The 230,686-nt window shown below is 68.1% G+C and carries 193 protein-coding genes, 9 tRNA genes and 1 riboswitch (2 of these 203 only partly in view); of the genes, 126 read left to right on the top strand and 76 right to left on the bottom strand.

Features of this window, described 5'->3' with window-relative positions:
- From RIV12_RS02540 to RIV12_RS02475, 14 genes are all read left to right on the top strand, one after another.
- A protein-coding gene (locus tag RIV12_RS02540) for an ATP-binding cassette domain-containing protein (protein ID WP_075419137.1) crosses the window boundary here: on the top strand, positions 1-332 show its 3' portion. The gene continues 496 nt to the left of window position 1, outside the view; only the last 332 of its 828 coding nucleotides appear in the window; its start codon lies beyond the left edge, outside the window; it ends in the stop codon at positions 330-332.
- A gap of 675 nt (positions 333-1,007) precedes the next feature.
- Positions 1,008-3,323, top strand: a complete 2,316-nt coding sequence (locus RIV12_RS02535; protein ID WP_309321960.1) for an exo-alpha-sialidase — start codon at positions 1,008-1,010, stop codon at positions 3,321-3,323.
- 71 nt (positions 3,324-3,394) lie between these two features.
- Positions 3,395-4,780, top strand: coding sequence for an ABC transporter substrate-binding protein (locus RIV12_RS02530; RefSeq protein WP_075419135.1), 1,386 nt, complete (start codon positions 3,395-3,397; stop codon positions 4,778-4,780).
- 58 nt (positions 4,781-4,838) lie between these two features.
- The gene (locus RIV12_RS02525; protein ID WP_178388893.1) at positions 4,839-5,726 is read left to right on the top strand and encodes a carbohydrate ABC transporter permease; all 888 of its coding nucleotides are present in this window, start codon (positions 4,839-4,841) and stop codon (positions 5,724-5,726) included.
- Positions 5,727-5,786: 60 nt separating this feature from the next.
- Entirely contained in the window at positions 5,787-6,566 is a 780-nt protein-coding gene (locus RIV12_RS02520; RefSeq protein ID WP_256696027.1) for a carbohydrate ABC transporter permease, read from the top strand.
- A 170-nt stretch (positions 6,567-6,736) separates the two neighbouring features.
- Complete coding sequence (locus tag RIV12_RS02515; protein WP_075419132.1) at positions 6,737-7,657, top strand: dihydrodipicolinate synthase family protein; 921 nt, start codon at positions 6,737-6,739, stop codon at positions 7,655-7,657.
- A 176-nt stretch (positions 7,658-7,833) separates the two neighbouring features.
- Positions 7,834-8,874: an ROK family protein gene (locus RIV12_RS02510; protein WP_309321957.1), complete on the top strand. Its 1,041-nt coding sequence runs from the start codon at positions 7,834-7,836 to the stop codon at positions 8,872-8,874.
- Between the two features lie 36 nt (positions 8,875-8,910).
- Positions 8,911-9,660, top strand: a complete 750-nt coding sequence (locus RIV12_RS02505; RefSeq protein ID WP_309321956.1) for an N-acetylmannosamine-6-phosphate 2-epimerase — start codon at positions 8,911-8,913, stop codon at positions 9,658-9,660.
- Positions 9,661-9,862: 202 nt separating this feature from the next.
- Positions 9,863-10,144, top strand: a complete 282-nt coding sequence (locus tag RIV12_RS02500; RefSeq protein ID WP_003783064.1) for an HU family DNA-binding protein — start codon at positions 9,863-9,865, stop codon at positions 10,142-10,144.
- A gap of 264 nt (positions 10,145-10,408) precedes the next feature.
- Positions 10,409-11,254, top strand: a complete 846-nt coding sequence (locus RIV12_RS02495; protein ID WP_309321954.1) for an ABC transporter ATP-binding protein — start codon at positions 10,409-10,411, stop codon at positions 11,252-11,254.
- On the top strand, positions 11,230-12,954 hold the full coding sequence (locus tag RIV12_RS02490) for a transporter (RefSeq protein ID WP_309321952.1): 1,725 nt from the start codon (positions 11,230-11,232) through the stop codon (positions 12,952-12,954). The genes RIV12_RS02495 and RIV12_RS02490 overlap by 25 nt, the downstream gene beginning before the upstream one ends.
- A 140-nt stretch (positions 12,955-13,094) precedes the next feature.
- Positions 13,095-13,835, top strand: coding sequence for a glucosamine-6-phosphate deaminase (gene nagB, locus RIV12_RS02485; protein ID WP_075419127.1), 741 nt, complete (start codon positions 13,095-13,097; stop codon positions 13,833-13,835).
- A gap of 92 nt (positions 13,836-13,927) precedes the next feature.
- Entirely contained in the window at positions 13,928-14,293 is a 366-nt protein-coding gene (locus RIV12_RS02480) for a DUF3039 domain-containing protein (protein ID WP_075419126.1), read from the top strand.
- Positions 14,290-16,113, top strand: coding sequence for a DEAD/DEAH box helicase (locus RIV12_RS02475; protein WP_309321950.1), 1,824 nt, complete (start codon positions 14,290-14,292; stop codon positions 16,111-16,113). Before RIV12_RS02480 ends, RIV12_RS02475 begins: the two co-directional genes overlap by 4 nt.
- Before the next feature lie 42 nt (positions 16,114-16,155).
- On the opposite strand, the gene RIV12_RS02470 is transcribed toward RIV12_RS02475, so the two are convergent.
- Positions 16,156-17,526 carry a nicotinate phosphoribosyltransferase gene (locus tag RIV12_RS02470; protein ID WP_428978906.1) on the bottom strand — a complete coding sequence of 457 codons (1,371 nt, stop codon included), beginning with the start codon at positions 17,524-17,526 and terminating at the stop codon, positions 16,156-16,158.
- 80 nt (positions 17,527-17,606) lie between these two features.
- Here RIV12_RS02470 and clpS point away from each other — a divergent pair, with 80 nt between their 5' ends.
- The 6 genes from clpS to RIV12_RS02440 all read left to right on the top strand — a co-directional run bounded on the left by clpS (position 17,607) and on the right by RIV12_RS02440 (position 22,368).
- Positions 17,607-17,942, top strand: coding sequence for an ATP-dependent Clp protease adapter ClpS (gene clpS / locus RIV12_RS02465; RefSeq protein ID WP_309321949.1), 336 nt, complete (start codon positions 17,607-17,609; stop codon positions 17,940-17,942).
- The gene (locus RIV12_RS02460) at positions 17,942-18,628 is read left to right on the top strand and encodes a DUF2017 family protein (protein WP_309321947.1); all 687 of its coding nucleotides are present in this window, start codon (positions 17,942-17,944) and stop codon (positions 18,626-18,628) included. The genes clpS and RIV12_RS02460 overlap by 1 nt, the downstream gene beginning before the upstream one ends.
- 30 nt (positions 18,629-18,658) lie before the next feature.
- Positions 18,659-19,522, top strand: coding sequence for a glutamate racemase (murI, locus tag RIV12_RS02455; RefSeq protein WP_309321981.1), 864 nt, complete (start codon positions 18,659-18,661; stop codon positions 19,520-19,522).
- Entirely contained in the window at positions 19,519-20,316 is a 798-nt protein-coding gene (locus RIV12_RS02450) for an MBL fold metallo-hydrolase (protein ID WP_075419121.1), read from the top strand. Before murI ends, RIV12_RS02450 begins: the two co-directional genes overlap by 4 nt.
- A 113-nt stretch (positions 20,317-20,429) precedes the next feature.
- Complete coding sequence (locus tag RIV12_RS02445; RefSeq protein WP_075419120.1) at positions 20,430-20,843, top strand: DUF3054 domain-containing protein; 414 nt, start codon at positions 20,430-20,432, stop codon at positions 20,841-20,843.
- 85 nt (positions 20,844-20,928) lie between these two features.
- Complete coding sequence (locus RIV12_RS02440) at positions 20,929-22,368, top strand: L,D-transpeptidase (RefSeq protein ID WP_309321945.1); 1,440 nt, start codon at positions 20,929-20,931, stop codon at positions 22,366-22,368.
- A 30-nt stretch (positions 22,369-22,398) separates the two neighbouring features.
- Here RIV12_RS02440 and rdgB read toward each other — a convergent pair whose 3' ends face one another.
- Positions 22,399-23,106, bottom strand: coding sequence for an RdgB/HAM1 family non-canonical purine NTP pyrophosphatase (rdgB, locus tag RIV12_RS02435; protein ID WP_309321944.1), 708 nt, complete (start codon positions 23,104-23,106; stop codon positions 22,399-22,401).
- Positions 23,107-23,109: 3 nt separating this feature from the next.
- Positions 23,110-23,916: a ribonuclease PH gene (rph, locus tag RIV12_RS02430; protein ID WP_075419117.1), complete on the bottom strand. Its 807-nt coding sequence runs from the start codon at positions 23,914-23,916 to the stop codon at positions 23,110-23,112.
- 153 nt (positions 23,917-24,069) lie between these two features.
- Between rph and RIV12_RS02425 the strand changes: the two genes are divergently transcribed.
- Positions 24,070-24,363, top strand: coding sequence for an antibiotic biosynthesis monooxygenase family protein (locus RIV12_RS02425; protein ID WP_309321943.1), 294 nt, complete (start codon positions 24,070-24,072; stop codon positions 24,361-24,363).
- Position 24,364: 1 nt separating this feature from the next.
- On the opposite strand, the gene RIV12_RS02420 is transcribed toward RIV12_RS02425, so the two are convergent.
- The 9 genes from RIV12_RS02420 to RIV12_RS02380 all read right to left on the bottom strand — a co-directional run bounded on the left by RIV12_RS02420 (position 24,365) and on the right by RIV12_RS02380 (position 33,455).
- Positions 24,365-25,717, bottom strand: coding sequence for an SMI1/KNR4 family protein (locus RIV12_RS02420; protein ID WP_309321941.1), 1,353 nt, complete (start codon positions 25,715-25,717; stop codon positions 24,365-24,367).
- Between the two features lie 990 nt (positions 25,718-26,707).
- Entirely contained in the window at positions 26,708-29,284 is a 2,577-nt protein-coding gene (locus tag RIV12_RS02415) for an AAA family ATPase (protein WP_309321940.1), read from the bottom strand.
- Positions 29,285-29,462: 178 nt separating this feature from the next.
- Positions 29,463-30,422 (bottom strand): hypothetical protein, encoded by a 960-nt coding sequence (locus RIV12_RS02410; protein ID WP_309321938.1) that lies wholly within the window; start codon positions 30,420-30,422, stop codon positions 29,463-29,465.
- 856 nt (positions 30,423-31,278) lie between these two features.
- Positions 31,279-31,363 (bottom strand) — tRNA-Leu (locus tag RIV12_RS02405).
- A 70-nt stretch (positions 31,364-31,433) separates the two neighbouring features.
- Positions 31,434-31,910 (bottom strand): thioredoxin-dependent thiol peroxidase, encoded by a 477-nt coding sequence (bcp, locus tag RIV12_RS02400; protein WP_075419116.1) that lies wholly within the window; start codon positions 31,908-31,910, stop codon positions 31,434-31,436.
- 155 nt (positions 31,911-32,065) lie between these two features.
- The gene (locus RIV12_RS02395) at positions 32,066-32,290 is read right to left on the bottom strand and encodes a hypothetical protein (RefSeq protein ID WP_309321936.1); all 225 of its coding nucleotides are present in this window, start codon (positions 32,288-32,290) and stop codon (positions 32,066-32,068) included.
- Between the two features lie 286 nt (positions 32,291-32,576).
- Positions 32,577-32,652 (bottom strand) — tRNA-Lys (locus RIV12_RS02390).
- A gap of 48 nt (positions 32,653-32,700) precedes the next feature.
- Positions 32,701-32,773, bottom strand: a tRNA-Lys gene (locus RIV12_RS02385).
- Between the two features lie 166 nt (positions 32,774-32,939).
- On the bottom strand, positions 32,940-33,455 hold the full coding sequence (locus tag RIV12_RS02380; RefSeq protein WP_075419115.1) for a hypothetical protein: 516 nt from the start codon (positions 33,453-33,455) through the stop codon (positions 32,940-32,942).
- Positions 33,456-33,644: 189 nt separating this feature from the next.
- Here RIV12_RS02380 and RIV12_RS02375 point away from each other — a divergent pair, with 189 nt between their 5' ends.
- On the top strand, positions 33,645-34,565 hold the full coding sequence (locus RIV12_RS02375; protein WP_309321935.1) for an ATP-grasp domain-containing protein: 921 nt from the start codon (positions 33,645-33,647) through the stop codon (positions 34,563-34,565).
- A gap of 50 nt (positions 34,566-34,615) precedes the next feature.
- Positions 34,616-34,990 carry a YccF domain-containing protein gene (locus RIV12_RS02370; protein ID WP_075419113.1) on the top strand — a complete coding sequence of 125 codons (375 nt, stop codon included), beginning with the start codon at positions 34,616-34,618 and terminating at the stop codon, positions 34,988-34,990.
- A 25-nt stretch (positions 34,991-35,015) separates the two neighbouring features.
- Here the strand turns inward: RIV12_RS02370 and RIV12_RS02365 are convergent, their stop codons facing one another.
- Positions 35,016-36,356: an amino acid permease gene (locus RIV12_RS02365; RefSeq protein ID WP_309321979.1), complete on the bottom strand. Its 1,341-nt coding sequence runs from the start codon at positions 36,354-36,356 to the stop codon at positions 35,016-35,018.
- A 172-nt stretch (positions 36,357-36,528) separates the two neighbouring features.
- On the opposite strand from RIV12_RS02365, the gene mmuM reads away from it, so the two are divergent.
- The 3 genes from mmuM to RIV12_RS02350 all read left to right on the top strand — a co-directional run bounded on the left by mmuM (position 36,529) and on the right by RIV12_RS02350 (position 38,736).
- Positions 36,529-37,506: a homocysteine S-methyltransferase gene (gene mmuM, locus RIV12_RS02360; protein ID WP_309321932.1), complete on the top strand. Its 978-nt coding sequence runs from the start codon at positions 36,529-36,531 to the stop codon at positions 37,504-37,506.
- Between the two features lie 86 nt (positions 37,507-37,592).
- A complete protein-coding gene (locus RIV12_RS02355) occupies positions 37,593-38,111 on the top strand; it encodes a PadR family transcriptional regulator (RefSeq protein WP_309321931.1) in 519 nt (172 codons plus the stop codon).
- On the top strand, positions 38,101-38,736 hold the full coding sequence (locus RIV12_RS02350; protein ID WP_309321929.1) for a GyrI-like domain-containing protein: 636 nt from the start codon (positions 38,101-38,103) through the stop codon (positions 38,734-38,736). Before RIV12_RS02355 ends, RIV12_RS02350 begins: the two co-directional genes overlap by 11 nt.
- Here the strand turns inward: RIV12_RS02350 and RIV12_RS02345 are convergent.
- Positions 38,733-41,399: a DEAD/DEAH box helicase gene (locus RIV12_RS02345; protein WP_309321977.1), complete on the bottom strand. Its 2,667-nt coding sequence runs from the start codon at positions 41,397-41,399 to the stop codon at positions 38,733-38,735. The two genes, RIV12_RS02350 and RIV12_RS02345, sit on opposite strands and share 4 nt — an antisense overlap.
- A gap of 209 nt (positions 41,400-41,608) precedes the next feature.
- Here RIV12_RS02345 and RIV12_RS02340 point away from each other — a divergent pair, with 209 nt between their 5' ends.
- The 5 genes from RIV12_RS02340 (at position 41,609) to RIV12_RS02320 (ending at position 48,770) form a co-directional block, all read left to right on the top strand.
- Complete coding sequence (locus RIV12_RS02340; RefSeq protein WP_309321928.1) at positions 41,609-43,153, top strand: alanine/glycine:cation symporter family protein; 1,545 nt, start codon at positions 41,609-41,611, stop codon at positions 43,151-43,153.
- A complete protein-coding gene (locus RIV12_RS02335) occupies positions 43,150-44,604 on the top strand; it encodes an alanine/glycine:cation symporter family protein (RefSeq protein WP_309321926.1) in 1,455 nt (484 codons plus the stop codon). The genes RIV12_RS02340 and RIV12_RS02335 overlap by 4 nt, the downstream gene beginning before the upstream one ends.
- Before the next feature lie 5 nt (positions 44,605-44,609).
- On the top strand, positions 44,610-46,085 hold the full coding sequence (locus RIV12_RS02330) for an alanine/glycine:cation symporter family protein (protein ID WP_309321924.1): 1,476 nt from the start codon (positions 44,610-44,612) through the stop codon (positions 46,083-46,085).
- Positions 46,086-46,324: 239 nt separating this feature from the next.
- Positions 46,325-47,920, top strand: coding sequence for an alanine/glycine:cation symporter family protein (locus RIV12_RS02325; RefSeq protein ID WP_309321922.1), 1,596 nt, complete (start codon positions 46,325-46,327; stop codon positions 47,918-47,920).
- 25 nt (positions 47,921-47,945) lie between these two features.
- The gene (locus RIV12_RS02320) at positions 47,946-48,770 is read left to right on the top strand and encodes a fumarylacetoacetate hydrolase family protein (protein ID WP_309321920.1); all 825 of its coding nucleotides are present in this window, start codon (positions 47,946-47,948) and stop codon (positions 48,768-48,770) included.
- Positions 48,771-48,852: 82 nt separating this feature from the next.
- Here the strand turns inward: RIV12_RS02320 and RIV12_RS02315 are convergent, their stop codons facing one another.
- The gene (locus tag RIV12_RS02315) at positions 48,853-49,629 is read right to left on the bottom strand and encodes a hypothetical protein (RefSeq protein WP_309321918.1); all 777 of its coding nucleotides are present in this window, start codon (positions 49,627-49,629) and stop codon (positions 48,853-48,855) included.
- 450 nt (positions 49,630-50,079) lie between these two features.
- Here RIV12_RS02315 and RIV12_RS02310 point away from each other — a divergent pair, with 450 nt between their 5' ends.
- Positions 50,080-50,919 (top strand): peptidase inhibitor family I36 protein, encoded by an 840-nt coding sequence (locus RIV12_RS02310; protein ID WP_081380152.1) that lies wholly within the window; start codon positions 50,080-50,082, stop codon positions 50,917-50,919.
- Positions 50,920-51,054: 135 nt separating this feature from the next.
- On the top strand, positions 51,055-52,671 hold the full coding sequence (gene gltX, locus RIV12_RS02305) for a glutamate--tRNA ligase (protein WP_309321916.1): 1,617 nt from the start codon (positions 51,055-51,057) through the stop codon (positions 52,669-52,671).
- 964 nt (positions 52,672-53,635) lie between these two features.
- On the opposite strand, the gene RIV12_RS02300 is transcribed toward gltX, so the two are convergent.
- The gene (locus RIV12_RS02300) at positions 53,636-54,397 is read right to left on the bottom strand and encodes a hypothetical protein (protein WP_309321914.1); all 762 of its coding nucleotides are present in this window, start codon (positions 54,395-54,397) and stop codon (positions 53,636-53,638) included.
- 268 nt (positions 54,398-54,665) lie between these two features.
- Between RIV12_RS02300 and RIV12_RS02295 the strand changes: the two genes are divergently transcribed.
- The 4 genes from RIV12_RS02295 (at position 54,666) to RIV12_RS02280 (ending at position 55,062) form a co-directional block, all read left to right on the top strand.
- A tRNA-Gln gene (locus RIV12_RS02295) sits at positions 54,666-54,737 on the top strand.
- A gap of 18 nt (positions 54,738-54,755) precedes the next feature.
- A tRNA-Glu gene (locus tag RIV12_RS02290) sits at positions 54,756-54,828 on the top strand.
- 40 nt (positions 54,829-54,868) lie between these two features.
- Positions 54,869-54,941: transfer RNA gene (locus RIV12_RS02285), tRNA-Glu, on the top strand.
- Between the two features lie 48 nt (positions 54,942-54,989).
- Positions 54,990-55,062, top strand: a tRNA-Glu gene (locus tag RIV12_RS02280).
- Between the two features lie 67 nt (positions 55,063-55,129).
- Here the strand turns inward: RIV12_RS02280 and RIV12_RS02275 are convergent.
- Complete coding sequence (locus tag RIV12_RS02275) at positions 55,130-55,741, bottom strand: polysaccharide deacetylase family protein (protein WP_309321913.1); 612 nt, start codon at positions 55,739-55,741, stop codon at positions 55,130-55,132.
- Between the two features lie 434 nt (positions 55,742-56,175).
- On the opposite strand from RIV12_RS02275, the gene RIV12_RS02270 reads away from it, so the two are divergent.
- The 3 genes from RIV12_RS02270 (at position 56,176) to RIV12_RS02260 (ending at position 61,821) form a co-directional block, all read left to right on the top strand.
- Complete coding sequence (locus RIV12_RS02270) at positions 56,176-57,810, top strand: ribonuclease J (protein WP_075419063.1); 1,635 nt, start codon at positions 56,176-56,178, stop codon at positions 57,808-57,810.
- Positions 57,811-57,828: 18 nt separating this feature from the next.
- Positions 57,829-58,764, top strand: coding sequence for a PfkB family carbohydrate kinase (locus RIV12_RS02265; RefSeq protein WP_309321911.1), 936 nt, complete (start codon positions 57,829-57,831; stop codon positions 58,762-58,764).
- 144 nt (positions 58,765-58,908) lie between these two features.
- Positions 58,909-61,821: a DNA translocase FtsK gene (locus RIV12_RS02260; RefSeq protein WP_309321910.1), complete on the top strand. Its 2,913-nt coding sequence runs from the start codon at positions 58,909-58,911 to the stop codon at positions 61,819-61,821.
- On the opposite strand, the gene RIV12_RS02255 is transcribed toward RIV12_RS02260, so the two are convergent.
- Positions 61,810-63,198 (bottom strand): CapA family protein, encoded by a 1,389-nt coding sequence (locus RIV12_RS02255; protein ID WP_309321909.1) that lies wholly within the window; start codon positions 63,196-63,198, stop codon positions 61,810-61,812. The two genes, RIV12_RS02260 and RIV12_RS02255, sit on opposite strands and share 12 nt — an antisense overlap.
- 255 nt (positions 63,199-63,453) lie before the next feature.
- Between RIV12_RS02255 and pgsA the strand changes: the two genes are divergently transcribed.
- From pgsA to RIV12_RS02220, 7 genes are all read left to right on the top strand, one after another.
- Entirely contained in the window at positions 63,454-64,074 is a 621-nt protein-coding gene (pgsA, locus tag RIV12_RS02250) for a CDP-diacylglycerol--glycerol-3-phosphate 3-phosphatidyltransferase (RefSeq protein WP_143224144.1), read from the top strand.
- A gap of 19 nt (positions 64,075-64,093) precedes the next feature.
- Positions 64,094-64,618, top strand: coding sequence for a CinA family protein (locus RIV12_RS02245; protein WP_309321975.1), 525 nt, complete (start codon positions 64,094-64,096; stop codon positions 64,616-64,618).
- 161 nt (positions 64,619-64,779) lie between these two features.
- Positions 64,780-65,190, top strand: coding sequence for a helix-turn-helix domain-containing protein (locus RIV12_RS02240; RefSeq protein ID WP_004565236.1), 411 nt, complete (start codon positions 64,780-64,782; stop codon positions 65,188-65,190).
- A 130-nt stretch (positions 65,191-65,320) separates the two neighbouring features.
- Positions 65,321-65,539, top strand: a complete 219-nt coding sequence (locus tag RIV12_RS02235; protein WP_428978903.1) for a DUF3046 domain-containing protein — start codon at positions 65,321-65,323, stop codon at positions 65,537-65,539.
- A gap of 266 nt (positions 65,540-65,805) precedes the next feature.
- Positions 65,806-67,047 carry a recombinase RecA gene (recA, locus tag RIV12_RS02230; RefSeq protein ID WP_075418989.1) on the top strand — a complete coding sequence of 414 codons (1,242 nt, stop codon included), beginning with the start codon at positions 65,806-65,808 and terminating at the stop codon, positions 67,045-67,047.
- Positions 67,047-67,544: a regulatory protein RecX gene (locus RIV12_RS02225; RefSeq protein WP_309321904.1), complete on the top strand. Its 498-nt coding sequence runs from the start codon at positions 67,047-67,049 to the stop codon at positions 67,542-67,544. Before recA ends, RIV12_RS02225 begins: the two co-directional genes overlap by 1 nt.
- A gap of 62 nt (positions 67,545-67,606) precedes the next feature.
- Positions 67,607-69,334, top strand: a complete 1,728-nt coding sequence (locus RIV12_RS02220) for a formate--tetrahydrofolate ligase (RefSeq protein WP_309321902.1) — start codon at positions 67,607-67,609, stop codon at positions 69,332-69,334.
- Positions 69,335-69,401: 67 nt separating this feature from the next.
- Here RIV12_RS02220 and RIV12_RS02215 read toward each other — a convergent pair whose 3' ends face one another.
- The 4 genes from RIV12_RS02215 to RIV12_RS02200 form a co-directional block, all read right to left on the bottom strand.
- Positions 69,402-70,796 carry an ABC transporter substrate-binding protein gene (locus RIV12_RS02215; RefSeq protein WP_309321901.1) on the bottom strand — a complete coding sequence of 465 codons (1,395 nt, stop codon included), beginning with the start codon at positions 70,794-70,796 and terminating at the stop codon, positions 69,402-69,404.
- A gap of 8 nt (positions 70,797-70,804) precedes the next feature.
- On the bottom strand, positions 70,805-71,758 hold the full coding sequence (locus RIV12_RS02210) for a carbohydrate ABC transporter permease (RefSeq protein WP_075418993.1): 954 nt from the start codon (positions 71,756-71,758) through the stop codon (positions 70,805-70,807).
- A gap of 12 nt (positions 71,759-71,770) precedes the next feature.
- Entirely contained in the window at positions 71,771-72,682 is a 912-nt protein-coding gene (locus tag RIV12_RS02205; RefSeq protein WP_309321899.1) for a carbohydrate ABC transporter permease, read from the bottom strand.
- A 114-nt stretch (positions 72,683-72,796) separates the two neighbouring features.
- Positions 72,797-74,977 carry an alpha-galactosidase gene (locus RIV12_RS02200; RefSeq protein ID WP_309321897.1) on the bottom strand — a complete coding sequence of 727 codons (2,181 nt, stop codon included), beginning with the start codon at positions 74,975-74,977 and terminating at the stop codon, positions 72,797-72,799.
- Positions 74,978-75,169: 192 nt separating this feature from the next.
- On the opposite strand from RIV12_RS02200, the gene RIV12_RS02195 reads away from it, so the two are divergent.
- Positions 75,170-76,312 (top strand): ROK family transcriptional regulator, encoded by a 1,143-nt coding sequence (locus RIV12_RS02195; protein ID WP_309321895.1) that lies wholly within the window; start codon positions 75,170-75,172, stop codon positions 76,310-76,312.
- A gap of 101 nt (positions 76,313-76,413) precedes the next feature.
- Complete coding sequence (locus tag RIV12_RS02190) at positions 76,414-77,937, top strand: NAD(P)/FAD-dependent oxidoreductase (RefSeq protein WP_309321894.1); 1,524 nt, start codon at positions 76,414-76,416, stop codon at positions 77,935-77,937.
- 4 nt (positions 77,938-77,941) lie between these two features.
- Here RIV12_RS02190 and gcvH read toward each other — a convergent pair whose 3' ends face one another.
- From gcvH to gcvP, 3 genes are read right to left on the bottom strand one after another with little or no spacing between them, the layout of a single operon-like run.
- A complete protein-coding gene (gcvH, locus tag RIV12_RS02185) occupies positions 77,942-78,328 on the bottom strand; it encodes a glycine cleavage system protein GcvH (protein WP_075418998.1) in 387 nt (128 codons plus the stop codon).
- Between the two features lie 45 nt (positions 78,329-78,373).
- Positions 78,374-79,639: a glycine cleavage system aminomethyltransferase GcvT gene (locus tag RIV12_RS02180; RefSeq protein WP_309321891.1), complete on the bottom strand. Its 1,266-nt coding sequence runs from the start codon at positions 79,637-79,639 to the stop codon at positions 78,374-78,376.
- A 30-nt stretch (positions 79,640-79,669) separates the two neighbouring features.
- Complete coding sequence (gcvP, locus tag RIV12_RS02175; RefSeq protein WP_309321889.1) at positions 79,670-82,591, bottom strand: aminomethyl-transferring glycine dehydrogenase; 2,922 nt, start codon at positions 82,589-82,591, stop codon at positions 79,670-79,672.
- 175 nt (positions 82,592-82,766) lie between these two features.
- Here gcvP and miaB point away from each other — a divergent pair, with 175 nt between their 5' ends.
- The 9 genes from miaB (at position 82,767) to RIV12_RS02130 (ending at position 92,662) form a co-directional block, all read left to right on the top strand.
- Positions 82,767-84,428: a tRNA (N6-isopentenyl adenosine(37)-C2)-methylthiotransferase MiaB gene (gene miaB, locus RIV12_RS02170; RefSeq protein ID WP_309321887.1), complete on the top strand. Its 1,662-nt coding sequence runs from the start codon at positions 82,767-82,769 to the stop codon at positions 84,426-84,428.
- 141 nt (positions 84,429-84,569) lie between these two features.
- The gene (locus RIV12_RS02165; protein WP_075419002.1) at positions 84,570-85,190 is read left to right on the top strand and encodes a TetR/AcrR family transcriptional regulator; all 621 of its coding nucleotides are present in this window, start codon (positions 84,570-84,572) and stop codon (positions 85,188-85,190) included.
- Positions 85,191-85,248: 58 nt separating this feature from the next.
- Positions 85,249-86,253: a type I glyceraldehyde-3-phosphate dehydrogenase gene (gap, locus tag RIV12_RS02160; protein WP_309321886.1), complete on the top strand. Its 1,005-nt coding sequence runs from the start codon at positions 85,249-85,251 to the stop codon at positions 86,251-86,253.
- A gap of 199 nt (positions 86,254-86,452) precedes the next feature.
- Positions 86,453-86,923 (top strand): YbjN domain-containing protein, encoded by a 471-nt coding sequence (locus RIV12_RS02155; RefSeq protein WP_075419004.1) that lies wholly within the window; start codon positions 86,453-86,455, stop codon positions 86,921-86,923.
- Complete coding sequence (locus tag RIV12_RS02150; protein WP_309321885.1) at positions 86,923-87,702, top strand: type III secretion system chaperone family protein; 780 nt, start codon at positions 86,923-86,925, stop codon at positions 87,700-87,702. The genes RIV12_RS02155 and RIV12_RS02150 overlap by 1 nt, the downstream gene beginning before the upstream one ends.
- Before the next feature lie 6 nt (positions 87,703-87,708).
- The gene (gene miaA / locus RIV12_RS02145; protein WP_309321884.1) at positions 87,709-88,704 is read left to right on the top strand and encodes a tRNA (adenosine(37)-N6)-dimethylallyltransferase MiaA; all 996 of its coding nucleotides are present in this window, start codon (positions 87,709-87,711) and stop codon (positions 88,702-88,704) included.
- A 10-nt stretch (positions 88,705-88,714) separates the two neighbouring features.
- Positions 88,715-89,665, top strand: a complete 951-nt coding sequence (locus RIV12_RS02140; protein ID WP_309321883.1) for a diaminopimelate epimerase — start codon at positions 88,715-88,717, stop codon at positions 89,663-89,665.
- Between the two features lie 83 nt (positions 89,666-89,748).
- Positions 89,749-91,152 carry a branched-chain amino acid transport system II carrier protein gene (brnQ, locus tag RIV12_RS02135; RefSeq protein WP_309321881.1) on the top strand — a complete coding sequence of 468 codons (1,404 nt, stop codon included), beginning with the start codon at positions 89,749-89,751 and terminating at the stop codon, positions 91,150-91,152.
- A gap of 28 nt (positions 91,153-91,180) precedes the next feature.
- A complete protein-coding gene (locus RIV12_RS02130) occupies positions 91,181-92,662 on the top strand; it encodes an MFS transporter (RefSeq protein ID WP_309321879.1) in 1,482 nt (493 codons plus the stop codon).
- Between the two features lie 63 nt (positions 92,663-92,725).
- Here the strand turns inward: RIV12_RS02130 and RIV12_RS02125 are convergent, their stop codons facing one another.
- Positions 92,726-93,334, bottom strand: a complete 609-nt coding sequence (locus RIV12_RS02125; RefSeq protein ID WP_309321877.1) for a class I SAM-dependent methyltransferase — start codon at positions 93,332-93,334, stop codon at positions 92,726-92,728.
- A 169-nt stretch (positions 93,335-93,503) separates the two neighbouring features.
- Between RIV12_RS02125 and RIV12_RS02120 the strand changes: the two genes are divergently transcribed.
- The 6 genes from RIV12_RS02120 (at position 93,504) to RIV12_RS02095 (ending at position 100,462) form a co-directional block, all read left to right on the top strand.
- Positions 93,504-94,394, top strand: coding sequence for a hypothetical protein (locus tag RIV12_RS02120; RefSeq protein ID WP_309321875.1), 891 nt, complete (start codon positions 93,504-93,506; stop codon positions 94,392-94,394).
- Between the two features lie 189 nt (positions 94,395-94,583).
- A complete protein-coding gene (locus RIV12_RS02115; protein ID WP_309321873.1) occupies positions 94,584-94,793 on the top strand; it encodes a hypothetical protein in 210 nt (69 codons plus the stop codon).
- A gap of 182 nt (positions 94,794-94,975) precedes the next feature.
- Complete coding sequence (locus RIV12_RS02110) at positions 94,976-95,578, top strand: MFS transporter (protein ID WP_309321871.1); 603 nt, start codon at positions 94,976-94,978, stop codon at positions 95,576-95,578.
- 78 nt (positions 95,579-95,656) lie between these two features.
- On the top strand, positions 95,657-97,273 hold the full coding sequence (hflX, locus tag RIV12_RS02105) for a GTPase HflX (RefSeq protein ID WP_309321869.1): 1,617 nt from the start codon (positions 95,657-95,659) through the stop codon (positions 97,271-97,273).
- Between the two features lie 8 nt (positions 97,274-97,281).
- Positions 97,282-99,342: an ATP-dependent DNA helicase gene (locus RIV12_RS02100; RefSeq protein WP_309321867.1), complete on the top strand. Its 2,061-nt coding sequence runs from the start codon at positions 97,282-97,284 to the stop codon at positions 99,340-99,342.
- A 118-nt stretch (positions 99,343-99,460) separates the two neighbouring features.
- Positions 99,461-100,462: an L-lactate dehydrogenase gene (locus RIV12_RS02095; protein WP_309321866.1), complete on the top strand. Its 1,002-nt coding sequence runs from the start codon at positions 99,461-99,463 to the stop codon at positions 100,460-100,462.
- 76 nt (positions 100,463-100,538) lie between these two features.
- Here RIV12_RS02095 and lexA read toward each other — a convergent pair whose 3' ends face one another.
- Entirely contained in the window at positions 100,539-101,330 is a 792-nt protein-coding gene (gene lexA / locus RIV12_RS02090; protein ID WP_075419014.1) for a transcriptional repressor LexA, read from the bottom strand.
- A 213-nt stretch (positions 101,331-101,543) separates the two neighbouring features.
- Between lexA and RIV12_RS02085 the strand changes: the two genes are divergently transcribed.
- The 3 genes from RIV12_RS02085 to RIV12_RS02075 all read left to right on the top strand — a co-directional run bounded on the left by RIV12_RS02085 (position 101,544) and on the right by RIV12_RS02075 (position 104,072).
- Positions 101,544-102,284, top strand: coding sequence for a LysM peptidoglycan-binding domain-containing protein (locus RIV12_RS02085; protein WP_309321864.1), 741 nt, complete (start codon positions 101,544-101,546; stop codon positions 102,282-102,284).
- Between the two features lie 107 nt (positions 102,285-102,391).
- On the top strand, positions 102,392-102,847 hold the full coding sequence (gene nrdR, locus RIV12_RS02080) for a transcriptional regulator NrdR (RefSeq protein WP_075419016.1): 456 nt from the start codon (positions 102,392-102,394) through the stop codon (positions 102,845-102,847).
- An 82-nt stretch (positions 102,848-102,929) separates the two neighbouring features.
- Positions 102,930-104,072: a glycosyltransferase family 4 protein gene (locus RIV12_RS02075; protein WP_309321862.1), complete on the top strand. Its 1,143-nt coding sequence runs from the start codon at positions 102,930-102,932 to the stop codon at positions 104,070-104,072.
- A gap of 51 nt (positions 104,073-104,123) precedes the next feature.
- Here RIV12_RS02075 and RIV12_RS02070 read toward each other — a convergent pair whose 3' ends face one another.
- The gene (locus RIV12_RS02070; RefSeq protein ID WP_309321861.1) at positions 104,124-104,873 is read right to left on the bottom strand and encodes an IclR family transcriptional regulator; all 750 of its coding nucleotides are present in this window, start codon (positions 104,871-104,873) and stop codon (positions 104,124-104,126) included.
- 210 nt (positions 104,874-105,083) lie between these two features.
- Here RIV12_RS02070 and leuC point away from each other — a divergent pair, with 210 nt between their 5' ends.
- From leuC to RIV12_RS02035, 7 genes are all read left to right on the top strand, one after another.
- The gene (gene leuC / locus RIV12_RS02065) at positions 105,084-106,607 is read left to right on the top strand and encodes a 3-isopropylmalate dehydratase large subunit (RefSeq protein WP_309321859.1); all 1,524 of its coding nucleotides are present in this window, start codon (positions 105,084-105,086) and stop codon (positions 106,605-106,607) included.
- Between the two features lie 84 nt (positions 106,608-106,691).
- Complete coding sequence (leuD, locus tag RIV12_RS02060; RefSeq protein WP_075419020.1) at positions 106,692-107,345, top strand: 3-isopropylmalate dehydratase small subunit; 654 nt, start codon at positions 106,692-106,694, stop codon at positions 107,343-107,345.
- A gap of 248 nt (positions 107,346-107,593) precedes the next feature.
- The gene (murA, locus tag RIV12_RS02055) at positions 107,594-108,916 is read left to right on the top strand and encodes a UDP-N-acetylglucosamine 1-carboxyvinyltransferase (RefSeq protein WP_309321857.1); all 1,323 of its coding nucleotides are present in this window, start codon (positions 107,594-107,596) and stop codon (positions 108,914-108,916) included.
- Between the two features lie 129 nt (positions 108,917-109,045).
- Complete coding sequence (locus RIV12_RS02050) at positions 109,046-109,813, top strand: lysophospholipid acyltransferase family protein (RefSeq protein ID WP_075419021.1); 768 nt, start codon at positions 109,046-109,048, stop codon at positions 109,811-109,813.
- Positions 109,810-110,865: an NAD(P)H-dependent glycerol-3-phosphate dehydrogenase gene (locus tag RIV12_RS02045; RefSeq protein ID WP_075419022.1), complete on the top strand. Its 1,056-nt coding sequence runs from the start codon at positions 109,810-109,812 to the stop codon at positions 110,863-110,865. Before RIV12_RS02050 ends, RIV12_RS02045 begins: the two co-directional genes overlap by 4 nt.
- A gap of 88 nt (positions 110,866-110,953) precedes the next feature.
- Entirely contained in the window at positions 110,954-112,120 is a 1,167-nt protein-coding gene (locus RIV12_RS02040) for a D-alanine--D-alanine ligase family protein (protein WP_075419023.1), read from the top strand.
- Positions 112,107-113,216, top strand: a complete 1,110-nt coding sequence (locus RIV12_RS02035; RefSeq protein ID WP_309321854.1) for a thiamine-phosphate kinase — start codon at positions 112,107-112,109, stop codon at positions 113,214-113,216. Before RIV12_RS02040 ends, RIV12_RS02035 begins: the two co-directional genes overlap by 14 nt.
- 99 nt (positions 113,217-113,315) lie before the next feature.
- On the opposite strand, the gene rpmB is transcribed toward RIV12_RS02035, so the two are convergent.
- A complete protein-coding gene (gene rpmB, locus RIV12_RS02030; protein ID WP_003785965.1) occupies positions 113,316-113,507 on the bottom strand; it encodes a 50S ribosomal protein L28 in 192 nt (63 codons plus the stop codon).
- Between the two features lie 518 nt (positions 113,508-114,025).
- On the opposite strand from rpmB, the gene RIV12_RS02025 reads away from it, so the two are divergent.
- Both RIV12_RS02025 and RIV12_RS02020 read left to right on the top strand, forming a co-directional pair.
- On the top strand, positions 114,026-115,987 hold the full coding sequence (locus RIV12_RS02025; protein ID WP_309321852.1) for a DAK2 domain-containing protein: 1,962 nt from the start codon (positions 114,026-114,028) through the stop codon (positions 115,985-115,987).
- Between the two features lie 159 nt (positions 115,988-116,146).
- Positions 116,147-118,405 carry an ATP-dependent DNA helicase RecG gene (locus tag RIV12_RS02020; RefSeq protein WP_309321973.1) on the top strand — a complete coding sequence of 753 codons (2,259 nt, stop codon included), beginning with the start codon at positions 116,147-116,149 and terminating at the stop codon, positions 118,403-118,405.
- Between the two features lie 34 nt (positions 118,406-118,439).
- Here the strand turns inward: RIV12_RS02020 and rsmD are convergent, their stop codons facing one another.
- Complete coding sequence (gene rsmD, locus RIV12_RS02015; RefSeq protein ID WP_075419027.1) at positions 118,440-119,000, bottom strand: 16S rRNA (guanine(966)-N(2))-methyltransferase RsmD; 561 nt, start codon at positions 118,998-119,000, stop codon at positions 118,440-118,442.
- A gap of 50 nt (positions 119,001-119,050) precedes the next feature.
- Positions 119,051-119,719 (bottom strand): class II aldolase/adducin family protein, encoded by a 669-nt coding sequence (locus RIV12_RS02010; RefSeq protein ID WP_309321851.1) that lies wholly within the window; start codon positions 119,717-119,719, stop codon positions 119,051-119,053.
- A gap of 208 nt (positions 119,720-119,927) precedes the next feature.
- Here RIV12_RS02010 and RIV12_RS02005 point away from each other — a divergent pair, with 208 nt between their 5' ends.
- The 4 genes from RIV12_RS02005 to fucP all read left to right on the top strand — a co-directional run bounded on the left by RIV12_RS02005 (position 119,928) and on the right by fucP (position 125,007).
- Positions 119,928-121,703 (top strand): L-fucose isomerase, encoded by a 1,776-nt coding sequence (locus RIV12_RS02005; RefSeq protein WP_309321849.1) that lies wholly within the window; start codon positions 119,928-119,930, stop codon positions 121,701-121,703.
- 12 nt (positions 121,704-121,715) lie between these two features.
- Positions 121,716-123,185, top strand: a complete 1,470-nt coding sequence (locus tag RIV12_RS02000) for a rhamnulokinase (RefSeq protein ID WP_309321847.1) — start codon at positions 121,716-121,718, stop codon at positions 123,183-123,185.
- Between the two features lie 65 nt (positions 123,186-123,250).
- Positions 123,251-123,679 carry an RbsD/FucU family protein gene (locus RIV12_RS01995; RefSeq protein ID WP_003781586.1) on the top strand — a complete coding sequence of 143 codons (429 nt, stop codon included), beginning with the start codon at positions 123,251-123,253 and terminating at the stop codon, positions 123,677-123,679.
- On the top strand, positions 123,679-125,007 hold the full coding sequence (gene fucP, locus RIV12_RS01990; RefSeq protein WP_075419031.1) for an L-fucose:H+ symporter permease: 1,329 nt from the start codon (positions 123,679-123,681) through the stop codon (positions 125,005-125,007). Before RIV12_RS01995 ends, fucP begins: the two co-directional genes overlap by 1 nt.
- Before the next feature lie 59 nt (positions 125,008-125,066).
- Here fucP and RIV12_RS01985 read toward each other — a convergent pair whose 3' ends face one another.
- The 5 genes from RIV12_RS01985 to RIV12_RS01965 form a co-directional block, all read right to left on the bottom strand.
- Entirely contained in the window at positions 125,067-126,395 is a 1,329-nt protein-coding gene (locus tag RIV12_RS01985; RefSeq protein WP_428978902.1) for an alpha-L-fucosidase, read from the bottom strand.
- A 3-nt stretch (positions 126,396-126,398) separates the two neighbouring features.
- Positions 126,399-127,235, bottom strand: a complete 837-nt coding sequence (locus RIV12_RS01980) for a carbohydrate ABC transporter permease (RefSeq protein WP_003781587.1) — start codon at positions 127,233-127,235, stop codon at positions 126,399-126,401.
- Entirely contained in the window at positions 127,225-128,055 is an 831-nt protein-coding gene (locus RIV12_RS01975; RefSeq protein ID WP_003781585.1) for a carbohydrate ABC transporter permease, read from the bottom strand. The genes RIV12_RS01980 and RIV12_RS01975 overlap by 11 nt, the downstream gene beginning before the upstream one ends.
- Positions 128,056-128,141: 86 nt before the next feature.
- Complete coding sequence (locus RIV12_RS01970) at positions 128,142-129,392, bottom strand: ABC transporter substrate-binding protein (RefSeq protein ID WP_003781595.1); 1,251 nt, start codon at positions 129,390-129,392, stop codon at positions 128,142-128,144.
- Positions 129,393-129,779: 387 nt separating this feature from the next.
- Entirely contained in the window at positions 129,780-130,778 is a 999-nt protein-coding gene (locus tag RIV12_RS01965) for a LacI family DNA-binding transcriptional regulator (RefSeq protein ID WP_075419035.1), read from the bottom strand.
- Between the two features lie 133 nt (positions 130,779-130,911).
- On the opposite strand from RIV12_RS01965, the gene coaD reads away from it, so the two are divergent.
- The 6 genes from coaD (at position 130,912) to RIV12_RS01935 (ending at position 135,388) form a co-directional block, all read left to right on the top strand.
- Entirely contained in the window at positions 130,912-131,499 is a 588-nt protein-coding gene (gene coaD, locus RIV12_RS01960; protein WP_309321841.1) for a pantetheine-phosphate adenylyltransferase, read from the top strand.
- Positions 131,496-132,047 (top strand): ATP synthase subunit B family protein, encoded by a 552-nt coding sequence (locus RIV12_RS01955; RefSeq protein WP_075419037.1) that lies wholly within the window; start codon positions 131,496-131,498, stop codon positions 132,045-132,047. The genes coaD and RIV12_RS01955 overlap by 4 nt, the downstream gene beginning before the upstream one ends.
- 167 nt (positions 132,048-132,214) lie before the next feature.
- Entirely contained in the window at positions 132,215-132,805 is a 591-nt protein-coding gene (locus tag RIV12_RS01950) for a YceD family protein (protein WP_075419038.1), read from the top strand.
- Positions 132,805-133,599, top strand: coding sequence for a ribonuclease III (gene rnc, locus RIV12_RS01945; protein ID WP_075419039.1), 795 nt, complete (start codon positions 132,805-132,807; stop codon positions 133,597-133,599). The genes RIV12_RS01950 and rnc overlap by 1 nt, the downstream gene beginning before the upstream one ends.
- The gene (gene mutM / locus RIV12_RS01940; RefSeq protein WP_075419040.1) at positions 133,599-134,636 is read left to right on the top strand and encodes a bifunctional DNA-formamidopyrimidine glycosylase/DNA-(apurinic or apyrimidinic site) lyase; all 1,038 of its coding nucleotides are present in this window, start codon (positions 133,599-133,601) and stop codon (positions 134,634-134,636) included. The genes rnc and mutM overlap by 1 nt, the downstream gene beginning before the upstream one ends.
- Before the next feature lie 92 nt (positions 134,637-134,728).
- On the top strand, positions 134,729-135,388 hold the full coding sequence (locus RIV12_RS01935; RefSeq protein WP_075419041.1) for a response regulator: 660 nt from the start codon (positions 134,729-134,731) through the stop codon (positions 135,386-135,388).
- Between the two features lie 36 nt (positions 135,389-135,424).
- Here the strand turns inward: RIV12_RS01935 and RIV12_RS01930 are convergent, their stop codons facing one another.
- From RIV12_RS01930 to RIV12_RS01910, 5 genes are all read right to left on the bottom strand, one after another.
- A complete protein-coding gene (locus RIV12_RS01930) occupies positions 135,425-137,518 on the bottom strand; it encodes a GAF domain-containing sensor histidine kinase (RefSeq protein WP_075419042.1) in 2,094 nt (697 codons plus the stop codon).
- Positions 137,519-137,523: 5 nt separating this feature from the next.
- Complete coding sequence (gene cydC, locus RIV12_RS01925; protein WP_309321838.1) at positions 137,524-139,419, bottom strand: thiol reductant ABC exporter subunit CydC; 1,896 nt, start codon at positions 139,417-139,419, stop codon at positions 137,524-137,526.
- Positions 139,416-141,176 (bottom strand): thiol reductant ABC exporter subunit CydD, encoded by a 1,761-nt coding sequence (cydD, locus tag RIV12_RS01920; protein WP_309321836.1) that lies wholly within the window; start codon positions 141,174-141,176, stop codon positions 139,416-139,418. The genes cydC and cydD overlap by 4 nt, the downstream gene beginning before the upstream one ends.
- Positions 141,177-141,241: 65 nt before the next feature.
- Positions 141,242-142,375 carry a cytochrome d ubiquinol oxidase subunit II gene (gene cydB / locus RIV12_RS01915; protein ID WP_309321834.1) on the bottom strand — a complete coding sequence of 378 codons (1,134 nt, stop codon included), beginning with the start codon at positions 142,373-142,375 and terminating at the stop codon, positions 141,242-141,244.
- Positions 142,376-142,396: 21 nt separating this feature from the next.
- Positions 142,397-143,959, bottom strand: coding sequence for a cytochrome ubiquinol oxidase subunit I (locus RIV12_RS01910; protein ID WP_309321833.1), 1,563 nt, complete (start codon positions 143,957-143,959; stop codon positions 142,397-142,399).
- A gap of 620 nt (positions 143,960-144,579) precedes the next feature.
- On the opposite strand from RIV12_RS01910, the gene RIV12_RS01905 reads away from it, so the two are divergent.
- From RIV12_RS01905 to RIV12_RS01875, 7 genes are all read left to right on the top strand, one after another.
- Positions 144,580-147,825, top strand: coding sequence for an Rne/Rng family ribonuclease (locus tag RIV12_RS01905; RefSeq protein WP_309321832.1), 3,246 nt, complete (start codon positions 144,580-144,582; stop codon positions 147,823-147,825).
- Positions 147,826-148,001: 176 nt separating this feature from the next.
- A complete protein-coding gene (gene rplU / locus RIV12_RS01900) occupies positions 148,002-148,322 on the top strand; it encodes a 50S ribosomal protein L21 (RefSeq protein ID WP_004565174.1) in 321 nt (106 codons plus the stop codon).
- Positions 148,323-148,391: 69 nt separating this feature from the next.
- The gene (gene rpmA / locus RIV12_RS01895; protein WP_003785909.1) at positions 148,392-148,649 is read left to right on the top strand and encodes a 50S ribosomal protein L27; all 258 of its coding nucleotides are present in this window, start codon (positions 148,392-148,394) and stop codon (positions 148,647-148,649) included.
- Positions 148,650-148,734: 85 nt separating this feature from the next.
- Positions 148,735-150,342: a GTPase ObgE gene (gene obgE, locus RIV12_RS01890; protein ID WP_309321831.1), complete on the top strand. Its 1,608-nt coding sequence runs from the start codon at positions 148,735-148,737 to the stop codon at positions 150,340-150,342.
- 87 nt (positions 150,343-150,429) lie between these two features.
- A complete protein-coding gene (gene proB / locus RIV12_RS01885) occupies positions 150,430-151,524 on the top strand; it encodes a glutamate 5-kinase (protein WP_309321971.1) in 1,095 nt (364 codons plus the stop codon).
- A 33-nt stretch (positions 151,525-151,557) separates the two neighbouring features.
- On the top strand, positions 151,558-152,853 hold the full coding sequence (locus RIV12_RS01880; RefSeq protein WP_309321829.1) for a glutamate-5-semialdehyde dehydrogenase: 1,296 nt from the start codon (positions 151,558-151,560) through the stop codon (positions 152,851-152,853).
- Positions 152,854-153,032: 179 nt separating this feature from the next.
- A complete protein-coding gene (locus tag RIV12_RS01875) occupies positions 153,033-153,530 on the top strand; it encodes a ubiquitin carboxyl-hydrolase (protein ID WP_309321828.1) in 498 nt (165 codons plus the stop codon).
- 69 nt (positions 153,531-153,599) lie between these two features.
- Here RIV12_RS01875 and RIV12_RS01870 read toward each other — a convergent pair whose 3' ends face one another.
- The 10 genes from RIV12_RS01870 to RIV12_RS01825 form a co-directional block, all read right to left on the bottom strand.
- Positions 153,600-154,259 (bottom strand): response regulator transcription factor, encoded by a 660-nt coding sequence (locus RIV12_RS01870; RefSeq protein WP_309321826.1) that lies wholly within the window; start codon positions 154,257-154,259, stop codon positions 153,600-153,602.
- Positions 154,256-155,785, bottom strand: coding sequence for a sensor histidine kinase (locus RIV12_RS01865; RefSeq protein ID WP_309321824.1), 1,530 nt, complete (start codon positions 155,783-155,785; stop codon positions 154,256-154,258). Before RIV12_RS01865 ends, RIV12_RS01870 begins: the two co-directional genes overlap by 4 nt.
- 74 nt (positions 155,786-155,859) lie before the next feature.
- Entirely contained in the window at positions 155,860-157,185 is a 1,326-nt protein-coding gene (locus RIV12_RS01860; protein ID WP_309321822.1) for a UDP-glucose dehydrogenase family protein, read from the bottom strand.
- Positions 157,182-158,243, bottom strand: coding sequence for a phosphotransferase (locus tag RIV12_RS01855; RefSeq protein WP_309321820.1), 1,062 nt, complete (start codon positions 158,241-158,243; stop codon positions 157,182-157,184). Before RIV12_RS01855 ends, RIV12_RS01860 begins: the two co-directional genes overlap by 4 nt.
- A 32-nt stretch (positions 158,244-158,275) precedes the next feature.
- Positions 158,276-159,496 carry an aminoglycoside phosphotransferase family protein gene (locus RIV12_RS01850; RefSeq protein ID WP_309321818.1) on the bottom strand — a complete coding sequence of 407 codons (1,221 nt, stop codon included), beginning with the start codon at positions 159,494-159,496 and terminating at the stop codon, positions 158,276-158,278.
- On the bottom strand, positions 159,493-161,268 hold the full coding sequence (locus RIV12_RS01845; protein WP_075419071.1) for an ABC transporter ATP-binding protein: 1,776 nt from the start codon (positions 161,266-161,268) through the stop codon (positions 159,493-159,495). The genes RIV12_RS01850 and RIV12_RS01845 overlap by 4 nt, the downstream gene beginning before the upstream one ends.
- Before the next feature lie 50 nt (positions 161,269-161,318).
- On the bottom strand, positions 161,319-162,488 hold the full coding sequence (locus RIV12_RS01840) for a glycosyltransferase family 4 protein (RefSeq protein ID WP_309321817.1): 1,170 nt from the start codon (positions 162,486-162,488) through the stop codon (positions 161,319-161,321).
- On the bottom strand, positions 162,488-163,774 hold the full coding sequence (locus tag RIV12_RS01835; RefSeq protein WP_309321815.1) for a glycosyltransferase: 1,287 nt from the start codon (positions 163,772-163,774) through the stop codon (positions 162,488-162,490). The genes RIV12_RS01840 and RIV12_RS01835 overlap by 1 nt, the downstream gene beginning before the upstream one ends.
- Positions 163,771-165,063: a glycosyltransferase family protein gene (locus RIV12_RS01830; RefSeq protein WP_309321813.1), complete on the bottom strand. Its 1,293-nt coding sequence runs from the start codon at positions 165,061-165,063 to the stop codon at positions 163,771-163,773. The genes RIV12_RS01835 and RIV12_RS01830 overlap by 4 nt, the downstream gene beginning before the upstream one ends.
- Before the next feature lie 115 nt (positions 165,064-165,178).
- A complete protein-coding gene (locus RIV12_RS01825) occupies positions 165,179-165,955 on the bottom strand; it encodes a DeoR/GlpR family DNA-binding transcription regulator (protein ID WP_309321812.1) in 777 nt (258 codons plus the stop codon).
- Between the two features lie 278 nt (positions 165,956-166,233).
- Here RIV12_RS01825 and RIV12_RS01820 point away from each other — a divergent pair, with 278 nt between their 5' ends.
- From RIV12_RS01820 to RIV12_RS01780, 9 genes are all read left to right on the top strand, one after another.
- Complete coding sequence (locus RIV12_RS01820; RefSeq protein WP_309321810.1) at positions 166,234-167,325, top strand: ROK family protein; 1,092 nt, start codon at positions 166,234-166,236, stop codon at positions 167,323-167,325.
- 178 nt (positions 167,326-167,503) lie between these two features.
- A complete protein-coding gene (nadD, locus tag RIV12_RS01815) occupies positions 167,504-168,187 on the top strand; it encodes a nicotinate-nucleotide adenylyltransferase (protein WP_009405885.1) in 684 nt (227 codons plus the stop codon).
- The gene (locus RIV12_RS01810; RefSeq protein WP_309321808.1) at positions 168,177-169,868 is read left to right on the top strand and encodes a hypothetical protein; all 1,692 of its coding nucleotides are present in this window, start codon (positions 168,177-168,179) and stop codon (positions 169,866-169,868) included. The genes nadD and RIV12_RS01810 overlap by 11 nt, the downstream gene beginning before the upstream one ends.
- A 66-nt stretch (positions 169,869-169,934) precedes the next feature.
- Positions 169,935-170,354: a ribosome silencing factor gene (rsfS, locus tag RIV12_RS01805; protein WP_309321807.1), complete on the top strand. Its 420-nt coding sequence runs from the start codon at positions 169,935-169,937 to the stop codon at positions 170,352-170,354.
- On the top strand, positions 170,351-170,992 hold the full coding sequence (locus RIV12_RS01800; protein WP_075419062.1) for a histidine phosphatase family protein: 642 nt from the start codon (positions 170,351-170,353) through the stop codon (positions 170,990-170,992). Before rsfS ends, RIV12_RS01800 begins: the two co-directional genes overlap by 4 nt.
- Before the next feature lie 93 nt (positions 170,993-171,085).
- Positions 171,086-171,158: transfer RNA gene (locus RIV12_RS01795), tRNA-Ala, on the top strand.
- 39 nt (positions 171,159-171,197) lie between these two features.
- Positions 171,198-171,270, top strand: a tRNA-Ala gene (locus tag RIV12_RS01790).
- Positions 171,271-171,355: 85 nt separating this feature from the next.
- Positions 171,356-172,003 carry a MarC family protein gene (locus tag RIV12_RS01785; protein ID WP_309321805.1) on the top strand — a complete coding sequence of 216 codons (648 nt, stop codon included), beginning with the start codon at positions 171,356-171,358 and terminating at the stop codon, positions 172,001-172,003.
- Positions 172,004-172,130: 127 nt separating this feature from the next.
- On the top strand, positions 172,131-173,018 hold the full coding sequence (locus RIV12_RS01780; RefSeq protein WP_309321803.1) for a hypothetical protein: 888 nt from the start codon (positions 172,131-172,133) through the stop codon (positions 173,016-173,018).
- Positions 173,019-173,137: 119 nt separating this feature from the next.
- On the opposite strand, the gene RIV12_RS01775 is transcribed toward RIV12_RS01780, so the two are convergent.
- Both RIV12_RS01775 and deoD read right to left on the bottom strand, forming a co-directional pair.
- Positions 173,138-173,416: a DUF1540 domain-containing protein gene (locus tag RIV12_RS01775; protein ID WP_309321801.1), complete on the bottom strand. Its 279-nt coding sequence runs from the start codon at positions 173,414-173,416 to the stop codon at positions 173,138-173,140.
- Positions 173,417-173,794: 378 nt separating this feature from the next.
- Positions 173,795-174,517: a purine-nucleoside phosphorylase gene (gene deoD / locus RIV12_RS01770; RefSeq protein WP_309321800.1), complete on the bottom strand. Its 723-nt coding sequence runs from the start codon at positions 174,515-174,517 to the stop codon at positions 173,795-173,797.
- A 227-nt stretch (positions 174,518-174,744) separates the two neighbouring features.
- On the opposite strand from deoD, the gene RIV12_RS01765 reads away from it, so the two are divergent.
- The 7 genes from RIV12_RS01765 to RIV12_RS01735 all read left to right on the top strand — a co-directional run bounded on the left by RIV12_RS01765 (position 174,745) and on the right by RIV12_RS01735 (position 181,580).
- Positions 174,745-176,325 carry a sodium-dependent transporter gene (locus RIV12_RS01765; protein ID WP_075417243.1) on the top strand — a complete coding sequence of 527 codons (1,581 nt, stop codon included), beginning with the start codon at positions 174,745-174,747 and terminating at the stop codon, positions 176,323-176,325.
- Between the two features lies 1 nt (position 176,326).
- A complete protein-coding gene (locus tag RIV12_RS01760) occupies positions 176,327-176,500 on the top strand; it encodes a methionine/alanine import family NSS transporter small subunit (RefSeq protein ID WP_075417242.1) in 174 nt (57 codons plus the stop codon).
- Positions 176,501-176,615: 115 nt separating this feature from the next.
- Positions 176,616-177,473 carry an HAD hydrolase family protein gene (locus RIV12_RS01755; protein ID WP_309321798.1) on the top strand — a complete coding sequence of 286 codons (858 nt, stop codon included), beginning with the start codon at positions 176,616-176,618 and terminating at the stop codon, positions 177,471-177,473.
- Between the two features lie 8 nt (positions 177,474-177,481).
- A complete protein-coding gene (locus tag RIV12_RS01750; RefSeq protein ID WP_309321796.1) occupies positions 177,482-179,494 on the top strand; it encodes a metallophosphoesterase family protein in 2,013 nt (670 codons plus the stop codon).
- Between the two features lie 92 nt (positions 179,495-179,586).
- Positions 179,587-180,321: a vitamin K epoxide reductase family protein gene (locus tag RIV12_RS01745; RefSeq protein ID WP_309321794.1), complete on the top strand. Its 735-nt coding sequence runs from the start codon at positions 179,587-179,589 to the stop codon at positions 180,319-180,321.
- An 8-nt stretch (positions 180,322-180,329) separates the two neighbouring features.
- A complete protein-coding gene (locus RIV12_RS01740) occupies positions 180,330-181,082 on the top strand; it encodes a metal-dependent transcriptional regulator (RefSeq protein WP_309321969.1) in 753 nt (250 codons plus the stop codon).
- Between the two features lie 51 nt (positions 181,083-181,133).
- Complete coding sequence (locus RIV12_RS01735; protein ID WP_309321792.1) at positions 181,134-181,580, top strand: HIT family protein; 447 nt, start codon at positions 181,134-181,136, stop codon at positions 181,578-181,580.
- 26 nt (positions 181,581-181,606) lie between these two features.
- On the opposite strand, the gene RIV12_RS01730 is transcribed toward RIV12_RS01735, so the two are convergent.
- Positions 181,607-184,060 (bottom strand): HNH endonuclease signature motif containing protein, encoded by a 2,454-nt coding sequence (locus RIV12_RS01730; RefSeq protein ID WP_309321790.1) that lies wholly within the window; start codon positions 184,058-184,060, stop codon positions 181,607-181,609.
- Positions 184,061-184,343: 283 nt separating this feature from the next.
- Between RIV12_RS01730 and RIV12_RS01725 the strand changes: the two genes are divergently transcribed.
- Entirely contained in the window at positions 184,344-187,325 is a 2,982-nt protein-coding gene (locus RIV12_RS01725) for a leucine--tRNA ligase (RefSeq protein WP_309321788.1), read from the top strand.
- A gap of 120 nt (positions 187,326-187,445) precedes the next feature.
- On the opposite strand, the gene RIV12_RS01720 is transcribed toward RIV12_RS01725, so the two are convergent.
- Positions 187,446-189,488, bottom strand: a complete 2,043-nt coding sequence (locus tag RIV12_RS01720; protein ID WP_075417233.1) for a helicase HerA-like domain-containing protein — start codon at positions 189,486-189,488, stop codon at positions 187,446-187,448.
- Positions 189,489-189,719: 231 nt separating this feature from the next.
- Here RIV12_RS01720 and RIV12_RS01715 point away from each other — a divergent pair, with 231 nt between their 5' ends.
- The 5 genes from RIV12_RS01715 (at position 189,720) to holA (ending at position 195,605) form a co-directional block, all read left to right on the top strand.
- On the top strand, positions 189,720-190,976 hold the full coding sequence (locus RIV12_RS01715; RefSeq protein ID WP_143224041.1) for a glycosyltransferase: 1,257 nt from the start codon (positions 189,720-189,722) through the stop codon (positions 190,974-190,976).
- A gap of 70 nt (positions 190,977-191,046) precedes the next feature.
- On the top strand, positions 191,047-191,922 hold the full coding sequence (locus RIV12_RS01710; protein ID WP_309321786.1) for a DegV family protein: 876 nt from the start codon (positions 191,047-191,049) through the stop codon (positions 191,920-191,922).
- 157 nt (positions 191,923-192,079) lie between these two features.
- Positions 192,080-192,841 carry a helix-hairpin-helix domain-containing protein gene (locus RIV12_RS01705; RefSeq protein WP_309321967.1) on the top strand — a complete coding sequence of 254 codons (762 nt, stop codon included), beginning with the start codon at positions 192,080-192,082 and terminating at the stop codon, positions 192,839-192,841.
- Complete coding sequence (locus tag RIV12_RS01700) at positions 192,838-194,706, top strand: ComEC/Rec2 family competence protein (protein WP_309321784.1); 1,869 nt, start codon at positions 192,838-192,840, stop codon at positions 194,704-194,706. The genes RIV12_RS01705 and RIV12_RS01700 overlap by 4 nt, the downstream gene beginning before the upstream one ends.
- Entirely contained in the window at positions 194,703-195,605 is a 903-nt protein-coding gene (gene holA / locus RIV12_RS01695) for a DNA polymerase III subunit delta (protein WP_256695434.1), read from the top strand. The genes RIV12_RS01700 and holA overlap by 4 nt, the downstream gene beginning before the upstream one ends.
- A gap of 7 nt (positions 195,606-195,612) precedes the next feature.
- Here the strand turns inward: holA and ribH are convergent, their stop codons facing one another.
- The 17 genes from ribH to RIV12_RS01610 form a co-directional block, all read right to left on the bottom strand.
- Complete coding sequence (gene ribH, locus RIV12_RS01690) at positions 195,613-196,086, bottom strand: 6,7-dimethyl-8-ribityllumazine synthase (protein WP_309321783.1); 474 nt, start codon at positions 196,084-196,086, stop codon at positions 195,613-195,615.
- Positions 196,083-197,414: a bifunctional 3,4-dihydroxy-2-butanone-4-phosphate synthase/GTP cyclohydrolase II gene (locus RIV12_RS01685; protein ID WP_309321781.1), complete on the bottom strand. Its 1,332-nt coding sequence runs from the start codon at positions 197,412-197,414 to the stop codon at positions 196,083-196,085. Before RIV12_RS01685 ends, ribH begins: the two co-directional genes overlap by 4 nt.
- On the bottom strand, positions 197,408-198,082 hold the full coding sequence (locus RIV12_RS01680; RefSeq protein ID WP_309321779.1) for a riboflavin synthase: 675 nt from the start codon (positions 198,080-198,082) through the stop codon (positions 197,408-197,410). Before RIV12_RS01680 ends, RIV12_RS01685 begins: the two co-directional genes overlap by 7 nt.
- Positions 198,082-199,242, bottom strand: coding sequence for a bifunctional diaminohydroxyphosphoribosylaminopyrimidine deaminase/5-amino-6-(5-phosphoribosylamino)uracil reductase RibD (gene ribD, locus RIV12_RS01675; protein WP_309321777.1), 1,161 nt, complete (start codon positions 199,240-199,242; stop codon positions 198,082-198,084). Before ribD ends, RIV12_RS01680 begins: the two co-directional genes overlap by 1 nt.
- Positions 199,243-199,328: 86 nt before the next feature.
- Positions 199,329-199,458, bottom strand: a riboswitch (FMN riboswitch).
- A 131-nt stretch (positions 199,459-199,589) separates the two neighbouring features.
- Positions 199,590-201,077 carry a DUF1846 domain-containing protein gene (locus RIV12_RS01670; RefSeq protein ID WP_309321775.1) on the bottom strand — a complete coding sequence of 496 codons (1,488 nt, stop codon included), beginning with the start codon at positions 201,075-201,077 and terminating at the stop codon, positions 199,590-199,592.
- A 108-nt stretch (positions 201,078-201,185) separates the two neighbouring features.
- The gene (gene rpsT, locus RIV12_RS01665) at positions 201,186-201,446 is read right to left on the bottom strand and encodes a 30S ribosomal protein S20 (protein ID WP_009396927.1); all 261 of its coding nucleotides are present in this window, start codon (positions 201,444-201,446) and stop codon (positions 201,186-201,188) included.
- A gap of 240 nt (positions 201,447-201,686) precedes the next feature.
- Positions 201,687-202,340: a type II toxin-antitoxin system PemK/MazF family toxin gene (locus RIV12_RS01660; protein WP_309321773.1), complete on the bottom strand. Its 654-nt coding sequence runs from the start codon at positions 202,338-202,340 to the stop codon at positions 201,687-201,689.
- 159 nt (positions 202,341-202,499) lie between these two features.
- Positions 202,500-204,011, bottom strand: coding sequence for a hypothetical protein (locus tag RIV12_RS01655; protein WP_309321771.1), 1,512 nt, complete (start codon positions 204,009-204,011; stop codon positions 202,500-202,502).
- Between the two features lie 205 nt (positions 204,012-204,216).
- Complete coding sequence (locus RIV12_RS01650; protein WP_309321769.1) at positions 204,217-205,794, bottom strand: hypothetical protein; 1,578 nt, start codon at positions 205,792-205,794, stop codon at positions 204,217-204,219.
- 144 nt (positions 205,795-205,938) lie between these two features.
- Entirely contained in the window at positions 205,939-206,595 is a 657-nt protein-coding gene (locus tag RIV12_RS01645; protein ID WP_075417218.1) for a hypothetical protein, read from the bottom strand.
- A gap of 212 nt (positions 206,596-206,807) precedes the next feature.
- Positions 206,808-207,683, bottom strand: a complete 876-nt coding sequence (gene trpA / locus RIV12_RS01640) for a tryptophan synthase subunit alpha (RefSeq protein ID WP_075417217.1) — start codon at positions 207,681-207,683, stop codon at positions 206,808-206,810.
- Position 207,684: 1 nt separating this feature from the next.
- On the bottom strand, positions 207,685-209,958 hold the full coding sequence (gene trpB, locus RIV12_RS01635; RefSeq protein WP_309321767.1) for a tryptophan synthase subunit beta: 2,274 nt from the start codon (positions 209,956-209,958) through the stop codon (positions 207,685-207,687).
- Positions 209,959-209,967: 9 nt separating this feature from the next.
- A complete protein-coding gene (trpD, locus tag RIV12_RS01630; RefSeq protein ID WP_309321765.1) occupies positions 209,968-211,056 on the bottom strand; it encodes an anthranilate phosphoribosyltransferase in 1,089 nt (362 codons plus the stop codon).
- A gap of 112 nt (positions 211,057-211,168) precedes the next feature.
- On the bottom strand, positions 211,169-211,876 hold the full coding sequence (locus RIV12_RS01625; protein WP_178388805.1) for an anthranilate synthase component II: 708 nt from the start codon (positions 211,874-211,876) through the stop codon (positions 211,169-211,171).
- Positions 211,877-211,879: 3 nt separating this feature from the next.
- Positions 211,880-213,589 carry an anthranilate synthase component 1 gene (locus RIV12_RS01620; protein ID WP_309321763.1) on the bottom strand — a complete coding sequence of 570 codons (1,710 nt, stop codon included), beginning with the start codon at positions 213,587-213,589 and terminating at the stop codon, positions 211,880-211,882.
- Between the two features lie 265 nt (positions 213,590-213,854).
- On the bottom strand, positions 213,855-215,444 hold the full coding sequence (locus tag RIV12_RS01615; RefSeq protein WP_309321762.1) for a S8 family peptidase: 1,590 nt from the start codon (positions 215,442-215,444) through the stop codon (positions 213,855-213,857).
- A gap of 147 nt (positions 215,445-215,591) precedes the next feature.
- Positions 215,592-216,089 carry a DedA family protein gene (locus RIV12_RS01610; RefSeq protein WP_309321760.1) on the bottom strand — a complete coding sequence of 166 codons (498 nt, stop codon included), beginning with the start codon at positions 216,087-216,089 and terminating at the stop codon, positions 215,592-215,594.
- Between the two features lie 200 nt (positions 216,090-216,289).
- Here RIV12_RS01610 and lepA point away from each other — a divergent pair, with 200 nt between their 5' ends.
- From lepA to hemW, 5 genes are all read left to right on the top strand, one after another.
- The gene (lepA, locus tag RIV12_RS01605; protein ID WP_309321758.1) at positions 216,290-218,173 is read left to right on the top strand and encodes a translation elongation factor 4; all 1,884 of its coding nucleotides are present in this window, start codon (positions 216,290-216,292) and stop codon (positions 218,171-218,173) included.
- A gap of 77 nt (positions 218,174-218,250) precedes the next feature.
- Entirely contained in the window at positions 218,251-219,066 is an 816-nt protein-coding gene (locus RIV12_RS01600; protein ID WP_309321756.1) for an MOSC domain-containing protein, read from the top strand.
- Positions 219,067-219,142: 76 nt separating this feature from the next.
- Positions 219,143-220,153 (top strand): tRNA (guanosine(46)-N7)-methyltransferase TrmB, encoded by a 1,011-nt coding sequence (trmB, locus tag RIV12_RS01595; RefSeq protein ID WP_309321754.1) that lies wholly within the window; start codon positions 219,143-219,145, stop codon positions 220,151-220,153.
- Between the two features lie 35 nt (positions 220,154-220,188).
- Positions 220,189-221,469, top strand: coding sequence for an MFS transporter (locus RIV12_RS01590; RefSeq protein WP_428978905.1), 1,281 nt, complete (start codon positions 220,189-220,191; stop codon positions 221,467-221,469).
- A 35-nt stretch (positions 221,470-221,504) separates the two neighbouring features.
- Positions 221,505-222,752, top strand: a complete 1,248-nt coding sequence (gene hemW, locus RIV12_RS01585) for a radical SAM family heme chaperone HemW (RefSeq protein ID WP_428978904.1) — start codon at positions 221,505-221,507, stop codon at positions 222,750-222,752.
- 27 nt (positions 222,753-222,779) lie between these two features.
- Here the strand turns inward: hemW and RIV12_RS01580 are convergent, their stop codons facing one another.
- Both RIV12_RS01580 and RIV12_RS01575 read right to left on the bottom strand, forming a co-directional pair.
- On the bottom strand, positions 222,780-223,745 hold the full coding sequence (locus RIV12_RS01580) for an ImmA/IrrE family metallo-endopeptidase (protein ID WP_309321748.1): 966 nt from the start codon (positions 223,743-223,745) through the stop codon (positions 222,780-222,782).
- Between the two features lie 158 nt (positions 223,746-223,903).
- Entirely contained in the window at positions 223,904-224,605 is a 702-nt protein-coding gene (locus tag RIV12_RS01575) for a hypothetical protein (RefSeq protein ID WP_309321746.1), read from the bottom strand.
- Positions 224,606-224,722: 117 nt separating this feature from the next.
- Between RIV12_RS01575 and RIV12_RS01570 the strand changes: the two genes are divergently transcribed.
- Positions 224,723-224,848: a hypothetical protein gene (locus RIV12_RS01570; RefSeq protein WP_309321744.1), complete on the top strand. Its 126-nt coding sequence runs from the start codon at positions 224,723-224,725 to the stop codon at positions 224,846-224,848.
- Positions 224,849-224,897: 49 nt separating this feature from the next.
- Here the strand turns inward: RIV12_RS01570 and RIV12_RS01565 are convergent, their stop codons facing one another.
- Together RIV12_RS01565 and RIV12_RS01560 are read right to left on the bottom strand one after the other, a co-directional pair.
- On the bottom strand, positions 224,898-225,311 hold the full coding sequence (locus RIV12_RS01565) for an EVE domain-containing protein (RefSeq protein WP_309321743.1): 414 nt from the start codon (positions 225,309-225,311) through the stop codon (positions 224,898-224,900).
- 103 nt (positions 225,312-225,414) lie between these two features.
- Complete coding sequence (locus tag RIV12_RS01560; protein WP_309321741.1) at positions 225,415-225,786, bottom strand: VOC family protein; 372 nt, start codon at positions 225,784-225,786, stop codon at positions 225,415-225,417.
- A 39-nt stretch (positions 225,787-225,825) separates the two neighbouring features.
- Between RIV12_RS01560 and RIV12_RS01555 the strand changes: the two genes are divergently transcribed.
- From RIV12_RS01555 to RIV12_RS01535, 5 genes are all read left to right on the top strand, one after another.
- Positions 225,826-226,257 (top strand): MarR family winged helix-turn-helix transcriptional regulator, encoded by a 432-nt coding sequence (locus tag RIV12_RS01555; RefSeq protein ID WP_309321739.1) that lies wholly within the window; start codon positions 225,826-225,828, stop codon positions 226,255-226,257.
- A gap of 350 nt (positions 226,258-226,607) precedes the next feature.
- On the top strand, positions 226,608-227,264 hold the full coding sequence (locus RIV12_RS01550; RefSeq protein ID WP_309321738.1) for a hypothetical protein: 657 nt from the start codon (positions 226,608-226,610) through the stop codon (positions 227,262-227,264).
- A gap of 157 nt (positions 227,265-227,421) precedes the next feature.
- A complete protein-coding gene (gene hemH / locus RIV12_RS01545) occupies positions 227,422-228,465 on the top strand; it encodes a ferrochelatase (protein WP_309321736.1) in 1,044 nt (347 codons plus the stop codon).
- A gap of 135 nt (positions 228,466-228,600) precedes the next feature.
- Positions 228,601-230,022 carry a sodium:proton antiporter gene (locus RIV12_RS01540; protein WP_309321734.1) on the top strand — a complete coding sequence of 474 codons (1,422 nt, stop codon included), beginning with the start codon at positions 228,601-228,603 and terminating at the stop codon, positions 230,020-230,022.
- Between the two features lie 90 nt (positions 230,023-230,112).
- Positions 230,113-230,686: the 5' portion of a VOC family protein gene (locus RIV12_RS01535; protein ID WP_309321732.1), read on the top strand. Its footprint extends 41 nt past the window's final position; only the first 574 of its 615 coding nucleotides appear in the window; it begins with the start codon at positions 230,113-230,115; the stop codon falls past the right edge of the window.

Raw genomic sequence — 230,686 nt, 5'->3', positions numbered from 1 at the left:
TCTCCGGTGGACAGCGCCAGCGCGTTGCCATTGCCCGAGCGCTTGCTCTCGACCCGGACATCATCGTGGCCGACGAGCCCACCTCGGCCCTGGACGTCTCGGTGCGCGCCCAGGTGCTCAACCTCCTCCAGGACCTCAAGGCATCCTTGGGGCTGGGACTGGTGTTCATCAGTCACGACATCAACACGGTGCGCTACGTCTCGGACCGGATTGCCGTCATGTACTTCGGCAAGATCCTCGAGATCAACACCACTGAGGAGATCTTCAATAATCCTCAGGAGGAGTACACGCGCACTCTCCTGGCCGCAGTGCCCTCGCTGCTCGATGGCTGAGTAGGCAGCCTCCGGCCGCGGTCGGCGGTGCTGGCACCTCCTGGTGAGGGGCGGACCCGTATGGGGCCGCCCCTCACCTGTCCATCGGTTCCGTTCAAGGGGATATCTCGTTCCCCGTCGTTCTCCATGCGGCTGATGTTGGGGCAGGGGCAGCGGTGTGACAATTGCGAGAAATCGGTCCGTCAATCTCGTGTGAACTCTGATTGCGTGAGCATTGACTTTCGGGTCGCATGTCGTGTAGATTACTTTTATCGGCTCAGCGAGGAGTTGATAGCGGCATACGCAGCCGCCAACAAAGATGTTGATTGTGAAGGAGGGTCTCCTATGTATGTCACAGCGCCTTGGCGTGTGACCACGACGGCACGTCGCCAGTCCGTCGTGCGTGAGGGTCGGGGCCCGTCCTTGATTCACCTCTGACCTGCTGGTGAGAAACCGGGGTCTGTGTCAGGGAGGAGTGGGGCGCTGCATGCGACCCTCCGGTGCTGTCTCATCGCTGTGAAGCATGAGGCGATGAGAATTTCGAGGTGCGCTTGAGTCGCTGAGATCAAGTGCGCCTGAGATCAGACGCAATCTTGATGAGTCCAGCTCCCTACGTTGGGCGTGGAATTCCAGGAATTGCGATCCAAGTAATGATCGATAGGGACTTCTGTGCCCTTTTTAAGAAGCAGGTGACAAGTGATTGGGTCAGCATGTGCCGCATTGCGGCTTGACAAAGAAATCCTCGATTCTGAAACAGGAAGCATCTCCTGTGAGTTCCGGTCGAGGTCTGACGGTAACCTCTTCGCGCTGCGAGGAGCTGACGGGGCCGGTCTCGAGCTGCGCATCGTCGGATCGTCACTGGTGTACGAGGCGACGGTTCCGGGCAGGTGGAGCAAGCTGGAGGCTGAGGATGTGCGCTCGCTCGACGACGGGCGCTGGCACAGCGCCGTCGTCACCGTCGGCTCTGCCGGCACCCGTCTCTACCTCGACGGCTACCAGGTCTTCTGCGGTACCGCCACGGCCTTCCTCAAGGACCTTCCCGGGCTGACGCAGGCCGTCGTGGGACAGGGGGACAGCCCTGAGGTCGCCGCCTTCACAGTGCACCCCCGGGTACTGACGTCGAGAGAGGTCCTCGCCCTGTCCAGGCGCGCAGAGCCACTGGTCGAGGTCGCTGCGAACCGTCTGAGCCCTCACGACGTCGCCCGCTTCGCCGACGTTCAGCACGGATCCTTCTGGCTGCGCTTCCGGGTGCGGGGCCGGATGCAGCAAGGAGCCCTCCTCGCCGCCGGCGGACTCGGGCGCGAGCAGCTCACCGTGGCCGTGGGGCCCGAGGGGATCACCTACGCCGGAGTGAGCGCAACCGGAGAGCGCAGGGAGGTCAAGGCCACAGGCGCCTGGAGCGACGGTGGCTGGCACGAGGTCGTGGTCGCCGTGGGGCACGGCGCGGTCGACCTGTACGTCGACGGCTTCCGTGAAACGCACGCTCCTGGTGAGTTCTTCCTCGGAGGGGTCGAGGGACTCGATGAGATCGTCGTCGGACAGGACTGTGAGGGCGTGCGCCTGTCCGGAGAGGTTCAGCGAGCGGGGATTTACGACTACGCGCTCAGCGACGCGCAGATCAAGCGTCTGTACGAGGTGGAGCCGATTGAGACCGATGCCCTGTTCGACCGCGGCTACTGCGGCTCCGCCTCCTACCGGATCCCCTCCCTCCTGACGCTGTCCTCCGGCACCGTCCTGGCCGGTGCTGACCAGCGGGTCTCTAACGCCAACGACTCTCCCAACGACATCAACTTCGTCGTGCGCCGGTCCCTGGACGCAGGACGGAGCTGGGAGCCGATGAGCACCGTCATCGACTGCCCGGGAAGCGGGGAGGACGCTTCGTCAGTCATCGACTCCTGCATGGTCCAGGATCCGCACACAGGGCGGGTCCATGTCCTCATCGACCACTTCCCGGGAGGGATCGGTCAGCCCAACTGCTGGGCGTCGACAGGATTCGACGAGCAGGGAAGGCGGCTGCTGAGAGAGCTCGACGGCGGACGCTACGTCGTCGAGCCCGATGGTGCGGTCACGACGATCGAGGGTCAGGGCACCGAGTTCCGGGTGCTGGACGACGGCACGGTGCTCCGTGACGGCGACCCGGCGGGCAACATCGAGCTGGCCCCCGGGGCGGACCCTGCCGAGAGCCTCCTGGCCATCCCCACCAGCTACCTGCAGATCGCTCATTCCGACGACGACGGCGTCACGTGGAGCAAGCCGCGGGACCTCAACCCCCAGCTGAAACAACAGTGGATGAGGTTCCTGGGCACCTGCCCGGGTAACGGTATCGCCCTGAGGAACGGCCCTCACGCCGGACGCCTCATCGTTCCCCTCTACTTCAACAACGATCAGAACTGGCTGGCGATGTGCGCGACGGTCGCCTACTCCGACGACCACGGCGAGACCTGGCAGCTCGGTCACGGCCCCAACGAAGGGCGGCAGACCCCTGAGGGGGAGCTCGACCCGCAGACATTCGTGGATGAGACCTGGTCACTGCATGAGGCCGCAGTAGTGGAACGACAGGACGGCGTACTTCTGCTCTTCATGCGCAACCAGCACCCTCGTGGGCGGGTCGCCGTCAGCGAGTCCCACGACGCCGGACAGACCTGGGGGCCGATCCGCTTCGATGAGGAGCTTCCCGAGATCTGGTGCCAGCCCAATGCGATCAGCCTTCCCGCCCCCGAGGGGGAGGACCGCATCGTCTTCGCCAACGCCTCGCTCATGCTCCCGTTCCGTGGCTGCGGTGTCGTCCGACTCAGCCTCGACGGCGGACGCACATGGAAGCACTCGCGGACCTTCAACCCCGGTCACTACGTCTACCAGTGCATGTGCGTCCTACCCGACGGCAGGATCGGGATCCTCTGGGAGAACGAGTGCCAGGGGCTGTACTTCTCGCGCCTGCCCCTGAGCTGGTTCTCCGACGGCATTGAGACCGTCGCCCCCCGTCAAGCAGAGGAGCAGGACTCACTCTCATGACGATGAATCACCCGTCCGCCACACCTCACTCCACCACCCACCCGTCATTTCCCGTTCAAAGGAGAACTGTCATGACTCCCTCCACCTCAGTTTCGTCTCACTCGGCCTCCGCACTCAGTCGTCGCGGCTTCATGGTTCTGGGAGGCATCGGCATGTGCGGTGCGCTGGCCGCATGCGGCGGCAAGGACTCCGCCGACGACGAGGGGACCGGCCCCCTGCGCGGCACGGTCACGATGTGGTCCTCCTTCACCCAGGGGCCTCGTGCAGACTGGATGAAGAAGATGGCCGAGGAGTTCCACAAGAAGAATCCCGACGTCACCGTCAAGATCGAGCAGTTCTCCTGGTCGGAGTTCAACACGAAGTGGACCACCGGACTGACCGCAGGGCAGGTACCGGATATCTCCACGGCACTGCCCAACAACGTTGTGGAGATGATCAACTCCGAGGCGCTGGTGCCGCTGGACAAGGTCATCGACTCCATCGGTCGGGACCGGTTCCCCAAGCCGGCACTGGCCGAGGGGCAGTCGGACGGAAAGTCCTACTCCGTGCCCATCTACTCGCACGCCCAGGTGATGTGGTACCGCAAGGACGTGCTGAGCTCCAAGGGCCTGTCGGTCCCGACGACCTGGGAGGAGCTGGCCAAGGCGGCCAAGGCCGTCGGAAAGTCCGATAGCCTCTACGGTCTCTCAGTGCCCCTGGGAACGGGGGACATGCTGGGGGCTCGCTACCTCAACTTCTACGTCCGCTCCGCAGGCCAGAGGCTGCTCAAGGACGACGGGACGGCCAACCTCACCTCCGAGGCGGCCCTGAGCGGCATCAAGTACTGGACCGACCTGTACAAGTCGGTCTCCCCGGAGGGATCCCTGGATTACGCGGTCCTTGACCAGGCAACGCTCTTCTACCAGGGCAAGACCGCCTTCGACTTCAACTCCGGGTTCCACATCTCCGGAGTGGCGAAGGACAGCCCCAACCTGGTCGACTCCATTGCCGCGGCGCCTCTTCCCCGCATGAAGGCCTCCGACCCGGCGAACTACCCGGCCGAGGTGTCCAACGTGCCCCTGGTGGTGTGGGAGGCATCCAAGGTCAAGCGGGAGGCCAAGGCCTTCCTGGAGTTCCTGTTCACCAAGGACAAGTACATCGAGTTCCTGCACTCGGTCCCCGGCGGCATGCTGCCGGTCCTCAACGACATCTCGAAGGATCCGAGCTACGTGGGCAACGAGACCATCAAGAAGTACTCCGACTCCATCAAGGTGATCCAGGACCAGGTCGGCGTCGGGAGTGCCATCGGTATGGAGAAGGGCCCACTCGCTCAGGCAGGAGTCCTCACCAGCCAGGGGCTGATCGAGAAGATGTACCACTCGATCATCATCGACAAGACCGATATCGAGACCGCCGCCAAGGACTGCGAGAAGAAGCTCAACGACGCGTTCAAGGCCGCCGGAGCCAGTATCAAGTGACTCGGCGATGCGGTGGGGAGGGGACGTCCCCTCACCGCCCAGTCCGAAAGGTGAGCTCATGACTCGAATGAAGCGAATGAACTGGACGGGCGTCGTCTTTGTGGCGCCGTCAATATTCATTGTTCTTGCTCTGCTGATATACCCGGTCTTCTCAAGCATCTGGTACTCCTTCACTGACAAGCACCTCTTGCGCCACAGCTATCATGTGGTGGGTATATCCAACTACACCGACCTCCTCGCATCCTCCAGCTTCTGGAATGCGTTCGGGGTGTCGATCAAGTGGACAGCGGCGTCGATTATCGGCCAACTTGCTGTGGGATTGGTTCTGGCGCTGGCGCTGGATCGGGTGCCTCGGGGATCGGGACTGTTCCGTACGCTCCTCATTGTTCCCTGGGCGTTCCCGGCGATCATCACCGCATTCGCCTGGAAGTGGATCCTCAATGACGTATACGGGTTCCTGCCCAATCTTGTGACCACTCTTGGTCTCAGTGATAAGAACATGGCATTGCTGGGCAATCCCTCGACGACCTTCTGGGTGGCCTTGCTCATCAATATCTGGTTCGGCGCTCCGATGTTCATGGTGAACATCCTCTCTGCCCTGAAGACCATTCCCCAGGAGCAGTATGAGGCGGCAATGGTGGATGGTGCCTCCGGATGGCAGAGGTTCAGGTTCATTACGTTGACCCATATTCGAGAGGTCATCGGCCTGCTGGTCATCCTGCGTACCATCTGGGTCTTCAACAACTTTGACATGCTCTTCCTCCTGACGGGCGGAGGTCCGGGGGAGAGGACGACGACGCTACCTATCTTCGCCTACCAGGAGGGTTGGAATCTGCGGCAGCTCGGGGTCGCCTCCACTGTGACGATCCTGCTGCTCCTCTTCCTGCTGGTGCTGGCCTTTGGTGCCTTCAGGATGCTCAACCGCTGGGAAAAGGAAAGGGGCTAAATCATGCGACGTGCTGGTCGTGGTCCGTGGGGTACGGTGTGCGTTTACCTCATTCTCATCGTGGCTGCTTTTGTTGCAGTGTTCCCGCTCGTGTGGGTGGTCTCCTCATCCTTCAAGACCTCTCACGAGCTTGCGCAGAATCCGTTGCAGCTGTTCTCGACCTCGCCGACGCTCGAGCACTACCGCAAGGTGATTGAGGAGATCGGGTTCTTGACGAATCTCAAGAACTCGCTGCTGATCGCGGGCTGCTCGACTGTCATCGCCGTCCTGGTCTCGTTGCTGGGTGCCTATGGGATCGTGCGATTCTTCCCCCGTGTTGGCAAGCAGCTGACCAAGCTTCTCATCGGCACCTACATGTTCCCGCCGATCCTGCTCGCCATCCCGTACACCATCACCATGGTGAAGCTCGGCCTCATGAACAGCTACTTCGGGCTGATCATCGCCTACCTCTCGTTCTCGATCCCCTATGCGATCTGGATGCTCATCGGCTTCTTCCAGACGGTCCCTGTCGGGGTGGAGGAGGCGGCCGCCGTGGACGGTGCCAGTCGGTTCCGGGTGTTCTGGCAGATCTCGGTCCCCATCATCCTTCCGGGGATCGTGGCCACTGCCGTCTACACCTTCATCAATACCTTCAACGAGTTCCTCTACGCGCTCCTGTTCATCACCGAGTCGGACAGGATGCCCGTCGCAGTCGGCCTCTACTCTCTCCAGGGGTCGGAGGTTCTTGACTGGGGAGCCATGATGGCTGCTTCGGTGATCGTGATCGTCCCATCGGTCGTGTTCTTCATGGTCATTCAGAAGCACATCTCCGGAGGGCTCTCGGAGGGCTCCGTCAAGTAGCGCCTCCCGGAGCCGGTCCCCGGTCCGCCTCCTGTCGCTCCGGTGCCTGTGACGTGAGTGATCGCACGCTCACAGGCACCGGGGTGGCGCCAACCGGGAGCATCTGCAACAATACCTCGTGACGTCAGATGTCAGACGTCCGATATCCTTTCAATGAAGAGAGTCACCACATGGACAACCGTTTCACCGGCGTCATCCCGCCGGTCGTCACCCCTTTCACCGCCGAGGGCGAGGTTGATTTCGACAGCCTGGACAAGGTTGTTGAGCACCTCATCGCCGGCGGCGTCAATGGCCTGTTCGCCCTGGGGTCCTCCGGGGAGGTCGCCTATCTCACCGACGCCCAGCGCGACGCCGTCATCGAGCGAGTCGTCAAGACTGCGGCGGGGCGCGTCCCGGTGCTCGCCGGTGCCATTGACACCACCGCCCACCGGGTCATCGACCAGGCCCGGCGGGCGGCCGCCCTCGGCGCCGAGGCGATCGTGGCCACCTGCCCCTTCTACGCGCTCAACGACGCCGAGGAGATCAAGGCTCACTTCCGCGCCATCGCCGCGGCCATTGAGGTCCCCGTCTTCGCCTACGACGTTCCCGTGCGTCTTGGCGGCGCCAAGCTCGGTTGCGACCTGCTCGTCGAGCTGGGCAAGGAGGGCGTCCTGGCCGGCGTCAAGGACTCCTCCGGCAACGACGTGGCCTTCCGCAGGCTGGTCGCCGCCAATGAGGCCGCGGGCCACCCCCTGGCCCTTCTGACCGGCCACGAGTGCGTCGTCGACGGCATGCTCCTGCTGGGCGCCGACGGCCTCGTCCCCGGATACGGCAACGTGGACCCGGTCCGCTACGCCGAGATGTGGAAGGCGTCCCGCGAGGGCGCGTGGGACGAGGTGCGCCGCCTTCAGGACGAGGTCTGCGCCGGCTTCGAGATCGTCTTCGTGCCCCAGGGGCGCTCAGCCGACGCGACCGGTATCGGCGCCTTCAAGACCGCCATGGAAGCGATTGGAATCATCGCAACCAACGAGATGGCCTTTCCCGTCAAGGCGCTCGAGGGTGAGACCAAGGACCGGGTCCTGGAGATCGTCAAGGCCCAGGGCCTCATCTGACGCCCCGATGGCTGCATGCCCGGCGGCCGCGACGTCGGTCGGTGCGGGCATGCAGCCGCCATGGCAGCACCGAGGCCTCAAGCCTCGTTCCGCGCGGCCTCCTGCGGCCGCCCCTCATCCCTTCCCACTTCTTCCAACCCGGCGCGCCAGCGCCCAACGTCCCGTCGGAGAGCGTCATGAGCCAGGATGTCCTCCCATCCACCCCCCTCACTCCATCACCATCGCCGTCCGGCCAGCCTCCGCTTGTCGTCGGACTCGACCTGGGCGGCACCAAGATGGCCGCCGCACTGGTCGATGCCGGCGGAGCCCTGCAAGGACCGGTGAGCTCCTGCCCGACCCCGGCTCACGACGGTCCCGCCGCCATGCTCGACGCCATCAGCGGCCTAATCAAGAAGGTCGTCGAGGCGGGGACGCACCAGGAACCCGGCAAGGCTGCGCCGATCGCGGCGGTCGGGATCGGCACCGCCGGCGTCGTCGACGTCGAGCGTGGGACCATTCTGGCGTCCACTGACGCCATCACCGGGTGGGCCGGTACACAGGTCGCCGCCGGTGTTCAGGAACGGCTCGCCGCCCAGGGGCTGGGTGAGCTGCCGATCCACGTCGAGAACGACGTCGACGCCTACGCCGCCGGAGAGGCCTGGCTCGGCGCCGGTTCCGGGGCCGAGGTCGTTCTCATGGTGGCGGTGGGCACCGGTGTCGGAGGCGCCCTCGTCCTCGAGGGGCGGACCCGCAGAGGCGCCCATCACGTGGCCGGAGAGATCGGCCACGTCCCCGTTCCCGGGGCCCAGGGGGAGCCCTGCACCTGCGGCAGGACGGGGCACCTGGAGGGCATCACCGCAGGGCCGCAGATCCACCGCCGCTACCTGGCCAAGGGTGGAGACGCCGACGTCCCCGACGCCCGCGGGGTCGAGGAACGCGCCGCTGCGGGGGACGGCATCGCGGCAGAGGTCTACCGCGACTCGGCGGTCTGCCTGGGCAAGGCTCTGGCCGGCCTGGTCACCGTGATCGACCCGGACATCGTCGTCGTCTCCGGTGGCCTGGCCCGCGCCGGCGACCTGTGGTGGGAGCCCCTGCGACAGAGCTTCGCCGCAGAGATCATCGCCCCCCTGGCCCCCATCAAGATCCTTCCCGCCACCTTGGGGACCACCGCGCCGATCGTCGGTGCGGCTCGCGGTGCCCTAGCCCTGGCCAGCAGCAACGACAACCACCGCCCGTAGCCGCTGGGCTCCGGCGCCATCAGACAGGACACACCTATGACCGAGCAGTCACCTTCACAGTCGTCGACGCAGGCGCAGGCCACCACGGCGGGGAACCACCCCGTCCTGGAACGCCTCAAGGGAGGTCTCATCGCCTCCGCCCAGGCCTACCTGGGCGAGCCCATGCGCGACCCCCGCACCATGGACCAGGTGGCTCAGGCCTGCGTCGTCGGGGGTGCCGTTGGCATCCGCGCACAAGGGCTGGCGGACCTGGCCCTCATCTGCCAGCACGTCGACGTCCCCGTCATCGGTCTGTGGAAGGACGGACACGACGGCGTCTTCATCACCCCGACCCTCACCCACGCCATCGCTGTGGCCGCCACCGGCAGCCAGATCGTGGCGCTGGACGGCACACGGCGCCCCCGCCCCGACGGGCTGAGCCTGGCCCAGACCGTCGAGGGCCTCCGGCAGGCCCGCCCCGAGGTCCTCATCATGGCCGACTGCGGGTCCCTGGATGACGCCAAGGCCGCACAGGACGCAGGAGTGGACATCCTGGGGACCACCCTGGCCGGCTATACCGGGGAGCGTCCCAAGACCGACGGGCCCGACCTCGAGCTCGTCGACCAGGTCGCAGGTATCGCGGAGATCCCGCTGGTGGTCGAGGGACGGGTCCACACTCCCGCGCAGGCGGCCGCCGCCATGGAGCACGGCGCCTTCGCCGTCGTCGTGGGGACCGCCATCACCCACCCGACGACCATCACCTCGTGGTTCGCAAGGGCGCTGCCCGGCGCCCTGTGGAAGGGCTGAGCGGAAGGGCGGGAGGAAACGGCGTCGTTCCGCGACTTGCTCCGCATGTGACAGATGTGACTGCTGTGGCGCAAATGTGCGAATTGTTACTCGCTACCCAGCGCGACACTCCGGTCTGACCTGACAAACCCAAGGTTTTATGCGTAGCGTTGCCAGAAGTGGCACCACACAAGGGTGTCCGTCCACGATCGAGAGGGAAGACATGTCCGTCAACCGCACCGAGCTCATCGCCGCCATCGCCGAGAAGGCTGGCCTGACCAAGACCGACGCCGACGCCTTCCTGGGAGCCTTCCAGGATGTCCTCGTTGAGAACGTCGCCAAGGGTGAGGCCGTGAAGATCACCGGCCTCATGGGTATCGAGCGCGTCGAGCGTGCCGCACGCACTGGCCGCAACCCCCGTACCGGTGAGGAGATTCAGATCCCCGCCGGCTACGGTGTCAAGGTCACTGTCGGCTCCTCGCTGAAGAAGGCTGTCGCCGAGTGATACGTGGGGCCGTGCCCCTGACGTCCTGATTCCGGCCCGTTGCCGCCCCGTCGAGGTGCGGCAACGGGCCGGAATCGTGTCTGCAGCTCCCGTGCCGTCCCCAATCCACGTCATTGCGCTTTCCGTCCCTTCTGGCGTCGGACGCCCGAGTCGGCCGCTCTGCCACTGATGATGCCCGGCGCGGTTCTCCGGGAGGATGTCAGGATCGGTGATCTCCTCCTTCCGGTGGAGTGCTGAATAGGAGGAGGCTTTTACAGTGGAAACATGTCTGCTTCCACATTCGAGGTGAATGCGCCCGACGGCACAGGAACGGTTGCCGCACTGGCCGGGGCGTCCCCTGGTCCCGCCTCCGTTCCAGCACTTCAGATGATGGGACTGATCAAGGCCTTCGATCGCAAAGTTGCGGTGGATCGGCTGAGTCTCGACATCCCCGTATCCAGCTTCTACGGCATCGTCGGCCCCAACGGGGCGGGCAAGACGACCAGCCTGTCGATGGCCACCGGCCTGCTGCGCCCCGATGCCGGTCGGGTGCTGGTTCATGGCGTTGACGTGTGGGCGCAGCCGCAGCGGGCCAAGACCCTTCTGGGAGTCCTGCCCGACGGGCTGCGCACCTTTGATCGTCTCAACGGTCTGGAGCTCGTCACCTACTCCGGTCTGCTGCGCGGGCTCGATCGGGATGTCGTGGTGCCTCGGGCCACTGAGCTGGTCAAGGTGCTGGGGCTGTGGGACGCCGGGAAAACACTGGTCGCCGATTACTCGGCGGGCATGCGCAAGAAGATCCACCTGGCCTGCGCCATGGTGCACTCGCCCTCCATCCTGGTCCTGGATGAGCCCTTCGAGGCCGTCGACCCGATCTCGGCCCAGACGATCCAGGCGATTCTGCGCGACTACGCCGCCGGCGGCGGCACCGTGGTCATCTCCAGCCACGTCATGGCCACCGTGCAGCGCCTGTGCGACCACGTGGCCATCATCAATGCCGGCCGGGTCGTCGCTGCGGGGACGACTGAGCAGGTTGCGGCCGGTGGGGACCTCGAGCGCCGCTTCACCGAGCTGGTGGGGGGCCAGGTGCGAACGGAGGGACTGTCGTGGTTGCGACCCTCGTCAAGCTGAAGTGGCGCCTGACCCTCAACGCCCTGACCAAGAACACCTGGGCCATCATCGGAACCGTGCTCGGGGCCCTTTACGGGCTGGGGACGCTCGGCATGGTGCTGACCGGCGCCGTCGGGCTGGGGCTGCAGGCCGCCCCCGAAGACATCATGCTGGTTCTCGGGTCTCTCGGGGCGCTGCTGGTGGCCGGCTGGGCCGTAGTGCCGCTGCTCGTCACCGGGGTCGATTCCACCCTGGACCCCCGTGCCATGGCGGCCTGGACCGCTCCGTCAAGAGGGCTGGCGCTCGGCCTGCTGGCCGCCGGAGCCGTTGGGATCCCCGGCTGCCTGACGGCTGCTGTCTGCCTCATTCCGGTCCTCACCTGGCTGCTGGCGGGCCAGGTCCCGGCTGCGCTCCTGGCGCTGCTGTGCGCTCCGGCAGCCCTGGCCACCTGTGTCCTGCTGTCCCGGATCATTGTGACGGCCGCAGGCATCTCCTCCTCACGCCGCGGACGTGAAACGACGGCGATCATCGCCTTCGTCGCCTTCATCGTGGTGACGCAGGCACCGAATCTGATTCCCCGCTTCCTCGGGGACGATCCCGCCGACTTTCTTGAACGGCTCAGGGGCCTCGCCCAGGCCATGGGCCTGAGCCCCTTCGGGTGGGCCTTCGCCGCGCCCGGTCTCATGGCCACCGGGTCCGTGCTGCCGGCGCTGGCGCTGGCGATCGGCGCGTGGATCCTTCCCGTGTGCCTGCTGCCTCTGTGGCAGCGCGTGGTGAACAAGGTGATGAGCTCTCCTGGTACGTCGCACTCCCGGATGCGGGCCTATGCCGCCGGCGGTGCGGGCTCCGACGCACAGCATCAGGGCCTGCCTGACGTACTGCCGTGGGCCCGCAGGCTCAGCGCGGCCCTGCCCGCGCCCGCCGCCGCTGTGGCGGCCCGCAGCCTGCGCTACTGGCGCACTGATCCCAGGTACCTGGTTCAGTTCCTGTCCGTCCTGATCTTTCCCGTTGCGCTTGTGATGACTCCTGCTCTCAACTCCAACCGATTCGCCGCCAGTGCCAACGGCCAGCCGGTGGAAGCCAGTCTCGCCTTCGGGCAGGCACCGGCCGCGCTGCTGTTCATGGCACCCGCCCTGGCCGTCTTCATGGGGTGGGCGCTCCATGACGACCTCGGTATGGACTCCACCGCCCTGTGGAGTCATATCAGCGCCGGGATCCGTGGGGCCCACGACCGTCTGGGGCGGGTGGTCGGGGCGGCCGTCTGGCAGGTTCCTGCGCTGGTCGTCATCGATCTGCTCATGGTCGCGTGGACAGGACGATGGGAAGCGCTCCCCGCCGTCACCGGCGCCTGCCTGGCCCTCTACGGCTGCGCACTGGCCTGGTCCTGCCTCGCCAGTGTCCTGCTGCCCTACGAGACGCTCGCCCCCGGGGACAGCCCCATGCGCTCGCGGACCTCGGGGACGGCCCTCCTGGCCGCGCTCATTCAGATGGCGGCGATCCTGCTTCTCCTCGCCGTGTGCTCCCCGGTCCTGGGGGCGGCGGTCTACGGTGTCGTCCAGGGGATGCCGCTGTGGGGGTGGGTGGCGCTCGTCGCGGGGATCGTGTGGTGCGGTCTGCTGCTGTGGGGCGGAGTCGTCTTCGGTGGTCGGATGCTGGACCAGCGAGGACCTCAGGTTCTCACCACGATCCGCAGCTGGCCGGGACACTCCCAGCCGGTGTGATCGCGCTGGTCACATCAACACAGAGTGATTGATTCTGACGAGTCGGTGTAGGATTGCTCTAAAGTCGCTCAAGCATGTAGCGGCTCTCAGAGATCAGTACACTCAGTGCACCCAGTCGTTATGTCAGAGAGGACATCATCGTGCAGCTTGTCATTCTGGATTCCGCGCAGGCGATCGCGCAGCGGGCGGCCGACGAGATCGAGGCGCTGCTCAAGGACAAACCGGCAGCCGTGCTGGGGACCGCCACAGGCTCCTCGCCCCTGCCTCTGTACGACGAGCTCACCGCTCGCTGCTCCGCCGGACGCCTCAGCTTCGCGGAGGTCACCGGATTCATGCTCGACGAGTACGTCGGCCTGCCCGCCGGGCACCCGGAGCGCTACGCCACCTTCATGGAGACCAATCTGCGCTCGCGCGTCGATATGCGCCCCGGAGCCCTCCACGGCCCGGATGCGCTGAGCGAGGACCTCGAGGCCGCCTGCCGGGACTACGAGGCGCAGATGGCTGCGGCCGGATACTGCGACCTGCAGATCCTCGGCATCGGCTCCGACGGGCACATCGGATTCAACGAGCCCGGAGGCGCCCTCGACTCGCGCACGCACCTCGGTGAGCTCCATGAGCAGACCCGCCGGGACAACGCCCGTTTCTTCGACGGTGACGTCGACGCCGTGCCCACCCAGTGCATCACCCAGGGGCTGGCCACCATCATGGAGGCCCGCAAGCTGGTCCTCATCGCCACCGGCGAGGGCAAGGCCGAAGCCATCGCCCAGCTCGTCGAGGGCGAGGTGAGCCCCCAGTGGCCGGCGACCGTCATGCAGCGCCACGACGACGCCCTCGTGCTGGTCGATCCCGCGGCCGCCAGCCGGCTCACATCGAAGCACTGACGAGGGCGTCGGGCTCTCCTCAGGCGAGAGCCTGCCCACAGGGGCGGGGCGGGCCACTGCCGGTGAGCACTGTCCGACCTACACTGGGCGGCATGACAGACGTCCTCGCCAGTGCCGATCCCGGATCGCCCGGAGCCCCGACCGACCCGGCCGCCGAGCCCACCCAGGGCGTCGGTACGGCTGTCCTGGAACGCGAGGAGCTCCAGTCGACCGACGACGGCGACGCCGACCGCTTCGCCCACTACGTCCGCAAGGACAAGATCGCCGCGGCCGCTGTCACCGGGCGTCCCGTTGTCGCCCTGTGCGGCAAGGTGTGGACGCCCGGGCGCGACCCGTCGAAGTACCCGGTGTGCCCCACCTGCAAGTCCATCTACGAGGAGATGCGCGGCGGGGAGGGCTCCGGCGACGGCAAGGGGCCACGCTTCCCCCGCTTCCCGTTCGGGCGAGGCGGTCGGTGAACGCCGCCCGCGGCGGCCAGGCGATCCACTCCACCCCGACACGAGTCTCGACGTCGGCGGCCCAGAACCTCTCCCCGGCTTACCCGCGCCGCGCCGCCTGGGGGACAGCCGGTTCGCTGCGAGCCTGGCAGGCCGCCGCACTGGGCCAGTACCTGGAGACGATGCCTCAGGACTTCCTGGCGGTGGCCACTCCCGGGGCCGGTAAGACGACCTTCGCGCTGCGAGTGGCTACCGAGCTGCTCAGCTCCGGGGACGTCCACAAGGTGACGATCGTCTGCCCCACCGAGCACCTCAAGTACCAGTGGGCCGAGGCCGCCGCCAGGGTCGGCATCCATATCGACCCCTCCTACTCCAACTCCCAAGGAGCACTCGGCTCGCGCTTCGACGGCGTCGCTCTGACCTACGCCCAGGTGGCCGCCAACGCCAACCTGCACCGTGCCCGCACAGACCAGGCCCGCACCCTGGTCATCCTCGACGAGATCCACCACGGGGGAGACGCCCTGAGCTGGGGCGACGCGATCCGTGAGGCCTTCACCCCGGCACGGAGACGACTGGCCCTGACCGGAACGCCCTTCCGCTCCGACACCTCCCCGATCCCGTTCGTGCGGTACAAGGAGGACGCCTCCGGGGCGAAGCGCTCCCAGGCGGACTACTCCTACGGCTACTCCGACGCGCTACGCGACGGAGTCGTGCGCCCGGTGATGTTCATGTCCTACTCGGGGCAGATGCGGTGGCGCACCAAGGCCGGCGATGAGGTCGCGGCGCGCCTGGGCGAGCCCCTCACCAAGGACCTGGAGTCCCAGGCCTGGCGCACCGCGCTCGACCCGGCGGGGGAGTGGATCCCCGCGGTCCTGGCCGCCGCCGACCAGCGCCTGACCGAGGTGCGCCGCCAGGTCCCCGACGCCGGGGCCCTCGTCATCGCCTCCGACCAGGCCAAGGCACGCGCCTACGCCAAGCAGCTGCGCGCCATCACCGGCGAGGCCCCCACCGTGGTCCTCTCCGACGACAACGGCGCCTCCAGCCGCATCGAGGCCTTCTCCGCCTCCACGGACCGCTGGCTGGTGGCCGTGCGCATGGTCTCCGAGGGGGTGGATGTGCCCCGCCTGGCCGTGGGCGTCTACGCCACCTCCACCTCCACCCCGCTCTTCTTCGCCCAGGCGGTGGGCCGCTTCGTGCGCTCGCGGGCCCGGGGGGAGACCGCCTCGGTGTTCCTCCCGTCGGTCACGCCCCTGCTGGCCCTGGCCGGGGAGATGGAGGTGGCCCGCGACCACGTCCTGAGCCGACCCGACGCGGCGGCGCAGGAGGACTCCCTGTTCAGCCCCGAGGACCGGCTGCTCGCAGAGGTCAACAGGACTGAGAACGCCTCGGCCGAGCTGCTGCCCGGCTTCGAGGCCATGGACAGCCAGGCCGAGTTCGACCGCGTGCTCTTCGACGGCGGCGAGTTCGGCACCGGCGCCATGGTGGGCAGCATCGAGGAGCAGGAGTACCTGGGACTGCCGGGCCTGCTGGAGCCCGAGCAGGTGACCGCCCTGCTGCGCCAGCGCCAGGACAAGCAGATCGCCTCCCAGAAGAAGCAGGCCGCAGCCGAGGCGCAGAGGCGGAAGAACTCAGGCGTCGACGACGCCCGGCGCCGGGCAGCGGCCCGTAAGGAGCTCTCCCAGCTGGTGGCCGCCTGGGCCCGCCGGTCGAGCCAGCCCCACGGCGTCGTCCACAACGAGCTCCGACGCGTGTGCGGGGGACCGGAGGTCGCGGCGGCCTCCACCGAGGAGATCGAGAAGCGCATCCAGACCCTGCGGCGCTGGTTCGTCGGCAAGCGCTGACAAGCAGCGCTGACCAGGGGCCGGAGGCGCCTCTGCCGCCGGTCAGCGTCGGGTGGCGCCTCGCCCGTCGAGGTCGACGTGGCGGGTCGGCAGTGCCGACTCACCGTCACTCAGACGCCAGGCGTCATAGGGGAGCTCGACGCGGGAAGCCCGGTGCCGCTCCGCCGCCGCGTTCAAGGCCTCCTTGCCGCGGTGCTCCTCGATGATCCGGCCCTCATCGACCAGGAGCACCTGAAGCGGCCGGGCGCCGGCCTGGCTCAACGCCGACAGTCCCTGGTCCTGCGAGCTGGAGGAGACCACCAGCTCCTCGGCGGCTGTGCCCTCGGAGGTGAGGGTGCGGCCGGCCCACTTGCGACCACCCACAGTGGACTTGCCGCCAGAGGAGAACTTGGCGACCTCCTCCATAGTGCCATCGGCACCCTCGCGCTCCACCAGCTTGTAGACGAGCGCCGCGGTCGGGCGCCCCGAGCCCGTGACGAGCTTCGTGCCCACGCCGTAGGAGTCCACGGGGGCCGCCCCCAGTGCCGCGATGGCGTGCTCGTCGAGGTCGTTGGTGACGGTGATCCTCGTCGACGTCGCACCCAGGGCGTCGAGCTGGGCGCGCACCTTGAACGCCTCGGCCACCAGGTCGCCGGAGTCGAGGCGTACCGCCCCGAGCTCGCCACCGGCGGCGCGGGCCGCCTTGACCGCCCGCTCCACGCCGGTGGCGATGTCATAGGTGTCCACCAGGATCGTGGTGCTCGGTCCAAGACTGGCCACCTGCGCGGCGAAGGCATCCTCCTCCGTGTCGTGCAGGAGGGTGAAGGAGTGCGCCGAGGTCCCCACCGTGGGGATGCCGTAGAGGAGCCCCGCCTCCAGGTTGCTCGTTCCCACGAAACCGCCGACGACCGAGGCCCTGGCCGCGGCGACGGCCGCCTGCTCATGGGCTCGGCGCGCCCCGAAGTCCACGCAGGGGCGCCCGTGGGCGGCGATGGTCATACGGGAGGCGGCTGCAGCGACGGCGCAGTCGTAGTTGTAGATCGACAGGGCGAGGGTCTCCAGGATGCAGGCCTCGGCGAATGTGCCCTCCACGGTCAGCAGCGGGGAACCGGCGAAGTAGCACTCGCCCTCGGCGTAGCCGCGGATCGTCCCGGTGAAGCGGTAGCCGCGCAGGAAGTCCAGGGTCTCGTCGTTGACGACCCCGGTGCGGTGCAGGAAATCGATCTGGGAGGGGGTGAATGTGAAGGCCGCGATGGCGTCCAGCAGTCGGCCGGTGCCCGCGACGACACCGAAGCGGCGCGACCCGGGGAGCCTGCGGCCGAAGAGCTCGAAGACGCTGCGCCGTGAGGCGGCCCCCGATGCCAGTGCTCCCTGCAGCATCGTGAGCTCGTACATGTCGGTCAGCAGTGAGGTCGAGGCCGTGGACACGTCCATGGAGGCGGCGGTGGATTCGGCAGTGGGCATGTAGCTGTTCACGGGCACAACCTATCGCGGCTCACCGCTACCCTGGTGGCATGAGCGCCTCGTTGCCCGTTGCGGAACCGGAGACCCTGGAGGAGTCGCGTGTCCGTGCCCAGCGCCTGTGGTGCACTGTGGTCCACGACGATCCGATCAACACGATGAGCTATGTGACCTGGGTGTTCCACTCCTACTTCGGCTTCTCGCTGCCTGTGGCCGAGGCCCGGATGATGCAGGTGCACACCGCCGGCCGCGCCGTGGTCTCCCGGGGGGCCCGCGAGCGCATGGAGGTCGATGTCACGGCGATGCACGGCTACGGCCTGCGCGCCACCATCGAGCTCATGGGTGACGACGGTGACGCCTCCGCCGACGGCTCCTCAGGAGGGCGGTGATGCGAGCCTTCCGCCGAGTCCCCGAGGGGCTGGCCTGCGGTCTTGACGACTGGGAGCGCGAGCTCCTCGCCAGGCTGGCCCTTGAGGTCCGGGCGCTTCTCCAGGCGGATGCTCCTCCCGTCGAGGGCACCGGAGAGTCTGAGACCTCGTCGTCGTCCCGTCCCGACCCGGTACGCCCGGGGGAGAGCGAGCGGGATCGGGAGGTCCTGGAGGCTCTGGACTTCGACCTCGATCCGCCGACCAATCACGTTCACGCCGGTCGACCGGACGCGGACCCCGTCATCGCCGTCCTGCTTCCGCAGGCCTCGGAGGATCCCATCACCTCGATGGAGGTCAGCAGCCTGACTCGTGCGCGTCTGCGGGGTGACAAGGTCGACCGCCTGGTGCGTCTGGCCGCCGAGCTGCGGGCGCCGTCGGGCCCCGGGGAAACGGTGCTCGTGGCCTCGGGCCAGGAGTCCGACTGGCTGGGGGCGATCAATGACATCCGGCTCGTGCTGGCCCAGCGCCTGGGCATCGAGTCGGCTCAGGACGCCGAGCACGTTCACGCAGTTGCCTTCCAGGAGGCCCCCGAGGAGGAGACGGATCGCGAGCAGTGGTACCGGGGGACGGCGCTCGTCTACGACATGGTCACCTGGTGGCAGGAATCACTGGTATCCGCGCTGTTCGGGGGCACAGGGCCCGCATAGTCTCGCGGTGTGAATGATGCTCCGATCGGGATGTTCGACTCTGGGGTCGGTGGCCTCACCGTCACCCGTTCTGTCCTCGACCAGCTGCCCCATGAGCAGGTGCTGTACATCGGGGACACCGCCAACAGTCCCTACGGTCCTCGAGACATCGCCGAGGTCCGATCCCTGGCTCTGAGCATCATGGACGAGCTCGTGGACCGCGGGGTCAAACTGCTCGTCATCGCCTGCAACACCGCTTCGGCGGCCGTCCTGCACGATGCGCGTGAGCGCTACACCCTGGGGCGGGGCGTCCCGGTCATCGAGGTCATCCACCCGGCGGCACGCACCGCGGCCCGAGTGACCCGCAACGGCAGGGTGGGCCTGATCGCCACCCGTGGGACGGTCGATTCGCGCGCCTATGACGACGCGCTTCAGGCCGTTCCCGGCGTCGAGCTCGTCTCACAGGCGTGCCCGCGTTTCGTCGAGCTGGCCGAGCGGGGGGTGACCACCGGCCCCGAGGTCCTCGACGTCGCCGAGGAGTACCTGGCCCCCATCAAGGCCGCCGACGTGGATACCCTCATCCTCGGCTGCACCCACTACCCCCTGCTGGTGGGGCCGATCTCCTACGTCATGGGGGAGGACGTGGCCCTGGTGACCTCCTCGGACGAGACCGCCAAGGACGTCTACCGGGCACTGGCCGGAAAGAACCTTCTGCGTGGGCCCGATGCCCCCGAGCCACGCCATGACTTCGCCTCCACCGGCGACCCGGAGGCCTTCTCCGTCCTGGCCAGGCGGTTCCTCGGACCCGAGGTCACCGCCGTTGAGCATGTCGCCTTCACCTCTGAGGCAGCTGGCGCCCCTGCCGAGCTGCCCCAGCCTCCCTCACCTCCCCTCGCCCATCAAGGAACTGCATGAGACTCACGATTATCGGCTGCTCGGGATCCATGTCCGGTCCCCAGTCCTCGGCCTCCTCCTACCTGGTGCAGGCCGACGGAGTCGACGCCGACGGCGCGCCTCGCACCTACTCGATCGTGCTGGACCTCGGACCGGGATCGATGGGGCAGCTGCTGCGCCACCTCGATCCCGCCGAGCTCGACGCCATTGCAATCTCCCACTGTCACGCCGATCACATGGTCGACCTGGTCGGCATGCACGTCTACCGGCGCTGGCTGCCCACCGGGGCGCTCGGGCCGGTCGCCTGCCTGGGGCCCTCGGAGCTGTTGGAGCGCCTCCAGGGGGTTGACGGCGTCCCGCCGAGTGAGCGCTACGCCACGGAGTTCGGTTTCGTCACCGCCGTGCCCGGCAGGTCCTACAGCGTGGGTCCCCTGGTGATCTCCCCCTTCGAGGCGCTTCACCCCGTGGAGGCCTACGGCTACCGGATCGAGGGCCCCAGTGAGGAGGACCCCTCCCGGCAGGTCAGCCTGGCCTTCACCGGGGACACGGACTCCTGCCAGGGGATGAGCGACATGGCTCAGGGAGTGGACCTCCTCCTGGCCGAGGCGGCCTTCGTCGAGGGGCGCGACACCGTGGGCGGCATGCACATGACGGGGCGCCGCGCCGGTGAGCTCGCAGCCCAGGCCGGCGCAGGGCACCTGGTCCTCACCCACATCCAGCCCTGGACGGATCCGGCCGTGCCCCTCAAGGAGGCCGCAGCCGTCTACTCCGGTCCGTTGGAGGCGGCGACGGCGGACGCCGTCTGGGAGCTGTGAGCGCTGACGGGCACGATCGCCCCACCCAACGGCGAACGGTCTCCTTCACCCCGGCTCTTCCCGATGGGGTGGACTGTCCCTGGACCCGTGGCAGACGGACACGCTGGTGGTTGGTGGTTCCCGCGGACCTGGCGGCGGTGGCGCTCGTGGCCCTGTTCGGCGCCGCCTCCACCCGTAGCCTGGGGCAGGTACCCGCCTCCTTGTGGCAGGCGGGTACGGCCCTCGTCATCGCCTGGGGCGTGACCTGGCTCCTGCGACGCTCTCACCCCGATCATCTGGAGATGGCGCTGCCCGAGGGGCTCATCGTCGTGGGGACCAGCTGGGTGGTCTGGATCGCGTTACGCCATGTGGCATCGGCTTTCGACGACGTGTCCGCCATGGCCTCCTGGGCGGTGATGACCGGGGCCTTCCTCCTGGTGTTCCTGGGAGGATGGAGGTGGCTCTACGGCTACGTGCGCGCCCACGACTCCCTGACCCCCAAGCCTGTGGCGCGTCGCCTCGCCGAGCAGGAGCAGGACGGGAACTAGCCTCGCGGCCGGCGGCTCCGACTCCTCTCGGCACCAGGGCACTGCCTTTATGGGATGACAACCCGGCTATTCGTACCTTTGCGCCATGCACCACTGCTCCAGCCGGCGTCGACCGCATCAGTGGGTCGGCGTCCTGATCGCCGTCACCCTCTTTCTGGGAGGAGCGGTGGGCGGGTCCGTCGTCTACGTCCACAGGCACGAGGGGCGGGCTCCGCGCGGAACCATCCTCATGGGGCAGGACGTGTCCGGAATGGACCGGCCGACCTTGACCGCGCTCGTGCTTCAGAAGGCCGCATCGGCGTCACTGACGCTGACCGTTGAGGGCACGCCCACCACCGTTCCGCTCTCCCAGATCGCCCAGATCGATGCCCGGGCCACCGTGGAGGCCGCCGTGTCCGGAGCGGGGTCACTGACGACTCACCTGCACGGTATTGTGGGGACACGGGAGGTGGCGGTGCGGTACACGATCAACAAGGAGGCCCGTGCCGCGTTAGCGTCCCGGCTGAGCAGCACGCTGCGCAATCACGTCGTCGAGCCGACAGTGACCTGGAACGAGGGCAGTGGCGGCTTCACCGCCTCACCGGGGAAATCAGGCGACGCCATCGACCCCAGTGACCTCGACTCGGCTCTCGACGTCGCCGCACGAGAGCTGGCGGACCATGCCGCGCCGGTATCGATCCGCCGGACCGATCCCACGGTGAGCGCCCAGGAGGCGGCCTCGGTCGCGCAATCGGCAACCGCGCTGCTGGACGCCGAGCTCTCAGTGGCGGTCGACGGCACAGCGCACACGGCCTCCAAGGCTCAGAAGGCCTCATGGATCGACTTCCCCGTCAAAGAGGGCCGCATCGTGCCGACGGTCTCGCAGGAGAAGATCAAGGCCTGGGTGTCCTCGCTGAGCACGCAGGCGGAGCGGAAACCGGTCAACGCCATCAACGACGTCGACTCAGCCGGCACGGTGCTCCAGCTCGCCCGCCCGGGCAAGTCCGGAAGGAAGGCCGGCAACGTCGAGCCGGTGACGGCAGCGCTTGTCCAAGGGCTCGGTCAGGGCCGGAGCGTCAGCCAGCAGATCAGCTGGAACGAGGTGCCTCACTCCACCGAGAGCAGAGTGGTGCCCAACGGGCCGGAGCGCTTCGCCTACCAGGCCAAGGCGGGGGAGAAGTGGGTCGATGTCAACCTCACCGACTCGACGCTGACCGCCTATGAGGGCCAGCAGGTCGTCTATGGGCCGATCCTCATCAACCACGGCGGTGTCGGGCACGAGACCATCACCGGCACCTACAAGATCTATCTGCGCTACCAGGCGCAGGACATGGGGTGCACTCCCGAGTGGCCCTACTGCGAACGAGGGGTTCCCTGGGTGAGCTACTGGCACAACAGCTACGCCCTCCACGGCGCCCCCTGGGTCAAGGAGTTCGGCATCGGGACGGACGAGTCCTCGCACGGTTGCATCAACATCCCGGTCGCGGACGCCCAGGCTATCTGGCAGTGGTCCGAGATCGGCACCACTGTGGTGACTCACTACTGACGGCACTTCACTGACGGCGCCCTCGCGGGCTCAGCCGGCCAGGACGTCGGCCAGGACCGGCGCCAGGGCACGGAATGCCTGCCCCCGGTGGGAGATGGCGTGCTTGTCCTCAGGCGCCATCTGCGCGGTGGTGCGGCCCCGACCGTCCGGCTCATCCTCCTGGACGGGCACGAAGATCGGGTCGTAGCCGAAGCCCCCCTCGCCCAGAGGGGAGCGGGTCAGGCGCCCCTCCATGGAGCGCTCGATGGTGGTGACCTGCTCCGCCTGCCCGCCGGAGGCCGGCTGGACCAGGACCGCGGCACAGGTGAAGCGCGCCGTGCGATGCGGGTCGGCGACGTCGGCCAGCTGGTCCAGGAGCAGCTGAAGGTTCGCGGTGTCGTCACCGTGCCGGCCGCTCCAGCGCGCCGAGAAGATCCCCGGTGCGCCGCCCAGGACGTCGACGCACAGGCCCGAGTCGTCGGCGACCGCGGGCAGGCCCGTGGCCCGGGCCAGTGCCCGGGCCTTGAGCAGCGCGTTGTCAGCGAAGGACAGGCCGTCCTCCACCGGCTCGGGTGCCTTGAGGGAGGCGGCCGAGATGATGGAGCCGGGATCCAGCCCCGGTACGAGCGGCGTCAGGATCTGCCTCAGCTCGGCCAGCTTGCCGGCGTTGTGGGTGGCCAGGACGAGGCGGGCGCCAGCAGGCACCTGGACCCGGTCCGTGAGCGGGGCGGCGCCGTCGGCGTCTGACGAGGCACTCACGGCTCAGGCCTCCGTGGGCTGGGACGAGGACTGCGAGGAGGACACGGTGAAGGGCTCACCGCTGGGGCCGGCCAGGGCTCGGCGCTGGAGCTCTGCCAGGCGGCTGTTGCCGGCGGCGGCCAGGTCGAGTAGCTCTCCCAGCTCGGAGCGGTCAAAGGGGGCGTGCTCGGCGGTCCCCTGGACCTCGATGAAGCGGCCGTCCCCGGTCTGGACGACATTCATATCGGTCTGGGCTCGCACGTCCTCCTCATAGGGCAGGTCGAGGCAGGGAACGCCGTCGATGATTCCCACCGAGATGGCCGACAGGGAGTCGGAGAGCACCGGCTTGCCGGGGCGGGCCTTGATGAGGCCGTGCTGCGTGCCCCAGGCGACAGCATCTGCCAGGGCCACGTAGGCGCCGGTGATCGCCGCGGTGCGGGTACCGCCGTCGGCCTGCAGCACATCGCAGTCCAGAGCGATCGTGTTCTCACCCAGTGCGGCGACGTCGATGATGCCGCGCAGGCTGCGGCCGATGAGGCGGGAGATCTCGTGGGTGCGGCCTCCGACTTTGCCCCGCACGGACTCCCTGCCGGAGCGTTCCGACCCGGCCCGGGGGAGCATGGCGTACTCGGCGGTCACCCAGCCCTCGCCACTGCCCTTGCGCCAGCGCGGAACGCCCTCGGTGAAGGAGGCGGCGCACAGGACTCGGGTGCGTCCGAAGGTCACCAGGACCGATCCCTCGGCGTGGTCGAGCCAGTGGCGGGTCATGGTCACGGGGCGCAGCTCGTCGACGGCGCGGCCGTCCTTGCGGGCGAAGGGGGCAGTTGTCATGGGCTCAGGCTACCCGGCGGCCATCGAGCCTCGGGTCGGCTCCGTACCTCGGGATGCTCGATGCCTGTAGTCCGCGACGGCGGTCAGGCGGTAGCGTTCGTTGCGATACCTGCTTCCGGCCGGGAGCCGACGTAGACACCGAGGAGAACACCTATGACCTATGTCAACATCACCGCACTGACTTTTCCCGAGGGCGCCCAGGCCGAGATCGAGAAGCGCTTCGCCGCACGGAAGCGAGGCGTTGACGCCTCGCAGGGCTTTCAGGGCTTCGAGCTGTTGCGTCCGCTGGTCGGAGAGGACCGCTACTTCGTGGTGACCCGGTGGGACAGGCGCGAGGACTACGAGCGCTGGAGTGCGGCGCGGCCCGCCGGCGGGCACGAGGACGACAAGCGCCGGGGCATGAGCGTGGAGATCCTCGGTTTCGAGGTCGTCCAGCACGAGGAGTGACTCAGGACGCCGGGGTGGGCGCCGTGACGAAGACCGACTCCGGCACGCCGCACCGGGCGTAGACGAGCTGACAGGAGTGGCAGGGGCCGAATGCCTTGGTCGGGGTCTGGATCTTCACCCGGGTGACGGTCTCGGGGAGGCGCTCGACGCCGAACTCGGCGGCGCTCTGCTCAAGCAGCTTGTAAGCGGCATCGACCTGGTAGGACCACTGCGCGAACGTCCCGCCGCCGCGGATGGCGTGATCGAGCCAGGCCTCGTACCAGGAGATGAAGCTCGGGGCCACGCGGGTGAAGCCATCGTCGCAGGCCCGTGAGTCCAGCCAGACGCTGCCGTCGTAGGGGCTCATGCGCCACTCGGCGCCGCAACCGGCATCGGCCAGGTGGATGCCTCCGTCGTCGGCCGGGTAGATGTCCAGCCCGTAGCCGGGGCCGGCGCCCGAGCCCGCGATGGTGCTGAGGAACCAGCGCAGGTCCTCCGGCAGCGAGAGTCCTGAAGGGAGGCTCGGCGGCCCCAGCCGCATGCCGTGGTGGCGGCCGCCGAGCCAGCCGGCCTCGCTGCCAGGATCGTACGAGGTCGCGGCGATGAGGTTGAGGGTGTGCTGAAGCCCTTCCCTGGTGAGGGGCGGAGCGGGCTCCAAGGGCATGAGCACCGACCACTCCCGGAGCATGCGGTGGCCGCCGGGCTCGGGCGGAATCGCGTCCAAGACGCTGCGTCCAGCGGGCCAGTCGGCGCCGGCGAGCTTGAGCTCGGTGATCGAGTGGGGGCCGATGGCCGCGTAGCAGCCCAGTGCCACTGCCTCATTGGAGCGAGTGGCGGGAATCAAGGGGCTGGCGAGTACCCGGTCGGTCAGGGCACGGGGGCCACCCAGCCGCTGGCGGTAGGCCTCCACCTCCTCAATCGGCATATTCATGCTGCGGTCGAGGTGGCCGGTGGTCACCCGGTAGCGTCTGCCTCCCACCGTGGCCTCGAACTGCTCGACGTCGGGATTGTCAGAGTCGATGAGGTCCGGGCGGCCGATTCCGGTCAGGAGGACGGGGCCGAAGGCGCAGGCCCAGTTGCATCCGGCGGCGACAACCGACTCCAGCTGACTGGAGCCGTAGCCGCTGGCCGTCACCAGGACCCGTCTGCTCCCGAAGGCGCCTCCACTGATCTGAAGGAAGATGAACGTGCCGTACGGCTTGTGGTCCTGAATCTCGTCAATGAAGCACTCGATCGTGGGAAGGCCCTCGCCCAACCGGACCGTCTGAACGCCTTCGATGACCTCGGTCGTGGCCCCTCGGAAGTGTCTGGCGATCGTCTGCGCCAGCACGACGTCGAAGGCGGGTGGCCCCTGATTGAAGGAGTTCTCTTTCATCGATGCCTCGGATCAGGTCGGCGGAAGGGACAGGTGTCGGAGCAGACGAAGAAGACAAGGCCGCCTGTCAGAGAAGGGAGCCCCTCTTGGTGCTGGGAACTGAAATCTGTACACCTGGGCAGCATCAATCCGAACAACTGGCTACCCCTGCTCGCCTTCCGCAAGCGTCTCATCGCGGGTGAGGTTGCTCCGGAGTCGAGCACGGCTAGCGTAGCGCCTACGTCAGAAGCAAGCGAGACCACTGCAGCCCGCGGTATCCGCAAGGCGGCCTGCCGTCCGATCGGCGCGGCGAAGACGCAGCAGATCCTCGACCTGGAGCCCACCGGCATGTCCGCCCGAGCGATCGCTAGGCAGGTCGGCATGTCTACCTCCACGGTGAAGGCTGTCTGCCGCCAGGCCAAGTAACCACCCCTCCGCAAGCGACGCTTCACCAGCGATAACCTCCAGCGTGCTCGTCAGCTCCACGCCCAGGGGCGCACCTACATCGAGATCGGGCTGGAGCTCGGCTTCGGGCGGGATACGGTTAGTAAGCATCTAACTGCTGCCCAGAAATGACTGGTGGCTGGGGGAGCGGTATGTGTGCCCTTACTCTTCCCGCAGGTGACGATGCAGATCGCCAAACGCTTCGCCCTCCACCACACCACCGTAGTCATACGTCTCAAGGAGGCAGTTGTCGGCCTGCGTAGCGATCTGGCTGACCTCGTCCTTTAGAAGCGGGTACGTCCAGACCTACGCCGAGATCGGGACGGTCAAGCACACCGCACAACGGCTAGGCGTCAGTGAAGACACGGTGCGGAAGGTGGCGCCACCCCTGGACCCGAGCCTGAGCCGAGAGCGTGCTGACGCAGATGGAGAAGCGCGGTGCGGCACGATCAGGCTGTTGAGGGGGCAACATGTTCTACCAGCAGTGTTGTGCTGAGTCGGCACTAATTGTCTACGGGCCACCCAAGTGCGCGTTTCAGGTGAACTCAATGCGCCAATCTGCAAACATTACCCATGCTGATAGTGCTTATGAGCGGCTTGTAGCTCACCCCAATCGTTTTCAAGTGTGGTGGCTGTTGGTCTAACCCCCAAAGTAACTAGTGGTTGAGAGTGGCCATCGATACACCGACAAGCCTCGTCAAACACTCTATTAACCACATTAATCGTTTCTGGTAACAGATCAACCTTAATTTGAGAAAGACAGGTCATGCGTACGTTAGGCTGGTACCTCTGTGTCACGCCGGCCAAGACTTCCATCTCAACAAACACCTCGCACCATGAACGAATGAGGCTGTAGCCCCTCTGAACCAGTTCGTCACGCTCATTACTGTCCTTTGATGACTTTGCTTTCTGCACAATCGAGTTGATCCGCTTTGAGATTTTTGAATAAGAGTCCCATCTGGGGTGGCTTCCGCGCACAATGAAACCCTTGCCGTTTTCGTCAGAAACCTGAAAGTATGCGCACGTTCGTCCAGCGTCGTCGATAATTTGCAGGAGCTTTGTCGTGAAGAAGATATCGTGAGTGAACACGATGACCTGAGCTGTTTCAGACAAAGCCACAACTCTTTCTGCGACTTCGCTAACTCGACGATGGTCGAGGCTTGAAACAGGATCGTCAAAGATCACGGGGGCCGTTACTCCAGAAAGCCGGGCTTCGGCAAGAAAATCAGCCATAGCAAGTACTTTCTGCTCACCTTCAGAAAATACCGCAGAAGGCTTATGGCTATCGACTAGTATTCGATTTCGTCGAGCGCGTCCTTGTCGCCCAATGTGATTCACCTTAACTTCTGGAGCCCGGAGCGCTCGACATTCTTCTGAAAACAGGGTGTCAAAATTGTTATCTACAATTTGCTCATTTGCTTGTTTTGAACAGTTCGTCAGTTTGCGGATGAGTCCAGGAAACTGTTTGTTGCAGGTATCAAGCCGAGCAACCCACTGAGCCTTGTTGACAAACTCTTCGATCTTGGTCCACGACTTGCCAAGCTCAGCCGCCGCAACAAATTCAGAAAGGCGCTTCCTCTCTTCTTGCAGCGTCTCAGAGCGATTCGCATCCTGTTCCTGGAGCTGTTTACGCTCCTGCAGTAAGTTCTCGAACTCAGTTTTTAGTTCTACGCCACCAATACTTACGGCACTGATCGCCGATGGTGCTAGTTGTTCAGACGCAGAAAGGGTTTCAGCCGCTGCTTCAAACGCATTGACGACTTGCTCGAGTCTAGCGTAATAGGCTGGCTTTTCGTCGGATTCGGCATATTCTCGTATAAGCGCTTTGGTGTCAGAGAGTTGTGTCGACGTTACTCTCTCAACTAGTTCCTTGAGTCGTTCTTCGCAGCTATTGATGTCTGCAGAGATCTTATCTTCCAGGAGTTTGACATACTTCTCGATGAGCGTACGAGCTGCATCCTGCAATGGTTGCCGACAATACAGGCAGCGCCCGGTATCGTATGCCGAATGTGCATCGAGGTGCTGGCGATACTTCTCGGCAGACTCGATGAACATCATCCAGGTATCATCTGGAGCCATTGGCAGGTCGGCTTCTTTAAACAGTGCATCGCGGAATAGTCGATAGTTTTCTTCGAGCTGCTTAAGTTCCTGGCGCTCTTGCTCGTATGTATCGACGTCAAAGTCTTCTATCGCGAGGGTGGCTTCACAGATTTTGCTTAACGCTCGTTCAGTGCGCTGCAGTTCTCGAATCCTGATGCTGATGGTATTGGATTCTAGCTCGGCAACCTTCGTACGTTGCGATTCGATACGGGTGTTAACCTCTGGGTCGGTGACTGCCATTGATTTTAGGTGTGCTAGGTCTGTGGCAGCACTAAGCGAAGCGATATGCTGATATACACTGGTGTTTTTGTCGAACCGCGATAGGATGTCAGGCGACACCGCTGAGGATGATCCAGTTTCTCTCTTTGCAGTTTCCTGTACGGACTTGACGCCCGCCATGACATGTTTAAATACTGCCAGTGCAGTAGGTGTGTAGGTATAGTCTAGGTCGTCATCGACATGGATTTTGACTGCACGGCTATCAAATATTGACATTCTGGTGAAGGGGATTACCCCTTTTTTTCCTCGCCATATATAACACTGCTCATCACTATCGCCAAGTCTGTACTTGACGGTGGCTGACATCGCCTCAGGCTGAGTGTGCGCGATGTTCCCGAGAATCTTTTTGTCGACTGTGCGGCTCTCCGCCAGCGCCTTAAAGATTCGCGAGTACCCTGTCTTGCCTGTTCCATTCTCGCCGAACAAGATGGTGAGGTGAGGATCTGGCTCGATAACGTTACCTGTACCCAGTGCGTTGACGCCAGTGACGTCAGACAGTGATGTTATTGTCAGTGGGGCGATTGTCTCTATGTCGGCGTTGGAGGCGATAAGCGGTGGCTCATCCGGGAGTGTTCGTTCTTCAAGTCCGTTCTCCTGTAGGAAGAACTTATACGCAGTAGTTGTCCTTTCTTCATCAAGTGGTTCCTTGTTCTCGACGACATTTCGTACGATGTAACGTACCCATTCCGGAGTAGAGTTCGCCCACTCAATTAGGAGATCGCGGGGGTCTTTGTTGGATGAGATGTTATCGTGTTTCGAGCTCATTGTAGTGCTTTCGTTAAACATAGTATACTAAGTTCTGGTAATATAATACGCACATACTTCGAGAATTCAATCGCTAGTCGTGTCTCCAGTTTTCTATGATGGCTGTACGGTTCGGCTTACCTGATCGTAATACGGTAATCTGAGGCTGCATGGATTTGATGGGTGGTTACGTGTACCGTCACGCAACCACCCCCACCACATGCTCCATCACACTCTGCACATCCACTCGCGCCTTCGCCAGTATCGTGCTGGCGTCACTACCAAGAATCTCTTCTATCTCCCAGGTTCTGACCGTCGCCTGTCGTGGTAACCAGATACCGATGCACTTGGCTTGGTAGTCGTTGTCGAGATCGAGGATGAGGTAGCCCAGGAGCTGCATGAGGACTTTCCGCACCCACGGCGCTGTGATGGTGTCCTTGACCTTGAAGTCGAAGAGCGTGTCGTCGATGAACCAGTCGCCGTCGGCGCCGCCGACTAAGAAGTCGCCGGAGAAGGATGGGTTCGAGATGAAGAAGGCCCCATGCTTCATGCGCAGGCGCCAGTGCTTGATCTGGCGCTGGTTGACGATGCGTAGGTGAGCGATGTCTTCGAGCATGAGCGGTGGGATTGAGTCATACACTTCGTCGACGTTCCTCGCTGCCGACAGGCGTTCGCCCAGCGAGCTGCGTATCGCCCGCCCGCCGGCACGGTAGATCGACTCGCACCACGCGAAGATGATGCTGGCGTAGTCCTGGTCGACGTCGTCGCCGTCCCTGGTGAGCCGCTCGGCTTCGAGGAAGGCGTCGCCAAGGACGTCTGATATATGTTGGCCGTTCGGCAACAGTGGTGCGAGGAGATGGTTGAAGACGTCGATGCCCATCGCTGAGGCGCTCCGGCGTGGTTCGAACTGGCCCAGCATCATCCTGGTGCGGATGTCGAAGGCCATGCCGACAGTTGGTGAGTGGCGCCGTGCGTCGGTCACTCCGTCCGGCAGTGGTGCCAGGGATCGCGCCTTGACGAGTTCGTAGAAGCCAAGCCGTTCAGCGATTCGCTTGCCTTCCGGGGACCTGCTGCCCGCTATGGCCAGCGCAGGGGCACAACCTTCCACCAGCTGCCGGAACGGAGACTGCTTCTTATTTAGTTCGCGCGTCAGGCTCATGGGAGGCTCCACCGCAGGATTAAGAGGGATATACGGCAGTGCAGAGCCGAGCGACGCCGGTGTCGCCATGGGTGACAGGGGCTGGAGGATGACTCCAACAGGGACGTGGCTGCGTTGCCGCAATCGATAGTAGATCGCTGGGCGGTGAGCCAGTAGTCGTCTCCCGTCCTGACGGGCTGTTTGCGGCTAAATCGTGATCTGATGTGGGCGGCGCAATCCGCTATGCGGGTCCAGATCCTGCCACCAAGGGTAACCAGAGCATCCTTGCGGGCTACCCGTACCTGGTGCGGGGGCCTCTGCCTCTCTCAGCGCTAGAGAACGTCGCGGTTGCAGCATGACAGAGCAGCAACGCAGGCGAGTCGGCGTCCAACGGAGTGATCGAGGTGCCTGCGCCGCTACACCGCCCGCAACTTATTCGCTTGCCCCTCCCACCGATCCCCCCGCTCGCATGTCCAATGCCGACGCTAAGGCGATACGGACGCACACGATGGGCAGCACAGCGACGGAGAAGAAGGAACCGGCGATACCAGCGGGGGAGGGGCTGCCGATGCTGACACGCCAGCCGTGACTTCTCGTCCCATCCACCTTGCCGACACGGGCTCCGGCACTCGCCTCAGCGCCCTGCTCACTCCACCCTTCGACCAGCTAACCAGCCCCAGCCTGCACGCCGCCGCCCATGCGCACTACCTGCCGCACCTGGCTCAGCCCGACAAGCCGACCACACCGCCCACCGCTGACGACACGCTCATGAGCTCTACAACACGAACAACGCCCACCCTGGTGGGTGAGCGTTGTTCAACATCTGGAACCGCATCCCAGCCTGTTTCGACTGGGGTGGGTTCGGGTAAGAGCTTGCTGGTACGCGAGAAGGGACTCGAACCCTCACGCCCGAAGGCACCAGGACCTAAACCTGGGGCGTCTACCAATTCCGCCACTCGCGCTGTGCGGCGTCCACTCTACCGACTTCCATCCCGGATAGCAGAATGTGGCAACCGCTCCCGTGCGTTCGTATCACTCCACGCCGAGTGCGGCGCGCAGCCGCTTGACGTGACCTGTCGCTCGGACATTGTACTGAGCCAGCGTCACAGTGCCGTCAGGGGCCACTACCACGGTCGAGCGGATGACGCCGGTGTAGACCTTGCCGTAGTTCTTCTTCTCGCCCCACACTCCCCAGGCCTCCATGACGGCGTGGTCGGTGTCCGACAGCAGAGGGAAGGGCAGATCGTGGCGGTTGGAGAACTTGGCCTGCGCGCTTGCCGGGTCGGGGGAGATGCCGACGACGGTATAGCCGGCCGCCTTGAGCTCTGCCAAGGAGTCCCTGAAGTCGCAGGCCTCCTTGGTGCATCCCGGAGTGCATGCCTTGGGGTAGAAGTAGACGATGACGCCTTTGTTCGTGATGGAACGAAGGTCGTCAAGGGTCACTGTGCGGCCGTTCTGGTCGGGCAGGGCAAATTCCGGGGCTCGGTCACCGGCGACGAGCTGGGTCATGGGTCCTCCTCGGGCTCCTGGGCGAATGTGCTCATCCTCGCATCGCCTCCGGTGCCTGCGGCAGTGAATTCGAGGACTTACTTTCGTGATCTGGCAAACGTTCAGGACGCCGGTCGCACGGGACCCCTGCCCCATCTCCGGGTGATGCCTCCCGGTCAGGCGGCCTGGGCGAGCGTTCGCCGTGAGGCCTGCTGCGCCGCCTCCAGACGCTCCAGCGCTCGCTCGAGGCGCGAGGGGGAGGCCGTTGCCCCCAGCGAGGCGAGCTCTGCGCGTGCTGCGAAGAGCTCCCTGCTGGCCGCATCATCGGTTCGGGTGTCAGTGGCTGTCGTCCCGGCGGCCAGGGCGGACAGGGCGGTCATGGTGTGGATGTCGTGTGTCATACGTATCTCCTCATCTTCCTTCAGCGTCGTCGGCCCGATGGGGCCTGGGTCGCAGCGTGTGTCGGAGCAGGGACGTACCTGCGGGACCGGCATGCTGCGGATCAATCAAGAGTTCCGGTGCGGCGACTGGTCGGCGCCGCCGCAGACTGTGGTCACGAGGGCGTGAGAACCGGTGAAACGGTGGCATTCTGAGAACTTCTCAGTGCGGAGGTGGTTGTCATCGACCGCCGTCATGCGCCTGCTGCTGTGCTTTCGGGGTCATCCCGGGCGAAGCGCGTGCCCTTCGTGGTACACCGCCAGGGACTTGAACCCTGAACCCGCTGATTAAGAGTCAGCTGCTCTGCCAATTGAGCTAGCGGTGCTCGGTCAATGGCGACCTGCTCTTCCTTCCCTATGGTCAGGAAGATTCGTACACCGCCAGGGACTTGAACCCTGAACCCGCTGATTAAGAGTCAGCTGCTCTGCCAATTGAGCTAGCGGTGCTTTCACCACAGCGATGTCATTCGACGTGGCTCGCTGGGCGACGGAGGAATACTTTACGGATGGAGGAGGGCTTCGTCCAGTCAGGATCCATGAAACCAGGCGATTGTGCGGCAAGTCTCAAGGGGTGGCAAAGAGGTGAGCTGCTGCGCGCTGCCTGGCAGTCCGCTCAGTGCGACGGGCCGCCCTCGCGTTCCTGTCGGCGGCGGCGCACGTCGGCGGCACGAGCGCGGTCGCGCTTCGACATCGTGCCCCGCGGGGACCGCATCCTCGACGGTGACGTGCTTGAGGCGCCTCCGCCTGTCCGTGAGCTTCGGTCACGGCCGCTCCGCCCGGAGGGGGCGCCCTTGGGGCCGTCGTCGTCCCGGTCGATGCGGCCGGTGCGTGACCACTGGTGGTACTGCTTCAGCGTGGCCGCCTGCTCCTCGGTGAGGCGGCGCCATAGGGGGAGGTCGAGCTTCTTGCGGTCACGCACGCGCGTGCCGAGGGTCCAGCCCGCCAGCATGACCAGTGCGACCACCATGCCGCCCCACATGCTGCTGCGGCCTTCGCGGGCGCCGGTGAGCAGTGAGACCGTTCCCCCGAGCAGGCCCGCGACGAGGATGGTCGCGACGACGATGGCGGCCATGGATGCCCAGTAGCGCTGCGCGGAGGTCATACGCGGCTTGCGGGTCTCAGAAGTCACCTCGGCATTGTGACACCCTCGCACGCGACGGCTGAGCAAGGCGTGGACGGCGTCGGGGTGTCGGAGGGCCTGGACGGATGCCTGCTGCCGCTCCGACCAGTAAGTAGTCATGTCCGTTGGTACGGGCGCGGTTCAGCGTCACACGTCTGTGGCTCTCGCCGTGGTGCCGTGCGCGGTAGCGTGGGCCGCATGAGCGACCCGATCGTGACGCTGGCGACCTGCGCCGACTTCCCTGACCTTGATGACGATGACCGCGGCCTGCCGGATGCCCTGCGTGCACGTGGCATCGAGCCGCGGATTGCCGTATGGGACGACCCCGATGTCGACTGGAGCCAGTCCGGCACGGTCGTGCTACGCAGCGTCCGTGACTACGCCACCAAGGGCAACTACTCCCGGTTCCTCCAGTGGGCCCGGTCGGTGCCCAGGCTTGCCAACCATCCCGACGTCGTCACCTGGAACTCGGACAAGCACTACCTCACCCGCCTGAGCGGGTGGGGGGTTCCCATGATTCCGACGATGTGGCTGGAGCCCGAGGCCGGATACTCCAAGCACCAGGTTCACACCCGTTTCCCGGCCCATGGTGACTTCGTCGTCAAGCCGGCCGTCTCCTCGGGTGGGCGCGGCACCGGGCGCTACACCGCCACCGATGCCTCCTCCCGGTCCGCGGCGATCAATGACGCCATGCACCACCTGCGCCGTGGGCGCACCGTCATGGTCCAGCGCTACCTCGAGGAGGTCGACCGCAAGGGTGAGGTTTCGCTGGTCTACTTCAACGGCGTGCTGTCCCACGCGGTGGAGAAGGCCCCGATGCTCCACCCGTCCTTCAAGTCGACCGACCAGATCCACGAGGAGATCGTCACGGCGCGCGAGCCCAGTGAGCAGGAGTGGCTCTGGGGTGAGCGGGTGCGCAAGGCCATCCACACGTTGATCAAGGAGGTCTCCGGGCGCGACATTCAGCTCCTGTTCAACCGTGTCGACGTCGTCGGGGACGGTCAGGGCGGCTTCTACCTCATGGAGGTCTCGCTGATCGACGCGGGCCTCTACCTCGGGGCGTCACCGGAGGCGCTGGACAACTTCGCCGACGCCATCGCCCAGCGCATCTTCTGGTGACCGCGCAGACGTGGGCCCGTCGAGGCGTCTGGATGTGGTAGATAGGTGCCATGCGCACGCTGCTTAACATCATCTGGGTCGTCTTCGGTGGGTTCTGGCTGTTCCTCGGTTACGTCTTCTTCGGACTGATCGCCTGCCTGCTCATCATCACGATTCCCGCGGGCGTCGCCTCCTTCCGTATCGCCGCCTACGTCCTGTGGCCCTTCGGGCGTGAGGTGGTTCCGGCTCCCGGGGCCGGTGCCATGAGCGGGATCAGCAACATCATCTGGTTCCTCATTGCCGGACTCTGGCTGGCTATCGGCCACGTCGCCACCGCCGCGGCGCAGGCCATCACCATCGTCGGAATCCCTCTGGCCGTGGCCAACATCAAGCTCATCCCTGTCACCTGCTTCCCCTTCGGCAAGCAGATCGTCGAGACCCGGTAAGACCTTTTCGGCCTCACCGCAGGCGTCATAGGCTGATGCGGCGGTTGGCTCCCCAGTAGCCCACGTAGCAGACCACGAGGAAGACGGCGGTGATCGCCAGGCCGCCGCGCTGCTCGGGGTCGAAGACGATGAGCAGGCACGAGGCTGTCGACAGTCCCAGTGCGGCGATCGAGACCCACGGATACCCGGGAGCCCGGTAGGGCAGGTCCTCAAGGCTGCGGTCCTCAGCGAGCCAGCGCCGTCGGAAGGACAGGTGGCATGCGGCGATGACCGCCCACACCAGGACGACGGCGAGACCGGAGACGGACACAAGGACCAGATAGACCGTGGAGGCCGCATAGGCCGAGGTCAGCAGTGAGGCCAGCCCACCGACCATGGACAGGCCCATTGCCAGTGCGGGTACCCCGTAGCGGTTGGTGCGGGCCAGGACCGTGGGCAGGGTGCCCTCATTGGCCAAGGACCACAGCATGCGTGTCGAGGCGTAGAGCCCTGAGTTCGCCGCCGACAGGATGGCGGCCAGGATGACGATATTCATGAGGTCCCCGGCGTAGGACACGCCGATTCTGGACAGGACCGTCACGAAGGGGCTCTCCTCGACCCCGGCCTTTTCCCAAGGGATCAGTGCTGCGATGACGATGATCGAGCCGATGAAGAAGATGGCCAGGCGGGCCAGGGTCGCCCGGATCGCACGAGGAATGGTGGTGCCCGGGTCCTCGACCTCTCCGGCGGTGATGCCGATGAGCTCGGTGCCGGAGAAAGCGAAGTTGACGGCCAGGATCGTGGTGAACACCGCGCCGAAGCCGTTGGGGAAGAGGCCGTCCCGGTACAGGTTCGTCAGCCCCAGGAATGAGCGGTGCCCCTCGTAGGGCAGCAGTCCGACGATTGCGGCCGTGCCCAGAGCGATGAACGCAATGATCGCCGCCACCTTGATCCCGGACAGCACGGTCTCCGCCTCGGCGAAGACCTTGACGGAGACCATGTTGAGCACGAGGACCAGCACGATGAAGGTAGCCGCCCACACCCATACGGGAACGCCCGGGAACCAGCCGTACATGATCATCGCCGCGCCGGTGAACTCACTTCCCAGGGCCACCGTCCACGTGAGCCAGTACAGGATGGCGGTGACGAAGCCCGTGGCGGGACCCAGGTACTGGCGGGCGTAGACATGGAAGGCTCCGGTGAAGGGCATCGCAACGCTCAGCTCTCCCAGGCACAGCATGACCAGGTAGACGATGACGGCGCCGATGGAGTAGGCCAGCACGGTCCCTAGGGGGCCGGCTTGGTGGATCGTGTTGCCAGTCGAGAGGAACAGTCCCGTGCCGATGACCCCGCCGAAGCTGATCATCATGAGGTGACGTCGGTTCATGCGGCGTTCCAGCGCGGTGACACGTCCCTGACTGTCGGGGCTGCCACGCTGGGACTGAGGGGGCGGGATGGGGGAGGTCGCCGATGAGGCGGCGGGCTCGCGGCGATGTGTAACCGGGTCCATGCCTGAGACGCTACCGGTGCCGCCTCGAGCCATCCGATACCGTGTCGCAATGCGAACGTTCTCGGTATCCGCCACATCCTTCGGGGGTGAACCGGTCCGGTTGTCTGATCTGCTGACGCGCGGCCCGGTCGTTCTGGACGGGGCGATGGGAACCGAGCTCGACGCCCGTGGAGTCGACACCCGCAACGCGCTGTGGTCGGCGCTTGCGCTCACCACGGCGCCCGACGTCGTGCGCGAGGTCCACGCCGACTATCTGGACGCCGGAGCCCGCGTCATCACGACCAACACCTACCAGGCCACACTTCCGGCGCTGATCCGGTCCGGGGAGAATGCTGCTGGCGCCAGGGAGGTCATCGCAGCCGGTGCTCGTCTGGCCAAGGAGGCGGCCCGTCAATTCGGCAAAAAGTACCCCGAGGAGCCGGTGCTCGTAGCCGGAGGGCTCGGACCTTATGGGGCCTATCTGGCTGATGGCAGTGAGTACACCGGTGCCTACGACATCGACATCCCCGAGGATCCCCGTTTCCAGGAGGTTCATCTGCCTCGCATCGAGGTGCTGGCGGGGGAGGGGATTGACCTGTTCGCCCTGGAGACGCTTCCGCGCCTGGACGAGGCGCAGGCGCTCGTCGCCATGGTGAAGGGCCTCGCTCCGCAGGCCCAGTGCTGGGTCTCCTTCCAGGTGCGCTCCGACGGTGCCCATCTCGCTGATGGCTCGTCACTGGCCGAGGCGGCGGCCTGGGCCGCACAGGAGGAGATGGTTGTCGCTGTCGGTATCAACTGTGTGGCCCCCGATGTCGTCGGCCAAGCACTACCGGTGCTGCGTGCGGCTACCGGCAAGCCATTGGTGGCTTATCCCAATGCCGGCGATCTCTACGACCCAGTGACCAAGACCTGGCAGTCCGCAGGCGAAGGAATGGGAATCCCGGCGCTGGCTCCCTCCTGGATCGACGCCGGGGCGCGGCTCGTCGGCGGTTGCTGCCGCACCCGTCCAGCCCAGATCTATGAGCTCGCTCGCGCGGTCTTCCCGTAGTCGCGTAGCCCTTCGACGTCTCCGTACGGTGAACTCAGTCCGGCGGTTGTCTCACCACGCCATTACTCTAGTGCTAGAGTAATGGCGTGCCATCCGACGCCGACATCGTTCTCCTCTCGCTCCTTGCCGAGCAGCCACGCCATGGCTACGACCTTGACCGGGTCATCGAGCAGCGCGGCTACCGCCAGTGGACATCCCTGGCCTTCTCCTCCGTGTACTACCTCCTTAAGCGCCTGTCGGAACGGGGGCTCCTTGAGCCCGACGAGGGCTCCCAGGGGAGGCGCACCGTTTTCCGGGTGACCGATGCCGGGCGCCGTGAGCTGAGAAAGGCCTCCGCTGAACGCGTCCTCGCCCCGGCCCCGCCCTGCGCCGGCGTGCTCCCGGCACTCAACGCCTACCCCCGACTCGACGATCCCGAGCTTGCGGCCCTCCTCGCACAGCGCGCCGAGGCGCTCGTTAAGAGACTCGATGAGCTGCGCGCTCTGCGCGCCCAGGTCGACGAGGAGCACGCCCTGGCCATCTTCGACTACGAGATTCTGCGCCAGGAGGCGGATCTCGCCTGGACCCGAACCCTTCTCAAGAAAGCAGGCAGTGATGAGGACTGACATCAAGAAGGACCGCAAGGACCTGTACCTGCCGGGGCGAGCCGACTTCACAGAGGTGGACGTCCCGGCCATGACCTACCTGGCCATCGACGGCCACGGCGACCCCAACACCTCACCGGCCTATGCCACCGCGATCCAGGCGCTCTACGCAGGCGCCTACGCGATCCGCGCCGTGCTGAAGAAACGAACCGGCGACGACTTCGTCGTCGGCCCCTTGGAGGGACTATGGACGAGCGCCGACAACGCGGCCTTCGTCGCCCGAGACAAGGGGGAGTGGGACTGGACCATGATGATCCCCCTGCCCGAGGCGGTCTCCTCGCAGGACATCGCCGAAGGGCTGGCGCAGGCGGCACGCAAGAAGCGCGAGCTGCCCATCTCCGTCCTCAAGGAGCTCCCCCTGAGCGAGGGCAGGTCGCTGCAGATCCTCCACGTGGGCACCTACGACGACGAGACCCCCACCCTGGCACGCCTGCACGACGAGGTCATGCCGCGACTCGGACTCACCTGGAACGGGCCCCACCACGAGATCTACCTCAGCGACCCCAGGCGCGTGGCTCCGGAGAGGATGAAGACCGTTCTGCGCCAGCCGGTGAAACCGGTCGCGGACACCAGCGAGGCGGGCTAGCCCTGCCGCGGGCCCACGGACAGCAGGTGGACGACCGCGCGCTTGTCCCGGTCGCACTCGGCCAGGTCCACCAGGGCCGTCAGACGCCAGTCGTGGTCGCCGTCGGGGTCCTCCAGGACCTGCGTGGCCAGCCACACCTGCCTGCCGGAGGTCTCCAGGGCCTCGCGCAGGCGCTCACTGACCCCGGCGGCCGCCAGGGCCGTCTCATCGGGGGCCTCGTCGAGCGGTGCCAGTGAGATCGCCCGGGCGGAGGTATCCGTGCCGATCCAGTCGTACTCGTCCCAGTAGCGGCCCAGCACCTCGTCCCAGCGGTCCTCGCCCCATCCGGAGGAGGCATCCAGGCGGCCCAGGGCCTCGACGTCGTCGCGCGCCATGAGCTCCACGCGCCGGAACATCTCCCGGCGCACCGCCACCCGGAAGGCGTGACGGTTGCGAGTGAAGGCCACCGTCCCGTCCTCGCCCGCGCCGAAGGCCCGCTCCACTCCGGCCGAGTCGTCCACGCCGGGACGATCGGCCTCCAGCAGGCCGGCCATCTCACCCGCCTTGCCCGCCTGGGCCTGGCCGAGCGCCTCCCACTCGTCGAGCAGGGAGGAGTCGACGGCGCGCACGAGCGCCCCCAGCCAGTCGATGAGCTCGGTGACCTCGGGTGTGCGGTGCTCCTCGGGCACGACCTGGCGCAGCGCCCGGTAGGCGTCGGTCAGGTAGCGCAGCACCACGCCCTCGCTGCGCCCCAGCTCGTAGCGGGAGATGAGGTCGGAGAAGGTCATCGCGTTCTCCACCATCTCGCGCACCACCGACTTCGGTGCCAGCTCATGCTCGGCGATCCACGGGTTGGCCTGCTTGTACATCTCCAGGGCAGGAGTGAGCAGCTCGGCCAAGGGCTGGGGCCAGGTGATCTCCTCCAGGGCGGCCATGCGTTCCTCGTAGTCCATGCCCTCGGCCTTCATCGCGGCGATCGCCTCGCCGCGGGCGGCGCGCTGCTGGGCGTAGAGCAGCGGGCGCGGATCGTCCAGGGTGGCCTCAACGACGCTGACGACGTCGACCGTGTGCTCCGGGGACTCCACGTTCAGCAGGTCCATGGCCGCCAGGGCGAAGGGGGCCAGGGGCTGGTTGAGGGCGAAGTCCGCAGGCAGGTCCACGGCCAGGCGGAGCCGGGGGCGCCCGTCGGCGGCGGCCTGGGCGCTGGAGACATGTGTCAGGACGCCCGCCGTGCGCAGGGACAGATAGATCTCCAGGGCGCGGCGCACGTGGCGGCGTCGCTGGGCCTCTGGCTCGTGGGCGCGCTCCAGGAGGCCTGCCATCGCCGCCACCGGGTCGCCGTCGCGCTCCATGAGGTTCAGCACCATGGTGGTGGTGACCTGGAACTGGCTGGTCAGAGTCTCCGGGGCCGCGTCGCGCAGCCGCTCGAAGGTCTTGTCCGTCCAGTTGACGCGCCCCTCGGGGGCCTTCTTGCGCACGATCTTGCGGCGCTTGCGCTCGTCGTCGCCGGCCTTGGCCAGCGCCTTGGCGTTCTCGATGACGTGCTCGGGGGCCTGGACGACGACGTAGCCGCGGGTGTCGAAGCCGGCGCGCCCGGCCCGCCCGGCGATCTGGTGGAACTCGCGAGCGGTGAGGTGGCGCTCCTTGGATCCGTCGAACTTCACCAGCGAGGTCATGACCACCGAGCGGATCGGCACATTGATCCCCACCCCGAGCGTGTCCGTGCCGCAGATGACGGACAGCAGGCCCTCGCGGGCCAGGCGCTCCACCAGCCGCCGGTAGCGCGGCAGCATACCCGCATGGTGCACGCCGATACCGGCGCGCAGCAGTCGGGAGAGCGTGGCCCCGAAACCGCCCCCGAAGCGGAAGTCACCGAGCGCCTCCACGACCTCGGCCTTGCGGGACTTGGGCACCAGATCCACGCTCAGCAGGGAGGTCGCCCGTTCCACCGCCTCCTTCTGGGAGAAGTGGACGACGTAGACCGGCGCCTTGTCCTGCCCCACCAGGCGCTGAAGCAGCTCACCGATCGGCTCGACGACGTACTCCATCTCCAGGGGAACCGGCCGCACGGCGTCGTCGACGACGGCGACCTCGCGGCCCGTGCGCTCGCGCAGGTCCCGAACGAAGAAGGAGACGTCGCCCAGCGTGGCCGACAGCAGCACCATCTGAGCCTGGGGCAGCTCCAGGAGGGGCACCTGCCAGGCCCAGCCGCGCTGCGGGTCGGCGTAGTAGTGGAACTCGTCCATGATGACGCAGTCCACGTCCATGTCCTCGCCCTCGCGCAGGGACTGGTTGGCCAGGATCTCCGCGGTGCAGCAGATGATCGGGGCAGCGGCGTTGATGGAGGTGTCCCCGGTGACCATGCCGACGTTGTCCGCCCCGAACAGGCGCACCAGCTCGAAGAACTTCTCACTGACCAGGGCCTTGAGCGGCGCCGTGTAGTAGGAGCGGCCCCCGCGGGCCAGGGAGGCGGTGTGGGCGGCCAACGCGATCATCGACTTGCCCGAACCGGTCGGGGTGGCGGCAATGACGTGGCGATCCTCCAGGATCTCCGACAGCGCCTCATCCTGGTGCGGGTAGAGGGGGCGGCCGGTCGTCTCCGCCCAGTTCGAGAAGGCCAGGTAGACCTCCTCGGGCTCGGGGACGCGCTCGGGATCATCAGCCGGAATGAGGGCGTCGAGCATCGCGTTGAGGGCCGGAGCAGTCTGGGAGGTCACGGCGTCATCGTCTCACGGGGCTGGACAGTGAATGATCCGGGAGGCTCGCGGGAATCCGATGCTGGCGAGCCGCGTCCGCGTCCTGAGGAACGACCGCACTATGTTCCGGGCGCCGATTCATGAGAGCATGCGGGCCGTCCCCACCTGTCGCGACACCGTGAAAGGCTGAATCTCCCATGGATGTCCTCGCTGCTCAGCTCGAGGCGGTCTCGGACTGGATCACGCTCCACATCACTATGTGGGTGCTCGTCGGTACCGGGATCCTGCTGACCGTCCGCACCGGCTTCGTGCAGCTCCGCCGCCTGCCGGACATGTTCCGCCAGGTGGCCGGATCGCGTTCCGGGGCTCAAGGAGGCATCTCCTCCTTCCAAGCCTTCACGATCTCCCTGGCCGCCCGTGTCGGTATCGGCAATGTCTTCGGGGTGGCCGCCGCCCTCATCCTGGGCGGCCCCGGCGCGATCTTCTGGATGTGGGTCGTCGCCCTGGTCGGCATGGCCACCGCCTTCTTCGAGGCGACCCTGGCCCAGATGTTCAAAGTCCGCCACACCGACGGCTCCTTCCGTGGCGGGCCCGCCTACTACATGGCGCGCGGGCTGCACAGCCGCACCCTGGGTGTCGCCTTCGCGGGGCTGACGATCTTCACCTGCGGCTTCTCCATCATCATGGTCCAGTCCAACGCCGTTGCCGGCGTCATCGGCCCGGGCTCCCCGCTGAACCTGCCCCCGAGCGTCGCCGCCGCGGTACTGGTGGGGCTGGCAGCCCTGGTCATCCTGGGCGGAGTGCGTCGGGTCGCCCGCGTCACCGAGTGGATGGCGCCCATCATGGCCCTGGTCTACGTGGCCATGGCCGTTGTCATCGTGGCCCTCCACATCACGCAGCTCCCGGGTCTTCTGAGCACCATCGTCTTCTCAGCCTTCGGCCCGGCACCCTTCGCCGGCGGGGTGACCGGAGGCATCATCGCCGCCCTGACCAACGGGACCCGCCGCGGCCTGTTCTCCAACGAGGCCGGGCAGGGCACCGCCCCCTTCGCCGCCGCCACCGCCACCGTGGCCCACCCCGTCCAGCAGGGGCTCATCCAGTCCCTCGGCGTGTTCGTCGACACCATCATCGTGTGCACCGCGACCGCCTTCATCATCCTGGTCTCCGGCGTCTACAGCCCCGCCCTCGTCCAGGCCGGCAAGCTGACCCCTGACGCCGCGGGAACCTTGACCTCCGACGCGGTCGCCGTCACCCTCGGCAGCTGGACGGCCGTTCCCATGGCCATCGTCATCTTCGTCCTGGCCTTCTCCTCCATCATCGCCGCAGCCACCTACTCCGAGGTCTCCATGACCTTCATCTCCGAGCGGCCCGCATGGCGCTGGCTGCCCCGTCTCGTCTCGGTGGTCTCCACCGGGCTGGGAGCCCTCGCCACTCTGACCGTCGTGTGGAACACCGTCGACATCACCATGGCCATCATGACCCTGACCAACCTGGTCGCCCTCATCTGGCTGGCCCGCTGGGGCGTGGGGGCGCTCAGGGACTGGGACGCCCAGCGCGCGGCGGGACGAGTCGCCCCCCTGTTCAACGGCGTGGGCAACCCCTACCTGCCGGGTGACCTCCCCGGTGACGTCTGGACCGGTGAGAGGGCCAACCTGTCCGAGACGGACAGCACCGCCGACGGTGTTCCCGCAGCAACACCGGCCAGCAGCCAGCCCGCCGCCTCGACAGGAGCCGACGCATGAACCTCACCAGTATCGAGAGCCTGCTCAACTCCGTCGACGACTTCTTCTACACCTACCTTCTTGCCGCCCTGCTCATCCTGGTCGGCCTCTACCTGACCGCTCGTACTCACCTGGTCCAGCTGCGCCACTTCGGCACCATGGTCAACTCGTTGTCCGGGTCCCGCTCCGGTGCGCAGGGCGGCATCTCCTCCTTCCAGGCCTTCGCCGTGGGACTGGCAGCTCGCGTCGGCATCGGGAACATCGCCGGAGTCGCCCTGGCCGTTGTGGCCGGCGGCCCCGGCGCCCTGTTCTGGATGTGGATCGTCGCCCTCATCGGGATGGCCACCAGCTTCGTGGAGTCCACACTCGCTCAGATCTTCAAGGAGCGCGGCCGGGACTTCACCTTCCGCGGGGGCCCCGCATACTACATCAAGAACGGTCTGGGATCGGCTCTGTGGGGCAAGATCTTCGCCGCCATCTGCATCGTCTCGGTCGGTGTCACGGTGGTCATGGTGCAGACGAACTCGCTGGCCCAGGTCATCACCGCCACTGTCCCCAGCGTCTCGGGCTGGATGGTCGGGGTCTTCCTCGTTCTGCTGACCGCTCCCGTGGTTCTGGGCGGGGTCCGGCTCGTGGCCCGCGTCGCGGAGTGGCTCGCCCCCATCATGGCGCTGGCCTACGTGCTCATGGCCGCGGTGGTTATCATCCTCAACATCGGCAGGCTCCCGGAGGTCCTTGGGAGCGTCCTTGAAGGAGCCTTCGGCCTCAACCAGGCCCTCTTCGGCACCGCAGGAGGAATCCTCGCGGCGCTGCTCAACGGCGTGCGTCGTGGGCTGTTCTCCAACGAGGCCGGGCTCGGAACCGTCCCCAATGCCGCCGGGACCGCGACCGTCGCCCACCCCGTGCGACAGGGCCTCATCCAGTCCTTCGGTGTCTTCGTCGACACGATCCTCGTGTGTACGGCCACCGGCCTGCTCATCCTGCTGACCACCAAGACCTACCGCCCCGGCGATGACTCCCTGGTCGGAGCGATCCTCACCCAGCAGGCCGTTGCCGAGCACCTGGGTGCCTGGACCACCTGGCCCATGGTGGTGCTCATCTTCGTCCTGGTCTTCTCCACGGTGCTGGGCTGCTACTCCTACGCACAGGTCAACGTCAACTTCCTGGGCGGAGAGCGCCGGTCCGAGCAGATCTTCGGGATCGTCCTGACCGCTGCGGCCTTCGGCGGCACCGTGCTGACTCTGCCTGTCGTCTGGGCCCTGTCCGACATCGCCCTGGGGCTCCTGGGCGTGCTCAACCTCGTCGTCATTGTCCGGCTGGCCCCCTGGGTCATCGGAGCCCTGCGGGACTTCGAGTCCCAGCGTGCCCGGGGCATCACCGAGCCCGCCTTCGTGGGCCATGGCAACTCCCTCCTGCCCGGTGATGTGGTCCCCGGCATCTGGGAGCCCGACGACGTGGTGAAGCGGGGCTGATTCTCATGCCATCTCTGGGGCGCTTCTCATGGATGGGCCAGGTCGACGCCGTCCTGGCCTCCGTCTCCGACATGCTCTACTCCTGGGGCCTCATGTGGCTCCTCATCGGCGCGGGCATCTTCTTCACCGTCAGAACCCGGGCCGTCCAACTGCGGCACACCGACGCGATCGCCGCCTCGGTGGTCGGATCACGTGACGGGAGCCATGGCGGTATCACCTCCTTCCAGGCCTTCGCCGTCGGACTGGCCTGCCGGGTGGGGACCGGAAACATCGTCGGGGTCGCACTGGCACTCATCATGGGTGGGCCCGGAGCCGTGCTGTGGATGTGGCTCGTGGCGATCCTGGGAACCGCCACCGCCTTCAGCGAGGCGACGCTCGCCCAGCTGTTCAAGGTGCGTCGCCCGGACGGCACCTTCCGTGGCGGTCCCGCCTACTACATCTCGCGAGGACTGAGGCTGCCGATCCTGGGCGGGGTGTTCGCCGTCGTCTTCCTCATCGCCAACGGCCTGGTCATGCCCATGGTGCAGGCCAACGCCATCACCGCCTCCCTCCAGGGGGCAGGGGGGCTCTCGCCGAGCCTGGGAGCCGTCCTCGTCGTGGCCCTGACCGCCCCGGTCCTCCTGGGGGGCCTGCGCGCCATGGCCCGCGTGGCGGAGTACCTCGCCCCGTTCATGGCCCTGGCCTACCTGGTGCTGGTTCTGGCCATCCTCCTGACCCACCCGGTCCAGGCGTGGGAGGCGCTGCGCTCCATCATCGAGGGGGCATTCGGCCTACGGCAGGGGCTGGGCGGCCTGGCCGGCGGAGTGACCGCCGCACTGCTCAATGGCGTGCGCCGCGGCCTGTTCTCCAATGAGGCGGGACTGGGAGGGGCCGCCTGCGCCGCGGGCTCGGCCACCGTGAGTCACCCCGTCCAGCAGGGATTCATTCAGGCCTTCGGGGTCGTGGTGGACACCCTGTTCGTCTGCACGGCGACGGCGCTGGCGATCCTGGTCGCGGGCGCAGACGTCCTCCAGCCCGGGACGAGCGCCAAGGAACGCGCGGGAACTCTGACCCAGGACGCCATCGCCCACCTCGTGGGGGAGTGGAGCCGCTGGCCCATGGCGCTGCTCGTCGTCGTCCTGGCCTACACCACCATCATCGGGGCCTTCTCCTACGCCCAGGTCTGCCTCGACTACCTCTCCGACCGTCCCGGGGTCTCGCGCGCGCTCCAGATCGGCGCCGTCGTCTGCGCCGGTGTCGGGAGCGTGCAGCAGCTGACCACCGTGTGGACTCTGGCGGACGTGCTCCTCGGCATCGGCGCCATCATCAACCTCGTTGCGCTGGTGCTCCTGAGCCGATGGGTCGTCGGCGCGTTGAGGGACTGGGAGGCAAGGCGGAGCTCGTCGACCTCGGACGACGACCAGGCGGCCTTCCGCGGGGACTCTCAGTACCTTCCGGCGCCTCTGCCGGAAGGCGCATGGGACCACTCGGCCAGCCGGTAGATCAGCGCTCCCGCGAGCAGCACCGCACCGCCTCGTGCACATGTGGCAGCAATGCCACAGGGTCGTCACTGAATTGAAACACTGTATCCGTAGCCTTCGCGAATACGGTGCCCGCCCCTCTCGGAAGAGGAGCGGACCTGGGCGGGAGGCGTGCCCCGGTACGGTCGATCCCCGTGCTGTTCACCCGTCTATCGCCCACCTCGCCTGCGCCGTCGTCCCACCCCTACGGAGGTTCTCACGTGCAATCGGTTCTGGCTTCCTTGAACAGTGCGGCATCCAGCGCAGACAACAGCTGGACCGCATCCTTGGAGTCCTTCTTCACCGAAGGCGCGGACATCCTGGACAAGGCCTCCGGTCACCTGTTCCTCTACCTGCTCGCCTGGCTCCTCGTGCTGGGTGGTCTGTACTTCACCGTACGAACCGGGTTCGTGCAGCTGCGACTCTTTCCCTACATGGTGCGGGCCATCACCTCCTCCCGTGACAGCAACGAGGGCGGGATCTCCTCCTTCCAGGCCTTCGCCGTCGGGCTGGCGTCCCGAGTGGGCACCGGCAACATCGTGGGCGTGGCCATCGCCATCACCATGGGTGGCCCCGGAGCCGTGTTCTGGATGTGGATCGTGGCGCTGGTAGGCATGGCCACCGGATTCATTGAGGCCACCCTCGCTCAGCTCTACAAGGTCACCCACCCGGACGGCTCCTTCCGTGGTGGCCCCGCCTACTACATCCAGCGCGGTCTGGGATCCAAGCCCGCCGCCCGGGTCTTCGCCGTCGTCATCACCTTCGTCTTCGGTTTCGCCTACGAGGCCACTCAGGCCAATACCATCGCCGCCACGATGAAGAGCACCTTCCACATTGAGCCGTGGATGACCGCCGTCGGCCTGGTCGTCATCACCACGCCGATCATCTTCAAGGGCATCAAGTCGGTCGCTGCGGTCTCGGAATGGCTCGTGCCGATCATGACGGTGGTCTACGCCCTCATCGCTGTGACCATTCTGGTGCTGCACGCCAGCGCGATCCCGGGTGCGATCATCTCCATCTTCGAGGGTGCCTTCGGGCTCAACCAGGCCTTCGCCGGAACCGCCGGCGGCCTCTTCGCCGCCGCGCTCAACGGCGTCAAGCGCGGGCTGTTCTCCAACGAGGCGGGCGAGGGATCGGTTCCCAACATCGCCGCCACGGCGACCGTCTCCCACCCCGTGCAGCAGGGCTTCGTGCAGTCCCTGGGCGTCTTCGTTGACACGATCGTGGTGTGCACCGTCACCGCCCTCATCGTCCTGCTCTCCGGGGTCTATGACCCGGCGGCCGCTCAAGCCGACCCGGATACCGCGAATGCAGCCGCCAACACCCTGACCTCGGCATCGGTCACCAACGTGCTCGGCGGCTGGGCGCAGTACCTCATGGCCATCATCATCTTCGTCTTCGCCTACTCCTCACTCCTGGGCAACTACACCTACGCGCAGGTCAACATGGACTACCTCCAGGGCAGGCAGCACAAGCACTACGCCCTGCGGGCCATGATCATCGTGGCCACCGCCGTCGGCTCCCTGTCCACCCTCACCTTCGTGTGGAACCTCTCCGACCTCGTCATGGGGGCGATGACCGTCATCAACATGGTCTCCATTCTCGCCCTGGGAGGCTGGGCCTTCGGGGCCCTGCGCGACTGGGAGGCCCAGCGCCGCGCCGTCGAGGCCGGTGAGAAGGACGAGATCCGCTTCATCGCCACTGACAACCCCTACCTGCCCGGCACGCTCCCCGGAGACATCTGGGCCGTCGATGGTGCTGCCCACGCCGCCATCACGGAGCGTCGCGCCGCACTCGAGGAGGCCTCGGGCAGCTGAGCCCAACAGCGCTAGGCTGAGGCCCATGAAGATCGCGCGCTTCTCGACCGGTGATGAGCCCCGCTACGGCATCGTCCAGGGCCTGCCCGAGGGAGAGGTCGCCTCGGGCGAGTCCGAGGGGCACCTCCTGGTCCTCAAGGGAGACCCCCTCTACTCCCTGCCCGAGGCCACCGGTGAGGTCGTCGAGCTGCGTGAGGCCAGGCTCCTGTCGCCGGTCATTCCCCGCTCCAAGGTCGTGGGGGTCGGGAAGAACTACGCGAGCCACATCACCGAGATGGGGGAGAGCGAGCCGCCCCGCGATCCGGTCGTCTTCCTCAAGCCCAACACCTCCGTCATCGGCCCGGACGCTCCCATCGTCCTGCCTTCCTGGAGCGAGGAGATCCACTACGAGGCAGAGCTCGCCGTCATCATCAAGACCCTCGCCAAGGACGTCCCCATCGACCACGCCGACGACGTCATCCTGGGCTACACGGTCGCCAACGATGTCTCGGCCCGGGACCGCCAGCGCATCGAGCCGCAGTGGGTGCGGGCCAAGGCGTTCGACACCTCCTGCCCCCTGGGGCCGTGGATCGAGGTTCCCGAGCCCGGCCGTGAGCCCCTCTTCTCGCCCGGTGATGCGGCGGTACGCGCCCGGGTCGACGGCCTCCTCGTCCAGGAGGGGCGGACCACGGACATGATCCGTACGATTCCCGAGCTGATCTCCTACATATCGACGATCTTCACCCTCCTGCCCGGCGACGTCATTCTTACCGGCACGCCGGCGGGAGTCGGCGAGATCCGAGCCGGTCAGCGTGTCCAGGTCGAGGTTGAGGGCATCGGCTCCTTCTCCAACCCAGTGGTCCGCCGCTGAACCGACGCGGTCGCTCCTCACGGAGCAACTATGCCGGTGAGTGTCGGTGTTGCTTCTCGGCCATGGAGAGCCGGTGGCCCGATCAGGTGTCCTTGGACGAGCCGCCTGAGCCCTTCTCGTCGCTCTTCCTGTCCTCGGATTCGCTCTTCTTGTCGTTGCTCTTGCCGTCCTTGCCGGAGCCGTCACCGGATCCGGCCTCATCCATGTCGGCCGGGCCGGGATTACTGATCGGTGTGGCCTTCAACAGCGTCTCCATCTCACTGGAGGAGTAAGCATCAACGGGGCAGGCGTACATCGCCTGGAGCACGACGGGCGTGCCTGTCGTGCCGAAAACACGGACGAACCTGGTGAGCTTGTAGTCCTTGTGGTCGGCTCCGGTGTACGTGAAGTCCAGTCGTTTGGTCTCGATGGCGTGACCATCGGTGTCCTTGACCAGGGAGAAGTCATCCTTGGTGGGCTCGAAGGAGACATTCGTGAAGTCCGACGACTGCTGATAGGCGTTGACCGTGGTCTCCGCTTGATAGTCCGACTCGGTGCGATCACCCTGCGTGTTCTTGTCGTACAGGTTCTGCGTCGCGGTGAACACGCAGCCGTTCTGCTTGTCCATCTTGTTCTTGCCGTCGGTGTCGTAGACGGTCACCTTCCAACCGGACTGGGACTGCGGGAACTCCCAAGAGGGAACGTACTCGACGTTGCTGTTCTTGCCCGCCTTGGAGGACTTGCCCGACGGACTCGTGCTCTTGTCGGTCGCGCTGGTGGATGGTGACTCACTGCTGGAGGTGCTGGGGCGCGCGGGGCCGGACTCGTCCTGGCACGCGGCGAGAGCCGGGACGGCCAGGGCGAGGCTGAGCCCGGCCACAAGGGGGAGTCTGAGTGCTGATCGGCGGTGGGTGGTGGAGCGTGCCGCGGAACGCCGGGTCGGGGACATGGGGCCTCCAAGAAATGCTAAGTGGGAATCGTCCCGAACGGATTGGGGTGTCGTCGCCTCTGATGGGAGCCGCGAGAACTTCCTGGCGGCGACATCATGAGCTCATGGACGCAACGTTATTTCGCCTGAGTGCTGAGCGCGATGGGGCGGGGTACCCGTCCTCGGAGCAGCGGGGTGGTTACGCCACATGCGGGCCATAGTCAATGGGTGTTGACACCTACGCGGAATAACTCCGTACAAAACGTGAATGAGAATGTCAATAGGGGTTGACCTCGATGGTCGGGTGATTGATCTCGCCTTAGTGTTCCGGGGTCCGGATATGAATCCGGAGCAAGACATGATCGTCAGAACATGCTGACGGAAAGGAAGGAAGTCGTTGCTATGAGGACAATGCTTGCTCGGCATATTGCTGCAGGGGCCTCGATGCTGGTTTTGGCCAGTGCGCTTGCGGTGCCGGCGTCGGCGGCCAGCGCGGCGGGGCGTGACGGTGTCTGTGACTCCGGTGAGGTCTGCTTCTACTACAACAGTAATCAGCAGGGGTCGGTCTCCGACTTCACAGACTCAGTTGGAAACTATGGGAGCTCTCAGCCCCGGTGCTATGAGTTCAAGGGGGCCGGTAACGGTAAGGGGGAGTGTATGAAGAATCAGGTGGCCTCGGTCACCAACCGTACCGATAAGCCGGTGACGGTTTACTACAACTCCAACTACAAGGGGGCCACTCAGACCATTCCTGCGGGAGCCTCGGTCAACCTCAACTCCACGCTGAAGAACCAGAACGCCTCCCACCGCATCGGCGATGGCGGATCGTCGGACAGCACTCAGCCACCGCCCGCGACGGGTTCCATGAAGAACCCCTACGCCGGGGCGATGGGCGCCAACGGCGGCTACACGCCTCGCACGCAGTGGCTAAAGGACAAGATTCAGCAGCAGTTCCCGAATATCGAGTGCAACACCTACGAGACCGGGGACCGCAAGTCGGACCACTACACGGGCAACGCACTCGATTGCTGGGGGCCGGACTCGGAGCGTCAGAGGGTCGCGGAGTGGGCGAAGGACAACGCCGGCTCGCTCGAGGTGCTCTACGTCATTCACCACCAGAGGATCTACAACATCGCCAGGTCCAGTGAGGGATGGAGGCAGATGAAGAAGCGCGCCAACGCGACCGCCAACCACATGGACCACGTGCACATCTCGATGCAGCACCCTGGAAACGAGTACTGATCGGGCGATGGATCGGCCGCGTGCATCTCGGTGGAGCCCATGAGCCGTGCGGCACGGCAGGTCGGGGAACCTCTTCCAGGAGGTTCCCCGACCTGTTCCCTGGGCGCGGCCTCAGAGGACTATCCTGACTCCATCATGCCTGAACTCAGTGATCACTCATCCGCCTTCCGTCCTGAGCCCGCAGCTGCGTCCAGCGTCCCGGAGCAGGGCTCATCGTCCGTGCGCGTACGTTTCTGTCCCTCACCCACGGGAACCCCTCACGTGGGCATGGTGCGCACCTGTCTGTTCAACTGGGCCTACGCCCGTCATACCGGCGGCACCTTCGTCTTCCGGATCGAGGACACGGACTCCGCCCGTGACTCCGAGGAGTCCTTCGACGCCATCCTGGACTCCCTGACCTGGCTGGGGCTGGACTGGGACGAGGGTGTGGGCAAGGGCGGTCCTCATGAGCCCTACCGTCAGTCCCAGCGTATGGGGCTGTACAAGGAGGTGGCCGCCGAGCTGCTGGAGGCGGGCTACCTGTACGAGTCCTTCTCCACCCCGGAGGAGATCGAGGCCCGTCACCGTGAGCGCGGTGAGGACCCCAAGCTCGGCTACGACGGCTTCGACCGCGATCTGACCCAGGAGCAGAAGGACGCCTTCCGCGCCGAGGGGCGCCTGCCCGTCCTGCGGATGCGGATGCCGGAGGAGGACATCACCTTCACCGACCTGGTCCGAGGCCCTATCACCTTCAAAGCCGGCAGCGTGCCGGACTACGTCGTCGTGCGTGCAGGTGGCGAGCCTCTCTACACACTGGTCAATCCCGTTGACGACGCCGCCATGGGCATCACCCATGTTCTGCGCGGTGAGGACCTGCTGTCCTCCACTCCGCGACAGGTAGTCCTCTACCGCGCCCTCATGGCTATCGGGCGGGCTCAGGCCGTGCCCGAGTTCGGGCACCTGCCCTACGTCATGGGGGAGGGCAACCGAAAGCTGTCCAAGCGAGACCCTCAGTCCAACCTCCTCATCCACCGCTACCGGGGCATGATCCCCGAGGGGCTCCTCAACTACTTGGCCCTCCTGGGGTGGTCACTGAGCGCAGACCGCGACGTCTTCTCAGCCGCGGAGATGATCGGGGCCTTCGACGTCCATGACGTCAACCCCAACCCGGCCCGCTTCGACCCCAAGAAGTGCGAGGCCATCAATGCCGAGCAGGTGCGTGCACTGGAGGAGACCGACTTCCGGGACCGGCTGGTGCCCTACCTCGCCGACGCCTACCCCGACCCGACTGGCGAGACCGCTCAGGTGCCACTGGTCTCGGCGGACTCCTTCGACGGACTCACCGTACGGGAGCAGGAGATCCTCAATGCGGCCGCCCCTCTCATCCAGACGCGGATCCAACTGTTGCGTGAGAGCCGCGACATGCTCGGCTTCCTCTTCGTGTCGGACGACGATCTCGCCATGGATGACAAAGCACTGGGCAAGCTCAAGGACTCGGCCGGTGACGTGCTGGAAGCGGGCATCCGTGCCCTGGAGGGGCTCAGCCCCGAGCGGTGGGACAAGGACCATCTGGAGGACGTCCTCAAGGCCGCCATCGTCGAAGGACGGGGCATGCCCGACGGCGAGGGGATCAAACCGCGTCTCGCCTACGGTCCGTTGCGCGTTGCGGTGACCGGGCGACAGGTGTCTCCGCCCTTGTTCGAGTCCATGGAGATCCTCGGAACCGACTCCGCCCTCGCCAGGCTGAAGGCTCTTCGAGCGCGGCTCGGGTGACACGCTGCCGGTTACTCTCATGCGAATGGTGATGGGGTCAGGAACGTCGTGTTCCTGACCCCACTCGGCTTATCGTGCGCGAGACGCCTCGCGAGCAGCGCCCTCAGAGGATCCCGGTGACTTCCTGAGGGTGTCACATGGCTCCGGCGTCGACTCCCTGGACCCGGATGCCCGCCAGGATCGTGTGCCACTGATCCAAGGACGCCGATGAGTCTGTCGGGCAGAAAACTACAGCATATAGAACGTACCCCTCCTTCTCGACGATCCTGTTGAATCGATACCCTACGACGGGAGTATTCGGAGCGTCAGAGAAGTTGACGTTGCCACTGAATGATACTTCGTAACCGGGCATCGTTCCATTGTTGTCACGTACTGCTTCGACGATGGAGGGTGCGCTGGTGGTCTGAAAGGTTGCGAAGTCCCCGGACTTAGTTGTGACAAAAGTCTTTGAGTCCAGATCGTCTGTGGGGGTGGAGCTGAAAAATTCTTCAGATATTTGTTGGCTGATGTATCCCTGACAGCCTTTTCCGTCGTTGAATTCATATCCTTCGCTGTGAAGGTCGTTGGAGTTCTTGGAAGTGTCAGCCAGATCGTCATTCCGGGACCAGACGGACGTGTCCTCGTTGGCGAAGGTGACTGATGGTCGTGACCAGGTGGCCGGCGCGGACGGAGACTTCGACGGTGGCGAGCTCGAAGTCCTGGGCGACGTGGTCGAGCTGGAGGCGCTGGCCTCGGCAGAGGCTCTTGCGGGCTCGACGCGCAGCTGCCCCTTGTGGGCGGGGCCGCAGGCACTCAGCGTGAGACTGGCTGCCAGGCACAGTCCCAGAGTGAGGCGACGAGCTCTGGAAGGCGCGTTGTGGGAGAGGAGTGGCTGGCGATGGCGCTGCGCCGGACGAGACAATGCGGCTCTCCTAGTGGTGCGGAGGGAGGAGGGCAGGTGCTGGGGTTCAGTGCCGGGGCTCATCTATCCCATGGCCCCGGCATCGAGTCCCGCCACTCGTGTCGAGGACAGGAACTGATGCCACGTATCGGAGGAGGCGAGCTTGTCTGGCTCGCACTCGAGGAAGATTTCAAGGGTGACGCCCCGGTCACTGATCTGCCGGAAGAAACGATATCCTGCCACATCGCCGGTTGAGCCGCTGGCGTATTTGACATTGGCTGTGTATCCGATTTCATATCCGGGGAGCGTTCCGCTGTCGTCCGGCACGGCTTCGACCGGAGTCGGCCCCGAGGTCACTGAGAAAGAACTGTGGTTCGGCATCGTCTCTTGTATCTTAACAGAGGATGTGGTGTTGTCTCCGCCCCTTCCTCTTTCGTCGTAGATTGTTTGGTTTGCTTTGTAAAAAATAATGGCCAGGCATCCTCCTGCGTCGAAATTGTAGGCCTGGCTGATTTCTGACGATGTCTCGATCGGCTGTTTGAGTATGTCGTCCTTTCGGCGCCACGTGCCGGTGGTGTCATTGGAGATCGTGACATTCGGGGCCGTCCAGGTCGTTGAGGAAGGTGCTGCCGACGGCGTTGGGGCCGGCGTCTTGGAAGGCGCGCCCGAGCCGGAGGTGCTGGCCTCGGCGGAGGCGCCTGCGGGCTCGACGCTCAGCTGTCCCTTGTGGGCGGGTCCGCAGGCGCTCAGTGAGAGGGCTGCGGTCAGGGTCAGTCCAAGGGTGAGGAGGCGAGTGCTGCAGGGGTTGCGACCTGCATGGCGATGGTGCTGCAGTTGGGTGGGCATATGGCATCCCAAAGAGGTGGGGTGAGCAGGAACTAGGGGGAGTCTAGGGGATGCCCCTGGAGGCGGGCTCGGTGGTGAGTACTCGGGCGGGATGTGCGATACCGGCTGCGAGGGGCTGTGCGAAGCCGTGATCAGGAGGGTGGAGGGAGGAGGGTCTGGCTTCCTTCTGTGTGTCGGTCTTCACCTCCTGGTGATTTGGTGGGGCGGGGGTGGGCGTGTAGATTACTGCCCGCTGCCTCGGGCGTGATTCGTTCCGAGGGAAGCCCCTTGGGGTATGGTGTAATTGGCAACACGACTGATTCTGGTTCAGTTATTCTAGGTTCGAGTCCTGGTACCCCAGCGGATCTGTTGATCTGTGGCCCCCATCGTTTAGTGGCCTAGGACACCGCCCTCTCACGGCGGCGGCGCCGGTTCGAATCCGGCTGGGGGTACGAAGGTCCGGTTGTCGGTTTCGGCATCCGGGCTGTCAAGGCCCCCATCGTTTAGTGGCCTAGGACACCGCCCTCTCACGGCGGCGGCGCCGGTTCGAATCCGGCTGGGGGTACGGATCAAGGAGGCCGACCAGGTCTGCTGGTTCACAACTGCATAGCAGGCCCCCATCGTTTAGTGGCCTAGGACACCGCCCTCTCACGGCGGCGGCGCCGGTTCGAATCCGGCTGGGGGTACGAGGGCGAGGCGTCTGCTCCACCGCATGGTGGAGCAGACGCCTCGTGTTTTAGCGGTGAGACCCGCTTATGCGGGTGACTGGAGCTCAGCTGCCTGTGGCGCGGAGGCCAGTAGGTCGCTGCCTGTTGTGACGGTGAGTCCTCGCTCCAGCAGTGAGCGCACGGCTCCCTCCAGGGCGGAGAACAGGGCCTCGGAGGGCTGCGTGCGCCCGTCGTGGCACAGCACCACCGATCCAGCGCCGGCAACGTCCTTGACGGCGCCGGCCGCCAACGCCGATGGCGTGTGAACGCTCCACAGCAACAGGTCCATCCTCCTCTGCGCGGCAATCATCATGGCCGGTGCGTCAACTCGGCCGTAAGGGGGCCGCCACAGGCGTGGAGAGGGTGCTCCGGCCGCCATGATCGCCTCGCACGTCCGGCTCACCGAGTCGTTCAGCTCCGAGAAGCTCACACCGTAGACGTCGGTGTGCACCCAGTTGTGGACCGCGACCTCATGCCCCTCGGCGACCTCCCGCGCGATCAGCTCGGGATGGGCCTTCACCGCTGATCCCAGAACGAAGAAGGTTGCCCGTACGTGCAACCTCGCCAGCATGTCGAGCACACGTGGAGTCCAACGAGGGTCTGGCCCGTCGTCGAAGGTCAGCGCCAGCTTTCCGGACTCCCCTCCGGTCTGAAACACCACTCGTGTCCCGAGCGCGCTGCCGGGGGCCGCGGGGCGAGGGGCCGTTCTTGCCGTGGGAGAGAGTCGGGTGTCGTGCCAGTGAGTGGCTTCTGCGCCGGTGCCCGCGCCAAGGATGGCCGCCGTCGTTGCCAGGGCGGCCCTCCCCAGGAGGCCCCGCCGGCTCTTCTTGGCGGTGAGAGTCAACCGTGGCTCGAGTGACGGAGGGATTGTGGGGTTCCTGACGCGATCATCCGGCAGGCTCTTGGTTGTCACCGGTACATCGTAGAGCGATCCCGACAGGCCTCTGCGCCACTGGTCAGAACGTTGCGGAACCGCGACGGAATCGAACTGGATCGCACCGTATCAATCGATAATCAGAGCATCCTCGGTAGGATGCCCGCGTGACGAACTTTCCCGCGCTGAAGACCCCCGGCCCCCTCGCTGATGGCGCCATGCGCATCACTCCCCTGGGGGGCCTGGGTGAGGTCGGCCGTAACATGACCGTCTTCGAGCTGGACGGCAAGCTGCTCATCGTCGACTGCGGTGTGCTCTTCCCCGAGGAGGATCAGCCGGGCGTCGACCTCATCCTTCCCGACTTCTCCTCCATCGAGCACCGTATCGACGACGTCGTCGCCCTGGTCCTGACCCACGGGCACGAGGACCACATCGGGGGCGTGCCGTACCTGCTGCGGCTGCGTGAGGACATCCCCCTGGTGGGAAGTGAGCTCACTCTGGCCTTCGTGGAGGCCAAGCTCAAGGAGCACCGTATTCGCCCGGTGCTGCGCCAGGTCATTGAGCATGAGGAGGTCTCCTACGCCCCCTTCGACCTGGAGTTCGTGGCCGTCAACCACTCCATCCCCGACGCCATGGCCGTCATGATCCGGACCGATGCCGGCAACGTCCTGGCCACCGGTGACTTCAAGATGGACTCCCTGCCCATCGACGGGCGCATCACGGACCTGCGCTCCTTCGCCCGCTTCGGTGAGGAGGGCGTCGACCTGTTCTGCGTGGACTCCACGAACGCCGAGGTCCCCGGCATGGTCGGCCATGAGGGCGAGATCGGCCAGGTCCTGGACAATGTCTTCGCCGACTCCGACGGGCAGATCGTCGTGGCATCCTTCGCCAGCCACGTCCACCGGGTCCAGCAGGTCCTCGACGCGGCCGCCCTGCACGGCAGGCGGGTCGCCCTCGTGGGGCGCTCCATGGTTCGCAACATGGGTATCGCCTCCGAGCGTGGCTACCTCAAGGTCCCCGCCGGCGTCCTCATCGATGCCCGCGACATCACCTCGCTGCCCCCGCACGAGAGAGTCCTCATGGTCACCGGCTCGCAGGGTGAGCCGATGGCGGCCCTGTCCCGGATGGCCCACTCCGAGCACCGCAGCGTCACCATTGAGCCCGGCGACACCGTCATCTTCGCCTCCTCCCTCATCCCCGGCAACGAGAACTCCGTCTTCCGGGTCATCAACCAGCTCATGCGTCTGGGTGCGCGCGTGGTCCATCAGGGCAATGCCAAAGTCCATGTCTCCGGACACGCCTCGTCCGAGGAGCTGCTCCACGTCTACAACATCGTCCAGCCCCGCAACGTCATGCCCATTCACGGTGAGATCCGTCATCTGGTGGCCAACGGTGGGCTCGCCGTCAAGACAGGAATCGCCCCTGAGCGGGTCATGTTGTGCGAGGACGGCGTGGCCGTCGACCTGGACGGGGGAGTGGCCCGCATCGCCGGCCAGGTGCCCTGCGGCTACATCTACGTCGACGGCTCCTCAGTGGGGGAGATCGATGAGGCCGAGCTCAAGGACCGCCGCATCCTGGCGGAGGAGGGCTTCGTCTCCGTCTATGCCGTGGTGGAGACCACAACCGGGACGATCCTGGCCGGTCCTCACATCCAGGCGCGGGGCGTGGCCGAGGACGACTCGGTCTTCGAGGAGATCCTTCCCGATGTGACCGAGGCCCTGTCCGCCGCGCTGGAGACCGGGAAGGCGGACGCCTACTCCCTCCAGCAGGTCATGCGCCGCACCCTGGGACGCTGGATCGGGCGCCGTCTCAGGCGCCGTCCCATGATCGTCCCGGTCGTCGTCGAGGCATAGCAGGAGGGTGCTTACTGCATGACTCTGTTCCGGCCCGCGTGCTTCATATCCACAGGATCCATCCTCATCGACATCCCCCTCCACGTCAGCCGTGTGCCGACGCCGGGAGGGGCGATCACCGGGGCGTCGTCAGGTCCGGTCGTCGGTGGTGGGTACACCGTGGTCTCGGCCGCGGCCCGGCAGGGCGTCCCCACTGCCTTGGCCGCGACCCTGGGAACCGGTCCCAACTCCGCGCGGGTACGTGAGTCGATGCACCTGGACCGGGTCGAGCTGCTCGTCGAGGAGCTTGTCGGGGACATCGGCACCTGCACCGCTCTTATCGAGCCCTCCGGCCGACGTACCTTCATCACCACCGCGGGCGTCGAGGGAGAGCCCCAGCGCGAGGACCTCGAGAGCATCGACCTGAGAGCCGGGGACTGGGTCTACGCCACCGGTTACGACCTCGCCCACCACACGAGCCGCGGCATCCTGGTCGACTGGCTCCTGTCGATCCCCGACGGCGTCGGGCTGGTGATCGACCTTGGCCCGGTCCAGCCCGATATCCCTGACCAGGTGCTTCTGCCACTGCTGGCTCGAGCGACGATGCTGACCGGGAACGACCTGGAGATGAGCCGGCTCGAGGAGCGCCTGGGCGGTACGAACGCCATTCGAGAGGCCTGTCCGCAAGCGCTGATCGTCCATCGTACCGGCGTCCACGGCTGCGTTCTCCACCCGGTGGGCGGCGAGGCGATCGAGGTCCCCGGTTTCGTGCGTGAGGTCGTGGACACGACGGGTGCGGGAGACACGCATACCGGTGTCCTGGTCGCCGGCCTTCTTGACGGGCTCGACGTTGTTGAGGCGGCCAGGCGTGCCAATGCGGCCGCAGCCCACGCTGTTGCGTGCACCGGCCCGGCCCAGGCGCCGCTGCGTGAGGCGATCGATGAGTTCCTCCGGGCCGGTGACGAGAGGGCCTGAGAGGTCCTGGGCCGCGGCAGTCCCTCTCGCCAGGGGATGAGCCCCTCATCGAGCTACGGCACCGAGAAGGTGACGTGTCTCCGGCCGGCGCAGGCGGCGTGGCAAGGCCGTTGAGAGCAAGAATCCGATAGTTTCTAGAGCATCATGGCCAATCGTCGCACCACGAGAACATCTGCGCCGTCGTCGGGAACCGGCAGAGGGCGTAATCGAGGTGGCTCCGCTCCCGGGGCCGCTCCCTTCGCCGCGCCCGGTACGGGCCCCTCCGGTGGGCGCTACCGCCGTACCGGCTGGGCCTTCCTCATCCTGGCCCTCGCTGCGGTTCTGGCGCTGCGCGAGTGGTTCGGGATCTCCGGGGCCGCAGGTGATCTCCTGCACCACATCGCTGCGGGTCCCGTTGGTGTCCTGGGCGTCTTCGTGCCCCCGCTCCTGGCGGCGCTGGGGGTCGCCATGCTCCGGGTCCACAGCCTGGGTGCGGTGCACGCGCGGGTCTCCGTGGGCTGCCTGGGACTGCTGACGGCTCTGACCGGAATGATCCAGGTCGGCAGCGGTAACCCGGTCCTCAGGGGCAATATCGGCGGCCTGGAGAGTGCCGGAGGGCTGTTGGGGTGGCTGGTGGGCTACCCCCTGGCGGCGCTGTTCTCCTCCGTGGGGGCCTTCATCCTGTTCATCCTCCTGACTGTGTTCTCCGCCCTGGTCATGTCCGGCAAGACCGTTGCCGAGATCCGTGAGCTGCTGGAGCAGTACCGGACCGCGGACGGTGACGAGGCATCCCACGGCGCCGGTGGTTCCGGTGACTCCCTGGCCCGGCGCCTGCTCGGACGGGCGCGTGGAGGCTCCGGGCGCGCCGGTGCCTCGGGAGGCGATCCGGATCAGACGGCGCTCCTGGACTCCTACGACGGCGACGAGCCCTTCCGCTCCGCCCTGGAGGTGGAGGAGTCGGCCTCCCGCAAGCGGGGCAGTGGTCGGCGTAAGCGCTCGGCTGACCGAGAGGCCCAGCAGACGGCGATCACCGATCTCTTCGAACCGGGCGGCGATCCCGACGGCCACTCGGAGAATGCCGCCTTCGTCGTCCCGGACATGGGTGAGGAGAGCGACGCCGTTGCCTCCTCGGCACCCTCGGCCGCCTCTCCCACCCGGACCAGGCCGGCCGGCCCGACAGGTGGCCCCGCGGTGGCCGGCTCGGCCGCTGGGGGACAGCGCAAGCCCTCATCGCCCAAGCGCTCTGCCCCGCAGTCACCGTCCGGCTTCGACGCCGTCACCGAGGAGACCCCCGCGGCCCCGTTCGAGGAGCCCGACCTCGCCGACCAGATCGCCATGAGCGACCTGAGCAACATGGCCCTGCCCGACGGCTCGACCTACACCCTGCCCGAGGACGCGCTGCTCGGCCCCGGCCCGGGGCACTCCACCCGCACCCCCGCCAACGACGCCATTGTCGAGTCCTTGCAGAACGTCTTCTCCGAGTTCAACGTGGACGCCACGGTCACCGGCTACACACGCGGTCCTCAGGTCACCCGCTACGAGGTCCACCGGGGCCGGGGGGTCAACGTCTCCCGTATCACGGGGCTGGAGAAGAACATCGCCTATGCGGTGGCCTCCGACGAGATCCGTCTGCTGACCCCCATTCCGGGCAAGAGCGCCATCGGCATCGAGATCCCCAACAGCGACCGGGAGATGGTCAAGCTCGGTGACGTTCTGCGCTCCCAGGCCGCGCGCAAGCAGGCGCACCCGCTGGTGGTCGGGCTGGGCAAGAACGTGGAGGGCGACTACGTCGTCACCAACCTGGCCAAGACCCCGCACCTGCTGGTGGCCGGCCAGACCGGTTCGGGTAAGTCCTCCTTCGTCAACTCGATGATCACATCGATCATGATGCGTGCCACGCCCGAGGAGGTGCGCATGGTGCTGGTGGACCCCAAGCGGGTGGAGCTGACCATCTACGAGGGCATCCCGCACCTCATCACCCCGATCATCACCTCCCCGAAGAAGGCGGCCGAGGCCCTGGAGTGGGTGGTGCGGGAGATGGATGCCCGCTACGACGACCTGGCCTCCTTCGGCTTCAAGCACATCGACGACTTCAACAAGGCGGTGCGCGCCGGAGAGGTCCAGCCCCTGCCGGGCTCCCAGCGGGAGCTGAGCCCCTACCCCTACCTCCTGGTCGTCGTCGACGAGCTCGCCGATCTCATGATGACCGCCCCCAAGGACGTGGAGGCATCCATCCAGCGCATCACCCAGCTGGCCCGTGCCGCCGGGATCCACCTGGTCCTGGCCACCCAGAGACCCGTCGCCCAGGTGGTCACCGGCCTCATCAAGTCCAACGTGCCCTCGCGCCTGGCCTTCGCCACGGCCTCGCAGCTGGACTCCCGGGTCATCCTCGACCAGAACGGTGCCGAGACGCTCACCGGCCAGGGCGATGCCCTCTACCTGGGACCGGGCGCCTCGACGCCGGTGCGCATCCAGGGCTCCTGGGTCACCGAGTCCGAGATCCGCTCCGTCGTCGAGCACGTCAAGTCCCAGCTGACACCCGAGTACCGCGAGGATGTCGTCGTCCCGGAGGTCAAGAAGCAGATCGACGAGGAGATCGGCGACGACATGGACCTGCTCCTGCAGGCCGCCGAGCTCATCATCTCCAGTCAGTTCGGCTCCACCTCCATGCTCCAGCGCAAGCTGCGTGTCGGCTTCGCCAAGGCCGGACGTCTCATGGACCTGCTGGAGTCCCGCGAGGTCGTCGGCCCCTCTGAGGGCTCCAAGGCCCGCGACGTCCTCGTCCAACCTGAGCAGCTCGAGGAGACCCTGGCCTGGATCAAGGGTGAGGGCGGTGCGCCCGGAAGCGCTGAGACTCCCGAGAGCTCTGATGGTTCTCAGGGCGAGCCCGGCTCCGACGTCCCGTCGGCTCCCGCTTCGGGTGACCCTCGTACCGCGGTCATGCCGGCGAACCGTTACAGCACGGATCCGTTGGAGGTCGCCTCGAGCCTGCCGGAGTCGGAGTCCTGGGACGATACGTCCGCCGAGGAGGACTCCGAGGACGCCTGGTCACTCACTGGCCGCGGCTCATCGTGGTGATGAGGAGGCCGCTGCCGTGCCCGGAGGGTCCAGGGGCGCTCCCGCTCGTTTGATGACCTCTTCCCGACTGAGGATCTTCGGGGCCGGTCCGGTGGATTTCGGTGGCGTGGTGGACATGGTCGAGGCGTCCTTGACGTCTGAGGTGAGCATGCTCCAGCGCCGATCGATCTCCTCCTTGCCCAGACCCAGGCCGGCAGGACGCTCACCGTTGTGCAGGGCCGCCAGGTCTCTGACCTTGTAGCCGCCCTCCTGATCCATCGTGAACGGGTGCCAGTTCAGCTTGTCCACGCTCACCGAGCCGTCGGCGTGGGAAGTGATGTCGGCCCAGACCAGCTGACCGACGTCGGACAGCGGAGCGCAGCACCCTTCGTCCTGGTTGGAGATGTAGTTGCCGGCCGAGTACGACACCCACATCCCCTTGCCCTCGACTCCTCCGGAGAGCTTCTCGGCGGGCTGAGGCACATGCGGATGAGCACCGAAGAGGATGTCGACCTGCCCGCTGTCGGCGAGAGACCGGGCGTAGGAGACCTGATCGTTATCGGGCGTGGTCTCGTACTCCTGACCGATCTGGGAGTGGACGACGACAAGGTCGGCACCCGCCGCACGGGCTGACTTCGCTGCCTTCGTGATGGCGCCGACGTCGTTGAGCGACACCGAGTGTCCGGTGGGATCGTCGAGGCCGTTGAGGTCCTTGGTCGTGGAGATCTGGGCCACGGTCACTGTGCGCCCTCCCCGTGCGAGCTCGTAGAGTGCGAAGGGCACGGAAGCGTCCTCCTTGCTCCGGTAGGTGCCCGCGTGCCCCATCCCGTGAGCGTCCAGGGCGTCCAGGGTGGCGATGACTCCGGCCTCACCCCGGTCGGCGGCGTGGTTGGAGGCGGTCGCGCAGCCGTCCCACCCGGATCTGGCCAAGGCGCCGACGACCTCGGAAGAGGTGCCGAAGGAGGGATAGCCCGAGTAAATCCCGTCCGGAGCGACGGGAACCTCCATGCCGCACAGGGCCAGATCCAGGCCCTCGACCCAGGGGGTCTCAGCGGCAACGTTGTCGGTGATGTCCCCTGAGGCTCCCGGAGTGGATTCCATCACCGGCATGTGCATGAGGACGTCCCCGGCGTAACCCACGGTGAAGTGCACGTCCTGCGAGCCGCTGGTGCCGGTGGAGCCGGACGGAGCCGGAGACTGAGTCGGCAGAGACTGATCCGAGCTCGTCGAGCAGCCGCTCAGCACGACGGACGCGGTGAGAACGGCGGCGGTGAGGAGGAGCGGACCTCGTGGCCGGTGGGCGACACGTGCGGTACGCGGCGAGTCACGTGGCTCCCCGGAGGCGCGGTGCCGGGGAGCCACGTTGTCGGAAGCTGCCAAAGATGGTGAGAGAAGCATGGAGGGAAGCATGATGGTGATGAATGTAAGAACTGAACCTTAACAGCATGTGTGCGGCCCGTGCTCTTCTCAGCGGCATGAGGCAGAAGTGCGGAAATGCCGGAGAACCGTGGGTGACTACCGAGCCCCTGTTGTACATCGCATGCGGCGGCGTCAGGGCGCGCACGGTGGCGGCATGCGGATGCGACGTTGTCCGAGAAGATGGATCGAGGTTTCTCCGTCGGCCAGAGGCCGTGCACGACTAGGCTGACCTTGATGAACGCCCCGACCGCCCCGGACGGCGCCGCGCAGTCAGAGCAGGCGCCGCTGCTCAACGTCGCCAACGCACTGACGGTGCTGCGCCTGCTGCTCGTTCCCGTTTTCATCTGGCTCTCCCTGCTGCCGGGGGACAGGGCCGGGCTCGCCGCGGTCGTGGTCTTCGTCGTGGCGGCCTTCACGGACCGTCTTGACGGTCAGCTGGCGCGCTCGCGGGGGCTGGTGACCTCCTTCGGCAAGATCGCCGATCCCATCGCGGACAAGGCGCTGACCCTGTCCGCCTTCGTCCTGCTGAGCGTCAACCACCGACTGTGGTGGTGGGTCACCATCCTCATCGTCGTGCGCGAGCTCGGCATCACGGTCATGCGTTTCTTCATGCTGCGCCGCGCCGTGATGGCGGCATCGCGCGGCGGCAAGATCAAGACGACCCTTCAGATGGTGGGGCTGGTCGGGCTGCTCACGCCTTGGTCCACGCTGCTGCCCGCGGGCCTGGCCGCGTTCCTGACCAAGGCGGCCTATGTCGTCGTGGCTGCAGCGCTCATCGTCACGGTGGTGACCGGCCTGGACTATGTCCGCGAGGCGATGCGGTTGAGCCGCCAGAATGGATCGAGTGGCCAGTGACCGTCCCGAGGCGGAAGCCATGGTGATCGAGGGTGCGCGCGACGTCGAGGACTGCACCCGCGTCGCGACCTCCCTCCTGCGCGCCGCCGCGGAGCTCGGGGTGACTCTGGCGATCGCCGAGTCGCTGACGGGCGGGCAGGTCTCCTCCAGCCTGGTGGAGGTTCCCGGTGCCTCACGTGTGCTCGTGGGAGCGGTCGTCGCCTACGCCACCCGGATCAAGGCGCAGGTCCTCGGGGTCGATGCCGCGCACCTGGAGCGGACCGGGCCGGTGGACCGCGATGTCGCCCTGCAGATGGCGTACGGCGTGCGCCGGCTCCTCGGGGCCGATCTGGGGCTGGCGACCACCGGGGTGGCTGGGCCGGGGACGGCCGACGGTCATCCGGCGGGAACGGTCCATATAGCCGTCGTCGGTCCGTGGGGTGAGGAGCATCGCGAGCTGCACCTGAGCGGTGACCGCTCGCAGATCCGGCGCGCCACCGTGATGGAGGTGTTCGAGCTGGCCATCGGTTTTCTGCGGGAAGAAGGTCGTGGGAGACGGCTCTGAGTGCTTCTCATCGACGACTGACCAACTACAGACCACAGACTAAGACGTATTTCAGATTTCTCTCAGGAATGCCGGTAGAGTGGTTCTCAACGTCACCGGAGCCGGAGAGCTGGCCTCGCGTGGCGGGAATGAATCCACGACGTGAATGGTTGTGCTAGACGATGAACAACACGACTCACCCCCGCACCACTCGCCCGATCAACAACCGGATGCCGATGCGCCAGGGACCCGGGGCAGGGTACGGTGTGTCCGTGGACACCCCGAAGCACGAGAATGTCGTTCTGCGCCGCGAGATCGGAGAAGTCCTGCGTGGCGTCCGACAGCACCAGGGGCGTACGCTGCGCGAGGTCTCCTCGCAGGCCCGCGTCTCCCTGGGGTACCTCTCCGAGGTCGAGCGCGGCCAGAAGGAGGCATCCTCCGAGCTGCTCGCCTCCATCTGCCAGGCGCTTGACGCCCCCCTGTCCATGGTGCTGCGTGAGGTCTCCGACCGCATCGCCCTGACCGAAGGCGTCATGATTCCGGACACAGTTCCCGATGAGCTCGTGCGTCAGCAGGGGGTTGCCCTGCGGTGACCATCCGCTGACGCCCTCAGCGCGGTGCTCTCACGGCGCCTGAGGTCGTTACCAGTGAGCCGACCTTCCCGGCGGTGGGGCCACGATCAGTGGACTCGCCGCCGGGTTGCCTGTTGAGGAAGGGGGAGTGGTGAAGCACTCGGAGTTCTGGAACGCCGTCGAGACGGTCTTCGGTCCGGTCTATGGCCGATCGCTGGCACAGGACCTGGTTCTTCCGGGACTGTGCATGACCTGCGTGCAGGCGCTCGACGACGGTGTGGCGCCGGAACGGGTCTGGGGCCTTCTGTGCGACGAGACCGAGCGCTCGGATGCCGAGCGTTGGATCTTCCGCTCTGATCCCCGTCGATGAGCTCGGGTGACGGTGAGGGCGGTGAGGTGGAGCTCGGGGTCGCCGACACGCGCGTGACGATGATGTCATGATCGAACAGGTGTTCGGGTACTGTTCTCCACGAACGACGACGACGCCCCTTGAGTCCACAGGGCTGATGAGGGGCGGAGATAGATGTCAGTGGTCAGGCATACCGTCGTTGGTGAGCCCCGGAGAGGGGACCTCGCCGAAGTTGACCAGCCATGCCCGCCGCGGCTGCGCGCCGCCCTGAGAACCGAGGTAGAACAATGCCTGCTGCCAGCCAGACCCAGGACCGCTCCAAGGCCCTGGCCACAGCCCTCGCCCAGATCGACAAGAGCTTCGGTAAGGGATCCGTCATGCGCCTGGGGGACGACACCCGTCCTCCGGTCTCCGTCATCCCGACGGGATCGGTTGCCCTCGACGTGGCTCTGGGAGTCGGGGGACTCCCGAGGGGACGCATCATCGAGGTCTACGGGCCGGAGTCCTCCGGAAAGACCACCGTTGCCCTGCACGCCGTGGCCAGTGCGCAGCGGGCCGGCGGGAACGCGGCCTTCATCGACGCCGAGCACGCCCTCGACCCGGTCTACGCCAAAGCCCTGGGCGTCGACATCGACAACCTCCTGGTCTCACAGCCGGACACCGGGGAGCAGGCCCTGGAGATCACCGACATGCTGGTGCGCTCGGGCGGTCTGGACATCATCGTCATCGACTCCGTGGCGGCCCTGGTCCCCAAGGCCGAGATCGAGGGGGAGATGGGGGACTCTCACGTCGGTCTCCAGGCCCGCCTCATGAGCCAGGCGCTGCGTAAGATCACCGGTGCACTGTCCTCCACCGGCACCACCGCCATCTTCATCAACCAGCTGCGTGAGAAGATCGGTGTGTTCTTCGGCAACCCGGAGACCACCACCGGTGGGAAGGCCCTGAAGTTCTACGCCTCCGTACGCCTGGACGTGCGCCGCATCGGCGGGCTCAAGGACGGTGACCAGCCCGTGGGCAACCGCACCCGGGTCAAGGTCGTCAAGAACAAGATGGCGCCGCCCTTCAAGCAGGCCGAGTTCGACATCCTCTACGGCCAGGGCATCTCCCGTGAGGGCAGCCTGCTGGACCTGGGTGTGGACAACGGCGTGGTGCGCAAGTCGGGGGCCTGGTTCACCTACGGGGAGGACCAGCTCGGTCAGGGCAAGGAAAACGCCCGCAACTTCCTCAAGGACAACCCGCAGCTGGCCGCCGAGATCGAGGAGAAGATCCTCGCGGCCCTGGGGATCGGCGAACCCGGCCGCAAGGCCCGCGAGGCTGAGGAGATGGCCGCCGCCGAGGCGGCCGTGGCTGCAGCCGCCGTCCCGGTGGACAGCGGGGACACTGCCGCCACGAGCGCGGTCAAGAACGCCCGGGGGCGAGGGAAGAAGACCACCGCCGCCGCTAAGGCGTCCAAGAGCGTGAAGACGCCCAAGGAGGCGTCGTCGGATGAGCCGGACACCATCTTCGGTGAGGACGCCGGCGGGTTCTGATGCCCTGGCTCATCCCTGACGCCCACGCGCAGGCGGTCGAGGCGGCGCGGGAGATCGTCCTGCGCCGCCTCGACCGCAGTGCGGCTCCTCGTGCGGCCCTGGAGGAACTGCTCGAGCGCAAGGAGGTGGACCCCCGTGTGGCCGCCGAGGTCCTCGACCGTCTGGAGGCGGCCGGGGTCATTGATGACACCGCCTATGCGGCCCGCCTGGCGCGCACCCGCTTCGCGGAGAAGGGGGCGGCCAGACGAGCCATCGCCGAGGAGCTGCGGCGCAAGGGACTGGGTGAGCGGGACGTCACCGCGGCCCTCGGGCAGATCAGCTCCGACGACGAGGACGCGGCGGCGCTGGCGCTGGCTCGCAAGAAGCTGTCCGCCACTCGCCACCTGCCCTGGGAGGTGCGCCGGCGCCGCACCGCGGCCGTGCTGGGGCGCAAGGGTTACAGCCGGGAAGTGACCATGCGGGCCATTGCTGCCGCTCATGCCGAGGAACCGGACTGAGAATCGGGTCTGTTCGGGCCTCGAGAAGCCCGAGGCTCTCTCCGGCCGACTAGGCTTGTCCCATGACCCAGGTGATTCCGGCTACTGGCGGCCCCCACGTCCCGGTTGACCTCCAAACGTTGGCGGCCTCAGCGGGAATCGCCGCCGAGCACGTCATTCCCCACGGCCGTGATGTGGCCAAGATCGACCTGCGCGTACTGGAATCCAGCAAGCGCGTGAGCAGCAGCGGTGCGAGTACCGCCCACTACGTCGTCGTCACTGCGATCACACCGACGCCTTTCGGCGAGGGCAAGACGACCACGGCCATCGGACTGGCCCAGGGGCTCACCCGTCTGGGAGAGCAGGCCGTCCTCACCCTGCGCCAGTCGGCCATGGGACCCACCTTCGGCATCAAGGGCGGAGCCGGAGGCTCCGGGGGCGCCCGCATCCTGCCGGCCGAACGGATGAACCTGCACCTGACCGGCGACTTTCACGCCATCACCGCCGCCCACAACCTCCTGTCGGCGATGATCGACAACCACCTGCACCACGGCAATGAGCTCGACATCGACGAGCGCACCATCACCTGGCCCCGGGTCCTGGACGTCAACGACCGCGCCCTGCGCCATATCGTGACCGGCCTGGGGACAAAAGTCGACGGTGTCACCCGGCAGGCCTCCTTCGACATCACCCCGGCCAGCGAGCTCATGGTCATCATGTCTCTGGCTGTGGACCTGGCCGACCTGCGCAATCGCCTGGGGCGCATCGTCATCGGCCGCAATCGCAGTGGGGAGTGGATCAGTGCCGAGGACCTCAAGGCAGCAGGGGTCATGTGCGCCGTCCTGCGCGACGCGCTCGAGCCCAACCTCCTGCGCACCGGTGAGGGCACGCCCGTCCTGGTCCACACCGGCCCCTTCGGCAATATTGCCACCGGATGCTCCTCGGTCATCGCCGACCGCGTCGCCGCGGCAGGAGCCCACGACGGCGGCTACATCCTCACCGAGGCCGGCTTCGGATCCGACATGGGCCTGGAGCGCTTCATCGACCTCAAGTGTGCTGTCTCCGGTATGCACCCGAGTGCCGCCGTCGTCGTGGTCACCATCAGGGCGCTCAAGGCCCACAGCGGACGCCACCGCCTCGTCAGCGGCAAGGACCTTCCCGAGGAGATGCTCCAGGAGAACATCGAGGACGTGCGCGCCGGCGCCGCCAACCTGCTCAAGCACCTGCAGATCGTGCGGGGCTTCGGTATCACCCCGGTCGTGGCCGTCAACGTCTTCCCCACCGACCACGACAGCGAGATCGAGGAGGTGAGGCGCATCGCCCACGACGCCGGAGCCCGGGTCGCGATCTGTCACCCCGTCACCAGGGGAGGCGAGGGGTGCCTCGACCTGGCCGGAGCCGTCGTCGAGGCCTGTCAGGAGGCGGACGAACCGGTCGCCACCCACCCTGCCTACGAGCCACAGGACGACCTGCGCACCAAGATCGCCAAGGTTGCCGACCTCTACGGCGCCGACGGCGTGGACTACACCCCCGCCGCCGGTAGGCTGCTGGACGCCTACGAGCGTGACGGCTTCGGGAACCTGCCCGTCGTCGTCGCCAAGACCCCGCTGTCCCTGTCGGCCGAGCCCGGCCGCAAGGGCGTGCCCACCGGGTGGCGCCTGCCGGTGCGCGAGGTGCGTCTGGCCGCGGGGGCCGGCTACGTCTACGCGATCTGCGGCAACCTGTCGACCATGCCGGGTCTACCGAGTCACCCCGCCGCCGAGCGCATCGACGTCGACGTCGTCACCGGGGAGATCGTGGGGCTGCGCTGAGAAGTCACGGGCCGGGTCCGGCGATATGCCGGACCCGGCCCGTGACTTGACAGGAGCAACCGTGCTGTCAGCTCTTCTCGTGCTTGGAGGTCTCGAAGAGGAGGTTGACCTGCTCGTTGTACGTCGTCAGCGTTGAGGCGGATACCCGGTTCGCCCACAGGTCGTCCGTCGCGGGCTTCATGATGGCGGCCACGTCCGCGCCGAAGTAGGTCAGTGGGAAGAAGAAGGTGGACTTGTCCTCCAGGTGCTGGGTGAAGGGCTTGGTGGGCAGGCCAGTTTCCTCGAAGACCTTCACTGCCTTGTCAGTGGAGGAGGCGATCGCCGGGAAGACGATTCCGTGAGAGGCCACGATGTCCTGCGCCTCGGCGGTTCCCAGGAAGGCCACCCACTTGGAGGCATTGTCGATGTTGGCCGACTGCTTGGAGATCGAGTCGCCCAGTCCGTTGAACAGGGAGACCGACTTGCCGCTGGGGCCCACTGGGTTCGCGGCGATCCCGACCTTGACGTCGAGCTTGGCGTAGGTGCTGAACATCCACGAGCCGTTGAAGCACATGGCGACCTTGCCGCTGCCGAGTTGGACATCGGTGCTGGTCGTGGAGGAGAAGGCGCCACGAGGAGGCATATAACCCTTGTCCACCAGACCGAAGTACCAGTCCATCGTGTCCTGGAAGACCTTCTCGTCGTAGCGGTAGTGGTTCCCCCACGTTTCCTTGTTCGTATAGAACCAGTCGCCGGCCGAGCCGGTGAAGGGACTCCACTGGGTCTGGCCGTCCCCGGTGCCGGCGTCCTGGATGCCCAGGCCGTAGACGGCCACGCGATTCTTATCGAAACCGGGCTCGTCACCTCGCACGCCGTTCTTGTCCACGGTCAGGCGGGCGAGGATCTTCTCGAAGGTTCCGCCGTCAGTGGGGTTCCAGGACCAGCCGGCCAGATCGGCCTCGGTCAGGCCCGCCTGGGTAAGCATGTCCCGGTTGTAGAAGACCGCCACGGTGTCCCAGTCCTTGGGGCAGCCGTACTGGTGGCCGTCCTCCCCCTTCCACAGGTCGATGAGGCCCTCCTGGAAGGCGGACTCGTCGACACCGGCCCAAGCGGCCTGCTTCTCCAGCGGGACCAGGACCTCCAGATCCACGAACTGGGCGAACTTGGAGATGTGGTCGGTGAAGGCGTCCGGTCCGGTCCCGGCGATGAAACCGGCCGTCAGCTTGGTCCAGTAGTCGCCCCAGGCGATCTGGGTGATATTGACCTTGATGCCGGTCTTGGCCTCGAAGGCCTTGGCGCAGGCCTCATAGGCGGGCAGCTGGCTGGCGTCCCACATCCAGTACTCCACGGCGCCGGATCCCGACTTCCTTGAGCCGCCGGAGCAGGCGGCCAGGGTCAGGGCGGCCGCGCCCGAGGCCAGGCCGCATAGGAGGCTGCGGCGCGACAGTGAGGAACGAAGAGGGCTGATCGGTTGAGTCGTCATCTGGTGCCTCACTTGATTCCGGTAAAGCCGATGGAGTTGACGATGCGCCGGGCGAAGGCCATGAACAGCAGGAGCATCGGGAGGGCTGCCACCAGGGTGGCGGCCATGAGCCCGGCCCAGTCGGGACCGGTCTGCGGGGCCTGGGAGCGGAAGACCGCCAGGGCCACCGTGAGGACCCGTGAGGAGTCCGTGTAGGAGACCAGCAGGGGCCAGAAGTAGTCGTTCCAGGCCGTGATGTAGGTCAGGATCGCCAGCGTCGAGATCGGGGCCTTGGCCATGGGCAGGATGAGGGTGAAGAACACCCGTACCTTGGAGGCTCCGTCGAGCAGCGCGGCCTCCTCCAGCTCGCGCGGGATGTTCATGAAGAACTGTTTGAGGAAGAACACCGCGAAGGGCGTCATGAACATGGTCGGCAGCGCCACCCCGAGGAAGGTGTCGATGAGGTGGAGCTGCTTGACCAGCACGAAGTTGGGCAGGAGCGTGAAGATCGAGGGGACCATGAGGGCTCCCAGGAACACGGCGAAGACCGTGTCGCGTCCCTTCCAGCGCAGGCGGGAGAAGGAGTAGGCGGCCATCGCCGAGAAGAAGACCTGCCCAACGGTGACCAGTGTGGAGATGATGACCGAGTTGCGCAGGTAGAGCCAGAAGTTGATGGCTGCGCCGCTGCCGCCGTCGGCCAGGGCCTCCTCGGTGGACTGCATGCCGAAGACGCGGGCGAAGCCGCGCAGGTTGATGTCCACCGGCAGCAGGCTGGTGGGGTGGGCCGTGATGCCCGCGTTGGAGGACAGCGCCGTACGCAGGACCCAGTAGAAGGGCAGGAGCGTGAACAGCATGATGAGGATCATCGCCGCCCAGGCCAGGGCCTTGCCGACGGTGAGCCGGCGGCCGGGGGCCTCCGAGGACGCCGCAGCAGCTGCCTTGGGGGACTTTGCGGAGGACACGGATGCGGTTGTCGTTGTCATGGGTGGTCCTCCTCAGTCCAGGTCCGTCTCGCCGGCACGGGTCATGCGGTACTGCAGGATCGTGATCGCGGCCAGGACGAGCAGCAGCCCCACCGCCATGGCGGAGGCGTATCCGAACTGGAAGCGCCCGAAGGCCATGTCGTAGATGTAGTACTGCAGCACGCGGGTGGCGTTGACGGGGCCGCCCTGGGTGGCCACCGAGACGGTGTCGAAGACCTGGAAGGAGCCGATCATCGTCATGATGAGCACGAGTGCCAGGATGGGACGCAGCAGCGGGACGGTGATCCTCCAGAACATCCGCCACTCGCTGGCGCCGTCCACCTTGCCGGCCTCGTAGACCGTGCTCGGGATCGACTGCAGGCCCGCGAAGATGAGCAGGGCCGTGTAGCCCACGTGCCGCCACACGTTGATGATCGCGATGGTGGGGATGGCCATCGACGAGGAGAAGAAGTCCACGGCAGAGCCCGTCAGGGACTCCAGGAGCTGATTGGTGATACCCAACGTGTTGTCCAGGATCCACAGCCACAGCATGGCGGCGACCACGTTGGAGACCAGGTAGGGCGTCAGCACGATGGATCGTATGAAGGTGGACTGGGTCAGGCGCTGCATGAGGACGGCGATGAGGAGCGCCAGGATCGTCTGCAGGCCGATATTGATGACCACGTACTCCACGGTGACGACGACGGCGTTCCAGAAGGTGTCGTCCTGAACCATGCGTTTGTAGTTGTCCAGGCCGGTGAACTCCTCGGGGGTCAGGAGGTTGTACTCGGTGAAGGACAACCAGATGCCTCGGATGAGGGGCCAGATGTAGAAGGCGACGAGGCCGATCGTCGCCGGGAGGATGAAGGCGAGGCCGAGCTTGAGGTCGGAGCGTGGCTTGCGTTGCCGACGCGATGGTCGTGCGACCAGGGTCGAGGTTGACATCGGGTCTCCAAATCGACGGTGATGTGGGAAAACGGGTCGAAGACGAATGGATGGGGGCAGGAACGGGTGGAAGCGAGGGTGAACGGGGCAGCGGCTCGGAGGATCGCCGAGCCGTCAGTCGACGGCGCTCACGCGCAGCAGGACGAGGTGGTCGGGGTGCAGCACCGGTAGTGCCAGACCCGTGGTGGTCAGGTAGGAACCCGGCAGGGTGACGCCCTCGGCCATCCAGCTCGCCGCGAGCCTCAGCTCGGGGTAGGTCGGCGCCGCCAGGCGCACGTGGTAGCGGCGCGAGGGGTCCAGGCCGGGCAGCGGGCGCGGCGCCGTGGGCCAGGCCAGGAGCTGACCCAGCGAGGCGATCTCGAACAGGGCGTCGGAGCCGTCAGGGGCCACGACGCCCTCGATGCGCAGCACGTCGTCGTCGGGCAGGTCCGCGTGCACCGTCACCCCCGAGTGCAGCAGGCCACGCAGTTCCTTGTGCAGCGCGATGATGGAGGCCAGGCGCTCGCGGGTGGGCTCGTCCGCCTCGGTGAGGTCCCACTCCACGCCCATGTGGCCCCACAGGGCGGTCCCGGCCCGGAAGTCGAGGTCGAGGTCGCGCAGGGTGGTGTGGGCCCGCCCGGAGCCGACGTGGGTTCCCACCAGCTCGGGAGGAAGCAGCAATGTGGTGCCGCGCTGGATGTTCTGGCGGTCGTGGGCGTCGATGCAGTCCGAGGCCCACACCCGCTGGGTGCGCTCCATGATCCCCAGGTCGATGCGGCCGCCGCCGCCGGCGCAGGACTCGATCTCCAGGGCGGGGAAGCGCTCGTGGAGCGCGTCCAGGAGCCGGTAGACGGCCAGGGTCTGGTCGTGGACGGCGGCCGCTCCCTGGCGTCCTGCGGTGGGGTCGGCGACCTCATGCCCTGCGGCCAGCAGGGGGGAGTTGTGGTCCCACTTGAGGTAGGCGATGCCGAGGCGCCCCACGAGGGTGGAGATGGCATCGAACAGGTAGTCCCAGGCGCCGGGGGCGGTCAGGTCCAGGACCCGCTGGTGGCGGTGCTCGGGCGCTCCGCCGGCGCCGTCGGACAGGATCCACTCCGGGTGGGCGCGGGACAGCTCGGAGTCGATGTTGATCATCTCCGGCTCGAACCACAGGCCGAACTCCATGCCCAGGGCGTGGACGTGCTCCACGAGCGGCTCCAGACCGTTCGGCCAGGCCTCGGGGGAGACCTGCCAGTCGCCCAGTCCCGAGGTGTCGTCGCGGCGGGAGCCGAACCAGCCGTCGTCCAGGACGTAGCGCTCGATGCCGACCTGGGCCGCGGCGTCGGCCAGGGCCTTGAGCTTGTCCAGATCGTGGTTGAAGTAGACGGCCTCCCAGGTGTTGAGCAGCACCGGGCGGGGGCGGTCGGGGTGGGACGGGCGCGAGCGCAGCCAGGCGTGGCTGCGGTGGGCCAGGGCGTCCAGGCCCTCGCCCCAGGAGAAGACCGTCCACGGAGAGGTGTAGGTCTGCCCCGGGGCCAGCGAGACCTCGCCCGGCAGGAGCAGCTCTCCGGCTCCCAAGAGCTTTCGGCCCGAGGCCGGGTTCATCGCCAGGTGGCGGACGTTGCCGGACCATGCCGCGTGAACGCCGTGGACGCGCCCGCTGCGCCATCCGAAGCCGGTGGTTCCGGCGGCCAGCCAGGTGACGGCGTCGTGCCCCGGGCGCCCCTCCCAGGACTCGCGCAGGCGGGTGCCCGGGGTGAAGGGGGTGCGCACGAGCCGGCGCTCCTGGACGTGGTGGCCGGTGGTGTCAAGCAGCTCGTCGGCACTGTCTGGCAACGGCAGCACCGCAGTGAGCTCGCCGACGACGAGATCGGCTCCCTGCTCGCCTTTGGACTCGGGGCGGTCGTCGCGGACCCAGGAGCGCACGCGTACCAGGCCGCAGGGTTCCAGGCGCAGCTCGGTACCCAGGGTCAGCTCGTGGACGGTGTCGGTTCCGCTGGAGCGCACGACGAGGGCGGTGCCGGCCGGGGTGTCCTCGGAGCTCTCCTCGTGGGTGAAGTCGGTGGGATGGGGTGAGAAGGCCGAGCCGTCGGTGCGTGAGAGCGCCACGGCGGGGCGTGAGCTCCAGCCCAGGTGGGCCAGGGGAAGGATCGGCAGGTCGTTGGTGATCCAGGCGGTGTTGGTTCCCAGGGACGTCGCTGCGGCCAGGGCCGCATCGGTCAGGTCATCACCGCTGACGTCACCCAGGTCGGGGCCCCAGTGGCGCACCACCGGGAAGCGGTCGTCGGGCAGGTCGAGGACTACGGAGGTGTCGGCTCGGCGCAGATGGAGGGTCATCATCGTCCTTCCAGGGGAGGGGAGAAGGGATCGGGAGCGATTCCTTGTAAGATGAAAATAATTGATGATGCTAGATTTCGCAAGGGTTTGCTCTACAGTGTCGGTACGACGTGGGCGGCGGTGGGCGTCGTCCCAGGTCACAGGCCGTGCGGCCCCTGTGGCAGCTGACGACGATGGAAACGGGAGCCGACGATGGGTGGTGGACGCAGCCTCGGCGCCAGGGCGCTGCTCGCCCTGATCTCCGCCGGCACCATGAGTCGTGGTGACCTCGGTGAGCGCCTGGGGCTGTCCGCGGCGACGACGACACGCACGGTGCGTCCCCTCATCGAGGCGGGGTTCGTCGTGGAGCAGCCGCCGGTGGAGGTGGATGGACCGGGGCGGCCCACCCGCCTGCTGGCCGTCGCCCCGAACAGTGCCACGGTTGCTGGCATCAAGCTCACGGATGACCGCCTCTACGCCGTTCTGACCGACCCGCTGGGTGAGGTTCTCATTGGCGACTCCGTGCCGCTGACCCAAACCGATGCCGGCTCCGTGACGGCCCTCATCGCCTCGGTCGTGGCGCAGCTGGCCGAGCGCAGTGGTCGACGGCCCGACGCGATCGGAATCTCCCTGGGGGCGGCTGTCATCGGGAGGCGGACCGTGGTGGTGGCCAGCTTCCTGGGGTGGCGTGATGTGCCTCTGGCCGCCATGGTCACCGAGGCCACTGGGCTGCCCTGCGTCGCGGCCAATGACGTGCGCGCCTTCGCCCATGCCGAGGCCTGGTTCGGGGCCGGTCGTGGAAAGGATCCCTTCGCCATGGTCACCCTCGGTGCCGGGATCGGCTGTGGGATCGTGGTGGCCGGTGAGGTCGTCTCCGGTGCGCAGGGAGCGGCCGGCAGCGTCGGACACCTGCCGGTGGATCCTTCGGGACCCAGCTGCGAGATCGGGCACCGCGGGTGCGCTCGTGCTCTCGCATCGACCTCCGGAATCCTGCGGGCGGCCGCCGAGCGCCTGGGATGTGAGGCTCAGGAGCTGAGCCTCGATCTGCTCCTGAGTCCCGATATGCGTCGTCACAACGGCGTCGACGACGTCCTGCGGCGTGCGGCGCTGGCGGTCGGAAGGGTGGTGGGGACTCTCGTCGCCTACGTCGACCCCGAGCTCGTCGTTGTCTCCGGGGAGGGCGTCGCCGTGGTGGAGACCTACCGGGAGGTCTTTGAGAAGGAGGTGGGCGGCCTGCGGCACTGGGCGGCGGCGCCAGTGCCGGTCCTGCTGCGTCCCTTCGAGTTCGACGAGTGGGCGCGGGGGGCGGCCGCTCTGGCCCTGGAGCAGTGGACGGTGGTGGCGGGCAATCGGTGAAAGGGAATCCTCGCCGCGCAAGCGCGCACTGTGACAGGAACCATGTCTAGGAACTAGGTCCCAGCGTGGTGTTGAACTAAGGGTCCCCTTAGATTGTGCGCATGATCCGCCGCACTACCATCGCGCTGTCCACCGCCGGTCTCCTGGCCGCCGGAGCCGCCCTCGCCCTGGCCGTACGTCCGGCCCGCCACGACGTCCCCGACGTCGCCGCCGGCACGGGCAGCCGCCGTCCGCCCCGCGTCGTCATCGCCGGTGGCGGCTACGTCGGCTTCTGCGTCGCCCGGGCCCTGCGCGCCCAGCTCAACCTCGACCAGGTCGAGATCGCCATCATCGACTCGCGCGCTTACATGACCTACCAGCCCTTCCTGCCGGAGGTCGCGGCCGGCTCCATCCAGCCGCGCCACGTCGTCGCCCCCCACCGCCGTAACCTCGACGGCGTCACCATCATCACCGGCGCCGTCACCGCCATCGACCACGCGGGCCGCACCGTTACCGTGCGTCCCCCGACCCCCCAGTCCACGCACGAGCGGGTCGAGCCCTACACCCTGACCTACGACCACCTCGTCATCGCCCTGGGCGCCGAGGCCCGCACCCTGCCGATCCCCGGCCTGGCGGAGCAGGCCATGGGCTTCAAGCAGGTCGAGGAGGCCACCGCCCTGCGCAACCGGGTCCTCACCCGCATCGAGGACGCCGCCTCCACCTGGGACACCGAGCGCCGCAGGCGCCTGCTCACCTTCGTCTTCGTCGGAGGAGGCTTCGCGGGCGTCGAGGCCATCGCCGAGCTCGAGGACATGGCACGCGCGACCGTGCGCACCATCCCTTCCATCGAGCAGCGCGACGTCCGCTTCGTCCTCGTCGAGGGCTCGCGCCGCATCCTGCCCGAGCTCACCGAGGAGCTCTCCGGCTACGGGCTGCAGCAGCTGCGCGAGCGCGGCATCGACGTGCGGCTCAACACCTTCCTCAACTCCTGCGTCGACGGCCACGTCGTCCTGTCCGACGGCACCGAGTTCGACGCCGACACCATCGTGTGGACCGCCGGCGTCAAGGCCGCCCCGGTGCTGCAGACCGCCTCCGACCTGCCCATCGACGCCCGCGGCCGTGTCACCGCGCTACCCACCCTCCAGGTGGCGCGCGACGGCGCGCCGGTCGAGGGAGCCTGGGCCGCCGGCGACTGCGCCGCCGTCCCGGACCTGACCTCCGAGGACCCCGAGGCCACCTGCGCCCCCACCGCCCAGCACGCGGTGCGTCAGGCCAAGTTGCTGGCCGACAACCTCGTGGCCGTCCTCGCCACCGGGGACGAGAACGGTGTGCCTCTGAAGTCCTACGCCCACGAGAACCTCGGTACCGTGGCCTCCCTGGGGATCGGCAAGGGCGTGGCCCGCATCATGGGGCAGAACCTGCGCGGCTTCACCGCCTGGACCGCTCACCGTGGCTACCATGTCTACGCCATGCCGACCTTCAACCGGAAGGTGCGCATCATGATGGACTGGCTGGCCGCCGTCGTCTTCCGTCGCGACCTGGCCTCCTTCGGCTCCATCGCCGAGCCCGGCGCGGCCTTCGCCACGGCGGCCCGTCACGACGCCGACCTCGCCGCCCGCCGTAAGGCCGCCGAGAGCGGGTCCTGAGCGCTCAGCCGTCGACCACGGCGTCGAACCTGCCTGCGTAGTCCTGGGCGCTGAGCAGATCTCCCTCGGCGCTCACCGTCACCGTGAACAGCCAGCCGGCACCGTAGGGGTCCTCGTTGATGGTGCCCGGCTCGTCGACGACCGCCTCATTGACGTCGACGACGGTGCCGCTCACGGGCGAGACGAGGTCCGAGACGGACTTGGTCGACTCGAGCTCGCCGCAGGGCTCGCCCGCCTCGACCTGGGCGCCGACCTCGGGCAGGTCGACGAAGACGACCTCACCGAGAGCGTCGGCGGCGACGGTGGTGATGCCCACGCGTGCGGGCTCACCGTCCTCCAGCCACTCGTGGTCGATGCTGTAGCGCAGGTGAGCGCGCACGCTCTGAGCCATGATGGGGTCCTTCCTGTCAGGAGGTGGTGGATGGTGCGGGACGCCTTATCGGGTCCGCTTGTAGAAGGGGGAGTCGACGACCGTGACCTCCAGCGGCCTGCCGCGCACGTCGGCGACGAGCGCCGTGCCCACGGGCCAGGCGGGGGCGTCCTCACGCCAGGGACGCAGGAGAGCCAGGGCCACGGGATGACCCAGCGTGGGTGACAGCAGGCCGGAGGCCACCGCACCGAGCACCTCGCCGTCGTCGCCCAGCACCGGCGCACCGGCCCGGGCCGCACGCCGACCCTCAGCGCTCAGGGCGACCAGCACCGAGGTGCCCTCGGTGCCCTCCTGCTCGGCCCGGGCGGCCAGGGCGTCACGTCCGACGAAAGCGCCCTTGTTGAGCCGCACCACCGCGCCCAGGCCGGCGTCGTAAGGCGTCATCCCCTCGTGGAGCTCGTGCCCGTACAGGGGCATCCCGGCCTCCAGCCGCAGGGAGTCGCGCGCTGCCAGTCCGCAAGGAGTCAGCGCCGGCACCGGCTCGCCGTCGATGACGGTGGGCTCCAAGGCCGCTGCGGCACTGGTGATGACCGTCCACAGGTCCACGGCGTCCTCCGCGCCGCAGAACAGCTCGAAGCCGTCCTCACCCGTGTAGCCGGTACGGGCCAGCAGCACCGGGTGCCCCGCCGCCGTCGCCCTGACGGCCGCGTAGAAGCGCAGGCGCTCCAAGAGCGTGGGACCGCACAGCACGTCCGGTCCGCAGTCGTCCTCCTCCGAGCCCTCAAGGGGCCTGAGAGCGCCGGGCATGGCGGCACCGGACTCGACGACGCCGACCAGCACCTCCTGCGCCCGCGGCCCCTGGACGGCGATGAGACAGGTGGCCAGGGAGATGTCCTCGACCGTGCAGTCGAATCCCGCGCAGCGGGCGACCAGCTCGGCGGCGACGCGCTCGCGGTTGCCGGCGTTGGGCACCACGAGGTACTCCTCGTCGCCCACGTGGTAGACGATGAGGTCGTCGATGACCCCGCCGGAGGGCGAGACCATCATCGTGTAGCGGGCGCGCCCCACCGCCACGGCCGACAGGGCCCCCACGAGCGCGTGGTCCAGGGCGGCCCCCGCCTCGGGGCCGGTGACCTTGACCTCACCCATGTGGGACAGGTCGAAGATCCCCGCGCTGCGGCGCACCGCGTGGTGCTCGGCCAGGTCAGAGGTGTAGCGCAACGGCATCTGCCAGCCGCCGAAGTCGGTGAAGGACGCGCCCAGGGCCGTGTGCACGCGGTGCAGGGGCGTGGTGCGCAGGACGGCTGCGCTGGTCTCGGTGTGCTTGCTCATCGCTGTCTCCTCGTCAGACGTGGTCCCGGCTCAGGCCTCGTGCGCCTCGAAGGCATCGGGTGGCGGGCAGGTGCACATCAGGTGGCGGTCGCCCCACGCGTTGTCCACCCGCGAGACCGGGGGGAAGTACTTGTCCGTCTCCATGCCCGCCAGCGGGAAGGCAGCGGTGGCGCGCGAGTAGGGCCGCTGCCACGGCTCGGCCGTGACGGCCGCCAGCGTGTGCGGCGAGCGGCGCAGCACCGAGTCCTCCAGTGCCACGGCCCCCGAGGCGACCTCGTCGATCTCGGCACGGATCGAGCGCATGGCCGCGATGAATCGGTCCAGCTCGGCCAGGGGCTCGGACTCGGTGGGCTCGACCATGAGCGTGCCGGCCACGGGGAAGGAGAGGGTCGGTGCGTGGAACCCGTAGTCGATGAGCCTCTTGGCCACGTCCTCGGCGGTCACGCCCGTGGCCGCGGTGAGCGCACGCAGGTCGAGGACGCACTCGTGCGCTACGTGCCCGCGGTGGGTGTACAGGGTGGGGAAGACGTCGGCGAGCGCCTGTGAGAGGTAGCTCGCGTGGGCCAGCGCCGTGAGGGTGACCCGGCGCAGATCGGCGTCGGTGAGCGTGGCCAGGTACGTCCAGGCCAGCGGCATGACCCCCGCCGAGCCGAAGCGGGCCCCCATGGCCGCTGCCCCGCCGAAGCCCCGGTCATGGTCCTCGTCCGTCGGGACGGCCGATCCGACGGGACCGGCCGGAAGGTAGGGGGCCAGGTGCTCCTTGACGACGACGGGGCCCACGCCCGGACCGCCGCCGCCGTGAGGGATGGCGAAGGTCTTGTGCAGGTTGAGGTGGGACACATCGCCACCGAGGTCACCCGGGCGCAGCAGCCCCGTGAGGGCGTTGAGGTTGGCGCCGTCGATGTAGACCTGGCCGCCGGCGTCGTGGACGAGGGCGGTGACCTCAGTGACCTGCGGCTCGAAGACGCCGTGGGTGGACGGGTACGTGAGCATGATGGCCGCGACGTGTTCACCGTACTCGGCCAGGAGCCCGCGCAGGTGGTCGACGTCGATGGAGCCGTCCTCGGCGGTGGCGACCACCTTGACGCTGAAGCCGGCGCCGGCGGCCGAGGCGGCGTTCGTGCCGTGGGCGCTGGCGGGTACCAGGACGAGGTCGCGCTGCTGCTGCCCGGTGGCCCTGAGGTAGCCGCGCACCGCCAGCAGGCCGGCGAGCTCGCCCTGGGCGCCGGAGGCCGGCTGCAGGCTGCACCGGTCGTAGCCGGTCAGCTGCGCCAGCCGGTCGGCGAGACCGTCCAGCAGCAGGCGCCAGCCACGTGTCTGGGTCGCGGGGGCGTAGGGGTGGATGCCGGCGAGCCCGGGGCTGAGCCACACGGCCGACTGCGCGGCCGCGTTGAGCTTGAGGGTGCACGAGCCCAGCGGGATCATCGTTCGGTCGAGGGCGAGGTCGCGGTCCGCCAGCCGCCGGATGTAGCGCACGAGGGCGGTCTCGCTGCGGTGGCGGTGGAAGCTCGGGTGGGTCAGGAAGGTGCTCGAGCGCGCCAGTGACGCGGGCAGAGGGAACCGGGGGGCGCCGTCGTTGCCCGGGGCGGGATCCTGCGCGGCGTGGGGGAGGGCATCGGCGAACGCCCGCAGGACCGTGGTGACGTCGTCGTCGGTGGTGGTCTCGTTGACGCTCACCCCCACGTGGTCGGTGTCGAGCAGGCGCAGGTTGTAGCCCAGCGCCTCAGCGCGCTCGATGGCGTGGCGGGCGGCGCCGGGCAGGCGCACGCTCACCGTGTCGAAGAACTCCTCGTGCTCGAGGGCGAGCCCGAGCGCGCAGGCGCCGACGGCCAGGTGCTCGGCCTGGCGGTGCACGTGCTCGGCGATGGACACCAGGCCCTCGGGACCGTGGTAGACCGCGTAGAAGGCCGCGACGACCGCCAGCAGGGCCTGCGCGGTGCAGATATTCGAGGTGGCCTTCTCCCGGCGGATGTGCTGCTCGCGGGTCTGCAGGGCCAGGCGGTAGGCCTCACGGCCCTCGGTGTCCCGGGAGACGCCGACGACGCGTCCCGGCAGCTGGCGCCGCAGCGCCTCGGTGACAGACATGAAGCCCGGGTGGGGGCCTCCGAAGAACAGGGGCACTCCCAGGCGCTGCGCGGTGCCGACGGCGATGTCCGCGCCGACGGCGCCCGGCTCGGTCAGCAGCGTCAGGGCCAGCGGGTCGGCGTCGACTGCCACCAGGCCGCCGCGGGCGTGGACGGCCGCGACGGCACCGGCGAGGTCCTGGACGAGTCCGCGGCTGGTGGTGTGGGCGAGGACCGCCCCGGTCAGGGGTGCGCCGTCGTCGGTGATCGAGGAGATGCAGACGACCTCGACGTCGATGCCCAGGGCCTCGGCCCGGGCCGAGGCCACCTCAATGAGCTGGGGGTGCAGGCCGGAGTCGAGGAGCACGGGGGCGCCGGGGCCGCGGTGCGCGCGCGTCATGAGCAGGACGGCCTCTGCCACGGCCGTGGCCTCGTCCAGCAGGGAGGTGCAGGCCACCGGCAGGCCGGTGAGATCGGCCACGACGGTCTGGAACAGCAGCTGGGCCTCCAGGCGCCCTTGGCTGATCTCCGCCTGGTAGGGGGTGTAGGCGGTGGTCCATGCGGGGTTGGACAGGACGTCGCGCACGATGACGGCGGGGGTGATGGTGGGGTGGTAGCCGCGCCCGATCATCTCGGTGTGCGGGTCGTTGAGGGCGGCCAGGGACCTGAGCGCGCCGACGGCCTCGTCCTCGCTCAGCCCGCCGACAACGGCATCGGGTCGCTCGGGCTGCTGCGGGAGGTCGAGGACGGGAAGGGTGGCGGGGACCACCCGGACGGCCAGGTCCTCCAGGCTCCGAGCACCGATGCTGGTCAGGACCGTGTCCAGGTCCGCTCCCGTCGTGCCCAGGTGCCGGTCCAGGAAGCGCGTGGGTGTGTGGGGCGCCGTCATGACCCTCCCTCTCGTCGTGTGGCGCGTCACATCCTAGTGAAGGAGCCCGCATCCGCGCAGCAGAATGGAAGCGGGGCTCCGTGAGGCTCAGGTCGAGGACCATCAGCCGTGCATCTGGTCACGACGGTCCGTCAGGGCTGGGGCGGGGCCCCGCCGCCACCTACACTGCTCGGCGATGACCACGCTCACCACATCCGCCCCTGTTCTCGATGCCCGAGGCGGCCGGCCGCGCACCTACCACGTGCGCACGCTCGGCTGCCAGATGAACGTCCACGACTCCGAGCACATGGCGGGACTGCTGGAGAGGGCAGGCTACCTGCGCGTCGAGGACGTGCCCGAGGCCGCCGCCCGCGCCACCGACGCCGGTGACGGCGGGGCCGACGTCGTCATCATCAACACCTGCTCCGTACGTGAGAACGCCGCCACCCGGCTCTTCGGCAACCTGGGCCAGCTCGCCGCCGTCAAGCGCGAACGCCCCGGCATGCAGATCGCCGTGGCCGGGTGCCTGGCCCAGCAGATGGGGGAGGGGATCGTTGATCGGGCACCCTGGGTCGACGTCGTCTTCGGCACCCACAACCTCGACGTCCTGCCCGCCCTGCTCGAGCGCGCCCGGCACAACTCCGCGGCCGCCGTCGAGCTCGAGGAGTCCCTCAAGGTCTTCCCCTCCACCCTGCCCACCCGCCGCGAGTCCTCCTACGCCGCCTGGGTCTCCATCGCCGTGGGCTGCAACAACACCTGCACCTTCTGCATCGTGCCCTCCCTGCGCGGTAAGCAGCGTGACCGCCGCCCCGGCGACGTCCTGGCCGAGGTCGAGGCCGTCGCCGCGCAGGGGGCCATCGAGGTGACCCTCCTGGGGCAGAACGTCAACTCCTACGGGGTCGGTTTCGGGGACCGCGGCGCCTTCGCCAAGCTGCTGCGGGCGACCGGCTCAGTCGAGGGCATCGAGCGCGTGCGCTTCACCAGCCCCCACCCCGCCGCCTTCACCGACGACGTCATCGAGGCCATGGCCACCACCGGGGCCGTCATGCCCAGCCTGCACATGCCCCTGCAGTCCGGCTCGGACCGGGTGCTGCGCGCCATGCGCCGCTCCTACCGCACCCAGCGCTTCCTGGGCATCCTGGACAAGGTCAGGGACGTCATGCCCGAGGCCGCCATCACCACCGACATCATCGTCGGCTTCCCCGGCGAGACCGAGGAGGACTTCCAGGCCACTCTGGACGTCGTCGAGCAGGCCCGCTTCGCCTCGGCCTACACCTTCGAGTACTCCCCGCGCCCGGGCACGCCCGCCGCCGACCGCGACGACCAGGTCCCCGCCGAGGTCGTCAAGGACCGCTACCGGCGGCTCGATGCGCTCGTGCGTCGCATCGCCCACGAGGAGAACGAGCGCCAGGAGGGGCGCGTCGTGGAGGTGCTCGTCGCCGAGGGCGAGGGGCGCCGGGACTCGGTCACCGCCCGCATCTCCGGGCGCGCCGCCGACAACCGGCTCGTTCACGTCGCCCTGCCCGAGGGGCTGGCCGAGGACGACTACGCCGGCGGTGCCCCGCGCCCCGGCGATATGGTCAGCGTGCGCGTCACGCACGGTGCCCCCCACAACCTCATCGCCGACTCCGCCCGCTGCGGGCGGGAGCTGGACCCGTTCGCCGCGGCCGCCAATGAGGCCCTCAAGCCCGGCGACCGCCTTTGGCTCGACGACGGCCCGGCCCTGTTCCAGGTGCGACGCACCCGCGCCGGTGACGCCTGGGAGCGCCGCCAGGCCGAGGCCTGCGCCACGCCCGAGCCCGACACCGCCCCGGTGAGCCTGGGCCTTCCCACCCTGCGCGTGGGCGCACCCATCTGATTGAATCCCACATGGGCTCTCTTCAGTGGATGAGTGCTCTTGTGTTCTGTACCTAGAGGTATGTACAGTTCTGGCATCAGTTTCAGGAGGGAGCAGACTCGGGTGGCCGCCGTGCCTCCCGGGGGTTCGTCATGGTGAGGTATGTACAGTTCTGGCGTGGACTCGAGAGAGAAGCTAGTTGAGGCGATGGCCGAGCTGATGTGGGAGCGTGGTTACAGCGCCACGAGCCCGCGAGCGGTTCGCGAGCTCTCCGGCGTCGGCCAGGGGAGCATGTATCACTACTTCCCGACCAAGCGGGATCTCGGGCTGGCAGCCCTGAATCACAACTGCCAGGTCCAGCTGGATTCCTGGAAGGCCACGCTCAAGGGCCTTGAGGATCCGCTTGAGATCCTCAGTGCCTACCTCACCCTCCCGCGTGATCCGCTCAAAGGCTGCCGAGTCGGTCGGATGGCCCAGGACAAGGCTGTGGTGGCTGACGACGGTCTTCGTGAGCCGGTCGCCGAGACCTTCGCCCGGCTTCGCGAGATGCTGGCCACGGTCATTGGTGTGGCCAGGTCGCAGGGGCGTCTGCCGGCAGACCTTGAGCCGGACCACCTGGCTCGCACGATGGTCGCCGTTGTTCAGGGCGGTTACGTCCTGGCCATGGCCGAGCAGGACAGAGCCCCGTATGACGCGGCCTGTCAAGGCGCCCTCGAGTTGCTCCGTGTAGCGGCCGGGACCGCCGGTACGGCTCCTGGCGGCGACGGGTCCGCCTCCTCCTGATCCTGACAAGTCGGCGTCGGTGTCCGCCGGCGCCACCATTCACCGAAGGAGAAGGATCATGACCATTCGTATCGGTATCAACGGCTTCGGACGTATCGGACGCACGTACCTGCGTGCCGCGCTGGCCGGCGCAGCGGACGTCGAGGTCGTTGCCGTCAACGACCTGACCGACGCAGGAACGCTGGCCACGCTCTTGGAGTGGGACTCAGTGGCCGGGCACCTCGACGGCGTTGCCACCGACGGCGAGGACCTCAAGGTCGCAGGGCGGACCATTAAGGTCTTCTCCGAGCCGGACCCGGCCAAGATTCCCTGGGGTGAGGTCGGGGCCGACGTCGTCATCGAGTCCACCGGGTTCTTCGTTGACCGGGACAAGGCCGCCCAGCACCTCAAGGGAGGCGCCAAGAAGGTCATCGTCTCCGCACCCGCCAAGGGCGACGTCCCCACCTTCGTCCTGGGGGTCAACGACAGCCAGCTGGATGTCTCCGCCGCCGACGTGTTCTCCAACGGATCGTGCACCACCAACTCCCTGGCCCCGCTCGCCAGGGTCCTCCACGACGCCTTCGGGATCGAGAGCGGTCTCATGACGACGATCCACGCCTACACCGGGGACCAGCGGCTTCACGATGCGCCTCACAAGGACCTGCGTCGGGCGCGCGCTGCCGCCGCCTCCATCGTTCCCACCTCCTCAGGGGCCGCCCGGGCCATCGGTCTGGTCATCCCCGAGCTCGACGGGCGTCTGACCGGTGCTTCCCTGAGGGTTCCGGTCCCGGTCGGCTCGATCACCGACCTCACCGTGGTCACCTCCCGCCCGGTAACGGTCGAGGACGTCAACGCGGCCTTCCGTGAGGCTGCCGATCACGGACCGCTGGCCGGATACCTGCAGTACTCCCAGGCGCCGATCGTCTCCCACGACATCGTTGGCAACCCGCACTCCTCGATCTTCGATGCGCCTCTTACCGAGGTGATCGACGGTCAGGTCAAGGTCTTCGGGTGGTACGACAACGAGTGGGGCTTCTCCAACCGCCTCGTGGAGTTCTCCCAGAGGATCGGTGAACAGCTCTGACTCGTGCCGCGCCTTGGATGCGGTGCGGTGCGGGCTCAGTGCCGATTCCGGTCGCACAGCCCGCACCCTCCGCGTCCGACGGCGAGCGATGGGAAAAGGGACGGGGAGCCGTCTGAGAATCCCGTCTGTTTTGCGCTGACGGTGGAGCGGGCCGGGCTGCGTTGGGGAGCAGCCCGTAGGCCCCGCTAGGCTGGGAAGCATGCCCAGCTTCGACGCCAGCTCTGCTGCCGCCGCCACGGTCCCCAGGCCCGTGGACGTCGACCGTATCCACGAGTGCGTCAAACGACTGGGACTGCGCTACTTCATCGACGACGAGGGCGACATCGGCATCCCCTGGCGCTACGTCACCGTCCACGCCATCTTTCAGGACACCAGGGCCGTCCAGATGCGCGGGATCTGGCACCGCATCGCCGATACCGAGCACCTGACCCAGCTGCGCGCCCTGGTCGAGGACTGGAACACCACCCGTATCGGTCCCAAGGCGTACCTCACCGTCGCCGACGGCGGAGTCGTGCGTCTTCACGGCGAGTACACCTACCCCCTCGAGGCGGGGATGACGGACCGGCAGCTCGAGGACTTCGTCTTCGGCGGCTGCCGACTCATCGTCGCCCTCATGCACGAGGCCGAGCAGCAGTTCCCCGACGAGCTGCGCGGAAGCCTGGAGCCGTGATGCCGCGACTGCAACGCCTCACCGACTTCATCGCACGCCTCCTGGGCAAGGAGTGGGACGTGCGGGCGCTGGACCATCAGCGCACCAACCAGCCGGGCGACTCGCGTGGCCGGCCCGACGAGCCGCCGACTGTCTCACCGTACTCCGTCGATCATATGGGGCCTGCAGGCTCAGCCGACTCGTCCGACCCGGCCGACTCCGGTGCCCCGTCGGAGTCGGCCCCCACGGCTGAGTCGGCACAGACCTCCGACGCCTCACACACCTGGTCGAGCAGACAAGGCCAGTTGGAGGAGGACCGAGCATCGGGAGGAGGGGGCACCGACCGCTCCGCGGATCTGGAGCCGACCGATGAGGCGCCCCAGGCACTGACCCTGGCAAGGATCGAGTCCATGCTCACCGGTCCCATGGAGTACAACGTTCAGCTGACCGACGACCGCGAGCCCCCCTGTCTCCTGGGCACCTGGGACTCCTTCCCCTTCGTCATCGAGATTCCTGAGGGGCACGAGGGCTGGCTCCTGGTCTCCGGGGACTGGGAGGAGGCCGCTCCCGCCTCCCAGCGCGACGAGATCGCCGCCAGCGTCAACGACTGGAACCGGGACAAGTTCTTCCCCACCGTCGGTGTCGTCGACACCCCCATCGGCCCGCTGGTACGCGCCACCTACCTCACCGACCTGTCCGCGGGGGTCACCGACGCCCAGCTGCGACTCCACCTGGACACGGCGCTTTCCGCCTGCACCCAGGCGCTCAGCCTCGTGGGCCCCCTCCTGCCGGAGATCTGAGCGCCCATGAGCCCAGCGGCCACCAGCGCCCCCCGCCTGCCGAGACTCGTCGTTGTGGGCCCCACCGCCACCGGCAAGTCCGACCTCGCCCTCGACCTCGCCGAGAAGATACAGGCCGATGAGCCGACGGCACGCGCCGAGATCATCAACGCCGACGCCTCCCTGCTCTACCGGGGCATGGACATCGGCACCGCCAAACCCAGCCCCGCCGAGCGGGCCCGCGTCCCCCACCACCAGATCGACGTCCTCACCGTCAGGGACCGGGCATCGGTGGCCGCCTTCCAGCGCAGCGCCCGCGGTGACATCGACGCCGTCGAGTCACGGGGCCACCTGCCGATCATCGCCGGAGGATCCGGCCTGTACGTGCGGGCCCTGACCGACGACCTCGACTTCCCCGGCACCGACCCGACCGTCCGCACCCGCCTGAGCGAGCGCGCCGAGAGGGAGGGGACCGCCGCCCTCCACGCCGAGCTGGCCCGCCTCGACCCGGCCGCAGCCGAGCGCGTCGAGGCCTCCAACACCCGCCGGATCGTACGGGCCCTCGAGGTCATCGAGATCACAGGCCGCCCCTTCTCCGCCTCCCTGCCCTGCTACGAGGACATCGCCCCCACCGTCCACATCGCCCTGCGCTGCGAGCGCCGACTCCTGGACCTGCGCATCAACGACCGGGCCCGCGCCATGTTCGAACGCGGCCTGGTCGAGGAGGTCGAGACCCTCATCGACCAGGGCATCCGGGAGGGGCAGACCGCCCCACGCGCCATCGGCTACGCCCAGGCTCTCGCGGTCATCGACGGGACCATGAGCGTGCCCGAGGCGGTCGACTCCACCGCCCTGGCCACCCGCCAGCTCGCCTCCCGCCAGATCAAGTGGTTCCGGCGTGACCCACGGCTGCACTGGATCGACGTCGCCCTCACTGAGACCGGGCAGTGCACCGACTCCGAGCGCTCCCGGATGGTCCGGCAGGCATGGGAGCTCGTCCTCGCACGTTGCGGCGTCGCTTAGGCTAGGAGTCATGCCGGACTCGACAGGTCTTCGCGGTCGTGAGCTCATCAAGGGCCACGCGACCCTCAACGACTTCCTCATGCTGGTCGACCCCAGCTGCGAGGTCGCCATCAGCGGCGCCGACATCGCAGCGGTCTGCGACCGCCACAGCGGCATCGGCGCCGACGGCTTCGTGCGCGTCGTGCGGACCACCGCCCTGCCCGGCGCCGGGGCCTTCGCCGCGGCGGTGCCCGAGGCCGAGTGGTTCATGGACTACTACAGCGCCGACGGAACCGTGGCCGAGATGAGCGGCAACGCCGCACGCCTGTTCGCCCACGTCCTGGACCGAGAGGGGCTGCGTCCCATCGCCGACGGCGAGTCCGTCACCATCGGCACACGTGGAGGTGCTCGCACCATCACCCGCCTGGACGAGCTGTGGACCGTGGACATGGGGCCGGTCCGCCTCACCAGCCCCGAGGAGGCCGACGACGAGGGCTGGGACACAGCCGTCGTCGTCCCCGGCCTGGCCGGGGAACGAGCCGCCCTGAGTGTCGAGCTCTCCGGCCCCCACACCGTCGTCGCCCTGGGGGAGGAGAACGAGCTCGAGGCGGCCGCCTTCGCCGGACTCACCGACTCCGCGGACCCGGTCGCCTACGACCCCGTCCCCGAGGCCGGCACCAACCTCGAGCTCGTCGTGCCGCTGGGGGAGGAGATCGACCCCGACAGCCAGTCACCGGTGGGTATCGCCCGCATGCGCGTCCTGGAGCGCGGCATGGGGGAGACCCCCTCCTATGGAGCGGGGTGCTGCGCCGTCGCCGTCGCCCTGCATACCTGGACCGGGCCGGGTGCTCCCGAGGACTACCGGCTGCTCGTTCCCGGCGGAGAGATCGGGGTCCATGTAGGCGCCGACCCCCTGGGCGAGGACAGCAGCGTGCTGCTGACCGGACCGGCCGCGATCACCGGACGGGTCACCATCGCCTGAGGCCCTTCAGGCCCGCCGCCATCCACACTGCTCCCGGACGTCGCACCGACGCCGCATCCGAGATAGAGAAACCGACTACCGCTATGACCCAGCCATCCACACGCACCGCAGTCGGCGCCATCCTGCCGACCGGCCTGATGCTCTTCGCCCTGTTCTTCGGGGCGGGTAACCTCATCTTCCCGCCCCTGCTGGGCGCCGCCTCGGGCAGGTCCTTCATCCCGGTCATGGCGGGCTTCATCGCCACCGGGGTGCTCATGCCGCTCATCACCGTCGTGGCCGTCTCGACCTCCGGGGAGGGGATCCTCGGCCTGGCCCGCAGAGTGGGACCCCGATTCGGCACAGTCATGCCGCTGGCGGTCTACCTGGCGATCGGCCCGCTGTACGCCATTGCCCGTGTCACCACGGTCGCCTACGAGCTGGCGACCCGCCCCGTTCTTGAGCTGTGGGGCTTCCACGACTCCCGCCTGGCCCTGCTGGTGCACGTGACGGTGTTCATGGGGGTGTCCTTCAGCATCGCCCGCAGCCCGAGCCGCCTGGCCGACCGCGTCGGCCGCTGGCTGACCCCCGCCCTGCTGGCCCTGCTTGCCCTGCTGTGCGGGGTCACCATCCTGATGTCCCCCGGGGTGGAGCGCGAGGCCATCGGACCCTATGCGAGTGATCCCCTGACCACTGGGCTGACTCAGGGATACCTCACCATGGACGTCCTGGCGGCCACCGTCTTCGGCATCGTGGTCATCACCTCCCTGCGCGAGCGCGGCCTGACCTCTCCCCGGGCGCTGGTGCGCGGCACGATCCTGTCCGGTGGTATCGCCGCCGCGCTCCTGGGGCTGGTGTACATCGGCCTGGCCGTCCTGGGAACCCGCACCCGTGGGCAGATCACCGCCGACACCAAGGACGGCACCGAGCTGCTGCGCAACGCGGCCTCCTCCACGCTGGGGACCTCGGGCGTCGTCATCTTCGCCGCCATCGTCATCCTGGCCTGCCTGACCACAGCCGTGGGGCTGCTGGCCTCCTGGGCCGGCTACGCCTACACCGCCTGGCCGGCCGTCTCCTTCAACCGACAGCTCGCCGCCTGCGCGATCGTCTCCTTCACCCTGGCCAACCTGGGGCTGAGCGCCATCCTCAAGATCGCGGGGCCATTGCTGTTCCTGCTCTACCCCTTCGCCATCGCCCTGGTTGCCGTGACACTGGTCGACGCCCTGGCACCGGGACGGCTCAGGGCCGCCTACCGATGGTGCGTGACCACAGCCGGGATCCTCGGATCCGTCTCCGCCATCACCGCCGCCGGCTGGGACGGCCCCAGCAAGCTGCTCGCGCGCACCGGGCTGTGGAGCGACTCCACCGGATGGATCCTGCCGGCACTCCTCGCCTTGGGGATCGGGATCGTTCTGGACGTCCGCTCAGGGGCCTGGTCCATGCCTGCGCCTGGGGAACCCCCCAGCCAGGTCCAGCACGACGTCGAGCACGCCGCCGCCTCACAGCTGTGAGCCGCCCGGCTCGCGGTAGCCTCTCGACGTGCCCAAGCCTCGCCCCAGTGTCCCACCCGAGACGCCGTGTCCGGACCATGAGCGGCTTCTGCCGACACTGCTCATCCCCGCCTTCGTCACGCTGCTGGCCGTCTCCTCGGTCAACGTCATCCTGCCGGCGGTCTCTCACAGCCTGAGTGCCGGTACCACAGGCCTCCAGCTCGTCGTCTCCGGCTACGCCCTCGTCTTTGGGGTCGCCCTCGTCCCGGCCGGCCGCGCCGGCGACGTCATGGGGCGGGGTCGGCTCTTCGTCATCGGCATGCTCCTGTTCGGGGTCGGAGCCCTCGCCTCGGGCCTGGCTCCTGACGTCGTCACCCTCAACCTGGCCCGTGTCGTCATGGGAGTCGGCTCAGGGCTGCTCAATCCTCAGGTGACCGGCATGATCCAGCAGTACTACTCCGGTGAGGCCCGAGGGCGCGCCTTCGGGCTCTTCGGAGCCGTCATCGGGGTCTCGGTGGCGCTGGGGCCGGTGCTCAGTGGCGGGTTCATCGGCTGGCTCGGGGACGACTGGGGCTGGCGCGCCTCCTTCCTCATCAACGTCCCCCTCGCCCTGGCCGGCATCTGGGCAGCGCACCGGTACCTGCCGGCCTCCGCCTGGCGCCGGGGGAGCGGCACGGACCAGACGGGCCGTGCCCATGCGACCGGGGCCGCCCACCGCAGCGGGGTCGATCTCGACCCGGTGGGGATGGGGCTGCTCGCCGCAGGCACGCTGCTGATCATGATCCCCTTCATGGAGGCCTCGGTCGGCGCCTGGATCTGGGGCCTGGAGGCCGCCGGCATCGGCGTCGTCGGTGCCTGGGTGGCCTGGGAGAAGCGCTACCGGGCCAGAGGCGGCGCCCCCATGGTGGACCTCAGCCTGCTGACCATCCCCTCCTTCGCCTACGGCAGCCTGGCCATCGCCGTGTACTTCCTGGGCTACACCTGCGTGTGGGTCATCGTGGCCCAGTACATCCAGGCCGGCCTGGGATCCACCGCGCTGGCCAGCGGCCTCATCGGAGTCCCGGCCGCCCTGGCGGCATCGATCACCGCGGCTGTCGCCGGCCGCCGGGTGATCCGGGTGGGGCGGGTCATGGTGCTCGGCGGCATGGTGCTGGGCATGGCCGGACTGCTTGCGAGTATCGGCATCATCCACATGCACGCGCGCGCAGGGTGGAGCCCCTGGTGGCTGACCCTCACGCTGCTGGTGCTCGGAGTGGGGCAGGGCCTCGTGGTCTCCCCGAACCAGGCCCTCTCCCTGGCCGACGTCCCCCTGGAGTACGCCGGGGCCGCAGGCGGCATCCTCCAGACCGGTGAGCGCATCGGCGCCTCCATCGGCATCGCCGCCGTCATGGGCCTGACCTTCCGCGTCTCGCACTCCTCGGGCTGGGAGGCCGCCGCCCAAGCAGGGCTGCTGGCCGTCGTTGCCGCCATCGCCGTGTCCGCCGGGGTCGCCGTCATCGACCTGCGCGTGGCGAAGCGACGACGCCGGTAGCCGGTCAGGACCGCCGCCAAGACCTTGGACGGCACCGTGCGCCGGGCGTCGCCCCGTCGTGTGTCAGCGGCGTACCCGCAGCATCCTGAAGCCCTTCGACGAGGCCATCCGGCTCACGTCCCAGCCCTGGTCCCTCAGCCAGGCCGCCAGGGAGTCGGCACCCAGGTTCTTGAGCACCACCAGCCAGGCCTCACCGTCATCGGACAGCAGCGACAGCCAGTCCAGCAGCAGAGCGTGCAGGGCGTCCTTACCGATGCGCACCGGAGGATTGGACCAGATGAGATCCACCGGCGTCGAGCTCTCGCGCAGCTCGGCCAGCAGTGTGTCGGCCGGGGAGACACGCACGTTGTCCAGGCCTGCGGCAGCGGCGTTGCGAGCGGTCAGCCTCAGCGAGCGCTCGTTGACATCGGTGGCCAGGACCCTCGCCCTCGGGGCAGCCTCCGCCAGGGCCAGCGTGATCGGCCCCCAGCCGCAGCCCAGGTCGAGGAACGTGCCGGTCTCGGACGGATCGGGAACGTGATCGAGGAGGACCTGGGTGCCCTTGTCGAGGCGGTCGGCGCTGAAGACGCCCGAGGCCGTGACCACCGTGCGTTCGACACCGCGGATCGAGAAGCGGTGGGTGCGCTCCTCGGCCTCGACGGCGGGGGACGCGGTGAAGTAGTGCTCGCTCACGCGGGCCAGGCTACCCAAGCTCTGCTCGTCGACAGAGGGAGGAAACCAAGGCGGTCATCAGTCCGCTGCCCCCTTACCAGGCGAGGAGTGCCGATTTTGCGAGACGCGGCTTTATGATAATACGATCGTGTCTCCATAGGGGTGCGGGCGGTAGGAGAGGGATGTTGTCATGAGCCGATACAGGGCTCTCGCAAAGGCGCTCAGCGGCTGGGCAATCTTGACGTTGGGGGTGACTCTTTCGATAGCGATCGCACAGGCTGTCGGATCCAGGACTGAGACCGGACCTGCATTCATTCGCGTGTCTCAGGCAGTTCTGGTCACATTGTTCGTTGTTCCCGCGATCGTGGCTTGTCGTCGTCTCCTTGACCGCAGGACTCTCGCCGGGATGGGCCTATCACGTCACTGGCCCGCCGCGGCCGCGACCGGGGTGGCCGTCGGTGTCTTGACCGGGGCTGTTGTGTGGACACCCGTGTTCTTGATCGGCTGGGCCCGGTTCGATCACCTCGAACCGGTGGCGCTCGCAACCTTCCTCGCAGTCAACGCGGTCGTCCTGCTACTTTACGAGGCATTGCCGGAGGAGATCGCGCTGCGCGGCTACGGGTGGTCGACTCTACGGGAAAGTTGGGGCCCGCTCGCGGCCACCATGACGATCACGGTTCTCTTCTGCCTCAGCACGGCGTTCAGCAATCTGATTCGAATGACGTCAACGCTCGTTCTAGGGGGTGGAATGACGGGCTTCTCTCTGGCGCCGAGCGGTAACGACCCCTTTTTCTACATAGTTTTGCTGTTCGTCTTCGGCCTCACACTGGTTGCGGCCCGACGGATCCCACTACCGGGTGCGCTTACCTCTGCGATCGCCTTCCATTTCACGTTTCTCACCATCAACCGCGTGCTTCTGGGTGGTCTTGGCTGGATCGACTCCGGGGTCGGGATCGAGTTCGCCACGCCAGAGGTGGCCGGGATCAGCCTTGTGCACGCTGCGCTTGCCGGAACTGTCTTCATGGTGGTGCGGCGGTGGCTGGAACGCCGCACAGCGGTTGTATCGAGGCGGGTAGCCTGATGTGATGACGATGTCTCCGCTACCATCCGACCCCGTGTCGGAAGGTCCGGTAGCACATCGGAGAAGCCAACGGGAGGCGCCTCCGGCGCCGTCGTCGGAGCCCTCGCCCCGAACATCGAGGTCTACGTCCTCGGGGAGATCCTGCGGGGCCTGGCCGCCGGGGCGCTCGCGACAGCGACCATGGGGGTCATGGTCACCGGCCTGCCCGACGCCTGGAGGCGGCTGTGCCTGGCGGGAGGATCGGGCATGTGTGTCGTGGCGGCCCTGGTCGGACCCGTCTACGCCTCCGGCGTCAGCGCCTCCTGGGGGCTGGCGCTGGGCCCTCGTGGCCCACCTGCCGCTGCTCATCGCGGCACGTGCCGTCATGGCCGGGCGGATCCGCGCTATCAGCCTGGATGAGGAGGCAGAGGGTGACGAGGCAGTGCCATGGCTGCCCGCCGGGGCCATGGCCACAGGTGTGGCGATCATCGGGGCGCTGCGCGCCTCCAGCCCCTGGTTCTGGCCCGGAGTCGCCGGCGGGACCACCAGGGACCCTGTGCCTGGCGGTCGGCCGGCGCGTGGGCATCGCCACCCTGATGTGGGTGTGCGCCTTTTTCCTGACCCTGGACTACCTGGTTGCTCCCAGCGCCCACGATGTCCTGGACATGACCCCGACCCAGATCGGCTGGGCGCTCACCGCAGGCGGTATCGGCTGGTCGGTCGTCGCGCTTGTCTGCGGGGCCCATCCGGCGTGGGAACCGAAGGCCTACCGCCGCCGCACCACGCTGGCCGCGGCCTTCTTCGTCCTCGGCGCCGCGCTTATGACCACCACGGTTCTCGGCCGACCGGGCTGGTGGGGGCTGCCCGTGGGCTACGGCGTGGCTGGCATCGGCATGGGCCTGACCCACCTGGTCACCATGAACCGCATCGTCACCGATCCCGCAGAGCCCGATGGCATCACCCACGTCCAGGCCGCCACCGCCGTGACGATCGCCGGTGCGGTTCTGGGGACGGTCACCACGGCCTTCGTCGCCCCCACGGCATCCGGTGTCGAGACGGACCGGCTGTGGCCGACAATCATCTTGCTCGCCGTGGGGCTCCTCCTCACCCCGCTGCTGGCCCGACGCGCCGCCCGAGTCGGCGGGTGGCCCCACGCGCCCACGGGCAGTAGCATCGCCCCCATGTGGATCCTTCGTATGCGCTGAAACGGCGGCCGGCGCCGCTCCCCGCCAGAACCATCGCGCCCCATCGGAGGGGCGCAGGCATACGACGAAGGACTTTTTGTGACCCATCACCACCCCAACACCCCCTCCACCCCCGACGAGGCAGCAGACCTCCGCGACGCCCGTGACGCTCATGAGACCCGTGACGTTCATGACGTCGTCGCCCGGGTCCTGTCCCGAACAGGGACCGCCCTGGCCTCCACCGCCGCCCAGCACGAGCATGCTGACGGCTACGAGGACGGTGGCGACGACGGCGCCCTCGAGCGGGAGGCCCGCGCCGCCCGCCGCCGTGTGGCCGGCCTGTCCACCGAGCTCGAGGACGTCAGCGAGGTCGAGTACCGCCAGGTCCGCCTGGAGAAGGTCGTCCTGGTCGGCCTGGAGCTGCCCCGGCCCCACGGCTCGGCCACCGGCGCACCGGGCGGCAGCGGCCTTCAGGTGCGCGACACCCAGGACGCCGACACCTCCCTGCGTGAGCTGGCCGCCCTGGCCCAGACCGCCGGCAGCGAGGTCCTCGACGCCCTCATCCAGAGGCGCGACCACCCCGATCCCGCCACCTACCTGGGCAGCGGCAAGGCGCGCGAGCTGGCTGAGGTGGTGGCCGCGGCCGGCGCCGACACGGTGATCGTCGACAGCGAGCTCGCCCCCTCCCAGCGCCGCGCCCTGGAGGACGTCGTCGGCGTCAAGGTCGTCGACCGCACCGCCCTCATCCTGGACATCTTCGCCCAGCATGCCAAGTCCCGTGAGGGCAAGGCCCAGGTCGAGCTCGCCCAGCTCGAGTACCTCCTGCCGCGCCTGCGCGGATGGGGAGAGTCCATGTCCCGACAGGCCGGAGGCCGTGTGGCCGCCGGTCAGGGCATCGGCTCGCGCGGCCCCGGAGAGACAAAGATCGAGCTCGACCGGCGCCGCATCCGCCAGCGCATGGCCCGCCTGCGCCGCGAGATCCAGGCCATGGCGCCCTCGCGTGAGACCAAGCGCGGCTCGCGCCGACGCGGAGCCATCCCCTCGGTGGCGATCGCCGGCTACACCAACGCCGGCAAGTCCTCCCTCATGAACCGCCTCACCGAGGCCGGCATCATGGTCGAGGACGCCCTGTTCGCCACCCTCGACCCCACCGTGCGGCGGGCCGAGACCTCCGAAGGGCGCACCTACACCCTCACCGACACCGTCGGTTTCGTGCGCAACCTGCCCCACGAGCTCATTGAGGCCTTCCGCTCCACCCTGGAGGAGGTGGCCGGGGCCGACCTCGTGCTGCACGTCGTCGACGCCGCCCACCCCGACCCCCTCAGCCAGGTGGCGGCCGTGCGCACCGTCCTGTCCGAGATCCCCGGCGCCCTGGACGTGCCCGAGCTCATCGTCCTCAACAAGACCGACCTCGCCGACGCCGTCACCCTGGCCGCGCTGCGCACCGGTCTGCCCGGAGCGGTCGCGGTCTCAGCCCGTACCGGTGAGGGGATCGAGGAGCTGCGCGCTCGCATCGAGCAGATGCTGCCCCACCCGCAGGTGAGCATCGACGTCGTGGTGCCCTACTCCCGCGGAGACCTCGTCTCCCGGGTCCACGCCGAGGGAGAGATCGACACGGTCGACTATGTCGAGACGGGGACTCACGTCGTCGCACGCGTCGGCGCCGCCCTGGCTGCGGAGATCGAGGGCGCCGCCGCGGGCGTCACCGTCGGCTGAGCCCCGCTGTGGCCCCGAGCGAGCCGTGCCAGACGGACCGGCCTGACACCGACAGCGCCAGTGACCGCAGGGTCCTGGACGTCCTGAACACCGCGGTGCGCTCCATGGGCGGCAGCCCCCGCCAGGGGCAGGCCACCATGGCCCGGGAGGTGACCCAGTCCCTGGCGGACGGCACCCACCTCCTGGTGCAGGCCGGCACCGGGACGGGAAAGTCGCTGGGCTACCTGGTCCCCGCCATGGTCCACGCGGTGCAGGCCGGTCATCGGGTCGTGGTCTCCACCGCCACCCTGGCCCTTCAGCGGCAGGTCCTCACCAAGGACGCGCCTCTGGCGGCCGACGCCGTCGAGCAGGTCACCGGCACCCGCCCCGAGGTGGCCCTGCTCAAGGGCTGGCAGAACTACTTGTGCCGGCACCGCCTGGACGGCGGCTACCCGCAGGACGAGGACGACTCCGCGCTCTTCGGCGTCGGGGAGGCCATCGCTCAACCGGCCGCCGGGCACGGGACCGACGCGAGCCTGGGGGAGCAGGTGGTCCGCCTGCGCGAGTGGGCGGCCAGAACGGACACCGGTGACCGCGACGACCTCGTCCCCGGCGTGTCCCAGCGCGCCTGGGCCCAGGTCTCCGTCTCCCGGGCCGAGTGCCTGGGGCAGTCCTGCCCCCTGAAGTCCGAGTGCTTCCCCGAGCTGGCGCGCGCCGCCGCCTCCCGGGCCGATCTCGTGGTGACCAACCACGCCATGCTCGGCGTGGTCGTGGCCGGCAACCCCGGTGTCCTTCCCGACCACCGGGTCCTCATCGTCGATGAGGCCCACGAGCTGGCCGACCGCATCCGCTCCCAGGGCACCATCGCCCTGTCGGCGGTCGCCGTGGCGCGCACAGCCGCCACCGCCCGCAAGCACGCCTCCGTACTGGTCAGCGAGCTGGAGTCCGCCGGCCAGACCCTCCAGCTCGCGCTGGCCGAGCTGCCCGACGGCAGGCTGGAGGCGCCCCTGCCCACAGCCCTGCACGATGCGCTGGTACTCCTGGCCGGCGCCGCCCGCCAGGTCGCCTCCGACGTGCGCGACCATGCCCGCGCCCTGGGGCGTGACCGCTCCAGTGAGGCCGCCGGAGGCCTGGCGGTCGCCCGCACCGCCGTCGGAGATCTGGTCGACGCCCTGGACCGCATGACCTCCGACTCGGTGGCCCAGGGCCGCGATGTCGCCTGGATCGAGCGTCCCCGCATGGGGGCCGAGCCCCCGCGGCTCCTCCTGGCCCCCATCGAGGTCGCCGGATCGGTGGCGAACCACCTGCTTGACGGTCGCACCGGCATCATGACGTCGGCGACCCTCGCCCTGGGGGACAGCTTTGAGCCCATGGCCCGTTCCCTGGGGCTGACCCTGGCGGAGCAGCCGTGGAAAGGCGTCGACGTCGGCTCCCCCTTCGACTACCCCCGCCAGGGCATCCTCTACGTGGCCGCCCACCTGCCCCGCCCCGGTGCCGGCATCTCGGAGGCAGCCCTGGATGAGATGCTCGCCCTGGTCGAGGCCTCCGGAGGCGGCATGCTGGGCCTGTTCTCCTCCAAGCGCGCGGCCCAGGAGGCCGCCGAGGTACTGCGCGGAGCCACCGACCTGCCCGTCTACGCCCAGGGCGACGACCAGCTGCCCACCCTGGTGCGGGCCTTCGCCGACGACGAGGCGGCCTGCCTGGTGGGCACCCTCTCGCTGTGGCAGGGCGTGGACGTGCCCGGACGCACCTGCCGTCTCGTCGTCATCGACCGCATCCCCTTCCCCCGCCCCGACGACCCGGTCGCCCAGGCCCGCACCGACGCCGTCGTGGCCGCCGGAGGCAATGGCTTCATGAGCGTGTCGGCCACCCACGCGGCTCTGCTCCTGGCCCAGGGGGCGGGGCGCCTCATTCGTCGCAGCCAGGACCGCGGTGTCGTCGCCGTCCTGGACTCGCGTCTGCGCACGGCGCGTTACGGGGGCTTTCTCACCCGCTCCATGCCCGCCCTGTGGCCGACGACGAAGCCCGATGTGGTCCGTGCCGCCCTGAGGCGTCTCGCCGTGCGGCCCGATGCCCCGGGGGAGGAGTGAACCTGCCGGCTGGGCCTTTCGGTATGTGCCCCTCGGGAGGAACTGCACGTAGGCTTGGCGTGAGCGGGTGCTCGCGCCCCTGCGGTCCTGCCCAGCAGATCCCATTGAGGAGAAGAACGTGTCAGACCACATCACCACTATCGCTGAAGGCTCCTACCCCACCAACCGTTCCGGCCGCCCCTCCAAAGTCGCTGTCATTGGTGCTGGGGCCGTTGGTTCCACCCTCGCCTACGCCTGTGTGACCAAGGGTGTTGCCCGCGAGGTCGTGCTGCAGGACATCGTCAAGGAGAAGGTCGAGGCCGAGGCCCTCGACATCGCCCAGGGAATCCAGTTCACCTCCGCCGGCTCCGTCTCGGGATCCGACGACCCCGAGATCTGCCGCGATGCGGATGTCATCGCCATCACTGCCGGTGCCAAGCAGAAGCCCGGCCAGTCCCGCCTCGAGCTCGCCGGCGCCACCGTCGGCATCATGGAGAAGATCCTTCCCAAGCTCGTCGAGGTCGCCCCCAACGCCATCTTCGTGCTCGTGGCCAACCCGGTGGACGTGGTGACCTACTGCGCCAAGAAGATCACCGGCCTGCCCGAGAACCAGGTCTTCGGCTCCGGCACAGTGCTGGACACGGCCCGGATGCGTTACCTCATCTCCCTGGAGACCGGAACGGCCGTTCAGAACATCCACGGCTACATCGCCGGTGAGCACGGCGACTCCGAGGTGCCCCTGTGGTCCTCCACCGAGATCGGTGGCGTGCCGATCACCCAGTGGGGCACCACCCTCGACGGCGGCGCGTTCGACGAGTCCAAGCGCGAGCGCATCGCCCACGACGTGGTCCGCTCCGCCTACCGCATCATCGAGGGCAAGGGCGCCACCAACTACGCCGTCGGCCTGGCCGTACAGCGCATCATCGGTGCCGTCCTCAACGACGAGCAGCGGGTGCTGACCATCTCCCCGCTGCTGGACGACTGGCACGGCATCTCCGACGTGTGCATGGCCGTACCCACGATCGTGGGACGTGAGGGCGCCGGGCGTCGCCTCGAGCTGCCCCTGACCTCGGATGAGAGGGAGCGCCTGATCGCCTCCGCCGACCACCTGCGTGAGGTCGCACGCGGCCTGGGCTACTGAGCCGTCGGTCTGAACCACTGAAGGACCGCCCCGCTGACCGGGGCGGTCCTTCTCTCATGCAGGCTGCCGTGCGTGACTACAGGGCACGCAGCACCGTGACCACCTTGCCCAAGATCGTGGCATGGTCTCCGTCGATCGGGGGGTAGCTGGAGTTGCGGGGGAGCAGCCACTGGTGGCCGTCGCGACGCGAGAGCACCTTGACCGTTGCCGAGGCGCCGTCGACATCCTCGATCATGGCCGCCACGATCTCGCCGTTGGCCGCGTCTGGCTGGGAGCGCACCACCACCCAGTCACCGTCGCAGATGGCCGCATCGATCATCGAGTCCCCGTGCACCTCCAGCATGAAGAGCTCGCCCTCACCGGTCAGGCGGCGGGGCAGGGCCATGACGTCGGTGACGTCCTGCTCTGCCAGGATCGGGGTTCCGGCGGCGATCCGTCCCACCAGCGGAACGGCGACCGCGTCCCCGTCCTCGACGCCGGGGATGCTGGGGGAGTCGAGTGAGGAGATGTGAGCGGTGCCGCCGGAGGCGGCTGCGCGGCCACTGGGACTGCTGTCGGCGGTGACGACCTCCATCGCCCGAGGGCGATTGGGGTCTCGGCGCACCAGGCCCAGGCGCTCGAGCTTGTCCAGCTGGTGCTTGACGGAGGAGGGGCTGGTCAGTCCCACCTGCTCGCCGATCTCACGCAGTGAGGGCGGGTACCCGTGGGCGGCGATGGCCTCGCGGACAGCTTCATAGACCGCACGGGCGCGCGTGTCGAGGCCGCTGACGGCCTCCGTGACCGTCGCTGCGCTGGTCGCCTCAGAACCGCCGGTTCCGGCGTGCGGCCCTGGAGCCGGTGAGGCGCCCCGGTCTGCTGTGGTGCTCATGGTCCTTGCCCTCCCTGCCGGACGGCCCTCAGGCCCGGGGGCGTCAAGGGCGCGGAATAGATGTCGGTGGTCCGTGATCGTCTTGGACACGACCAGCCTACCGGCGAGACGACCACGATTCAAACACATGTTCGAAGAGGTGCTGGACGTGTCGCCCTTCAGGCGCTAATGTGTCGAACAAGCGTTCGTCGAACATGTGTTCAGGAGGTTGCTGTGAGCGTCATCGCCATCCCACTGCCGTCCCGCCAGGCTTCTCGGGCTCGGACTGATGAGCCTGTCGCGGGATCGGCCCATGGCCGGGGTGCCGGGCAGTCCTCCCGTCGGCCTCGGCTGAGGCTGGTCACCGACGACTTCGTCCCCGAGGTTCCCGTGCGGCGCAGCGTCGGCGGTCCGCTGCGCCCCATGCCCGCATCCGTCTGCGTCCCGGCGGCGCCGGCGATGCGTCGCCCCGCCACACCCGCGGCTCTGCGTGATCGTCGCGCGGAGCTGGAGAGGCTGGCCCCTCAGCACCCGGCAGTGCGAGCCGCCGGGCTGCGACGTGGCGCTCAGCAGGAGCAGGGGCGGCAGAACAACGCCGCTCAGGACGCTGGGGGGAATGAATCCAGCCCGTCCAGCTCGAGGGAGGCGGCTGGGGGAGAGGCGCGTTCCCGGGAGGGGCTGCGACTTCTTCGCAGCGGCTCCGCAGTCATTGTCGCGGCCTTCGTGCTCGCCTGCTGCGGACTGACCATCGGAGCCCTGGCGGGCCTGGTCTCACCGGTCCCCGCTACGGCCGTTGCTCACGTATCGGCGGACACGACCACCACAGTTGTTCGTCCCGGACAGTCCCTGTGGGACATCGCCGAGTCGAGCGGGACCTCGGACGTCCCGGGGATGGTGGCCCGGATCGTCGAGCTCAACGATCTCCAGGGAACCGCCGTCCGTGCCGGGCAGACGCTTGAGGTGCCTACGGCGTGAGAACTGGTGCGCGGATCGCACCTTGAGGCGGGCTTGCGGGGCGGCCCGCCGGGCGTTTACTCTCCGATGGACTGACACGTAGTCCAGTGAGATCGGAGGTCGCAGGCGTGCACTGCCCCTTCTGCCGTCATGACGGCTCGCGCGTTGTCGACTCCCGGACCGCGGAGGACGGCACCTCGATCCGTCGTCGTCGTGAGTGTCAGCAGTGTGGGCGCCGCTTCACCACTCTGGAGACCGCCAGCCTGTCGGTCCGGAAACGCTCCGGTGTCGTCGAGCCCTTCAGTCGGGACAAGGTCGTGGTCGGGGTCAGGCGCGCCTGTCAGGGGCGTCCCGTCTCCGACGATCAGCTCGCGCTTCTGGCGCACCAGGTTGAGGAGGCCATTCGCGCAGGAGGTCAGGCGCTCGTCGACTCCCACGACGTCGGGCTGGCGATCCTGGGCCCCTTGCGTGAGCTGGACCAGATCGCCTACCTGCGCTTCGCCTCGGTCTACTCCTCCTTCGACTCCCTGGAGGACTTCGAGAAGGCCATTGCCGGGCTGCGCAACGCCGAGGCGGTCTCCTAGCGTCAGTGGCCGATGAGGGCCTGCGCGGCGTGAGGAGTCCGTCAGGGGCCTCTGTCGAAGAAGGACGTGGCAAACTGAGATTATGCGCGTCCTCATCGTCTCCGACTGCTACCCGCCGCGACTGGGCGGCATCGAGACTCAGGTGCGGGATCTCGCCCGCAACCTGAAGCGGGCCGGCCATGAGCCCGCCGTCGTCACCGCAACGCCGGTGGGTGGTGGTCGTGGCCGCAGCGTTGAGAGAGCCGATGGCTTCCCCGTCTACCGAACCACCGCGCACCTGCCCAGTGAGCTGCCCGTTCATCCCCGAGCCGGGCGCGAGCTCGATGACCTCCTGTCCCGTCTGCGTCCTGACGTCGTTCACGCCCATGTCGGCATCGTCTCGCCCTTCGCCTGGTCCGGCATCGCCGCGGCCCGGCGGGTGGGGCTCCCCCTGTCCGTCACCTTCCACTGCGTCCTGGGGCCCTGGGCGTCAGTGGCCGGGGTGCTGGGGCCCGCCAGTCCCGTGCGCCTGTGGCAGCGCGGCGGTGCCGACCTGACAGCCGTGTCCTCCATGCTCGCCTCCGAGGTCAAGCGCGCCGGCGCTCAGGATCCCGTCACCGTTCTGCCCAACGGCATCACCGTCGAGGACTGGCGCCTGGAACGCCCCGGTCCCCAGGGACGACAGCCTCACCGACCGGTCACGGTCGTGGCCTCCCTGCGGTGGGTCGAGCGCAAGCGCCCTCTACAGGTCGTGCGCGCCTTCGCCCAGGCGGTCAGGAGCACCCCCGGGAGCGATGCGCTCCTCAGGATCTACGGGGACGGCCCGCTGCGCGACAGGCTCGCCCGTGAGGTCGCCGAATCCGGCCTGCCCGACCGCATCACGCTCGTGGGGCGCGTTGAGCGCACTGAGCTCGCCCAGGCCTTCACGCGTGCGGACATCTACCTGCAGACCTCGCCCGCCGACTCCTTCGGCATCTCCACCCTTGAGGCCCGCAGTGCAGGACTGGCGGTCGTCGCTCTGCGCTCCAGCGGAGTCAGCGACTTCGTCACCGATGGTGTTGATGGTCTCCTGGCCGACGACGAGTCCGGCCTGGCCCGCGAGCTCGCCACTCTTCTGGGGGATGACGAGCTGCTCGAGCGCATCAAGGCCCACAACTACGAGAACGTCCCCTTGCCTGAGTGGGGCTCCGTGGTGCAGATGAACGTCGAGGCGTACCGGCGAGCCATCGACCTGGCAGGTGCGTGAGCCCGGCTGGGCGCGCGAGCCGGCGCCGGGGCGAGGGGGTGATCGGCCCCGTCAGACGGTGCCTGTGTCGCTGAGCACCTCGGAGAGCCGACGCGCTGCGGCCATGACCACGTGTCCATGGACCCGGCCGGGCTGGCGCCCCATGCGCTCAATGGGGCCGGAGATCGAGATCGCGGCCACCACCTTGCCTCCGGGGCCGCGTACCGGCGCCGAGACGGAGGCGACTCCGGGCTCGCGCTCGCCAACCGACTGAGCCCATCCCCGACGTCGGACCGCCGAGAGCATGGTGGCGGTGAAGCGGGCTCCCACCAGGCCGCGGTGCAGGCGGTCTGGCTCCTCCCAGGCGAGGAGCACCTGGGCCGCCGAGCCGCCCTGCATGGACATGGTGGCGCCCACAGGGATGGAGTCACGCAGTCCGATCGGGCGCTCGGCATTGGCCACACAGATGCGCACGTCACCTTGGCGGCGGTAGAGCTGCGCCGACTCGTGGGTCTTGTCGCGCAGGGCCGCCAGCACCGGTCCGGCGGCGGACAGGAGATGGTCCTCGCCCGCGGCGCTGGCCAGCTCGGTGAGCCTGGGGCCCAGGATGAAGCGTCCCTGTGAGTCGCGGGTGACCAGGCGGTGGAACTCCAGGGCGACCGCGATGCGGTGCGCCGTGGGGCGGGCCAGGTGCGTGGTGGACACGAGCTGGGCCAGAGTCGCCGGTCCCGACTCCAGCGCGCTCATCACCAGGGCCGCCTTGTCGATCACGCCGACGCCGCTGCTGTCGTTCTCCGGGGAGTTCTCTAAGGGGCTGTCCATAATCTGATACTGTCATTTCAAGGTATGAGATTTCAAGTTAGGGTCGTCCCGGGAAGCGGCGCAGTGTCAGCATCCTGGGGTCAAGGCGGTGCTCGGTGGCCTCGGATGCGGCGCGGCCGCCTCGTGCGGTCTGTGCGGGCCAGCAGCGTCTCCGGGCGCTCCTGAGTGCGGGGCGGATCGGGAACACCTGTTGCTGAGAGGATGAAGTCGATGGGAATGACTCTCGCCGAGAAGGTCTGGCGCGATCATGTGGTGTCCAAGGGTACCGACGGTGCACCAGACCTGCTGTACATCGACCTTCACCTGGTCCATGAGGTCACCAGCCCCCAGGCCTTCGAGGGGCTGCGCCTGGCCGGACGCAAGGTCCGTCGCACCGACCTGACCATCGCCACGGAGGACCACAACACCCCCACCGTGGACATTGATCTACCGATCGCCGACGTCACCAGCCGCGCCCAGATCGAGACCCTGCGCGCCAACTGCGCCGAGTTCGGGGTGCGTCTGCACTCCCTGGGGGACTCCGACCAGGGGATCGTCCACGCCGTCGGCCCGCAGCTGGGGTTGACTCAACCCGCCATGACCGTGGTCTGCGGCGACTCCCACACCTCCACCCACGGCGCCTTCGGGGCGCTCGCCTTCGGCATCGGCACCTCCCAGGTCGAGCACGTCCTGGCCACTCAGACCCTGCCCATCGCCCCCTTCAAGACGATGAGCGTCACCATCGACGGAGACCTGCCCTCGGGCAGCGGGGCCAAGGACATCATCCTGGCCATCATCGCCAAGATCGGCACCAACGGGGCGCAGGGGCATGTCATTGAGTATCGTGGCCGGGCCATTGAGCAGCTCTCGATGGAGGCCCGGATGACGATCTGCAACATGAGCATCGAGGGCGGGGCCCGGGCCGGCATGATCGCCCCGGACCAGACCACCTTCGACTACCTCAAGGACCGTCCTCACGCACCTGTCGGCGAGGACTGGGACGCCGCCGTGGAGTACTGGTCCAGCCTGCGCACCGATCCCGATGCCGTCTTCGACACCGAGGTGGTTCTTCAGGCCGAGGACATCGAGCCCTTCGTCACCTGGGGCACCAATCCCGGGCAGGGCCTGCCGCTGTCGGCGCGCGTCCCCGACCCCGAGGACATCGCCGACGCCACTGAGCGGCTCGCCGCCGAACGAGCCCTGGAGTACATGGACCTCGTTCCGGGAACGCCCTTGCGTGACATCAAGGTCGACACCGTCTTCATCGGATCGTGCACCAACGGCCGTATCGAGGACCTGCGGGCCGCCGCCGAGGTGGTGCGTGGGCGCAAGAAGGCCGAAGGGCTGCGCATGCTCGTGGTGCCGGCCTCCGCCCGGGTGCGTCTGCAGGCCGAGGCCGAGGGGCTGGACCGGGTCTTCACGAGCTTCGGTGCCGAGTGGCGCAACGCCGGCTGCTCCATGTGCTTGGCCATGAACCCCGACAAGCTCTCCTCCGGGGAGCGCGCGGCCTCCACCTCCAACCGCAACTTCGAGGGACGTCAAGGAAAAGGTGGACGGACCCACCTCGTCTCGCCCGTCGTCGCCGCGGCCACCGCCGTGCGGGGGGCGCTGTCGGCGCCAGGGGATCTGCCGCCACGGCCTGCCGCCTCGCTGGATGCGGGCACCTCCGCCGGCTCCGCTCCGGATGCGGGCGACATCCCAACGGTCACGGCGGTTGCGCCGGTCTCCACCGCGCCTCCTGCGACCGTCCTGTAGAGGACGTTGCCGATCGGGAGACGAAGGCATACAGGCGAGTAGAGGCCCAGTAGAGGCCGAGTTGAGGCAAGGAGCTCAAAGACTGTGGACAAGTTCATCCGACACACGGGCATCGGTGCCCCGTTGCGGCGCAGCGCCGTCGATACCGACCAGATCATCCCGGCGGTGTATCTCAAACGCATCACCCGCACGGGCTTCGACGACGCCCTGTTCGCCTCCTGGCGGGCCGGTGAGCCCGACTTCATCCTCAATCAGGACGCTTACAAACGAGCTTCCGTGCTCGTCGCCGGCCCTGATTTCGGCACGGGCTCCTCGCGGGAGCACGCAGTGTGGGCGCTCAAGGACTACGGGTTCAAGGTCGTCCTGGCGCCTCGCTTCGCCGACATCTTCCGCGGCAACGCCGGCAAGCAGGGGCTGGTGGCCGGAGTGGTCTCCCAGGAGGACTGCGAGCAGCTGTGGAAGATCCTCGAGACCGAGCCGGGCACCGAGGTGACGGTGGACCTGGAGAACCGTACGGTTGAGGCCGGATCGTTCCGCTGCGCCTTCGCCATCGATGACTACGTGCGCTGGATTCTCATGGAGGGGCTCGACGACATCTCCCTGACCCTCACTCAGGAGGACGCCATCCGCGCCTACGAGGAGGCCCGCCCGGCCTTCAAGCCGCGTACCCTGCCGGCCAAGCACTTGCCGACCCAGGAGGTCGTCTCGGCCCGGGCCGCGGACATGCCCCGGCCCTGAGCGGGACCTGGGCGGTTCGGATCCTGCCCGCTCAAAGAGTTCCTCCTCCGAATTTCATCCGCATTGGAACGGTGTTGGATAGGAATAATCGGGATTCTCTGTGAGTCGAAGGCCACCTGATACAGCCCTGAAAAAGGTCCTGGGAGCCCCTCCGGTGCGCTTATGCTGGGACGGCCTCGCGCGCCTGCGCGGGGATGGGTGAGCGGCTCACGCGCGCGGCACGCCCAGATGACGTCATGGAGGTGTGCATGGTCGACGGTCTGCTCCAGGTCGAGGGCGGTCGCCCGCTGACTGGTGAGATCACCGTCCGCGGAGCCAAGAACCTGGTTCCCAAGGCGATGGTGGCGGCGCTGCTGGGGTCGTCTCCCTCGGTGCTGCGCAATGTCCCGCTCATTCGTGACGTCGACGTGGTCTCAGGGCTGTTGAGCCTGCACGGCGTGAGCATCGACTACGACCAGCAGGAGGGCGTCCTCCAGCTGGACCCGTCCAAGGTCGAGTCGGCTCATATGGCGGACATTGACGCGCACGCCGGCTCCTCGCGCATTCCTATCCTCTTCTGCGGTCCGCTCCTGCACCGCCTGGGGGAGGCCTTCATCCCTGACCTGGGCGGGTGCCGTATCGGTGATCGCCCCATCGACTTCCACCTGGAGATCCTGCGTCAGTTCGGCGCCGTGGTCGACAAGCAGGCGCAGGGCATCCGGCTGACCGCGCCTCACGGTCTCAACGGAACCGTCATCGAGCTTCCCTACCCCTCAGTCGGAGCCACCGAGCAGACCCTGCTCACTGCTGTGCGCGCCAACGGGCTGACCGAGCTGCGCAACGCCGCCGTCGAGCCCGAGATCATGGACCTGGTCGACGTCCTGCAGAAGATGGGCGCCATCATCTCGGTGGACACCGATCGCACCATCCACGTCGAGGGCGTCAACGAGCTGTGCGGTTACACCCACTCGGCCCTGCCCGACCGTATTGAGGCGGCCTCCTGGGCCTCTGCCGCCCTGGCCACTCGTGGGGACGTGTTCGTGCGCGGAGCCCACCAGAGCCACATGACCACCTTCCTCAACACCTTCCGCAAGGTGGGGGGCGCCTTCGACGTCACTGATGAAGGCATCCGCTTCTACCACCTCGGTGGGGACCTGAAGTCGATCGTGGTGGAGACCAACGTCCACCCCGGCTTCATGACCGACTGGCAGCAGCCTCTCGTCGTGGCGCTCACCCAGGCCCAGGGCCTGTCCATCGTCCACGAGACCGTCTACGAGAACCGCTTTGGGTTCACCGGTGCCCTTCGCAAGATGGGGGCCACCATCCAGGTCTACCGAGAGTGCCTGGGCGGTACCGAGTGCCGTTTCGGCCAGCGCAACTTCTACCACTCGGCGGTCATCTCCGGGCCTACCCCGCTGACCGGTGCCGACATCGTCGTCCCTGACCTGCGCGGTGGCTTCTCCCACCTCATCGCGGCCCTGACCGCCGAGGGCACCAGCCGCGTCGAAGGCGTCAACCTCATCGATCGCGGCTACGAGCACTTCATGTCCAAGCTGGAGTCCCTCAACGCCGCCGTCACCCGCCTGGCCTGATGCGGAACCGCTCAGCCGGCGCTCTCAGCGAGGTCGGCGGAGCGCACGGGCAGGACTCGGGCTCGGCTCGGAGAACCTCGTTCAGCGCGCTGAAGCGGATAGAGTTCACCTGTGCCTGCAACACGCCCCATGACTCCGTTCTACCGCTTCGCCGCGCGCGGGGCGATCATCCCGTTCCTCAAGATGGTCTCCCGGCAGAAGGTGACCGGTCTGGAGAACATCCCCCGCGAGGGCGGCTTTATCGCCGTGGCCAACCACCTGACCGACCTCGACTCGCTCACGGCCATGCGAGCCCTGGTTGACGCCGATGTTCCCGTCTACTCACTGGCCAAGTCCACCCTGTTCAAGGTGCCGGTGCTCGGGTCCATCCTGCGGGCCGGCGGCCAGATCCCGGTCCAGCGGGGCACCCAGAATGCGGCCACGGCCCTCAAGGCCGCCAGTGAGGTCCTGGCTGACGGCGGCGCCATCATGATCTTCCCCGAGGGCACGCTCTCTCGGGACCCCCTCAAGTGGCCGATGGTGGCCAAGACCGGGGCGGCCCGGCTGGCCATGACCAGTGGCGCCCCCGTCCTGCCCATGGGGCAGTGGGGCGCGCATGAGATCCTGGACACCTACGGGCGTTCCTTCCACCCCTTCCCCCGCAAGGACGTGCGCGTCACCATCGGTGAGCTCATGGACCTATCCCGCTTCGGGCAGGACACCCAGGACCGCGAGGCCGTGCGCGCCTGTACCGCCGAGATCATGCGGGCCATCACCTCCCTGGTGGAGGAGCTCCGCGGCGAGAAGGCCCCCCGCCCCTTCGACATGCACTATGACGGCGACCCCGGCAAGGGAAGGATCGGCGTGCGCCGCCCCGACCCGCTGCCCGAGGCGGACACTCAGGAGGACGGCCAGTGAACGGCGTCGAACGCGCAACGAGTGCACCGGTGCAGCAGACCGCGGCCGTCATCGGCTCAGGCGCCTGGGGCACCACCTTTGCCGGCCTCCTGGCCCAGGCCGGTACTCCGACGACGATCTGGGCCCGGCGTCGGGAGGTGGCCGAGGAGATCAATGCCGGCACCAACGAGCGCTATGTCCCCGGTCATCGTCTGCCGCCGGGCCTGAAGGCGACCACCGATCTGGCCGGAGCCGTCGAGGGGGCGGGCATCGTCGTCGTGGCCGTGCCCTCCCAGGAGGCCCGAGGAGTCCTGGAACCCCTCCGGGGCACCCTGGCCGACGACGCCGTGGCCGTCTCCCTCATGAAGGGCATCGAGCTGGGCACCGGGCTGCGGATGAGCGAGGTCCTGGCCGAGGCCCTGGGCATCGACGCCTCCCGCGTCGTGGTCGTCTCCGGCCCCAACCTGGCCGACGAGATCGCCGCGGGCCAACCCACCGCCACCGTGGTGGCCGCCGACGACGAGCGGGTCGCCGCCCGGATCGCCTCCCTGTGCGCCACCGGCACCTTCCGTCCCTACACCAACACCGACGTCCTGGGCGTCGAACTGTGCGGGGCGGTCAAGAACGTCATCGCCCTGGCCGTCGGCGCGGCCGCCGGCCGGGGCCTGGGGGACAACTCCAAGGCCACGATCATCACCCGGGGCCTGGTGGAGATCACCCGCCTGGGACTGAAGCTCGGGGCCAGCCCGGAGACCTTCTCCGGGCTGGCCGGCATGGGGGACCTGGTGGCCACCTGCTCCTCGCCCCTGAGCCGTAACCAGACCTTCGGCCGCCACCTCGGCGAAGGGATGAGCGTGGCCGAGGCCGCTGCGGCCTCCCGAGGCGTGGCCGAGGGAGCCAAGTCGGCCCGCGCCGTTCTCGACCTGGCCCGGGCTCACGGCGTGGACATGCCGATCACCGCCGGAGTCGTCACCGTCGTCGAGGGGGCCGCCAGCGTCGCCCAGGTGACTGACGCACTGTTGGCCCGTCCTCGCAAGGCCGAGGGCGTCCACGCGGCACCGTCTCAGGCCTAGCGCGCTCCACGCCCAGTGAAAGTCGGCTTTAATCCGGGTTTCTTGTGCGTTATCAGCATGTGGGGCGCCGCGCGGTAGCGTGGGACCTATGACAGCCCTCCAGGAAACCGGCCCCTCCGTCCCCAGTTCTGACAACTCCAAAGTGCGTGTTGCCGTCGTCTTCGGCGGACGCAGCGGTGAGCACACGATTTCCTGCGCCACCGCCGCCGGCGTCCTGTCAGCCATCGACCGCGACCGTTACGAGGTCCTTCCCGTGGGTATCACCCCCGAGGGCCAGTGGTTGCTCGTCGAGGACGATCCTGCCGCCCTCGAGCTCAGCGACAGCCGGCCTCCGGTGACGATCACCGCCGACGGTCTGGGGCGGGGGACGCTCACCGCACCCCTGGGGGGCGGCGAGCTCACAGTGCTCGGCTCCGCGGGGCCCGAGGTCCTGGGGCGGGTCGACGTCGTTCTGCCACTGCTGCACGGGCCCTACGGCGAGGACGGAACCATCCAGGGCATGCTGGAGATGATGGGCCTTCCCTACGTCGGCTGCGGGGTGCTGGCCAGCGCCGCGGGCATGGACAAGCAGGTCACCAAGGTGCTCCTGGGGGCCGCGGGCATTGCCACGGCGCCGCACGTCGTCGTCGGCCCACACGCCTGGAAACGCGACCCCGAGGCGATTCTGGAGGCATGCCGGTCCCTGACCTACCCTCTGTTCGTCAAGCCCGCCCGTGCCGGCTCCTCCCTGGGCATCAGCAAGGTCGACCGCCCTGAGGATCTCCCGGGGGCCATCGAGGCGGCCCGCGCGGTCGATCCCAAGGTCCTCGTGGAGAGCGGCATCGTGGGACGCGAGGTCGAGGTCGCCGTCCTTCAGGGCCGCGACGATGACGCCCCCAGGGTGGCCGAGCCCGGTGAGATCGCCATGGATGCCTCCCATGGCGCCGGCGAGTTCTACGACTACGAGACCAAGTACCTGGCCCACGACGCCGTCGCCATGGTCTGCCCGGCGCGCATCGGCCCCGAGGCGCGCGCACTCATCATGGACACCGCCGCACGGGCCTTCGAGGCGGTCGGCTGCGAGGGGCTGGCCCGGGTGGACTTCTTCCTCACCGACAGCGGCGAGGCGGTCGTCAACGAGATCAACACGATGCCCGGTTTCACACCCTTCTCCATGTACCCCTATATGTGGCAGGTCTCCGGTCTGGGCTACACCGAGCTGGTCTCCGAGCTCATCGAGCTGGCCGTGGCCCGCTCCACTGATGTCAACCGCTGAGAAGGACCCACCCGGCAACGGGGACGCGGGTGAGGACGTGCGGGTCGGTGACCTCAGCGAGGAGGAGCTTCTCGCCGTCATCACCCCCCTCCTGCCCCGTGGTCCTCAGACACCCGTCGGCACGGGGGACGACTGTGCGGTGCTGTCCTTCCCCGACTCGCACACGGTGGTGAGCACCGATGTCCTGGTCGAGGGCCGCCACTTCCGTACCGAGTGGTCCACCGGCCGTGACGTCGGAGCGAGGGCCGCGGCCCAGAACCTCGCCGACGCCGCCGCCATGGGTGCCAGGCCGGTTGCACTCGTCGTCGGCCTGGTCATGCCTGCGGCCACATCGGTCGGCTGGGTGCGGGACTTCGCCCGCGGACTGGCCCAGGGATGCGAGCCCTGCGGGGCGGGTGTCGTGGGCGGCGACCTCAGCGCCGGTGACTCACTGGTCGTGGCCGTCACGGTCCTGGGTGACCTCGAGGGCCGCGCACCGGTTCTGCGAAGCGGCGCCCGGCCCGGTGACGTCGTCGTCCATGTTGGAACCCTGGGGCGCAGTGCGGGGGGACTCGCCCTACTCGGCGCCGGCACTGACTATGCGTCGGGTTCGCACGCCTCCGTCTTCGGCGGCCAGGAGCAGGCTCGGGCCCAGGCCTGCATCGAGGCATTCCGGGCCCCCACCCCGCCCCTGGCAGCAGGCCGCGATCTGGCGCTGGCCGGTGCCACCTCCATGCTGGATGTCTCGGACGGGCTGCTGCGCGACGCCGGTCGGATCGCCCGAGCCAGCGGCGTCGTCATCGATCTCGACGATCCAGCAGACCTGCCGGACGTATCCTTCCTCGAGCCGGTGGCAGCGCTCGTGAGCGGCCACGACGAATCAACGGCTCGCGCCCTGGCCCGCAGCTGGCTGCTCACCGGGGGAGAGGATCACGGACTGCTCGCCACCGTCCCGGCAGACGCCCTCGAGCGGCTACCCGCCGGGGCCAGAGTGATCGGCCGGGTCCTGAGCCCGCAGTCCTCACCGGCCCGAGTGCTGGGGCACCGGCCGGGCATCCTCCTCGCAGGAGAATTCGCGCAGGAGCACACCGGCTGGGACCACTTCTCTCACGCCTGACGGGCCTGTACCCGGTTGAAGAGAAACGGGGCACGACAAAGGCCGCCGACTGCTTTGCGCAGCGGCGGCCTCGTGCTCGAAGGACTCGAGATGATGCGCTCAGATGTTGCGCGTCACCTTCCCGGCCTTGAGGCAGGACGTGCACACGTTGAGGCGCTTGGGGGCGCCGTTGACGAGAGCACGCACACGCTGGATATTGGGGTTCCACCGGCGGTTGGTCCGCACGTGGGAGTGCGAGACGCTCTTGCCGAAGATGGGGCCCTTGCCGCAAACGTCGCACACAGCAGCCACGGTCTCACTCCTGATCTTCAATGCTTCAACGCTCAGGCCGATGCCCGGCGTCAGGTCTTACCGCCCAGGCGTGGGGCGCTGGGCAACCCGAACACAATAGCGGACCTCTGTGTGGCCCCCCAAGCCGCGGTGGCGTGCGTTCGGGCACATGCCGTCCTGCGTGAAGCCTGGGGGAGGGGTGTGGATAGGGTTGGTGGTGTGTTGTATCTCACTACCTGAAGGGTGTGTGCTCCAGGTTGGTGCGGTGGTAGCTGGTCTGACCAGCGTGCTGGTGTCCCGGATACCCATCGGTTCTCCAGCGCGCTGAGAGAGGTCCGTGTGCGGGCGTCCCGCTCCGGTGGGAGGAATGTGCCCGGGCAGGTACCCTGAAACCACATATCAATCCAAAGGCTCGGCCCAGCCATGAACCAGGCTCGCTGAACGCCTGCACATATGCAGATCATGCAATGGAACAAAAGGTGTTCGCAGCGTGAAACACATGGTGTGCCGGTCGTAGCCAGGACCCAGGGGAGGCGAAGATGGCGCAGTCGCAAGGACACCGCCCCGTTACCCCTGTCTCAGGGATTCATGTGCTGCAGGGGGCCGCAGTGCGGCGCTGGATCGCGCTGGCGGAGATCGTCGCCGATCAGACCCGGGACCTCGTGGATGTCCTCAACGTGTTCCCCGTGCCGGATGCGGATACCGGAACCAACGTCCTGCTCACTCTGCGCTCGGCCTCCGACGCCCTCCACCGTCTGGGGCGGGCCGCTGATGTCGCCCAGGTGGCCCGTGCCGCAGCCGATGGCGCCGTTCGAGGCGCCCGGGGGAACTCGGGTCTTCTGGTCTCCCAGGCGCTGGCGGCCTTCGCCGATGTCTGCTCCGAGGCCCCCGATCCCACCGGCCTGCGCCCCGTTGAGCTCGTGCACGTCTATGAGGCCATGGCGGACACCACCTGGGCCGCGGTCTCCCGTCCGGTCTCGGGGACCCTGCTGTCGGTGGCTCGGGACGCGGCCACGGCCGCCCGCTCCGCGCTGGAGGAGGCGACGGCGAGCTCGCCCGCGACCCTGAGTCTCATCGCCGCTGCTGCCGCCTTCGGTGCCCAGGAGTCCGTTGTGGAGACAGCGGGCCTCGGGCACGGTCCGGTGGATGCCGGGGGAGCGGCTTTCATGTTGCTGCTGACCTGCCTGTCGGACACCATCGACGCGATTCAGGACGCCGGCGGCGGGACGGCTGAGGCTCCAGAGCTGCGCCAGGGCCACCAGGACGCCGACGAGCACGCCCCCTACACCGCCGTCGCCCGGCAGATGCTCACCGATCTGGCTGCGGGCGGGGTGCCGCACAGCGTCGGTCCCGAGCCCCTGGGCATGTCCACCGGTGAGTTCGAGGTGATGTACCTGCTGGAGGCGACCGCGGTCCAGGCGGGTCAGCTGCGCCGAGATCTGGAGCTCGTCGGTGACTCCGTGGGTGTCGTCGGCACCCCGGACGCCCTGGGGGTGGGGCTCTACCAGGTTCACGTCCATACCGACACGCCGCGTGCCGCCCTGCCGCACGCGGGTCGCGCCCGGCAGATCTGCATCCACCATCTCCACCCCACCGCCCTGGTGAGCTCCACAGACGAGCCTCCGTCCCCGTGGGGGGCGCTCGACTCCGACCCCACGGGGCATGTGGTCTCCTTCGAGCGCCTGGCCGCACGCCGGGCCGAGCGCAAGGCGAAGTCGGTGCGCATGCACCCCTCCCAGGCGGCCGTGCCCCACCCCGCACCGGCGGAGGCCCCACGCCTGGCCGTGCGTTCGCGACAGTCCGGTGTCGGTGTCATTGCCTGCACCCGCGCTCCCGGGCTCATCGAGCAGCTCGCGCGCTCCGACGCCGCCGTTGTCCTCAATCCCGACCGGGAGGGCATCGCCCGCGCCGCCGCGGATCTGGGGGCCTCCCAGGTCATCGTGCTGCCCTGTGACGCCGCCTGCACCGAGGCCGCCCACGACGCCGCGCGCTTCCTGGCGGCTCGCTCTGCCGTCTCCACCGTCCGCCCGCCTGCGGGGACCCGGAAGGTGGGAGTCGCTCGCGAGACCGCCCGCGCCGGGGTGCAGACAAGGGGCCAGTCGGAGCGTTACGCGGCCGAGGGCATTCAGCTCCTCGTGTGCGATACCGACGACGAGGCCCGGGTCCTGGCAGCAGCAGTCGCCCTGGCCGGCAGGGGCGAGGAGACCGAGCTGGCCGAGCTGGCCCGCCGAGCCTGGAGCGCCGCCGCGGGGCTGCGCACCATCGCCCTCAACGGAGCCCAGGCCGATGCCGAGGCCGTGGCTCGCGCCGTGGCCTCGGCGCTGCGGCCCTCCGATGAGCTGCTCACCGTCATCACCGGCCGCAATGCCGGCCGCGATGTCGGTGCCCTGGCCGCCAGTGCGGCGGTAGGAGCCCGAGGGCACGTGGTCGGTGAGGACGTGGAGGTCGCCGTTCATGCGGGCGGCCAGGAGCACCCGGACGTCCTCATCGCCATCGAGTAGCCGTCTTCAGGCCCGGTGAGTGGCCACACGGTCGGATCACGGCGTCGGGTCATGAACGGCTCCGAGGCTCCTTCGTCATAGGGTGGGGTCGTGCCCGGCTCGTCTGATCGCTCAACCCGTACGCCCCGCCCCGGCAGCGTCGGTCTGCTCGAGCGTCCTGTGACCCGCCTCCTGGGCAAGCGCACGGCCTCCCAGCTCGCCAAGCAGGGGGTGGAGACCGGGGCGGATCTGCTGCGCCTGCTGCCCCGGCGTTACGACACCTGGGGGGATCTGACCGACATGCGTACGCTCGTCGAGGGTGAGCAGGCCACCATCCAGGCCCAGGTCGTGCGCGCTTCCTCCCGGCGTACCCGCTCCGGCCGGGTGCCGGCTCTCATGGAGGCCACCGTCACCGACGGCGCCTCCACCATGGACCTCGTCCAGTTCGGTGCGGCGGGCCAGATGCGTGCCCGTGCCACCCAGCTGGCCCCCGGAACCACCGTCCTGCTGAGCGGCAAGGTGGGACTTCACCGTGGACGCAAGCAGCTGTCCAACCCTCGCCTGTACGTCCTCGACGAGCTCGATGAGGCCGAGCGCGAGGCTCTGCTGGCCCGCCCCGTGCCCATCTACCCGGGCACGGAGGCCCTCCCGTCCTGGCTGGTGGCCAAGGCGGTGCGGATCGTCCTGGACCAGCTGGAGCCGGGCGACGTCGCCGACCCTCTCCCCGAGGAGCTACGGCGTGAGGCGGGGCTGGTTGACGCCTACACCGCCTACCGCTGGGTGCACCGGCCCGAGGACTCCCACCAGTGGAAGGCCGCCCGAAGCCGACTGCGCCACGAGGAGGCCCTGATCCTGCAGGTCGCCCTGGCTCAGCGCCGAGCCCATCATGAGGCGACCCGCACCGCGGTTGCCTGGCCTGTACCGGAGACAGAGGGCTCCCTGAGGGCGGACCTCGACGCCCGCCTGCCCTACGACCTCACCGCCGGACAGGAACGGGTCGGTCAGGAGATCTCCGCCGACCTGGCCCGCACGGTTCCCATGCAGCGGCTTCTTCAAGGAGACGTGGGAAGCGGCAAGACCCTCGTGGCTCTGCGCGCCATGCTCCAGGTGATCGGAGGGGGAGGGCAGGCCGCCCTCCTGGCCCCCACCGAGGTTCTCGCCGCCCAGCACCACTCCTCGCTGGAAGCGGTTCTCGGCCCCATGGCCCGACTCGGGATGCTCGGTGGCGCCGAACGCGCCACCCGCGTCCACCTGCTGACCGGCTCCACCCCCACCGCTCAGCGCCGTCAGATCCTCGCCGACCTGGCCGCCGGCGAGCCGGCGATCGTCGTGGGTACCCACGCCCTGCTGTCCGACACGGTGCAGATTCCCTTCCTCGGCCTGGTCGTTGTCGACGAGCAGCACCGCTTCGGTGTCGCCCAGCGTGACGCCCTGCGTGAGCGCGGCGGTCTCACCGACCCGGTCACCGGCCAGAGCCGCACGCCCCACCTGCTGGTCATGACCGCCACCCCGATTCCGCGCACCATTGCCATGACGGTCTTCGGCGACCTGGCCACCTCCGTCCTCGACGAGCTGCCCGCCGGACGCAGCGCCGTTCCCACCCACCTCGTTCCGTGGTCGCGCACCTCCTGGGTGGAGGGCATCTGGCGGCGCGCAGCCAAGGAGGTCGCCGCCGGAGGGCGGGTCTACGTCGTCTGCCCACGGATCGCGGTCGACGACGAGACCCGACAGACGCAGGTGGAGGGCACGCCGGCTTTCGAGACCGATGACGAGCGGGCACCGGAGCCGCTGACGGGTGAAGGGGACGGCTCGCAGCCCGACCGCCCGCTGGCCGCCGTCGAGGAGTGGAGGCAGCGACTGGGCGACGAGCCCGCCCTGGAGGGCATCGGCGTCGGAGTCCTCACCGGACGCATGAGCAGCGAGGACAAGGCCGCCTCCATGGCGGACTTCGCCTCGGGTGCCACTCCGGTCCTGGTGTCCACCACCGTCATCGAGGTGGGGGTGGACGTGCCTGAGGCCTCCATGATGGTCATCCTGGACGCCGACCGTTTCGGCCTGTCCCAGCTCCACCAGCTGCGTGGACGGGTCGGGCGCGGCAGCAGACCGTCCCTCTGCGTGGCGGTCACCGGAGCAGAGGTCGGCTCCACCGCCTTCCACCGGCTCAAGGCCTTCGCCTCCACCACGGACGGATTCGCGCTGGCCGAGGCCGACCTCGAGCTGCGCAGCGAGGGCGATGTCCTGGGGGCCTCCCAGTCGGGTCGTACCTCCGGGCTGGACCTGCTGCGCGTGACCCGCGATGCCCACCTCATCGCCACCGCGAGGCGTCAGGCCGAGCGGATCGTGGCCGCCGATCCGCAGCTGAGCGAGCACCGGGCCCTGGCCGCGGCGATCGTCGAGCGCCTCGATGAGGAGTCTCAGGCCTTCCTCGAAAGAGCGTGAAGCATCAGGGCGCGGGCCGAGGAGCGTCCCCGGCTCAGGCCGGCTCGGCGAACCAGATCGTGGTCTCGCCGTACCGCTTGTCCGCGAAGTGCTCCAGCCCCGCCGGCCAGGTCGGTTCCGGTGAGCGTGTCGAACGCTCGACGACGACGACGGCGCGCGGCGCCAGCCACGGGTCCTCGCTGCGGGCCAGGGGGGTGAGGATCGCCGTGAGCTCCTCCTCGCTCAGCTCGTAGGGAGGGTCGATCAGCACCAGGTCCGCCGGGGCACCTGCCGGGCCGGCCAGGAAGGCGGCCGCCTTCGCGGTCACCGCCGATACCCCGCCCAGGCCCAGCGCCCGGATGTTGCGACGGCAGGTCTGCGACGCACCGTGCGAGGAGTCCACGAGCGTGACGTCACGGGCTCCTCGGCTCGCGGCCTCCAGCCCCAGGGCCCCGGAGCCTGCGCACAGGTCCAGCACCCGGGCGCCGTCGAGCACCCCGTAGTGGTCCAGGCGGGCGAAAAGAGCCTCGCGGACGCGCTCAGAGGTGGGGCGCGTCCCGGACCGGGGCACCTCGATCCTGCGTCCGCCCACGGTTCCGGCCACGATCCTCGTCATGGGGCAGACCCTACCCGGCCCGCAGTCCGCGTCTCCTGTGGGCGCGGAGCTCAGCCCTCCTCGGCCGGGGCGTGCTGACCGTAGCCGGTGTCCCGGATCTTGCGTGCGACCGCCGCGATCTGCTCATCGGAGAGGATCTTGGGGCTGCCGACGGCGAGGGTGCGCAGGTAGAGCTCGCAGACCCACTCCAGCTCCTGGGCCAGGACGTAGGTGGCGGCCAGGTCCGGGCCGGTCACCACGGATCCGTGGTTGCTCATGAGGGCCGCGGTACGCCCCTCAAGGGCCTTGGCGACATTGGCGGCCAGCTCGGGGGAGCCGTAGATGGCGTAGTCGGCCACTCGCACGTTGCTGCCGCCGAACATGCAGATGTAGTAGTGCACGGCCGGAAGCGCGCTCACGCCCTCGAGGCTGGCCACGGCGGTGGCCGCGTAGGAGTGGGTGTGCACGACCGCCATTTGTCCGGTCGCCCGCAGCGCGGTCAGGTGCAGGTCCAGCTCGCTGGCGGGCTTGAGCGGTCCCTCGACCTGCTTACCGGTGGCGTACTCGACCACGGCGACCAGGTCGGGGCGCATCTCCTGGTAGGGCAGTCCCGAGGGGGTGATGGCGACCAGGTCCCCCTCCCGAACGGACAGGTTGCCCGCGGTTCCGACGACCAGGCCGTCGTCGGACAGGTGGGAGCAGGCATCGGCGATCTGCTGTCGAGCATCGTTGAGAAGCATGGTGGGCTCTTTCCCCGGGGCGTACCGCTGCGCGCCCCGTTGCGTCAGAAGTGGTACCGAGGCATCGTCTCATGTTGGCGCTCTCATGTCTATCGTTGCGCCCTTTTGTTTTCATACTTGACATGACCGTTCGGTTGGGGTCATCCTATGTTTGCGCTCACATTGATGTGGGTCCTGGTCATCGTCGCCCAGTGAAAGGAAACCTGTCATGCCCACCGCGTCCTATCCCGCCATCGGAATCCGCCCCCTCATTGACGGACGCCGTCGTGGTGTGAGGGAGTCCCTCGAGGACAAGACCGCTCAGCTGGCCAAGGATGTCGCCGAGCTCATCTCCTCCCGCCTGACCTACCCCGACGGGAGCCCGGTGCGCTGCGTCGTCGCTGAGACCGCGATCGGAGGCGTGGCCGAGGCCAACCGCTGCAAGGAGCAGTTCCGCACCGAGAACGTGTGCGCCGACCTGACCGTCACCGCCTCCTGGAACTACATCACCGAGGTCCTCGACCTCGACCCCTCGATCCCGCACGCCATCTGGGGCTTCAACGGCACCGAGCGACCGGGGGCCGTGACCCTGGCCGCCGCGGCCGCCGCCTACAACATGCTGGGCATCCCCTGCTTCGGCATCTATGGCCACGACGTGCAGGACGCCGATGACTCGGGTCTGACCGACGACGTCGTTGACAACATCCTGCGTTACGTGCGCGCCGCCCTGGGTGTCGGCCTCATGAAGGGGCGCAGCTACCTCTCGATCGGGACGGTCTCCATGGGAATCGCCGGCTGCCGCGTTCCCGAGCAGTTCTTCGTCGACTACCTGGGCATGCGGGCCGAGTACATCGACATGATCGAGATCGACCGCCGCATCGCCCACGGCATCTACGACCACAAGGAGTACGAGACCGCCCTGGCCTGGGCCCGGGAGAACCTCACCATCGGGGAGAACCGCAACCCCGAGGCCAACCGCTTCACCCAGGAGGAGTACGACGAGCAGTTCGACTACTGTATCAAGATGCTCCTCATCGGCCGCGACCTCATGGAGGGCAACCCCGCTCTGGCCGAGCTGGGCTTCGTCGAGGAGGCCGAGGGCCACGACGCCATCGCGGCGGGCTTCCAGGGACAGCGTCAGTGGACGGACTACAAGCCCAACGGCGACATCCTCGAGACCTTCCTCAACACCACCTTCGACTGGAACGGCAAGCGGCCCGAGAAGGTCTTCGCCACGGAGGGCGACGCCGGCAACGCCGTCGCCATGCTCTTCAACTCCGTCCTGACCCACCGTCCCCAGCTCTTCAGCGACGTGCGCACCTACTGGAGCCCCGAGGCCGTTGAACGGGTCACCGGCTACAAGCTCGAGGGGCGCGCCGAGAACGGCTTTATCGACCTGCGCAACTCTGGGGCCACCACCCTCAACGCCACCGGCGAGGAGAAGGACGCCGAGGGCAACCCCATCATCAAGCACTGGTGGGAGATCACCGAGGCGGACATCGAGGCGGATCTGAAGGCCTCCACCTTCCATGCCGCCACCCGCGAGTACTTCCCCGGAGGCGGCTTCTCCACACACTTCACCACCGCCGGCGGGATGCCCGTCACCGCGACCCGCCTGAACTTCGTGGCCGGCCAGGGACCAGTCCTCCAGATCTCCGAGGGTTGGACCGTGGAGCTGCCCGACGACGTGCGCGACCAGATCGTCTACCGTACCGACCCGACGTGGCCGACGACCTTCTTCGTCCCGCGCCTGACCGGCCAGGGCGCCTTCACCTCCGTCTACGACTGGATGGCCAACTGGGGAGCCAACCACACGGCCACCGGATACGGACACTTCGGCGCCGACCTCATCACCCTGGCCTCGATGCTGCGCATCCCCGTCTACATGCACAACGTCGAGCGCGAGAGGATCCTGCGTCCCAAGGCCTGGGTGCCCTTCGGTACCGCCGAGCCCGAGAGCGCCGACTTCAGGGCCTGCGCCACCTTCGGTCCTCTCTACCGCTGACGGGTCGCCGCCATGACGAGCACCGACGAGCACCACGCCCTTGCCCTCGACCTCGGCTCCAGTTCCGTGCGAGCGGTCCTGGGAATCTACCGGCAGGGGGTCATCAGCACCGAGGAGGTCTTCCGCCTCCACCACCAGGCGGTGGACGACCACGGCACCCTCACCTGGGACCTCGAGCGCATCATGGATGGTGTTCGTCGGAGCATCGCCATGGCGACGCAGCGCCTGGGACGGGCCCCCGACAGCATCGGCATCGACACCTGGGGAGTCGACTACGGCCTGCTCGACGCCCAAGGAGAGTTGCTGCGCGCCCCGCGCGCCTACCGGGACCGGCGCATGGCCCGCTGGGCCGCGGACCTGGACCGGGCCCTCCCTGCGGAGACGGCCTGGCAGGAGACCGGCATCCTGCCCCAGCAGATCAACACGGTCTACCAGCTCTACGCGGACCTGAGGCAGGAGCCCGACCTCATCGAGCGGGTGGATCGCTTCCTGCCCCTGCCCGACCTCGTGGCCCACCTGCTCGGGGCCCCCGCACAGTCAGGGCGCGCGATCGCCTCGACCACCGGACTCGCCTCCCCCGGGGCGCGCGACTGGTCGGCACATGTGCTTCAGGCCGCTGGGATCCCCGAGGGATGGACGCCCCCGCTCGTCGACGACGCCACAGTGGCCGGGACGACGTCGGAGGGGATCAGCATCGTGCGTCCCGGCGGGCACGACACCGCCTGCGCCGTCCATGCACTCGGTCTGGCCGGTGACGAGGTGCGCCTGTTCATCTCCTCAGGATCCTGGAGCCTCATCGGTGCCGCTGTTCCCAGCCCCATCCTGGACGGAGCGGCGCTGCGGGCCGGACTGACCAACGAGGTCCGTACCGACGGAGGTATCCGGCTGCTGCGCAATCTCACCGGCTTCTGGCTGCTCCAGGAGTGCCAGCGCTCCTGGAACGAGCCCGATACCGGCGCGCTGGTCGAGGCGGCGGGGGAGTGCGCCTCCCTCGGGGTCGTCATCGATCCCGACGACGAGCTCTTCGCCAGTCCCGGCGACATGCCGGACAAGATCGCCGACTGGTGCCGCCTCCACTACAAGGTGGCTCCCGAGGGACCGGCGCAGATGGTCCGGCTCATCCTCGAGTCGCTCGCCTGCGCCCATGCCGCCTACGCCCAGGGGCTGCAGGACGTCGTCGGCGACCAGCTGGACCCGGCGGCACCGATACACCTGGTGGGAGGCGGGGCGCGCAACAGCCTCCTGCCGGCCATGACGGCGGCGGCCTGCCACCGTCGGGTGGTCGTAGGCACACCGGAGGCCAGTGCCCTGGGCAATATCCTCGCCCAGCTCGAGGCGGCCGACGTCCTCGACCCCAGTGCGCGCGGTGAGGTGCTGCGCCGCAGCATCAGCTCCGTGGAGGTCGACGCCTCCGGGGCCATTGCCGATCCCGGTGCCTTCGACGCCATGCGGGAACGGCTGGACAACGCCACCGCCGACTGACCATCAGCCACATCGACCACAACCACGACATTCAACTCAACACCAACCACATGAAAGGAGCAACGATGCTCCGCAACATTCCCGCCAACCTGTCACCCGAACTCGTCAAGATCCTGCTCGAGATGGGCCATGGGGATGAGATTCTCCTGGCCGACGCGAACTTCCCCGGGCACCACCTCCACCCCACCACGGTGCGGGCCGACGGCCTGGGGATCCCCGACCTGCTGAGGTCTATCCTCACGCTCATGCCCCTGGACCGCTACAGCAGCTACCAGGTGGCCCTCATGGAAACGGTTGGCGACGACCCTCGGCCTCCGGTGTGGGACGTCTACGAGCAGATCTGGAACGAGGCCGAGAAGGATGCCGGACCGGTGAGCGTCAAGACGATTGAGCGCATGGCCTTCTACGACTACACCCCCAGCGTCTACGCCGTCGTCCTCACTGGCGAGACCGCCCTGTACGGCAACCTCATCCTCAAGAAGGGCGTCCTGTGATGACTGCGATCCGCGACTCCGTGACTGAGGAGGCCCCCGTCCAGGAGGGGACGGCCAAGCGGGGCTTCCTGTATCCCGGCATGGTGCTGCCCTTCTGTCTGCTGGTCTCCTGCTTCGCCGCCTGGGGCCTGGCCGGAAACATGACGGATCCCTTGGTCAAGGTCTTCCGCTCCGTGTTCTCTATGACGAACCTGCAGTCCTCGCTGGTGCAGTCGGCCTACTACGGGGCCTACTTCTGCCTGGCGATCCCGGCGGCCTTCATCAACAGCCGCCTGGGCTACAAGGGCGGTGTCCTCATCGGGCTGGTGCTGGCGGGAACCGGCGGGCTGCTGTTCATCCCCGCGGCCTACGTCATGACCTACTCGGTGTTCCTGACCGCCCTGTTCACCCTGGCCGCCGGCCTGTCCATTCTGGAGACCAGTGCCAACCCCTTCGTCATGTCCATGGGGCCGGAGCACAACGCCACGCGGCGCCTCAACTTCGCGCAGGCCTTCAATCCCATCGGTTCCAATCTCGGGGTGCTGCTGGCCGCCCTGCTGATCCTGCCTAAGGTGAACCCGGCCACTGCCGAGCAGCGTGCGGCCATGAGCCAGGAGACGCTGCTGGCCACCCAGAGCGAGGAGCTCAAGGCGGTCATGGGCCCCTATGTTGCCCTCGGGCTCCTCTACCTCCTGCTGGCCTTCATGATCGGTCGGGTCAAGGTCGTGGAGCGGCAGATGGAAGCCGCTGCGGGTGACAGTGGCGGGCCGGGCAGGCTCATGCGCCTGCTGCGGAATAAGCGCTACAGCTTCGGGGTGGTGGCGCAGTACTTCAACGTGTCTGCTCAGACCTGCATCTGGACCTACACCCTGCACTACGTCACGAGTGCCTTGGGAGTGTCGGACAAGGTCGCCGGATACTGGTTGCAGGCGAGTCTCATCGTCTTCCTGGTCTTCCGTTTCCTCATGGTGGGGCTCATGGGACGGTTTGACGCACGCAAGCTGCTTCTGTTCATGTGCTCCCTCGGGGTCGCTCTGTCCCTGTTCGCCATGGTGAGCGTGAACATTCTGGGGGTGCTGGCCATTATCTCCCTGTCCGCCTGCATCTCCCTGCTGTTCCCCACCATCTACGGCGAGGCCCTGATGGGGCTGGGGGAGGACACCAAGTACGGGGCCGCCGGCCTGGTCATGGCCATCATCGGTGGAGCCACCATGCCCCTGGTGCAGAGCGCCATCATGGACTACACGTCTCCTGCGGTGTCCTACGTCACGGTTGCCGGGTGCTTCCTGGTGGTGGCCGCCTACGGGGTCTACACACTGCGCACGCCCAGGCCCATCAGTGCGGCCTGACGGAAGGCACTCACACCATTCTCTCCGCCCACGTCGTACCGAGTGGGCGGAGAGAATGCTCAGTGGATCCGCTTGGCAAGGATGATTCCAGGTCCCAGTTGAGTGGGAGCGGTCGTGAGGACTCCATGGTCATGACTCACCTGTGTCTGTCCATCTCCCGGCCTCGACGATCTCCAGTCGAACTCCGCAGGCAGGCGGTCAAGCGGGACTGCGACATTCTCCAGGGCAAAGAGAACCGCATGGTCTCCGTGAGACATGAGTCGCGCACCCGGTAGTGAACAAGCCTGCTCCAGTAGCTCCGCAGAGGGGCGAGACAGTTCCGATCTCGCTGCTCGCATCCACGCGCCTAGTCCCCTCAGGCAGGCGCGTTGAGGATCAGGAATGGTTCCGTCGGCGTGCGGGCCGACGTTGAGCAGGAGACGTCCTCCCCGTGAGACGACGTCGACCAGGTGTCGAGCTGCGGACGGGCCGGTGAGGTACTGCTCATCGCCCTCCATCCGGTTGTAGCCGAAGGATAATCCGATGCCGCGACAGTTCTCCCACCGGTCCGCAGCCTCCGAGTCGCGCATTGCCTGATATTCACTAGTCTCGTAATCGGAGTGGAACCCACCGAAGCGGTCATTGACGACGCCCTCCGGACACAATTTGTAGTAGTGCTCAAGCAGTGTTCCCAGTCCGTGGGCATCGAAATTCTTCGCGCAATCCGGCCATTCGATGTCGTTCCAGAAAATATCGGGGTGATACCTCTGAAACAGGTCAAGACAGTGATTGAAGATGTAGCGCCCGTACTCAGGGTCCACAGATCTGGCGAGCCGTTCAAGATCCTCTTCGCTCAGGATGACAGGAAAAGGTCTGTAATGCCAGTCCACTCCGCCCGAATAGTATGCGCCGAAACGTAATCCTGCCCGACGTGTTGCCCGTGAGATTTTTCCAACGAGGTCTTGTCGGGGGCCGCGTTGAACCGTGTTGCGGCCATAGGTCTCGGGGGCCTCCCATAGGGTGATGCCGTCGTGGTGCTTGGTCGTTAGGACAACCAGTCCTGCTCCGGCTTCTTTGAACAGCGCTGCCCAGTCGTCAGGGTCGAATTTTTCAGCATGCCACATGTCCAGAAAACCGTCATACGGCAAGGAGCCGTAGGTCTCGTGGTGGTACTGGGAGGCGCGGCTACCCGGAATTCGTATGGTATTGAAGTACCACTCTGCGTAGGAGTTATGAGTAAACCACGTCCTCTCATCGGGTTCGGTGCCGAGCTCTCCGTGAGGTTCTGCCCAACTTGGTACCGAATACACTCCCCAGTGAATGAAGATCCCAAGGGGGGTGTGGTCCAGCCACTCAGGCTGATGGGTTCCCAGGCGATCTCGGTGCTGCGATACAGGTGGTCGATTCATCACTCAGCGACCTCCAAAGGCGCCGAGAGTGACACCCTTCTCCAGCTGACTCTGCAAGAAGGCGACGATGAAAAAGGAAGGGATGACCGACATGGACACGGCGGCCATCATGGGTCCCCAGTCCGTGCCTCTCTCTCCTGAGAACATCTGAAGTCCCAGCGAGATTGTGGCCAGGTCCGCATCATTGACGACGATCAGAGGCCACAGGAATGTTGACCAATAATCGATGAAGGAGAAGACGCCAACGACGAGTATCGGAGCCTTGAGCAGTGGGATGAGGATGTGCCAGAGGATCTTGAGGTCGCCGGCCCCATCGATTCTGGCTGCCTCCTCGAACTCAAGGGGCAGGCTCAGGATGAACTGTCGGATGAGGAACGCCCCGAAGGCTCCGAAGGCAAAGGGAAGAATGAGGGCCGTGTAGCTGTTGACCAGTCCGAGGTACTGGAATCCGATGTATAGAGGGATGACAAGCACCTCCTGGGGAAGCACCAGAGTTCCCAGAAACAGCATGAACAAGTGGTCTCGGAATCGGAATCGAAGTCTGGCGAAGGCGTAGGCGCTCAGCAGTGAGACTGCCATGGTCAGGGCTGCTCCGCAGGTCGAGACAAGAATAGAGTTCAAGATGATGCGCCCCAGAGGAATCTGCTGAGTCGCCTCGGTGTAGTTGTCCCATGCAAGACGGGTGCCTGTGAGTGAGGCTCCTGAGGAAAACACCTCAGATGTCGGCTTGAGGGAAGAAGCCAGCATCCAGGCGAATGGGAAGAGGAATGCTATCGCTATCAGTGTGAGTAGCGAGTAGGAGAGAAATTTACCAATTTTGGATCGATGTTCAAGAGTCATAGTTTACCCACCTCTTCTGCTGGCTGAATTGAAGGGCCGTCAGCAGCATAACGATGACGAATAGTATCCAGGCCAGGGCGGAGGCGTAGCCCAGCTTGTCGAAGGAGAAGCCGTTGCGGTACAGTGCAAGCACAATGGTGTTTGTCGACTCACCTGGTCCTCCTTTTGTGAGAAAGAATGGTTGTGCGAACACCTTGAATGCTCCGATGACGGTCATGACGGTGCAGAAGAAGAAAGTCGGAGACAGGATGGGGAAGACGACCTGGAAGAATCGTCTGAATCCAGTTGCGCCGTCGAGCTCGCTGGCCTCCAGTATGGACGGGTTGATGCCGTTGAGACCGGCAGTAAGGACCACGATGTTGTAGCCAAGACCCTGCCATAAGCTCATGATGACGAGCGACCCCATGGCAAGGCTGGGGTTGTTCAGCCAGGGCAGCGAGGGGAGCCCTATGCTGTTGAGGGCAGAGTTCACCACCCCTTCGTCATTGAGGAGGAGGCGCCAGATCAACGCATTCCCTGCCATTGGGGTGACGACGGGGATGAAGAAGATGATTCGCAGCACTCGAGAGAACCTGTTGGGGAGGTGCTGCAACCAGTATGAGATACCAGTGGAGATGATGAGGTTGGCACCTGTGTACAGAAGGGCGAACACCACGGTGTTCTTAAGGATGGTGTAGAACGCTGGGTCCTCCCCGGAAATCATTCGTCGATAGTTGTCAAGGCCGACGAACTCTGATGTTCCCAGAAGCGACCATGAAAACAACGAGATGATCAGTGACGCGATCAGGGGGATGATGATGAAAACCAGAAACCCTGTCATGCCGGGTGTCAGGTAAGCGATGATGCGTAGTGTGTCTCGGGGAGCTCTGTGGCGCCTTCGACTCTCAGCGGTGGTTGCGGCTCCCATCATCCTGCACTCTCTTGCAGGTCCTTGAGGATGTCTGCCGCGGTACGTGAGCCCCGGTAGCCTTCTGGGCAGTACTGGGTGAAGGACGTCACGATCTGATTCCAGTTTGCTGGGGTTACCAGAGCGGTCCCGTGATCCAGGAGGAATTTGATGGCTTCAACATTTCCGGTCGGTTTACCTTCTGCCCATCCGTCGATTTGGGAGCCGATGGATGGTACCGTCCCGCGGGTGCGTGCCACCTTGCCGATGACCTCAGGGCTGACCAGCTTCATGATGTTTTTAAACGCGGCATCTTTGTCCGGACAGTTTTTGCCGATTCCGAAGCCCGATCCCTGAATGACTCCGATGGCCTGTCCGGAGTCACTGGGGATGACGCACACACCCAGGTTGTCGTTGAGCTGCTCGGCGAAGGTCGCGTACATCCACGGGCCGTCAATGATGGCGGCAGCCTGACCAGAGGTGAATGCGCCTTGTGCGACCTCGTCGCCGTCTGAAGCGGAAGGAGCCTTGGCGTAGCCGTTGACTGCGGCAAGGTCAAACGCCTTCTGCACGGATGAGACGAAGGCGCTGGAGGTCAACGAAAGGTTTCCCTTGTCGTCGAGGGCAGTGGCGCCATTGGCGTATGCGAATGCTCCAGGAGCGTTGTCCATAAGATTTGGTTTGATGGCCATGCCGACCTTCCCGCCAGTAGTCAGGGCCTTCATGTCCGACAGGAACTGTGCGTAGGTGTACTTGGTTGTCGGCTCCTTCAACCCCGCTGCCTTGAAGGATTGCCGGTTGTAGAACATGACGCAGGGCTCTGCGTCGTACGGCAGTGCGTAGATTTTTCCGTCCACCGTCATACCTTCAATCATGGCCTTGTTGAAGACTGACGTGTCGACCCCGTGCTTCTTGATGAGATCGTTCAGCGGTTCCATGATGCCGACGAGTTCCTTGGTTCGGGCTGCCTGTGTGGTCAGGATCCCTGGAGCGTCGGCTGCCGTCATTCGGGTTTTGGCCTTGGTGTAGTAGTCGTTGTAGCTGGGACCTGAGAAGTCGAGCTTGAAGCTGGAGTCAGTTTCTTTGACTGCGTCGACGAAGGCCTGCCACTGGGCGCGGTCCGACTCGCTGGACACCCACGTGAACATCTGGGTCGGGGCGTTATTGTTCTTGCTCTTCCCTGATGAGCATGCTGACAGCAGTGCTGCTGCCGTCCCACTCAAGAGCGATGCCGAGATGAAGGTGCGGCGGGGAAATGAAGGTGGGGTCATGGTCTTCTCTCTTCAGTGAGTGCGTAGGGGTGCCTCGTTGCAGCCGCTGGGGTCCGACGGCGATGTCGGAAGCAGCGGATGATGGCGGTAACATTAACTTGGTCACAAAAGGGTGTCAACCGTTGTGGCTTGCTGAATGCCCTGAAATGAAGCGAAATAGTGGGTGTGTCGAGGTGTCGGGAGGTGCGGGTCACGGAGGAGTGGCCTGTGGATTGAGGAGGGTTGAGTGAGCGCTGACATGTAGGTTGCCGTTGCCCTTTGCTGGAGACTGCTGCTGGTTGGGGCGTGCACTGGGTGGGGGCAGTGTCGGGTGCTCGGGGGACGGCAGTCGCCCTCCAGGTGGGGCGGTCGTCGAGAACCGCTCACTCGGAGAGGTGGTCGCAGGTGCTAGGCCTTGGTCGTTGACGCCCTGACGACGAGCTGAGGCTTCAGGCAGATGCTGTGGGCAGGGGCGCCCTCGACGAGCTCGTCAGACAGCCTCAGTGAGGCCTGCCCCAGGGCGTCGAAGTCCTGAATCACGCTCGACAGCGACGGAGTCGCCCAACGCGCCAGGGGAATGTCGTCGAAGCCGACGACGGCGACATCGTCGGGTATCCTCACGCCGGCGGCGAGAAGCTCGTGGCACAGCCCCAGGGCGATGTCATCGTTGGCGGCGAAGACGGCGTCGGGCAGGCCGCTATCGAGCAGACGTCTGGCGACCTTGGCCCCTGCTTCTCCTGTCCAGGCGTCCGTGCCCACCCAGCGGCCGGGAACTCCGGCCTGCGCGCAGACCGACTCGTAGGCGGCCAGGCGCTCCGAGGCATCCTGCCAGGAGAGGTCTCCGGTGACATGCAGCAGGCGGCTGCGTCCCTGAGCCAGAAGGTGCTCCGTTGCCAGCCTGGCTCCCAGGGCCTGGTCGATGGAGACGGTGGACAGCTCGGAGAACTCGTGCTGACCCGAGATGATGGCCACGACCGGACCGCGGTCGCGTTGAGACGAGAGGACGGCCAGGACGTCGGCGCGTTGGGCGAGGACCACGACGGTCGTGACGCGGTGGCCGTGCAGGTGGGCGAGTGCCTCCTTGACCGACTCCGGCGCGTGGCCGTCAGCGGTGGCCAGGACGAATGTGTCCCCCCGCTCGCGCACCGCCCTGGCGATCGCGGAGAAGATGGAGGCCATCCCGTGCGACAGTCCGGCGGTCAGCAGAATTCCCACGCCCCCGGAGGAGCCCGAGGCCAATGAGCGGGCGGCGAGGTTCGGCTCGTAACCCAGTGCCTGGACGGCCGCCAGAACCTTCTGACGCGTCTCGGGACGAACCGACGGGTGGTTGTTGAGCACGCGGGAGACGGTCTGAGCCGAGACTCCGACTGCCTCGGCCACGTCACTAAGGGTCACGCGTGTGGACACAAGGGAAATATACCAGCGCCACCACAGGGATCCGGGACGCCAGGCGCACAGCGGGGCGCTGCGACGGCCTGCTGCCGCCGGAGGTGCGGCGCGCGTCCCGCACAGCGGCAGGCCCAGCCAGTAGCGTGACCGTATGAGCCTGGCCGTTTACCCCGGAAGCTTCGATCCCCTCACCCTGGGGCACGTCGACATCGCCGTCCGCGCGACCACGCTCTTCGACGTCGTCGTCATCGGGATCGCCCACAACGCCGCCAAGGCCGGGCGCCACCTGCTCGACGTCCACGAACGCCTCCGCCTGACCAAGGAGGCCACCTCCCACCTGCCCGGCATCGAGGTGGACATCGTTCCCGGGCTCCTGGCCGACTACTGCAGCCGGCGCGGCGCGAACGCCATCATCAAGGGCCTGCGCAACGGCAGTGACCTGGACGCCGAATTGCCCATGGCGCTGCTCAACCGCGACCTGGGGGCGCCCGAGACGGTCTTCCTGCCGGCTTCTGCCGTACACGCGCACATCTCCTCCTCCCTCGTCAAGGACGTCGCCGGCTACGGCCGGGACGTCTCCGCCCTCGTCCCGCCCGCCGTCGCCCACGCCCTGGAGGCCCGGCTGACCGAGGCCCCCAGGTCAGCGGCCCGCGACGGCGTCGAACCAGGACTCGTCCCACCCGGGACCCCGCCAAGCCGCTTCGTCGGCGCCGACCACACTCGAGAGGACCTACCGTGACGACCAGCCGCGATGCCGGAGACGACCTGCTGCGCATCCTCGATGAGCTCGACGACCTCATCACTCATGCCCGCTCCATGCCGATGAGCGCCTCCGCAATCGTCAACCGGGAGGCCGCACAGCACCTCATCGATCGGGCTCGTGACGCGGTCCCGACCGCCGTCCGCCGCGCTGAGAAGATCGTCGCCGATGCCGATGCCGTCCTGGCTGAGGGACGGGCCGAGTCCGAACGGCTCGTCCAGTACGCCCAGGAGGAGTCCGAGCGCCTCGTGGCGGGGGAGAACATCGTGCGCATGGCCAACGACCGGGCCGACAGCATCGTGGCCGCAGCGGAGGACAAGGCCGCCTCACTGCGTCACGGGGCCGATGAGTACTCCGACCGGGCCCTGGCCTCCCTGGAGGCCGAGGTCGCCAAGGTCGCCGAGCAGATCCGCGCCGGTCGGGAGGTCCTGGCCGGTCGTCTGGGAGACGGCGCGGGCCAATCGGTGGAGATCCAGGAGCCCGTCCGCCGCCGCTCGGCCTGGTCCGTGGACCCCTCCGCCCACTGAACCATTGGCGTCGCAGCCCCACCGGGTACGCTCACGCCAGACACCTCGTCCATCACCTCGCCCACCAGTCACCCAGCACCGTGGACATCACGTGGACACCACGTGATACCGCTCGGGCCCTCGGTCATCGCTGGATGCGGCGCGGTCAACCCGCTGTGGAGGAACCCATGTCAGGACTCGTCGTCGATATCGTCGACCTGCCCCGAGCCGCCGGCTCGGTCAAGAACCTGCAGATCCGTACCCCCGCCCCCGCCGACCTGGGGACCGAGGTCATCGGCGTGCCCGAGGGAAGCGACCTCGCCCTCGACGTCACCCTGACCTCCATGGACGACGGCGTCCTGGCACACGCCGACGCCGACCTGCACGTCCACGGCGAGTGCGTACGCTGCCTGCGCGACCTCGACGAGGACCGCAGCGTGAGGATCGACGAGCTCTATCTCTTCCCGGAGGTCATCCAGGCCCAGCGGGCCGAAGGCGATGAGGAGGCCGAGGACCTCCTGGCCGTGGGGGAGACCACCCTGGATCTCGAACCGGCGCTGCGCGACGCCCTGGTGCCCACGCTGCCCTTCCAGCCCCTGTGCCGTCCCGACTGCCCCGGGCTGTGCCCCGACTGCGGGAAGCGGCTCGAGGACCTGCCCGCCGACCACCACCATGAGGTCCTCGATCCGCGTTGGTCGGCGCTGGCCGGCCTACTGGATGCCGGGACCGGGCAGGAGAGCGACCCGGACGCACCCACGAGTGGGCAGGAGCGGGCCTGATGGCCAAGCGCCGCAGCGCCCCACCCGCGCGCACTGACACCGAGGCCCTCGTCTACCGCTGGGGTCCCAGCATTGACGGTGAGCTCCTCGACCTGGCTCTGACCCACCGCTCCTACGCCCATGAGAACGGCGGCCTGCCCACCAACGAGCGTCTGGAGTTCCTGGGTGACTCCGTCCTGGGGATCATCGTCACCGAGTACCTCTACCGTACCCACCCGGAGGTCCCCGAGGGTCAGCTCGCCAAGATGCGCGCCGCCACCGTCTCCGAGCCGGCACTGGCCGCCGTCGCTCGTGACCTGGGACTGGGGGAGTTCATCAAGCTCGGCAAGGGTGAGGCGCTCTCGGGTGGACGGGACAAGGACTCCATCCTGTCCGACACGGTCGAGGCCCTCATCGGTGCCACCTACCTCACTGACGGGCTGGAGGAGACCCGCACAGTCGTCACCCGTCTCGTCTCACGCTTCCTGGACTCGGCCCGAACCCGCGGTGCGGGTCTGGACTGGAAGACGAGCCTCCAGGAGCTCACCGCAGCCCACCAGCTCGGCAACCCCGCCTACGAGGTGGCCGGTACCGGCCCCGACCACCAGCGGGTCTTCACCGCCAACGCCATCGTCGACGGCGAGGTGCTGGGACAGGGGACGGGAAGCTCGAAGAAGGTTGCCGAGCACGACGCCGCCGAGGCCGCCTACGCAGCCATCCTCGCCGCCCGGGGTGACGGCGGGCTGGACCTGCCCGGTGTCAACGAGGCCCTGCGCGCTGACCTGCTCACGCGGCAGGCCTCCCAGAAGAGCTGATGCCCGAGCTTCCCGAGGTCGAGGTGGTGCGCGCCGGCCTCGCCCGGCACGTGACCGGACGCACCGTGACCCGCGTCGAGGTCCTCGATCCTCGTCCTCTGCGCCGCCAGGACGGTGGTGCCCAGGCCTTCGTCGACCAGCTCACCGGGCGCACCCTCACCGCGGCTGTCCGCCGGGGGAAGTTCCTGTGGCTGACCCTGGACGACGGACGCGCCCTGTCCGCCCACCTGGGCATGAGCGGACAGCTGCTCGTGCGCGGCACCACCCCGACCGCTCGTGACGCCGCCCCGGAGCCGGCCAGTGCCGCGGCCTTCCTGGCCGACACGGACACCCGCCCCGGCGGGCGTCCGGTGGACCTGAGCGCCACCGAGCAGCCCCGCTATGTGCGGGACATCTCCACCTCTGCCCGCCACCTGCGAGTCCGTCTCCATCTGAGCGCCGGCACCGGTGGGGCGGTGCTCGACCTGGTCGACCAGCGCATGCTCGGCGGCCTGCACGTCGTCGACCTGACCCCCACCTCCGACGGCGCTCCCGGCGGGGTGGGAGACCCGCAACCGCTGCTGCCCGCCGACGCCACCCATATCGCCCGCGACCTGCTCGACCCGGCCCTGGAACTGAGCGGCCCCACCGGCGTCGTCGCCCGGGCACGCTCCTCGAGGCGCGCCATCAAGACCCTGCTGCTCGACCAGGGGCTCGTCTCGGGCATCGGCAACATCTACGCGGATGAGGGCCTGTGGGAGGCCGGGGTGCACGGCCTGCGCCCGGGAACGGGGCTCGGTCCACGGGTGGTGGCCAGGATTCTTGAGTCCACCGCAGAGGTCATGCGGCGAGCACTGGAGGTTGGCGGTACGAGCTTCGACGCCCTCTACGTCGATGTCGAGGGCGCCGCCGGATTCTTCGCCCGAGAGCTCGGCGCCTACGGGCGTCAGGGCCTGGGATGCCGCCGCTGCGGAGCCACCATGCAGCGTGAGGCTCTGGGAGGGCGTTCACACACCTACTGCCCCCGCTGCCAGCCCCGTCCGCGCCGGCGCCGGTAGGTAGCCGCCGGTGCGCACCAGGGAGCCTCCACAACAGCAACGCCATAGCGTCGCCAGGAGTGTGACGTAGGTTTCCAGCCCCTGGTAATGTCATGACTATGGCACACACCCCCTCCTCGGAGATCGTCCGCGTCATGATCGTGGACGACCACGAGATCGTCCGTCGCGGCATCGCCGAGATCATTGACCGCGCCGATGGGCTCGACGTCGTCGCCGAGGCGGGCTCTCGGGCCGAGGCAGTGCGCCGGGCCGAGCTGGTCCGCCCCGACGTCATCCTCGTGGACCTCCAGCTGCCTGACGGCACCGGCATCGAGCTCATGCAGGAGCTGCGAGACTCCGTGCCCCAGGCCCTGCCGATCGTGCTGACCTCCTTCGATGACGACGAGGCCCTGGCCGAGGCCCTGGCGGCAGGTGCTCGGGCCTATCTGCTCAAGACGGTCCACGGCGCCGAGATCAGCGACGTCGTGCGGGCCGTCGCCTCCGGGCGCATCCTGCTCGACGAGCGCACCGTGACGCGCCGCCGGGCGGACCACGACGACCCCACCGCCGACCTGACCAACGCCGAGCGCAAGGTGCTCGACCTCATCGGTGACGGCCTGTCCAACCGGGAGATCGGTGAGCGGCTCGGAGTCGCAGAGAAGACGGTCAAGAACCACATCACCTCCCTGCTGGCAAAGATGGGTCTACAGCGACGCACCCAGGTCGCCGCCTGGGTCGCCGGCCAGCGCGCCTCGGGTTGGCGCAACAGCTGACGGACACTCCTGACGCGGGAACCCGCCGCAGCGGGCTCAGCGCCCCCGACCGTCCTCGTTCAACGGCACCCGCCAGGTGAAGCAGGTGCCTCGTCGCTCACCGTCGGAGCGGGCCCTCGGGCCGATGGCGAAGCTGCCACCGTGGCGACGGGCCCGTTCGGCCATGTTGGCCGTGCCCGAGCGTCGCGTCACCGAGGGATTCACCCCGACACCGTCGTCACGGCAGACGATCTCCACCACCGGGCTGCCCCGGAAGGGCTCGGCGTCTCCCGATGCGTGGCCCTCATCGTCCCCCGGACCGCAGCAGCGCTCCGAGCCCGGCTGCACCCCCTCGATCTTGACGTCGACCGTTACCGAGGAGGCGTGGGCGTGACGGGCCACGTTACTCAGTCCCTCACGCACGACGGCCACCATGTCGTCGGCGATATCCGGTTCTACGACGGCGTCGACCGAGGCGATGAGTCGGTCCTCCTCGTCGCGGTCCACCTGGGCCAGGCCCCGGCCGTCGACGCTCAGCAGCAGCGAGGGGGCGTAGCCCAGGGCGTTACGGGCCAGGGAGGCCTCGCGCCGCAGCCGCTCCACCACACCGACCTCCTCGTCGCGATCGCGCAGGGAGCGCACGATGGAACGGATCTGGCCCACGGAGTCGTCCACCGCCTCCAGAGCGGTGCTCAGGACGGAGCACACCGTCTCCAGATCCGCCTGTGTGCTGGAGGCCAGCCGCTCCCGGGCCGCGGAGATCTGCATGCCGGTGGCGAAGAGCTGCTGGATGGCCAGGTCGTGCAGATCCCGGCCGATCCTGGCCCGCTCATCGAGCAGGGTGGCCATCTCCTCAGCATGCTGGGCGTCGGCCAGCTCGAAGGCCATCGTGGCCTGCCCCGCCACGAGCTCGGCGATCTCCAGGTCCTGGGCAGTGAACGGCGCCGCCCCCGGGGAGCGCAGCAGCAGCATGACACCCACGCCCCGCCCCCGGTGGATCATGGGGGCGTAGAGGGCCGGGCCGAACTGGGCCAGCTGGGGGACCAGAAGATCGCCGTCGCTCCAGGCGTCCTCGAGGGAGTCCACGACCAGACCGGTCTGATGGGCCAGGGTGGTCAGGGCTCGACCCTCGGGTGGGAAGAAGGTGCCGATCAGCTCCTTGGCGTGCTCGCCGTCGGCGATCTCGCAGATCCAGCGCTTCCCGATGCTGGGCAGGATGAGGGCGGCCGTGTCGGCGTGAGCAACCTGGCGGACGCGGTGAGCGATGAGCGTCAACGCGTCGTCCTCCTCGGCGCCGGAGAGCAGCAGCGTCGTCAGCTCCTGGGAGACGACCATCCATTGCTCGCGGTCGCGGGCCTCGCGGTACAAACGGGCGTTCTCCACGGCGACGGCTGCGGCCTGGGCCAGGGTCAGCACGGCGTCGGCATCCGACCGGGTGAAGCCCCCGGGCTTGTCGCACAGGTAAAGATGCCCGTAGACCTGGCCGTGAAGGCGCAGCGGGGCCGATAGCAGGCTGCCGGTCTCCTCACCCTCAATGGCCCCCGTGAAGGCTGAGGTCCTGCCCAGGTCGTTGTCGATCAGCAGTCCGGTGCCCTCGAGCCCGCTGAGCAAGGCCTCGGTGCGGGCGTGCGAAGCGGTGGTGGTATCGGGGGCGCGGGCCATCTGGGCGAGCTCATCGAGGGTCGCCGTGGGCACTCCGCTGCACAGCCCCGTGCCCGAGCCCGCGCGGGAGTGATCGGGCGAGAGCGCCCCGGTCGGATCAACGTCCATGTCCGCGTGGTTGAGCACGGCGATGGTGCCCCAGGAGGCGCCCGTGATGGAACAGGCCGACTCCACCAGACGGCGCAGCGCGTCGGGGACCCGCAGGGAGCTGGTGAGTCTCAGGGCCGCCTGGATGAGGGCGACTGTCGCCTCGTCCAGGCTCGGTTGAAGGGCCGACGCCTGGCGGCCACGGGTGGAGACGAGCTGGTCGGCGTGGACGGCGTAGGCCAGACGCCCCGCTGCGGCGGTCTCCTCCGAAGGAGGCGCCACCGCCTCCTCACTCCTCGGTGCGGAAGCGTCGAGCTCCTCCGACGCGTCCTCGGGCATACCGGGAAACCCAAGGCCGTCGGGGAAGGCATCTGCTGCGTACTGCGGGTCGTGTGTCGTCATCGTGCTCAGCTCGTCCAGCTCATACCGGATACGTGGTCCTGCTGCCTGTCCTGATCCTCCTGGGAGAGCGACCACCGGTAGGTCTCGGAGACGTCCTGGAGCTCACGGTGGCTGCCTCGGTGCAGGATAGTCGCCGGCACCTGCTCGCCGGAGGCCTGCGGCCGGTGTCCCATGACGAGGACCTCGTCGGCGTGCCCCAGGGCGCTGAGGCGATGAGTGACCAGGAGAGTGCCGAGGCCCCGGTCACCCGCTGTCAGCAGGTCGGTCACGAGCCGGTCCGCAGTGGCGGCATCAAGATGCTCACCGGGCTCGTCCAGCAGCATCAGAGGGGCTGGAGCCGCCAGGGCCCGGGCCAGAAGGAGCCGACGCCGCTCCCCACCCGACAGCGTCGTGGCATCCGTGCCGATGACGGTCTCAACCCCCTCAGGAAGGGCCTCGAGCCAGTCCCCGAGGCCGGCCCGCCTCAGCAGTGCGCCGGCCTCGGAGGGGGTGATGTCCCCCCGCGCCACGCGCAGGTTCTCCAGGACGCTGGTGTGGAAGACGTGCGCGTCCTCCGCGGTCAGGCACACCCTGGCCGCCACCTCGGAGCGCGCGGCCTGCCACGGGGGGACGCCGTCGAGCGTCAGCGTGCCGCCCCGAGGCTCCAGCAGTCCCGCCAGCGTGGCCAGCAGCGTCGACTTGCCGATCCCCGACGGCCCCACGATCGCCACCCGGTGACCGACCCTCAGATCCAGGTCGATGCCCTCGGCCACAACCGGACCGCCCGGCCAGCCCACCGCCAGGCCCCTCGCCCTGAGACACGGGCCCTGGGCGCAGGGCTCGGGCAGTTCCCGAGGCGCACAGGACGGCGTGTCACCGGTGCCGGTACTGGCCTCAGCCGCCTCGATGAGCTCCACGATGCGGCAGGCGGCACCGGCCGACCTCACCAGCTGCACGCTGGCCGGGCCGAGCGCGGAGACAGCCTCGAAGGCCGCCAGCGGAACCAGGACGATGACTGCCAACCAGACGGGGGCCAGCCGCCCGGCGGACACGGCGCTCACCCCGACGACCAGGTTGCCCACGACCGCGATCCCCATGGCTGCCGCGTCCACGGCCGCCGCGATCGCGGCCGGCACCGCGGCCCGGTCCCGCAGACGGCTCAGGCTCTCCTCCCGGGAGGCGACCTGGCGCATCGAGCCGGCCAGACGCCCGCTGACGGTCAGCTCAGGCGCCCCCTCCAGGACCGCCAGGACCTCCGCGGACAGCTCGGTGGCCTGCCTCTGGCGGGCCTGCTCGGCGATTCTTGCGGAGCGGATAGTGGCCAGCGGGGCCACCAGTCCCGACAGCAGCAGGCAGGCCAGCAGGATGAGGCCCGCCGGCCAGTAGACCATGGCGACGCCGAGACAGGTGACCGCCCCCAGGACGGCTGCGACCGCCGCAGGCAGGTAGGCGCGCACGATGAGGTCCCCGACCGCGTCGATGTCGCTACCCACTCGGGCCAGGACATCGCCGCGGCGAAGTCCCGCAACCGTGTCCGTGCGGGCCGAGGCCAGAGACACGTAGAGGCGGGTACGCAGAGCACCCATGCCCCTCAAAGCGGTGTCGTGGGAGACGAGCCGCTCGCAGTAGCGCAGCACGGAGCGCGAGATGCCGAAGAGCCGCACCGCCACCGGCGCCACCCCCAGCGCGACGACGTCGGGCATCTGGGAGGCCCGTGCGATGAGCCAGGCCGCCACCCCCGACAGGGCCACGGCCGAGGCCATGGCCGCGGTGCCGGCGAGTACGGCCAGGGCGAAGCGTGATCGGTCCAGGTTCAGCAGACCCACCGCCCGACGCAGAGAGCGTCGCTCATCGGCGGACAGTGCGGGGGAGAGGGCAGACGTCGTCGGGCTCGTGGGGCTCACCTGGTTCGCAGCACTCACAAGGCCTCCTTCTGCGACGCCGCTGCCTCACGGATGGGTGCCCGGTCAGGTGAGGCACCTGCCGGTGACGTCGGTGCCACCGGTTCGCTCGTCACGGCAATGGTCTGCTCGGCCAGGGCCATGAGCGCGGGGCGATGCGCGATGACCACCACCGTGCGCCCCGAGGCGTGCAGCGCACGGACTCCGGCGAGGACATGGGCCTCACTGGCGGCGTCGAGGTGCGCCGTCGGCTCGTCCATGACCACCAGAGGTGCCGTTGAGCACAGGGCCCTGGTCAGGGCAAGACGCTGACGCTGCCCCACGGACAATCCGACTCCAGCGCTGCCCACCCTGGTCTGCCACCCCTGTGGCAGGCCCTCCACCACCTCATCGAAGCCGGTGGCCCGGGCCGCCTTGACCAGCACGTCGGGCACGGGCCCTGCTGTGGAGGCGTCCGGCTCGGCACGATCCAGGACGTTGTCCAGCACAGTGCCCGGGGTGATGGTGGGGCGCTGGGGCACCCAGGCGATCTGCTCCCACCAGGTGGCCGGATCGATCTCGGCGAGGTCGACGGCGCCGCCGGGATCACCGCCGTCGGGCACGACCCTCACCCGCCCCCGGTCGGGGGGCAGCAGACCGAGGAGGACCAGAGTCGTCGTGGTCTTACCCGCACCCGACGGACCGGTCAGCGCCACCAGGCTGCCGGGAGGGATCGTGGCACTGAGGCCAGCGGGGGCCCACGCGCCCCGGGAGGCGACCGACACCGCATCGAGCTCGATCGTCGATGAACGCAGGTCGGGGGCCGGCAGGTCGCCGTGCTCGGGCACCGGGGTCTGAAGAACCTCGAAGACCGCGTTCGCCGCCGCCACCCCGTTGGCCGAGGCATGGAACTGGAAACCCACCTGCCGTAGCGGCTGATAGACCTCAGGGGCCACCATGAGGACGAGCAGACCGGTGAACAGATCCATGCGTCCTGCCACGAGCCGGAACCCGATCTGGACGGCGATGATCGCCACCGACAACGTCGTGATGAACTCCAGGACCGCTCCCGACAGGAAGGCGACCCGCAAGGTCGACATGGTGGTGCGCCGGTAGGAGCGACTCAGGGAACGCACCTGCTCAGCCGGCCCCTGCTCGCGCCCGAGCGCCTTGAGGGTGGGCAGCCCCGAGATGAGATCAAGCACCTGATCACCCAGGATCTGCATGGTCTTGAGACGCTCCTGGGACACGGACTGGGTCATTCTCCCGATGAGAATCATGAAGATCGGGATGAGGGGCAGGGTGCACGCCACGGCCACTGCGGCCGACCAGTCCTGAGTGAGGAGAACCAGCGCTGTGGCCGGTGTCACCGTGGAGGCCAGCACCAGCTGGGGCAGGTAGCGGGTGAAGTAGGGCTCGAGGTCGTCCAGCGCGCGAGTCAGAAGAGTGGCGGTCTGCGTCCCGTGAAGCGCCTGCCACCGGGGGCCCAACCGGGAAGCGTGCTCCAGAACCAACCGACGCAGCTCAACGATCGTCTCCGTGGCGGACCGGTGGGCATGAATCTCCTGGAGCAGGACCACCAGTGCCCTGGCCGCCATGACCCCGCCCAGAGCCACCACGAGCGTCCTGACGGCCGACGGCCCTGTCCCCTCGGAGATGACCGATGAGACCGCACTCGAGATGAGGAAGGCCTGAACCACTACCAGCACGGCGGTCACCATTCCGGTGACAGCGGTGGCGGCGATGTATCGGCGGGCGGAGCGGGCGTAACGCATCAGCCGGGGATCGAGGGGCTTCACCTGCTCAAGGATAAGGGAGTAGGTCCAAGGGCCTGGAACCCCCGGCCGATGCGTCGAGCCGTCGGTCAGTACCCGAAGTGCGCCTCGGGCTGGGCGGAGTCGCGCACCAGCGTGGGGTGCAGGCCGCCCTGGTCGGGGTCGATGCTCTCGACGCTGATGCGTGAGGCGAAGACCTTGTAGCTCCAGATCGTGTAGGCCAGGACCCCGGGCACGAACACGGCCGCGGCGACGGTCATGATGAGCAGGGTCGTGTCGGAGCTCGCGGCCTGCTGGATCGTCAGCGAGTAGGCCGGGTCCACTGACGAGCGCATGACATTGGGGGCCATCGCGGCGAAGATGAAGACGACGGCGAAGGCGATTCCCACGAAGTGCAGGGCGAAGGCCCGTCCTTCGCTCCCGGTGCGTCCCATGAGCAGGGAGCCGATGAGCCCGGCAGCGGCGATGACCAACGGAATCCAGGACAGGGCGCTGTTGGAGTAGGCCAGCTGTGCCCACAGGGCCCAGGCGGCGGTGACCGCAGTGGCCGCGGGAGCGAGCCGGCGCGACATCTGCAGCGCTCGTTGCGACAGATCACCAGTGGTCTTGAGGGCTACGAAGAGTGCGCCGTGGTTGAGGAAGAGCAGGCAGGTGACGGCGCCACCCAGCAGGGTGAAGGGAGTCACCATGGTGAGCAGGCCTCCGGTGATCTGGTGGGCGGCGCCGGCCACCAGGGAGTCAGCCGGTACCTGGTCGGCCGGGACGGCGGCGCCGTTGGAGATCTGGACGACCTCGATGTGCATGCCCTGAACCAGGTTCGCGAAGGCCACGCCCCACAGGATGGAGGGCAGCCAGGCGCTGATCGTGTGGACCCAGTCCCAGCGGTCGCGCCAGGTCTGGCAGTTGACCTTGGGACGCCACTCGATGGCGCAGACACGCACGATGAGGCACAGCAGAATGATGAACAGGACGATGTAGGCCCCGGAGAACAGGGTGGAGTACCACTCGGGGAAGGCGGCGAAGGTCGCCCCGCCGGCGGTCAGCAGCCACACCTCGTTACCGTCCCAGTGGGGACCGATGGTGGCCAGCGTCGCACGCCGTTCGCGCTCATCGCGGCCCAGGATCTTCAGGATCATGCCGACGCCGAAGTCGAATCCCTCCAGGGTGAGGTAGCCGATCCACAGGACGGCGATGAGGATGAACCAGAGGATGCTCAGTGTCATGGGTTTTCTACCTTCCTCGGTTCAGTAGGCGAAGGACAGGGCCGGGGCGGCCTCGGAGGAGTCAACGGAGTCGTCGTCGCCGGCGTCCGTGTCCTTGCTGTCCTGGTCCGTCTGCTTGGACGTCCCGGTCTTGTCCGGCACCGGGGTGCGCACCCCTTCACGGATGTACCGGCGCAGCAGCACGAACCAGACCACTCCGAGCGCGGCGTACAGCAGGGTGAAGATGACCATTGAGGCCAGCACCGTGCCCGAGGAGACCACGGAGGAGACGCCGTCGGCCGTGAGCATGTAGACCTGGGAGACCGGATCGGACAGGTTGGGGACGATGACCCAGGGCTGACGGCCCATCTCACGGAAGATCCAGCCGAAGGAGCAGGCGATGAACGGCAGCCACATGGTGGCCAGCGCCGCCTTGCCCAGAATCGGACGGGAGATGAGCCTGTCGGAGCGGGTCAGCCACAGGGCCAGGACCCCCAGTCCCATCGAGGCCATGCCCAGTCCGATCATGAGGCGGAAGGACCAGAAGTTGACCATGACGTTGGGGCTGTAGTCGACGGAGTTGCCGCGTGCATCGGTGGTGCCGTAGTGCTTCGCGTAGGTGTCGCCGGACTCCTTGAGTCCGGTGAGCTCGGCGTTGAAGTCATTGGTGGCCATGAAGGAGTAGACACCGGGAACCGAGATGAATCGGACCATGCCGTCCTCATTCTTGCAGTCCCCGAAGGCGGCCACGGTGAAGGGGGCTCCGGCCTCGGTGTGGCACAGGCCCTCGGCGGCGGCCATCTTGGCCGGCTGGTACTCGGCGACCAGCTGACCCTGCATGTGGCCGGTACCGGCGGTGACCAGGCCCGCGGCCACCATGGTGATGGCGCCGAAGCGGGCGACCCGCCGCCACAGCTCACGGGCCTCGAAGTCCTGCTTCGCACGGGCGGCCTTGACCATCCACCACACGGAGACGCCCATGACGACGGCGGCGGCCACCAGCAGGGCTGAGGAAATGACGTGCAGCACGGTGGCCCACACCAGCTCATTGGACAGGAGCTTGAGGAAACCGCTCACGCCGTCGAGCTCGGCGCGCCCCGTCTTGGGGTTGACGACGGCGCCCACCGGGTGCTGCATCCAGGAGTTGGCGGTGAGGATGAAGAAGGCGGAGAAGTTCGTGCCGGCGGCCACGGCCCACATGCACAGGTTGTGCAGTCTGGGGGACAGACGGTCCCATCCGAAGATCCACAGGCCCAGGAAGACGGACTCCATGAAGAAGGCCAGCAGGGCCTCGAAGGCGAGGGGGGCGCCGAAGATGTTGCCGACGAACCTCGAGTACTCCGACCAGTTCATGCCGAACTGGAACTCCTGAACGATGCCGGTGGCCACACCCAGCGCGAAGTTGATCAGCAGAATCTTGCCGAAGAACTTGGTGGCCACCAGCCACTGCTTGTTGCCGGTCCTGCGCCACAGCGTCTCCATGAGAGCCACCAGCGGGGACAGCCCGATGGTCAGCGGAACCAGAATGAAGTGGTAGACGGTCGTGATACCGAACTGCCAGCGCGCCAGATCCAGAGAGTCCAGCGCCATAGGAGAGATGGCCATCCGTGCCACCTTTCGAGATGACGATGAGATCGATAAGAGGTTCTGCAGAGCGTCCTACAGGTCAATAAGGGTATTATAGAGCATCTGTGACACGATGTCGTGAAACGTATGGGATTCGAAGGTGTTGCGGCGTGCGACCCGACCGGTTTTCTTCTTGTGGGCACATCGCCGGAGAGGTGTTGTCGCGGCACTTCGTCGAGCAGATGTTGAAGACGTGATTGTCGCTGAATGGGGACGAAAGTCCGTGACAGAATGAGTGGGGCTGTCGCATGTCTGGCCGAGGGGCGGGCGGTCGCTGGGTGGGTGATGAGGGCAACGTGCGAAGAGATCGGGGACACCATGAGTCGCACAAGCGCTTATCGGCGTTTGTGTGGGATACTTCGAGCCGGCGTCAGGTGCCTCGTACCAGTACCTGGAGCCGCGCCTTCCGACCGACCCTGTCCGAGGACCTTGCGCCGCCTGAGCTGCGCCGCTGCGAGCCCGGTCTGTGTGGACGAGAGGCAAGGCGTGCGCCCTAGCGGGCGCGTTCAAGACTTTTTCGCTGCTCCCGCTGGGGAGCACAACCGCGCTGGCGCGTCGAGGGTACGACGACGGCGTCGGCCTCGGAGAGTGCAAGCCCCATGGCACGTCGCACCACATCAGAATCAACAGAATCGTACGAGCAGGAGCGCGGTGACGGCGATGCCGTGAGCACCCCGGCTCCGCGCCGCCGCCGCAGGGTCACCGCGGCCGCGGCCGCCCCCGCCCAGGCTCCTGTCGCCGAGCAACCCGCTTCGGTGGGTGTCTCGGATGCCATCACCGTCTCCGGGCCCGAAGAGTCCGGCGCGCAGCAGATCCCGCAGGCCCCGGCTGCTGAGTCGGCCCCGCCGCGTCGTCGCCGGAAGGCCGTCGCGGCCTCCGCCGCCCCCGAGGCGGCTCCTGTCGCTGAGCCCCGTGTCGCCACCGCCGAGGTGGGCGAGTCCGACGAGCCGCGCTCGAAGGATGACGGACCGAGCACCGATGCCACACAGGAGGATGCCGAGGAGCAGATCGAGGCCGACGAGACCGACGGCGAGGAGCCCGACACACGGCAGGAGGAGGACGAGCTCACCGGGGCGGAGTCGGATGAGGGGGACCTCGAGGCCCCCCGCCTTCCCGCCGCCTCACTCCTGTTCCAGGCCCCCGATCCCAGTCGGGCCCGTCGCCGCCGGCGGGTCACCGCGGCGACCGCCGCCCCCGAGGCGGCACCGACCGCCTCGCGTCACCAGGGCGCCAAGGACTGGACGGATGAGGGGGAGGGCGTCGGCGCTCGGGCTGGCGCCGACAGGCTGCAAGAAGATGATGAGGCCGAGTCACCCCGAGCCGACCGAAGCGGTGGCCGCGGCCGCCGTCGCCGGCGAGCGGTCGCCGACACCGGAGCTCCGCAGGAGGCCCGCGAGGACTCCTCGCCCGATGCCGAGAATGCCGAGGTCTCAGAGACCGACGGTGCCGACGGGGCCGACGAGACCCGGGCCGATTCGTCGGAGGACGCCCGCGAGGGCGGGGCTCGCCGCAAGCGCCGCCGTGGCGGACGCGGTCGTCGCTCGCGTTCGCGAGGCGACGACTCGGCGCGCAACGACTCCGACGATGAGTCGCAGGCCGTGGAGGAGGACGGAGCCGATGCGGCGCCCTCGCGCGAGCCCTCCGCCGAGGCCTCCGCTGAGACCGCCACGAGCACTGTGTCCGGATCGCGCCGTCGGCGGCGTCGGTCCCGTACCCGCTCGGACAGTGGCGACCTGCGTGATGAGGTGACCGCCCTCAAGGGGTCCACCCGCTTGGAGGCCAAGCGCCAGCGTCGCCGCGAGGGAAGGGCGGCCGGGCGTCGTCGTCCCATCGTCACCGAGGCCGAGTTCCTGGCTCGTCGCGAGTCCGTGGACCGGCAGATGATCGTGCGCGAGTCCGATGGCCTCAATCAGATCGCCGTCCTGGAGGACGGGCTCCTCGTGGAGCACTACGTCTCCCGGCACACGCAGACCTCCATGGTCGGTAACGTCTACGTCGGTCGGGTTCAGAACGTCCTGCCCTCCATGGAGGCCGCCTTCGTGGACCTGGGTAAGGGGCGCAACGCCGTGCTCTACGCCGGAGAGGTCAACTGGGACGCCGCCGGTCTGGAGGGCAGGCCCCGCCGCATTGAGGACGCCCTCTCCAGCGGTGACACCGTCCTGGTCCAGGTCACCAAGGATCCCATCGGCCACAAGGGTGCGCGCCTCACCAGCCAGATCACCTTGGCGGGCCGTTACCTGGTCCTGGTTCCCGGAGGCACCATGACGGGGATCTCGCGCAAGCTTCCGGACACCGAGCGCAGCCGCCTGAAGAAGATCCTCAAGCGGATCGTGCCCGACTCGGCCGGAGTCATCGTGCGCACCGCCGCGGAGGGGGCCACTCAGGAGCAGCTGACCGCTGACGTCGAGCGGCTTGTGGCCCAGTGGGAGGCCATCGACAAGAAGGCGTCCTCCGTCATGAAGGGCAGTGGCAAGGCCCCAGTCCTGCTCAAGGGGGAGCCGGAGCTCGCCGTGAGAGTCATCCGCGACGTCTTCAACGAGGACTTCCGCAAGCTCATCGTCTCCGGCGACAACACCTGGTCCACGATCTCCCAGTACATCGACGACGTCAGTCCGGATCTGTCCGAGCGCCTCGAGCACTGGATCGGCCCCGAGGACGTCTTCACCGCCCATCGCGTCGACGAGCAGCTCGCCAAGGGCTTCGACCGCAAGGTCTGGCTTCCCAGCGGCGGCACCCTGGTCATCGACCGCACCGAGGCGATGACCGTCATCGACGTCAACACCGGGCGCTTCACCGGTGCGGGAGGCACCCTGGAGGAGACCGTCACCCGCAACAACCTCGAGGCCGCCGAGGAGATCGTCCGCCAGCTGCGCCTGCGTGACATCGGCGGCATGGTCGTCATCGACTTCGTCGACATGGTCCTGGAGTCCAACCGGGACCTCGTCCTGCGCCGGCTCGTGGAGTGCCTGGGACGCGATCGTACGCGCCACCAGGTCACCGAGGTCACCTCGCTCGGCCTGGTCCAGATGACCCGCAAGCGGGTCGGGCAGGGCCTGGTCGAGGCCTTCTCCACCACCTGTGAGCACTGCAAGGGCCGGGGCTTCATCGTTCACGATGAGCCCGTGGAGAACCAGCAGGTCGATATGTCGGCCTCCGCCTCACGCGGTGGCGGGCGCTCGCGTGGACGCAAGAACCGTGAGGAGCAGGCTGCCGCCGGTGGCGGTAAGAAGGAGGCCAAGAAGGACTCCCAGGAGACCAAGGGCTCCAAGAGCGCCAAGTCCGGTCGCGGCAAGGGAACCGTGGAGCGCGACGTCACCGGATCACCCGAGTCCGGGGCCGATGATGAGGCCCGGGCGGCGGTGCGTGGCGCCCTGGCCCAGATCGCGGCCGCTGCCGAGCAGGCGCACAAGGACGCCCAGCTCGAGGGGCAGGACTCCCATGAGCGGCAGGGGGACGCTGAGGGCTCGGCCACGGGCGTGAGCGGCAGTGTCAATGACGTGGTGGAGACTGAGGGACCTGCCAGCGGCCAGGACGCTCAGGTCCCCCCGGTCGAGGACGAGCCGGTCAAGACCCGGTCAAGGAAGACAACTGATAAGAAGTCGTCCAAGAAGGCCGGTGAGAAGAGCGGAGACAAGGCCGATAAGAAGCCTGGGAAGAAGGCCGGTAGGAAGACTGAGAAGAAGGTCGCCAAGAAGTCTGAGGAACCTGCTGAGCGGCAGTCCGGCGAGGCGCCTCAGGGTCCGGCGGATGAGAAGCCCGTGAGGAGAACAAGGAGGCGGGCCACGGCGACGAGCACTGCGCCCTCGCCGGAGAATTCTTCAGACATCCCGGAGGCGTCGGCCTGACGAGGTCTCCGTGCCCAAGAACACAGGGGGTGGGGCGGACCGGAGGTTGGTGCTGGCGACATGATCGCCTAGAGTTATCTGCCGGTGCGTCTTGCGCCATTGCCCAGACAGGGCCCTCCCGGCGAGGCCGATCAAGGTCTCGCAGTGTGTGAGAGCCTTTCGAAGAATCTACAGAGATGAGCATTCAAGTGGTCTACGCGATCGTCAAGGCCGGCGGCCGTCAGGAGAAGGTCTCCGTCGGCGACGTCGTGGTTGTCGACAAGCTTGCTGGTGAGATCGGCGACGAGGTCACCCTCGCCCCCGTCATGCTGGTGGACGGCGACAAGGTGACCACCTCTGCCGCCGATCTGGCCAAGTCCTCCGTCACCGCCGAGATCATCGGCGACGAGAAGGGCCCCAAGATCAACATCCTCAAGTTCAAGAACAAGACCGGCTTCCGCAAGCGCCAGGGCCACCGCGCTCAGCTGACGGCCGTCAAGGTCACCGCCATTAAGTGACCGCCCCGGCGTCAGCCAGTACGCGGGCATCCTGAACGCACACGCTCGAGAAGAAAGAAGCCTTCAACCATGGCACACAAGAAGGGTCTTGGTTCCTCCCGTAACGGTCGCGACTCCAACGCGCAGCGCCTCGGCGTCAAGCGCTTCGGCGGCCAGTTCGTCAAGGCCGGCGAGATCATCGTCCGCCAGCGCGGCACCCACTTCCACCCGGGCCGCAACGTCGGCCGCGGCAACGACGACACCCTGTTCGCCACCGCTGCCGGTAACGTCGAGTTCGGCACCTTCCGCGGTCGCCGGGTCGTCAACGTCGTGCTCCCCGAGGCCTGAGCCCCGAGCACATCACGCGTCGCGAGAGGGCGGACGGCAGCTGCCGTCCGCCCTCTCGCGCTATCCCGGACTCACAGGAGACCCCATGCCCAGCTTCATTGACCGAGTGGTCCTCCACGTGGCCGGCGGCGACGGCGGCAACGGCTGCACCTCCGTGCACCGTGAGAAGTTCAAGCCCCTGGCGGGGCCCGACGGCGGCGACGGTGGTCATGGCGGCGATGTCGTCCTGACCGTTGACCCGCGGGTGACGACCCTGCTGAGCTACCACCGGTCCCCGCACCAGCGGGCCGGCAACGGTACTCCCGGCATGGGGGACTGGCGCCGCGGTACCGACGGCAAGGACCTCGTCCTGCCCGTTCCCGAGGGCACAGTGGTCAAGGACTCACGCGGTCAGGTCATCGCCGACCTCGTGGGGGAGGGCACCCGTATCGTCGTCGCCGAGGGCGGCACCGGTGGGCGCGGCAACTTCTCCCTGGCCTCCTCCAAGCGCAAGGCCCCCGGCTTCCACCTCCTGGGTGAGCCCGGTCAGGCCGAGGACATCACCTTAGAGCTCAAGACCATCGCCGACGTGGCCCTGGTGGGCTACCCCAGCGCCGGGAAGTCCTCCCTCATCGCCGCCATGAGCGCGGCCCGCCCCAAGATCGCCGACTACCCCTTCACGACCCTCGTGCCCAACCTCGGGGTTGTCGAGGCGGGTGATGTGCGCTACACGATCGCCGACGTCCCCGGCCTCATCCCCGGCGCCTCCCAGGGCAAGGGGCTGGGACTGGACTTCCTGCGGCACATCGAGCGCTGCGCCGTCATCGTCCACGTTCTTGACTGCGCCACCCTCGAGCCGGGGCGCGACCCCCTGTCCGATCTGGACACCATCGAGGCCGAGCTCGCCGCCTACTCCGAGCGCCTCGGCGAGCAGGAGGACGATCCCTCCCTCACCGGCCGGGTCCCGCTCATGGATCGCCCCCGCATCGTGGTGCTCAACAAGGTGGACGTCCCCGACGCCGCCGAGCTCGCCGAGTTCGTGCGCGCCGACATTGAGGCCCGCGGGCTGCCCGTTCACATCATCTCTGCGGTTGCGCACACGGGGCTGCGACCCCTGTCCTTCGCCCTGGCCGGCGAGGTCGAGCGGGCCCGCGAGACAGCTCCGGCGGCCCCCCAGCGCGACGGCGATTCCGGTGGAGCCGACGGGACCGGTGAGTCGCGCCCCATCATCCGGCCCGCGGCGGTTGGACGTCGAGAGAAGGAGAGCGTCGCCCAGGTGCGTCTGCTGGCCCATCCCAGTGAGGGGCAGGTCTACCAGGTCCGCGGTCAGCGCCCCGAGCGCTGGGTGCGTCAGACCGACTTCTCCAATGACGAGGCCGTGGGCTACCTCGCCGACCGTCTGGCCGCGGCCGGGGTCGAGGACGAGCTCGTCAAGGCCGGTGCCCACGCCGGTGACTCCGTCCTCATCGGCGAGGTCGACGGGGGAGTGCTCTTCACCTGGGAACCCTCGATGACCACCGGCCCCGAGCTGCTGGGTGCCCGGGGCACCGACCTGCGCCTGGAGAGCAGTCGGCGTCGAACCAACGTGGAACGGCGCAGCCAGTACCACGAGATGATGGATGCCAAGGAGGCCGCGCGCCAGCAGCTGCGTGACGAGGCCGCCGAGGGCCTGTGGACCGATGCCGCCTCCTGGCACGGCGACGACGAGGACTGACAGGAGGGCCCAGTGACTCCAGCAGCGATCGGCACCAGCTCGGTCCACGGGCAGGAACGTCCAGGACGGTTGCCCGAGGGCGCCCGCGTGGTGGTCAAGGTCGGCTCCTCCTCCCTGACGCGCGCCGACGGCGGGCTCGATCTCAACCGCATCGACATCCTCGCCGGTCTCATCGCCGGCATGCGACGGCGTGGTCACGACGTCGTCCTGGTCTCCTCCGGAGCAGTCGCCTCAGGCCTGGTGCCCCTGGGACTGAGCCGGCGCCCCGATGAGCTCAGTCTCCTGCAGGCGGCCGCCTCCGTGGGACAGGGGCGGCTCGCCGCCCGCTGGGAGGCCGCGATGAGCGCCTACGGGCTGGTCACCGCCCAGGTCCTCCTGACCGCCCACGACGTCGCCATCCGCAGCCACTACCGCACGGTGCGCGCCACCTTCGACTCCCTGCTCTCACTGGGAGCCGTCCCCATCATCAACGAGAACGACGCGGTGGCCACCAGCGAGTTCAGCCTCGGCGACAACGACCGCCTGGCCGCCCTCGTGGCCCACCTGGTGACCGCCGACGTCCTCGTGCTGCTCACCGACGTCGACGGCCTGTGGACCGCGCGCCCCGGGACCCCCGGCGCCACGCCCATCCGCCACGTGCGCTCCTCAGCGGACCTGGAGGGGGTCAGCGTCTCCGGGCGCGGCTCCTTCGTGGGAACCGGAGGCATGACCACCAAGCTCCAGGCCGCCACCATCGCCTGCGCCTCGGGCACCACCACTCTCATCGCCCGGGCCGACGACGCCACAGGGCTCCTGGGCCAGGAACAGGTTCCCACGGACCTGGGCACCTGGTTCGAGCCCACCGGGCCCCATCGTCCCAGCCGCAGGCTGTGGATGGCCCACGCCTCCCAGCCCGAAGGACGTGTTCTCATCGATGCCGGAGCTGCCAGGGCCCTGACCGTGGGGAAGAAGTCGCTTCTGCTGCCAGGCCTGACCGGCGTCGACGGCGACTTCGAGTCGGGCTCCGTGGTCGATGTTGTCGGCCCCGACGGTGTCCTGGCCCGGGGGATATGCCGCTACGCCGCCGCCGAACTGCGCGAGGTCCTGGCGGCCCAGGCCGAGGGCACCGCTGCCCCCGATCACGTGGCTCCCGTGATCCACCGCGACGATCTCGCCGAGCTGCCCCGCATCGCCGGAGTCTGAGACACCATCGGCCCCGTCTTCTATGGTGTCCCCATGAACGACGTCGACGCCCACGAGCTCGTCACCGCAACCGCCCGCTCAGCCCGTGCGGCGCAACGAAGCCTGGCCAGGACCCCGCGCGCCGTCAAGGACGCCGCCCTGGAGGCCATGGCCCACAGCCTCACCGAGCACGGCGAAGCGATCCTCGCGGCCAACGCCGCCGACCTGGAGCGCGAACGCCAGGCAGGGATGAAGGCCGGTCTCCTCGACCGCCTGGCCCTGGACTCCGACCGCCTGTCGGCCATCGCCGACTCCCTGCACGAGGTGGCCGCCCTGCCCGACCCCGTGGGCCAGGTCGTTGACGGCTCGGTCATGCCCAACGGGCTGCGAGTGCGCCGGGTACGGGTGCCACTGGGCGTCGTCGGCATGATCTACGAGGCCCGTCCCAACGTCACCGTCGACACCGCCGCCCTTGCCGTCAAGTCCGGCAACGCCATCATCCTGCGCGGGGGCAGTGCCGCCCAGGACTCCAACGCCGCCATCGTCGCGGCCCTGCGCAGCGCCCTGGAGGCGCAGGGACTGCCCGCAGACCTTGTGACGAGCGTCGATGCCGCCGGTCGGGACGGTGCCCGCGCCCTCATGCGCGCCCACGGTCTGGTCGACGCCCTGGTGCCGCGAGGCGGGGCCGGACTCATCCGTACCGTCGTCGAGCAGTCCACCGTGCCTGTCATCGAGACTGGATCGGGAAACTGCCACGTCTACGTCGACGCCAGCGCCGACCTCAAGGCCGCGGTGGACATCATTGTCAACGCCAAGACCCAGCGCGTCGGTGTGTGCAATGCCGCCGAGACGCTCCTGGTCCACGCCGACGTCGCCGCCACCTACCTACCGGCCGCAGCCCGCGCCCTGTGGGACAAGGACACCGTCCTGCACACCGACCCCACCGCCCACCGGATCCTGACCGAGGCGGCGACGGCCGATGGGCGTGTTGCCCTCCTGACCGAGGCCACCGAAGCCGACTGGGACACCGAGTACGGCTCACTGGACCTGGCCGTGCGCGTCGTCGGGAGCCTGGAGGAGGCCATCGACCACATTCGGGCCCACACCACCGGACACACCGAGGCGGTCCTCGCCCAGGACGTGGGCGTCATCAACGACTTCATCGCGGGCATGGACTCGGCGGCCGTCATGGTCAACGCCTCGACCCGATTCACCGATGGCGGACAGCTGGGGCTGGGGGCCGAGCTGGGCATCTCCACTCAGAAGCTTCACGCCCGCGGCCCCATGGGTGTGAGCGAGCTGACGACGACGACCTGGATCGTCGAGGGCGACGGCCACATCCGCCCCTGAGTTCTCGCACCTCCGAGCAACGTTGGGACGCCTTGGAGTTGTGCTGATTCTGAGAAGCGTGCGGATCAGTTCTGTGATTCTCCCGGTGCCGCGCTCCAGTGCTTTGTCATCTCATTCGTGTTACGGTCGACGAAAGTCGGACGGGTGCAGGACAACCGGGGGAGAAGGGGGAGACTGGAGTGGAGAGTCTGCTGCGTCGTTTCGGTCGTGGCCGCGTCGTTGCCACCACGGTCGTCGTTGTGACAGCGGGCCTCCTGCTCGCGGTCACCCGCATGGTGTTCTCCCACCCCGCCGAGTCGGCGAAGGAGCCGGGAATCGTCCTGACGGCAACCCCACAGGTCACGTCATCCCAGTCCTCGACTACGGCGAGGCCGAGCCGGGGTGCCGGCGGTGCCAGCAGTACCCAGCATGAGCCGGGCAGCGCCGAAGCGGGAGCCGCAGACTCATCGGACTCCTCGACGCAGGGCCACGCGCCTCAGGCGGTCGACCCCGACCCGCCTGTCGCCGTCGACCAGGGCAACCGTCAGCCGGCTCCGGCCGCATCGGCTGCTCCGGCCGCACCCGGACGCTCCGATGACTCCCGCACCGAGGTCGACAATGATGACGACGACAGGAAGCCGGCCAGAAACGGTGTGCAAAATGAAGCCGATGACGACGACCGCGACATCGATGACTGAATGGACGACTGACGGGATGGCTGACGCCGCGGTCACCGGCCAGTGCGCGGCGTCGCAGGGGGTGGCGGATCAGGTGAGCCGGTAACCCATGCCGCGTACGGTCTCCACCCGCTGCCTGCCCAGCTTGTTGCGCAGGTAGGAGACGTAGACCTCCACCACGTTGGAACCGGGGTCGAAGTCCAGCCCCCACACCGAGCTCAGGAGCTGCTCGCGGCTGAGGACCTGGCCGGGGTGGCGCATGAAGGCCTCGGCCAGTGCGAACTCCCTGGCGGAGAGCTCCACGGTTCGCCCCTCCAACGTCAGGGTCCGGGTACGCAGATCCAGGACCATGTCGCGGTGGGTCAGCTGCATCTGATCGGGGCCGGTGGTTTCTGGGCGCAGCCGCACCCGAATACGGGCCAGGAGCTCCTCGAAGGAGAAGGGCTTGGGCATGTAGTCGTCGGCGCCGCCCTCCAGACCGGCGACGCGGTCGGCCACTGAGGAGCGCGCCGTGAGCATGATGACCGGCACTCCCACGCCTTGGCCGCGCAGCTGCTGGAGCACCTCGAAGCCATCGATGTCGGGCAGGCCCACATCCAGGATGATGAGGTCGAAGCTCTCCTGGACCGCCAGGGCCACGGCCTGCCTGCCTGCGGCGGTGGTGTGCGTGGTGAAGCCGGCCGCCTTGAGCCCCTTGGTGAGGAACGCGATGATGCGGGGCTCGTCCTCAACGATGAGGATGCTGCTCATGGTGAGTGACTCCTTTGGGAGGCTGTCGGGGGCTGATCAGGGCTTGAGGCCCCGGCAGGTGCGAGGGCACCGCCTCGGGAGGAGGACAGCGGAGTGGAGGTCTTCAGAGGGACCACCATGGTGAACACCGAGCCTCGGCCCACCTCAGAGCGTATGTCCAGTCGTCCGCCGTGTGCTGCGACGATCGTCTCGACGATGCTGAGCCCCAGTCCTGCTCCTGAGGCGAGCTCCTGAGCCCCGGTGGTGCGTTTGAACCGCTGGCGCACCAGGTCGATGTCCTCAGGGGCGATCCCGATGCCCTCGTCTCGCACCCACATCTGCAGGTGGCCGTCGCGAACGGCCGAGCCCAGGGACACGGTGCTGCAGTGCTCGGAGTACTTCACCGCGTTGGCCACCAGCTGGAGCCAGGCCTGGGTGATTCGGGTGGGGTCGATGATGGCCCGGGTGAAGGCCGCCGACTCCATCTTCCAGCGGCGCTCGCCCAGGGCGAGGGACTTGTCGAAGACCAGCTCGGTCAGCTCGGCGACATCAGTGTCCACCGGGGTGACGAAGTCGCTCTGGACACTCTTGGCCAGCAGGATCAAGTCGTTCACGAGCATCCCCATCCGGTCGAGCTCGTCCATGGTCAGCAACTGGGTCTGGCGCACGTCCTCGGGGTCTGAGGGGTCGATGAGCTCGAGGTGACCGCGGACCACGGCGATCGGGGTGCGCAGCTCGTGGCCGACGTCGTCGAGCAGGTTGCGCTGGGCCTCCACCGAGGTCTGGACCCGGTCGAGCATCCGGTTGACGGCCTCGGCCAGGGCCGTCAGGTCGTCTCGGCCCTTGACCGGCACCCGGGTGGTCAGGTCGTCCTCGCCGATGGACTCGGTGGCGCGGCGCAGCTGCTCGATGGGGCGAAGGAGCCGCTCGACGGCGAACCAGGCCAGACCCGTCACCAGGGCGACGGTGAACACGGCCGCCGCCGCGTAGAAGGCCATGGTTCGCCGAAGCTGGGACTCGGCGACCTTGAGGTCGATGACGTGCACGAGCGCCCCGTGCTGGGAGCCGCCCTGCAGCGGGACGATGAGGACTCGGTAGCTCGATGTGGGGGTGCGCACCGTCTCGATGACGGACTCCGAGGCGGCTGCCTGGGAGGTCACCCGTGTGAGCAGCTGCTTGTCCTCCTCGGGGCGGAAGGAGACGTTGTCCGAGGAGACCCAGGCCAGCTCCACGCCGGCACTGGTGCCCACGAAGCCTAGCTCGGCCTCACCGCGCCCTTCGGCCGTGCGCTGGATGTGGGTGCGAAGAACCTCGGAGACGTCCTCCAGGGGCTGACCGCTGGAAGGGTCTCGCCTCTCGGCGGCCAGCTGGCGGATCCGGTCACGGCTGTGCTCGAGCCGGTTGGTGGCCTCGGCCGACACGCTGGAGTGCCCCAGTGCCCACACGATCGCCCCGCACGTGACCAGAGCGATGCCGGCCACCAGCACGATCGCCCACATGACACGGGTGCCGATGGTGACGGTACGAGTGGGCAGCAGTGAGGTCACGTCGCCATTGTGCCCGGATCCACTGGGCTCCGCCCGATGGATCCGGGCACGGGCGGAGCCGGCAGCGGCCCGACTCAGCGTCCTACTCCCGCGTAGGTCCACCCGGCCTCGCGCCAGGCCACCGGGTCCAGGGCATTGCGTCCATCAATGATGACACGCTCGGCGACGCCGGCGGCGGCATCAGCGGGGTCGAGGGCGACGAACTGGTCCCACTCGGTCAGTAGCAGGACGAGCTCGGCTCCCTTGAGCGCGGCTCGGGGGTCGTCCTCCAAGGTGAGGTGAGGGTGGGAGCGGGCCACGACGGGCAGGGCCTGCGGGTCGCAGACAGTGACCTCCGCCCCGAGGTCGGCCAGGCGGGAGGCGACATCCAGAGCGGGGGAGTCACGCACGTCGTCGCTCAGGGGCTTGAAGGCCGCTCCCAGGATGGTGATCGACCTACCGGACAGGTCACCGCCCACGTGGGTACGGGCCAGCTCGACGATCCGGTCGCGCTGCTCACGGTTGATGGAGTCGACCCGGCCCAGCAGGTCGGCCAGGTGCACGGCGCCGTGAAGGTCGGCGCTGGCCTGCAACGCCCGGATGTCCTTGGGAAGGCAGCCTCCGCCGAAACCGACGCCGGCCTGGAGGAAGCGCCGGCCGATGCGCGGGTCATGGCCGATGGCGTCGGCCAGGACGGTGACGTCGGCCCCGGCCGTGTCGCACAGGTGGGCCATGGCGTTGATGAAGCTGATCTTGGTCGCCAGGAAGGAGTTCGCCGCGGTCTTGACCAGCTCGGCGGTGGGGTAGTCGGTGACGATCCGGGGGATGCCCTCCTCCAGCAGGTCCTGGTAGACGGCGTCGAGCGCGGCCTGTGCCTCCAGGGCGTCATTGGGGTCGGCGGGGACCCCGTAGACGATGCGGTCGGGGTGGAGGGTGTCGGCCACGGCGAAGCCCTCGCGCAGGAACTCGGGGTTCCACAGCACCAGGGCGCGACCGGCCAGGCGCTCGGCCACCTGCTGGGCGGTGCCCACCGGAACGGTCGACTTGCCCACCACCAGGCTGCGCCCGCCCTCGGGCAGGGCGCCGTGAAGCATGTCGACCACGCTCCACAGCTGGCTCAGGTCGGCCTCACCGCCGGTGGCGGACTGCGGGGTCCCCACGGCGATGAAGTGGACATCGGCCTCGGCCAGCTCGGCCGGTGTCGGCGCTGAGGTGAAGCGCAGGTCGCCCTGCTGAGCCCCGGTGACCAGCAGCTCGGGCAGTCCCGGCTCATAGAAGGGGGCTCGGCCCTGAGCAAGGGCCTCGACCTGCTCGGGGCGGGTGTCGATCCCCAGGACGTGGTGTCCCAGGTGGGCCATGGCGGCGGCGTGAACGGCACCGAGGTATCCGCAGCCGATGACGGTGAGCTTGAGAGGGGTCATGAGTTGTTCCAATCGTTGGTGAGGTCCAGGGGCATGAAGGGGGAGGCGTGTCCCAGGCAGTGGCGCACCCAGACGGGCAGCCACTGGTGGGCGGCGGGACGGAAGGCGTGGACGAAGACGAGCCGCAGTGCCGAGGAGCGGTAGTAGGTCTCCAGACGGTGCGCCGTCATGGGCAGCGTGCGGGCCAGGTCATCGAGCAGTCCTCGGACCTGGGCGTGAGCCTCAGGGCCGAGCCGGCCGCGAACCGCCATGAGATCCGCGTGGGCCCAGAGATTGCCCAGATCGAGGGACGCCTCGGCCATGGCCGCGGTGTCCAGGTCGAGCAGCGACAGGTCGGTTCCGTCCCACAGGAGCTGGCCGTCGTGGAGGTCGCGGTGGGTGATGACGTGCACCTCGCTGCTCTCCCTCAGCCTCAGGCAGGTATCCACCACCTGCTCATGCAGAGGACCCTGCTGATCGATGACGTCGTAGCGTTGGGCGGAGGCGAACCAACGCCGCAGCACCTCGGTCTCCTGCCGCGGCCCGTGGAGGGGCAGGTCCGCCTCGCCATCGCCCAGGCGCGACCAGGAGTCCGTGAGCCGCTGCCACCCGGGCAGGCCCGCGTCACCGAGCTCGTCGAGGCTGCGGCCGGGCAGCAGCTCGAGGTCGACGACATCGTCTTCGTTGCCCAGGATCCTGGGGGTGCGCAGGCCAGTGACCCGCAGCACCGAGGCAGCGGTCGTGTGGGCCCGCACCAGGGAGGCGGCCTTGTGGGGCCGCACGATCTTGCGGACTCGGGAATCCTCCATCACGACGGCGCGGCGGCCGGCGCGGTGGACGACGAGAGCCCCAGTCAGCTGCGTGGACAGGGCCGGAAGAGCCGGATCGACGGCATAGGGCAGCAGATCGGGGGCGCCCCCCACAGTGACGTGCCCTGCGCGCAGACGGCCCTGGCCGTCGACGCACTCGATGCTCACGCTCGCGGGGCCCGAGTCCCGGCTGCCGGGCCAGGCCCGGCGCAGCCCGGGGATGGCGCGCAGCGTGCTCAGCATGTCCGTCACCTTCGTCTTCTGTGTCATCTCAGTCATTCGTGTCGTACTCATCGCGTCCGTCATGGCCGGGCGGCCTCCTTCTCAGGCGACTGAGTGATGCGCTCGATGGCGGTCAGCTCGGTGCCGATGCGCTCACGCCAGGACGGCTGGGCCCGGCGCAGGGGATCGGCCAGTCGCGCCAGTCGCGACAGCGCAATCGCCGCTCCCAGCTCCTCGCCGCCCGGCACCGGCCGGTGCGCGGCATAACCATCCAGCAGCGCGCCCCGCTGAGAGGACGGCGCGACCGCCAGGTAGGAGCCCAGATCCGTCGCCGCCGGTGCCAGGCGCACCCGGTCGAAGTCGGTCAGCCAGATCCGACCGGTCGAGTACTCGTACAGCACCTGGTCGGGGGAGGCGTCGCCGTGGGTGAGAACCGGTGACCCCGGCAGTCTGGTGGGCAGCATGTCGCCCACCGCCCGCACCCGGCGCGCCAGCTCGGGGGCCAGGACGTCGAGCTGACGGGCATGGACCTCAGCCAGCTCCCGAGCGGTGGGATGCTGATGCGGCATCCGGTCGACGAGCTCCGGTGGCAGTTGCCCGGCGCAGGAGTGCAGCTCGGCCAGCAGTGCCCCCACGCGACGGGTGGCCTCCACGGGGCTCTGAGTGGTGGCCGGCCCATCAACGTTCCCGGAGTAGAAGTCAGCCAGATTCGTGTCTCCGCACCACTGCTGCACGCTGACGCGGCCCTCGCACCTGGCCACGGCCTGCGAGTCGAGGAGACCGGGGACCGGGAGGAACTCGGACAGGACGCGGTGGACATCATCGGCCGGCCCCCCGGCTCCGGTCCGCAGCCGCAGGACCTTGGAGCCGTCTCGCAGGACCAGGCGCCGTGAGGGGTTGTAGCGCAGCACGTCCCGGGCGTCCCAGGTACTGAGTATCCCCACACCCGTCGCCTGCGCGAGCGGCTCGGCCAGCTTGGGGTCGGTGAGGACCGGACCGCACTGCAGCAGCAGACCGTCGCCCAGGGACCGGGTGACGGGGGACTGCGCCAGCCCCAGAGAGGCGGCCGTGCGCTCGGCCTGAGCGGCCTTGGAGTGCGAGACCGGCCAGAGCAGACGGGCCCAGCCGGCTGTGAGCCCGGTGCCCTGCTCCGTCAACGACACCAGGACGGAGACCCCCGGCTTGATGCGCAGCCTGTCGGCCCGCACCGGGCGCTCGAGGAGCTCACTGAGCCGATCGGCGTCGAGCATCACGGCGACGGCATCGGCCGTGGTCATTGCGCTGATGATCGAAGGAGTCACGATCCGCTCCCCGCCAGGGCGAAGGACTCGGACAGGTGACTGTTCGCCCACCGACGGAAGTCGGCCGAGGAGTCCATGAGGTGCTGAGGGCTGCCCTCCAGCCGGATCCGCCCGTCCTGGATCCACACCACACGATCGGCGCGCATGGCGGCCTGTGGGTCGTGGGTGACGGTCAGGGTCGTGCGTCCGGCCACCAGCTCATCGATCGCCTCAAGCACCGCCGACGTCGAGGCCGGGTCCAGCCCCGTGGTCGCCTCGTCCAGGATGACGATCGGGGAGTCTCGCAGCAGCGCCCGAGCGATGGCGATGCGCTGACGCTGACCGCCCGAAAGGGTGCCGCCCCGCTCACCCACGGCCGTGTCGTAACCGTCGGGCATCTGGGTGATGAAGTCGTGGGCGTGGGCCGCACGCGCAGCCGCCTCCACCTCCTCATCGGAAGCATCGGGCCACCCCAGCCGGATGTTCTCCCTGATCGTTCCGGTCAGCAGCACCGCCTCCTGGTGCAGGACCGAGACCTGCGAGCGCAGGAACCGCAGATCCAGCTCGTCCAGGCTGTGCCCGTCAAGACTCACCGTGCCGGAAGACGGATCCAGGGCCCGCACCACCAAGGACACCAGAGTGGACTTGCCTGAGCCCGATGGGCCCACGAGGGCCACATGCTCACCGGGAACCACCGTCAGGCTCACACCGTGCAGCACCGGGCGTCCTTCGTAGGCGGCATGCACGTGGTCGAAGTGGACCATGCCGCGGACCGGGTCCAGCACGGTGGCGTCATCAGGGGAGACGATGTCGGGCTTGACCGCCATGAGGTCGGCCACCCGCTCGCCCGAGGCCGTCGCACGGGCGATACGGCCGGTGTACTTGGCCATGTCCCGAAGCGGCTTCATGGTGGTGCGCAGGTAAGTCGTGAAGAGCACCAGGTCTCCAGGAGACATGGCTCCGTTCAGGACCCGGATGCCTCCACCGACCATGACCACGGCAGTGGCCAGGCCGACGATGACGTCTGTGGAACGCTCCAGGCGCGCGGCGATACGGCGCGAGCGCACCCCCTCACTGAGCGACACCGTGTTGGCGCCCGTGAAACGCTCATGCAGCAGCGGCTCCAGACCGTAGGCCTGGACCACCTTGATGGCACCGAGCGCCTCCTGGGCGGTGTTGGCCAGGTTCCCCTCCGACTTGCGGCTGCGCAGCGAGGCCGCGGAGATCCGCCGCGAGTTGCCCGAGGACGCGAGCAAGAAGGCCACCACCGCCAGAAGCACGATCATAGCCAGCAACGGGTCCAGGAACACCATGACCACGACCATGACCAGCAGGGTCAAGGTGTTGGCGGCCATCGGCAGGCCGGCGGTGACAGCCACCTCCTGCATGCGGTTGACGTCTGCGATGAGCCGCTGAACCGTGTCCGCGCTGCGGTTGCGGGCGTGGAACTGCTGGGACAGGCCCTGGACGTGGTGGAAGGCCCGGCTGCGCAGCGAGGCCGCCGTGCGTGAGCCCACCAGGGCGAAGGCCACGGTGGCCAGGTAGTTGCACACCGCCCGGCCGGCCACGATCACCAGCAGGGCGATACCGAGCCCCACCAGGGAGGAGACCGTGGCAGGGGCGCTGCCCGTATGCCGACCCAGAGCCGCCACCAGCGAGTCGATGGCGATCTTCAGCGGCCAGGGCTCGAGCACCCGGAAGACCACCTCCGCCAGAAGCACCGCCGTGCCTCCGGCCATGAGACGCCACTGCGGCGCGGCATCAGGGCCCACCAGCCGCAGGGTCTGCCGCATGGGGGAGTGGCGCATCCGACTGCGTCCGTGGCGGCGCGGAAGCGAGTCCATCACCGCCCACCCCCCTGAGCGACACCGGCCAGCTCCAGGATCCGGCTGACGACCCGCTTCCAGGAGTGACGCTCCTCGGCCAGGAGACGCCCGCTGCGCCCCATCCGGGCTCGCCGCTGGGGCGAGGCCGCCAGATCATCCAGGGCCGCGGCCAGCGCTGTGGGGTCCGAGGGCGCCACGAGCACTCCGTGAAGCTGCGAGCCCTCCTTAAGCAGCTGGGGGATCTGCCCGACGTCGGAGGCCACGACCGCCAGCCCCGCGGCCAGGTACTCCAGGACCTTCATGGGGGAGAAGTACTGCTGCTCGCGACCTCCCAGATCCGGATAAGGGGCCACCCCGATCGCCGAACCCGCCATATGGGCGGGGATCTCCTCAGGCGCGACCGCCCCACGGAAGTCCGCCTCCACCCCCAGGCGCTCGGCCTGAGCCCGCAGCGAGTCCATCTCAGGGCCGTCCCCGATGATCCGCAGGCTCCAGTGCTGACGCGCCAGGGCCGCCGCCGTGATGAGGTCGGCCACCCCGTGCCAGGGCTTGAGCGTCCCCACGAAGGTGACGACCACCCGGTCGGGTTCTGCCGGCTGAGGCTGGATGCGGCGCACACTCACACCGTTGGGAACCGTGTGGATCCTGCCGGCGACGGCGTCCGCATCCGGCACATCCGCGGTGCGACGACGAACCCAGTCGGCCACCGGGTCCGAGACGCACACCGTGACCCGAGCGGCCCCGACCTGACGGTGCAGTGCCTGCTCGGCGCCGGAGGCGTCCACCAGCGAGCGGTGACGACGCTGCTCGTCGATCAGCGGAGCATTGACCTCCAGGATCCCCGGCACTCCGGTCGCCGCCGTGATGTCGGCCAGCGCCGTGGAGAACAGGGAGTAGCGCTCGTAGACCAGGTCGGCGCCGTCGGCGATCACCCGAGAGGCGATCCTCTCCGCGGCGTGCACCTGCGCCTGCTCCCGCTCGGCGGGCTCGACGTCGGCCACGGCCTCCAGGTGCAGCTCGAGGTTGGCCAGGTCGGTGGGCACGTGCTCGCCCGAGCGCAGGGCGTAGAGCACCACCTCGTGGCCGGCGGCCCGCAGCTCGCGAACGACCTCCTGGATATGCACCGAGGCGCCCTTGGTCCCGAACACCGGGATGCCCGGGTCACAGCAGATGTAGGCGATCCGCATCAGGCGGCTCCTTCCTGGTCGGCCGGGCACATGCTGGGAGCGGGGACGGGGCCCGACTGCCAGGAGGCCAGGACCTCGGCCTGGGCACGGGAGTCGAAGTGCTCCTCGATCAGTGCCCGCGCCCCACGGGACAGCGAGACGGTATCCACCTCGCCCAGCGCGATCCTGCGCAGGGCCACGGCCAGCGAGGCCGGGTCACCCGGGGGCAGAAGGAGGCCGGTGACGCCGTCGCGAACCACCTCCGGCAGTCCTGACACCGCTGTGGCCACGATCGGCGTCCCGCAGGCCATCGCCTCCAGGATCACCGTGGGCAGACCGTCGATGTTGCCGTCGGCCGCCTCGATGCAGGGTGCCGCGAAGACGTCCGAGCGCGCCAGCAGGTCGCGCACCTCCGCCTGCGTGAGCGGACCCAGCAGGCGGATCCTGTCGGCCAGACCCAGGCGGTCGATCTGCTCGGACAGACGCGCACGCTCGTCGCCGTCGCCGGCCAGCTCCACCTCGACGTCGACTCCGGAGCTCACCAGGATCCTGACCGCCTCGATCAGGTCGGCGAACCCCTTCTTGGGCACCAGACGCCCCACGGCGCACACCCGCAGCGGTTCGGCCCTCTTGGCGGACGCCGGCTCCGGGGCGCGGTAGGAGAAGCGATCCAGTTCGAGGGCGTTGTAGCGCAGCGACACCGTGGCTCCGGTTCCCGCCAGCACTGTTCCCAGGTACTCCTCGTTGTAACGGCTGATGGCGATGACCCGCTGCGCGTCGGCGCAGATCCGGCGCAGCCAGACCGGGTCCACCGACTCGTGGAAGATGTCCTTGGCGTGGGTGGTCACGGTGTAGGGGATGCCGGTCAGAGCCGAGGCGATCCATGTGACCCGCCCGGCCAGGGACGCGAAGTGCGCGTGCAGGTGGGTGATGGAGTCCCTGCGCGCCTGGCGCGCCAGCTCCACGCCCTGAGCCACCTCGTCACCGGGGAGCTCGGCCAGCACCGGCATGATGGCGGCGAAGCGCTCGCGGTCGTCCTGGCGGCTCAGGCCGTTGGCGAGCTGGGTCCACAGGTCGATGGCCCGCTGCGGGCGGCCCACCCAGCTGACCCGGGCGGCGACCCGGGCGATCTCGGGGTGGAAGCGTGAGTCTGTGGTGGGGCGCAGCGCATAGATGCTCAGATCCTCGCCCTGGGCCTCGCGAGCCAGGATCTCAGTGACGATGAAGGTCTCCGAGAAGCGGGGGTAGACCTTGAGGACGTATCCGATACGGGGACCGCCCTGGTGGGTGTCGAGTGTGGGATTCATGCGGGGATCTCCATCCTGGTGAGGCTGGTGGCGTGGCTGGCGAGATGACTGAGGCGGGTGGTGGGGCCGTCGTTTCGGTCGCCGACGAGCTCGGCGGCGAGCAGAGGGACGGTGGTCAGGCCGTCCAGGCGCAGACGACGTCGCCCCATCAGCTGGTGACGGGCGGTGTCCTGATCACGCAGCAGCAGCGTGAGCCGGTTCTCCAGTGCCGCGGCACTCAGATCCGTGACTCTCAGGAGATCGACGGCGCCCGCCTCCTTCAGGGCGGTGGCCCGGATGAACTGCTCAAGGCGAGGCGTCTCGCGCGGGACGAGGAGAGCCGGGGTGTCGGAGGCGAGGATCTCGCTGACCGTGTTGTACCCGGCCATCGAGACGACCGCCGCGGCCTGCTGGATATGGCGACTCATCCCCGGCCAGGACCGGCGCACGACGGTGCGGGGGCCGGCCGCCTGAGCAACCTGGTGGAACAGGGCGGCATCGAGCTGGGGGCCGGTGACCACGACATGCCGGTAGCCGTCAGGGACGCGTGCCTCCGCGGCGGCACGCAGCAGGTTGATGCCGTCGGAGCCGCCACCGGCGGTCGTCAGGATGAAGGGCTCCGGATCGAGGGCGTTACCGGCCAGTGCGGCTGACGCCTCGGAGCCGTCCCTGGCCTCAGCGATGTCGCGACCGTGGGCGAGGTAACCGGTGTAGCGCATCCGCTCCTCCAACGCTGCCGGGGCCTCACCGGTAGCGCTCAGGTCGTGGACCGCGGCGTCCCCATAGACCCAGACCTCGTCGATGAGCCGGCGCAGCGTGCCGGTGTCGCCGAGCGCATCCCACTCGCGTTGCACGGTTGCGGGGGTGTCCAGGACCTCGCGCAGACCGAGCACCACGCGTGCGGCGGGGTGGGCTCGGCGCAGGTGTGCCAGGGGCTCGCGCAGCTCCTGGTACACCCCGTAGGGATGCCGGTCGATGATGAACAGGTCCGGGGCGAAGGTGCTCAGGGCGCCGGACAGCAGGGCGCTCCGGACCAGGCTCAGGTCCTCACGGGTGATGCGCAGGCGCTGGGGCAGGTAGGTGCCCCCGGACTTCTTGACCCCCGGCAGTACCAGCCAGTCGAAACCGTCAGGGAGGCGATACTCCTGCCCCGGGGTCAGGCCGGTGACGACCAGGCCGGTGACGTCACGACCGGTGAGCCCCGGCAGTGCCCGGGCCAGGTGATGGGCCAGAGCGAGGTTGCGGCGGAAGTGGCCCAACCCCTTGGCGTCGTGGCTGTAGAGGGCCACACGTAGGGGAACGGTCGTCATGATCGTCTCTTCTCTTGTCTTGGTGTCGGTTCTGGATCGTTCTGAAACGATCCTGACCGGTCAGGAGAAGATGACGATTAAGGACGGATGAGAAAGCTCTCAGGTTTGTCGGAGGCTAGACCAGCTGCACCTGGACTCCGGCTTGACGCAGGGACTCAACCTGGTCGGCCGGGGCGCCGTCGTCGGTGATGACCGTGTCGATCTTGGAGGTGGGGCAGATGAGGGCGAAGGCCGTCCTGCCGAGCTTGGAGCTGTCGCACACGATGACGACGTGCTGGGCGGCCTCCACCAGGGCGGCGTTGACGGCGGCCTCGCCGTCGTGCTGGGCGTAGGCGCCTCTCTCATCGAGGCCCTCGACTCCCAGGAAGAGCGTACCCAGGCTGATCGAGGGCAGGATGAGGTCGGCCAGAGGGCCGGTGAGCTCGAAGGAGCGGGCGCGCGCGATCCCGCCGGTGACGACGACGCGCACGCACTGGCGCACGGCCATCTCGTTGGCGATGTTGACGGCATTGGTGACCAGGGTGACCGGCACGTCGGGATCGGTCAGGTCCGGCAGGAGTGCGATCTCGCGAGCCACCTCGGTGGTCGTGGTGCCGCCGTTGAGACCGACGGAGTCACCCGGGTGCACCAGCGCGGCCGCCGCCTTGGCGATACGGGTCTTCTCATCGGCCATCTTGGAGGTGCGATAGCGCAGAGGCGGTTCGGTGGAGGTGGGGTTGGCGATGGCGCCACCACGGGTGCGGCTGACCAGCTGCTGGTCAGCCAGATGGTCGAGGTCGCGCCGTGCGGTTGCCGCCGAGACTCCCAGCCGCGTGATGATGTCATCGATATGGACGCTGCCCTCGTCCATGACGATGTCGAGGATGGCCGAATGGCGATCATGCCGAGACATCTCGATCCTCCTGGGGCTCAAGGGGGTGGTGCGGGACGAAGATGGGGCGGACGGGGGAGCATGTACGTGATTTGCGCATCAACTATTTGTCTTATCCTAGTGACCGTGCGCAGGTAGTGGCGTACTGGCGTCAGCATAGTTCAGTAATGCCCGCACCTGCCTCCTGAGAGCGACACATAGCGATACAAACCTTGCTACTGTCGTCGACATCAATCACGCCGTTGCGTGGGGCGGTGGTCCTGCGGGCTCGCCGCCCCGCCCCCGAGAACAGAGAAAACATGGGATGTCCCGCTGACCTTGCCGAGCGCCTCCACCGTGAGGAGAGTGTCGTCGCCATCGGGGTCGACGTCGGTGCCGATGGCATCACCGCGGTTGTTGCTGATGGTCGGGGGAGTGCCGTCTCCTCCCTGGAGCGGCCTGTGCCCAAGGAGTGTCGCTCTGACGCTCACCGGTTGGCTCAGGAGATCGGGAGCGCCATCCAATCCTTGTGCGCGAGCGCTGCCGACGACCTCGGCGGTGAGGCCTCCGGGGCTCCGGCCCTCGTTGTCGGGATCTGTGTGCCTGGTGTCGTCGACGAGGGTGAGGGGTATGTCCGCCTCAGCGAGCCCCTTGGTCTGCAGGACGTCCCGTTGGCGAGTCTTGTGAGGCAGTCGCTGTCGTCTCGGAGTGGTGGGCCGTCCGGATTCTCCGGAGGCATTGAGGTGGCGCTCTATCAGGACGCTGGTTGCGGCGCCTGGGCTGAGAGCCAGTGGGGCGTGGCCGGGAGCGACTGCCTCTACCTGGCGGTCGGCGAGCGGATCTCCTCCGCCGTCCTGCTGGGTGGTGTCCCGGTGCTCGGTGAGGGCTGGGCCGGTCAGGTCGGTCGGATCCTGGTTCCCGATCCGGACTGGAGCGGGGAGAGGGCCCGCCTGGAGGACGTCGCCTCCGTGTGCGCGATGGCGAGGCGACACACCGCCGGCATGCTCGATGATTCCGCTGGTTCCCTTGACTCCGGCTCCAGCGCCGCCGCGGAGGCGTCGAGCGGCCGCGATGACGCTTCCGGTGGGTCATCCGCTCAGTGCGCCTCAGGTCTGGAGTCCCTCCTCAGTGCGATGGCTTCGGGGGATCGGGAGGCGCGCCGCGTCTGGGACACCGGTCTGGACTCTCTGGCAGAGCTCGTCGCTCACAGCGTCGGTCTGCTCGGCCCGCTCGACGTCGTCGTCAACTCGGAGCTCGTGCGGGCTGATGAGGCCGTGTTCCTTGAGCCTCTGCGACGCCGGGTGGCTGACCTCGTGGGTGAGCTGCCGACGCCGCGACTGGTGACGGCCCGGCTCGGGGTGTCGGCCCCGGTATTGGGGGCGGCAGGACGCGCACTGGCTAACTGGAAGTGATCTGACGGTCACCTGAATACTGCCTTGTGTCTCTGCGCCGTTGGCTGACAACTCGCTTATGGCGTTGCGGAGACCCACAATGGGGGCAGGCCATGGCAGTATGTTCGCCAACTGCAGTTGTCCAAGCCGGTTGAGGAGAACCAAACGTGTCCCCCAGGAGAGAAGCGAGGCGCAGCGCGTGACCCTGTCTGCTCGTCCGCTTCGCATCGGCATCATGGGTGGAACCTTTGATCCGATCCACCATGGGCACCTGGTCGCGGCCAGCGAGGTTCAGAACGTCTTCGCTCTCGACGAGGTTATCTTCGTGCCCACCTGGGCCCAGCCCTTCAAGAAGGAGCGCAAGGTCTCCCCGGCCGAGCACCGTTACCTCATGACGGTGATCGCCACGGCCTCCAATCCGAGGTTCACAGTCTCCCGGGTCGATATCGACCGGGGCGGTACGACCTACACGATCGACACCCTTCATGACATCGCAGCCGAGTACCCGGGCGCGGAACTGTACTTCATCACTGGGGCGGATGCGCTGGCGCAGATCCTCACCTGGAAGGACAGCGAGGAGATCTTCGATCTGGCTCATCTGGTAGGGGTCACGCGTCCCGGGCACGTTCTCAGTGACTCCGGGGTTCCCCGTGACCGGATTTCGCTGGTGGAGGTGCCGGCCATGGCGATCTCGTCGACGGACTGCCGTCAGCGGGTCGGGGAAGGGTCTCCGGTGTGGTACCTGGTTCCTGACGGTGTCGTGCAGTACATACGCAAGTACGGGCTTTATCGTATGGCCTTGCGGCCGGCGTCGGCGACGTCGATGACGGCGAGAGTGGCCCGCGAGCAGTCCCTGAGGAAGGAGAACGACGGTGAGCACTGAGCAGACCGGCGTCAATGCCCCCACGTCCGAGGAGCCGACGCAGGATGAGCACGCTCCACGCGGTAGTCGTCGTGCGATCCGACAGGCGGAGCGCGCCGCGGAGCGCGAAGCGATCCTGACCGGTCAGCAGCCGCTCCTGACTCGACGTGAGATGAGGCGTCTGCGTGAGGAGGCCAAGGCGCTCAGGGCCGCCGTCGAGGCGGGCGAGATCACCCCTGAGCAGGCCCAGGCGCTCCAGGACCCTCTTGCCGATCCTGCGTCGGTCACCTCCCGTGCCTCCGCCGCGTCGGGTGAGGATGCCCAGCTCGGCTTGGGGGAGTCGACCGAGCTTCCCGCCGCGGACGGGGTCGACTATCTCGAGCAAGGAGGGCAGAACCCGCCCCTGAACCTGTCCGTCCCCGAGGGGCCGGCCGCCTCCGCTCCGAGCTGGCGTTCGCTGTCGGCGGCCGAGGCCGTGGCGATCTCCGAGATCGAGACGGGACTGATGGAGGCCGTCGACCTGCCGGTGGCCACCCTCGACTACGACGCTCACTGGGCTGCGAACGCCAGCTCCGAGCCGGCACCGGTGCCCACCCGTTTCTCGCTCAAGGACCGCCTTGAGGGAGGCTCCGTCTCCGAGACGGACGAGCCGGAGAGCCCGGAGGCCAATGAGCCTCAGAACGCCGTTGAGGTGATCGACGACGCCGAAACCGACGAGCCCTCCACCAGCCCCTACGACTACCGTGAGGGTTTTGAACCGACAGTCCAGGGCGACGGGGAGGCATCCTCGCAGTCCTCCTCCTCGTCGGCCAACGCCGTGAGCGCCGCCTCCGCTGTTCCTGCCGTCTCCACAACCGTGTCCGGCGCTGCTGACTTCGCCGCCTACGAGCAGGCCGGGGCCCCGCGGACCACTGAGTCCGCCCGCAGCGGACTGAGTGCTGGGTCAGCATCCTCCGCCGGCTCGGTGCGCCGCCCCATCGTGCGCATTCCGGCCGCCGCGCAGGGGGTGCGCACCGTTAACGCCTCCACGGGAGAGCTCAGCTCGGTCCAGCCCGTGGACAGCTCGCCATCCGCCCAGGACGCCGCCGATGCACAGGACGTCTATGGTGTCCCCTCCATTGAGGAGCCGATGGTGCAGGACGACGCTGCGGTCGAGGTCGACCTCGAGGCGCAGACCATGGTGGTGCCGACGTCGGCGCCTTCGTCTTTGGCGGAGCAGGACTCCGAGTTCGGTGCGCCCGGGGCTCCGCAGTGGAGGTCACTGCATCAGCCCTCGCAGGCGGACGACTTCCAGGAGGCGATCGTGGCCGGGACGGCTGAGACCTCCGTTGTCTCCGGTGAGGCCGTCAGTCCCTACGCCTTCTACAGCGATGAGGCCGAGAACGGCAATGGTCCGCTCGGGGCCTCCGAGTGGGACTCCGTGGCGGTCCCGGCTGCTGAGGCGCCCGAGGAGCCCTACCTGGCTCCCGTCAATGAGGTGACGGGGCGGGTTCCCACCCCGGATCACGTCCTGCCGATGGAGCAGCCCAGCTCCTCCTCTCGCATCGGGAAGATCCTCATGGCCGCACTCATCATCGTTCTCCTGCTAATCATCATCGCTGTCGTCCTGGCGGTACTGATCAGCGGCGGCAAGATCGGCGGCGGCACGAGCGCGATGGCCGCCACCATCGGTGCGGGGGAGTGGATCCGTCAGCTCGTCTGACGGGGGTGTGCACGGTACAGTCGCCGCTGCCGCATGATGTCTGACTGACCGTCCTGAAGGAGATCCGTGTCCGCCACTGAACACGCCACTGGTCTGGCGATCGCTGCCGCTCGCGCGGCGGCTGATAAGAAGGCCGAGCACCTCGCCGCCATCGACGTCTCCGAGCGGCTGGGGCTGACCGATATCTTCCTGCTGGCCTCCGGGGCGAACGACCGCCACGTCCACGCCATCGTCGATGCGGTCGATGAGGCCATGCACCATGCCGGCGCCAAGCGCCGTACCCGGGAGGGCTTCGCCGACGCCCACTGGGTCCTGGTGGACTACGGCGACGTCGTCGTCCATGTCCTGCAGAACGAGGACCGGGAGTTCTACTCGCTCGAACGACTGTGGAAGGACTGCCCCGCTATCGAGCTGCCGGTGGACCTGACGCATGAGAACAGGCGAGATGGTGATGCGGTCAGTGGGCGGGAGAGTACTGCCTCATGACGGATCTCATTCTGTGGCGCCATGGCCAGACCGACTACAACAGTCAAGGGCGTATTCAGGGGCAGGTCGATATCCCTCTGAATGAAACCGGGCGTGACCAAGCGCGACGTGCCGCAGAGGGCATCGCGGCGCTGGGGCCCACGCGCATTGTCTCCTCCCCGCTGGTGCGGGCTCGGGCCACGGCTGAGGTGCTGGCGTCGCTGATCGGCCTGAGCGTCGAGATCGATCAGGGACTGGCGGAGAAGTCCTTCGGGGACTGGGAGGGACTCAAGGCGGCCGACATCAAGAAGCAGTGGCCGGAGCACTATGCCACCTGGCGGGCCGGAGGAGAGCTCCCTCAGTTCAGGATCGAGGGGCGCCGTCAGACCGCCGAGAGGGTGGGAGAAGCACTCAAGTCCATCGTTGCAGGCGCTCAGAAGGACGACGTCATCGTGGCCGTCTCCCACGGAGCGGCCACCAACCTGGGGGCCACCTACCTGCTGGGAATGGACGCCCAGGAGTGGTTCGGTCTGCGTGGCATGAGCAACTGCTGCTACGCGCTCATGCGGACCAATAAACGGCCTCCGGGCTGGTCGGTGGTGGCGTGGAATGCCGGACCGCCGGTGGACTCCAGCCCGTTGGGCAGGATCCTGGGCTGAACGGGTGAGGTAGTGCACGTACCGCGGATTTGCTCTGACGGGTCCGATCTTCATACAGTTATCCGCGTCGCCGCACGCGAGCGACGCCCGAACGGGGCTATGGCGCAGTTGGTAGCGCGCTTCCATGGCATGGAAGAGGTCGGGGGTTCGAATCCCCCTAGCTCCACGATCCTCTCGGAATGAACCCGAGTGGGACACCCGTGAAGGGGCTATGGCGCAGTTGGTAGCGCGCTTCCATGGCATGGAAGAGGTCGGGGGTTCGAATCCCCCTAGCTCCACAAAGACACCGATCAGGCCCCGCCGTCCAGGCGAGGGCCATTTTGTTTCCCTGCTTGCCGCTGGAGTATGCGGCACAATGCGGGTATGGCTACCGCTGTGCTGGTCAAGGCTCTGGGCGCCTTCTTCGCGATCATGAACCCCTTTGTCAACCTGCCCCTGTTCCTGAGCCTCACCCAGGAACAGGATGCTGCGACCCAGCGGCGCACAGCAGTTCGTACAACGATCTCCTCCACCATCATGTGCGCCGTCGTCCTGCTCCTCGGTGCGACGATCCTGAGATTCTTCGGCATCGGCGTCGACGATTTCCGGATCGCAGGCGGAATCGTCCTGCTCATCATCTCCTTGTCCATGCTCAATGGCAGTGGCTCCAGCGCTCACGAGGGGAGTACGCAGGAGAAGGAGCAGCGCAACGTCGTTGCTGGTGGTGGGAACGACGTCGCCTTCTACCCCATGACCTTCCCCATCCTCGTGGGTCCAGGAACGATCGCAACCATCATCGTCATCCAGTCCCAGGCTCGAGGCTTGGGTGGGCATGCGGCGGTTGCGGCTGCACTGGCGGCCGTCCTCGTAGCGCTCGGGATCGTCCTCTACTTCTCAGCCAGCATCGGTGCTCGCCTGTCCATGACGATGCGCAACATCATGACCCGCCTCATGGGTATGATCCTGGCCTCGATCGCGGTGCAGATGATTGTTGTCGGGATCCAGCACCTCTTCCCTGGGCTGGCTCGCTGAGACACGCTCCACGTGCGGGTTTCTGTCAGGAACTGGCCCCTCAGGGACTCTGAGGGTAGCCTCACCTTCAGATGTTGCCGGGAGCACCCCGCCCCCGCATGTGGCAACACGGTAGGAAGGTAAGCGTGTGACGTCCGTTCAGGTCCCCGACATCATGCAGCGTGCCCGGCGCATGGCCAGGCGTCTCCTGGCCGGCAGTGGGAGTGCCGCTGTGACGGCCTACCGCATCGACCCATCCGCGCCGGCAGCCTTCGTCGCTCATGCCATGCGGGCCGATGGTCGGATCCTCGTCGCCGCCTGCCCGCCCGAAGGTACCCCGCTGGCCATCGCGCCCGACGACGTCGCCGTCGACATCCGGCTCGACGTCACTCTCGATGCCGCTGAACCCGGTGTTCGCATCACGGCCGCCACCGCTCATCTGCTCGGGAACCTGACCTGGATCGAGGGCGAGGACCGTGCCCTGGTCCTCGCCTCCTCTCGGGCCTCCGCCTGCCACTGCGCCATCGTCGGCGAGGATCCCCTCGAGCGGGTCCGAGAGATCGCCTCGGGACCTGGTGGGCGGCTGGGCGTCATCATCTGTGAACGGGTCATGCTTCACTGCGTCTCCGGGGTCTCCAGCCACGACATTGAGGAGATCCTCGATATCGACTCGGCCGATGCCGGCGCAGTGCCTTCAGCCTCCTGGAGCCCTCAAGAGATCATGGACGCCCATGAGGCGGTCAGCGCTGTTGGTCAGCTGGGGCTGCGGGCCGTGTGTGAGGCCGTGCGCGAGGGTCAGATGCCTGGATGGATCTGCTCCTCCCGCCCCGCCGTCGGGGTGTGCCCCACCTTGTGGGACCGGACCCTGTGCGTCGACGTCGACGCCCACGGAGTCACCCTCATGTCCATCACCGGGGAAGAGGTCACCACTCTGGTGGTCTCCTTCCCGCAGGCCCTGACCGAGGCCGCAGAGGTCGGGCCGGTTCTCGAGCGGCTCGCCTCCCAGGCCCTCCCGCAGCGCCTGGCCCGTCCCTGAGCGGTATGCCTCGGTTGTGGTTCTGAACGTTCCTGTCGCAGAGACCGGAACGGGGGATACCACCGTGCGGTGGTATCCCCCGTTTGGCCCCCAGCCGCTCGAGCTGGAGAGCCTTCCGGTCAGCGAACCTCGTAGGTCTTGCAGGAGGCGGTGTCGCCGCCGACGGTCACGGCCTCGGCCGTGCACATGAGGTCCTTGTTGTGGACGCACTCCAGGCGCTGGCAGGCCCCCACGTGGCCCTCGGCCACCGGCAGGCCGCCGCGGGCGTCGAGGCTGATGAAGGTGTCGCAGGCCGGTGCGCCGTTGTCGCCGCCGACGGTGATGGCGAAGGCGGTGCAGCCACCGTTGTTGAAGGCGCAGGAGGTGGTGGTGCAGGAGGAGATCTTGGTGACGGGCATGATGCTTTTCCTTTCGAGCGGATGTGCGCTGTGGACATGAGTAACGTAAATCCGCATCCGCCCACCGGCAACGAAGGGCAGCCTGCCCTGCTTCGAGCCGCATCGAGAAACGTTGAAATTCCGCCATTTTGGTGCTTCGTGTCGGGCTGTTTCCGCCCGTTGGAGGCCCTTGGGAACGGGAGGGGTTGTGTGCCGTCGGTTTTCGTTATTCCTCCCAGGTAAGGCAGTCCTGCTCGGATGCGGCCGAGGATCTGCCGCGATGCGCAGGGTGCTACGTCAAAGGCGGGGCGGGCTGTGCCCACCCCGCCTCAGGAGAAGAGGAGTTGCCGCCTTCCGGGTCACTCGGAGGGCCGGGTGTCCCGGAAGACCTCGCGTGGATCAGCTGTGGGCGGCCGCCACGGCCAGGCGCAGAGAGTCCGCGAAACGTGTCTCGCGCTCGGCGGCGCTCATGTCGCCGGAGTGATCCAGCAGGTGGTCGGAGACGGTTAGAATCGCCAGTGCCTGCTTGTCGTACTCGGCAGCGACCCCGTAGAGGGCTGCGGCCTCCATCTCCACTCCCAGGACCCCGTGCCTTGCCAGCGCCTCGGTCTGCCCCTCGGGGGTGAAGTAGAAGTGGTCCCGTGACATGACTGTGCCCAGGTGGACTGTTCCATCGACCTGTCCCTGCTCGAGCAGTGAGGCCTCGTATGCGGCGGCTGCCAGTCGGAAGTCTGCGACCGCGCAGAAGTTGACGCCCGGGATGCGCAGCTGGTTCATGGAGGAATCCGTGTGGGCGCCGGTGGCGATAATGACGTCGCCGACCTTGACCTTCGGGGAGAGGGCGCCGGCCGTGCCCACCCGAATGATCCGCTCCACTCCGAACTGGCTGAACAGCTCGGTGGCGTAGATCGTGAAGGAGGGCTGGCCCATCCCTGAGCCCATGACGCTCAGCGGCCTTCCGTTCACGGTCCCGGAGAAGCCCAGCATTCCGCGCACATCGGTGACCAGGCGGGCGTCATCCATGAGGAGCTCGGCAATGCGCCGGGCCCGCTTGGGGTCGCCGGGCATGAGGACGGCGGGGGCGAAGTCTCCGGGCTCTGCGGCGATGTGAGGGGTGGCCATGAGGATCCTCTCGGGGTGGTGAGTCAGGTGTCGGCAGTGGTGTTCAGTGTGGCATGGATCGCGTGAGAAAAGACAGGATGCCGCCCCGATGGTCGTCCAAATCGTGGACGTCGGACGACACATCGTGGTCGCTGGGCTAGCGTCCAGCGACAAAAGGGCCTGCGACCGATCCGCAGGAAAAGGCGGCCCTTGAGCCGCCTTCGTTCGTCACATCACGGAAGGTGCTCATGACCTCCAAGACAGGGGAGAGCGAGTCTCTTCAGGCGCCCCCGCGAGAGCAGTGGAGCGGTCAGCTCGGCTTCCTCATCGCCGCCATCGGCTCGGCGATCGGGCTGGGCAACATCTGGCGCTTCCCGGGCGTGGCCTATACCAATGGCGGCGGCGCCTTCATCGTCCCCTACGTCATCGCACTGCTGGCGGCCGGGCTGCCGATCCTCTTCCTCGACTACGCCCTGGGGCACCGCTTCCGCGGCTCCCCGCCGGCGGTCTTCCGGCGCCTGTCCACCAAGCTCGAGTGGCTGGGATGGTTCCAGGTCTTCATCTGCTTCGTCATCATGACCTACTACGCAGTGGTCGTGGCCTGGTCCCTGCGCTACATGCTCTTCTCGGTCAACATCGCCTGGGGCGACGATGCGGGCGGCTTCTTCCAGCACTACATCGGTGTGGACCGGCTCGGGGAGGGAGTCAGGTACTCCCCGGAGATCGTCATGGGCGTGGCCCTCCCGCTGCTGTTCGTGTGGGGCTTCGGTCTGGTGGTGACCGCACTGGGAGTCAGCGGGGGCGTGGAGAAGGCCAACAAGATTTTCCTGCCGTTGCTGGTCCTCATGTTCGCCGGCCTCGTGGTGCGCGCCCTCATGCTCCCGGGCGCGGGGGAGGGACTCAATGCGCTGTTCACGCCCAAGTGGTCCGCCCTGCTGGACTACCAGGTGTGGATGGCGGCCTTCGGACAGATCTTCTTCTCCCTGTCGGTGGGATTCGGCATCATGCTCACCTACGCCTCCTATCTCCAGCGGCGCCGCTCCAACCTCGTGGGAACCGGCCTCGTGGCGGGCTTCGCCAACTCCTCCTTCGAGTTGTTCGCGGGCATCGGCGTCTTCGCGACCCTTGGCTTCATGGCGCACACGCAGCATGTCGGGATCAGCGAGATGAAGATCACCGGGCCCTCTCTGTCCTTCGTCACCTTCCCCACCGTCATCGCCCAGATGCCCGGCGGCGCGTTCTTCGGGGTGCTCTTCTTCGCCTCCTTCTCCATGGCGGGACTGACCTCTTTCATCTCCATCATCCAGGTGGTGGCGGCCGGCGTGGGGGAGAAGCTCAACCTGACACCGAAGAAGGCCTCCCTCGTCGTCGGCGTCCCAGCCGCCGTCCTGTCCTTCGTCCTGTTCGCCACCAGCTCGGGCCTGCCGGATCTCGACGTCGTGGACGCCTTCATCAACAACATCGGCGTGGTCGCCTCGGCCATTATCATGTGTGTGGTGGTCGCCTGGGTCCTGCGGCGCGCCAGGCTGCTTCAGGACCACCTCAATGCAGTCTCCGAGTCCCGGATGATCGGCCTGTGGTGGCGGGCACTCGTCGGTGTCGTCGTCCCCGTCCTGCTGGGTTACATGTTCGTCCAGACCCTGTGGACGTATCTGTCCGAAGGATATGAGTCGGAGGCCTACTCCAGCGGCTTCGTCATGGTCTTCGGATGGGGGATGCTACTGGTGGTCGCCCTGTGCAGCGCCGTCATGAGCCTCATCCCCTGGAAGACCCCGGTGGATGAGTTCGAGGCCCTCAAGCTGGAGGCCGATCCCCAGGAGGAGGACTGAGATGACCGGAATCGCCGTGCTCATCATGTTGCTTGCCATCGTCATCATCTGGGGTGGCCTGGCGGTGTCCATCACCGCACTCATCTCACGCGGACGCCGCGAGGACCGTGATGCCCGGGCCGAGGCCTCGGCGCGGGCCCGTGAGCACATGCTCAACCCAGAGCAGGCCGACTGATCGGCGTGGTCCACTGAGATCGTCTGGCGAGATCCACTGAAAAGAGAGACTGACTCCACCACCCGTCTGGGGCCCGGTTCGGCCGGTTTCCAGACGGGTGGGACACAATACGCCTATGACTCAGACTGATGTGAGCCCCCGGGTGCTGCCCCGTCTGGTGGCCTTCGACCTCGACGACACGCTGGCGCCCTCGAAGTCGGCCATGCCACCTGCCATGGCCACAGCGCTCAGGCGGCTGCTCGACGTCGTCCCTGTCTGCATCATCTCCGGGGGACAGGTGGGGCAGTTCCGCGACCAGGTCCTGGCCCACCTCGACGCCGACGACGACGAGCTCTCCCGGCTCCACCTCATGCCCACCTGCGGAACGCGCTACTACACCTACGACCCCTCCCGTGCCGAGCGCGACGAGGACGCCTGGATGCTGGTCTACGCCAACGACCTCACTCCTGAGCAGATCCGCACCGGTTTCGAGATCGTTGAGGCCCAGGCCCGCCGCCTCGGCCTGTGGGAGGAACGGACCTGGGGGGAGATCCTGGAGGACCGCGGCAGCCAGATCACCTTCTCCGCCCTGGGGCAGGAGGCCCCTCTGGACGCCAAACGCGCGTGGGACCCCACGGGTGAGAAGAAGGCCGCCCTACGAGACGCCGTCGCCCCCCTTCTGCCGGACCTGGAGGTCCGCTCGGGTGGCTCCACGAGCGTCGACATCACTCTCAAGGGAGTGGACAAGGCCTACGGCATGAGGCGCTTGGCGGAGGTCACCGGCATCGCCTTGGAGGAGATGATCTTCGTCGGTGACCGCCTGGACCCGGAGGGAAACGACTACCCCGTCAAGGCTCTGGGCGTGCCCTGTCAAGCCGTGAGCGGCTGGCAGGACACCGTCGCCTACGTCACCTCCCTGGCGAGTCTTATCGCCTCTCAGACGCATGGTGGTGAGGACCCCGCCTCCCAGGTCGCGCTGGGTGCTCGTCTCTGAGGTGAGCCGTGGTACCGACATCTTCAGACTCTGACACCGATGCCGGCACCGGCATCACCGAACGATCAGGAGACATGTGGGACGATCTGCTGACGGCCGTGCGACGCAGTTGCGCCCTGGTCGTGACGCTGGTGCTGTCACCGCGCATCTGGTGGCGTCGTCGTCGCCCCGGTACCCGCACGGCGATCAGTGCGGCGGCATTGATCCTGGTCTCCAGCACGGTCTCCCTCCTGCTGGGGCTGTCCACGGCGACGGCCTCGACGCCGGTCGGCCCGCATGAGGCGACCTGGTCGACAACGCTGGACTCCACCGTCACGCTGGATCTCGGGCCGTTGGGAACCGCTTCGATGGAGTCCCCTGCCGGAATCCTTGGCGTCAAGGTGGTCCTGGGGGAGATCCCGGGTGACCCGACACCCGATACGGCCAATGCGGCCAGTGTGGGGCAGTCCCTGTCCTCCGATGCGACCTCCTACCTCTCACTGGTCTCCCACCCCGATCTGACGATCCGGCAGGGTCTCTACGGACTGGCCGGCGACGCCCTGCGTCGGGCCGGGGTCGTCGAGGCGATCTTCCTGTGCTGTGCGGCCGCCTGGCGCCTGGCGCCGACCAAGCCCTGGCGCGAGACCGTCCGAGCCGGCGTCTCGCACCGCTGGGCGACGACGGTCGCGGTCTCCGCGACCGTGGCCACCGTGACCTCCCTCCTGGTACCGGCCATGCGCACGGCCACCTCGCCCGGCTCCACCCTGTCCGTGCTGGAGGGGACCCCGCTGGCCCAGGCCCGCTTCTCAGGACGCATCGCCGATGTCGTCACCGCCTACGGTCCCAAGGCGCGTACCTTCGTGGAGACCAATAAGGGCTTCTACGCCAAGGCGGACACCAACTTACGGGCGGCCTGGAAGGCCGCCGAGCAGACTGAGGGGCTGGTGGACGTCACCGCCGTCGATGGGAAGGTGAACACCGAGGACCTGCAGGCCCGGGTCGAGGCGTCCTCCGCGAAGACCCTGGTGAAGGCCGCCCCCAAGCCGGAGGCCGGCGCCGCCCCGCAGCCGTCTGAGAGCCCGAGCGCCACCGCGACGCCCTCGATCTCGGTGACGGGAGCCCGATCAGTGCCCGAGCGCGGACGCAAGACGGCCGTGCTCACTACGGACCTGCACTGCAACCTCGACGTCATCGCCTTCTCCGGGGTCCTCGACCAGCTCTCGGGTGCCGATGTCCACATGGACGACGGCGACCTGACCATGACCGGCTCGGATCCCGAGCGGGTGTGCGTCGACGCGTTGACCCAGGCGGTCCCGAGCTCGACGAAGAAGGTCGCCACGATCGGCAACCACGACTCCGACGCCACCGCCGCCCGCCTGCGCTCCCAGGGATGGACCGTCACCGACGGCTCGGTCCAAACGGTCGCCGGAATTACCGTCCTGGGTCACGACGACGCCGAGCGCACGACGGCGGCGGGTACCAAGCCCCGCAGTGGCGAGACCACCGAGAAGATCGCCTCCCGTCTGGCCGAGGTCAGCTGCGGGGGCACGCCGGTCGACGTCGTCCTCATCCACCAGCCCGCCACCTTCGACACGCTCACGAAGGAGGGCTGCGCGCCGCTGCTCCTGGCCGGGCACGTCCATGCAGAGCGGGGGATGACCACGGCGATCAGTCCCCGAACCGGTCGTCCCGTCACCGGGATCATCTCGGGCGCGGGCAAGGGCGGCACGTCACTGGGCTCGGTCACCGAGGACGCCTTCCTCCACGTCATGTCCTTCGACTCCACAGGAGCGCTGGTGGCCTGGCGTGCGGTCATCCTCCACTCCGACGCCTCGGTGACGGTGGGGGCCTGGAGGTCCGTTCCCGGTGTCGCCCCGGGACAGACGACAGCCACGATGGCCTCGACCCCGAGTCCGTCGGCTTCGGCCACCCCGGTACCGACACCGACCGGGGCTCAGCAGGGCGCGAGATCTGAGGACGCCTCGCAGACGCAGGAGGAGGGGGCCGAGCCCCAGGGGGAGACCGATCTTTCGGACGGGTAGGGCACAGGCGACCGTTGTGACATACGCTCTCGTCTTGATAGCCCCACGACGCCCAGAAGAACTGTGACGCACCACCGGTGAGGAGACTGACGATGTCGCGCATGCCCACAGATGCCGAGATCGATGAGATGAGCGAGGAGGAGCTGGAGGCCTACCTGGGCTCCGCCCCCGCTCAGGAGCTCGACCGGCGCACCCGTCGTGATGCCGACGACGACTCGGGCGAGCGCCCTGCCTGGATGCGACGCTCCGGGGCCGAGCGGGGATTCGGCTGGCTGCTCACCGTGTGCGCGCTCATCGGGATCCTCGCCTGCTGGGAGCTCATCAGCGCCCAGCTCGACCTGCTGCGCAACCCGGACGCGGAGCTCGTCTGCGACGTCAGCCCCCTGGTGTCCTGCGGCGACTCCCTCAACGTGTGGCAGGGCAACCTGCTGGGGGTGCCGAACTCCTTCGTCGGGGCCATCGCCTTCGGGGCCCTGGCCGCCATCGGCCTGGTCCTGCTCAGCGGCGCACGGCTGCCGCGCTGGATGTGGTGGGGGCTCAGCGCCGGCAGCCTCGGCGGGATCGCCTTCGTCATCTGGTTCCTGTCCGTCTCCATCATGACCTTCGGCAAGCTCTGCCCCTTCTGCATGGTCATCTGGTCCATCACCATCCCGGTGGCCGCCCACTCGTGGGCCTGGGCCGCGGCCGGCGGGCACCTGGGGCTGCGCGACAACCTGGCGCTCGACATCCTCAAGGCCCGCTGGTGGATCATGGCGGCGATGTACCTGGCGGTTGTCCTCACCATCGTCATCGCCTTCGGCGGCCAGCTGGCCAGGTTGGTCGGGTGACTGCGCCCATGGAGCAGCGGGCCCCGACCGGCTCCGGTGGGAAGCCCTCGGTGACGGGGGACTCGACCGTCACGCAGGACTACCTCAAGGTCGTGTGGGCCGCCTGCGAGTGGGGCGGCGCGGGCGCCTCCGTCACCGGACTGGCCAAACGCATGGAGGTGGCCCCCTCGACCGCCTCGGAGAACGTGGCTCGTCTCGTGGAGGAGGGGCTGCTCGTCCACGAGCCCTACAAGGCCGTCACCCTCTCCGAGGAGGGGCGACGTCGCGCCATGGGCATGATCCGCCGCCATCGCATCCTGGAGACCTACCTGGTCACTCGGCTCGGCTTCGGCTGGGACGAGGTGCATGCTGAGGCCGAGGAGCTCGAGCACGCCGTCTCTGAGCGGCTGCTGGAGAGGCTCGACGCGGTCCTGGGGCACCCCACCCGTGATCCGCATGGGGACCCGATCCCCACGGCCGACGGCCGCCTCATCGTGCCCGACCTGGTGGGCCTGGAGACGTTGCCGGTGGGCTCCGACGGCGTCGTCGGACGGATCCAGGACGACACCGAGACGCTGCGCCGCCTGGAGCGGGCCGGCATCGGGCTGGACAGCCGGGTGCGGATCCGCGATCGGGGCACCGTGGCGCCGGCCGTGGAGGGCGGTGGCCGCAGGCGGGCGACCGTCATCGCCCTGCTGGACGACGACGCCTCACGCGGCGCAGTGCCCGCGGGCGCCCCGGAGGCCGTCATCCCCGACGGCTCCCTGTGGCTGTTGGGCTGACTCGGGGCCGGGCCTGGACGGAACCGGGCGCGGCTGGGGGACAATGGGGCCATGAGCACGATTTTCACCAAGATCATCAAGGGAGAGATCCCCGGCCGTTTCGTGTGGGCGGACGAGATCTGCGTCGCCTTCGCCACCATTGAGCCGCACACCGACGGGCACGTCCTCGTGGTCCCGCGGCTCGAGGTTGACTCCTACGTGGACGCGCCCGATGACGTGGTGGCGCACCTGGCCGTGGTCGCCAAGCGCATCGGCGCCACGCAGGTGCGCGTCTTCGAGGTGCCCCGGGCCGGGCTCGTTGTGGCCGGTTACGGCGTCGACCACCTGCACCTCCATGTGCTGCCGATCCGCTGTGAGGAGGACCTGTCCTTCTCCTCGGCCCGCCACCCCGAGGCCCCCGAGCTCGATGCCGCCATGGAGCGCCTGCGGGCCGGCCTCGTCGAGGACGGCTGGGGCGAGTTCGTGCCCGCGCAGATGGACAGCGCGGCGCTCGCGTAGCCCCGACGCTACCCCCTTCGTCCTCGTCAGAAGGGTGGGGCTTGGTCGATGAGGGGCGCTAGTCCCAGGGAGTGGGCGGCCCTCGGAAGAGGGGTGGTCTCGTAGTCTCCCGCCTTTTCGCCGGGTAGGGGGCCTCGGGTCACGAGGCGGGCACTACCGCTGCTGGGCTGGGTACGGTCGAGGGCGGTGTTGAATCGGTCGATGAGCTCAGGGCCGATCTGCTGGCTCAGGTCGGCCGGGACGACGGTGCTGGGAACAAGGTGTTGGTGGGGGCCGACCTTGTGGGGCAGGCGGTCGATGGTGCCGTCTGGGTGGCGCCGATAGACGGTCTTGTCCGGAGTGTGCCAAGACAAGACCCCGCTGTCACGGTCCCTGGTGAGTGCCCATCCGGGAGTGTGCTTGAGTCGGTGATGGGCCTGACAGAGCACCACGAGGTTGTCCAGGCTGGTGGTCCCGCCCTGGCTCCAGGCGGTGAGGTGGTCGATATCGCAGCGGGAGGCCGGAGTCTGGCAGGTGGGGAAAACACATGTTTTGTCGCGGGCTCGTACGAGGTCCGCAAGTCCCACCGGAGGCCGGTACCTGGTGCGGCCGACGTCCAGGACGGTGCCGCTGGCGGGGTCGGTCACCAGGCGCCTCCAGGTCCCGCCGGCGGCCAGGGCCCAGGCAGTCATGGCCGGTACCGCTGCGCTGCGCGCCCCGATCCTCACCTCAGCGACCTCTACTGGTGTGGCGGAAAACGGGGAGATGACCTGGGCGGTGGGCTGGATGGTGGGAGCAACTGGGGCGAGTTCAGGCAGACTCCTCCCTCTAGGCCCGGGCAGACTTCTCCCACCGGGGGTGGGCAGATTTCTCCCGCCGCTCGGGGAGTCTGCGCTGTTGAGAGGCTCGGGCGCGGCGGTGGAGCATTCGCCAGGGCCGGCTCCACCTGGATCAAGACAGCGGGGGTCGTCGGGGCTCTCGCTGTCCCCAGGACCACAGCCCCCAGAAATGCCGTCCCGGAGCCGGTTGTCTTCGGATGAGGTGCCGGGGCTGCCGCCTCCGGGATCGACGCCGCCGGTGGGGCCCTCTTCCGGCTGAGCCAGACCAACCAGGCTGCTCAGAGGAACGGTGACGTTGACGTTGATACGGATGCCTTCTGGCAGAGGAAGGTGACCGGTGGCTGAAGGGGTCCACCACGGGCTGTTCGATCCCACCAGGCCGCTCAAAGCGCCCAGGAGCCCTTCCAGAGGTACCCCGTCAGGCAGCAGTCTCCGCGGGTCTGCACCCGCCGTGGCATCGGTATCCGAGTCGTCGTGGGAAGCACGTGAGCTTGTTGATATCACAGGCGAACAGGCCCGTGCTGGCGAGCTGTCCCCGCCGGTCCGCCCCTCAGTCCGATTGCCGGAAATGCCCTGGGCCGGCTGGCTGAAGGCCGCGATCTGGCTGGTGCGAAGCACGGACAGGGACATCGCGGTGATGGCATCGGCTCTAAGCTGACCCAGGGTGCGCTTCTCGCCGCAGGCCCGCGCCGAAGCGGCGATTGCGTCCAGGGTGGCGTCCAGCAGCAGGGCGTCCATAGTCGGCAGCAGAAGCCGGACTTGGCAGAGGCCCTCTCCTGCAGGCCGGGGGCGCGATACACACCGCTGCTCGGTATTGTTCTGGCTCCGCTCAGCGTGGCCGTCAGGGTCGATCTCCATCAGGGCACGATCCAGATCCCGCCCCACCTGCGACACGCTCCGCCTAGGCGCCTGAGGCAGAACCTTGTCCTGGACCGCCAGTGCCACTGGAGTAGGTACGTCTTCCAGGCGGCGGGTCACCAGGAACGCCTTCGCCGAGTCCAGGACCCCGCAGCGTTCCATGGCCTCAACCGGGGCGAAGCCCATGCTCATGAGGGCCTGGCCGTGATCCACCATCTGACCGGCCCGAGTCCGAGAGACGCCCAGGCGGGTGGAGAGCAGACAGGTGGCATTGAACCGCCGCTCCTCATAACCCACCACCGGAGAGACCTCAGCATGCGGACCCCACTGGCCCGGGTGACTGGACAGCTCAGGGCACCCGGTCAGGCAGGCCGCCGCCAGGGCCTCGCCCCAGGTGGCCCAGGCCGCCAGGCGGTGGCAGGCCGCGGCCAGCTCTCCCAAACCCGAGGCCCCCAGGGCAATCAGTCCCGAGGTGCCGACCTCCTCCACGCTCATTGTTCGGCGCTGTTCGGAGGCGGCCACCAGCGCCACGTCAGTACCCGACTCATTGGTGAAGAGGGACGGCACGGCAGCCTTGGCAGCGGTAGAGCACTCGTCGTCGGCGTCCTGGGCAGTCACCAGCAGGCGGGCCAGCAGCCCCTCCACCACACCGGCCAGCGCCTGGCCCGCACCCAGGGAGGCCAACAGGCCTGCCGTCTCCTCTGCCGAGACCTGCGGTATCGACGTAGGAGCCCCGCCAGGCGCACCCAGCATCCCGACCGCATCACCGGCCGGGACGCGAGGAAGCACACCACCTTCGAACATATGTACAGTATAGCAAGTGGTGCCCGTGCCCCGCACGCTGAAGCAGGCTCCAGAATCACTGGAACAGCAACGATTAGCCGCATATCTGGCGCCTTTATCGCCGGCGCCTTCTCTCTCGGAGCCGGCGTGACGGCCCGCAGAGACCGCTCGAACCTTGCTGGGCTCCACCGACGTGACCGGTCTCGCCCGCCCGTGGGGCGGACGCCGTCGGGCCCCGATGCTGCCGGGCGATAGGCTGTGCCCCAGCACCAGGAAGCACGAGTAGGAAAAGAGCGCTGCCGCGATGTCAGAGAGAACTGCACCGGTCGAGTCCGACACCCCCTTCCGCTACACGGCGGAGCTGGCGGACTCCATCGAGACTGCTTGGCAGGACCGCTGGGAGGCCGAGGGCACCTTCAACGCCGATAACCCCGTCGGCGCTCTGGCCGGCCCCGGAGCGGACAAGGAGAAGTTCTTCCTGCTGGACATGTTTCCCTACCCCTCCGGCAAGGGCCTGCACGTGGGCCATCCGCTGGGCTACATCGCCACCGACGTCGTCGCCCGCTTCACCCGGATGACCGGCAAGAACGTCCTGTACACGATGGGCTACGACGCCTTCGGCCTGCCCGCCGAGCAGTACGCCGTCACCACCGGCCAGCACCCGCGCATCTCCACCGAGGCCAACATCGCCAACATGCGCCGCCAGCTGCGCCGCCTGGGTCTGTCCCACGACCCGCGCCGCTCCCTGGCCACCATCGACGTCAACTACGTGCGCTGGACCCAGTGGATCTTCCTGCAGGTCTTCAACTCCTGGTTCGACCCAGAGGCCCCGCGCCGTGACGGCCGCGGCAAGGGGGCGGCCCGGCCGGTGTCCGAGCTGCGCGACAAGCTAGCCTCCGGTCAGGTCCCCGTCTCCGACGGCCGCGACTGGGCCGCCCTGAGCGCCTCCGAGCAGGCCGAGGTCATCGACTCCTTCCGCCTGGCCTACGTCTCCAACGCCCCCGTCAACTGGTGCCCCGGCCTGGGCACGGTGCTCGCCAACGAGGAGGTCACCTCCGAGGGCCGCTCCGAGCGCGGCAACTACCCCGTCTTCAAGCGCAACCTGCGCCAGTGGATGATGCGCATCACCGCCTACGGCGACCGCCTCGCCGAGGACCTGGACACCGTGGACTGGCCCGAGAAGGTCAAGCTCATGCAGCGCAACTGGATCGGCCGCTCCGAGGGCGCCGAGGTGACCTTCGCCGTGCCCGGGACCGGTCAGGGCGCTGAGCAGGACGCGTCGCTGAGCGTCTACACCACCCGCCCCGACACCCTCTTCGGTGCCACCTTCATGGTGGTGGCCCCTGAGCACCCCATGCTGGGCGGCCTCCAGGCCTCCGGCTCGGTGCGCACCGAGGCTCAGATCGCCGACGACGCCGCGGCCCTGACCGTCCCGGCCGCCTGGCCCGAGGGCACCAAGGAGGCCTGGACTGGCGGCTACGCGACCCCCGCCGAGGCCGTGGCCGCCTACCGCGCCCAGGCCGCGGCGACGTCGGACGCCGACCGCACCGACGAGGGGCGGGTCAAGACCGGTGTCTTCACCGGCTTCTTCGGCATCAACCCCGTCAACGGGGCGAAGGTGCCGGTCTTCGTGGCCGACTACGTCCTCATGGGCTACGGGACCGGCGCCATCATGGCCGTGCCCGCTCACGACGAGCGCGACTACGCCTTCGCCACCAAGTACGACATCGACATCATCCAGACCATCGGCCCGGCCGACGACCCCCACGGCGTCGACCTGACCGCCCAGGCCTACACCGGTGATGGCGTCGTCGTGAACTCCGCCCAGGGCGACCTGGACATCAACGGCATGGGCAAGGACGAGGCCAAGGCCACCATGATCGGCTGGCTGGAGGCCAAGGGCGCCGGCCGTGGCACGGTCACCTACCGCCTGCGCGACTGGCTCTTCTCCCGCCAGCGCTACTGGGGCGAGCCCTTCCCGATCGTGTGGGACGAGGACGGCGGCGTCCACGCCCTGCCCGAGTCGATGCTGCCGGTCGAGCTGCCCGAGGTCACCGACTACTCACCGCGCTCCTACGACCCCGACGACGCCGAATCCTCCCCGGAGCCGCCACTGGGCAAGGCCACCGAGTGGGTCGAGGTCGAGCTCGACCTGGGTGACGGTCCCCGGACGTACTACCGCGAGACCAACACGATGCCGCAGTGGGCCGGCTCGTGCTGGTACGAGATGCGCTACATCGACCCGACCGATGACAAGGCGCTCGTCGACCCGGCCAACGAGGCCTACTGGATGGGGCCGCGCCCCGAGGCCGGCAACATCTCCGGCGGCACCGACCTGTACGTCGGCGGCGTCGAGCACGCCGTCCTGCACCTGCTCTACTCGCGCTTCTGGCACAAGGTCCTGTTCGACCTGGGCCACGTCTCCTCCTCCGAGCCCTACCACCGCCTCTTCAACCAGGGCTACGTCCAGGCCTACGCCTACACCGACTCCCGCGGCCAGTACGTGCCCGCCGACGAGGTCGAGGAGGTCACCGCCGAGGACGGCACCACCAGATACCTGTGGCAGGGGCAGTCGGTGGACCGCGAGTACGGCAAGATGGGCAAGTCCCTGAAGAACATCGTCACCCCCGACGACATGTACGAGGCCTACGGCGCCGACACCTTCCGCGTGTACGAGATGAGCATGGGACCGCTGGACGCCGACCGCCCGTGGGACACCCGCGCCGTCGCCGGCAGCCAGCGCTTCCTGCAGCGCCTGTGGCGCAACGTCGTCGACGAGACCACCGGTGAGTTGACGGTGGTTGACGAGAGCGCCGACGAGGAGACCCGCCGGCTCGTGGCCAAGACGATCGTGGGCGTGCGCGAGGACTACGAGGGGATGCGCCTCAACACGGCCATCGCCAAGCTCATCGTCCTCAACAACCACCTCACCGGACTCAGCGCGGTTCCGCGCGAGGCTGTCGAGGCCCTTGTCCTCATGACGGCGCCCGTGGCCCCGCACATCGCCGAGGAGATCTGGAAGCGCCTGGGCCACGAGCACTCCCTGGCCCACGAGGACTTCCCGGTCGTGACCGACGAGTCCCTGCTGGCCGCCGACAAGGTCACCTGCGTCATCCAGGTCAAGGGCAAGGTCCGTGACCGCCTCGAGGTCGACCCCGACATCTCCGAGGCCGAGCTGGAGAAGCTGGCCCTGGCAGCCCCCGGCGTCATCCGCACCCTGGACGGGCGCGGCGTGCGCAAGGTGATCGTGCGCGCCCCCAAACTGGTGAGCATCGTTCCCGAGTGACCGGGGCGGGCCCCACGACGGCGCCGCTCACGGCCGCGCCGCGGTGGCCCAGGAACAGCATGAGGGGCTGCACGAACCGAGATGGTTGGTGCAGCCCCTTCGCCTTGCTTGAGCCGGTTCTCAGCGGCGCCTGAGAGTGCCGAAGATGGAGCGCGTGATCTCGCGGGTGATCTGGCGGCCCACCGAGCCGATGGTCTTCTCGACCTCCCGCCGGCGGCGCTCGGCGGCCTTCTCCGCCTCGCGCTGGCGACGCTGGGCCTCCTTGACGGCCTCGCGCTCCAGGCGCTCTGCCTCCTTCTGACGCTGAGCCGCCTGGCGGGCGGCCTCCTTCTCCAGGTCCTTCTGCGCGGCGGCATCGGCCTTGGCCTGCTCCTTGGCGGCCTGCTCAGCGGCACGAGCGGCCTCTGCGGCCTCGGCATCGGCCTGGACCCGCTGGGCCAGCAGCTCGTAGGCGGACTCGTTGTCCACGCCCGTGGCGTACTTGGGTTTCAGCGGTGAGGAGGCCAGCACCTGGTTGACCGTGCCGTCCTGGGCCGGCCCCATGACGGCGGCGGGTACATTCACGACCACCGGGGCCACCGGGGCGGGGCGCCCCTTCTCGTCCAGCACACTGACGACGGCCTGACCGGTGCCCAGCGACGTGAGCACCCGGCTGAGGTCCACCGGGCTGACCGGGAAGGTGGAGACCGCCTTCTTAAGGTTGGCGGCGTCGGCCGGGGTGTGGGCGCGCAGGGCGTGCTGGACCCTGCTGCCGAGCTGGGCCAGGACCTCGTCGGGAACGTCCGTGGGGGACTGGGTGATGAAGACGATGCCCACGCCCTTGGAACGGATGAGCCGCACCGTGCGCACCACGGCCTCCAGGAAGGCCTTCGAGGCTCCGGAGAACAACAGGTGGGCCTCGTCGAAGAAGAACACCATGGTGGGCTTGTCCGGGTCGCCGACCTCCGGCAGGGTCTCGAAGAGCTCGGCGAGCAGCCACATGAGGAAGGTGGAGAACAGCGTGCCCTGGGACTGGATGTCGGCCAGCTCCAGCGCGGAGATGACGCCGCGACCATCGGGGGAGACCCGCATGAGGTCACGCACGTCGAGAGCCGGCTCACCGAAGAAGGCCTCACCACCGGCCGCCTCCAGGGCGGCGATCTCACGCAGGATGACCCCGGCCGTGGCTGCAGAGACCCCACCGATGGTCTTGAGCTCCTCCTTGCCGGCATCGGTGTTCGTCAGATAGTCGACGACGGCGCGCAGGTCCTTGAGGTCCAGCAGGGCCAGCCCCTGGCTGTCCGCCCAGTGGAAGACCAGTTGGAGGGCGGAGGCCTGCGTGTCGTTGAGGCCCAGGACCCGCGAGAGCAGGATCGGCCCGAACTCGGTGACCGTGGTGCGGATCGGGGTGCCGCTGATACCGGCGCCGGACTCCGACCCACCGAGGTTGAACAGCTCGATGGGGAAGGACTGGCCCTTCCAGTCCTGACCGGTGGAGGCGATGCGGGAGGCGATCTTGTCATTGGAGGCTCCCGGCTCGGCCAGGCCGGTCAGGTCCCCCTTGACGTCGGCCAGGAACACCGGGACACCTGCTGCCGACAGTCCCTCGGCCAGGAGCTGAAGCGTGCGGGTCTTACCGGTACCGGTCGCCCCGGCAACCAGCGCGTGCCGGTTGAGCAGCCCCAGCGGGATGCCCACCGACAGGCCCTTGACCGCCGCGGGCTCGCCGCCCGAGAGCGTATCGAGGTAGGTGCCCACCGGCAGGGTGGGGGAGGAGAAGCCGTACCCGGAACGCACCTGGGCGGTATAGCCGGCCTCCTCAGCCTCCTGACTGCCCGAGGCCTGCTCGGCCTCAGCGACGCCCTCAGCCTGCACGGGGGCCTGCTCCTGAGCCTGCTCAGCAGTCGGCGCCGGTTCACCGGCCGGAGCCTGCTCGGCTGCCGGCTGTGCGGCCGGTTCTGCGGCCGGCTCGGCAAGGGGTGCGGCGGTGGCTGTCTGGGCGGCGGGCTCGCCCGGTGCGTCAGCAATGCGGGATTCGGCGGCCTGCTCCACCGCCGAGGCCGGGGAGGAGGCGATGGCGGCGTCGAGGGCCGCCTGAGCGGCGGCTGCCTTGGCTGCGGCGGCTTCGGCGGCGGCCTGGGCGGCCTCGGCCTTGAGACGTGCGATCTCAGCGGAATCGGTCATGGCCTCATCGTAAACGCCGAACCTGCCAGAGCGCTGACCCGGGCGTGCCAGAAGCCCGGCCGACAGGGTAGCCTCGGGTCTCGATGGCGTTGAGATAGTACGTCTGGTCCCACACCTGCCCGTCCCCAGTGCCGCGAGGTTTGCACGCCCCATGTTGCCCCCTGCGTCGTCGTTTCCGGAAGAACCGCCCCTCGTGGGCCAGTCGCTGGTGCACCCGTCCCGCAGAGTCAGGTGACCCTCATGCGGATCGCCTTCTTCATTGACGACTACCTCCCCTCCGTCCACGGCGTGGCCACCTCCACGGCCACCTTCCGCTCCGCCCTGGAACGCATGGGACACGAGGTCTACGTGGTGGCCCCTAAGGCCGAGCGCTATGAGGAGACCGACGACCACGTCATCCGCCTGTCCTCCTCGCGCTACTACGTCTTTGACAGCCGCGAGGTCGCCACCATCTATCCCGGCCTGGCCAGGCGCTTCGACGCCTACGACTTCGACATCGTCCACAGCCAGACCCAGTTCAGCCTGGGCGTCCTGGCCCACTGGGTGGCCAAGCGCCAGAACATCCCCCACGTCACCACCATTCACACCCTCTACACCGAGCTCATCGACGACTACCCGCTGGCCGTGGTCTCCGGACTGCTGGCCCTGTCCGTCGCCTTCCCCGTGGCGCTCAAATCGCTGCCGGTCCTGCCCCGCCCCCACCGCGACTCCATCAAGCACCTCAACAAGCGCGACATGAAGACGGCGCTGTCCCGGCAGGGATGGCGGCTCACAGCGGCCTTCGCCAACAAGTGCGACGCCTGCCTGTCGCCCTCCCAGCACCTGGCACAGATCCTCATCGACGACGGCGGACTGACCGCCCCCTGCATGGTGCTGCCCAACGGGCTGGACTCCACCCGCTACCGCAGTGCTCGCGCCGCGGACTCACCCATCCCCAAGGCCCCCGGCGAGAAGATCATCATCTGCGTGGCCCGCCTCAGCCCGGAGAAGCGGCAGATGACGCTCATTGAGGCCATGCCCCACCTGGCCGACCTGCCGGTCAAGCTGGTGCTCGTGGGCCCCGGCCCCTCCCAGGAGGAGCTGGCACGGCGCGCCGAGGAGCTCGGGGTGGCGGACCGGGTGGTCCTGGTCGGTCAGCGCTCGCCGGAGGAGGTCGCCGTCCTGCTCAAGCAGGCCGATGTCTTCTCCCTGGCCTCCTACCACTTCGACAACCAGCCCATGGTGTTCCTGGAGGCCGCAGCTTCAGGGCTCCCGATCGTCTACTGCGACGAGCGGATGACCGAGTGCCTCACCGAGCGCAACGCGATCCTCACCGACGGGATCGAGGGGGAGGACTTTGCCCGGGTCTTCGCCTCCCTGCTGTCCGACGACGCCCGGCTCGCCGAGCTGTCCGACGGGGCCCTGGAGGTGGCTCAACAGTTCGACTCCGAGACGATGACCAAACGGCTCGTCAACCTCTACGAGGACCTCCTGGTCTCTGATCGCTGAAAACCCGCGGACCCGGGAGAACAGCGGCGCCTTGCCGGTGAGCGAGCGGCTTGCCGATAAGGTATGCGGCATGTCGCTCGCCGTCGTCACCGACTCCGCCGCCTGCCTGACGGAGCCCCTCATGCGTGACCGTGCGATCGAGGTGGTGCCGCTGCACGCCATCCCCGCTGACAACGGCGAGCCCGGGACCACCTCACGGCCCAGTGTCCAGGAGCTGATGGACGTCTACCGACGCGCGGCCAACAGGGCCGAAGAGGTCCTGGCCATCCACATCTCCTCGGCCCTGTCCGGCACCGTGGACAACGCCCGCATCGCCGCCGCCCGGCTCGAGGCCGAGTACCAGGCCGAGTACAGCGGCCAGGGCGGGAGCGTGGGGCGCCGTCGCCCGCAGTGGCTGCGCGTCGTCGACTCCGGCACCAGCTCCGGCGCGCTGGGACTTGCGGTGCTGGCCGCCGCCGGCGCCCACGACGCCCGCCGCGGTGCCGCCCTGGCTCAGGCCAGCACCGCCCGTTCCTGCCAGCTCTTCGTTGTCGACGACCTGGGGCGCCTGGCCCGCTCCGGGAGGATCGACCGCACCACGGCCCGCCTGGACGGCGTTCTTGGAATCCGCCCGGTCCTGGCCCTGACCCGCGACGGGATCCGGACACTGGAGACCGTGCGCGGCGCGGCCCGCGCCAGGCGCCACCTCATCGCGCAGGCCGTCCGCGTCGCCGGTGGGACCGCCCTGTCCGGCCCCAGGCACCCCGCCGACCCGGTGCGCCTGGTCATTCAAGGAGACGACGCCGACAAGCTGGCGCTGCTCGAGACTGGTCTTCGTCAGGCCATGGAGGAGGCCGGAGCCAAACTCACCGAGGTCCTCACCCTCCCGGTCGACGAGGCGACGAGCACCCACGTGGGCCCCGGGGCCCTCGGCATCGCCGTCGCCCCGGACCTGCGGGCCTACTGAGCCGGGGTTGACAACGCGGCCCGGTTGCCACAGGCCGTCAGACGCCAGTGCTCTCCACAGAGCAGACGGCCTCTCCGTGCGCCTCGCGGAACCGGTCCCTACCGTCAAGGACATGGGAGCCAGAAGGAGCAGCACGAACAGGTCCCTGGATGACCTTGTGCGCCTGGCCTGCTCGACCGACCCCGAGGAGCCAGTGCGTCGGCCCAGGCGCCTCGCGATCGCGCCACGAGCCGCGATCATTGCCGGCTCCGCTCTCCTCATCCTGGCTCTCGCCCTGGCACTGAGGGCCGTCCTGGTCTCCACCGGTGCCGGCGGTCAAGAGGCCACTGCGGCAGCGGCGGGTGCCTCCGAGGCGATGCGGCCCCCGCCCACAGGGCCGGCCGCGACACCAGCCATGAAGCCGGCCACGGGATCGGCGGCAGAACCGGGCGTCTCGACGGCTCCAGCCGGCAACGTCGTCGTCCACGTCACCGGGGCGGTGACCAGGCCGGGGGTGGTGACCCTGGCCCCAGGAAGCCGTGTCACCGATGCCATCAGCGCCGTCGGAGGAGCCAGCGCGGACGCCGACACCCAGCAGCTCAACCTCGCCCGGGTTCTGAGCGACGGTGAGCAGATCCGGGTCCCGCGAGTCGGCGAGGTCCTGCCCGACCCCGCACCGCAACCCAGTGGGGCCGCCACCCCCGGTGCGGGAACAGCGTCGGGGAAGCCCGGCGGTGGCGGCTCATCCGGGATGATCAACATCAATACGGCCTCCGCCACTGACTTGGAGAAGCTGCCCGGCATCGGCCCTGCCCTGGCCCAACGGATCGTGGAGTACCGAGACTCCCACGGGCCCTTCGCCACCGTCGACGCCCTCACCGACGTCCCCGGCATCGGCAAGGCCAAGCTCGAGGGCCTGCGGGAGCAGGCCACCGTATGAACGGGGACCAGGGGCGGAGCAGTCCCAGGGCCCCGTGGGACGACCCCGCGCTCTACGAGCACCTGCGCCAGGAGCAGAACCGCAACCGGCACCGAGACGGAGGTCGGCACGCCACCTCCTCCAAGGCCCCCGACGCCCTCGACCTGCGCCTGCTCGCCCCGGCGCTCACCTGCTGGGCCGGCGCCTGGTGGGCCGTCGGACTCGAGGAGGCTGACGCCTGGAGACGAGTCCTGCTCCTGGCCTCCGGGTGCACAGCCCTGGCTGCGATGCTCGTGGTCCCCGTCCTACGTTTCCGGCCACCGCGCCACCGGGCCGACCAGCGCCCCGGCGCCCCCGAGCATGACCCCACGGCGGTGGGAACCCTCAGTGCCAGCCTGCTCGTGTGCGCCCTGTGCGCCGCGACCGTCCTGACCGTCAGTGCCGCCCACCTGTGGTCCCGCCAGCGCGACCCTCTGACCGTGGCGGTCGCCTCCGGGCAGCCGGTCACCCTCATCGGCACCGTCTCCCAGGAGCCGCGAGTCTCGGCCACCAGCCGCTCCACCCTGGTCATCAGCGCCCTCGACGTCGAACAGGTGGACGCACAATCCTCCACCCTGAGCGCCACCGTCCTGGGCGACACGCAGTGGTTGAGTCTGCCCATGGGGACCCGCGTCAGGGTGCGCACGCGCCTACGCCCCACCGGATCGGGACGTGTTGAGGCCGCCATCATCCCCAAGCGCGCCGGCCTCACGGTGCTTGGCCCACCGGCCGGGGTACTCGGGGCCGTCACCAGCATTCGCACTGGTCTTGCCCAGGCTGTTGGAGCCCAGGGCCTCGAAGGAGCGGGGGAGGAGGCAGGTCTCTGGCCGCCGGGAGCACGCGCCCTCGTACCCGGCGTCGCCCTGGGAGACGACCACGCCCTGTCGGCCCAGGTGCGCGAGGACATGCGCACCGTCTCCATGACGCACCTGACCGCCGTCTCCGGGCAGCATGTCGCCATCATCCTGGGACTGGGGCTGGCCGGCCTCGGGGTGCTGCCCCGGCGGTGGCGGGCTCTGCTCGGCACGGTCATGCTCACTCTCCTCGTCATCCTGGTGCGCCCCTCAGGCTCCGTACTGCGCGCCGCCACCATGGGGGCCGTCATGCTGCTGGGTGTCGTCGCCGGGCGACGCGCCGCCTCCGTACCCGCCCTGTTCGCCGGAGCCATCGTCCTACTGCTCATCGACCCCTGGCAGTCCCGCGACTACGGCTTCGCACTGTCCGTAGTGGCCACTGCCGGGATCGTCATCGGCTCCAAACCGGTCGCTGCCCACCTCTCACGTCATCTTCCCAGGTGGCTGGCCGCCGCCATGGCACTGCCACTGGTGGCCCAGGCCGCCTGCGGGCCGATCCTCATCCTCCTGCAGCCCTCGGTGGGGGCCTGGTCGGTGCCCGCCAACCTGCTCAGTGAGCCGGCCGCCGTCATCGCCACCATCAGCGGACTCCTGGCGGCGATGATCGCTCCGGCCTGGCCCGCAGCCGCCTCCGTCATCGCTTGGCCGGCGCTTGCGGCCTGCTCCTGGATGGTGTGGGTCGCCGGCTTCTTCGCTCACCTGCCCGGCGCCACCCTGCCCTGGCCGGGCGGCCTCACGGGAGCCCTGGCACTGGGGTCCTGCGAGATCGGGGTCCTGCTCGCAGCGGCTCCCCGTACCCGCCGCGCCCTGCTGGAAGGAGCCAGGCGGTTGACGCGGCCCGCTCATGGCAGGCTTGCCCCATGGCAGCGACCCGAACCTCCCGCTCCCGAGGCCAGCGCAAGGCACCGGCTGGACTGCGCTGGGACCAGGCCCAGCTGGCGCCGATCGTCCTCATCCGCGCCGGCGAGGAGGTCCTCGCCGACCGAGCGGTGAGAAGTCTTCTGGCGCAGGCCAAGGCCAAGGACCCCACCACCGAGATCACGCGCCTGGAGGCCGCCACCTACGAACCCCACCAGCTCGACACCCTTGTGTCCCCCTCCTTGTTCGGCGAGCCCCGGCTCGTCTACGTCCCCGCCCTGGAGCAGATGACTGACGCCCTCCTGAGCGACCTCATCGCCTACGTGGGCGCCGCCGACCCCGAGGTCAGCGTCATCCTGCGTCACAACGGGGGCCAAAGGGGCAAACGCCTGCTCGATGCCATCAAGGCCTCGCCCTACCCGACCATCCAGTGCGAGGCCATCAAGAGTGCCAAGGACAAGTCCTCCCTGGTCGTGGCCGACGTGCGCCGCGCCGGAAGAAGCATCGATCCCGAGGCCGTGGGCGCCCTCGTCGACGCCCTGGGCAGCGACCTGCGCGAGCTGTGCTCCGCCGTCGACCAGCTCCTCGCCGACACCCAGGGCACCATCAGCGTCGACCACGTGCGCACCTACTACGCCGGGCGCATCGAGGCCACCGGCTTCACCGTGGCCGACGCCGCCGCGGCCGGCAACACCCCGGCCGCCATCACGGCCCTGCGCCACGCCGTGGCCACCGGCACCGACCCGGTGGCCATCGTCGCGGCCCTGGCCATGAAGGTGCGCCAGCTCGCCCGGGTCGCGGCCGCCGGGGGGCGGCGTATGAGCCCCGCCGAGCTGGGAATGGCCCCCTGGCAGGTGGACCGGGCCCGCCGAGAGCTCCAGGGATGGTCCGACGACGCCCTGGCCACCTCGATCCTGGCCGTGGCCCGGGCCGATGCCGAGGCAAAGGGGGCCAGCCGTGACCCCGTCTACGCCGTCGAGCGGGCGGTCCTGACGATCTGCAACGCCCGCCGCTCCGGTACCCGCCGGCGCTGAGCCGCCCTCACACCCGCATGGCGGCCAGTGTGAGCGCCGTGGACATCGCCGCGCAGGCCGCCTCGTGGCCCTTGTCCTCCTCCGATCCTGGCCCGCCGCAGCGGGCCAGCGCCTGGGCCTCGTCGTCGCACGTGAGCACGCCGAAGCCCACCGGCACCCCGGTGTCGAGCGCCACCCGGCTCAGCCCGTCGGTGGCGGCCCTGCACACGTAATCGAAGTGCGGGGTGCCACCGCGGATGACGACGCCCAGTGCGACGACCGCCTCGGCACCGCCGCGCGCGGCGGCCGCGGCGAGTACCGGGAGCTCGAAGGAACCCACCGCCCGCACGACGCTCGCCTGGGCTCCGGCCTCCTCGACGGCGCGCAGCGCCCCGGCGACCAGGCCCGCCATGATGCGCTCGTGCCACTGGGCGGCGACGACTGTCACCCTCATGCCCCGTGCGCGGGGTGCGCTCTGCTCAGGTGCTCCGGAGCCGCTCATCGTGTCTCTCCTTCGTTCTCGTCGGTCGTGTGCCAGGTCGCGTCGTCGGCCCTCGCCTCGCCGGGCGGTGAGTCCGTGCGGGACCCGGTGGGGTCGAGCCCGGTGAGCAGATGGCCCATGCGGTCGCGCTTGGTGCGCAGGTAGTCGAGGTTCTCCCCGTTGGCGAAGGTCGGTGTCGGCGTCATGGAGCGGATGTTCACGCCATAGTGCTCCAGGCCTTCCACCTTGTCCGGGTTGTTCGTCATGAGCTCGACCGAGCGCACGCCCAGGTGCCGCAGCACCTGGGCGGCGGTGGCGTAGCTGCGGGCGTCGGCCGGCAGCCCCAGCGCGACGTTGGCGTCGAGGGTGTCCATGCCCTCCTCCTGCAGCGCGTAGGCGCGGAGCTTGTCGATGAGCCCGATGCCGCGCCCCTCATGGTCGGAGGCGTAGACGAGGACCCCGCGGCCGTGGGCGCTGATCGCCTCCATGGCGGCGCGCAGCTGCGGTCCGCAGTCGCAGCGCAGGGAGGACAGGACGTCGCCGGTCAGGCAGGCGGAGTGGACGCGGGTGAGGACGTCCTCACCGTCCGAGATGCGACCGCACACGAGTGCGAGGTACTCGGTGCCGTCGACTCTGCTGCGCAGGGCGTGGGCGGTGAACTCCCCGTGCGCGGTGGGCAGGTGCGCCGAGACGACCTCCTCGACGAGCTCCTCGTGCAGCCACCGGTAGCGCTCCAGGTCGCCGATCGAGATCATGGGCATGTCGTGGGCGTCGGCGAGCGTACGCAGCTGGTGCCGGCGTGCCATGGTGCCGTCGTCGTTGATGATCTCCACCAGGACGCCCACGGGCCGGTTGCCCGACAGGCGCATGAGGTCGACGGCGGCCTCCGTGTGACCGCGGCGCGTGAGGATCCCGCCCTCGCATGCACGCAGGGGAAAGACGTGGCCGGGGCGGACGAGATCGCTGGGAGCCGAGCCCGGGTCCGCCAGGACGCGGACGGTGCGCGCCCGGTCGGCGGCGCTCACACCCGTGGTGATGCCCGTGCGTGCGTCGGCACTCAGCGTGAAGGCCGTCCTCTTGGGATCGGTGTTGTGCTCGGTCATCATGGGGATCCCCAGGCGGTCGAGCTCCTGGGCCGCCATGGGCGCGCAGATGATGCCGGTGGAGTGCCGGATCGCGAAGGCCAGCTGCTCGGTCGTGGCGCTCGCCGCGGGCAGGATGAGGTCCCCCTCGTTCTCCCGGCTCTCATCGTCGACGACGATGACCGTCCGGCCCTCGCGGAGGGCGGTGAGGGCGTCCTCGACGCTGTCCATGCGCGTGTCCGGGGATGTGCTCCTGGTGCTCAGCATGCCTGCTGCCCCTCCTGGCTCAGGCGGGCGCCCAGAAGACGCTCGGCGTACTTGGCCATGACGTCGACCTCGAGGTTGACCCGTTCTCCCGGCCGCCTCGTGCCCAGAGTCGTGCGCCGCAGCGTCTCGGGGATGAGGCCGACGCTGAGCGACGCCCCCGCCCCCGGCGTGGGAGAGACATCGGGGGTGGCGTCGTGCCGGGCCTTGTCGACGTCGACGACGTCGACGACCGTCAGCGACACCCCGTCGAGGGCGACCGATCCCTTGGCGGCGACGTAACGGGCGATCTCCCGCGGCAGGCCGATGCGTAGGAGGTCCCAGTGCTCGCCGTGGTGGCGGTCGAGGACCTCGGTGGTGGCATCGACGTGCCCCTGAACGATGTGCCCGCCGAGCCGGTCGGTGGCGCGCAGGGCGCGTTCGAGGTTGACCGGCTCTCCCGGCTTCTGGGAGCCCAGGGTGGTGCGCGTGAGAGTCTCCGCCATGAGGTCGGCGGTGAAGGTGTTCCCGTGCACGGCGGCGACCGTCAGGCAGCACCCGTTGACGCTGATGGAGTCGCCCAGGCTCACGTCCTGGGTGACGGTGGGCGCCTCGACCGTCAGCCGGGCGCTGTCCTCGACGGTCTCGAGCCGGACGACGTGCCCGAGCTCCTCGACGATTCCGGTGAACATCAGTGTCTCTCCTCGATGTGGCGGTGGGCAGGGGGACGAGTGCGGTCCCGGGGGTCCGGGCGTTGAGCGCGGTGCCGCGGCCTGAGGACCGCAGGGGCGTCGGGGCGGATGTCGTCGGCCCCCAGGTCACCGGAGACGCGGACGGCGAGCTGGTCGCCCGAGCCGAGGACCTCGACGCGGGGGTTTCGCAGCCTCAGGGCGTCGGTGATCGTCGTCGCCCCGAAGTCGGCGAGGGCGGCCGGTCCGGCGCCGAGAAGTGCGGGGGCCGTGTAGGCGACGACCTCGTCGACGAGTCCGGCGCGCAGGAAGGCGGTCGCGAGGGTCGGGCCTCCTTCGAGGAGGACATGGCGGATCTCGCGCTCGGCGAGCACGGCGAGGACGGCGCGCGGGTCGTGGTCGGGCAGGAGGAGGTGGTGGTCGTCGGCGAGCACCCTGGAGGTGGGAGGCAGGCGCCTGGAGCCGACGACGACGCGCAGCGGCTGGAGGTGAGCCGGGGCGGGCTCTCCCGTCTCATCGCGGACTGTGAGGGCCGGGTCGTCGGCGAGGGCGGTGCCGGTGCCCACCATGATGGCGTCGCACTGGCGGCGCAGACGGTGGGCGTCGCGGCGGGCCGCCACCGGGGTGATCCACTGGCTGGTGCCGTCGGCTGCGGCGATACGGCCGTCGAGGGTGGCGGCGAGCTTCCATGTCACCATGGGGCGCCCGCGGGTCACGGCCAGGAGCCACGGGCGGTTGAGACGCGCGGCGTCCTGGGCGCACAGTCCACATCGTACTCGCACGCCGGCGGCCTCCAGCGTCGCTGCGCCGCCTCCGGCCTGCTCGGTCGGGTCATCCTGGGCGTAGATGACCTCGGCCACGCCCGCGGCGAGGAGCGCCTGGACGCATGGGCCGGTGCGGCCCTGATGATTGCAGGGCTCGAGAGTGACGAGGACGGTCGCTCCCTGGGCGGAGGCGCCCGCCGCGGCGAGGTTCGCCAGCGCGTCGACCTCGGCGTGGGCGGTGCCGGCTCCGCGGTGGTGGCCCTCGGCGAGGACGTCGCCGTCGGCGGAGAGGATGACGCAGCCCACCTGGGGATTGGGGCCGGGCGGGGCGTCGGGGGAGGCCGCGACCCGCAGGGCGCGTCGCATCGCGGCCGCCTGCACGGGGGTGAACGAGGTCATCCGGTCCTCTCCCTCGGGTGCGCTGGGGAGAGACACCGTCATACCGGACCGCCGGGTGCACGGCACCGGGCGAGGCATGGTGTGTCCCGTGTGCGCTTCCCATCCGGACTCTCACCGTCGGTCCAGGAGTTCCACCTGGTCAGCCGGTCGCTGGATGCGACCGGGTCGCGGACTGTCACCGCCGGTTCGGACTTTCACCGACCCCAGAGCACACGAGTTCATCTCGTTGGGGAGAATGTACCGCGCGCGAGTGCGTTCAGCCGTTTCTCCGCGCCTATGTGACCACCCCCACCTCAATGGGGTGTCCGGGTGCGGGCGCACCGCGGGAGGGCCGCCCGCACCGGGCCTCACTTCTTGCGGTACAGGGACTTGGTGGCATAGACGGGCTCGTTGGTGACCTGGACCCCCAGGGCGCGGAAGATGCCCTCGTCCACCGAGCCCAGGATCGTGGAGGTGTGGACGTCGCAGCCCCGCAGCGTCTCGAGCTGGTCGAGGGCCTTGCGGGCGTTGTCGTCCCCGTTGGCGGACACGGCCAAAGCGATGAGCACCTCGTCGGTGTGCAGGCGCGGGTTGCGGCTGCCCAGCCGCTGAGTCTTGAGCTTCTGAATGGGTTCAATGGATGCCGGGGCCAGCAGGTTGATGTCGTCATCGATCCCGGCCAGGACCTTGAGTGCGTTGAGCAGCATCGCTGAGGAGCACCCCAGCAGGGCGGAGGTCTTGCCCGTCACGATGCGCCCGTCGGGCAGCTCGATCGCCGAGGCCGGCTCGCCGGTGGCCGCGGCCACCTCCAGTGCGGGCGGCACGACGGGGCGGTCCTCCTTGCTCACCCCCACCTTGGCCATGAGCAGCGCGATCCGCTGGGACTGGACGGGGGCGATGACCTCGCGCTTCTCGGTCACCAGGGCCCGGTAGTAGCGGCGGATGATCTCCTGGCAGGCGGCCTGCCGGCAGGCCTCGTCGTCGCTGATGCAGTTGCCGGCCATGTTGACGCCCATGTCCGTGGGGGAGGCGTAGGGCGAGGAGCCCAGGATTTCCTCGAACAGGCGGCTCAGGACCGGGAAGACCTCGACGTCGCGGTTGTAGTTGACGGTCTGGACTCCGTGGGCCGCCAGGTGGAAGGGGTCGATCATGTTGACGTCGTCGAGGTCGGCGGTGGCGGCCTCGTAGGCGATGTTGACCGGGTGGTCCAGGGGCAGGTTCCAGATCGGGAAGGTCTCGAACTTCGCGTAGCCCGAGGAGATGCCCCGCTGGTGGTCGTGGTAGATCTGGGACAGACAGGTGGCCATCTTGCCGCTGCCCGGGCCGGGGGCTGTGACGACCACGAGGTCCCGGCTGGTCTCGATGTACTCGTTGCGCCCGTAGCCCTCCGCCGAGACGATGCGGGCGACGTCGCCGGGGTAGCCGGGGATGGGGAAGTGACGGTAGACCGTGATGTCCAGTGCCTCCAGCTTGCGCTTGAAGTCATGGGCCTGGCGGTTGTCCTCGGTCCACTGGGTCACGACGACGCTGCCCACGTAGAGCCCGTAGCTTCGGAAGGCGTCGATGTGGCGCAGCAGGTCGTCCTCGTAGGGGATGCCCAGGTCCGCGCGGACCTTGTTGCGGGAGAGGTGCTTGGCGTTGACCGCCATGACGATCTCGACCTCGTCGGCCAGCTCGGCGAGCATGACGATCTTGTTGTCCGGGGTGAAGCCCGGCAGCACGCGCGAGGCGTGCATGTCGTCAATGAGCTTGCCGCCGAACTCCAGATAGAGCTTGCCGCCGAACTGGGCGCGGCGCTCCGCGATGTGGCTGGACTGCATCCGCAGGTACTTGTCGCGGTCGAATCCGATGCGCAATGGGCTCTCCTTGAAGCGGTCTGATGAACGGGCAGAGGGTGACGGAAAAAAGGGGAGGGCGCCTCCCCGGTGGGAGGCGCCCTTCAGATGCTCACTGCTGCGGTGGCCTCAGAGGGAGGCGACGCGCTTGGCGAGCTTGGACTTGCGGTTGGCGGCCTGGTTCTTGTGGATGACGCCCTTGGAGACGGCCTTGTCCAGCTTGCGGGAGGCGGCCTTGAGGTGCTCGAGCGCGGCGTCCTTGTCGCCGGCCTCGACGGCCTCGCGCACGCGGCGCACGTAGGTCTTGAGCTCGGACTTGACGGACTTGTTGCGCAGGCGGGCCTTCTCGTTGGTCTTGATGCGCTTGATCTGGGACTTGATGTTCGCCACGGTGAAACTTTCTCGCGTCTGATTGGTCGATGGCCGGAGAGAGGGTTCGCGCCACGGGTTGACATGAGGTGGTGGGGCACCTGGCTGACCCGGTCGCCGGACCCCGCAGCCGGCCAGGCCAGAGGTCCAGTAGGCGACTGTATCATTCAGGATCCCCATGTCCCCAGGCGCGAAGCCGGGTCCAGGCGTGAGGTGCATCGCCCCATGACCCTCCGCGTCCAGGACGGGCTCCGGAGGTGATCAGGAGTGGTGGCGACGCAGAGCGGCCACGACGCCGTCGAAGACCTCGCGGTTCATCGTGGCCCCCTCGCGGCGCACGGAGTTCGGCTCCACCAGGAGCAGGCGGTCCAGGCGCACCTCACTGGGGCGGCCCTGCCGGTCCCAGTCGCCAGTGCCGACGTCGTACCAGAAGCGGCCCCAGCGCGCCTCCTGGGCGGCGTCGCGGTCGTGGTCCTTGCTCGTCATCTGGGCCACGACCAGGAGGGTCTCGTGGCGAGCCAGGACCAGGACCGGCCGGTCCTTGCCCTGAGTGGGATCCTCCTCGAAGGGAACCCAGGCCCACACCACCTCACCTGGGTCGGCATCGCCGTCGGGATCGGGGGAGTAGCTGAAGGCGGGCAGCCCCAGGGCGGAGACGTCGTAGACACTGACGCCCCGCGACGAAGGGGTCGCCGCGCCCGCCGCGGCGTCGCTGTCGTGGGCGCGGGGCCGGGTCGGTGACGGCTTCGCCGACGACGACTTGGGGGTGCGGGACTGCGCGGTCTCAGCCGAACCGGATGGCGTGCTGTCGGACGTGCCGGACGGCGTCGAGGACTTCTGGGAAAGGGCGTCGCTGACGGCGTCGGAGGCGGCGCGTCCGAGCAGGGTGAGGATCCGGTTGAGAAGGCTGGCCATGGGCGCCACCCTACCGTCGGGCGGGATGGGGCGGCTGCTGCAGGCTCACGACGGCGACCAGCGCCACCGGTGGACCTGCCTCGAAGCAGGGGGACCACCGGTGGCGCTGGCGAATGGGGTGATGGTGCGGTGCGCCCGGAGGCTCGCCTCGGTGAGGCGCTAGTTGCCCGTGCGCGTCACAGGGGTGCAGATCGTGTGGGTCCCGGCCTCGGTGCCGCCTTCATTGCCGGCGACGTCGATCTGCATGGTCAGTCCCTTGGAGGGGTCCTGGGGATCGCAGGTGCCCAGGGACTTCCAGGTCTCCGCGGTGACCGCCTCGGCGTTGACCTGGTAGGTGCTGGTGAAGGTCATCGTGGTTGACGAGTGGGCGTTCAGGGAGTCACCGGTGCGCAAGAACAAGGAGCCGTCGTCCTGAAGGGCATAGCTGTCCGGGCCGACCCACCGCGGGGTACCGGTACCTGTCACGCTCTTGAGGGTGAAGCCGGCCGGAACCCCGGGCCGCAGGACGATATCGGAGCTGGATCCATTGGCGTCGGTGGTGTTGGTGAAGGTGACGGTGTAGCCGACCTCGACCTCGTAGGTGCCGGTGGGCTCGGCCTCGACCAGGAGATCCGTGGGATGAGTCTCCACCTCAATCACCGGCCGGTGGTTGACGTAGTCGCTGGAGAAGGTCTGGTTGCCGGTGGTGAGTGCGGCCTTGACCCGGTTGCGTCCCACGACGCCGGTCAGGTCCACCTGGCAGGTGACGTCCTTGCCCTGGGGGACCTTGGCCGCTCCGCTGGAGACGCTGAGGTTCTCGGCCGGTCCCGTGGCGGAGACGACCTTGCCTCCGAAGGCGGTCAGGTCGCAGGTCAGGGTGCCCACCTGGGCCTGCCCCTTGGACCGGCCGGCGGAGATGGTGAAGTTGGACAGCGGCGTGGTGGAGTCGTTCCTCGCCGTCATGGTGAAGCGGGAAGTGTCCTTGGCGGCGCCGTCGACCCTGACGTCCTCGACGGAGACGGTGGCGTGAGCCGCGCTGGCAGCGGGCTTGTGCGCGCTGACAGTGGGCCGAAGAATCGCATTGCGTGTGGAGACCTCGATGGTGGGGGTGAAACGGTAGCTGCGCGCGTCCGCACCGGGAGCCGTCACCGTGGTCCCCAGATCCAGGTCGAGGTAGCTGGTCTTGTCCCATTGGGTGTAGAAGTTGATCTCATAGGTCAGCTTCAGGTGCTCAGGAGTGCAGGAAACGGCTTTGACCGAGCCGATGGGCTCACCCAGCAGGGGGTTGTACAACTCAGAGATGGAGCTCAGCTCAGAGTCTACGATCAAGGCCGGGGGCTCGCCGCCGCCGTTGTCGATGTAGAAGGAGCTCGTCCCGGCCACCTCGTCACCGTTCTGGGAGGGGCAGGTCCAGGTCCACTGGCCCGGCACGGAGTCCGCCTCAATGGTGACGTCTGTGGCGCTCTTCGGGGCAATAGCCGATGGGATACGGACCTTCCAGCTCAGACATCCCTCGGCATTGTCGGAGCCATGGCAGCCGGTACCGGCCGTGTGGTAGAGCCCCTCCACGGTGATGTCGGTATCGGCGGACGCCGGGGCTGCGAGGGCTGCGGCGGCGATGAGGGGAAGAGCCAGGGCAATGCGCAGGAGGCGCCGCCACGGCTGACCGGGTGGGGAAGGTGGGAAGTGCATGAGCACGCCTTTCGCTGAGGTGATGGGAATGAGAAGCGAATCGCTTCTTTGATGGATTGCTGGGAACGATGGTTTCGGGGCACTGGAACATGTCTCGCCGCGCTCGGTTTCTCGTTGCGTGAGAAAGTCATGTGAAGGTCGGATAGGCGACGGCTGTCACCTATCCGACCTTCATCCAGCCAGGCAGATCGACCCGTGCTCGTGCTCAGTTCTTCGTGTGCGTCACGGTGGTGCAGGTCGAGTAGGTGCCGGGCTCGATTCCATCGCTGCCGACGATGTCGATCTGAGTGGTCAGCCCCTTGGAGGGGTCCCGGGGATCGCAGGTGCCCAGGGCCTTCCAGGTGTCCTCGGTGACCGACTCGGCGTTGACCTCGTAGAAGGTGGTGAAGGTCATCGTGGTTGATGAGTGGGCGTGCAGGGTGTCTTCCGTGGACAGCGGCACGGAGCCATCCGGTTGGATCGCGTAGTCGTCCATGCTGATCCACCACGGGACACCGCTGCCCCACACGTACTTGAGGGTGAAGCCGGCGGGGACCCGTGGGTGCAAAACGATATTGGAGGTCTGTCCGTCGGCGTCGGTGGTGTTGGTGAAGGTGACGCTGTAGCCGACCTCGACCTCGTAGGTGCCGGTGGGGGCGGCCTCAACGTCGCGATCAGTGGGCTGGACCTTTACTTCGCTGATGGGGCGGTCCTTGGTGTAGTCGCTGGAGAAGGTCTGTCCGTCGGTGGTGAGTGCGGCCTTGACCCGGTTGCGTCCCACGATGCCGCTGAGGTCCACCTGGCAGGCGATGTCCTTGCCCTGGGGGACCTTCGCTGCGCCACCGGAGACCGTGAGGTTCTCGGCCGGTCCCGTGGCGGAGACGACCTTGCCTCCGAAGGCGGTCAGGTCGCAGGTCAGGGCGGTCACCTGGGCCTGTCCCCTGGACCGGCCGGCGGAGATGGTGAAGTTGGACAGCGGCGTGGTGGAGTCGTTCCTCGCCGTCATGGTGAAGCGGGAAGTGTCCTTGGCGGCACCGTCGACCGCGACCTCCTTGGTGGACACGGTGGCGTGAGCCGCGCTGGCAGCGGGCTTGTGGGCCGTCGCGGTGGGCGTGAGAACCAGGCTGCCCGCGGAGGTCGTGATCTTCGGGCTGAAGGTATAGCTGCGTGCGTCCGCGCCGGGGGCCACCACTGTGGTCCCGAGGTCCAGGTCGAGATAGGAGCTCTGGTCCCAGGCGGCGTCGAAGTTGACCTCATAGGTCAGGCTCAGGTGCTCAGGGGTGCAGGAAGCGGCTGTGACCGAGCCGGCGCTGTCCCCCTTCTGGTTGTAGTACAGGTGGTCGAAGAAGCCCAGGCCGGAATCGGCCAGCTTCGATGCGGGCTCGTCCTTGCCCTTGTCGATGTAGAAGGCGCTGGTCCCGGCTACCCTGTCGCCGTCCGGGGAGGGGCAGGACCAGGTCCACTGACCCGGCACGGAGTCCGCCTCAATGGTGACGGTGGTGGATGAGTTCGGGGCGACGGTCGAGGGGACGCGCACACCCCAGCTCAGGCAGCCGTCGGCACTGTCGGAGCCGTGGCATCCGGCGCCGGCCGGGTGGTAGCGCCCCTCCACGGTGATACCGGTGTCCGGGGTGGCGGTCGGGACGGCTGCGCTCACCGGAGCGGCGACGGCGCCGACGGTGAGCAGGGGAAGAGCGATGGCGACGCCCAGGATGCGTCGCCGCAGCCCAGCGGGAAGAGAAGGTGGGGTGTGCACGAGCACGCCTTTCTCCGAGGGGATCGGGATGGGAACCAATTGCCTCATTAATATATCGTCAAGAAGGACATTATCAAAAGGTTGGAATACTCCCCACATGCGACCTTTTCCCCGTTGGGAATGGCGAAGACGAAGGTCGGGTAGGCGACGACTTTCGCCTACCCGACCTTCGTCCTTCTGTCTTCCGTGCCTCTAACGGGGCACTGCGTTCTCAGCAGGCTTCTTCACGGTTGCTGTGATCTTCTGAGGGGTGTTGTCTGCGGAGGTTGTGACGGTTGGCGAGAAGGAGTAGGTGTACTCGCCGGACCCCGGGGTCGTCGTAGTCGTTCCAAAACTCAGGTCGAGGTATGAGCCCCCGGAGCGCACCAGGTGATCGATCTTGTAGGTGATGCTCAGATGCTCCGGTGTGCACGTGACGGCCTCGACCTGTCCGGCGCTGTCTCCGTATACGCCGTAATGAAGCTTTGCGGAGGACTTGAGGCTGGACTCGCTCAGCTTGTTGCTCGGGGAGTCGTAGAACGATGCCGTGCCGGCGATCCGGTCGCTCGCGAGGCAGTTCCACGCCCACCGGCCGGGGGCGGAGTCGGCCTCGATGGTGACGGTGAGGTCCTTCTTCGGTGCGATGGTGGACGGGATGCGCAGGCCCCAGCTGAGGCAGTCGGCGCTGGTGCCCGAGCCCTGGCATCCGGTGCCGCTCGAGTTGTAGATCCCGGAGGCGATGACGCTCTCGGAGGCGGGGGCGGCCTGCGCTGGTGAGGTGAGCAGGCCGGCGACGAGTAGGGGCAGGGCTGCGGTGACGCCGGCAAGGCGTTGCCATGACCGCGTGGAACGGGTGCGTAGTAAGCGCATCGGTCTGCCTTTCTCTGGGGTGGCCGGGTGGATGTCGGGTGGATATGGACTGTCCGACCAACATATAGTCCGAACAGTCAATATCGAAGGGGGAATGTTCCCCATGGAGCTCTATCCCAGGCGAGCAGGACACCGACGACGAGGGTCGGTGACACAGGTACTCCCGTGTCACCGACCCTCCGCTGTCCTGGACGGCCTGCTGATGTCGGCCGTCAGTGCTGACGCGTGGCCTCCTTCATGGTGGCGGTGAAGGCGACGAGGTCACTGCGCAGTGCTCCGAGCGCGTAGTGGCGGCGCTCCTCATTACCTCCTCTGCCGTTGTTGCCGGAGGTTGCCGCCACGATCTCGGGGGCGTAGCGCTCCACGATCTTGACTGTGGCCGATCCGCTGATGGCGCCGTCGGCACCGGCTGCGATGGCCTCAGCGACCTGCTCGGGCGTGGAGATGCCGAAGCCCAGCATCACCGGCGCGGCGGCGTCGGCACGCAGGCGCTCGACCGACTCGGCGAGCCCCACGGTGGAGGAGGCCCGCTCGGTGCCGGTGACCCCCACCCGAGAGACGGCATAGACGTAGCCGCGTGAGGCCGCCGCCACCGCGTCCAGGGTCTCGGCCGCAGCAGACGGCGGGGCGATGTAGACGGCGTCGACACCGGCCTCCTCGGCGGCCCGGCTGAAGGCGGCCGACTCGCGGATCGGGACGTCGGGCAGCAGCACCGAGTCGACGCCGGCCTGCGCACACTGGGAGTAGAAGCGCTCCAGGCCCATCGCGAAGGGGACGTTGCCGTAGACGAGCATGCCGATGGGCAGCCTCGGGTGGCGCCGGCGCACCCGCTGAACCACCTCCAGGCAGTCCTGGAAACTCACACCTGCGGCCAGGGCCCGAACATGCGCCTTCTGGATCGTGGGGCCGTCGGCGACCGGGTCGGTGAAGGGCACACCCAGTTCCAGGGCGTCGGCCCCACCGGCGATGAGCGCCTCGATGACGGCCTCGCTGGTGCCCGGGTCGGGATCGCCGACCATGACGAAGGGAACGAAGGCGCCCTCGCCGCGCTCCTTGAGGGCGGCGAACATCGCAGGATAGCGGCTCATCTCAGAACTCCTCGTCCGGTCCGGTGGTCGAGCTGGTGCTCCTGGCGGCGTTCAGGCCCGCATACTCGGTGCGCTTGCCCATCTGCTCCACCATGCGCGAGGCCCTGGCCACGGCGCCGTCGGTGGAGAAGGAGCCCCCCAGCCTCGCCTGCACCTGGTCGAGGTCCTTGTCCCCACGGCCCGAGAGGCACACCAGCAGGACCGGGGGCTCCTCGCCGTCGGGCACCTCCCGGGCCATGGCCAGGGCCTGAGCCAAGGCGTGGGCGGATTCCATGGCCGGGATGATCCCCTCGTGGCGTGACAGCAGCCGGAAGGCCTCAATCGCCTCGTCGTCACTGATGCCCACGTAGCGGGCCCTGCCGGTGTCCGACAGCCAGGCGTGCTCGGGCCCCACGCCCGGGTAGTCCAGGCCCGCCGAGACGGAGAAGGACTCCTCGACCTGCCCCTCGGAGGTGCGCATGAGGTAGCTGCGCGCACCGTGGAGGATCCCTACCAGGCCCTTGTTGATGGGGGCGCCGTGACGGGACGTGTCCAGGCCCTCACCGGCCGGCTCAACCCCGATGAGCTCGACCCCGGGGTCGTCGATGAATTCGGCGAACATGCCGATCGCGTTGGAGCCGCCGCCCACGCAGGCGATGACCGAGTCCGGCAGCCGCCCAGTCAGGCCCAGGACCTGGGCACGGGCCTCCCGGGAGATGACCCGGTGGTACTCGCGCACGATCGTGGGGAAGGGGTGGGGGCCGGCGGCAGTGCCCAGCAGGTAGTGGGTATCGGCGAAGGAGGCGGTCCAGTCGCGCAGCGCCTCGTTGACGGCGTCCTTGAGCGTGCCCGCGCCACTGTCCACCGGCACCACTGTGGCCCCCATGAGCTCCATGCGCTCGACATTGGGCGCCTGACGCACGACATCAGTGGCTCCCATGTAGATGGTGCAGTCCAGACCCAACAGGGCGCAGACCATGGCCGTGGCCGTCCCGTGCTGGCCCGCGCCGGTCTCGGCGATGATGCGCTGCTTACCCATCCGCTTGGCCAGGAGGGCCTGCCCCAGAACCTGATTGCCCTTGTGAGCGCCTCCATGGACCAGGTCCTCGCGCTTGAGCAGGATGCGGGCGTTGCCCTCCAACGGCAGGTTGCGCAGTTCGGTGACCGCCGTGGGACGCCCCAGGTAGCGCGTCATGAACGTGTCCAACTCGGCGGCGAAGGCCGGATCCGCCTGGGCGTCGATGAAGGCGTCCTCGAGCTGGTCCAGCGCCGGAATGAGCAGCTCGGGCACGAACTGGCCCCCGTAGGGGCCGAAGAAGGCGGGCAGTCGCGGGTGGTGCCCCGTCTCCTGACCATCCCGGTCCAGACCCGACGACGATGCGTCCTCGCCTCCCGGCTGTGGCAGCGGCACCGCGGTGGCCAGCTCCCGGGCGGCCTCGGCCGGGTCCGGGGCACCGGACAGGGACGAGCCCACCAGGAGTGCATCCACCAGGCCGGACAGACGCCGTACGTCGTCGGAAGCACTGACCCCCGACTCACCCACGAGGACCACCCCGGCCGGAGCCAGCGGGACGAGTTCCTCAGTGCGCACCAGGTCCGTGTCCAAGGTGCGCAGGTCACGGTTGTTGATACCGATGACCTCCGCCCCCAGGGCCGAGGCGCGGTGCATCTCCTCCGGGGTCGAGACCTCCGTGAGCACCTCCATGCCCAGGCTGTGGGCCAGCTCTGCCAGCTCGCGGTAGACGTCGTCGGGCACCACTGACAGCATGAGCAGAACCGCGTCCGCCCCCAGACTGCGGGCCGCCAGCACCTGGACCTCGTCGACGATGAAGTCCTTGCACAGGACCGGGGCGTCCACCACCTCGCGCACGGCCGCCAGGTCGTCGAAGGAGCCGTTGAAGCGGTCGGGCTCGGTGAGCACCGAGACCGCGGCCGCGTAGGGCGCGTACTGTGCGGCCAACGAGGCCGGGTCGTAGTCGGAACGGATAGTGCCGCGCGAGGGCGAGGCCGCCTTGCACTCCATGATGAGAGCCGGCTGCGGTCTGTGGCTCTGGCCGCTGCGGGTACGCAGGGCGTCCGCGAAGGAGCGCTGCGAGCGCGGCAGCTCTTCAGCTCTCAGGTGCCCGAAGCGGGCGCGCAGCTCATCAATGCGCTCGCGGCGCGCCTGGACGATCGAGTCCAGGACGGTGCCCGTGGCGATGAGACGCGCCTCGACCGGCTCACGGTGAGTGCGCTCGCCAGGGCCGGCACCATCGGGTGACGCGGTGGGAACGGGGGCGATGTCGGGGGTAGTCACGGCTTCTCCTCAGGCCGTCTCAGTGGCGAGGTCACTGGCTTTGGTCATGGACTCCAGGTGGCGGGCCACGCCACCGGAAAGGATCTGCTCCAGGGCAGCCGCAGTGCCGTCCGCGAGGCTGTCAGCCCGACCGGTGAGGTACAGCAGGGCACCGGCATTGACTGCGATGGCGTCGCGATGGGCGGGCCTTCCCTCACCCGAGACGGCCTCACGCAGCAGGCGTGCGTTATCGGCCGGCTCCCCGCCCAGCAGATCGGCCAGCTCGTAGGTGGACACCCCCAGATCCTCAGGCGCGACCTCATAGGCCCTGACCCCGTCGGGCGTCGCCTCACGCACGAGGGTCGGCCCGTGGACGGCGATCTCGTCCAGGCCCGAGCCGTGGACCACGAGCGCACGCTCACGCCCCAGCTGGACCATCGCCTCAGCGATCATGTCCAGCATGCCCGGGTCCCACACACCCATGAGCTGGAAGGTCAGGTGGGCCGGGTTCACCAGCGGCCCCAGGACATTGAAGATCGTGGGCGTGGCCAGCGCCTTGCGCACCGGCGCCACATGCCGCATCGCCGGGTGGTAGGCCTGGGCGAACAGGAAGGTGAAATGGTCACGGGCCAGCAGCTCGACCGCCGTGGCCGGCTCCACGTCCAGCGGCAGCCCCAGCTCGGCGATGACGTCGGCCGCCCCCGTCTTAGAGGACACGGCCCTGTTGCCGTGCTTGGCCACGGCGACCCCCATCGAGGCGGCCACCAGGCCCGCCCCCGTGGAGATGTTGATCGTGCCCACGCCATCGCCCCCGGTGCCGACGACGTCCACCAGTGGGAAGGACACCGGCGGGAAGGCCCGGGCGGCCTGACGGAAGGCGCTCGCGGCCCCGGCGACCTCCTGGGGCTCCTCGCCGCGGGCGTGCAACGCCGCCAGCAGTGCCGCCGTCTCCACTTCGGACAGGTCGCCGGCACCCAGGGCCGCGAACACCGTGGAGGCCTGCTCGCGGCTCAAGCGCCGTCCCTGAACCACCTCTCGCAGCAGCTCGTGCGCCTCCTGTGCCGTGGCAGCATGCGTGCCGCCCGCAGCGGCGGGGGCCGCGCCGTTGGTCTCACTCATCGGTCTGTAGCTCCTTATGCAGGTGGTTGAGGCTTGGGGTGCCCGGGGACGATTCTGCCCGAGCGGTGGCGCCGACGTCGGGATCTGCGGGACGACGGGGCGCTGCTGTGGCTCAGGCGGTCCGGGCCAGGTCGGTGGTGACGGCCTTGAGCAGGGCCGGACCCTGCGGGGTGAGGATCGACTCCGGGTGGAACTGCAGGCCGATCGCGGGCAATGACCGGTGTCGGGCCGCCATGACGATGCCACCGCTTCCGTCGCCGTCCACCTGGGTGGTTCGGGCCAGGCTGACGAGTGTCTCGGGCAGCGTGCGCGTGCCCAGCGAGTGGTAGCGGGCCACATCCAGCGGTCCGCCGTCGAGCACCGCGAAGGCCGTGTCCGCACGCCCCGCCTCAGTGACCTCGACCCGGTCGGAGCGGCCGTGGACCGGGCCGACCGGGCGGACCTGCCCACCACAGGCCTCGACGAGGGCCTGGAACCCCAGGCAGATGCCTAGCGTGGGAATCGCCTGCTCCATGGCGGTGGCAATGAGCTCCATGAGGCAGCCCGATGTCGCCGGATAGCCCGGCCCGGGGGACAGACACAGGACCGGGCGCCGCCCGGCCTCCCGCTCGGCTGCGGTGGGCTCCAGGGCGGCGAGCACCCGGGAGGTAGGCACGTTGTTGCGGTAGACCTCGATCTGGGAACCGAGGGTCGCGAACTGGTCGACGAGGTTGTAGACGAAGGAGTCGCGGTTGTCGAGCAGAACCACTCGAGCCGGCGCCGATGTCTCCAGAAGATGCTTCGCGGCCTGCTCGCTGCTGTGGCTGTTGGTGAGGGGCATGGCTCAGGCCTCCTTGCCGGTCTGGTCGATGACGAGTGCGGCGCCCTGAGCGGTGGCGACCGCCTCCAGGACGGCGCGGGCCTTGTGAACGGTCTCAGCGGCCTCGGCTGCCGGGGAGGAGGCCGCCACGACACCGGCTCCGGCCTGGACCAGGGCGGTCCCGGCGGACACGAAGCCGGAGCGGATGACGATGCAGGTGTCCAGCTCGCCGTCACCGCGGATGTAACCCACCGAGCCGCCGTAGGAGCCGCGGCGCACGCCCTCGGCCCGGCGGATAAGCTCGGCGGCCCGTAGCTTGGGAGCCCCGGTGAGGGTGCCCATCGTCATGGAGGCGCGGAAGGCGTCCAAGGCGTCCAGGTCCTCGGCCAGCTCGCCGGAGATCTCTGAGACCAGGTGCATCACCCGGCTGTAGCGGTCCACGCGCAGGAGGTCCTGGACACTGCGGCTGCCCGGACGGCTGACCCGGGCGACGTCATTGCGGGCCAGGTCCACGAGCATGACGTGCTCGGCGACCTCCTTGGCGTCGGTGCGCAGCTCCAGCTCCAGACGGGTGTCGCGCTCGTGGTCCACGGAGCCGTCGGGGTGCAGCCCACGCGGCCGGGTCCCGGCGATGGGGCGGATGGCGACCCTGCCACTGCGCACCGAGTACAGCAGCGCCGATTCCGGGGACGCGCCGAAGAGCTCGAAGTCCGGGGCGGCCAGGTAGAACATGTAGGGGCTGGGGTTGGCGTGACGCAGCACGTGGTAGGCGGCCAGCGCATCCGGGCAGGCGATGGTGAAGCCGCGTGAGGGCACCACCTGGTAGACGTCGCCGTCGGCGATGTAGCCGCGCATCTCCTCCACAACCGCCTCGAAGTCGGCGTCGGAGGTGGTGGGCACCGCGTGCAGGACAGGAGAGCCGATACCGTCGGCGGTCGGGGCCGGCGCCTCGACGTCGGTGTCGGCCGCGCTGTCGATACTGTCGATGGCGGCGGACAACGCGTCCATGCGCCGCTCCAGGCCGGCGGTGTCGACCGAGGCCCCCACCAGGGTCGCCTCCTGCGTGGGGTGATCGACGACGAGGATGATGCGCGCGTCGTAGAAGAGGTAGTCGGGGCAGGTGTTGGCGCCCTGGGCCACCTCGGGCAGGGACTCGAAGGTGGACAGGTAGTCGAAGGCGAAGGCTCCCACCTCCAGCGGCAGGTGGGGGTGGGCGACCTCGGCCCGGGCCAGGAGCCGTAGCGGCTCGATCGTGGACAGGGCGGTGAGCCGCTCGCGCTCCTCGATCATCGGGTCGTCGTCGGAGCTGGTGGGCAGGGCGAGAGTCAACCGGCCGGGGGAGCGGTCGGTGACGTGCTCCGCCAGACTCTCCTCAAGACGCGCCAGAGCCGCCAGACCATCGGCTCCAGGGCCCTGACCACCGACGGCGTCCAGCGCCTCAGCGGTGACGGTTCCGCCCCAGCAGGTCAGCCTGGCCGAGGCCTCCAGGACGGCGACCGTGGTGCGCGATGCCTTCGTGGTGATGTCGGCGCTCTCCAGCAGGACGCAGTCCACCGGGCGCGTGGGGCCGCCCTCTCCGGACGAGTCCGCAGTGGTACGCAGCAGACCGGAGCGGGTCAGCTGCTCCAGCAGGGAGCCGCCGTCGGCGTGGTAGCGCACCGAGCGCGTCAGCACGGTGGGTGAGGCGGCTGACGGTGCGGCCTCGGGGGTGGAGTCTGGCACGGTGGGTGGCATGGGGCCTCTTTCCTGAGATCGGGGTTCAGGCGGGCCTTTCACTCATGCGTCGGGCGGGCCCGCGGTGAGCGAGCCGGAAGGTCCTAACGCGTCAGGATGGTGGCGGCTCGCCTCGAGGGGAGCCACCACCACTGGCGGTTACGGAACGATGTCATGGAACAGAGGGTAGAACGATGTCATGAAGCGACCAAATCGTCGGCAAGGGATGAGACGCGGGTCCGCATCGGTCGCCCGGTATGCGCAGGCAGCGGATCGGCTCGGACGCTCAGCCGCGTCGGCTGCCGAGGCGGAGGGTTCTCCCACCGGCGGTGGCACTGGGGTCGGCGCCCTTGCCGGATACCTGGGCCACAGCGGAGGCTGCGTTGACGATGCCGGCGCCGCAGGCGTACCGGTCGCACTTAGCCATGGGGCTGGCCGTGTTCTGCAGGATGGTGACGATCTCCGCGGTCTTCAGATCGGGGTTGGAGGCCAGCATCAGCGCGATGGTGCCGGACACGTGCGGTGCCGCCTGACTGGTGCCCACCATGCCGGCGTAGTTGGCGGTCCGAGGCGCTGTCGGCGACTCGTCGGTCGCGGACAGGATGCCGGTGTGGGACTTGATCTCGCCACCGGGGGCGGAGATTTCGACGGTGTCACCGTAGTTCGAGAAGGACGAGCGGGCCCCGGTGTTCGTGGTGGCACCGACGGTGATGACGTTCTCGCAGCTGGCAGGGGCGGCGTTTCTGGCGTCCTCATTATTGTTGCCGGCGGCGGCGACGATGATGGCACCGCGCGCGACTGCAGCATTGATGACCTTCTGGTAGAAGTGGGGGCAGGTACGGGAGCCGCCCATGCTCATGTTGATGATCTGGGCGGGGTTCTTGTTGACCGGTGCGCCGTTGACCTTGCCGCCCGAGGCCCAGGTGATGGCGTCGATGATGTTGGCGCTGTTGCCGCCGCAGCGGCCCAGGGCGCGGACGGGCACGATCCTGGCGTCCGGGGCGACACCTGCCACACCTTCGCCGTTGTTCGTGCGCGCGGCAATGGTCCCGGCTACATGGGTGCCGTGCCAGGTCGACTCCCGGCCCTTATTCTCTCCGGTCTGGGCGGAGCACTCACCCGGCTCAGCCCAGTCGCCCTCGTCGAAGGGATTCGAATCGTAGCCGTCGTTGTCGCGTGCGCTCTCGGCGTCGGCGATGAAGTCGTAGCCGGGCAGGAGCTGGCCCTTGAAGTCCGGGTGGTCGGTCAGGATGCCGGAGTCGATGACGGCGACCGTGACGCCCTTGCCGGTGGACTGCGACCAGGCGTTGGTGGCGTTGATCCCGTAGGCGCCCGAGGTCATGTCCCACTGCTCGGAGAAGTAGGGGTCGTTGGGGACATTGCTGTCCTTGGTGGAGGTCTTGTCCAGGGCTGTGACGTGCATATCGGGCTCGACGGCCTCGATGCCGTCAGCGGCCTCGAGCGTGGAGATGAACTCCTTGACCTGATCCACGGTGAGCTTGTCACTCAGCTTCACGGCCGCAGTGCTCATGGCGTGAGCGGTCACGCTCTCCAGCTTGACCGAGAACTTTCCCGCGGCGGCGGTCAGTGCCTGCTTGTCCTTGGCGGGCAAGGAATCGAGGACGTTCTCGCCGTAGGCCTTCGCTGAGGCGATGACCTTGGCCGCTGCCGAGTTCTCGGCGTAAGAGATGATGAAGCGGTCGCTGGGCTCGGTGGCGTTCGCAGCGTTGCTGTGCGCAGAGGCTGATGCCCTGGCGGTGGCTTTGTGGCCGCCGAGGACTCCGGCGCGAACCAGGCCGACGGCGATGACGGAGACCACCGCGATGGAGACGGCAATGATGAGCAGAACGCGTTCTCTGTTGGGGGTCATAGACATTTCAGGGAGGCTTTCGATAGGGACGCCCGGGGTGGGGACTGTTCAGGAACCCGAACTGCGACGAGTCTGGCATGAAGCGGCGGCAAAGACCCATCAGTGGGAGTGGGGAGGTCTCCCCGATGGCTTCTGCGGACAGGTCCGGCTTGATCATGCCTGCTTGCCGTGCCTCCTGCCCTGGTCGCAGTGCTCGCAGTGCGTGACTCGACTGCGACGAGCCACAACGACAAGCACCAGGGCCGTGACCATCAGGAGGGAGACGACGCGACCCGTAGGCCCGGTGATCCAGGCCGTCAGGATCGCCATACCGATGGTCGTGTAGACGGTGGCCCAGGCGATCGCCCCCGCGGCCGTGGCCGCCACGTAGCGGCGCAGCGGCATGCGGGCCACCCCCGCGGAGATCTGGATGACGCTCTGTATGCCGACGGTCAGGAAGGACATCGGCACGGCCAGCACACCCCAGCGGGCCGACCACGCCTGGGCTCGGGCGTACACCGGGGACTCGAGCAGTGAGACCCACCGGGTGCGTGCGGTCCCCGCCGTGATGCCCCGGCCGATCCAGTACATGGTGTGCGAGCGCATCATGGCCAGACACCAGAAGAACAGGAAGACCCAGGGATAGGGCAGGGTGCGGATCCATTCCAGCATGCGAGGAAGGCTAACCTAAGTCGAACGGCGTCCGATTGTGGGGTCGCCGACGCCTGCGCTCGCGGGAGCCGTGGGGAACCGGCGTGCGGCCGCACCTCACACCACGGGTTGGCCCGGCGGGCTGGGGTGGTGGGCCGCCGTCGTGGGAGACTTGGTCCAGACCCATGCCGGATACGAGGAAGAGCCAGGAACCGATCTCCGTGTCACCGATCCCCACACCAGAGCAGATGACCAGCGTCCAGCCCGCCGCCACCGAGCAGGCCCGGCTGCGCAACTTCTGCATCATCGCGCACATCGACCACGGCAAGTCCACCCTGGCCGACCGCATGCTCCAGGCCACCGGCGTCGTCCAGCCCCGCGACATGCGCGCCCAGTACCTGGACCGCATGGACATCGAGCGCGAGCGCGGCATCACCATCAAGTCCCAGGCCGTGCGCATGCCCTGGGCCCTTGAGGGCGACGACGGCGTCACGCGCGCTTACGCACTCAACATGATCGACACTCCCGGGCACGTCGACTTCTCCTACGAGGTCAACCGCTCGCTGGCCGCCTGCGAGGGCGCGGTCCTCCTGGTCGACGCCGCCCAGGGCATCCAGGCCCAGACCCTGGCCAACCTCTACATGGCCATCGAGGGGGACCTGACCATCATCCCGGTCCTCAACAAGATCGACCTGCCCGCCGCCGAGCCGGAGAGGCACGCCGAGGAGATCGCCTCACTCATCGGCTGCGACGTCGACGACATCCTCAAGGTCTCGGGCAAGACCGGACAGGGCGTGCCCGAGCTGCTCGACCGGATCGTCGAGACGGTCCCGCCCCCGCACGGCGACCCCGAGGCCCCGGCGCGCGCCATGATCTTCGACTCCGTCTATGACACCTACCGCGGCGTGGTCACCTACGTGCGCGTCGTCGACGGCGCCCTCAAGCCCCGCGAGCGCATCGAGATGCTCTCCACCAAGGCCGTTCACGACCTCCTGGAGATCGGCGTCATCAGCCCCGAGCCCACGCCGTCGGCCGGCCTGGGGGCCGGCGAGGTCGGCTACCTCATCACCGGGGTCAAGGACGTGCGCCAGTCCAAGGTCGGTGACACGGTCACCTCCGCGGCGGCGCCGGCCGACGAGCCGCTGTCGGGCTACCAGGACCCCAAGCCCATGGTCTTCTCCGGCCTGTTCCCGGTGGACGGCTCGGACTTCCCGGCCCTGCGCGACGCCCTGGACAAGCTCAAGCTCAACGACGCCGCCCTGACCTACGAGCCGGAGACCTCGGTGGCGCTGGGCTTCGGCTTCCGCTGCGGCTACCTGGGCCTGCTGCACCTGGAGATCATCCGCGAGCGCCTGGAGCGCGAGTTCAACCTGGACATCATCTCCACCGCCCCCTCCGTGGTCTACGAGGTGACCATGGAGGACCGCACCACGCACACGGTGACCAACCCCAGCGAGTTCCCCGAGGGCAAGGTCTCCTCCGTCTCCGAGCCGGTGGTGCGAGCCACGATCCTGACCCCCAGCGAGTTCGTGGGCACGGTCATGGAGCTGTGCCAGTCGCGTCGCGGCACCATGCAGGGCATGGACTACCTCTCCGAGTCCCGCGTGGAGATGCACTACGTGCTGCCGCTGGCGGAGATCGTCTTCGACTTCTTCGACGCCCTGAAGTCGCGCACCCGCGGCTACGCCTCCCTGGACTACGAGGCGGACGGCTCCCAGGACGCCAACCTGGTCAAGGTCGACATCCTGCTCAACGGGGACAAGGTGGATGCCTTCAGCGCCATCGTCCACCGCGACTCGGCCTACTCCTACGGTGTCATGATGACCAAGCGCCTCAAGGCCCTCATCCCGCGCCAGCAGTTCGAGGTTCCCGTGCAGGCGGCCATCGGCACCCGCGTCATCGCCCGTGAGAACATCCGGGCCCTGCGCAAGGACATGCTCGCCAAGTGCTACGGCGGTGACATCACCCGTAAGCGCAAGCTGCTGGAGAAGCAGAAGGAGGGCAAGAAGCGCATGAAGGCCATCGGCCGGGTCGAGGTGCCCCAGGAGGCCTTCATCGCGGCCCTCGGTGCGGACACACCCACCGGTGCCAAGCCGGGCAAGTAGCGGAGCCTGCGGGTACGGGGACAGGACCGAGCAGGACGAGGACGGTTCCGGCGGACGATGGAAGGACGGCTGCGGACATGAGCGACGAGAGCAGGCAGACCACGGTTGATGCTGCCCTGACCGACGACGGCTCCAACCTGGTCCTGACCCGGGAGCTGGCCCGGGTCCTGGGCGAGCCCCACGCCGGCGCGGACGGGCGCCACAACGATGAGCCCTCGCCGTTCCATGACGGCGACCTGGTGGGAACCGTCGGCGCGGTGTGCGCTGTCAAAGGGCTGCGGCCCGATGCCGGCCCGGCAGGCGTCTCGGCGATCCACAAGGGCGCCGTCGATGGGCCGGTCGAGGTCGGCCGGACCGGGATCGTCTCCGACAAGCACGGGGATCGCGCCCACCACGGGGGCCGTGACAAGGCCCTCTACGTCATGAGCGCCGCCGAGCAGCGCCACTGGTCGCAGGTCCTGGGCGGTATCGAGCCGGGGCGGCTGGGGGAGAACCTCCTCATCGAGGGCGATATCGACGACGTGGAGATCGGCGCGATCCTGTCCATCGGCGACCCGAGCAACGGAGGACTGCGGGTCAGGGTGACCGGTGTGCGCAACCCGTGCGCCACCTTCGCCCGTGGTGTGGGCCGTGCGGACTGGGTGGAGGTCTTCTCGGCGCGCAACCGGGTGGGCGTCTACCTGGCGGTCCTCGACGAAGGGTCGGTGCAGGCCGGCGACGAGGTGCGCGTGGTCTCCTCCCCGGGCCACCGGGTCACCTGCCGGCGCTGGTTCGCCCACCACGATCCGCGTGATGCCCAGGGGCTGCTCAACTCCGAGATCTTCGGCAACTGCGTCATCGCCCCCTTCACCAAGAAGTACGTGCGCGCCGCCGCCCACGAGCAGGTCGGCTGACGGCGCCGCTCAGCGCCTGACGGCACCAGGCAGACGGTTTCGAGACCTGACAGAAGTAAAGGACGCAAGGCTCCGCATGGCTCAGCACCACCCGCCCCGCTCCCACGCCATCCACTCCAGGGTGCGCTCCTTCTCGCGCGCCGGCGGCAGGCTGCGCCCCGTCCAGGCCGAGGCCCTGGTCGCGCTGGGTCCCCGCTACGTGGTCGATGTGCCTCGGGCCGACGCCGTACGCACCGTGTCCCCGAGCTTCCGCCTGGAGCCGGAGAAGCTCTTCGGGCATGTGGGTCAGGTGAGGCCGCTGATCGTCGAGGTCGGTTCGGGCAGTGGTGAGGCGCTGCTGGCCCACGCCGCCGCCCACCCCGGGGCGGACTACCTGGCGGTGGAGGTCTGGGAGACCGCGATCGCCCGGCTGGTGACCTCGATCCACCGCCAGGGCCTGCACAACGTGCGTGTCGTTCCCGCTGACGCCTCCCAGCTGCTGGCCACCGCCCTGCCGGTGTCCTGCGCCAGCGAGGTGTGGGTGTTCTTCCCCGACCCCTGGCGCAAGCCCCGGCACCGCAAGCGCCGCCTGGTGACCACCGCCTTCGCCGACTCGGTGGCGCGGGTGCTGCGTCCCGGCGGGGTGTGGCGCCTGGCCACCGACTGGGCGGACTACGCCTGGCAGATGCGCGACGTCATCGAGGATGTGGCGGCGCTGCCCACCGGGCTGCGGCAGGATGCGACCCTGCCCTACTTCCGGCACGACGACGCCGGCGCCCGTCCTGACCTGGGGGCCGAGACCGCCGAGGAGGACAGTCTGGGCAACGGCCTGGACCCGGGATCCCCGGCGGGGGCGCGCGGTGGCTGGTCGCCCCGTTACGAGGGGCGGGTCATGACCCGCTTCGAGCAGCGGGGCCTGGACGCGGGACGCACGATCCGGGACCTGACCGCAGTGCGCACCGAGGTGGCCTGGATCCCCGAGCGGGGCGCCTCCATGCTGGATCGTCTCGAGGCCGAGGGGCAGGCATGGAACCGCCTGGAGTCCCAGCCCTGGCGGCTGCGCGAGGGGCGCGGTGACGGCTTGCTGCACCCGGCGGACCGGCCGTGACTGAGACCTCCAGGCTGCCCCGCCGCGCCTGGCTCATGGTCATCGTCGCCGGCTTCCTCGGGTTCTGCGCAGTCCTGCGGGCACCGGTGGGCGTCATCCCGCCCCTGCTGACGCGCCTGGGGCAGGACCTGGGCATGGGGGAGGTGGCCCGCGGCGCACTGACCTCCGTGCCGATCCTGTGCTTCGGGCTGCTCACCCCGCTGGCCTCGACGGTGGTGCGTCGTGTCGGCATCAACACCGCGGGCCTGCTCACCCTGGGAATGGCTCTGGCCGGGGCACTGCTGCGCTCGGCCGGCACCACCTGGGCTGCCTTCGCCGGAACCGTCATCATCGGGGCGGGGCTGACGGTGGGCAACCTGGTGGCGCCCATGGTCATCGGCCGCGACTTCTGGCACCGCACGTCGCTCATGACAGGCTTGTACTCCTCCACCTGCAACGTCATCGTCACCGCGGCCACCGCCCTGGCCGTGCCGCTGGCCCTCGTCATCGGCTGGCAGGGCTCGGCCGCTGCCTGGACCGCGATCCCGGTGCTGCTGGCCGGTGCCCTGTGGCTGTGGGTCTTCCCGCCCGGCAGCCAGACACCCCGGCAGAGCCTGCGGGAGCGATCGGGGATGACCTCCTGGGTGACGGAGCGCTCCCTGGCCCGTCCGACGTCGTCGACCGGCGCCGCCGTCTGGAAACGCCCCCTGACCTGGGTGATGGCCGTGGCCTTCGCCGCCCAGACCTTCTCCTACTACGCGATCTCGGGGTGGCTGCCCACGGCCCTGGTCGACGAGCTCGCCATGAGTGAGTCCGGCGCCGGTGTCGCCGCCTCCGTCTTCTCCCTGCTGGGAATCGTGGGACCCCTGCTGGTCCCGGTGATGTTCGAGACGCTGGGGTGGCCGGCCAGCAGGGTCCTCGGCGTCATCTGCGCCTGCTGGCTGATGCTGCCGATCTGCCTGACGGTGGCCCCCGGCTACTGGCTGGTTCCCTGCATGTTCTCGGGCATCGCGCACGGCGCCTTCTTCGCCGCCCTGTTCACCCTGGTCATCCGCCGATCGGAGTCGGTCGATGAGAACCGCCGGACCACCGCGGTCATTCAGACGACCGGCTACTGCCTGGCCGCCGTCGGCCCGGTGGTGATGGGCTGGGTCCATGAGCACAGCGGCGGATGGGTGGCCCCTTTCGCCATGGTGGTGGGAGTGCTGGTGCTCATGACCGTGTGCGCCCAGATCGCGGCCCGCGCGGGCGACTCCGGCAGGCCCGAGCCGGCCATTCCCGCCGGCGTCCTGGAGGGCGACGACGAGCGGGCCGAGGCTCAAGGCGGCGCCGAGTGAGCCCGGCCCAGCCGGTGGGTGACCCCCTGCCGGGAATGGGGGAGCTGCCGCCACAGGCGGCCGTTCCTGCTCCAGGCGGAGGCGAGCGCCCGTTCTCGGTGTACCTGCACGTGCCCTACTGCCGGGTGCGTTGCGGCTACTGCGACTTCAACACCTACACGAACCTGACCATGGGGCAGGGGGCCTCGGCCGAGGACTTCGTAGGGACTCTCGCCGGCGAGCTGCGTGCCGCCCGCCGCGCCATGGACGGCGTGGGCTTGCCGGTGCGTTCAGCCCGGACCGTCTTCGTGGGTGGAGGAACCCCCACCATGCTGCCCGCCTCCGACCTGGTGAGCATGCTGGAGCTGGTGCGCGAGTGCTTCGGGCTCGCCGCCAATGCGGAGGTGACCACGGAGGCCAACCCGGACTCCGTGGACGAGGCGGACCTGGTGGCCCTGGCCGAAGGCGGTTTCACCCGGGTCTCCTTCGGCATGCAGTCGGCGGTGCCCCACGTGCTGAAGGTTCTGGAGCGCACCCACGAGCCCGCCCGGGTGCCCCACGTGGTGGAGTGGGCACGGCGGGCGGGTCTGAGCACCTCCCTGGACCTCATCTACGGGGCGCCGGGGGAGTCCCTGGAGGACTGGCAGCGCTCCCTGGACGCGGTGACCCGGATCGGCCCGGACCACGTGAGCGCTTACGCCCTGGTCATCGAGGAGGGCACCAGGATGTGGGGACAGGTCAGCCGCGGAGAGCTGCCGATGCCCGAGGATGACGACGAGGCCACCAAGTACGAGATGGCCGACGCCGCCCTGCGCCAGGCCGGCTACGAGTGGTACGAGATCTCCAACTGGGCGCGCCCCGGTGCCGAGTGCCGCCACAACCAGGCCTACTGGCTCGACTGGGACTGGTGGGGTGCCGGGCCCGGGGCCCACTCCCACCTGGGGGACGTGCGCCTGTGGAACACCAAGCACCCGGTCGCCTGGGCGGGGCAGATCGCCACCGGCCATCTGCCCGTGGCCGGGCATGAGATCATCGACGCCGACTCCCGCGAGCTGGAGCGGATCATGCTGGGCATCCGTCTGCGTGAGGGCCTCGAGCTGGCGAGCCTCGGGTCCGGGCCGAGCGGCCCACCAACAGACCTACCTGACGCCGCAGGAGCCACCCCACCGCACTTGGTGCCCGTTGTGGCCGGTCTCGTCGTCGATGGACTGCTCGACGCCAGTGCAGCCATGAGGGGCCGGGCGGTGCTCACCCTGCGCGGCCGTCTCATGGCCGATACCGTCACCCGCGCCCTGACCCGATGAACCCACCCCAGTTACTGCTGAAAAGAGCTACTTCACAATCTGAAGTGTTGGTCTGACAGTCGGGTGCTCCTCACTGCCTGAATTCTCCAAGCTGGATTCCGTGCCCGTATCTGGGGCTGCGTGAAGCGCTTGGCCGAGCATAAAACTAGTAACATCGTCAGGACGTTGACCGATTGTCCTAGCCCAGTCTGAGACTGAGAGTCCTCGAGACCTCAGATGATCATTGACAGTGCTGAAGACTCGTGATTTCTCATAGGGGAGCATACTGCCTGGCTCTCCGTGATGGAAGCCTCGTGTGGTGAGCGTAGCGAGCATCTGCCGGTATCCCCAGTCCGACAACAATCCTGCGTCGTAGATAGAACGCGCCGTTGCGATGGCCGACGTCCCGTAGGTGATCTTGATCTTCATCAGAGTGTCGAGTGACGGAGGGCTTGATAACTTGGCGCGCAAGGACTCTGTGGGAAGCAGGAACTCGGCGGCAAAAATATTCGCTTCATGCTCGATCTGTCGGTCTGTTGCCTCTTCGGTTTTGGTGACATCCGAGTGGAGTATCAAATGGCCGATCTCGTGTGCCAGATCGAAGCGTGAACGCTCCGCTGTCTTGACGCGGGACAGGAAGATGAAGGGGCGTCCGTCCGCTGACCAGAAACTGAATGCATCCACTTTGACGTCCGCCAACGGAATCCCGAGGACTCTGATTCCATGAGCCTCAGCCATCTGCACCAGGTTGGGAGCAGGTTCCAGACCCATTCCCCATGCTAGACGCAGAGCCATGGCCGCCTCTTGAGGTGAGTTGCGAAACTCGGTGTCGAGCAGGCTGAGGGCAGGTGTCCTAAAATGTTTGGAAATAGACCTGTAGAACTCGACCCCCAGTGCTCCGAAGGCCGTTGAACGACGCAGTAAGACGGATGGAGAGCGTCGTCGTGCCCGGAAGAACAGCTGTTTCTCTTCCAGTAGGTCAATCTCCTTGGTCGAGAAGAACTCGGGCGGCATCCCTGTGATGGTGGCGATCTGAAGCAACCTCGATGAGGGGGGGCCCGTAGACTCCCATGTCGTCACTGTGCGAGGTGTCGTCCCTGTCTTGTGGGCCAGCGCTGACTTGGACAGTCCTGCCCTCTGTCTGGCCAGGGTGACTCGCGATGCCTCGAGTGTCATGAGATAGCGGTGATCTCGAAGTCCACGTCCTGTGTGGCTGCATAGGACTGCATGTCGTCTCCGGAAGACAATTCAGTATATCCTGAGAGATCTTGTGCGGGAAGAATGATGCGCGTCTCCCACTGGGTGACGAAGCCTTTGTCGCATTCTATCGGCAGCGATAGCTCCAGGCGTAACTCATTGCTGGCTCGGTCCCAGAAATAGAGCAGGACCCAGGTTTGCAGATTGGCGAAAACTGTATCCTCATCTCCAGGTCCGAGGTTGAGCCGACACTGCGTGTATCTCGGAGCTCTACTCTTTGCCGCGTTGTTTTCGATCTCATTGGCGAATCTGGGGCCTTTGATGCGCGCATTGCGCGGGTTGCCGTTCGCGTGAGCAGTCTGTGAGTCGCCGCCAACTGCTGCGATTGCCATGCTCCCGTCTGGGCTGACCGATCGGGGTGCGTTGGCGATGTCATGGTGCTTCCAGTCTTCCTTGTCGAGCTGTTTGCGCAGAGCTCCCACGATCTTCGACCAGATGGAGATCCCGAAGGCGATCACCGGCTCGAAAGATGAGTAGCTGATGACTGCGCTCTGCAGCCCCTCAACGCAGGGCCGAGTGAGGTTGGAGGGGATCAGACCCATCGCGTGAAGTTCCTGCTCGGCCGTCGCTCCGGTGATGACTTGTGTGTGTGGTAACTGTGTAATGGACTGAGTCATGAGAGCCTCCCAGAGCCTCGAACAAGTGGACGAAACCAGAAGTTACCACAGGTGAGCGTGCAGAACCGGAAGTGACAGGGTGTTGCTCGTCGCTGCTGTGCGATCAAGGTGGCGAGCTTGTCGTTGGTGGGGCTCGTCGCCGATGGACTGCTTGACGCCGGTGCGGCCCTGAGAGGCCGGGCAGTCCTCACTCTACGAGGCCGCCTCATGGCCGACACCGTCACCCGCGCCCTCACCCAGTGAGCCTGTAGAGCGTCGACGTCTACCCGCAAGTCGTTGACGCCATCCCGTGCTACTCGCCGTCCGACAGCATGTACTCCTGAATTGCCTGGAACAGCTCAGATGGCAGCTCCACGTGGCCGAAGCGCAGCTTTGGAGCTACTTCGCTCCAGCCCGGTAAGGTGCGCAGGACATCGAGCGGCACCTCTCGTATCGGCTCCTGCCACTCAATTTCACGTCGGTACGGAACAAAACCGGGAAACATCTCGTACTGGTAGACCACGTCCCCAGTGACCACTCCGCAGGCAGTGATCGCCTGATAGGGCCGGCGTGACCTGAACTCCTGCTTCGGTGAGTAGTAGAGGATGTAATCGCCTCGCCGCATACGTTGAAGCGGCGCCTTCTTGCCATGGCACAGCTGACAGAACCCGTCAGCCACGCCCAGAGCCACATGATCCTTGGAAGCAACGCCAAGCCAGTATCTCAATGTGCTGTCCTTTCTGTCGTGTCGGGTTCGGCCTGTACGCCGGTGAGGAGCCGGCTCGGCTGCCGGGGCTCAACCGGCCACTCATCGGCGTGATCGGTTCAGGTCACGACGCCTTCTCGTGAACGGTGACGGCATAGCCATCCGGATCGGCGAAGGTGAACGTCAGGCCGAAGGGGCTAGGGCTGGGATCGGTCAGGATGATGGTTCCTGATGCCTTGAGCGAATTGTGCAGCTCCTGAACCGCGTCGCAGTGCAGCCAGAGTGCCACCCCGAGACCGGGACGGGGAGCCTCAGAGAGATCAACTCCGGGCAGGGGCTCGCGAACCGCGAAGGGGATCGGCGTTGTGGCGAAGAGGACGGCGCCAGGAGGTGAGGCTGGGGCGCGGCGCAGTCCCAGGGCGTTCTCGTAGAACTCCGCGGAACGCTCGAGGTCGCTCACCTGCAGGGCGATGAAGTCGGGGTCGGTGACAGTCATGGAGATCTCCTCTCAGACGATGTATGTCAGAATACTGCTATGAGTCAAGACGACCCCAGGGAGCTCCTCGGCTACCAGCTCAAGCATGTCCAGGCCGCGCTTCGAACTCGCATGGATGAGGCACTCCGCCCCCTGGGGCTGAGTGCTCCCCAGTACCTCTGTCTCGAGCTGCTCGGTCGTGCCCCGGGAGCCTCGACCTCCGACCTCGCCAGAGAGGCCTTCGTGACCCGCCAGACCATGAGCACGCTTCTGCGCGCCCTGGTGGATCGAGGTCTGGCTCAGCGTGCAGCCCAGGCGCCTTCCGGTCGTGCGCTGCCTCTGCAGCTCACCCCCAAGGGGCGGAGCCTGCTCAAGGAGGCGTCGAGGGTGACGGTGGAGGTCGAGCGGGTCATGATCGCGCCTCTCAGTGAGTCTCAGCTGCGTACGGTGCGGGAGGCGTTCTCAGCCTGCATCGCCGCGCTTGAGAAGTGATGCCAGCGTCGAAAGGATGGGACCAAGGGCCGGGGTACTGGGTGAATGAGGCCATCGCGTTGGGACGAGTCGGTCAAGACCGACCTCCCTCGGAGCGCCTCCAGGAGAGTTTCAGGGGTTAATGAAATCCTGGTTGAATGACTACTCCACAGTATCCAGGTTACCCAGACGACGGATCTCAACCCGGTGGCGTCCCGGGCTACGGAGCACAGCCCGGCTATGGGGCCGGCCCTGACGCTCATCAGCAACCCGGCTACGGACCTCAAGCCGGTGCCGTTCCAAACTACGGGCCTCAGGCTGGGGCGGCACAGGGCTACGGCCCCCAGTCCACCATGGGCGGCGGAGCCGGTATGCCGTACTACCCTGCAGGTGCGATGGGCGGTGCGCCGATGAGCGTCGGCGACGGCCTGTCCTGGGCGTGGTCCAAGTTCAAGGACAACGCGCTTATTCTCGTTGTCGGCTTCGGTGTGTGGGCCATTCTTTCAAATCTTGGATTTGACTCGCGTGTCGAGCTCAACGGAGAAGAGTACGGATTCAGCTACGGAATCCCCTTCTGGGGGTATGTCGCTCCCGTTGTCCGCCTGTTCTCGGCCATCGTGGCCGCCAACATGTCCCTCAAGGTGGCTTCTGGGCGGCAGCTGGAGTGGAACGACATCTTCTCCTTCCCGAACTTCGGGGCCAGCCTTCTGGCCAGCTTCCTCACTGCGGTTGCCACGGGAGTGGGCCTGATCCTGTGCTTCATTCCGGGAATCATCATGGCTTTCCTCCTCTACTATTCCGTCTACTTCACCGTGGATAAGGGCGTGGACGGCATTGCGGGAATGAAGGCGTCGTGGGCAACCTTGTCCAGTCACGTCGGAGAGCTCTTCCCCTTCGCTCTGACCGGTGTCGGCCTCTACTTCATCGGTGCGATCACACTGATCGGCTGGCTTGTGACGGTCCCGCTGGTGGCGCTGCTCTCCGCCTACTCCTACGTGCGCATCCAGGGCTACGACGTCGTCCGCTGACATCGTCTCCCGAGGTCTCCTCCGCGCCCCGCTCGTCTCAGACGGCGGGGCGCGGACTCGTTGCGAGCCGGAGGGCGCATCCGCTCGGCTAAAGTGAGGCCGACGTCGATCAACGCCGTCGTCGTCGAGAACGATCCTGCCCATCCCAAGGACTTCCGTGCCTCTGAGCCCCACCGCTCCCGACCCGCATGACGCGGAAGAGCGCCCCGCCCTCATCCTGGCCAACCTCGGCACGCCGTCGGCCCCCACGCCCAGAGCCGTTCGGTCCTTCCTGCGGGAGTTCCTCTCCGACCGCCGGATCGTCGAGACGCACCCTCTCCTGTGGCGACCCGTCCTGGAAGGCATCATCCTGCGGGTACGCCCTCGCGCATCGGCGGCGAAGTACGCCACCATCTGGCGCCCCGGCGAGGAGACCAGCCGCTCCGGCTCCCCGCTCATGCACTACAGCGAGCGACAGGGCGAGCTGCTCCAGCAGGAGCTCGGCGAATCGGTCCAGGTTCGTATCGCCATGCGCTACGGGCAGCCGGCTCTGCGGCATGTCATGGGTGAGCTCATGAAGGCCGGCTGCCGCCGGATCGCCCTCATCCCGCTCTACCCGCAGTACGCAGCCTCCTCGGCCGGCACCGTCGTCGATGAGGCCGCCCGCTTCATCCTGGCCTCCCGCAACCAGCCCGAGCTGCGCACCGTCCGCTCCTTCGAGACCGCCCCTGCCTACATCGAAGCCCTCGCCACCGCCCTGGAGCAGCACTGGCAGGTCCACGGCCGCCCCGACCCGGCAGCCGGTGAGCGCCTCCTACTGTCCTTCCACTCCATCCCCCGGGCCATGCACGACGCCGGAGACCCTTACCACGCCGAGTGCGAGCGCACCGCCCAGCTCCTCTCCCGGCGGCTCGACCTGCCCGACGGGCTCGCCCAGCTCACCTTCCAGTCCGTCTTCGGGCCCGCCGCCTGGATCGGGCCGGCCACCATTGACACGGTCGGCGAGCTCGGCCGTGCCGGCTGCCCCCGCCTCGACGTCATCTGCCCCGGCTTCGTCTCCGACTGCCTGGAGACTCTCGAGGAGATCAACCAGCTCAACCGCGAGACCTTCACCACTGCCGGGGGCGGCAGCTTCCACTACGTCCCCTGGGGAAACGACTCCGACGGTGCCATCGCCACCCTGGCTCAGCAGGCCAGAAAGGTGCTGGCCGGCTGGATCTGAGCCCAGCGCGGTCCAGCTGCGGCATCAGAGCGGAAAGTCGGTCTCAGCACGAGAGACCACAGGCCCTCACCGGGGAAACTGATGCCCGGGAAGGTAAGGTGACGCGAACAGTCCCGATCCTGTGAGGAAGTTGCCGTGCATCTTGAATGGTGGTCCGTCCTGCCCTTTGCGGGCATGCTCGCCTGCATCGCCGTCCTGCCCCTGATCCCGGCCACGGCCCACTGGTGGGAGAAGCACTCCAGCCAGCTGATCGTCGCCGTGGGCCTGGGCGTGCCGGTGGCCATCTGGATGTGGGCCGCCCTCGGGTGGACGTCCGTCTTCGCCGCCGTGGTGGAGTACTTCCAGTTCATCTGTCTGCTACTGGCCCTGTTCGTCGTCTCCGGAGGCATCTTCCTCAAGGGTGACATCCGCGCCACGCCTCGCAACAACACGATCTTCCTGGCCGTCGGCGGAACCATGGCCTCCTTCGTGGGCACCACCGGCGCCGCCATGCTCCTCATCCGGCCCCTGCTGGCCACCAACAAGGAGCGCCGCTACCGGGTGCACACGGTGCTGTACACGATCTTCATCGTGGCCAACTGCGGCGGGCTCCTCACGCCCCTGGGCGACCCGCCCCTGTTCCTGGGCTTCCTGCGCGGGGTGCCCTTCACCTGGACCTTCAACCTCCTGCGCGAGTACCTCTTCGTCAACGTCATGCTGCTGGTGAGCTACTACGCCCTGGACTCCTACTACTACTCCCAGGAGCCTGCCAAGGCCGTGCACGACGACGACACCGAGATCGAGCCCCTCGGCCTGAAGGGCTCGCTCAACTTCGTCTTCTTCGCCGTCATCATCGCCGCTGTCGCCTTCGCCCCCTCCGTTGACGTCCACGCCATCGAGGAGGGCCACGCCGCCCTGGGCGACTGGATCCCCGTGCGTGAGTTCATCATGCTCGCCTCCGCGGCCGGGTCCTACTTCCTGGGAAGCCGAGAGGTCCGCTTCAAGGACAACCAGTTCACCTGGGGACCCATCGCCGAGGTGGCCATCCTGTTCATCGGCATCTTCCTGACCATGATCCCGGCCCTGCACTACCTCGACGAGGTCGCCGGCTCACTGCCGCTCAACGAGGTCACCTTCTTCATCTTCACCGGCGGGCTGTCCTCCGTCCTGGACAACGCCCCCACCTACGCCACCTTCTTCGAGATGGCCGGCAAGGTTGCTCACCCCGGTGGCGCCGACGTGGCCGGGGTCCCCGAGCTCTACCTCGTGTCCATCTCGCTGGGGGCCGTCCTGTGCGGTGCCATCACCTACATCGGCAACGGCCCGAACTTCATGGTCAAGTCCGTCGCCGAGTCCGACGGCGTCGAGATGCCCAGCTTCGGCGGTTACGTGGGGCGGGCCATGAAGCATCTGGTGCCGGTCATCGCCGCCATGGTCCTGCTGTTCATCGCCCCGGGTGTCCTGTGGAAGGTCCTGGGCGCTGTACTCACCGTGGGGCTCCTGGGACGCGACGCCCTCCTAGTGTCCCAGTCCCGTCGCCTGGCCCTGGCCCACCAGGCCGAGGGGGCGGACAACTGAGCCGGCTGTCGGACTCTGCCGGTCCACAAGCCGCATCCGCCCTCGCAAGGGCGGGTTCCCTCCCGGAATGCGTATGCGTAGCCTGAGCGCGTGCAGCTGGGACACGTCATCTACAAGGTCAAGGACCTCCCTCGGGCAGTGGCCGACTTCGAGGCCAGGGGCTTCGCCGTCGAGTACGGCACAGTGAAGCGTCCCTACAACGCGCTCATCTACTTCTCTTCCGGCCCCTACCTGGAGCTCCTGGCCCGCACAGGCATGCCGCCGCTCCTGGGGCGCCTGCTCGCGCTCGGCCCGCACGGAGGCGCGGCTCGCCGCTTCCTGTCCTGGGATCGAGGCCCCGAGGGGCTGTGCGGCCTGTGCCTCGAGGGCGATGCCTCCGAGCTGGAGGAGGGGGCAACCCTGCTGAGCGGCAAGGGCCTGCGCCTCAAGCCCAAGCGCGTGGACCCCCACGGGCGGGAGCTGCGCTACGAGGTCTTCTTCCCCGACGACGTCGACCTGCCGTTCCTCATGAGCCACTTCAGCATTGAACCCAGACCCCAGGACTTCACCCACCCCAACGGGATCGGCTCCATCGCCCACGTCACCTACCCGATGCCCGAGCGCAAGCGGGGTACTGCCCTCAGGCTGAGCGATGACGATCGGCTCGAGCTCGTGGAACCCGGGC

It is taken from the genome of Actinomyces stomatis (genome assembly GCF_031292835.1).
Classification (GTDB): domain Bacteria; phylum Actinomycetota; class Actinomycetes; order Actinomycetales; family Actinomycetaceae; genus Actinomyces; species Actinomyces stomatis.
This window is presented reverse-complemented; position numbering and strand designations above follow the sequence as displayed.

Excerpts from the sequence above, each read along its gene's own strand:
- RIV12_RS01660 (WP_309321773.1), bottom strand. The coding sequence starts at position 202,340 with ATGGCCAGCCTTCTCAACCGGATCCTCACCCTGCTCGGACGCGCCGCC.
- gcvP (WP_309321889.1), bottom strand. The coding sequence starts at position 82,591 with ATGACGGCGCCCCACACACCCACGCGCTTCCTGGACCGGCACCTGGGC.
- RIV12_RS01975 (WP_003781585.1), bottom strand. The coding sequence starts at position 128,055 with ATGACAGGGTTTCTGGTTTTCATCATCATCCCCCTGATCGCGTCACTG.
- RIV12_RS02165 (WP_075419002.1), top strand. The coding sequence starts at position 84,570 with ATGTACAGTTCTGGCGTGGACTCGAGAGAGAAGCTAGTTGAGGCGATG.
- fucP (WP_075419031.1), top strand. The coding sequence starts at position 123,679 with ATGACTGCGATCCGCGACTCCGTGACTGAGGAGGCCCCCGTCCAGGAG.
- RIV12_RS01560 (WP_309321741.1), bottom strand. The coding sequence starts at position 225,786 with ATGACTGTCACCGACCCCGACTTCATCGCCCTGCAGGTGAGCGACCTC.
- RIV12_RS01735 (WP_309321792.1), top strand. The coding sequence starts at position 181,134 with ATGAGCACGATTTTCACCAAGATCATCAAGGGAGAGATCCCCGGCCGT.
- RIV12_RS01590 (WP_428978905.1), top strand. The coding sequence starts at position 220,189 with ATGGTCATCGTCGCCGGCTTCCTCGGGTTCTGCGCAGTCCTGCGGGCA.
- RIV12_RS02240 (WP_004565236.1), top strand. The coding sequence starts at position 64,780 with ATGAACAACACGACTCACCCCCGCACCACTCGCCCGATCAACAACCGG.
- RIV12_RS01935 (WP_075419041.1), top strand. The coding sequence starts at position 134,729 with ATGACTATGGCACACACCCCCTCCTCGGAGATCGTCCGCGTCATGATC.
- ribH (WP_309321783.1), bottom strand. The coding sequence starts at position 196,086 with ATGAGCGGCTCCGGAGCACCTGAGCAGAGCGCACCCCGCGCACGGGGC.
- RIV12_RS02200 (WP_309321897.1), bottom strand. The coding sequence starts at position 74,977 with ATGACCCTCCATCTGCGCCGAGCCGACACCTCCGTAGTCCTCGACCTG.
- RIV12_RS01740 (WP_309321969.1), top strand. The coding sequence starts at position 180,330 with ATGGAGCAGCGGGCCCCGACCGGCTCCGGTGGGAAGCCCTCGGTGACG.
- gap (WP_309321886.1), top strand. The coding sequence starts at position 85,249 with ATGACCATTCGTATCGGTATCAACGGCTTCGGACGTATCGGACGCACG.
- RIV12_RS01785 (WP_309321805.1), top strand. The coding sequence starts at position 171,356 with ATGGCTACCGCTGTGCTGGTCAAGGCTCTGGGCGCCTTCTTCGCGATC.
- RIV12_RS01910 (WP_309321833.1), bottom strand. The coding sequence starts at position 143,959 with ATGGCCATCTCTCCTATGGCGCTGGACTCTCTGGATCTGGCGCGCTGG.
- RIV12_RS01620 (WP_309321763.1), bottom strand. The coding sequence starts at position 213,589 with ATGCCACCCACCGTGCCAGACTCCACCCCCGAGGCCGCACCGTCAGCC.
- RIV12_RS02510 (WP_309321957.1), top strand. The coding sequence starts at position 7,834 with ATGAGCCAGGATGTCCTCCCATCCACCCCCCTCACTCCATCACCATCG.
- pgsA (WP_143224144.1), top strand. The coding sequence starts at position 63,454 with ATGAACGCCCCGACCGCCCCGGACGGCGCCGCGCAGTCAGAGCAGGCG.
- rph (WP_075419117.1), bottom strand. The coding sequence starts at position 23,916 with ATGACAACTGCCCCCTTCGCCCGCAAGGACGGCCGCGCCGTCGACGAG.
- RIV12_RS02075 (WP_309321862.1), top strand. The coding sequence starts at position 102,930 with ATGCGCGTCCTCATCGTCTCCGACTGCTACCCGCCGCGACTGGGCGGC.
- RIV12_RS02210 (WP_075418993.1), bottom strand. The coding sequence starts at position 71,758 with ATGACAACGACAACCGCATCCGTGTCCTCCGCAAAGTCCCCCAAGGCA.
- RIV12_RS02335 (WP_309321926.1), top strand. The coding sequence starts at position 43,150 with ATGAACCTCACCAGTATCGAGAGCCTGCTCAACTCCGTCGACGACTTC.
- RIV12_RS02415 (WP_309321940.1), bottom strand. The coding sequence starts at position 29,284 with ATGAGCTCGAAACACGATAACATCTCATCCAACAAAGACCCCCGCGAT.
- RIV12_RS01625 (WP_178388805.1), bottom strand. The coding sequence starts at position 211,876 with ATGCCCCTCACCAACAGCCACAGCAGCGAGCAGGCCGCGAAGCATCTT.
- mmuM (WP_309321932.1), top strand. The coding sequence starts at position 36,529 with ATGCGAACGTTCTCGGTATCCGCCACATCCTTCGGGGGTGAACCGGTC.
- RIV12_RS02440 (WP_309321945.1), top strand. The coding sequence starts at position 20,929 with ATGCACCACTGCTCCAGCCGGCGTCGACCGCATCAGTGGGTCGGCGTC.
- trpD (WP_309321765.1), bottom strand. The coding sequence starts at position 211,056 with ATGAGTGAGACCAACGGCGCGGCCCCCGCCGCTGCGGGCGGCACGCAT.
- RIV12_RS02140 (WP_309321883.1), top strand. The coding sequence starts at position 88,715 with ATGCCGGACTCGACAGGTCTTCGCGGTCGTGAGCTCATCAAGGGCCAC.
- RIV12_RS02410 (WP_309321938.1), bottom strand. The coding sequence starts at position 30,422 with ATGAGCCTGACGCGCGAACTAAATAAGAAGCAGTCTCCGTTCCGGCAG.
- rpmA (WP_003785909.1), top strand. The coding sequence starts at position 148,392 with ATGGCACACAAGAAGGGTCTTGGTTCCTCCCGTAACGGTCGCGACTCC.
- lexA (WP_075419014.1), bottom strand. The coding sequence starts at position 101,330 with ATGAGCACCACAGCAGACCGGGGCGCCTCACCGGCTCCAGGGCCGCAC.
- RIV12_RS02010 (WP_309321851.1), bottom strand. The coding sequence starts at position 119,719 with ATGCTTCTCAACGATGCTCGACAGCAGATCGCCGATGCCTGCTCCCAC.
- RIV12_RS02370 (WP_075419113.1), top strand. The coding sequence starts at position 34,616 with ATGCGCACGCTGCTTAACATCATCTGGGTCGTCTTCGGTGGGTTCTGG.
- RIV12_RS02310 (WP_081380152.1), top strand. The coding sequence starts at position 50,080 with ATGAGGACAATGCTTGCTCGGCATATTGCTGCAGGGGCCTCGATGCTG.
- RIV12_RS01995 (WP_003781586.1), top strand. The coding sequence starts at position 123,251 with ATGCTCCGCAACATTCCCGCCAACCTGTCACCCGAACTCGTCAAGATC.
- RIV12_RS01645 (WP_075417218.1), bottom strand. The coding sequence starts at position 206,595 with ATGCGCTTACTACGCACCCGTTCCACGCGGTCATGGCAACGCCTTGCC.
- RIV12_RS02530 (WP_075419135.1), top strand. The coding sequence starts at position 3,395 with ATGACTCCCTCCACCTCAGTTTCGTCTCACTCGGCCTCCGCACTCAGT.
- RIV12_RS01575 (WP_309321746.1), bottom strand. The coding sequence starts at position 224,605 with ATGACTCAGTCCATTACACAGTTACCACACACACAAGTCATCACCGGA.
- RIV12_RS01905 (WP_309321832.1), top strand. The coding sequence starts at position 144,580 with ATGGCACGTCGCACCACATCAGAATCAACAGAATCGTACGAGCAGGAG.
- RIV12_RS02500 (WP_003783064.1), top strand. The coding sequence starts at position 9,863 with ATGTCCGTCAACCGCACCGAGCTCATCGCCGCCATCGCCGAGAAGGCT.
- RIV12_RS01970 (WP_003781595.1), bottom strand. The coding sequence starts at position 129,392 with ATGACCCCACCTTCATTTCCCCGCCGCACCTTCATCTCGGCATCGCTC.
- RIV12_RS01830 (WP_309321813.1), bottom strand. The coding sequence starts at position 165,063 with ATGACGACCGTTCCCCTACGTGTGGCCCTCTACAGCCACGACGCCAAG.
- RIV12_RS01765 (WP_075417243.1), top strand. The coding sequence starts at position 174,745 with ATGACCTCCAAGACAGGGGAGAGCGAGTCTCTTCAGGCGCCCCCGCGA.
- RIV12_RS02375 (WP_309321935.1), top strand. The coding sequence starts at position 33,645 with ATGAGCGACCCGATCGTGACGCTGGCGACCTGCGCCGACTTCCCTGAC.
- rplU (WP_004565174.1), top strand. The coding sequence starts at position 148,002 with ATGAGCATTCAAGTGGTCTACGCGATCGTCAAGGCCGGCGGCCGTCAG.
- RIV12_RS01855 (WP_309321820.1), bottom strand. The coding sequence starts at position 158,243 with ATGACACAGAAGACGAAGGTGACGGACATGCTGAGCACGCTGCGCGCC.
- RIV12_RS01860 (WP_309321822.1), bottom strand. The coding sequence starts at position 157,185 with ATGACCCCTCTCAAGCTCACCGTCATCGGCTGCGGATACCTCGGTGCC.
- RIV12_RS01755 (WP_309321798.1), top strand. The coding sequence starts at position 176,616 with ATGACTCAGACTGATGTGAGCCCCCGGGTGCTGCCCCGTCTGGTGGCC.
- RIV12_RS02470 (WP_428978906.1), bottom strand. The coding sequence starts at position 17,526 with ATGGACGTGTCCACGGCCTCGACCTCACTGCTGACCGACATGTACGAG.
- RIV12_RS02270 (WP_075419063.1), top strand. The coding sequence starts at position 56,176 with ATGCGCATCACTCCCCTGGGGGGCCTGGGTGAGGTCGGCCGTAACATG.
- RIV12_RS01745 (WP_309321794.1), top strand. The coding sequence starts at position 179,587 with ATGTCGCGCATGCCCACAGATGCCGAGATCGATGAGATGAGCGAGGAG.
- RIV12_RS01930 (WP_075419042.1), bottom strand. The coding sequence starts at position 137,518 with ATGACGACACACGACCCGCAGTACGCAGCAGATGCCTTCCCCGACGGC.
- RIV12_RS02345 (WP_309321977.1), bottom strand. The coding sequence starts at position 41,399 with ATGCTCGACGCCCTCATTCCGGCTGATGATCCCGAGCGCGTCCCCGAG.
- RIV12_RS02495 (WP_309321954.1), top strand. The coding sequence starts at position 10,409 with ATGTCTGCTTCCACATTCGAGGTGAATGCGCCCGACGGCACAGGAACG.
- obgE (WP_309321831.1), top strand. The coding sequence starts at position 148,735 with ATGCCCAGCTTCATTGACCGAGTGGTCCTCCACGTGGCCGGCGGCGAC.
- RIV12_RS02460 (WP_309321947.1), top strand. The coding sequence starts at position 17,942 with ATGCGAGCCTTCCGCCGAGTCCCCGAGGGGCTGGCCTGCGGTCTTGAC.
- miaB (WP_309321887.1), top strand. The coding sequence starts at position 82,767 with ATGACCACGCTCACCACATCCGCCCCTGTTCTCGATGCCCGAGGCGGC.
- clpS (WP_309321949.1), top strand. The coding sequence starts at position 17,607 with ATGAGCGCCTCGTTGCCCGTTGCGGAACCGGAGACCCTGGAGGAGTCG.
- RIV12_RS02245 (WP_309321975.1), top strand. The coding sequence starts at position 64,094 with ATGGTGATCGAGGGTGCGCGCGACGTCGAGGACTGCACCCGCGTCGCG.
- RIV12_RS02420 (WP_309321941.1), bottom strand. The coding sequence starts at position 25,717 with ATGAAAGAGAACTCCTTCAATCAGGGGCCACCCGCCTTCGACGTCGTG.
- RIV12_RS01600 (WP_309321756.1), top strand. The coding sequence starts at position 218,251 with ATGAGCGACGAGAGCAGGCAGACCACGGTTGATGCTGCCCTGACCGAC.
- RIV12_RS01950 (WP_075419038.1), top strand. The coding sequence starts at position 132,215 with ATGTCAGGACTCGTCGTCGATATCGTCGACCTGCCCCGAGCCGCCGGC.
- RIV12_RS02180 (WP_309321891.1), bottom strand. The coding sequence starts at position 79,639 with ATGAGCAAGCACACCGAGACCAGCGCAGCCGTCCTGCGCACCACGCCC.
- RIV12_RS02425 (WP_309321943.1), top strand. The coding sequence starts at position 24,070 with ATGACCTATGTCAACATCACCGCACTGACTTTTCCCGAGGGCGCCCAG.
- RIV12_RS01985 (WP_428978902.1), bottom strand. The coding sequence starts at position 126,395 with ATGAATCGACCACCTGTATCGCAGCACCGAGATCGCCTGGGAACCCAT.
- RIV12_RS02340 (WP_309321928.1), top strand. The coding sequence starts at position 41,609 with ATGGATGTCCTCGCTGCTCAGCTCGAGGCGGTCTCGGACTGGATCACG.
- deoD (WP_309321800.1), bottom strand. The coding sequence starts at position 174,517 with ATGGCCACCCCTCACATCGCCGCAGAGCCCGGAGACTTCGCCCCCGCC.
- RIV12_RS02205 (WP_309321899.1), bottom strand. The coding sequence starts at position 72,682 with ATGTCAACCTCGACCCTGGTCGCACGACCATCGCGTCGGCAACGCAAG.
- coaD (WP_309321841.1), top strand. The coding sequence starts at position 130,912 with ATGAGCCTGGCCGTTTACCCCGGAAGCTTCGATCCCCTCACCCTGGGG.
- brnQ (WP_309321881.1), top strand. The coding sequence starts at position 89,749 with ATGACCCAGCCATCCACACGCACCGCAGTCGGCGCCATCCTGCCGACC.
- RIV12_RS02035 (WP_309321854.1), top strand. The coding sequence starts at position 112,107 with ATGTCAACCGCTGAGAAGGACCCACCCGGCAACGGGGACGCGGGTGAG.
- RIV12_RS01880 (WP_309321829.1), top strand. The coding sequence starts at position 151,558 with ATGAACGACGTCGACGCCCACGAGCTCGTCACCGCAACCGCCCGCTCA.
- murI (WP_309321981.1), top strand. The coding sequence starts at position 18,659 with ATGTTCGACTCTGGGGTCGGTGGCCTCACCGTCACCCGTTCTGTCCTC.
- RIV12_RS02070 (WP_309321861.1), bottom strand. The coding sequence starts at position 104,873 with ATGGACAGCCCCTTAGAGAACTCCCCGGAGAACGACAGCAGCGGCGTC.
- RIV12_RS01680 (WP_309321779.1), bottom strand. The coding sequence starts at position 198,082 with ATGTTCACCGGAATCGTCGAGGAGCTCGGGCACGTCGTCCGGCTCGAG.
- RIV12_RS02040 (WP_075419023.1), top strand. The coding sequence starts at position 110,954 with ATGACAGCCCTCCAGGAAACCGGCCCCTCCGTCCCCAGTTCTGACAAC.
- RIV12_RS02365 (WP_309321979.1), bottom strand. The coding sequence starts at position 36,356 with ATGAACCGACGTCACCTCATGATGATCAGCTTCGGCGGGGTCATCGGC.
- RIV12_RS01550 (WP_309321738.1), top strand. The coding sequence starts at position 226,608 with ATGCCGTACTACCCTGCAGGTGCGATGGGCGGTGCGCCGATGAGCGTC.
- RIV12_RS01825 (WP_309321812.1), bottom strand. The coding sequence starts at position 165,955 with ATGTCTCGGCATGATCGCCATTCGGCCATCCTCGACATCGTCATGGAC.
- gcvH (WP_075418998.1), bottom strand. The coding sequence starts at position 78,328 with ATGGCTCAGAGCGTGCGCGCTCACCTGCGCTACAGCATCGACCACGAG.
- cydB (WP_309321834.1), bottom strand. The coding sequence starts at position 142,375 with ATGACACTGAGCATCCTCTGGTTCATCCTCATCGCCGTCCTGTGGATC.
- RIV12_RS01610 (WP_309321760.1), bottom strand. The coding sequence starts at position 216,089 with ATGCTGGAATGGATCCGCACCCTGCCCTATCCCTGGGTCTTCCTGTTC.
- RIV12_RS02220 (WP_309321902.1), top strand. The coding sequence starts at position 67,607 with ATGACCCAGGTGATTCCGGCTACTGGCGGCCCCCACGTCCCGGTTGAC.
- mutM (WP_075419040.1), top strand. The coding sequence starts at position 133,599 with ATGCCCGAGCTTCCCGAGGTCGAGGTGGTGCGCGCCGGCCTCGCCCGG.
- murA (WP_309321857.1), top strand. The coding sequence starts at position 107,594 with ATGGTCGACGGTCTGCTCCAGGTCGAGGGCGGTCGCCCGCTGACTGGT.
- RIV12_RS02395 (WP_309321936.1), bottom strand. The coding sequence starts at position 32,290 with ATGACACACGACATCCACACCATGACCGCCCTGTCCGCCCTGGCCGCC.
- RIV12_RS02025 (WP_309321852.1), top strand. The coding sequence starts at position 114,026 with ATGGCGCAGTCGCAAGGACACCGCCCCGTTACCCCTGTCTCAGGGATT.
- RIV12_RS01845 (WP_075419071.1), bottom strand. The coding sequence starts at position 161,268 with ATGCGGCAGACCCTGCGGCTGGTGGGCCCTGATGCCGCGCCGCAGTGG.
- RIV12_RS01725 (WP_309321788.1), top strand. The coding sequence starts at position 184,344 with ATGTCAGAGAGAACTGCACCGGTCGAGTCCGACACCCCCTTCCGCTAC.
- RIV12_RS02515 (WP_075419132.1), top strand. The coding sequence starts at position 6,737 with ATGGACAACCGTTTCACCGGCGTCATCCCGCCGGTCGTCACCCCTTTC.
- RIV12_RS02480 (WP_075419126.1), top strand. The coding sequence starts at position 13,928 with ATGACAGACGTCCTCGCCAGTGCCGATCCCGGATCGCCCGGAGCCCCG.
- RIV12_RS01650 (WP_309321769.1), bottom strand. The coding sequence starts at position 205,794 with ATGAGGCAATTGGTTCCCATCCCGATCCCCTCGGAGAAAGGCGTGCTC.
- RIV12_RS02050 (WP_075419021.1), top strand. The coding sequence starts at position 109,046 with ATGACTCCGTTCTACCGCTTCGCCGCGCGCGGGGCGATCATCCCGTTC.
- bcp (WP_075419116.1), bottom strand. The coding sequence starts at position 31,910 with ATGACCCAGCTCGTCGCCGGTGACCGAGCCCCGGAATTTGCCCTGCCC.
- RIV12_RS01775 (WP_309321801.1), bottom strand. The coding sequence starts at position 173,416 with ATGCCCGTCACCAAGATCTCCTCCTGCACCACCACCTCCTGCGCCTTC.
- RIV12_RS01980 (WP_003781587.1), bottom strand. The coding sequence starts at position 127,235 with ATGACTCTTGAACATCGATCCAAAATTGGTAAATTTCTCTCCTACTCG.
- RIV12_RS01870 (WP_309321826.1), bottom strand. The coding sequence starts at position 154,259 with ATGAGCAGCATCCTCATCGTTGAGGACGAGCCCCGCATCATCGCGTTC.
- gltX (WP_309321916.1), top strand. The coding sequence starts at position 51,055 with ATGCCTGAACTCAGTGATCACTCATCCGCCTTCCGTCCTGAGCCCGCA.
- RIV12_RS01580 (WP_309321748.1), bottom strand. The coding sequence starts at position 223,745 with ATGCCGCCCGAGTTCTTCTCGACCAAGGAGATTGACCTACTGGAAGAG.
- RIV12_RS02115 (WP_309321873.1), top strand. The coding sequence starts at position 94,584 with ATGGTCACCGGCCTGCCCGACGCCTGGAGGCGGCTGTGCCTGGCGGGA.
- RIV12_RS02000 (WP_309321847.1), top strand. The coding sequence starts at position 121,716 with ATGACGAGCACCGACGAGCACCACGCCCTTGCCCTCGACCTCGGCTCC.
- RIV12_RS02195 (WP_309321895.1), top strand. The coding sequence starts at position 75,170 with ATGGGTGGTGGACGCAGCCTCGGCGCCAGGGCGCTGCTCGCCCTGATC.
- RIV12_RS02120 (WP_309321875.1), top strand. The coding sequence starts at position 93,504 with ATGAGCCGATACAGGGCTCTCGCAAAGGCGCTCAGCGGCTGGGCAATC.
- rsmD (WP_075419027.1), bottom strand. The coding sequence starts at position 119,000 with ATGACGAGGATCGTGGCCGGAACCGTGGGCGGACGCAGGATCGAGGTG.
- leuC (WP_309321859.1), top strand. The coding sequence starts at position 105,084 with ATGGGAATGACTCTCGCCGAGAAGGTCTGGCGCGATCATGTGGTGTCC.
- rnc (WP_075419039.1), top strand. The coding sequence starts at position 132,805 with ATGGCCAAGCGCCGCAGCGCCCCACCCGCGCGCACTGACACCGAGGCC.
- RIV12_RS02320 (WP_309321920.1), top strand. The coding sequence starts at position 47,946 with ATGAAGATCGCGCGCTTCTCGACCGGTGATGAGCCCCGCTACGGCATC.
- RIV12_RS01835 (WP_309321815.1), bottom strand. The coding sequence starts at position 163,774 with ATGAATCCCACACTCGACACCCACCAGGGCGGTCCCCGTATCGGATAC.
- RIV12_RS01820 (WP_309321810.1), top strand. The coding sequence starts at position 166,234 with ATGGGATGTCCCGCTGACCTTGCCGAGCGCCTCCACCGTGAGGAGAGT.
- miaA (WP_309321884.1), top strand. The coding sequence starts at position 87,709 with ATGAGCCCAGCGGCCACCAGCGCCCCCCGCCTGCCGAGACTCGTCGTT.
- RIV12_RS02300 (WP_309321914.1), bottom strand. The coding sequence starts at position 54,397 with ATGCCCACCCAACTGCAGCACCATCGCCATGCAGGTCGCAACCCCTGC.
- RIV12_RS02525 (WP_178388893.1), top strand. The coding sequence starts at position 4,839 with ATGACTCGAATGAAGCGAATGAACTGGACGGGCGTCGTCTTTGTGGCG.
- RIV12_RS01555 (WP_309321739.1), top strand. The coding sequence starts at position 225,826 with ATGAGTCAAGACGACCCCAGGGAGCTCCTCGGCTACCAGCTCAAGCAT.
- RIV12_RS02215 (WP_309321901.1), bottom strand. The coding sequence starts at position 70,796 with ATGACGACTCAACCGATCAGCCCTCTTCGTTCCTCACTGTCGCGCCGC.
- RIV12_RS02330 (WP_309321924.1), top strand. The coding sequence starts at position 44,610 with ATGCCATCTCTGGGGCGCTTCTCATGGATGGGCCAGGTCGACGCCGTC.
- RIV12_RS01710 (WP_309321786.1), top strand. The coding sequence starts at position 191,047 with ATGTCGCTCGCCGTCGTCACCGACTCCGCCGCCTGCCTGACGGAGCCC.
- RIV12_RS01730 (WP_309321790.1), bottom strand. The coding sequence starts at position 184,060 with ATGTTCGAAGGTGGTGTGCTTCCTCGCGTCCCGGCCGGTGATGCGGTC.
- RIV12_RS02155 (WP_075419004.1), top strand. The coding sequence starts at position 86,453 with ATGCCCAGCTTCGACGCCAGCTCTGCTGCCGCCGCCACGGTCCCCAGG.
- RIV12_RS01720 (WP_075417233.1), bottom strand. The coding sequence starts at position 189,488 with ATGACCGATTCCGCTGAGATCGCACGTCTCAAGGCCGAGGCCGCCCAG.
- RIV12_RS02150 (WP_309321885.1), top strand. The coding sequence starts at position 86,923 with ATGCCGCGACTGCAACGCCTCACCGACTTCATCGCACGCCTCCTGGGC.
- RIV12_RS02260 (WP_309321910.1), top strand. The coding sequence starts at position 58,909 with ATGGCCAATCGTCGCACCACGAGAACATCTGCGCCGTCGTCGGGAACC.
- RIV12_RS01685 (WP_309321781.1), bottom strand. The coding sequence starts at position 197,414 with ATGCTGAGCACCAGGAGCACATCCCCGGACACGCGCATGGACAGCGTC.
- RIV12_RS02255 (WP_309321909.1), bottom strand. The coding sequence starts at position 63,198 with ATGCTTCTCTCACCATCTTTGGCAGCTTCCGACAACGTGGCTCCCCGG.
- RIV12_RS01800 (WP_075419062.1), top strand. The coding sequence starts at position 170,351 with ATGACGGATCTCATTCTGTGGCGCCATGGCCAGACCGACTACAACAGT.
- RIV12_RS01840 (WP_309321817.1), bottom strand. The coding sequence starts at position 162,488 with ATGCGGATCGCCTACATCTGCTGTGACCCGGGCATCCCGGTGTTCGGG.
- recA (WP_075418989.1), top strand. The coding sequence starts at position 65,806 with ATGCCTGCTGCCAGCCAGACCCAGGACCGCTCCAAGGCCCTGGCCACA.
- RIV12_RS01655 (WP_309321771.1), bottom strand. The coding sequence starts at position 204,011 with ATGCACTTCCCACCTTCCCCACCCGGTCAGCCGTGGCGGCGCCTCCTG.
- RIV12_RS01615 (WP_309321762.1), bottom strand. The coding sequence starts at position 215,444 with ATGTCTATGACCCCCAACAGAGAACGCGTTCTGCTCATCATTGCCGTC.
- hemW (WP_428978904.1), top strand. The coding sequence starts at position 221,505 with ATGGGGGAGCTGCCGCCACAGGCGGCCGTTCCTGCTCCAGGCGGAGGC.
- RIV12_RS02265 (WP_309321911.1), top strand. The coding sequence starts at position 57,829 with ATGACTCTGTTCCGGCCCGCGTGCTTCATATCCACAGGATCCATCCTC.
- RIV12_RS02450 (WP_075419121.1), top strand. The coding sequence starts at position 19,519 with ATGAGACTCACGATTATCGGCTGCTCGGGATCCATGTCCGGTCCCCAG.
- RIV12_RS02350 (WP_309321929.1), top strand. The coding sequence starts at position 38,101 with ATGAGGACTGACATCAAGAAGGACCGCAAGGACCTGTACCTGCCGGGG.
- trpA (WP_075417217.1), bottom strand. The coding sequence starts at position 207,683 with ATGAGCCGCTATCCTGCGATGTTCGCCGCCCTCAAGGAGCGCGGCGAG.
- RIV12_RS02190 (WP_309321894.1), top strand. The coding sequence starts at position 76,414 with ATGATCCGCCGCACTACCATCGCGCTGTCCACCGCCGGTCTCCTGGCC.
- RIV12_RS02005 (WP_309321849.1), top strand. The coding sequence starts at position 119,928 with ATGCCCACCGCGTCCTATCCCGCCATCGGAATCCGCCCCCTCATTGAC.
- RIV12_RS01700 (WP_309321784.1), top strand. The coding sequence starts at position 192,838 with ATGAACGGGGACCAGGGGCGGAGCAGTCCCAGGGCCCCGTGGGACGAC.
- RIV12_RS02225 (WP_309321904.1), top strand. The coding sequence starts at position 67,047 with ATGCCCTGGCTCATCCCTGACGCCCACGCGCAGGCGGTCGAGGCGGCG.
- RIV12_RS01760 (WP_075417242.1), top strand. The coding sequence starts at position 176,327 with ATGACCGGAATCGCCGTGCTCATCATGTTGCTTGCCATCGTCATCATC.
- trmB (WP_309321754.1), top strand. The coding sequence starts at position 219,143 with ATGGCTCAGCACCACCCGCCCCGCTCCCACGCCATCCACTCCAGGGTG.
- RIV12_RS02505 (WP_309321956.1), top strand. The coding sequence starts at position 8,911 with ATGACCGAGCAGTCACCTTCACAGTCGTCGACGCAGGCGCAGGCCACC.
- ribD (WP_309321777.1), bottom strand. The coding sequence starts at position 199,242 with ATGACCTCGTTCACCCCCGTGCAGGCGGCCGCGATGCGACGCGCCCTG.